The organism is Sorangium sp. So ce834, from assembly GCF_051521425.1.
In the GTDB taxonomy this organism is placed as follows: Bacteria; Myxococcota_A; Polyangia; order Polyangiales; family Polyangiaceae; genus Sorangium; species Sorangium cellulosum_D.
In genome coordinates this window covers 12,315,416-12,546,101 of the sequence record NZ_CP150351.1, presented here as the reverse complement: position 1 = coordinate 12,546,101, position 230,686 = coordinate 12,315,416, and the positions used below count along the sequence as shown (strand labels likewise).

Annotated in this window: 163 protein-coding genes, 2 tRNA genes and 7 pseudogenes (1 of these 172 only partly in view); 103 read left to right on the top strand and 69 right to left on the bottom strand. The window is 72.4% G+C overall.

Features of this window, described 5'->3' with window-relative positions; genetic code table 11:
• Positions 1 to 21: the beginning of a hypothetical protein gene (locus WMF20_RS46215; protein ID WP_437608121.1), read on the bottom strand. It extends 759 nt beyond the left edge of the window; 21 of the gene's 780 nt are visible here — the first part of the coding sequence; its start codon is at positions 19 to 21; the stop codon falls past the left edge of the window.
• A gap of 366 nt (positions 22 to 387) precedes the next feature.
• On the opposite strand from WMF20_RS46215, the gene WMF20_RS46210 reads away from it, so the two are divergent.
• The 7 genes from WMF20_RS46210 (at position 388) to WMF20_RS46180 (ending at position 11,428) form a co-directional block, all read left to right on the top strand.
• Complete coding sequence (locus WMF20_RS46210; protein WP_129580181.1) at positions 388 to 726, top strand: DUF167 domain-containing protein; 339 nt, start codon at positions 388 to 390, stop codon at positions 724 to 726.
• Positions 723 to 1,529, top strand: a complete 807-nt coding sequence (dapF, locus tag WMF20_RS46205; RefSeq protein WP_437608120.1) for a diaminopimelate epimerase — start codon at positions 723 to 725, stop codon at positions 1,527 to 1,529. Before WMF20_RS46210 ends, dapF begins: the two co-directional genes overlap by 4 nt.
• Entirely contained in the window at positions 1,526 to 3,412 is a 1,887-nt protein-coding gene (locus WMF20_RS46200; protein WP_129580179.1) for a diguanylate cyclase domain-containing protein, read from the top strand. The genes dapF and WMF20_RS46200 overlap by 4 nt, the downstream gene beginning before the upstream one ends.
• Before the next feature lie 36 nt (positions 3,413 to 3,448).
• The gene (locus tag WMF20_RS46195) at positions 3,449 to 5,068 is read left to right on the top strand and encodes a DUF4388 domain-containing protein (protein ID WP_437608119.1); all 1,620 of its coding nucleotides are present in this window, start codon (positions 3,449 to 3,451) and stop codon (positions 5,066 to 5,068) included.
• Between the two features lie 157 nt (positions 5,069 to 5,225).
• Positions 5,226 to 6,338 carry an alanine dehydrogenase gene (gene ald, locus WMF20_RS46190; RefSeq protein WP_437608118.1) on the top strand — a complete coding sequence of 371 codons (1,113 nt, stop codon included), beginning with the start codon at positions 5,226 to 5,228 and terminating at the stop codon, positions 6,336 to 6,338.
• A 17-nt stretch (positions 6,339 to 6,355) separates the two neighbouring features.
• Positions 6,356 to 7,447 carry an isocitrate/isopropylmalate dehydrogenase family protein gene (locus WMF20_RS46185; protein WP_437608117.1) on the top strand — a complete coding sequence of 364 codons (1,092 nt, stop codon included), beginning with the start codon at positions 6,356 to 6,358 and terminating at the stop codon, positions 7,445 to 7,447.
• Positions 7,448 to 7,579: 132 nt separating this feature from the next.
• Entirely contained in the window at positions 7,580 to 11,428 is a 3,849-nt protein-coding gene (locus WMF20_RS46180; RefSeq protein WP_437608116.1) for a response regulator, read from the top strand.
• 179 nt (positions 11,429 to 11,607) lie between these two features.
• Here the strand turns inward: WMF20_RS46180 and WMF20_RS46175 are convergent, their stop codons facing one another.
• Positions 11,608 to 12,294 (bottom strand): hypothetical protein, encoded by a 687-nt coding sequence (locus tag WMF20_RS46175; RefSeq protein WP_437608115.1) that lies wholly within the window; start codon positions 12,292 to 12,294, stop codon positions 11,608 to 11,610.
• A gap of 726 nt (positions 12,295 to 13,020) precedes the next feature.
• Here WMF20_RS46175 and WMF20_RS46170 point away from each other — a divergent pair.
• Positions 13,021 to 18,153 (top strand): SpvB/TcaC N-terminal domain-containing protein, encoded by a 5,133-nt coding sequence (locus WMF20_RS46170; protein ID WP_437617235.1) that lies wholly within the window; start codon positions 13,021 to 13,023, stop codon positions 18,151 to 18,153.
• A gap of 24 nt (positions 18,154 to 18,177) precedes the next feature.
• Here WMF20_RS46170 and WMF20_RS46165 read toward each other — a convergent pair whose 3' ends face one another.
• Complete coding sequence (locus tag WMF20_RS46165) at positions 18,178 to 19,602, bottom strand: IS110 family transposase (RefSeq protein ID WP_437606630.1); 1,425 nt, start codon at positions 19,600 to 19,602, stop codon at positions 18,178 to 18,180.
• 738 nt (positions 19,603 to 20,340) lie between these two features.
• Here WMF20_RS46165 and WMF20_RS46160 point away from each other — a divergent pair.
• The 3 genes and pseudogenes from WMF20_RS46160 to WMF20_RS46150 all read left to right on the top strand — a co-directional run.
• A complete protein-coding gene (locus WMF20_RS46160) occupies positions 20,341 to 21,927 on the top strand; it encodes an RHS repeat domain-containing protein (RefSeq protein WP_437608114.1) in 1,587 nt (528 codons plus the stop codon).
• 16 nt (positions 21,928 to 21,943) lie between these two features.
• Entirely contained in the window at positions 21,944 to 22,378 is a 435-nt protein-coding gene (locus WMF20_RS46155; protein ID WP_437608113.1) for a hypothetical protein, read from the top strand.
• A gap of 377 nt (positions 22,379 to 22,755) precedes the next feature.
• Positions 22,756 to 23,451: pseudogene (locus WMF20_RS46150) on the top strand (transposase); the annotation flags it as partial.
• 201 nt (positions 23,452 to 23,652) lie between these two features.
• On the opposite strand, the gene WMF20_RS46145 reads toward WMF20_RS46150, so the two are convergent.
• The 6 genes from WMF20_RS46145 to WMF20_RS46120 all read right to left on the bottom strand — a co-directional run bounded on the left by WMF20_RS46145 (position 23,653) and on the right by WMF20_RS46120 (position 27,060).
• The gene (locus WMF20_RS46145) at positions 23,653 to 24,114 is read right to left on the bottom strand and encodes a hypothetical protein (RefSeq protein ID WP_437608112.1); all 462 of its coding nucleotides are present in this window, start codon (positions 24,112 to 24,114) and stop codon (positions 23,653 to 23,655) included.
• A gap of 44 nt (positions 24,115 to 24,158) precedes the next feature.
• The gene (locus WMF20_RS46140; RefSeq protein WP_437608111.1) at positions 24,159 to 25,154 is read right to left on the bottom strand and encodes a hypothetical protein; all 996 of its coding nucleotides are present in this window, start codon (positions 25,152 to 25,154) and stop codon (positions 24,159 to 24,161) included.
• Entirely contained in the window at positions 25,078 to 25,452 is a 375-nt protein-coding gene (locus WMF20_RS46135) for a hypothetical protein (RefSeq protein WP_437608110.1), read from the bottom strand. Before WMF20_RS46135 ends, WMF20_RS46140 begins: the two co-directional genes overlap by 77 nt.
• Before the next feature lie 62 nt (positions 25,453 to 25,514).
• On the bottom strand, positions 25,515 to 26,117 hold the full coding sequence (locus tag WMF20_RS46130; protein ID WP_437608109.1) for a hypothetical protein: 603 nt from the start codon (positions 26,115 to 26,117) through the stop codon (positions 25,515 to 25,517).
• Between the two features lie 65 nt (positions 26,118 to 26,182).
• Positions 26,183 to 26,359: a hypothetical protein gene (locus WMF20_RS46125; protein ID WP_437608108.1), complete on the bottom strand. Its 177-nt coding sequence runs from the start codon at positions 26,357 to 26,359 to the stop codon at positions 26,183 to 26,185.
• Positions 26,356 to 27,060, bottom strand: coding sequence for an AAA family ATPase (locus tag WMF20_RS46120; RefSeq protein ID WP_437608107.1), 705 nt, complete (start codon positions 27,058 to 27,060; stop codon positions 26,356 to 26,358). The genes WMF20_RS46125 and WMF20_RS46120 overlap by 4 nt, the downstream gene beginning before the upstream one ends.
• Positions 27,061 to 27,280: 220 nt before the next feature.
• Between WMF20_RS46120 and WMF20_RS46115 the strand changes: the two genes are divergently transcribed.
• Both WMF20_RS46115 and WMF20_RS46110 read left to right on the top strand, forming a co-directional pair.
• Positions 27,281 to 29,572 carry a sulfatase-like hydrolase/transferase gene (locus tag WMF20_RS46115; protein ID WP_437608106.1) on the top strand — a complete coding sequence of 764 codons (2,292 nt, stop codon included), beginning with the start codon at positions 27,281 to 27,283 and terminating at the stop codon, positions 29,570 to 29,572.
• Between the two features lie 399 nt (positions 29,573 to 29,971).
• Positions 29,972 to 30,760 (top strand): hemerythrin domain-containing protein, encoded by a 789-nt coding sequence (locus WMF20_RS46110; protein ID WP_437608105.1) that lies wholly within the window; start codon positions 29,972 to 29,974, stop codon positions 30,758 to 30,760.
• Between the two features lie 93 nt (positions 30,761 to 30,853).
• On the opposite strand, the gene WMF20_RS46105 is transcribed toward WMF20_RS46110, so the two are convergent.
• Entirely contained in the window at positions 30,854 to 31,750 is an 897-nt protein-coding gene (locus WMF20_RS46105; protein WP_437608104.1) for an SOS response-associated peptidase, read from the bottom strand.
• A 61-nt stretch (positions 31,751 to 31,811) separates the two neighbouring features.
• On the opposite strand from WMF20_RS46105, the gene acnA reads away from it, so the two are divergent.
• From acnA to WMF20_RS46075, 6 genes are all read left to right on the top strand, one after another.
• Complete coding sequence (gene acnA / locus WMF20_RS46100) at positions 31,812 to 34,565, top strand: aconitate hydratase AcnA (protein WP_437608103.1); 2,754 nt, start codon at positions 31,812 to 31,814, stop codon at positions 34,563 to 34,565.
• A 140-nt stretch (positions 34,566 to 34,705) separates the two neighbouring features.
• The gene (gene serS / locus WMF20_RS46095; RefSeq protein WP_437608102.1) at positions 34,706 to 36,007 is read left to right on the top strand and encodes a serine--tRNA ligase; all 1,302 of its coding nucleotides are present in this window, start codon (positions 34,706 to 34,708) and stop codon (positions 36,005 to 36,007) included.
• A 5-nt stretch (positions 36,008 to 36,012) separates the two neighbouring features.
• A complete protein-coding gene (locus WMF20_RS46090) occupies positions 36,013 to 38,214 on the top strand; it encodes an ATP-binding protein (protein ID WP_437608101.1) in 2,202 nt (733 codons plus the stop codon).
• A 1-nt stretch (position 38,215) separates the two neighbouring features.
• On the top strand, positions 38,216 to 39,238 hold the full coding sequence (locus tag WMF20_RS46085; protein ID WP_437608100.1) for a hypothetical protein: 1,023 nt from the start codon (positions 38,216 to 38,218) through the stop codon (positions 39,236 to 39,238).
• Between the two features lie 121 nt (positions 39,239 to 39,359).
• Complete coding sequence (locus WMF20_RS46080) at positions 39,360 to 39,809, top strand: universal stress protein (RefSeq protein WP_129580164.1); 450 nt, start codon at positions 39,360 to 39,362, stop codon at positions 39,807 to 39,809.
• Positions 39,810 to 39,960: 151 nt separating this feature from the next.
• On the top strand, positions 39,961 to 40,743 hold the full coding sequence (locus WMF20_RS46075) for a hypothetical protein (protein ID WP_437608099.1): 783 nt from the start codon (positions 39,961 to 39,963) through the stop codon (positions 40,741 to 40,743).
• An 88-nt stretch (positions 40,744 to 40,831) separates the two neighbouring features.
• Here WMF20_RS46075 and WMF20_RS46070 read toward each other — a convergent pair whose 3' ends face one another.
• Positions 40,832 to 41,377 carry a chalcone isomerase family protein gene (locus WMF20_RS46070; RefSeq protein ID WP_437608098.1) on the bottom strand — a complete coding sequence of 182 codons (546 nt, stop codon included), beginning with the start codon at positions 41,375 to 41,377 and terminating at the stop codon, positions 40,832 to 40,834.
• A gap of 382 nt (positions 41,378 to 41,759) precedes the next feature.
• On the opposite strand from WMF20_RS46070, the gene WMF20_RS46065 reads away from it, so the two are divergent.
• From WMF20_RS46065 to WMF20_RS46055, 3 genes are all read left to right on the top strand, one after another.
• Positions 41,760 to 43,265, top strand: a complete 1,506-nt coding sequence (locus tag WMF20_RS46065) for a vWA domain-containing protein (RefSeq protein WP_437608097.1) — start codon at positions 41,760 to 41,762, stop codon at positions 43,263 to 43,265.
• 409 nt (positions 43,266 to 43,674) lie between these two features.
• On the top strand, positions 43,675 to 44,871 hold the full coding sequence (locus WMF20_RS46060) for an aminotransferase class V-fold PLP-dependent enzyme (RefSeq protein ID WP_437608096.1): 1,197 nt from the start codon (positions 43,675 to 43,677) through the stop codon (positions 44,869 to 44,871).
• Positions 44,872 to 45,083: 212 nt separating this feature from the next.
• On the top strand, positions 45,084 to 46,457 hold the full coding sequence (locus WMF20_RS46055; protein WP_437608095.1) for a hypothetical protein: 1,374 nt from the start codon (positions 45,084 to 45,086) through the stop codon (positions 46,455 to 46,457).
• 146 nt (positions 46,458 to 46,603) lie between these two features.
• Here the strand turns inward: WMF20_RS46055 and WMF20_RS46050 are convergent, their stop codons facing one another.
• A complete protein-coding gene (locus WMF20_RS46050; RefSeq protein WP_237244706.1) occupies positions 46,604 to 46,924 on the bottom strand; it encodes a hypothetical protein in 321 nt (106 codons plus the stop codon).
• A 1,440-nt stretch (positions 46,925 to 48,364) separates the two neighbouring features.
• On the opposite strand from WMF20_RS46050, the gene WMF20_RS46045 reads away from it, so the two are divergent.
• Together WMF20_RS46045 and WMF20_RS46040 are read left to right on the top strand one after the other, a co-directional pair.
• Positions 48,365 to 49,987, top strand: coding sequence for a thiamine pyrophosphate-binding protein (locus WMF20_RS46045; RefSeq protein ID WP_437608094.1), 1,623 nt, complete (start codon positions 48,365 to 48,367; stop codon positions 49,985 to 49,987).
• Positions 49,988 to 49,992: 5 nt separating this feature from the next.
• Positions 49,993 to 50,514, top strand: coding sequence for a M17 family peptidase N-terminal domain-containing protein (locus WMF20_RS46040; RefSeq protein ID WP_061623693.1), 522 nt, complete (start codon positions 49,993 to 49,995; stop codon positions 50,512 to 50,514).
• Positions 50,515 to 50,535: 21 nt separating this feature from the next.
• On the opposite strand, the gene WMF20_RS46035 is transcribed toward WMF20_RS46040, so the two are convergent.
• The 7 genes from WMF20_RS46035 to WMF20_RS46005 form a co-directional block, all read right to left on the bottom strand.
• Entirely contained in the window at positions 50,536 to 52,602 is a 2,067-nt protein-coding gene (locus WMF20_RS46035) for an ATP-binding protein (RefSeq protein WP_437608093.1), read from the bottom strand.
• Between the two features lie 463 nt (positions 52,603 to 53,065).
• A complete protein-coding gene (locus WMF20_RS46030; RefSeq protein WP_129580157.1) occupies positions 53,066 to 53,797 on the bottom strand; it encodes a hypothetical protein in 732 nt (243 codons plus the stop codon).
• A complete protein-coding gene (locus WMF20_RS46025; RefSeq protein ID WP_437608092.1) occupies positions 53,794 to 54,837 on the bottom strand; it encodes a chromosome partitioning protein ParB in 1,044 nt (347 codons plus the stop codon). The genes WMF20_RS46030 and WMF20_RS46025 overlap by 4 nt, the downstream gene beginning before the upstream one ends.
• A 9-nt stretch (positions 54,838 to 54,846) precedes the next feature.
• Positions 54,847 to 57,210: an AAA family ATPase gene (locus WMF20_RS46020; protein ID WP_437608091.1), complete on the bottom strand. Its 2,364-nt coding sequence runs from the start codon at positions 57,208 to 57,210 to the stop codon at positions 54,847 to 54,849.
• Between the two features lie 92 nt (positions 57,211 to 57,302).
• On the bottom strand, positions 57,303 to 58,292 hold the full coding sequence (locus WMF20_RS46015; protein ID WP_129580154.1) for a universal stress protein: 990 nt from the start codon (positions 58,290 to 58,292) through the stop codon (positions 57,303 to 57,305).
• Complete coding sequence (locus tag WMF20_RS46010; RefSeq protein ID WP_437608090.1) at positions 58,286 to 61,339, bottom strand: glycoside hydrolase family 65 protein; 3,054 nt, start codon at positions 61,337 to 61,339, stop codon at positions 58,286 to 58,288. The genes WMF20_RS46015 and WMF20_RS46010 overlap by 7 nt, the downstream gene beginning before the upstream one ends.
• 91 nt (positions 61,340 to 61,430) lie before the next feature.
• Positions 61,431 to 61,838, bottom strand: coding sequence for a response regulator (locus WMF20_RS46005; protein ID WP_437608089.1), 408 nt, complete (start codon positions 61,836 to 61,838; stop codon positions 61,431 to 61,433).
• A 326-nt stretch (positions 61,839 to 62,164) separates the two neighbouring features.
• Here WMF20_RS46005 and WMF20_RS46000 point away from each other — a divergent pair, with 326 nt between their 5' ends.
• Positions 62,165 to 62,827 carry a response regulator gene (locus tag WMF20_RS46000; RefSeq protein WP_044970202.1) on the top strand — a complete coding sequence of 221 codons (663 nt, stop codon included), beginning with the start codon at positions 62,165 to 62,167 and terminating at the stop codon, positions 62,825 to 62,827.
• A gap of 33 nt (positions 62,828 to 62,860) precedes the next feature.
• Here WMF20_RS46000 and WMF20_RS45995 read toward each other — a convergent pair whose 3' ends face one another.
• Complete coding sequence (locus tag WMF20_RS45995) at positions 62,861 to 63,505, bottom strand: pentapeptide repeat-containing protein (RefSeq protein WP_437608088.1); 645 nt, start codon at positions 63,503 to 63,505, stop codon at positions 62,861 to 62,863.
• Between the two features lie 53 nt (positions 63,506 to 63,558).
• Between WMF20_RS45995 and WMF20_RS45990 the strand changes: the two genes are divergently transcribed.
• Together WMF20_RS45990 and xth are read left to right on the top strand one after the other, a co-directional pair.
• Entirely contained in the window at positions 63,559 to 64,452 is an 894-nt protein-coding gene (locus WMF20_RS45990) for an alpha/beta fold hydrolase (RefSeq protein WP_437608087.1), read from the top strand.
• A gap of 94 nt (positions 64,453 to 64,546) precedes the next feature.
• Positions 64,547 to 65,356 (top strand): exodeoxyribonuclease III, encoded by an 810-nt coding sequence (gene xth, locus WMF20_RS45985; protein ID WP_437608086.1) that lies wholly within the window; start codon positions 64,547 to 64,549, stop codon positions 65,354 to 65,356.
• Positions 65,357 to 65,368: 12 nt separating this feature from the next.
• On the opposite strand, the gene WMF20_RS45980 is transcribed toward xth, so the two are convergent.
• Positions 65,369 to 66,475, bottom strand: a complete 1,107-nt coding sequence (locus WMF20_RS45980; RefSeq protein WP_437608085.1) for a penicillin-insensitive murein endopeptidase — start codon at positions 66,473 to 66,475, stop codon at positions 65,369 to 65,371.
• A gap of 212 nt (positions 66,476 to 66,687) precedes the next feature.
• On the opposite strand from WMF20_RS45980, the gene WMF20_RS45975 reads away from it, so the two are divergent.
• From WMF20_RS45975 to WMF20_RS45965, 3 genes are all read left to right on the top strand, one after another.
• Positions 66,688 to 66,761, top strand: a tRNA-Arg gene (locus WMF20_RS45975).
• Between the two features lie 79 nt (positions 66,762 to 66,840).
• A tRNA-Lys gene (locus WMF20_RS45970) sits at positions 66,841 to 66,913 on the top strand.
• 150 nt (positions 66,914 to 67,063) lie between these two features.
• Positions 67,064 to 67,984, top strand: a complete 921-nt coding sequence (locus WMF20_RS45965) for an SMP-30/gluconolactonase/LRE family protein (protein WP_129580147.1) — start codon at positions 67,064 to 67,066, stop codon at positions 67,982 to 67,984.
• Here the strand turns inward: WMF20_RS45965 and WMF20_RS45960 are convergent.
• From WMF20_RS45960 to WMF20_RS45945, 4 genes are all read right to left on the bottom strand, one after another.
• Entirely contained in the window at positions 67,981 to 69,915 is a 1,935-nt protein-coding gene (locus tag WMF20_RS45960) for a YjhG/YagF family D-xylonate dehydratase (protein WP_437608084.1), read from the bottom strand. The two genes, WMF20_RS45965 and WMF20_RS45960, sit on opposite strands and share 4 nt — an antisense overlap.
• A complete protein-coding gene (locus WMF20_RS45955) occupies positions 69,912 to 71,417 on the bottom strand; it encodes an aldehyde dehydrogenase (NADP(+)) (protein WP_437608083.1) in 1,506 nt (501 codons plus the stop codon). Before WMF20_RS45955 ends, WMF20_RS45960 begins: the two co-directional genes overlap by 4 nt.
• 62 nt (positions 71,418 to 71,479) lie before the next feature.
• On the bottom strand, positions 71,480 to 72,346 hold the full coding sequence (locus WMF20_RS45950; protein WP_437608082.1) for a fumarylacetoacetate hydrolase family protein: 867 nt from the start codon (positions 72,344 to 72,346) through the stop codon (positions 71,480 to 71,482).
• A gap of 278 nt (positions 72,347 to 72,624) precedes the next feature.
• On the bottom strand, positions 72,625 to 73,839 hold the full coding sequence (locus tag WMF20_RS45945; protein WP_437608081.1) for an NrdH-redoxin: 1,215 nt from the start codon (positions 73,837 to 73,839) through the stop codon (positions 72,625 to 72,627).
• A gap of 261 nt (positions 73,840 to 74,100) precedes the next feature.
• Between WMF20_RS45945 and WMF20_RS45940 the strand changes: the two genes are divergently transcribed.
• Positions 74,101 to 75,114, top strand: coding sequence for a universal stress protein (locus tag WMF20_RS45940; protein ID WP_437608080.1), 1,014 nt, complete (start codon positions 74,101 to 74,103; stop codon positions 75,112 to 75,114).
• Between the two features lie 44 nt (positions 75,115 to 75,158).
• Positions 75,159 to 77,657: a heavy metal translocating P-type ATPase gene (locus WMF20_RS45935; RefSeq protein WP_437608079.1), complete on the top strand. Its 2,499-nt coding sequence runs from the start codon at positions 75,159 to 75,161 to the stop codon at positions 77,655 to 77,657.
• Here the strand turns inward: WMF20_RS45935 and WMF20_RS45930 are convergent.
• The 7 genes from WMF20_RS45930 to acsA all read right to left on the bottom strand — a co-directional run bounded on the left by WMF20_RS45930 (position 77,646) and on the right by acsA (position 85,365).
• Positions 77,646 to 78,362, bottom strand: coding sequence for a phosphoribosyltransferase (locus WMF20_RS45930; protein ID WP_437608078.1), 717 nt, complete (start codon positions 78,360 to 78,362; stop codon positions 77,646 to 77,648). The genes WMF20_RS45935 and WMF20_RS45930 overlap by 12 nt on opposite strands.
• A 184-nt stretch (positions 78,363 to 78,546) precedes the next feature.
• Complete coding sequence (gene phoU / locus WMF20_RS45925) at positions 78,547 to 79,248, bottom strand: phosphate signaling complex protein PhoU (RefSeq protein WP_437608077.1); 702 nt, start codon at positions 79,246 to 79,248, stop codon at positions 78,547 to 78,549.
• On the bottom strand, positions 79,241 to 79,996 hold the full coding sequence (locus WMF20_RS45920; protein ID WP_437608076.1) for a phosphate ABC transporter ATP-binding protein: 756 nt from the start codon (positions 79,994 to 79,996) through the stop codon (positions 79,241 to 79,243). The genes phoU and WMF20_RS45920 overlap by 8 nt, the downstream gene beginning before the upstream one ends.
• A gap of 8 nt (positions 79,997 to 80,004) precedes the next feature.
• Complete coding sequence (locus tag WMF20_RS45915; protein WP_437608075.1) at positions 80,005 to 80,805, bottom strand: phosphate ABC transporter ATP-binding protein; 801 nt, start codon at positions 80,803 to 80,805, stop codon at positions 80,005 to 80,007.
• Complete coding sequence (gene pstC / locus WMF20_RS45910) at positions 80,802 to 82,595, bottom strand: phosphate ABC transporter permease subunit PstC (RefSeq protein ID WP_437608074.1); 1,794 nt, start codon at positions 82,593 to 82,595, stop codon at positions 80,802 to 80,804. Before pstC ends, WMF20_RS45915 begins: the two co-directional genes overlap by 4 nt.
• A complete protein-coding gene (locus WMF20_RS45905) occupies positions 82,592 to 83,350 on the bottom strand; it encodes a phosphate ABC transporter substrate-binding protein (protein WP_437617234.1) in 759 nt (252 codons plus the stop codon). Before WMF20_RS45905 ends, pstC begins: the two co-directional genes overlap by 4 nt.
• A gap of 236 nt (positions 83,351 to 83,586) precedes the next feature.
• Positions 83,587 to 85,365: an acetate--CoA ligase gene (gene acsA, locus WMF20_RS45900; RefSeq protein WP_437617233.1), complete on the bottom strand. Its 1,779-nt coding sequence runs from the start codon at positions 85,363 to 85,365 to the stop codon at positions 83,587 to 83,589.
• 242 nt (positions 85,366 to 85,607) lie between these two features.
• On the opposite strand from acsA, the gene WMF20_RS45895 reads away from it, so the two are divergent.
• The 9 genes and pseudogenes from WMF20_RS45895 to WMF20_RS45855 all read left to right on the top strand — a co-directional run bounded on the left by WMF20_RS45895 (position 85,608) and on the right by WMF20_RS45855 (position 92,132).
• Positions 85,608 to 85,889, top strand: a complete 282-nt coding sequence (locus WMF20_RS45895) for an N-ATPase subunit AtpR (protein WP_437608073.1) — start codon at positions 85,608 to 85,610, stop codon at positions 85,887 to 85,889.
• Entirely contained in the window at positions 85,886 to 86,563 is a 678-nt protein-coding gene (atpB, locus tag WMF20_RS45890) for a F0F1 ATP synthase subunit A (RefSeq protein WP_437608072.1), read from the top strand. The genes WMF20_RS45895 and atpB overlap by 4 nt, the downstream gene beginning before the upstream one ends.
• Positions 86,560 to 86,802, top strand: coding sequence for a F0F1 ATP synthase subunit C (locus WMF20_RS45885; protein WP_437608071.1), 243 nt, complete (start codon positions 86,560 to 86,562; stop codon positions 86,800 to 86,802). Before atpB ends, WMF20_RS45885 begins: the two co-directional genes overlap by 4 nt.
• Positions 86,803 to 86,805: 3 nt before the next feature.
• The gene (gene atpF, locus WMF20_RS45880) at positions 86,806 to 87,558 is read left to right on the top strand and encodes a F0F1 ATP synthase subunit B (protein WP_437608070.1); all 753 of its coding nucleotides are present in this window, start codon (positions 86,806 to 86,808) and stop codon (positions 87,556 to 87,558) included.
• Entirely contained in the window at positions 87,545 to 89,080 is a 1,536-nt protein-coding gene (locus WMF20_RS45875) for a F0F1 ATP synthase subunit alpha (RefSeq protein WP_437608069.1), read from the top strand. Before atpF ends, WMF20_RS45875 begins: the two co-directional genes overlap by 14 nt.
• A 1-nt stretch (position 89,081) precedes the next feature.
• Positions 89,082 to 89,954, top strand: a complete 873-nt coding sequence (locus tag WMF20_RS45870; RefSeq protein WP_437608068.1) for a F0F1 ATP synthase subunit gamma — start codon at positions 89,082 to 89,084, stop codon at positions 89,952 to 89,954.
• Positions 89,955 to 89,956: 2 nt separating this feature from the next.
• Positions 89,957 to 91,481: pseudogene (gene atpD, locus WMF20_RS45865) on the top strand (F0F1 ATP synthase subunit beta); the annotation flags it as partial.
• A complete protein-coding gene (locus tag WMF20_RS45860; RefSeq protein WP_437617232.1) occupies positions 91,372 to 91,803 on the top strand; it encodes a F0F1 ATP synthase subunit epsilon in 432 nt (143 codons plus the stop codon). The pseudogene atpD and the gene WMF20_RS45860, both read left to right, overlap by 110 nt.
• Positions 91,804 to 91,853: 50 nt before the next feature.
• Positions 91,854 to 92,132, top strand: a complete 279-nt coding sequence (locus WMF20_RS45855) for an AtpZ/AtpI family protein (RefSeq protein WP_437617231.1) — start codon at positions 91,854 to 91,856, stop codon at positions 92,130 to 92,132.
• 2 nt (positions 92,133 to 92,134) lie between these two features.
• Here the strand turns inward: WMF20_RS45855 and WMF20_RS45850 are convergent, their stop codons facing one another.
• The 6 genes from WMF20_RS45850 to WMF20_RS45825 form a co-directional block, all read right to left on the bottom strand.
• On the bottom strand, positions 92,135 to 92,392 hold the full coding sequence (locus tag WMF20_RS45850; protein ID WP_437608067.1) for an acyl carrier protein: 258 nt from the start codon (positions 92,390 to 92,392) through the stop codon (positions 92,135 to 92,137).
• Positions 92,393 to 92,395: 3 nt separating this feature from the next.
• Positions 92,396 to 93,610 (bottom strand): dihydrolipoamide acetyltransferase family protein, encoded by a 1,215-nt coding sequence (locus WMF20_RS45845; RefSeq protein WP_437608066.1) that lies wholly within the window; start codon positions 93,608 to 93,610, stop codon positions 92,396 to 92,398.
• A complete protein-coding gene (locus tag WMF20_RS45840) occupies positions 93,603 to 94,589 on the bottom strand; it encodes an alpha-ketoacid dehydrogenase subunit beta (protein ID WP_437608065.1) in 987 nt (328 codons plus the stop codon). The genes WMF20_RS45845 and WMF20_RS45840 overlap by 8 nt, the downstream gene beginning before the upstream one ends.
• 250 nt (positions 94,590 to 94,839) lie before the next feature.
• The gene (gene mgtA, locus WMF20_RS45835) at positions 94,840 to 97,407 is read right to left on the bottom strand and encodes a magnesium-translocating P-type ATPase (protein ID WP_437608064.1); all 2,568 of its coding nucleotides are present in this window, start codon (positions 97,405 to 97,407) and stop codon (positions 94,840 to 94,842) included.
• 19 nt (positions 97,408 to 97,426) lie between these two features.
• Positions 97,427 to 98,407 (bottom strand): pyruvate dehydrogenase (acetyl-transferring) E1 component subunit alpha, encoded by a 981-nt coding sequence (gene pdhA, locus WMF20_RS45830; RefSeq protein ID WP_437608063.1) that lies wholly within the window; start codon positions 98,405 to 98,407, stop codon positions 97,427 to 97,429.
• A 153-nt stretch (positions 98,408 to 98,560) separates the two neighbouring features.
• A complete protein-coding gene (locus WMF20_RS45825) occupies positions 98,561 to 99,520 on the bottom strand; it encodes a ribose-phosphate diphosphokinase (RefSeq protein ID WP_437608062.1) in 960 nt (319 codons plus the stop codon).
• 261 nt (positions 99,521 to 99,781) lie between these two features.
• Between WMF20_RS45825 and WMF20_RS45820 the strand changes: the two genes are divergently transcribed.
• From WMF20_RS45820 to WMF20_RS45810, 3 genes and pseudogenes are all read left to right on the top strand, one after another.
• Positions 99,782 to 100,291, top strand: coding sequence for a CBS domain-containing protein (locus tag WMF20_RS45820; RefSeq protein ID WP_437608061.1), 510 nt, complete (start codon positions 99,782 to 99,784; stop codon positions 100,289 to 100,291).
• 50 nt (positions 100,292 to 100,341) lie between these two features.
• Complete coding sequence (locus tag WMF20_RS45815) at positions 100,342 to 100,854, top strand: phosphoribosyltransferase family protein (protein WP_437608060.1); 513 nt, start codon at positions 100,342 to 100,344, stop codon at positions 100,852 to 100,854.
• Positions 100,815 to 101,439 (top strand): annotated as a pseudogene (locus WMF20_RS45810) (dienelactone hydrolase family protein); the annotation flags it as partial. The gene WMF20_RS45815 and the pseudogene WMF20_RS45810, both read left to right, overlap by 40 nt.
• Positions 101,440 to 101,486: 47 nt before the next feature.
• On the opposite strand, the gene WMF20_RS45805 reads toward WMF20_RS45810, so the two are convergent.
• Entirely contained in the window at positions 101,487 to 103,262 is a 1,776-nt protein-coding gene (locus tag WMF20_RS45805) for an adenosylcobalamin-dependent ribonucleoside-diphosphate reductase (RefSeq protein ID WP_437608059.1), read from the bottom strand.
• Between the two features lie 76 nt (positions 103,263 to 103,338).
• Positions 103,339 to 104,490, bottom strand: a complete 1,152-nt coding sequence (locus tag WMF20_RS45800; protein ID WP_437608058.1) for a CapA family protein — start codon at positions 104,488 to 104,490, stop codon at positions 103,339 to 103,341.
• 288 nt (positions 104,491 to 104,778) lie between these two features.
• Here WMF20_RS45800 and WMF20_RS45795 point away from each other — a divergent pair, with 288 nt between their 5' ends.
• Entirely contained in the window at positions 104,779 to 105,204 is a 426-nt protein-coding gene (locus WMF20_RS45795; protein WP_437608057.1) for a CBS domain-containing protein, read from the top strand.
• Positions 105,205 to 105,479: 275 nt separating this feature from the next.
• Here WMF20_RS45795 and WMF20_RS45790 read toward each other — a convergent pair whose 3' ends face one another.
• Positions 105,480 to 106,253: a BON domain-containing protein gene (locus WMF20_RS45790; protein ID WP_437608056.1), complete on the bottom strand. Its 774-nt coding sequence runs from the start codon at positions 106,251 to 106,253 to the stop codon at positions 105,480 to 105,482.
• 381 nt (positions 106,254 to 106,634) lie between these two features.
• On the opposite strand from WMF20_RS45790, the gene WMF20_RS45785 reads away from it, so the two are divergent.
• The 4 genes and pseudogenes from WMF20_RS45785 (at position 106,635) to WMF20_RS45770 (ending at position 111,143) form a co-directional block, all read left to right on the top strand.
• Positions 106,635 to 107,870 carry an RNA polymerase sigma factor RpoD/SigA gene (locus WMF20_RS45785; protein WP_437608055.1) on the top strand — a complete coding sequence of 412 codons (1,236 nt, stop codon included), beginning with the start codon at positions 106,635 to 106,637 and terminating at the stop codon, positions 107,868 to 107,870.
• A gap of 75 nt (positions 107,871 to 107,945) precedes the next feature.
• Complete coding sequence (locus WMF20_RS45780; RefSeq protein WP_437608054.1) at positions 107,946 to 108,719, top strand: DUF72 domain-containing protein; 774 nt, start codon at positions 107,946 to 107,948, stop codon at positions 108,717 to 108,719.
• A 336-nt stretch (positions 108,720 to 109,055) separates the two neighbouring features.
• Positions 109,056 to 110,498: pseudogene (locus tag WMF20_RS45775) on the top strand (glycoside hydrolase family 15 protein).
• Between the two features lie 300 nt (positions 110,499 to 110,798).
• A complete protein-coding gene (locus WMF20_RS45770) occupies positions 110,799 to 111,143 on the top strand; it encodes a hypothetical protein (RefSeq protein ID WP_437608053.1) in 345 nt (114 codons plus the stop codon).
• A gap of 77 nt (positions 111,144 to 111,220) precedes the next feature.
• Here WMF20_RS45770 and polX read toward each other — a convergent pair whose 3' ends face one another.
• Together polX and ligA are read right to left on the bottom strand one after the other, a co-directional pair.
• The gene (gene polX, locus WMF20_RS45765; RefSeq protein ID WP_437608052.1) at positions 111,221 to 112,999 is read right to left on the bottom strand and encodes a DNA polymerase/3'-5' exonuclease PolX; all 1,779 of its coding nucleotides are present in this window, start codon (positions 112,997 to 112,999) and stop codon (positions 111,221 to 111,223) included.
• A gap of 9 nt (positions 113,000 to 113,008) precedes the next feature.
• Positions 113,009 to 115,066: an NAD-dependent DNA ligase LigA gene (gene ligA / locus WMF20_RS45760; RefSeq protein WP_437608051.1), complete on the bottom strand. Its 2,058-nt coding sequence runs from the start codon at positions 115,064 to 115,066 to the stop codon at positions 113,009 to 113,011.
• On the opposite strand from ligA, the gene WMF20_RS45755 reads away from it, so the two are divergent.
• Positions 115,065 to 115,427 carry a CBS domain-containing protein gene (locus WMF20_RS45755; RefSeq protein WP_437608050.1) on the top strand — a complete coding sequence of 121 codons (363 nt, stop codon included), beginning with the start codon at positions 115,065 to 115,067 and terminating at the stop codon, positions 115,425 to 115,427. The two genes, ligA and WMF20_RS45755, sit on opposite strands and share 2 nt — an antisense overlap.
• Positions 115,428 to 115,466: 39 nt before the next feature.
• Positions 115,467 to 115,673, top strand: coding sequence for a hypothetical protein (locus tag WMF20_RS45750; RefSeq protein WP_437608049.1), 207 nt, complete (start codon positions 115,467 to 115,469; stop codon positions 115,671 to 115,673).
• Between the two features lie 147 nt (positions 115,674 to 115,820).
• Here WMF20_RS45750 and groL read toward each other — a convergent pair whose 3' ends face one another.
• A complete protein-coding gene (gene groL, locus WMF20_RS45745; protein ID WP_437608048.1) occupies positions 115,821 to 117,440 on the bottom strand; it encodes a chaperonin GroEL in 1,620 nt (539 codons plus the stop codon).
• Positions 117,441 to 117,914: 474 nt separating this feature from the next.
• Between groL and WMF20_RS45740 the strand changes: the two genes are divergently transcribed.
• Positions 117,915 to 118,406, top strand: a complete 492-nt coding sequence (locus tag WMF20_RS45740) for an Hsp20/alpha crystallin family protein (protein WP_437608047.1) — start codon at positions 117,915 to 117,917, stop codon at positions 118,404 to 118,406.
• 153 nt (positions 118,407 to 118,559) lie between these two features.
• Positions 118,560 to 119,909, top strand: coding sequence for a phosphoribosyltransferase family protein (locus WMF20_RS45735; RefSeq protein WP_437608046.1), 1,350 nt, complete (start codon positions 118,560 to 118,562; stop codon positions 119,907 to 119,909).
• A 114-nt stretch (positions 119,910 to 120,023) separates the two neighbouring features.
• Here WMF20_RS45735 and WMF20_RS45730 read toward each other — a convergent pair whose 3' ends face one another.
• Entirely contained in the window at positions 120,024 to 120,611 is a 588-nt protein-coding gene (locus tag WMF20_RS45730; protein ID WP_437608045.1) for a DUF981 family protein, read from the bottom strand.
• Positions 120,612 to 120,742: 131 nt separating this feature from the next.
• Positions 120,743 to 121,600, bottom strand: a complete 858-nt coding sequence (locus WMF20_RS45725; protein WP_437617230.1) for a 2-oxo acid dehydrogenase subunit E2 — start codon at positions 121,598 to 121,600, stop codon at positions 120,743 to 120,745.
• A gap of 122 nt (positions 121,601 to 121,722) precedes the next feature.
• On the opposite strand from WMF20_RS45725, the pseudogene WMF20_RS45720 reads away from it, so the two are divergent.
• The 3 genes and pseudogenes from WMF20_RS45720 to WMF20_RS45710 all read left to right on the top strand — a co-directional run.
• A pseudogene (locus tag WMF20_RS45720) lies at positions 121,723 to 121,947 on the top strand (cation-transporting P-type ATPase); the annotation flags it as partial.
• Positions 121,948 to 121,996: 49 nt separating this feature from the next.
• Entirely contained in the window at positions 121,997 to 123,394 is a 1,398-nt protein-coding gene (locus WMF20_RS45715; RefSeq protein ID WP_437608044.1) for an HAD-IC family P-type ATPase, read from the top strand.
• 1,029 nt (positions 123,395 to 124,423) lie between these two features.
• Positions 124,424 to 124,915 (top strand): RNA polymerase sigma factor, encoded by a 492-nt coding sequence (locus tag WMF20_RS45710; RefSeq protein ID WP_437608043.1) that lies wholly within the window; start codon positions 124,424 to 124,426, stop codon positions 124,913 to 124,915.
• A gap of 302 nt (positions 124,916 to 125,217) precedes the next feature.
• On the opposite strand, the pseudogene WMF20_RS45705 reads toward WMF20_RS45710, so the two are convergent.
• The 3 genes and pseudogenes from WMF20_RS45705 to WMF20_RS45695 all read right to left on the bottom strand — a co-directional run.
• A pseudogene (locus tag WMF20_RS45705) lies at positions 125,218 to 125,910 on the bottom strand (IS1 family transposase); the annotation flags it as partial.
• A gap of 753 nt (positions 125,911 to 126,663) precedes the next feature.
• The gene (locus WMF20_RS45700) at positions 126,664 to 127,194 is read right to left on the bottom strand and encodes a hypothetical protein (protein WP_437608042.1); all 531 of its coding nucleotides are present in this window, start codon (positions 127,192 to 127,194) and stop codon (positions 126,664 to 126,666) included.
• A 132-nt stretch (positions 127,195 to 127,326) separates the two neighbouring features.
• Positions 127,327 to 129,237 carry a GNAT family N-acetyltransferase gene (locus tag WMF20_RS45695; protein WP_437608041.1) on the bottom strand — a complete coding sequence of 637 codons (1,911 nt, stop codon included), beginning with the start codon at positions 129,235 to 129,237 and terminating at the stop codon, positions 127,327 to 127,329.
• A 361-nt stretch (positions 129,238 to 129,598) separates the two neighbouring features.
• Here WMF20_RS45695 and WMF20_RS45690 point away from each other — a divergent pair, with 361 nt between their 5' ends.
• Both WMF20_RS45690 and WMF20_RS45685 read left to right on the top strand, forming a co-directional pair.
• Positions 129,599 to 130,579 carry an aldo/keto reductase gene (locus WMF20_RS45690; RefSeq protein WP_437608040.1) on the top strand — a complete coding sequence of 327 codons (981 nt, stop codon included), beginning with the start codon at positions 129,599 to 129,601 and terminating at the stop codon, positions 130,577 to 130,579.
• Between the two features lie 324 nt (positions 130,580 to 130,903).
• On the top strand, positions 130,904 to 131,524 hold the full coding sequence (locus WMF20_RS45685) for a pyruvoyl-dependent arginine decarboxylase (protein ID WP_437608039.1): 621 nt from the start codon (positions 130,904 to 130,906) through the stop codon (positions 131,522 to 131,524).
• Between the two features lie 42 nt (positions 131,525 to 131,566).
• Here the strand turns inward: WMF20_RS45685 and ppsA are convergent, their stop codons facing one another.
• From ppsA to WMF20_RS45670, 3 genes are all read right to left on the bottom strand, one after another.
• Positions 131,567 to 133,897 (bottom strand): phosphoenolpyruvate synthase, encoded by a 2,331-nt coding sequence (gene ppsA / locus WMF20_RS45680; RefSeq protein ID WP_437608038.1) that lies wholly within the window; start codon positions 133,895 to 133,897, stop codon positions 131,567 to 131,569.
• 141 nt (positions 133,898 to 134,038) lie between these two features.
• Positions 134,039 to 136,096 carry a ferrous iron transport protein B gene (gene feoB, locus WMF20_RS45675; protein WP_437608037.1) on the bottom strand — a complete coding sequence of 686 codons (2,058 nt, stop codon included), beginning with the start codon at positions 136,094 to 136,096 and terminating at the stop codon, positions 134,039 to 134,041.
• Complete coding sequence (locus WMF20_RS45670) at positions 136,093 to 136,455, bottom strand: FeoA family protein (RefSeq protein WP_437608036.1); 363 nt, start codon at positions 136,453 to 136,455, stop codon at positions 136,093 to 136,095. The genes feoB and WMF20_RS45670 overlap by 4 nt, the downstream gene beginning before the upstream one ends.
• A gap of 218 nt (positions 136,456 to 136,673) precedes the next feature.
• On the opposite strand from WMF20_RS45670, the gene WMF20_RS45665 reads away from it, so the two are divergent.
• The 11 genes from WMF20_RS45665 to hypE are packed head-to-tail and all read left to right on the top strand — an operon-like array spanning position 136,674 to position 146,922.
• Complete coding sequence (locus WMF20_RS45665) at positions 136,674 to 137,843, top strand: 4Fe-4S dicluster domain-containing protein (RefSeq protein ID WP_437608035.1); 1,170 nt, start codon at positions 136,674 to 136,676, stop codon at positions 137,841 to 137,843.
• Positions 137,844 to 137,849: 6 nt separating this feature from the next.
• Complete coding sequence (locus WMF20_RS45660; protein WP_437608034.1) at positions 137,850 to 138,317, top strand: cyclic nucleotide-binding domain-containing protein; 468 nt, start codon at positions 137,850 to 137,852, stop codon at positions 138,315 to 138,317.
• Positions 138,314 to 139,249 carry an FAD/NAD(P)-binding protein gene (locus tag WMF20_RS45655; protein WP_437608033.1) on the top strand — a complete coding sequence of 312 codons (936 nt, stop codon included), beginning with the start codon at positions 138,314 to 138,316 and terminating at the stop codon, positions 139,247 to 139,249. The genes WMF20_RS45660 and WMF20_RS45655 overlap by 4 nt, the downstream gene beginning before the upstream one ends.
• 5 nt (positions 139,250 to 139,254) lie before the next feature.
• The gene (locus WMF20_RS45650; RefSeq protein WP_437608032.1) at positions 139,255 to 140,031 is read left to right on the top strand and encodes an oxidoreductase; all 777 of its coding nucleotides are present in this window, start codon (positions 139,255 to 139,257) and stop codon (positions 140,029 to 140,031) included.
• Positions 140,021 to 141,325, top strand: coding sequence for a Ni/Fe hydrogenase subunit alpha (locus WMF20_RS45645; protein ID WP_437608031.1), 1,305 nt, complete (start codon positions 140,021 to 140,023; stop codon positions 141,323 to 141,325). The genes WMF20_RS45650 and WMF20_RS45645 overlap by 11 nt, the downstream gene beginning before the upstream one ends.
• Entirely contained in the window at positions 141,322 to 141,879 is a 558-nt protein-coding gene (locus tag WMF20_RS45640) for a hydrogenase maturation protease (protein ID WP_437608030.1), read from the top strand. Before WMF20_RS45645 ends, WMF20_RS45640 begins: the two co-directional genes overlap by 4 nt.
• A 4-nt stretch (positions 141,880 to 141,883) precedes the next feature.
• Positions 141,884 to 142,225 (top strand): hydrogenase maturation nickel metallochaperone HypA/HybF, encoded by a 342-nt coding sequence (locus tag WMF20_RS45635; protein WP_129580116.1) that lies wholly within the window; start codon positions 141,884 to 141,886, stop codon positions 142,223 to 142,225.
• Between the two features lie 2 nt (positions 142,226 to 142,227).
• Positions 142,228 to 144,543 carry a carbamoyltransferase HypF gene (hypF, locus tag WMF20_RS45630; RefSeq protein WP_437608029.1) on the top strand — a complete coding sequence of 772 codons (2,316 nt, stop codon included), beginning with the start codon at positions 142,228 to 142,230 and terminating at the stop codon, positions 144,541 to 144,543.
• A gap of 2 nt (positions 144,544 to 144,545) precedes the next feature.
• On the top strand, positions 144,546 to 144,791 hold the full coding sequence (locus WMF20_RS45625; RefSeq protein ID WP_437617229.1) for a HypC/HybG/HupF family hydrogenase formation chaperone: 246 nt from the start codon (positions 144,546 to 144,548) through the stop codon (positions 144,789 to 144,791).
• Positions 144,788 to 145,897, top strand: coding sequence for a hydrogenase formation protein HypD (gene hypD, locus WMF20_RS45620; protein ID WP_437608028.1), 1,110 nt, complete (start codon positions 144,788 to 144,790; stop codon positions 145,895 to 145,897). Before WMF20_RS45625 ends, hypD begins: the two co-directional genes overlap by 4 nt.
• Positions 145,894 to 146,922: a hydrogenase expression/formation protein HypE gene (gene hypE, locus WMF20_RS45615; protein WP_437608027.1), complete on the top strand. Its 1,029-nt coding sequence runs from the start codon at positions 145,894 to 145,896 to the stop codon at positions 146,920 to 146,922. Before hypD ends, hypE begins: the two co-directional genes overlap by 4 nt.
• 181 nt (positions 146,923 to 147,103) lie before the next feature.
• Here the strand turns inward: hypE and WMF20_RS45610 are convergent, their stop codons facing one another.
• The 9 genes from WMF20_RS45610 to WMF20_RS45570 form a co-directional block, all read right to left on the bottom strand.
• The gene (locus WMF20_RS45610; RefSeq protein ID WP_437608026.1) at positions 147,104 to 151,291 is read right to left on the bottom strand and encodes a hypothetical protein; all 4,188 of its coding nucleotides are present in this window, start codon (positions 151,289 to 151,291) and stop codon (positions 147,104 to 147,106) included.
• On the bottom strand, positions 151,288 to 153,561 hold the full coding sequence (locus WMF20_RS45605; RefSeq protein WP_437608025.1) for a hypothetical protein: 2,274 nt from the start codon (positions 153,559 to 153,561) through the stop codon (positions 151,288 to 151,290). The genes WMF20_RS45610 and WMF20_RS45605 overlap by 4 nt, the downstream gene beginning before the upstream one ends.
• Positions 153,558 to 158,114: a DUF6603 domain-containing protein gene (locus tag WMF20_RS45600; RefSeq protein WP_437608024.1), complete on the bottom strand. Its 4,557-nt coding sequence runs from the start codon at positions 158,112 to 158,114 to the stop codon at positions 153,558 to 153,560. Before WMF20_RS45600 ends, WMF20_RS45605 begins: the two co-directional genes overlap by 4 nt.
• 20 nt (positions 158,115 to 158,134) lie before the next feature.
• On the bottom strand, positions 158,135 to 159,529 hold the full coding sequence (locus WMF20_RS45595; RefSeq protein WP_437608023.1) for a M14 family zinc carboxypeptidase: 1,395 nt from the start codon (positions 159,527 to 159,529) through the stop codon (positions 158,135 to 158,137).
• A 9-nt stretch (positions 159,530 to 159,538) separates the two neighbouring features.
• Positions 159,539 to 160,600, bottom strand: a complete 1,062-nt coding sequence (locus WMF20_RS45590; RefSeq protein WP_437608022.1) for a hypothetical protein — start codon at positions 160,598 to 160,600, stop codon at positions 159,539 to 159,541.
• Between the two features lie 15 nt (positions 160,601 to 160,615).
• On the bottom strand, positions 160,616 to 162,073 hold the full coding sequence (locus WMF20_RS45585; protein WP_129580107.1) for a hypothetical protein: 1,458 nt from the start codon (positions 162,071 to 162,073) through the stop codon (positions 160,616 to 160,618).
• Positions 162,074 to 162,075: 2 nt separating this feature from the next.
• Positions 162,076 to 163,155, bottom strand: a complete 1,080-nt coding sequence (locus tag WMF20_RS45580) for a hypothetical protein (protein WP_437608021.1) — start codon at positions 163,153 to 163,155, stop codon at positions 162,076 to 162,078.
• A 41-nt stretch (positions 163,156 to 163,196) separates the two neighbouring features.
• On the bottom strand, positions 163,197 to 166,742 hold the full coding sequence (locus tag WMF20_RS45575; RefSeq protein WP_437608020.1) for a beta-propeller fold lactonase family protein: 3,546 nt from the start codon (positions 166,740 to 166,742) through the stop codon (positions 163,197 to 163,199).
• A 465-nt stretch (positions 166,743 to 167,207) separates the two neighbouring features.
• Positions 167,208 to 168,815: a PAS domain S-box protein gene (locus WMF20_RS45570; RefSeq protein WP_437608019.1), complete on the bottom strand. Its 1,608-nt coding sequence runs from the start codon at positions 168,813 to 168,815 to the stop codon at positions 167,208 to 167,210.
• A gap of 628 nt (positions 168,816 to 169,443) precedes the next feature.
• Between WMF20_RS45570 and WMF20_RS45565 the strand changes: the two genes are divergently transcribed.
• Positions 169,444 to 171,219, top strand: coding sequence for a glycoside hydrolase family 43 protein (locus WMF20_RS45565; protein WP_437608018.1), 1,776 nt, complete (start codon positions 169,444 to 169,446; stop codon positions 171,217 to 171,219).
• A gap of 46 nt (positions 171,220 to 171,265) precedes the next feature.
• Here the strand turns inward: WMF20_RS45565 and WMF20_RS45560 are convergent, their stop codons facing one another.
• Positions 171,266 to 171,895, bottom strand: a complete 630-nt coding sequence (locus WMF20_RS45560) for a LysE family translocator (protein WP_437608017.1) — start codon at positions 171,893 to 171,895, stop codon at positions 171,266 to 171,268.
• A 174-nt stretch (positions 171,896 to 172,069) separates the two neighbouring features.
• On the opposite strand from WMF20_RS45560, the gene WMF20_RS45555 reads away from it, so the two are divergent.
• The 32 genes and pseudogenes from WMF20_RS45555 to WMF20_RS45400 all read left to right on the top strand — a co-directional run bounded on the left by WMF20_RS45555 (position 172,070) and on the right by WMF20_RS45400 (position 219,810).
• Complete coding sequence (locus tag WMF20_RS45555) at positions 172,070 to 173,485, top strand: sugar porter family MFS transporter (protein ID WP_437608016.1); 1,416 nt, start codon at positions 172,070 to 172,072, stop codon at positions 173,483 to 173,485.
• 326 nt (positions 173,486 to 173,811) lie between these two features.
• Positions 173,812 to 173,934 carry a hypothetical protein gene (locus WMF20_RS45550; protein WP_257792752.1) on the top strand — a complete coding sequence of 41 codons (123 nt, stop codon included), beginning with the start codon at positions 173,812 to 173,814 and terminating at the stop codon, positions 173,932 to 173,934.
• Positions 173,931 to 179,141 carry an eCIS core domain-containing protein gene (locus tag WMF20_RS45545; protein WP_437608015.1) on the top strand — a complete coding sequence of 1,737 codons (5,211 nt, stop codon included), beginning with the start codon at positions 173,931 to 173,933 and terminating at the stop codon, positions 179,139 to 179,141. The genes WMF20_RS45550 and WMF20_RS45545 overlap by 4 nt, the downstream gene beginning before the upstream one ends.
• A complete protein-coding gene (locus WMF20_RS45540) occupies positions 179,138 to 179,641 on the top strand; it encodes a hypothetical protein (RefSeq protein ID WP_207217661.1) in 504 nt (167 codons plus the stop codon). Before WMF20_RS45545 ends, WMF20_RS45540 begins: the two co-directional genes overlap by 4 nt.
• Positions 179,642 to 180,138: 497 nt before the next feature.
• Positions 180,139 to 180,726 (top strand): DUF4255 domain-containing protein, encoded by a 588-nt coding sequence (locus WMF20_RS45535; RefSeq protein WP_129580100.1) that lies wholly within the window; start codon positions 180,139 to 180,141, stop codon positions 180,724 to 180,726.
• Between the two features lie 25 nt (positions 180,727 to 180,751).
• Complete coding sequence (locus tag WMF20_RS45530) at positions 180,752 to 181,528, top strand: hypothetical protein (protein WP_129580099.1); 777 nt, start codon at positions 180,752 to 180,754, stop codon at positions 181,526 to 181,528.
• A gap of 44 nt (positions 181,529 to 181,572) precedes the next feature.
• Positions 181,573 to 184,014: a phage tail sheath family protein gene (locus WMF20_RS45525; RefSeq protein WP_437608014.1), complete on the top strand. Its 2,442-nt coding sequence runs from the start codon at positions 181,573 to 181,575 to the stop codon at positions 184,012 to 184,014.
• Positions 184,015 to 184,031: 17 nt separating this feature from the next.
• Positions 184,032 to 184,496 (top strand): phage tail protein, encoded by a 465-nt coding sequence (locus WMF20_RS45520; protein WP_129580097.1) that lies wholly within the window; start codon positions 184,032 to 184,034, stop codon positions 184,494 to 184,496.
• A 21-nt stretch (positions 184,497 to 184,517) separates the two neighbouring features.
• Positions 184,518 to 186,200, top strand: a complete 1,683-nt coding sequence (locus WMF20_RS45515; RefSeq protein WP_437608013.1) for a phage tail sheath protein — start codon at positions 184,518 to 184,520, stop codon at positions 186,198 to 186,200.
• A complete protein-coding gene (locus WMF20_RS45510; RefSeq protein ID WP_437608012.1) occupies positions 186,197 to 186,679 on the top strand; it encodes a phage tail protein in 483 nt (160 codons plus the stop codon). The genes WMF20_RS45515 and WMF20_RS45510 overlap by 4 nt, the downstream gene beginning before the upstream one ends.
• Positions 186,676 to 188,049, top strand: a complete 1,374-nt coding sequence (locus WMF20_RS45505) for a CIS tube protein (protein ID WP_437608011.1) — start codon at positions 186,676 to 186,678, stop codon at positions 188,047 to 188,049. The genes WMF20_RS45510 and WMF20_RS45505 overlap by 4 nt, the downstream gene beginning before the upstream one ends.
• A 3-nt stretch (positions 188,050 to 188,052) precedes the next feature.
• On the top strand, positions 188,053 to 188,229 hold the full coding sequence (locus tag WMF20_RS45500) for a hypothetical protein (protein WP_437608010.1): 177 nt from the start codon (positions 188,053 to 188,055) through the stop codon (positions 188,227 to 188,229).
• A gap of 7 nt (positions 188,230 to 188,236) precedes the next feature.
• Positions 188,237 to 189,340: a phage late control D family protein gene (locus WMF20_RS45495; protein WP_437608009.1), complete on the top strand. Its 1,104-nt coding sequence runs from the start codon at positions 188,237 to 188,239 to the stop codon at positions 189,338 to 189,340.
• Between the two features lie 13 nt (positions 189,341 to 189,353).
• Positions 189,354 to 190,052 (top strand): phage baseplate assembly protein V, encoded by a 699-nt coding sequence (locus tag WMF20_RS45490; RefSeq protein ID WP_437608008.1) that lies wholly within the window; start codon positions 189,354 to 189,356, stop codon positions 190,050 to 190,052.
• The gene (locus WMF20_RS45485) at positions 190,046 to 191,680 is read left to right on the top strand and encodes a hypothetical protein (RefSeq protein ID WP_437608007.1); all 1,635 of its coding nucleotides are present in this window, start codon (positions 190,046 to 190,048) and stop codon (positions 191,678 to 191,680) included. Before WMF20_RS45490 ends, WMF20_RS45485 begins: the two co-directional genes overlap by 7 nt.
• Positions 191,677 to 192,075: a GPW/gp25 family protein gene (locus WMF20_RS45480; RefSeq protein WP_437608006.1), complete on the top strand. Its 399-nt coding sequence runs from the start codon at positions 191,677 to 191,679 to the stop codon at positions 192,073 to 192,075. Before WMF20_RS45485 ends, WMF20_RS45480 begins: the two co-directional genes overlap by 4 nt.
• A gap of 1 nt (position 192,076) precedes the next feature.
• The gene (locus tag WMF20_RS45475; RefSeq protein ID WP_437608005.1) at positions 192,077 to 194,359 is read left to right on the top strand and encodes a putative baseplate assembly protein; all 2,283 of its coding nucleotides are present in this window, start codon (positions 192,077 to 192,079) and stop codon (positions 194,357 to 194,359) included.
• 2 nt (positions 194,360 to 194,361) lie between these two features.
• Positions 194,362 to 196,878, top strand: coding sequence for a phage tail protein (locus WMF20_RS45470; RefSeq protein ID WP_437608004.1), 2,517 nt, complete (start codon positions 194,362 to 194,364; stop codon positions 196,876 to 196,878).
• 30 nt (positions 196,879 to 196,908) lie between these two features.
• Entirely contained in the window at positions 196,909 to 197,520 is a 612-nt protein-coding gene (locus tag WMF20_RS45465; RefSeq protein ID WP_437608003.1) for a hypothetical protein, read from the top strand.
• Positions 197,521 to 197,523: 3 nt separating this feature from the next.
• Positions 197,524 to 197,709, top strand: coding sequence for a hypothetical protein (locus WMF20_RS45460; protein ID WP_129580087.1), 186 nt, complete (start codon positions 197,524 to 197,526; stop codon positions 197,707 to 197,709).
• Positions 197,710 to 197,741: 32 nt separating this feature from the next.
• Positions 197,742 to 198,674 carry a hypothetical protein gene (locus tag WMF20_RS45455; RefSeq protein ID WP_437608002.1) on the top strand — a complete coding sequence of 311 codons (933 nt, stop codon included), beginning with the start codon at positions 197,742 to 197,744 and terminating at the stop codon, positions 198,672 to 198,674.
• Between the two features lie 38 nt (positions 198,675 to 198,712).
• On the top strand, positions 198,713 to 200,311 hold the full coding sequence (locus WMF20_RS45450) for a hypothetical protein (RefSeq protein WP_437608001.1): 1,599 nt from the start codon (positions 198,713 to 198,715) through the stop codon (positions 200,309 to 200,311).
• A gap of 6 nt (positions 200,312 to 200,317) precedes the next feature.
• Positions 200,318 to 201,712 (top strand): hypothetical protein, encoded by a 1,395-nt coding sequence (locus WMF20_RS45445; protein WP_437608000.1) that lies wholly within the window; start codon positions 200,318 to 200,320, stop codon positions 201,710 to 201,712.
• Positions 201,709 to 205,983 carry a hypothetical protein gene (locus tag WMF20_RS45440; protein ID WP_437607999.1) on the top strand — a complete coding sequence of 1,425 codons (4,275 nt, stop codon included), beginning with the start codon at positions 201,709 to 201,711 and terminating at the stop codon, positions 205,981 to 205,983. The genes WMF20_RS45445 and WMF20_RS45440 overlap by 4 nt, the downstream gene beginning before the upstream one ends.
• Before the next feature lie 125 nt (positions 205,984 to 206,108).
• Positions 206,109 to 208,076, top strand: a complete 1,968-nt coding sequence (locus WMF20_RS45435) for an ATP-binding protein (RefSeq protein WP_437607998.1) — start codon at positions 206,109 to 206,111, stop codon at positions 208,074 to 208,076.
• Positions 208,076 to 208,585, top strand: a complete 510-nt coding sequence (locus WMF20_RS45430) for a hypothetical protein (RefSeq protein WP_437607997.1) — start codon at positions 208,076 to 208,078, stop codon at positions 208,583 to 208,585. The genes WMF20_RS45435 and WMF20_RS45430 overlap by 1 nt, the downstream gene beginning before the upstream one ends.
• A gap of 1 nt (position 208,586) precedes the next feature.
• Positions 208,587 to 208,976 (top strand): annotated as a pseudogene (locus WMF20_RS45425) (eCIS core domain-containing protein); the annotation flags it as partial.
• Between the two features lie 1,134 nt (positions 208,977 to 210,110).
• Positions 210,111 to 213,977 carry a hypothetical protein gene (locus WMF20_RS45420; protein ID WP_437617228.1) on the top strand — a complete coding sequence of 1,289 codons (3,867 nt, stop codon included), beginning with the start codon at positions 210,111 to 210,113 and terminating at the stop codon, positions 213,975 to 213,977.
• Positions 213,974 to 214,780, top strand: coding sequence for a hypothetical protein (locus WMF20_RS45415; RefSeq protein ID WP_437607996.1), 807 nt, complete (start codon positions 213,974 to 213,976; stop codon positions 214,778 to 214,780). Before WMF20_RS45420 ends, WMF20_RS45415 begins: the two co-directional genes overlap by 4 nt.
• Before the next feature lie 461 nt (positions 214,781 to 215,241).
• Positions 215,242 to 216,924 carry a hypothetical protein gene (locus WMF20_RS45410; RefSeq protein WP_437607995.1) on the top strand — a complete coding sequence of 561 codons (1,683 nt, stop codon included), beginning with the start codon at positions 215,242 to 215,244 and terminating at the stop codon, positions 216,922 to 216,924.
• Between the two features lie 70 nt (positions 216,925 to 216,994).
• Positions 216,995 to 218,539, top strand: coding sequence for a type I restriction-modification system subunit M (locus WMF20_RS45405; protein ID WP_437607994.1), 1,545 nt, complete (start codon positions 216,995 to 216,997; stop codon positions 218,537 to 218,539).
• Positions 218,539 to 219,810 (top strand): restriction endonuclease subunit S, encoded by a 1,272-nt coding sequence (locus tag WMF20_RS45400; RefSeq protein ID WP_437617227.1) that lies wholly within the window; start codon positions 218,539 to 218,541, stop codon positions 219,808 to 219,810. The genes WMF20_RS45405 and WMF20_RS45400 overlap by 1 nt, the downstream gene beginning before the upstream one ends.
• Positions 219,811 to 219,870: 60 nt before the next feature.
• Here WMF20_RS45400 and WMF20_RS45395 read toward each other — a convergent pair whose 3' ends face one another.
• The 3 genes from WMF20_RS45395 to WMF20_RS45385 form a co-directional block, all read right to left on the bottom strand.
• The gene (locus tag WMF20_RS45395; protein WP_437607993.1) at positions 219,871 to 220,131 is read right to left on the bottom strand and encodes a hypothetical protein; all 261 of its coding nucleotides are present in this window, start codon (positions 220,129 to 220,131) and stop codon (positions 219,871 to 219,873) included.
• A gap of 755 nt (positions 220,132 to 220,886) precedes the next feature.
• Positions 220,887 to 222,284: a hemolysin family protein gene (locus tag WMF20_RS45390; RefSeq protein WP_437607992.1), complete on the bottom strand. Its 1,398-nt coding sequence runs from the start codon at positions 222,282 to 222,284 to the stop codon at positions 220,887 to 220,889.
• A gap of 110 nt (positions 222,285 to 222,394) precedes the next feature.
• Positions 222,395 to 222,811, bottom strand: coding sequence for a hypothetical protein (locus WMF20_RS45385; protein ID WP_437607991.1), 417 nt, complete (start codon positions 222,809 to 222,811; stop codon positions 222,395 to 222,397).
• Between the two features lie 189 nt (positions 222,812 to 223,000).
• On the opposite strand from WMF20_RS45385, the gene WMF20_RS45380 reads away from it, so the two are divergent.
• Positions 223,001 to 225,508: a heavy metal translocating P-type ATPase gene (locus WMF20_RS45380; protein ID WP_437607990.1), complete on the top strand. Its 2,508-nt coding sequence runs from the start codon at positions 223,001 to 223,003 to the stop codon at positions 225,506 to 225,508.
• 481 nt (positions 225,509 to 225,989) lie between these two features.
• Here WMF20_RS45380 and WMF20_RS45375 read toward each other — a convergent pair whose 3' ends face one another.
• The 4 genes from WMF20_RS45375 to rpmG form a co-directional block, all read right to left on the bottom strand.
• Positions 225,990 to 226,883, bottom strand: a complete 894-nt coding sequence (locus WMF20_RS45375) for a phytochelatin synthase family protein (protein ID WP_437617226.1) — start codon at positions 226,881 to 226,883, stop codon at positions 225,990 to 225,992.
• 67 nt (positions 226,884 to 226,950) lie between these two features.
• Positions 226,951 to 227,346: a four-helix bundle copper-binding protein gene (locus WMF20_RS45370; RefSeq protein WP_437607989.1), complete on the bottom strand. Its 396-nt coding sequence runs from the start codon at positions 227,344 to 227,346 to the stop codon at positions 226,951 to 226,953.
• A 362-nt stretch (positions 227,347 to 227,708) separates the two neighbouring features.
• Positions 227,709 to 230,027 (bottom strand): heavy metal translocating P-type ATPase, encoded by a 2,319-nt coding sequence (locus WMF20_RS45365; protein ID WP_437607988.1) that lies wholly within the window; start codon positions 230,025 to 230,027, stop codon positions 227,709 to 227,711.
• A 298-nt stretch (positions 230,028 to 230,325) separates the two neighbouring features.
• A complete protein-coding gene (rpmG, locus tag WMF20_RS45360; RefSeq protein WP_129580073.1) occupies positions 230,326 to 230,496 on the bottom strand; it encodes a 50S ribosomal protein L33 in 171 nt (56 codons plus the stop codon).
• Positions 230,497 to 230,686: the final 190 nt, after the last annotated feature.

Below are 230,686 nucleotides of genomic sequence, written 5' to 3'. Positions count from 1 at the left end.
CCCTTCTCCTTCATCAGCCATGGCAAACGCCTCCACCGCGGAAATGAGCATCAGCGGCGACTATCGAGAACCGCTGGCGCAGGTCGCCCCTGCCGGATCGTGTCGCGCGAGCCGACCCACGACCTGGCCGAAAAGAGTAGCGGGTCGGCGCGCCGAGCGGCAAATTCGCGGTGGCCGTACGTCGCGTAAGCTGACGTAAGCCGAGTAACCGGCGTGACCGGCGTGACCGGCGTGACCGGCGTGACCGGCGTGACCGGCGTGACCGGCGTGACCGGCGTGACCGGCGTGACCGGCGTGACCGGCGTGACCGGCGTGACCGAGCGACGTTGACCGCGCCTCGCGGGAACCACGCGTGAGCTCGAGATACGCTACGATGCCAGCGGCCCGATGAGCAAACCCGAGGAGAGCGATCCCGTCGCCGCGTGGAGCCGCCTCGCGATCACCGAGCGCGCCGAAGGCGTGCGCATCTCGGTCCAGGTGCGCCCCAAGTCGTCGCGCTCCGCCATCGTCGGCGTGCGCGAAGGGGCGCTCGACGTGTCGCTGACCGCGCCGCCCGTTGAAGGCGCCGCCAACGCGGAGCTCGTCAAGCTGCTCTCGCGCGCGCTCGACGTGCGCCAGAGCGATGTCCAGATCGCCCTCGGCGCGAGCGGCAGGAGCAAGGTCGTCGCCGTCCGCGGGCTCAACGAGACCGAGGCGCGAGCGCGGCTCGCCGGGGCGAAGCGATGAAGGAAACCGTCGTCCGGTTCGAGAAGTGGGAAGGTCTTGGCAACGACTTCATCCTCGTCGAGGCGGTCCCGATGACCGCCGAGGCGGCGCGGCGCCTCTGCGACCGCCGGTTCGGGATCGGCGCCGACGGCGTGCTGGTCATCGATCGTGAGCGGCGCGAGCGGCCCACGATGCACGTCTGGAACGCCGACGGGAGCCGCCCGGAGATGTGCGGCAACGGCATCCGCTGCGTCGCGGCCTACCTCGTCTCCCGAGGGACCCCGCAGAAGGCGCTCACCATCGCGACCGACGCCGGCGACAAACGGTGCGAGGTCACCCGGGTAGGAGACCGCTTCGACGTGCTCGTCGACATGGGCCGCGCCCGCCTGGGCGAGCCGCTCGTGGTCACCGCGCTCGGCGCGGAGCACCGGTTCGCGACCGTGGACGTCGGCAACCCGCACGCGGTGACGTTCGACCCCTACGCCGAGGACACGATCGACGAGCTCGGGCCGATCGTCGCGACAACGCCGGCCGAGGGCATCAACGTCGAGTTCTGCCGCGCTCGGCCGACCGAGCAGGCCGAGGGCGCGTGCATCGACGTGACCGTCTGGGAGCGCGGCGTGGGCCGGACGCTGGCGTGCGGCACGGGCGCCTGCGCCGTGGCGGCCGCGGCGTGCGCGCAGGGCCGCGCGCCGTACGGAGCGCCCGTCCGCGTGGTGCTGCCGGGCGGCTCGCTGCGCATCACCGTCGCCCCCGGGTCCCTGGAGCTGCTCATGCAAGGCCCGGCGCGCCGGGCGTTCTCGGGCGAGGTGGTGATCGCGTGACCGCCTCGGTCGAGGGGGTCTGGAGCCCGAGCCGGGCGCCGGTCCACGACATCTCGCTCAAGGTGCTCGCCGTCATCGCCGACGAGGCGACCCACACGCTGTTCTCGCGGGTCATCACGTCGGACGAGCTGATGCTCGCCAGCGATCTCGCGGAGGGCATCGCCCTGGCCGAGACCGCGGCGCCCGACGTCGCCTTCATCGACGTCGGGCTCGGCGACGGGGCCGGCCTCGCGATGGTTCACCACCTGAAGGCGCTCGCGCCCGAGGCGACCGTCTTCGCGCTGGCGACGCGGGCGCAGCTCGAGGCGGGCGCCCACGCGGTCGCGCTCGGCGGCGCCGGGCTCTTCCTCCTGCCGCTCGGGGGGGACGAGGTGCTGAACGCGGTCGGCTCGGTGCGGGTGCGCTTCGTGGAGCGCGCCCTCCGGGTGCAGCTGGAGCAGGAGTCCGCGCGGAGCGCGCGGGCGGCCGGCTGGATCGCCCGCGTGGCCGAGCTCGCCGACGCGCGCGACCGCAACGCGGCGGCCCAGCAGCTCGCCGAGGTGTTCGTCGAGGCGACCGGCGCGGCCGCGGCCGCCGTGTACCTGACCGTCGGAGAGCGCTCCACCGAGCTGACCCGCTCGGCGCTGACCGGGCCGCTCGATCGCGCGCCGGCCTACGGGAGCGAGGCCGACATCCTCGACTTCGCCCGGCGCGAGCAGCTCATCGTCGTGCCGCTCGCCCTCCGCCGGCTGTCCGCGGGGCACCTCCTGCTCCAGAAGGAGCCCGGCCGCAGCTCCGCGTTCCCGTCGGTCAGGCGCCCCGATAGCAGCGTCTCCACGTCCCGGCGCGCCCCGCTCCTCGACGGCCTCGTCAAGCTGCTCGCCACGCAGGCGACCACGGCGCTCGCCCTGCTCGGCGAGCGCGAGCGCTCGACCGGCGGCGCCGCGATGAAGGACCCGGCGTCGAGCGCCTACTCGTTCGCCTACTACGTCGACGTCGCCGGCCGGGAGATCGACAAGGCCAAGCGGCACGGCCGCCGGTTCACGATCGCGACCATCGTCATCGAGCCCGACGCGATCGCCGCGCCGGAGCGCCCGGACGACCTCGCCTACTGGCGCGCCACGCCGCCGCCCCCCGCGAACGGGCTCAACCCCGGTCAGGTCGCCGAGCACCTGCTCCGCGCCGTGCGCGACACGGACATCCTGGCCCGGGTCGACGAGAACGAGTTCCACCTCCTCATGCCCGAGACCGCCGGGCTGGAGGCCCACGCGTGCCATCGGCGGATGCTCTCGCGCGTCGCCGGGAGCGAGAAGCGGGCCGGGTACCTGCCGAAGGGGCTGCTCGTCGGGATCGCCACCTTCCCCCACGACGGCCAGGGGCTCGCGCAGCTGCTCCGCATCGCCCGGCGGCGCGCCGAGGCGACCAAGTCCTCGATCCTGCACCGCATCCCGCAGGATCGACGGAGCATCGGCGAGATCTTCAGCCTGCTCGTGCGCGAGGCCCCGAGCGCCGAGGGCCCGTCCGCGATCTCGGCGCCGCGGGCGCTCGATCTGTCGGTGTCCGATACGGTCCTGCTCGCGACCTCGGTGATCCGGAACGCGCTCCGCGGGGGCGCCGTGCTCATCCTTGTCGCCCACCACGACGGGCTCAGCCTGGGCGCGCAGGTCAAGGCGCTGCTCGCGTCGCCGCGCGACGACGTCGTGGTGCACGCCCTCGACCTCCGCTCGGCGCCGGGGTGCGACGACATCGAGGCGCTCTGCGTCCTCGCGGAGCACGGCGCGTATGCCCTCGTCGGGCGGAACCAGGGGGGCTTCGTGAAGGGTATCCACGCCGCCGATCCGCTGCTCGCGGACTTCCTCGCCGAGCGGCTCGGCCGCGCGGCCGGGCTGCGGGTCTTCGGCTGACTCGGAGGGCGCCGTCCAGTGTCTCGCAGGGTGCTGTTGGTCGATTCGGACGTGGACGCGCTGGGCGCGCTCGCGTCGGCGCTGAGGGCGCGTGGTCTCACCGTGACCAACGCGAACGGCGCGTTCGAGGCGGTGGAGCAGGCGTTCAAGCGCCGCCCCGACGTCGTGCTGGCCGCGAGGGCGCTCGACGAGGACAGCGCGCTCGCGGACGCGTTCGCCGCCGTCCCCGACCTCGCCGAGACGCCCATCCTGTTCGTCGTCGACGACGCCGAGGCCGAGCTCGGCCCCGACGACGTCCTGCGCAGCGACGTCGATCACATCGTCTCGCGCATCACCGAGGCGTCCCCGCGCGGCTCCAAGCCGACGGTGCTGCAGGAGATCCGCGGCGATCTCCAGCAGGTGCCGCTCGTCGACCTGCTCCAGCTGCTCGCGATGAACCGCCGGAGCGGCGTCCTCGGGATCACCACGCCCGCCGGCGCCGGCGAGCTCCGGCTCTCGGCGGGGGAGGTGATCGACGCCGTGTACCGCCGCCTCGAGGGGGAGAAGGCGCTCTACCGGCTGCTCGGCGAGCGCGACGGGCAGTTCGCGTTCTCCCCCGGCGAGCCGACCAGCGCGCGCCGGCTCATCGCGCCGACGTCGCGGCTCCTGATGGAGGCGCTCCGCCAGGTCGACGAGGTCCAGCGCCGCCGCGCCGAGCTCGCCCCGGCCGGCGAGGCCTTCCTGGTGACCGAGCCGTCGAGCGACGATCTCGACCTGTCCCCGCTCCCGAGCCACGAGCTCTTCAGCGCCGTCGCGATCTCCGGCGGCGCCGTCGCGGCGGACGACGCGAGCGCCGCGACCTCCGTGCCCGACATCACGGCGCCGGCGCCCGTGGCGATGCCGGCCAGCGCGGCGCGGGGCGGCCGCGGCTCGATGCCGCCGCCGCCGACGCTCCGCGCGGCCGAGTCGACCGCGCCCAAGGCGGAGGCGACGCGCTCCCCGACGGCGCCGCCGCCGTCGCTCGGGGAGCCGACGGAGCGCGCGATCGTGGCCGAGAAGCTCACGGCGCTGCTCCAGATGCCGCACAACCTCGACGAGCTGCTCGACGAGATCGGCGCGCCGGATCTCCTGATCCTGGAGGTCTTGATGGAGCTCACGGAGGCCGGGAAGATCCGCCGCATCTCGCTCGCCGACCTCACCACGCCGTTCGCGCCGGCGGAGCACTTCCCGGTGCTCCGGTCGCTGGTGACGCGCCTCGCCCGGCCGGGCTTCGCGCCGCCGCCGCACCTCGTCATCGCCGCGAGCGCGCGCCGCATGACGATGCTCTCCCACGCGGTCCGCCGCATCGCGGACGCGATCGTCCCGGCCGAGCCGCCGCCGCACGCGCCGCTCCCGAGGCCGCTCGGCGTGATCCGGCTCGGCGACGGCGTCGAGCTCGCCCTGGTCGGCCTCCCCACCGAGGAGACCTTCGCGCCCACCTGGGCGCTCGCCCTGCACGGCGCGGCCGCGGTCGTCCGGCTCGGCGACGCCAGGGAGGACGCGCTGTCCGCGCACTGCGAGGCGCTCGAGCTCCTGTTGCTCGACGCAGAGGCCATGATGGGTCCGCTCGATTTGGCCTCTCCCGGACAGATCACGCTGCTCGTTCGCGCCGCGCTCGAGGCCGCCGCAGGGGTGTGAACCGCCGACACCAAGGTTGATTCGAACGGATCTTCCGAGGTTTCTCGCCTCGAAAACCAGCCGCCGTATCGGCGCTTGCAGCGTTGCAAGGGCGGGTTTCTGCTATCGTCGTCGATGCCCTCGCTTTCAGCAGCTCGGCGAGGAGAGGAGCGCGATCGTGCTGATCGGAGTCCCCAAGGAGATCAAGACACGTGAGTACCGCGTGGGCATGACGCCCGCGGGAGTCCGGGCCATGGTCGGCCACGGGCACAGGGTCCTCGTGGAGTCCGGCGCAGGCGAGGGCAGCGGGCTGTCCGACGAGGCCTATGCGCGCGCGGGTGCCCTCATCGCGCGATCGGCGGCGGAGGCGTGGAGCGCCGACATGGTGGTGAAGGTGAAGGAGCCGCTCCCCTCGGAGTACGGCCACTTCCGTCCGGGCCTCGTCCTCTATACCTACCTGCACCTGGCGGCCGAGCCCGATCTCACGAAGGAGCTCGCCCGGCGCGGCGTGACCGGCGTCGCGTACGAGACGATCCAGCTCGAGGACGGCTCGCTGCCGCTGCTCCGGCCGATGAGCGAGGTGGCCGGCAGGATGGCGGTCCAGGTCGGCGCCTCGTGCCTCGAGAAGGAGCGGGGCGGCAAGGGCGTGCTCCTCGGCGGCGTGCCGGGCACGCGGCGCGGCCGCGTGGCGATCCTCGGCGGCGGCGTGGTCGGGCGGAACGCGGCGACCATCGCGGTCGGGATGGGGGCGCAGGTCACCGTGCTCGACGTGCGCGCCGAGACGATGAGCTACCTCGAGGACGTCTTCGGGGGCGCGATCGAGACGCTCTACTCGAACGCGGAGAACATCGAGACGATGTGCGAGCGCGCCGATCTCGTCATCGGCGCGGTGCTCGTGCCCGGCGCCAAGGCGCCGCTGCTCGTGACCGAGGACCACATCCGCTGCATGGAGAAGGGGACCGTCGTGGTCGACGTCGCCGTGGATCAGGGCGGCTGCATCGCGACCTGCCGCCCGACGACCCACGACCACCCGACCTACGAGGTGCACGGGGTCGTCCACTACTGCGTCGCCAACATGCCGGGCGCGGTGTCGCACACGAGCACCTGGGCGCTCACGAACACGACGATCGGCTACGCCGTGGCGATCGCCAACCAGGGCATCGCGGCCGCCGCCAAGGCCGATCGGGCCGTGGCGCTCGGCATCAACACCCACGGCGGACACGTGACCTACGGCCCCGTCGCCGCAGCCCACCGGTTGGAGTACGTGCCGGTCGAACGCGCGCTCGGTTGATCCCGGAGCGCGACCCCGTGGCAGCCGGCAAGAAGAAGAAGATCGCGATCATCGGCGGCGACGGCATCGGTCCGTCCGTCACCGCCGAGGCCAGGCTCCTGCTCGAGCTCTACCAGGCGCGCGCAGGGCTGCCGATCGACCTGTGGGACCTCGACCTCGGCGCCGACCGGTACCTGCGCGACGGGACGACCTTCCCGAACCAGATCCAGGTGGCGATCCAGCGCGAGTGCTCGGCGGTGCTCCTCGGCGCGCTCGGCGACCCGCGCGTGCCGAACCTCGAGCACGCGCGCGACATCCTCTTCGGGATGCGCTTCGGTTACGACCTCTACGCCAACGTGAGGCCCGTCCGCGCCCTGTCCGATCGGCTCGTCCCGCTCAAGGGCCGCGCGGCGAAGGACATCGACTTCGTCGTGTTCCGCGAGAACACCGAGGGCATCTACGTCGGGATGGGCGGCCAGTTCAAGCGCGGCACCCCGGACGAGGTCGCCATCAACGAGGACGTGAACACGAGGAAAGGGGTCGAGCGGATCATCCGCGCGGCCTTCGACTACGCGCGCGCGACCGGCCGGACGCGGGTCACGATGGCGGACAAGTCGAACGCGATGCGACACGCGCACGAGCTGTGGTTGCGGGTCTTCCACGAGGTGCGCGCCCAGTACCCGGAGATCCAGTCGAACCACGTCTACGTGGACGCCCTGTGCCTGTACCTCATCCAGGATCCGTCGCAGTTCCAGGTCATCGTGACGAACAACCTGTTCGGCGACATCGTGACCGACCTCGGCGCGGCGCTGCAGGGCGGGCTCGGCATGGCCGCGAGCGCGAACGTGCACGCGTCGGATCCGGCGCGGGTCGCGCTGTTCGAGCCGGTCCACGGGTCGGCGCCGCCGCTCGTCGGCAAGGACGTGGCGAACCCGTTCGCGGCGATGCTCACCGCCGGGCTGATGCTCGCCCACCTCGGGTGGCCCGAGGAGGAGCGCCGCATCGAGCGCTGGGTCTCCCAGGCGCTCGACCAGGGGATGTGCACGGCCGACGTCGGCGGCGCGCTCGGGACCCGGGCCGCAGGGGCGTGGGTCCGGGAGCAGATCGCCGCGGAGCTGGGCTCGCCGTGAGGTGACCCGGGGGGCCTGGCGCGGCCGACGCGCGGGCCTGGCGCGGTGGCCGCGCGGGCGCGATCGCCGAGAAGTTCGGGTGTCCGATCCTCCTGTGATACGGGACCGCCAATGGGCGTAGGATCGAGGGCGGTGGAGCACGCGGGGCCGCGGAGCAATGCAGCGGGCGAGGCTCGGCACGAGCGGCTGGGCGGGGCGCGGGCCGAGTTCGTGGCGAACCTGGGTCGCCGTGTGGCGGAGCTCCGCGCGGAGCTCCGGCGGATCGAGGCGAACGACGATGCGCCGCGGCTCATCGAGGACCTGAAGCGGCGCCTGCACTCGCTCGGCGCCGGGGCGCGGCTCCTGCGCTTCGCGCGCGTCGCCGAGCGGCTCGCCGAGGGGGAGTCGGCGCTCGCCGCCGCGGCCGGCGGCCGGCTCACCGGCGAGGCCGCCGCGACCCTGGGGAAGGTGCTCGAAGAGCTGCCCGCCCTCGCGTGGGGTCAGGCGGCGATGGGCGAGACGGCGGCGACGCCGCGCGAGCAAGCGAGGGAGTCGCGCGAGCGGGTGATGGCGTCGCGCGAGCAGGTGATCGCGCCTCGCGAGCCGGCGGCGGCGCAGGGCGCGCGCGCGGGCGCGGCGAGCGCGCGCAGCGCCGGCGCCGGGCAGGAGGAGGCCGCGGGCGCGGGCGGCGCGAAGGGCCAGGCCCCGACCTGGATCGCGGGCGTGAACAACGGGCGCGCCCTCGCCCCCGAGCCGCTCACGCTCGACGACGAGGAGGAGGCGAGCGCGCGCCCGTCCTCGCCGCGCAGCGCGGAGCAGGCGCGCGCCGTCGAGGCCCAGGAGACCGCGCCGCTCGAGGCGCCGATCACCGTCCTCGTCGTGGGCGGGGCGCCGCTCGCCGAGGCGCTCGATCCGGGGAGCGCCGGCGCCGGGCCGTCGTTCGAGGTGGAGCGCACCGACGAGATCGACACGGCGATCGATCTCGCGCGCGCGTTCGCGCCGGACGTGGTCCTGCTCGACGCGGATCTGCCGGGGGCGCGCGCGCTGGCGGAGGCGCTCGCCGCCGATCCGCTGACCGACCTGGTCCCGGTCGTCGCCGTCGGGCGCTTCGCGCGGCCCGAGGACGCGGCCCCGTACGTGGCGCTCGGCGCCGCGCGCGCGCTCGCGAAGCCGGCGTCGCCCGACGCGCTCCGGCGCGCCGCCGCGGAGGCCGCGGCGAGCTGCGTGCTCCTCCGCCAGCCCGCGCGCGCGCCGCTCGGGGCCGTCAGCCTCGACGATCTCGGGGCGCGCCTCGCCGAGGAGCTGCGCCGCGGGCTCTGCGACGCCGCCGAGCCGAGGAGCCGCGGGGCGCACGTGGACCTCGGCGATGGCGCCGAGGTGCTCGCGGCGCTCTGGGGCGCGGTGGCGCGCATCCGCGATCTCGTGACGATCCGCTCGCACGGCGGCGTGCGGTTCACGCCGAACGGGCCGGAGGGCGCGCTGCCGCTCGCGCCGTGGATGGCCGCGCCGGGCGCGCCCGAGGGCGAGCGCTCGCGGCTGCACAGCGAGATCCGCGCGAAGGGGCCCGCGCGCGGGGCCGCGAGCGCCGCGGCGCCGATCGACGCGGCGCTCGACGCGATGGACATCGTGGTCGCGGACGACGATCCGGCGGTGACGTGGTTCCTGGCCGGCGTGCTCCGGGCCGCGGGCGCGAAGGTGCACGAGGCGCACGACGGCGCGCGGGCGCTCGACCTCGCGTACCAGACGACGCCGGACCTGGTCGTGAGCGACGTGCTCATGCCGCGCCTCGACGGCTTCGCCCTCTGCCGCGCGCTCAAGCGCGACGTGGCGCTGCGCGACGTGCCGGTGATCCTGCTGTCCTGGAAGGAGGACCTGCTCCAGCGGCTCCGCGAGCTCGGCGCCCAGGCCGACGGTTATCTCCGCAAGGAGGCGAGCGCCGCGGCCTTCGTGCAGCGGGTGAACGAGGTCCTGCGGGGCAGGCGGCGCGTGGCCGAGCGCGTCGCGACCGGCGGCGAGGTCCGCGGGCGGCTCGACGGCATGACGACGCGGACGCTGCTGTCGCTCGCGTGCGCGCGCCGGCCCGACGCGCTCGTGTCGGTGCGCGACGCGGCGTTCCTCTACGAGGTGCTGATCAAGGACGGCCGCCCCGCGGCCGCGACCCGGACGGCGCAGGACGGGACGTTCCACCGCGGCCCCTCGGTGCTCGCGGCGCTGCTCGGCGTCGGCTCGGGCCGCTTCGCGGTGGCGCCCGCGCCGGAGGACGAGCTCCGGGCGCCGCCGCGCCCCGGGTTCGAGGGGACGCTCGCGGAGCAGCTCGTGCCCGCGATCGCCGCGGCCCGGGCGGCGCAGCGGCTGCTCCACGGGCCGCCCCTCATGCAGGTCGAGCGCGTCATCCTCGATCTGGAGGGGATGGGCGCCACCGCCGAGGCGACGCCCGAGCCGGCGCGGGCGCTCCTCAGGGCGCTCGCCCGCGGGAGCTCGCCGCGGTCGATCATCACCTCGGGGGAGTTCGCCGCGAGCCTCGTCGAGGACGTGCTGAACGACGTCGCGGCCCGCGGCGGCGTGCGGCGCGTGATCGGCCGCGCGGGCGAGGATCTGCTGGCCCCCGCCGTGGTCCGCGAGGAGGAGACGCTCCGCGGCGTGCGGCGCGCCTCGGAGCGGCCCGCGCCGGCCGTGGCGCTGCCGCCGGAGCTCGGCGAGGGCGGCGCCGCGTCGTCGCGCGCGCCGGTCGAGCTCGGCGACGACCAGCTCACGGTGGTGCCCGGCTCCGTGGCGCCGGTCCCGGCGGCGCCGGTCCCGGCGGCGCCGGCGTCCGGCGCGGCGGCGTCGATCCCGGTGGTGTCGGCGGAGCCGGCGTCCTGGTCGGCGGCGTCGATCCCGGTGGTGTCGGCGGCGCCGGCGTCCTGGTCGGCGGCGTCGATCCCGGTGGTGTCGGCGGCGCCGGTGTCCGGCTCGGCGGCGTCGATCCCGGTGGTGTCGGCGGTGCCGGCGTCCGGCTCGGCGGCGTCGATCCCGGCGGTGTCGGTCGACGGCGAGGACGAGATCGCGGCCGCGAGCGCGCGCAGGGCGCTCGCGAGCGCCAGGATCCCGAGCGATCTCGCCGAGCTCCAGGGCGAAGCGGCCAGCGCGCGCGCGACGTGGACCACGCCGGCCGAGGCCGCGGCGCTGGCGGCCGGCGTCACGCCGGCCGTGCCGGGCGTGGCGCCGGCGCCGGCGCCGCGCAGGCCGGAGGCGACGCTGCCCGCGCTCGAGGTCCCGAAGCCCGAGCGGCTCCTGACGCTGGGCTCGCTCCCGCCGCCCCCGGTCGTCGAGGCGCCGGCTCCGCCGCCCGCGGCGCTCCGGGCGCCCGCGCCCCCCGCGGCGCGGGGCGCGGCGTCCGGCCCGGCGCCCACCGTCGACGAGTCGCCCACGCCGCGCCGGGTGCGCCGGCCGTCGGCGTACGTGCCCACGCCGCCGCCGCCGGCCCGCGACAACCGCATGACCATGTGGGTCCTCTTCGCGGTGGCGGCCTTCGTCTTCGCGGTGGCCGCGCGGCTGTCGCGCGATCACGAGCTGCAGGGCGCCCCGCCGCCCGCCCAGCCGCCGAGCCCGCCCGCGGCGGAGCCGCCGGCCGCCGCGGCGCCGGCCGCCGCCGACACGTCGGGCGCCGTCACGCCGGGCGCCGCCGGCACGGCCGTCGCTGCGGCGGCGCCGGCCGCGGCTGCCGCCGGGCCGGTCGGCGAGACGACCACGAACCCCGTGCTCCCCGAGGATCTGCCGCTCGCCGCCGGGCAAAAGGTCCCCGAGGGGCACGGCATGCTGGAGGTGATCGCCGGCTCGGGCGACACGCTCTTCGTGGACGGGCGCAAGGTGGGCACCGGCAGCGTCAAGCTGCCGCTGGCGCCGAAGGACGGCGCCTACGAGATCCGGGCGAGGCTCCGGGACGAGGAGCGGGTGCGCTTCGCGCTCGTCAAGGCCGGCCGCCTCACCCGGCTCCGCATCGCGCCGCCGTGGCGCCGCTGAGCGGCGTTCACCCGCTTCGGATACGGGCCCATCTCGACGTTTTCGGTGCTCAGCGCACTGGAGTGCGCTTCCGCGCCGAAAACGCCGAGCTGGACCCGTCTCCTGTGCGGGTGAACGCCGCTCTGTAACGCATGTGCCAGAGACGGGCGAAAACCGCTCCAGCACCGATCACGCTACTCCTATGCCGGCGGGTTCTCGACGGCGGAATCGGCCTTCGCCTTCTTCGACCCCTGCGAGCTCTTCTTGAAGAACCGACCCGGCCAGTCCTTCGGGAGCCGCCGCTCTTCGGCGCGCTGGATCAGCAGGCCGTAGCGTGTCCGCCGCGCGGCGTTGATGTCGTCCACGAACCGGACGATCTCGCGCACGCGCTGATCGGCGGTGGCCGCGGCGGCGCGCCGCCGCTCCTCGACCGCGACGTCGCCCCGGGCGATGTCCTCCTCGAGCCGCGCGCCGAGCGCCTGGAGGGCGGCCTCGCGCTCGGACTTCAGCGAGGCCGGCCACGCGCGCACCACGTCGAGCTGGCTCTCCAGCCCGAGCCGCACGATCTCGTGGCGCGCCTTCTTGAAGTAGCGCTTGCGCTGCGGCGCGTCCCGGTCGCGAAAGGCCCGGAGCAGCTCGTTATCGAGCTCGTCGACGGTGTCGTCGAGCAGGTCGTCCTCGGTGTCGACGCCCGCCTGCGCGACGATCTCGGCGCGCCACGCGCTCCGTTGCCCGGCGTTCACCTGGGCCCAGCGCTCCACGAGCGCGCCGGCCTCGGGCGCGAGATCGCTCGCGTTCTTGTCCGTGAGCAGCCGCGCCTCCTCGTAGACCAGCACACTCCAGATATGGTCGAGGGAGTCGTCGTGATGGATGGTGTTGATGGCCATGGATTCCCCTCTCGTTCTGCCTTCGAGCGCGGCCGGCGGAGCGCCGGGCGCGCGTCGAGGAGCGCAGAGGCTAAGAAGAGCGATCGAGCTCGTCAACCGAGCGAGGCGGCGCCAGGGGCGATGTCGGCGGCCAAGCAAGCTTCCGACGCGGCGCCAGGGGCGATGTCGGCGGCCGAGCAAGCTTCCGACGCGGCGTCAGGGGCGATGTCGGCGACCGAGCAAGCTTCTGACGCGGCGTCGGGGGCGACGTCGGTAGCTGCGCCGGCGTCCGGCGCGGCGGCGGGAGCGATGTCGGCAGCTGCGAGGGCTTCCGACGACGCAGGAAGCAATGCTGCTCGCCGAGCGGGCGCCTGACGGGCACTGCGGGTCATGTCGGTGGCTGCGCGAGCCTCCGCAGGCATTCCCAACGGCATCCTCGTCGGTTCCACGAGCTCACCGCCAACGAGGATCGACCCCGGTGAGCTCAGCATGGGCGACACCCAGGGCGATGGGCGGGCGATGTTGTTGATGCACCGTGTCCCATCGATATCGCCTTGCTGCGCCTCCGGCGCGGACGGCCGAAAGCATTTTCGACGCAGCGCAACCCCTGTCGCTGCATGGACGCCAGCCGGGCAGAGACGCCCTGATGAATGCGTTGAGCTCGGTATAGAGAAGCGGTATCGACTCCAGATCGGCGCTTGACGCGCGGTGCAGCGCCATGGCCTCCTCGGTGCGAGGGAGGCTACTATGGCGCTCGCTCCGAGATGTGTGCTTCGGGCGTTGATCCCGCTCGTGATGTTTCTTGCATGCGTGCTCGCGCCGGGGGGGTGCGAGTGCATCTCCGGCGACCCGCCCCTGGAGCCGCGTCCGGGCATCGTCGCCTGCCGGACCCAGAGCGCACACGGCCCTGCCACGTCGCGCGCGGCGCCAGAGGTCGAGACCGTCGCCGCCGGCACCATTCCGGGGGCGTTCTCCATCACGAGCACCGGGGAGGCGGTGTACACGATGGATCTGGCCTCCCCTCCGCCGCGCGCGGGCATAGGGCCTCGGATCGAGCTCGTCTATCGCAGCGACGGCGGCGACGGCGTGCTCGGTGCCGGCTTCTCGATCGCCGGGCTGTCCGCGATCGCGCGATGTCCGAAGAGCCTCGCGCAGGACGGGGAGATCCGCGGCGTGCGGTACGACGGCGACGACGCGCTCTGCCTCGACGGCCAGCGCCTCGTCCCCGTGGGAGAGGGGCCTGGAACCATCGAGTACCGGACGTTCCCGGATACCTTCGTCAAGGTGGTCGGGCACTACCCTCCGGAAGGCGGTGCGCCGGCCGAGGCGCTCTTCTTCGAGGCAACCCTGCCCACGGGCCGCGTCGTCGAGTACGGGCGCACCGAGGGCAGCAAGCCGCTCGCCCGGGGCGGCGTCCCGCGCGCGTGGCTCGCGAACAAGGCCCGCGACGGCCGCGGCAACGCCATGACGTACGCGTATTGCCTCGCCGAGGCGGAGGACGGCCATGCCGCCGAGTACGCTGTGGACGAGATCCGCTACACGGCATTCGACGGAACGCCGTCCCTCGAGCCTTCGCGGGCGGTACGCTTCGTGTACGCGACGAAGGATCCGGCTGCCATTCGCACCGGGTACTCGGGCGGCATGGCGCTCCAGCGCTCGCTTCGCCTTGAAGAGATCCAGATGCTCGGTCCGGGCGACGCGCTGGTCCGGAGTTACGGATTCCGCTATGAGCTCGGCCCGACGACGAGCCGCACACTCCTGACCCAGGTCGAAGAGTGCGCGAGCGACCGGGTCTGCAAGCCTCCCACGCGCTTTCAGTACAGCCACGCGAAGCTCGGATTCAAGAGGGTGACGACGGAGATCGACAAGCCGCTCTCCGAGAGGGCGAGCCCGATGGTGTTCGACATCGACGCCGACGGGCGCGACGACCTCGTGATCCCGGACATGGTCGCGGGGCTCAGCACGCCGAGGAACCCGATCACCGCGTGGCGGGTGGCGCGAAACGTCGGGCCGCGCGCCTCGCCGTCCTTTCTCGCGCCGGCGGAGCTCGCCTTCCTCGAAGAGTGGCCCACGGTCGCCGATCCGATGGGGCCCTCCGATCCCGCCCTTCTTCAGCCCGAGCTCGGGACGGTCCTGGACTACGACGATGATGGGCGGGCGGACGTGCTGCTCCATGACGTTTACGATGCCAAGACCACATGGCATGTGCTCCTGTCCCGACCGGATTGGACCTTCGCGCTCCATGACACGGGCATCCGCCGGCCCTTCCCGCTCGGGGTCACGCCCGCGCCGCCGAGCCTGAGCAGCCCCGGCGGGTCGATGCACCTCGCCGATCTGGACGGCGATGGCATGCCGGATCTGATCCAGTGCGAGGATCACGCCCGCGAGGGACAGGCACCGCTCCCGCTCGCTGCCGTGTGGGCCGTCCACCTCTGGCGACCTGCGCGCGGCGCGGCGCCCGCGGGCTTCGATTCCACGGGCGAATCGATCGAGCTGCTCATGGGCTATCCCTGCGATACGGAGCTCCACACGCTCGACATCGACGCCGATAGCAAGATCGATCTCGCCGTGCCGTCCCTGCGGCGGTTCGGCGACGGGACGGTCCTCCTCGGATCGAGCTACGACGCGATCATGCGCCGGAGCGAGGGACGCTGGGAGGTGATCGACACCGAACTCCCCGTCGTATGGCCCGGGGGCCGCGTCGTCTTTCTCGACGTGAACGGCGACGGCTTGCCCGATGCCGTCGAATCCGGCCCGGGTGACCACCAGCTCTATACCTTCTTCAACACGGGGCCGACCTTCGTGGCCTCGCCGTTTCGGACCGTGGACGCGTTCAGTTTTGGGGATCTGTTCGGTTTTCCCGATCAGGACGCGTTCTTCCGGTTCGCCGTACCGCTCGACGTCAACGGCGATGGGCGGCAGGATCTCCTCACGCCGGTTCCACCAGGCATGCTGCTGGGCGGCTCCGACGTGCTCCCGTCGTGGGCCGTCCTGCTGGCGACCGGCGACCGCGCGGGGCCGCCCTTCAGGCTGGTCGACCCGGGGCTGCCGTTCGAGGCCAGCCTCGGCGATGCGGTCACCCTCGCCGATCCGCGCGGGGCGCGCACCGGCGATGTCGACGGCGACGGCGCGCAGGACGTGATCCTGTCGCTCGGCGGCGTGTTCAACGTCTTCCGGAACCTCTCGGCCGATCAAGATCTCCTGGTCGCGGTCTCCGACGGGATGAACGCGCACGACCCGACCGAGCCGGGTTTCGTGCCCAACGTGAGCATCTCGTACGGGCATCTGACCGACGCGTCGGCGGCGACGGGCGACGGAGCTGAGGATCTGACGCGGGAGAGCCCGCTGTACGTCGCGCGTTCCGGCGCGGCGGATGACTGCGGCTACCCGCGGCGCTGTGTGGTCGGGCCTCGTCGGGTGGTCAGCGCGTACGCCCTCAACAACGGGGCGGACCGACCGCGGCGCTTCGAGGTCGGCTACCGCGACGGGCGCTACCACCGGCTGGGCCGGGGATTTCTCGGCTTCGGCGAGCGGATCGTCACCGACCTGGATACGGGCGCCGCGACGCTCGACGCGTACGATCACGTCACCTTCGACGACGATCTCCAGGTCTTTCCTTTCGCGGGGAGCGTCCAGCGGACATGGCGCTGGGCGCCGGGGCTGGCGAGCCAGCCCAGACCGGAGCAGATCGAGCTCTCGTTCGTCGGCGTGACGCGGACGCTCGTTCCGACGAACGACGGCGCGACGTACTTTACGCTGCCGACCGAGCGACGCGTGAGGCGAGCGCAAGGGATCTATCCACCACCGAGCGGCGCGACGCCCTCCATCGAGGCGTACGTGCGGGAATTCGAGGCTGGAGGCGACGGCGCGGCGCTGCTGCGCGACTCCGTGTCGACGGTGACGGACTTCGACCCGTTCGGCAATGTGCGCGCCGAGGAGGTCTCGACGAGCGGCGTCGACCTGACGTTCAAGGTCACGCGGACGTTCAAGAACGACACCGAGCGCTGGGTCCTCGGCCAGCTCCAGACGCAGAAGGAGTGCAGCGCGGCGGCGGGGATGTCGCAGTGCCGGAACCTCACGAGAACGCATACGATCTACGGCGAGGTGGAGACCGAGGCCACCGAGAGCGACGACGGCCTGCCGGACACGAAGCTGAAGATCGCCTATGCGCGCGACGACTTCGGGAACATCACCGGCGTCACGGCGGAGGACGCCTTCGGGCACCAGCGGGCATCCAGCACGGACTTCGACGAGGAGGGCATGTTCCCCGAGAAGTACGTGAACGCAGCCGGGCACACCACGCTCGTGGAGTTCGACGGCGCGCTCGGCGTGCTCCTCAAGCAGGTCGATCCGAATCAGCTCGTGACGACGTGGGCGCACGACGGCTTCGGGCGCCTCGGCGTCGAGGCGCGCCCGGACGGCACGACGACGACGGTCGCGCTCTCCCGCACCAAGGACGGCGGCCCAGAGCAGGACGCGTGGCGGGTGAGGCAGCGGCGCACCACGACCGGCGGAGCCGACGACACGGTCGAGCTCGATGCCCTCGGCCGCCCGATCCGGTGGTGGTGGTACGGGCCCGAGCCGGAACCGGCGCAGGGGTCGGGCGGTGCGAAGCGCATCCTGCAGGAGATTGGCTATGACGCGCTGGGAGAGCACATCGCGCGGCGCTCGGTGCCGGTCCGCGAAGATGCGCCCGAGAGCGAGAGGCTGTACGATCGCTATGAGTACGACGCGGTAGGCCGCGAGGTGCGGCATACGGCGCCGTGGAATGCGGTCACGACAACGGAGTACGATGGCCGGCGCGTGCGCGTCACCGACCCGCTCGACCACGTGACCGTGACCGAGCTGGATCCGCTGGGGCGAACCGGGTCGATCACCGACGCAGCCGACGGGATCACCCGCTACAGTTACGGCCCGTTCGGCATGCTCCACACGGTCACCGATCCAGGCGATGCGGTGACGCGCACGACGCGCGACGCGTTCGGCCGCGTCCGGCGGCTCGACGACCCCGATCGGGGCACGACGGTCTCGATCCATGACGGCTTCGGCGAGCTGGTTTCGTCGACCGATGCGCTCGGACGAGAAGCCACGTGGGCGTACGACGCGCTCGGCCGACCGCGCACGCGTGTGGACCGGGACGGCGCCCAGCGCGTGACGACCACGTGGACCTGGGACACCGGGGAGCACGGGATCGGAAAGCTCCACGCGCTCGCGAGCCGCGACGGGGAGAAGACGTACGGGTACACCGACCGCGGCCAGCTCGACACGATCTCGCTCCGCATCGACGGCGAGCGCGCTCCTCTGGAGGCGAGGCTCGGCTACGACGAGCTCGGTCGCGTCGAGGCGGTCACGTATCCGGCGCCGGCCGGCGCGGCGCCGTTCGTCGTGGACCACGATCGCGACGCGCACGGCCATGTGCTCGCCGTGCGCGACCGCGGAACGGGCTCCGCCTACTGGCGCCTGACGGAGGTGGACGACGCGGGGCGATTCCGGGAGGAGGTGTTCGGCAACGGCGTCGTCACGGAGCGGAGCTATTTCGTCGACAAGCAGCGCCTGAGGCACGTGGCGACGCAGAGCGGCGCGGGTGAAGTGCAGGACCTGGATTATGGGTTCGACGATCTCCTGAACCTCACGCGCCGCACCGATGCGCTTCAGCCCGAGAACACGACGGAGCGATTCCGGTACGACGCGCTCCACCGGCTGACGTGCGCGTACTTCCGCGACGTCGAGAGCGCGTCGGCGCCCTGCGCGCTCCGGTACGGCCACGATCCGAACGGCAATCTCACCTTCAAGTCGGACATTGGAACGCTCTCGTACGATGACCCGCTGCACCCGCACGCGGTCACCGGCGCCGGCGCTGACAGCTTCGCCTACCTATGAACGTGTCAAGCTCGGGACAACGATTCACGTCGACCTCCGGCCGGGAGAAGGGGCCTGCGCGGACTTGGCCCGCCGCGTCGTCGCTGGCGCTTGCCGGGCGGATGCCGGCCGGGCGGACCGCAGAGACGAGGCTGCCGCCCCAGCAGCTTCGGGCCGCGCGGGGGTCGCTGCGCGACGAGGCAGCCGCTGAGGGCGGCTGGTCTGCGCGACGTGCTTGAGCACCTTCTGCTGGCGCAGCATCCGCAGCTCGCCGTCGGACAGCGGCGCGATCGGCGGCAGCCCCTCGCGCTCGTAGATCGTATCGAGCGCGGGCACGGTGCGGGTGCGCACGCCCGAGCCGTACGCCTTGGGGCGCGGCTGTCCCTTTGGCAGCCCGGTCCGGCGCCGCTCGCCGGTCGCCTTCACGCGCATCCGGGCCAGCTTGGTGTCGGTCGAGCGCGGCACCGCATAGCGATACGGCTCGTTGTTCTTGAGCATGTGGTAGGCGATGGTCACCAGCTTGCGCGCGGTGGCCACCACAGCCACGTTGCGGTTCTTGCGCTTGGCGAGCCGTCGAAAGAAGTTGCCGAGCGGTCCTGGGTGGTTGCCGACGTGCTGCGCGGCTTGCACCAGCATCCAGCGCGCCTGCCCCTTGCCCTGCTTGGTGATGCGCCCGTGGTAGACGTGTTCGGGATCGCCCGACTGATAGGTCGAGGGCACCAGCCCGAGGTAGCTCGCAGCGTGGTCGGGCGAGCGAAAGCGCTGGATGTCTCCGAGCGCCGCCAAGAGCGTTTGCGCCACCGCCACGTCCACGCCCGGCAGCGTCATCAAGAGCCGCACGCGCGGCTCGTCGTACCCGTCGACGGCCAGCTCCTCGTCGAGCCGCGAAAGCTCCGACTCCAGCTGTCCGAGCAGCCGCAGCTCGCTGTCGAGCGCGGCGCGACCTGCGCCATCCAGCTCCAGCGTCTCCAGCCAGGCGCGTCCCTTCGTTCCAAACAGCTCGTTGACCATCGGGTGAATCAGACGCTGGTGCAAGACGGCGTGAATGCGATTCTTCACCCGCGTCCTGTCGGCCACGAGCGACGCTCGACGGTTGGTCAGCCGGCGCCGTCCTTGCGTCGCCTGATCGGGTTGCCACACCCGCGGCAGGTAGTCGGCGCGCAGCAGCTGCGCCAGCACCAGCGCGTCGACCTTGTCGGTCTTGACCTTCGCGTCGGCAATCGCCCGCGTGCGCAGCGGATTGGAGACGACGATCTCGGCCGCGAGCGGGCGGAGCACCTCCACGATGGTCCAGGTGTGGCTCGTCGCCTCCAGCGCCACACGGGCGTTCGGGCCCAGGTAGCGCTTGGCGAACCGTACGAGCTCCTCGCGGGTGCAAGGGAAGCGGACGCGACGGCGCAGCTTGCCTGCCTCGTCGATCACGGCCGCTTCGACCGCATCCTTGTGGACATCCAGGCCGACAGAGTCCATACGCTCTCTCCAGCGGTGCGAGGAGGGTCGTGCTGCCCGGGTGCCCAGGCGAGCGAGTCCTTCGATGAGGACCCGGCGAGGTGGTTGACCTTCGCGGTCGACTGGCCACCACGCCGACGGAACAACGGGTCGTACGGCACCTACCTATCCGAGCTCGAGGCTCAGCCGGGTGGGCCGGTGGGGCGGTCACATATGACAGCGGGCTCATGGCCCATACGCGAAAGCGACCGACCCCGGGGTGAACGACCCCCTCGCACCGCACTTTCTGGGGAGACAGCGTCTCACCCCGTCCCATGCCCGGTGCGAGGAAGGCCAGCATGGGACGAAATCTTTGCAACCTTTTTGACGCATGAGCTGGGCGCTGGCGTGCGTCCCGCAACGCGCTCGCTTCCTGCCGATCCCTGCTCGCCTCTCCTCTTGATCGGGGCGTCCGGCGGCCGAGGCGCGACGCTCCGGGCGCTTGCTTGTCGCTCATCCCGCCGGCGCGCCTGGGCCGCCGGACGCCGGCGCGCGGCAGACGCTGCCTCCAGTCGGCGCAGCCTGCTTGCCGCGCGCTCGCGCTCCTCCGCCTTGGCCACCGCCCGAGCCGCTGTGATTCCAGTCGCGCGACGCTCGTCGCCAGGACAGCCGCTGCTGCACACCAACGTACCGAGAGCGAATGCGGGGCGGCGGTCACACCACGTTCATAACCGGTATGACGCCGTTGGCAATCAGATCGCGCGGCCCGGCGGCACGACCGTGCGGTATACGCCGTTCGACCTGCCGGAGCGCATCACGCAGGGCGCGAGCATCATCACGTTCGCCTACGACGGCGATCAGCAGCGGATCCGCAAGACCACGCCGGACAAGGAGACGCTCTACTTCGGCGATCTGTACGAGCGGGTGACCGAGGCGGCGTCGGGCACCGTGGAGCATCGGTATCACGTCCACTCGCCGGAGCGCGTGGTGGCGATCGTGACCCGCGGAAGCTCCGGCGACGGCACGCGCTACGTGCATGTCGACCACCTCGGCTCGGTCGATGCGCTCACCGACGAGGACGGCGACGTCATCGAGCGGCGGAGCTACGACCCGTTCGGGCAGCGCAGGAACCCCGCGTGGGGAGAGCGCCCGCCGGCGTCGTTCCCGAGCGAGACGACGCAGGGGTTCACCGGGCACGAGAGCGACGACGAGCTCGGGCTCGTGAACATGAAGGGCAGGATCTACGATCCCAAGACCGGGCGGTTCTTAACGACCGACCCGATCGTGTCGATCCCGTCCTTCGGGCAGAGCTGGAATCCGTACAGCTACGTGCTGAACAACCCGCTCGCGTACGTCGATCCGGGCGGCTTTCAACAAGCGCTCCCGGAGGACGGGGCTCGCTCACCGCTGCCGGCCGGCGCGGAGTTCCGTTGGGAAGTGCTCGACCTGGCGCCGATCGGACTCAAGCTGAGTGTCGTCCCGTCCCCGGAGCACGAGGCGCGCGCTGACGCCGATCTGAGCATCGTGGCTGCCGAGACGGGCGGCGCCATGCCGCCGATCGACGTCAGCACGACCGGCAGCGCGTCCGGGTACGTGCCGCAGCCGGTGAGCACGGCGCCGGAGCACACGGGCACCAGCGCCGTGGTTGGCCAGAGCTTGCTGGGCGCCGCGGAGGGGACGGCCGAGCTGGCAGCGGGGCTCGCGCGGTCGCTGGCGCTGAACGCGCTGACGCTCGGAATCTACAGCGGATACGAGCTCGGCAGCGCGACGTGGGCGGGGTACGAAGAGGGCGGGCTCCTCGGCGCGCTGAACGCGGTGAACCCGCTCTACCAGATCGGGCGGGGCGCGGCGGACACGGCGCTCGCGATCGACGGAGGTGACTACCGGTTAGCGGGCGCGGCGGGGACGAAGACGGTGCTCCTCGCGGCAGCGGCCGTTTTCGGGACCGGGAGAGGGCTGGGAGCGATTGCCGAAGAATCGGCGGCGGTGGGAGGCGTTAGGGGAGCAGCGGCCATCGAAAGAGCCAACGCCGCGCAGGCGGCAGGCCGGACAAGTGGTGTGGCGGCCGAACTTCGCGTGGGAAATAAGACCTTCACCGACGTAAGCACAGGAGGAGCATCACGAACTATTGATCCTCGCGTGGCACAAGCACTTGACCGCGTGCCAGCGGCTGAACGGTCGCCGTTTCACGGAGCATGTGCCGAGATCGGCTGTATCACCCAGACGCTGGCGGCGGGAATCGACCCGCGCGGCGGCGTAAGCACAGCCGTGAGAATACGACGACCGGGGCATCCAGCGCACGCAAGCAGGATAGATGCCTGTCGGAGCTGTGCGGCCGTCCTCGGACAGTTTGGTGTAGATTTCTGACATCGAGGGAAGCCGATTGAACCGCACGATAGACCTACTGAACAAAATCGACGAAGAGGTCGGGCTGAACAAGCACGCGGACCGTTGCGTTCGCTTCATGGTAGAGAGTTGTATACTGATCAAAGATCGCCTGTCAGACTCGGGCACGTCGGCGCTGGTGGTGGCGCAACGATACTGGGCCGGACTGGCCACGGAAAACGAGCTCGAAGCGGCCCGAGTCGAATGTTGGCAGGAACTCGACGCAAAATCATGGTCTACAAACACTGAAGAGCCGGAAGCATGCGCAATGAGGGCAGTTATCTGCGTCTTGTATCCACGGTGGGTAGAGCGCGACGCGCTTGAGCACATGGAGTGGTTCATGCAGATGTCGAACCGAGCGGAGGACCATTGGATAGAACAGTACAACCTGTTGCACAGTCTATTTTCTGACACGCTGCACGTCCACAATTGATGAACGTGCCAGGACGTCTGGTGCGTGATGCAGCGGAGCACCCCGACCGGTGGCGCCAACGGTACGGGATCGGCTCGGCCGCCCGATCCCGTGGTGATGGCACGGGCTCTAAACGTGGATTTCGCGCCTACGAAGCCGCTCCGAGGCGTGAGAAAGCTGGCGGCGTAAACGGAACGCCTTGAAAGAAAGGCTCGGCGTGGCGACCGGTCCCGGTTGCTATGACGAAACGAAGACGCACGCCGAGCACCTCCAAGGTGCGCCGGCGCCAGCTTGGGTTCAAGAGGAAAGGCGACGGGCGGCACCAGAAGCGCATCCGGCGGCCAGACCCTTCCACAATCCACGTCAAACCCACGGAGACGAACCTGACGGGGGTCGCCGTCGAGGAGTGCATCGACCGGGCGCGCGCCGCAGCGCCGAGCGCGGTCATCTACGTGCGGATCGATGGCGCGGGGGATTACAGCGCCTTGATGCACGCCGTTGCCGTGAAGGGATGCTTTTTCCTGACCAAGGCGCGGATGAGCCCCGATCTGGTGGGCATGGTCGCACACGCTACCGGGTGGCGTACCACCGACCGGGATGCTGACGGTCGTCCTCGACGGCAGGTGGCCGAGGTCCCCTTCCGGCGCAGCGATTGGCCGGATGGGGTCCGCGTGATCGCCGTACGTACGCGCGACCGGGAGAACGGCAGGCAGATCTACCTCTGGGAGGGCCTCGACTACACGGTGGAGGTCTTCTTGACCAACGAGCCGGTCGAAGCGCCGGAAGACGTCGCGGCGCGGTATGACCTGCGCGCGGGCATCGAGCCGCTCATCGGCGATCTCAAGCACGGGTGGGGATGCGGTCGCGTGCCGAGCCACAGCTTCAACGCCAATCATGCCGCGCTGCTGCTGAAGCTGCTGACCGCCAACCTGATGCGCCGGTATGTGCTGGACCATGTTCCGCACCTGGCGAGCTGGCGAACGCCGTAGCTGCGCCGCGCGCTGATCCTCGTGCCGGGACGGTTGGCCCGCTCGGCTCGGGGCACGAAGCTGCACGTACCCGAGCGCTCGCAGCTCGCCCGCTGGCCGAATTGAGCCCGGAACCAGCCGAAAATCATCGTGGGGGTAAGGGGGACGTGTGTCTTCGTGACGCTCTGGACGCGCCTGATTGTAATCGATACCGCATTTCTTCAACCGAACACCGCTCGCGCATTGCCCTCGGCCCACTCGCGCCCCGTAGGCGCGAAATGTACGCTGAAGAGCCTGGCCGCGCCCGCACGGTGGCGGAGGGCCGGTTCATACAATGTGCTGCGGCGCTGCCCGAGCGTCATGAAATCCTTGAAGAGCTTCTCCACCTCCACCGCGGCGAACGGGATTGTCGAGCCTGGTGTCGAGCGCGGCGCACTCCGATCGCCACGCATCGCGGGTCGATTTCAGGGTCCCGATCGACGGCCGCCGCAGGATGAGCAGCAGGAGCTCATCGCCGAGGTCGCCGGATGCTGGCGGCTGCAGCAGCGCGTAGGTCCCGACCATATCCAGGCTCACCCAGCGCAGCATGAACTCGGACTCCAGCATCCGGGCGCGGCGCAGGAGCTCCCGACTCGGCTTGCGCACGATCTTCGAGGCCCATGGCCCGCGCATCTCCCATACGCCCAGGTGCCGTGGGCTCGCCCCGTGTCCCGGCTCGGCATCGATCTCGCGATCGTTCAGGAATGTCTGCACCTCCGCGAGCTCCGAGCCCAGGGTGACAAGCGTCAAGACGTTGGGGTTGCCGGGGCGACCCGTGCGCCGCGACGCGGCATCTAGCACCAAATGCTCCCACAGCCCTCCGCGCCGCCAGAACCCGCTTCCGCGGCATTCGTCAGCACAGGCCGTGCGTCTGGCGGCGTGCGGCCCCTGGCAGCGAACCCCATCACGACGCGGCGCCCGCGGAGCCACGGCAAGCTGATCTCTGCCGCATTGAAGCGTTGGACGAGCGGGCGGAGCCAGGCTCGACGCGGCAGGAATGCCAGCACGACGAGCAGGTGCGAGGGCGTGAGGATCAGGTCGGCGTCGCGCCTCAGCACCCAGCGCCGCAACGTGCGCGGGTGGGCGAAGTGGAAGCGAGGGGGCAGGGCATCGCCCAAGGCGCGGAGCGCGTCCCAGGCGAGCGCGGCGATCCAGGCGGAGAGCGCGAGCGGCCCTTGGCGAAATCCGGGGCGGTCGGGCCGACCGCGCTTGGGGTAACCGCTCGCCGAGGTGTCGAGCCACAGGTCGTGGACGCCAATTCGGTAGCCCTGCTCATGGTGCTGGCGAGTGCGGTACTCGTGCAGCAGCTCCAGGGCCGGCGTCGTGGTGTCGTGCAAGACGAAGAGCGCGTGCCAGCGGTCCTTGCCCTTCATCGCGTGCTCGCGCACGACCACGGTACGCAGGGGCCGAGCGATGCCGCGGATCGTGGTGGTCGTCTCGGCGAGCTCGATCTGCTTGGGCTTGGCGCCCTTGTACCGGCCGGGCTCCTCGTAGGGGGTGAACCGTGCTCGAGGCAATCGCTTCCAGGCGTCGACATAGCCCGGCCGACGAGGGGCGCGGATCAAGAACACGGTCTTGCCGAAGCGGTCGAGGCACTGGAGGCCTTCGTTGGTGGCGGAGGCGCCCGCATCGATGATCAGGCGAAGTTGACGGACCTGGACGCGGCGACGCACAGCGCGGAGGAAGCCGATGGTCCGCTCGATGAGCTTGCCGTTACCGCGGGTGGCGACAAGCCCGAGGAAGCGGCGCGCCTGGGGCCAGTGCAGGAAGAAGAGCTTCTCGGCGCGCATCTTCTTGTTGCGGAGGGTATGGAAGCCCTTCGCGATCTTGAACTTGCGGGTGAAGCGGGCGACGACGTGCTCGTCGAGGCTCAGTCACCCTGCGGTTTCGCAGCGCGCCCCACGCCTCGGTGGCGCGCGTGAGCTTCTTGACCCCCTCGGTCGTCACCGCGCGCACGAGCCCGCCAAGGCGGGATCGAGATATGACCTTCTTGCCGCCCGACAGGATCGCGAAGCCCGGATCGTCGAGGGTCTCGAAGTGAAAGATGCGCTCGATGCCCAGGCTCGCGCGGAAGAACAGCGACAGCACGAGGCGCCGCGCCTTGTCCGCGCTCCCCAGCGCTCTGGCCAGCGTGCGCTCCGCGACGCGACTCAGGGCGAGCGCGGCCGGCAGCAGGAGGAAGGCGCCCCCGAAAGGGGTGCGCCCGATGAGGTGGGGCGCGCGCCATGCGCCTCCGCGCGATCGTGATCCGGGCGAAAGACGTACAGTCCGTAGGCGTCGAGAAACCGGCGGAGCGTCTGCTGCTCGATGTCGACACCGAGCTCGCGCTGGATGAACGCGACCACCTCGGGCTGAGTGCATCGTGGATGGTCGACCAAGTACTTCGCGATCGGACCGGCATGCTCCGGGCGCAGCCGCGGTTGCCGGTGTCGCCCGAGCTCCGCCCAGATCGATTCGAGCATCTGGTGGGCCGAGAGCGTGCGCACGGTGCGCATGGCCCGGTCGGTACGACCAACCGCCGCGCCCACTTGCGCGGCCGTCAGGCCCATGTCCGCATGCAGGAGGAAATAGGCCGCGACGCGCAGCAGGATCGGCTGGGCCGCGATGGCGGCCCCAAACCGCACCGCCGCCTCCAGCAGGACTTGCTCCGACCGTGTCGCCCCCTCCAGCACGTCCGCATGCTCGCGCTGCCAGCGGACCCACGCCTGCTGCGGCGCCTCGCTCGCCTGTCTCGTCGCCGTGTCCGTCGTCATGATGCCCTCCCACGACGAGCATCCCACAGCGACGAAAGCCTGCAGCAGCCAGGCTCAGGCGACTATCATGCGTTGAGGCGGAAGTCGTCGGTGAGCGCTCTGAAGGGATCGGGGGCGTTTGGTGCTAGCGACTGGCTGACCGCATGGAAGGAGCTGGTGAAACCGCTCCCTTCCATGAGCACGCGCCGCACCTCCTTCCGCTGCTCTGTCTGTGCCGCGTCGAGGCAGTACCAGTAGCTCACCTCTCCAGCGTCGGCGCTTCCGGTACCGGCAGCGTCAGCACGGTAGAGAGGCCCTGGTACCAGCGCTCGAGGTGCCCGTGCAGCTTCTCGATCCACGCTTGGTCGTTCGAGAGCATCACGAAAATCGAGCGCTGGAACTCGTGCCGGCAGGCGTCGTTGAGCCGCTCGGCGAGGTAGGCGAGGATGGCGTCGGGACCAGCCTGGCGAGCCTCGTAGAAGTCCCTGGGCGACATCTCGGTCCACGGGCGCATCATGCTGTCCTTGTGCATGTCGTCGCAGACGATCAGCCGTACCCGGGACCTGTCCGATGTGGCGAAGCCCCGCAGCTCTTCGAGCCAATTCTGCGATTTGTGCTCGTCGACCAGCCTGAGCACGGTATCCCTCGTCACATCCTCGATCGCACGCTCGTCCGGCTGGTCCGTGGCCACGAGCACGTGCCATAGGTTGTTGCGGAGGTCCGGCGCGAAAGCGCCGCCGCGCGTACGCTCGTGGTCCTGCGCCAGACGCGCGCTGAACATCGACTTGCCCGAGCCCTGCGGCCCGTGAACGAGCAGCACGGCGGCGCTGCGACGCGCATAGACCTGGCGGAACGCCTTCTGAAACTGTCCGGCAAGCCGCTGCCAGTGCGCGATGTCGACCTGGTAGTTCTTGTACTGGTCCAGGTACTCGGCGCGCGGAGGGAACTCGAGCTCGCCGTACAAGTCTGCCATGGCCGAGCTCTTCGTAACACGGGGTGCGCGGCAGGACAGCGCTTCCGGGACCAGCTCGAGCTCGGCCGGCCGGACTCCTCCCCCGCCGGGGCGGTGCCGCGACGTGGACCCTCGGCGTGATCCCACGGCGCGCCGGGCGTGGGCCGCCCGACGCCCGTGAAGGCGTCGCGCGATCCCCGCTCGTGGTAGAGCACGCCCCGTGCGCGCCCGCGTGATCCGACCCCGCCACCCCTCCGCCGCGCTCCTCGCCGCCGCGGCCGCGCTCCTCTCCGGCTGCACCGGGTGCGAGACGTCGACCCGCGAGCTCCCGGCCGGCGCCGCCGCGGCCGCGTCCGCGAGCCCCGCAGCGACCCCGCTGCCCCCGGCCCGCGACCTCGTGCACCTCGTGGACGAGCTGCGCAACTGCGACATCGAGCACCGGGGGCTCCTGTTCGACACCGGCGCCAACGCCCTCCTCGGCCGCTTCGCCTGGCAGGGGACCGTGCCCACCGGCATCAAGGCGGTCGAGCACGCCGGATCCACCTGGGCGCGCATCTCGGATCGGCAGATCAAGCTCACGTTCCTCCTGCCGTCCGCGAGCCCCATCTTCGTGTCCGCCCGCGCGGTCGGCCTGGCTTCCCGGTACGCCACGATCTCGCTGGATGACCAGCTCCTCGGGACCCTCCGCTTCCAGCGCGACCAGATCCGCATCGCCTCGACCCCGACGACCACGCTCCCGGCCGACCCCGGCCTGCACACCCTCACGATCCGGTTCTCCGGCCGCCTCCGCGAAGGGGAGTCGTTCGCGGACATCGACTGGGTCCGCGTCGGCATCCCCGACGAGGACCCGGCCACCTACGGCCCTCCGACCCTGCGCGACGTCGTCGCGCCCGCCGCGGCGCTGTCGGGCGTCCCGCACCGGTCCATCGCGCTGCGCGCCCCGGGCGCCGTCCGGTGCACCTTCCGCCCGTCCAAGGTGACCCGCCTCCGCACGGCCGTCGGCGTGCTGGGCGCCGGCGAAGGCGACGCCGAGATCCGCGTCCTGCGCGATGGCCAGGAGCCCCTCGCGCTCCACCGCGTCCACGTCGAGGGCGGCGACAAGGCGACCTGGACCGACGTCGAGCTGCCGCTCGCGCCCTTCGAGGGCTCCCTCATCACCCTCGAGCTCCGCGCCACCGCCGCGGCCCGCGGCGGCCGCATCCTCTTCGGCGACCCCGTCCTCGCCGGATCGCAGGAGCCCCCGCCGCCCGTGCGCGCGGCGCGCGCCGTCGTGATCGTCGCCCTGAACGGGGTCGAGCGGCCCGATGTGCCCCCCTGGAGCGGCCGCCCCGAGCCGCACCTCGCGACGCTGTCCGAGCTCGCCACGTCCGCGACGACGTTCGATCACCACCGGGGCCCGAGCACGGTCGTGTCCGCCGTGATCGCGTCGCTGCTCACCGGGCTGCCGCCGGCGGCCCATACCGTCACCGACACCGGGGCCCGCCTCCCCGCCCGCATGACCACCATCGGCTCCATCGCGAGCGACAGCAGCATCCGGACCGGGTTCTTCACCGGCGTCCCCACCACCTTCCGGGCCTTCGGCTTCGGACCCGGCTGGTCCCGCGTCCTCGAGCACCCCCCGACCAGCGGCGAGCCGGCCACCACCCCGATCGACGCCGCCACCGCCTGGATCAGCGAGACCGTTCGCCAGGACGCCGGCAACCGCCTGCTCGCGTTCGTCCACGCGCGCGGCGGCCACCCGCCCTGGGAGGTCGGCCCGAAGGAGCTGAACGCCCTCAAGCCTGCCGATTACGCCGGCCCGATCGAGCCGCGCCGCGCCGCCCAGATCCTGGCCAGGCTGCGCAACCGGCGCCGCGACGTCCTCAGCCCCGAAGATCGGGACCGGATCCGCGACCTCTTCTCCATCGCGCTCGCCGGCCAGGACCGCGCGCTCGGCAACCTCATCGGGACCCTCAAGTCCGCCGGCCTCTGGGACGAGACCCTCTTCATCGTCACCGGCGACCTGGCCAGCGGTCGCTCCGACGCCACGCTCTACGCCGAGAGCCTCGACCTCCAGGAGCCGGTCCTGACGCTCCCGCTTTATGTCCACTTTCCCGGCGACCTTTACGCCGGCCAGCGCATCTCTGCCCCGACCGAGATCATCGACATCACGCGCACCGCCGTCGCCGCCCTCGGCCTCTCGTTCGCTCGCGAGCCGCTCGGGAAGGATCTGGCGGCCGTCGCCTCGGGCCTCCAGGGCGTCGAGCGCGACCCCCAGATCGCCGCCCTCGGCGATCGCTACGCCACGCGCTGGGGCAACCTCGTGCTTTCGGGGCGGCTCGGCGTCCCCCCCTTCCTCTGCAACCTCGACGTGGACCCGACCTGCGCGTTCAACCGACGCGAGGTGATGCCGCTCGCCACCCTGTCGCTCTTCCGGCGCACCGTGACGTTCGACCTGTCCCTGCGCGCGCCCGCGGCGCAACGGGAGCCGGCCACGATCGACGCGGAGACGGCGGCCGTGCTCAACGTATGGGGCGCGCAGTGACGCCCGCGCGACGCCGCGCCGGCGCGGCGTCGCGCTGACGATGGCCCGCTGACGGCGCCCGGCGGCGCGCGCCGCCGCGGGGCGCGGGCGAGGGCGTCCGCGACATCGCGCAGGCCGCGCACGCTCGCGCTCCGCGACGCCATCTGCCCCGCTGCGAGGCAGCATGCCCCGCTCCGCGCTCCCGCGCGCGGCGTCGATCGAGCGATCGATCGATCCATCGGCCGACGTACGCCCGCGCCCGCGCGTGCGCGTCATGCGCCCGCCGCGCGCGCGTTGGCGTGCGCGTGATGCGCTCGCTCCGCGCGCGCCGGGCGCCTGGCATGCTTCGCGCAAACGCCGCAGACCGCACAGGCAAAGCGCCTCGATGGCGCTTCATCTTTCCGTGAGAGGAGTCCCCGCATGAAGGCGACCGACCTATTGAAGGAGCAGCACCGGGAAGTCGACGAGCTCTTCGAGCGCATCGCGCAGGCCGACACCAGCGAGATCGGCGCGCTCCGGGACGAGCTCGTGGCGTGCCTCGTGGGCCACTCGGCCATCGAGGAGGAGCTCTTCTACCCCGCGACCCGGGAGGCGCTCGGCGCCTCCCCCCTGATCCCGACCTCGTACGAGGAGCACTCCCTGGTCGAGATCATGTTGCAGAAATTGCTCAGCACCGAGCCGGGTGACGAAACCTTTCACGCCAGGCTGGGTGTGCTCAAGGAGCTCGTGCGACACCACGTCGAGGTGGAGGAGCGGGAGCTCCTGCCCCAGGCCGAGCGCGCCATGGGCGCCGACCGGCTCGAGGAGCTCGGGGCCCGCCTCGAGGCGCGCTTCGACCAGGTGCGCGAGGGCGACGTCGAGGCGCTCCTGAGCCAGAACGTCGCGAAGAGCATGCCCGCCACCGGCGGCCGCCGCACGCGGGCCGCGAAGCCTCCGGCGCGCAAGGCGGCGGCCAAGCGTCCGCCCGCGAAGCGCGCGTCGACGCAGCGCGCCGAGACGTCGCGGGGCGCCCCGAAGGGCCGCCGCGGCGCCGCGGCCACGACCGGACGGAAGAAGGCGGCAGACACGGCGCCGGCGAAGACCGGGCGGGCCGCGCCCGCGCGCAAGACGGGCCGGGCGACGACGAGCCGGGCCACGGCGAGCCGGCCGGCGAAGACGAGCCGCACGGGCCGCAAGGGCGGTCGCACGAGCAACGCCTCCGCGCGCTGAGATCGCGGCACACCTCGGGAGCGCCGGGGAATGCCGGTGGACGCCGGGGAATGCCGGCGGACGCCGGGGAATGCCGGCGGACGCCGGGGAACGTCAGCGGCGCGGGGTCCGTCCGGAGGGGACGGCGGGCCCCGCGCCTGCATCGAGGTCGAAGAGCGGGAGCGTGCCGCCGGCCTTCGAGGCGGCGGCCTTCGCCGGGCCGGACTTCGGAGCAGCGGCCTTCGCCGGGTCGGCTTTCGGGGCAGCGGCCTCCGCCGCGACCTCCTCCAGCAGGGCAGGGTCGTCGTGGCCGACCGCGTTGACCCGCGTCGAGACGGCGCGCGCCGCGAGGGAGCCGCGCGGCGCCGGCCGGAGCAGCGCCTCGACGCGATCGGCGTCCGATGCCTCGCCGTCGCCGACGCCCAGCCAGAGATCCACGTCCTCGGGCGCGAGGAGGACCGGCATGCGGTCGTGGACCTGCGCCACGTCGGCGCTCGCCTCGGTGGTCAGGATCGTGAAGCGGACGTCGATGTCCCCCGCGTCGGGCTCCTTCGCCGGCTGGTACAGCCCCGCCATGCGGAGCAGCCCGCCCCCGGCAGGGTGGAACCACGTCGGCCGCCGCGCGCCCTTCGGCCCGGTCCACTCGTAGAAGCCGTCCGCGGGCACCACGCAGCGGCGCGCCGCGAACGCGCCGCGGAACGTCGGCTTCGTCCGCGCGCTCTCGGCCCGCGCGTTGGCGAGGAGCGAAGGCGCCGCGCCGCCCCCGCCGAAGCGGCCGGTGAACCCCCAGGTCGCCGCCACGAGCTCCCGCCGGCCGCCCTGCGCGCGCAGCACGGGGTGGACGGTCGACGGGGCGATGTTGTACCGGGGCCGGTAGAGCGCGGCCGCCTTCGGGTCGGCGGCGATCGCCCGAGCGGGGCCGCCGTTCGCGGCGCCCGCGCCGAGGTACGCCTCCAGCATGGCGACGAGGGATGCGAAGTCCGGAACGGCGAGGGTAAAGCGCGCGCACATACCACTAGATTAGCGCCATCCGCGCGCCTACAAGGGCGCTCCGGACGTTGGAGGAGGCCGCATGGTCGACAGCTTTGGCACGAAGAGCACGCTGACGGTTCAAGCCGATACGTACACCTACTACAAGCTCACCTCGCTGGCGCAAGGCGGCGCTTCGATCGACAAGCTCCCGTTCTCGCTCCGCATTCTCCTGGAGAACCTCCTCCGGCACGAGGACGGGCGCGTGGTGCGCAAGGACCACGTGGAGGCCGTCCTCAACTGGGACCCCAAGGCCCGCCCCTCGCAGGAGATCGCCTTCCACCCGGCGCGCGTGCTGCTCCAGGACTTCACCGGCGTCCCGGCCGTGGTCGACCTCGCCGCCATGCGCGAGGCGCTCGCGAAGCTCGGCGGCGACTCGCTCAAGATCAACCCGCTCCAGCCCGTCGACCTCGTGATCGACCACTCGGTCCAGGTCGACAAGTTTGCGTCCTCGACGGCCCTCAAGGTGAACGCGGCGCTCGAGTTCGAGCGCAACCAGGAGCGCTACGCCTTCCTCCGCTGGGGGGCGCAGGCGTTCACCAACTTCCGCGTGGTGCCGCCCGACCAGGGCATCTGCCACCAGATCAACCTGGAGTACCTCGCCGGCGCGGTCATGCGGCAGGGCGCGCTGGTCTACCCGGACACGCTCGTCGGCACCGACTCGCACACCACGATGATCAACGGGCTCGGGGTCGTCGGCTGGGGCGTCGGCGGCATCGAGGCCGAGGCGGCGATGCTCGGCCAGCCGCTCTCGATGCTCATCCCCGAGGTCGTTGGCTTCAAGCTCCACGGCAGCCTGCCCGAGGGCGCCACGGCGACCGATCTCGTCCTCACGGTGACGCAGATGCTGCGGCAGAAGAAGGTCGTCGGGAAATTCGTGGAGTTCTACGGCCCCGGCCTGAGCGCGCTCTCGCTCCCGGACCGCGCCACGATCGCCAACATGGCGCCCGAGTACGGCGCCACCATCGGCTTCTTCCCCGTCGACGACGAGACGATCGCCTACCTGCGCTTCACCGGCCGGCCCGCCTCGCTCGTCGCGCTCGTCGAGGCCTACTACAAGGAGCAGGGGCTGTTCCGCACGGACAACACCCCGGATCCGGTCTTCAGCGACACGCTCGCGCTCGACCTCGGCGACGTCGAGCCGTCGATCGCCGGCCCGAAGCGGCCGCAGGACCGCGTCCGGCTGCGCGACGCGAAGCGCGCGTTCCGCGCCTCGCTCCAGGGCATGCTCGAGAAGGAGTTCGCCGCCGCCGAGCCGGCCGCGGTGAAGGCGTTCCTCGACGAGGAGACCGGCGCGGCCGCCGCGCGCGCGCCCGCGCTCGAGAAGGTCATGCGCCCGGCGGAGATCACCGAGGGCGACTCGCGCTACACGCTGCGCCACGGCTCGGTCGTGATCGCCGCCATCACGTCGTGCACGAACACCTCGAACCCGGCGGTCATGCTCGGCGCGGGCCTGCTCGCGAAGAAGGCCGTCGAGCGCGGGCTCACGGTGAAGCCGTGGGTGAAGACCTCGCTCGCCCCCGGGTCCAAGGTCGTCTCCGACTACCTGAAGCAGGCGGGGCTCCTGCCGTACCTCGAGGCGCTCGGCTTCCACCTGGTCGGCTACGGCTGCACGACGTGCATCGGCAACTCCGGGCCGCTGCCGGACGTGATCGGGGACACGGTCCGCCACAACGACCTCGTCGTGGCGAGCGTCCTGTCCGGCAACCGCAACTTCGAGGGCCGCATCAACCAGCACGTGCGGATGAACTTCCTCGCCTCGCCGCCGCTCGTCGTCGCCTACGCGCTGCGCGGCGACGTCGACGCCGACCTCTTCAAGGAGCCGGTCGGCACCGATCGCAACGGCGAGCCGGTGTACCTCAAGGACATCTGGCCGAGCTCGGCCGAGGTCAACGAGGCCATCCGCACGGCGGTGCGGCCCGAGCAGTTCCAGGCGCAGTACGAGAACGTGTTCGCCGGCGACGAGGAGTGGCAGAAGCTCTCGGTCCCGGGCGGCCAGACGTTCGTGTGGGACGAGTCCTCGACGTACGTGCGCAGGCCGCCGTTCTTCGAGGGGCTGTCGAAGGACCCCGAGCCGCTCGGCGACATCCGGGGCGGGCGCGTGCTCGCGCTGCTCGGGGACTCGGTGACCACCGATCACATCTCCCCGGCCGGCAACATCGCCAAGAACAGCCCGGCCGCGAAGTACCTGGTCGAGCACGGCGTCGCCCCCGCCGACTTCAACTCGTACGGCGCCCGCCGCGGCAACCACGAGGTGATGATGCGCGGCACGTTCGCGAACATCCGCCTGAAGAACCTGCTCCGCCCCGGCGAGGAGGGCGGCATCACGGTGCACCTGCCCGACGGCGAGAAGACGACGATCTACGACGCGGCCATGCGGTACAAGGCGGAGGGCGTGCCGCTGCTCGTGATCGCCGGCGCCGAGTACGGCACCGGGTCGTCGCGCGACTGGGCGGCGAAGGGGACGAAGCTGCTCGGCGTGCGCGCGGTCATCGCGAAGAGCTTCGAGCGCATCCACCGGTCGAACCTGGTCGGCATGGGCGTGCTCCCGCTCGAGTTCGCGCCGGGCGAGGACGCCGGGACGCTCGGGCTCACCGGGCGCGAGGTGTTCGAGATCGCCGGCATCGCGGACAACCTCACGCCGGGCAAGAAGCTCAACGTCGTCGCGACCGGCGAGGGCGGCAAGACGACGACGTTCACGGTCACCGCGCGCATCGATACGCCGAACGAGGTCGACTACTACCAGCACGGCGGCATCCTCCAGTTCGTGCTGCGCAGCCTGGGCGCCACGGCCTAGCGCCTCCTCGCCGCGCCGCTCCCGCCGCGCCGGGCGGCGGGGAAGCGGCGCGGTGGGGACGGCGAGCGGACCCCGTCCGAATGCGGAGCGGTGCGTCGCGGCTGCTGACGCGCGTGCAGGCTTCGGCTAAACCCTGGGGCATGCTCGATCCCCGCTACGTCGCAGATCACCTCGATGAGGTGCGCGCGTCGCTCGCTCGTCGCTCGCCCGCCGCCGCCGCCACCCTCGGAGACGACTTCGCCTCCACGGTCGGCACGCGCCGGTCGAAGATCCAGGAGCTCGAGCGGTGGCAGGCGGAGCGCAACGCGGCGAACGACGCGATGGCGCGCCTCGACAAGAAGTCGCAGGAGTTCGCGCAGAAGCGCGACGAGCTGAAGGCCCTGTCCGGGCGGATCAAGGAGGCCGAGCAGGTCGTCTCGGAGCTGGAGAAGCGGCTGACCGAGCTGCTCGCCGGCGTCCCCAACCTGCCGGATCCGTCGGTGCCCGACGGCGCCGGGGACGAGGACAACGTGGTGGTCAGGACGTGGGGCGAGAAGCCGAGCTTCTCGTTCACGCCGAAGAACCACTGGGACATCGGCACCGCCCTCGGCATCCTCGATTTCGAGCGCGCGGCGAAGCTCTCGGGCGCGCGGTTCACGGTGCTCGTCGGCGCGGCGGCCCGCCTCGAGCGGGCGCTCATCTCGTTCATGCTCGACCTGCACACGCGCGAGCAGGGGTACCTCGAGGTGCTGCCGCCGTTCCTCGTCAAGGACTCGGCCCTGTTCGGCACGGGCCAGCTGCCAAAGTTCGCCGAGGACCTGTTCAAGACGCAGAAGAGCGACCCGGAGCGGGCGTACGACCTCTACCTCATCCCGACGGCCGAGGTCCCGGTCACGAACCTCCACGCGGACGAGATCCTCGACGGCGCGTCGCTGCCGATCGCGTACGCGGCGTACACGCCGTGCTTCCGCAGCGAGGCGGGCAGCCACGGGCGCGACGTGCGGGGGCTCATCCGGCAGCACCAGTTCGACAAGGTCGAGCTCGTGCGGTTCTCGGCGCCGGAGGACTCGCCCCGCCAGCACGAGCTCCTCACCGCGCACGCGGAGGAGGTGCTGAAGCGCCTCGGCCTCCACTATCGCGTCTCCGCGCTCTGCGCCGGCGATCTCGGCTTCGGCGCGCAGAAGACGTACGATCTCGAGGTGTGGCTGCCCGGGCAGGGGGGCTACCGCGAGATCTCGAGCTGCTCGAATTTCGGCGACTTCCAGGCGCGCCGCGCCCAGATCCGCTACCGGCCGGAGCCGAAGGCGAAGCCGCGGCTGGTCCACACGATGAACGGGTCGGCGCTCGCGGTGGGGCGGACGGTGATCGCGATCCTCGAGCAATACCAGCAGGCGGACGGGACGGTGGTCGTGCCGGAGCCGCTCCGGGCGTTCATGGGCTGCGAGGTCCTCCGCGGCAGGTAGCGGCCATGGGAGCGGACGAGGAGGCCAAACGCGAGCTCCCGGAGCCGCGGGGCGGGCGCGAGCTGGGCGAGGGCGAGCGGCGCTCGCAGCTGCCGCCGTCGCGTCGCGGGCGTGAGGTGGGCGACGGGGAGCGGCGCTCGCAGCTGCCGGAGTCGCGGGGCGGGCGCGAGCTGGGCGAGGGCGAGCGCCGCCCGCAGGTCCACGCGCCGTCGACCCCCGCCGAGACCTCCATGGCGCTCGCGCGCCGGCGGCTGCTCGAGCTCTGCAAGCGGCACAAGGACGAGCTGATCGACGACTGGATCGAGAACGTGCTGGCGCTGCCGCCCGAGCGCGGCCGGTACACCGACCGGCCCGTCGGCGAGGTGACGGAGAACGTCCGCTCCTGGCTCGCCGCCTTCACCAGGATCCTCGAGGACGGCAGCGAGGCGCTGCTCGACGCGTTCATCACGCACCTGGTCGAGCAGCGTTACGCGACCGGGTATTCCATCAGCGGCCCGCTGATCGCCGCCTCCGAGTTCCGCACCGCGGTCGCGGGCGTCCTCGACACGACCCACGACGACGGCGACGCGGACGGCACGTCCTCCATCGACGTGCTCCGCGCCGTCGACGCGCTCTTGCTCCAGTTCGAGCACCGCTTCGCCGAGGCGTACGCCCAGCGCTCGCTGTTCGCCTCCGAGGAGCGCTACCGCGAGATCGTCGAGCTCTCGTCCGACGTCCTCGCGACGATCGACCAGGAGGGCATGCTGACGCGGCTGAACGTGCGCTTCGAGGTGCTCTTCGGGCACTCGCGGCAGGCGTGGATCGGCCGGCCGATCACCGCGCTCGCCGTCGCGGCGGACGTGCCGGCGCTGCGCGCCCTCGTGATGTCCGCGTCCCGGTCCGAGGCGCCCCGGGAGGCCACCATCCGCTGCGCGACCCGCGCCGGGCTGACCAAGGTGATGACGGTCCGGATCACGCGGCTCTACGGCGAGGACGCGTCGCTCGCGCTCATGCGCGACGTCACCGAGGAGGTCGCGCGCCGCGCGCAGATCCTCCACAGCGAGAAGCTCGCCTCGATCGGCCAGGTGGCGGCGAGCGTGGCGCACGAGCTCAACAACCCCATGGCGTGGGTGATGGCGAACCTCGAGCAGATCCGGAGCGGGGCGCACAAGCTCGTCTCGGCGGCGCGCCCGGTCGCGTCGGGCTCCTACGAGGACCTGCTCCGCGCCATCGACCTCATCGATCGGTCGTGCCACGAGGCGCTCGCCGGCGTCGAGCGGATGCGCGACATCGTGACCGACCTCAACCTCTTCTCGAGCAGCAGCGAGCGCAAGCCCGAGCGGGTCGACCTCGTCGACGTGATCGAGCTCGCGCTGCGCATGACGGGGCCGCAGCTCAGCCAGCTCTGCCGCATCGAGCGCCACTACGGCGAGATGCCCCCGCTGGTCGGCTACCCGGGCAAGCTCTCGCAGGTGTTCGTGAACCTGTTCATCAACGCCGCCCAGGCGATGCCGAACCGCCCGCGCGACGAGAACCTGGTGCGCGTGACGGCGCGCTTCGACGACGGGGTGCACCACGTCGAGGTCGAGGACAACGCGCGCGGCATGACCCCCGAGGTCGTCGAGCGCATCTTCGACCCGTTCTTCACGACCAAGGAAGAGAGCGCGCGGCCGGGGATCGGGCTCTGGGTGTCGCGCAACATCGTCGAGGAGCAGCACGGCACCATGACGGTGTCGAGCAAGCCCGGCATCGGCACCGTCTTCACGATCCGCCTGACCGGCCTGAGCCCCGCGGATCTGCCCGCGCTCCGCAAGCCGCCGGAGCCGCCGCGCCTGTCGTCGCGCGGGACGATCCTGTTCGTCGACGACGAGCCGATGCTCCTCAACGCGTTCGCGCGCGCGTTCGAGGAGCGGCACGAGGTGCTCGTGGCGAAGAGCGGCCACGAGGCGCTCGACCTCCTGCGGGACCGCGGCGGCCGGATCGACGCGATCGTCTGCGATCTCCTGATGCCGCAGATGAGCGGGATGGCCCTCTACGACGAGATCGGCGAGCGGTTCCCGCAGCTCCAGCCGAAGATGGCCTTCATGTCGGGCGGCGCGTTCACGCCGACCGCGCGCGAGTTCGTCGAGCGGGTGGACAACCCGAAGATCGCGAAGCCGATCTCGCTCGACGACCTGGAGCGGGTGATCGCCGATCTCCTCAGCGGCGGGCAGAAGCGGGGGCACTAAGATGGCGGACGCGAGGGCGACGCGGGAGCGGGCGAACCACGCGCGCTACCGGCCGGGGCAGCGGGAGGGGTTCTACGAGAGCTTCTTCCAGCGCGCGAACCACCCGACGCGCCCGCTCGCCTTCTGGATCCGCTACACGCTCTTCAGCCCGGTGGGGCGGCCCGACGCCGCGGAGGGCGAGCTCTGGGCCATCTACTTCGACGGCGAGTCGGGGCGCCACGCGGTCGCCAAGCGCGAGGTCCCGTTCGCCGGGCGCTGCTCCTTCGCGCGCGACGCCCTGTCGGTCGACATCGACGGGGCTCAGCTGCGCCCGGGCCGGCTCGTTGGCGCGGCGGGCGAGGGGGAGAGCGCCATCTCCTGGGATCTCGCGGTCGAGGGCGGCGGGGAGCCGCTCCTGCTGCTCCCGGCGGCCCTCTACGACGCCCCGCTGCCCAAGGCGAAGGCGCTGGTCGGCGCGCCGATGGCCGTCTACCGCGGCGTCCTCCGCGCGGCCGGGCGCGACGTGGACGTCTCGGGCTGGGTGGGCAGCCAGAACCACAACTGGGGGACGAAGCACACGGACCTCTACGCCTGGGGGCAGGTCGCGGGGTTCGACAGCCACCCGGACAGCTTCCTCGAGGTCGCCACGGCCCGCCTCAAGGTCGGGCCGTTCTGGACGCCGAGCATGACGCCGCTGGTCCTGCGGCACCGGGGCGAGGAGATCGCGCTGAGCTCGCTGGTCCAGGCGGTCCGCGCCGAGGCCTCGTTCGACTACTTCACCTGGCGCTTCCGGACCGCGACCGATCGGCTGAGCGTCGAGGGGGAGATCTCGGCGCGCGCCGCCGACGTCGTGGGGCTCGCCTACAGGAACCCGCCCGGCGGGGTGAAGCACTGCCTGAACACGAAGATCGGGGCCTGCAGCCTCACGCTGCGGCGGAAGAGCCTGGGCCGCGAGGTCGGGATCGAGACGCTGACCACGGCGCGGCGCGCGGCGTTCGAGATCCTCACGGACGACCGCGGCCACGGCGTGACGATCCGCGCCTGATCCACGCCGGACGCACGGGGTGATGCGCCGCGCGGGCGGCGCCGCGGCGGGACGTGCTGCGCGCCAGGCGCGGAGTCGGCTAAAGAGATCCGGGAACGCCACCGCACGAAAGGCGGACGCCATGAGCCTCAAGCACCCCCGGACCATCCTCGTCGCACTGGACAGCTCTCCCAGGGCGCCGCTCATCCTCGCGGAGGGCGTCGATCTCGCGCAGAAGCTCGGCGGCAAGCTCGTGCTCGTCCGTGGCATCGGGCTGCACCACAGCCTGCCTGCCGAGGCGATGACCGAGTCGCCGACGCGCGTCCCCGAGATCCTGGAGCGGGGCGACCGGGACGAGCTCGAGCAGCTCGCGCGGGGCGTGCCGCCCGAGCTCGTCGCGAAGGTCGTCGTCCACGTCGGCGTCGCCTGGGAGGTCATCTGCCGGACGGCCGACGAGGAGGACGCGGACCTCATCGTGATCGGGTCGCACGGCTACTCGGGCATCGACAAGGTGCTCGGGACGACGGCGGCGAAGGTCGTGAACCACACGAGCCGGTCGGTGCTCGTGGTGCGCGACAAGCCTTCCGATTGACGGCGGCCCGGCGTCAGCGGCTCCTCAGCGGTCGGGACGACGGCTCGCCGAGCCTCACCGCGCTCGTCTCGGCCGGCGACACCCTCAGGCGGAACGACATCGACGAACGAGCTGCGGTGCTCGGGGCGCGTTTCCAGGGAAGAAGGGTCGAATGAACCATCGGATGATCCCGGTCGTGGACGGCTTCTGGAACATTCGCGGATCGTTCAAGATCGGCGGGCTCATCGACGTCGGTACGCACGCGTCCCTCGTCCGGCGCGAGAGCGGCAAATATGTCTTTCTCGATTCCTACACGCTCGGGGACGAGGAAAAGCGGCACATCGACGAGATCACCCAGGGTGGAAGGGACGTGGAGGCCATCATCAACGTTCACCCTTTCCACACGCTGCACGTGAGGGCCATGCATGCCCGCTATCCGCATGCGCGCCTCTACGGCACGTCTCGCCATCTATCCCGCTTCCCCGACCTCCCGTGGGAAGAGACGTTGATCGAAGATCCGGCGGCGCATGCGCTGTTCGCTGGCGACCTCGACTTCTCGGTGCCGCGCGGCGTCGATTTCGTCTCCGCGAACGAGAATGTGCATTTTTCGTCCGTCCTCGTGCTGCACCGCGCATCGAGGACGATTCACGTCGACGATACGCTGATGTACGTCCGCCTGCCGTCCCCGATGCGCCTCCTGGGGCTCAACGACGTCCTGAGCTTCTCTCCCATGCTGTCGCAGGCGCTCGAGAAGCGCCCCGGCGCAGCGCTGGAATTCCGGCGATGGGCCGAGGAGCTGGCGCTTCGCTTTCATGACGCCGAAAACCTCTGCGCCGCCCACACCGCGACGCTCACGGCTCGAGAGAACGGCGGGGCTCCGATCAAGGAGCGCATCCTCAGAGCTCTGGCAAAGGTCGACAGGGCGTTGAAGAGGCATGAGCGCAAGCACGGCTGAGGAGACGGGGAGCCATGGCGTCGCGACGGACCGCGGAGCGACGGTCTCGGCGGCGCGCTGAGCCGGCGGGCTGGCGAGGTGCCCGGCGTCAGGGGAGCTTGGCGATGAGCTCGTCGCTCAGCGTCGGCTGGTCGATCTTGCCGAACCAGATCCGCCAGGTGGCCTTCATGAAATCGAGGCCGCCCACCGTCGCGGTCCCGCCGCCGGCGACCGTGGCGGTGGTCGTCTTCGCGCGCGCGTCGTACTCGATGGTGACCTCCGCGCCCGCCTTGAGGTCGCCCTCGAACGCGGAGACGAACCTCGCGATCTTCGTCTGATCGGCGTATCCGTTCATCGCGTAGGCGTCCTTCAGCGCCTTGACGATGCTCTCGCGGTCGACGTCGCGCAGCATCGTCCAGACGAACTTCTTCCCCGTATCCATCTCGATGACGGCCTGCTTGGACTTCGTGGCAGGGAGCTGATCCATGTAATGGCTGATCCGATAGACCTCGATCTTGGCCGTGCCGATCGTCCTCACGCGGACGCCGGTGCCCGTGAGCGTGTAATCCGGCAAAGCGAAGAGGCCCGCGACAGCCAGGAAGATCGCCGCGAAGGCGGCGAGAAGAGCTGGAGACTTGCTTCGTGCGAGTTTCATCGGATCGACCTCCTCCGGCATCGCCGCTCGGCGGCGCATCGTGTGCGGGCGCGCGCCGGCGATCGCCCGTCCATGGTCGTGAATCAGCAAGACCCGGACCATCGGCGGAGGAACGCGGGGAGCCGCATCGGTCGCGAGATCTCGATAGGGGCGCCGGCTTCATGCGCCGACGACGCATGAGGTGTGCTCGGCGGGGACTCCGGGGCGGGCAGCGGGCCCCTCGGCCCCGCGAGGGCCGGCGGCGTGGGGGGCGAGCTCTCCCGGAGATCTTTTTTCGGCCGGGTCCGTAGAAGCCGCGCGCTGCGGGGGTCGAGGAGATCGCGGCGGAGGACGCGAGTCCCCCGTGGGCCGCGTGTCGGCCTGCGGCGGAAGGAGCTTCTCGATGCGGACGATGCTCGCGGGAGTGCTGATGGGATTTGCGGCGCTGGGCTGCGCGGCCGGCGCGGCGGCGCCTCCGGCGACGAGCGCCGCGGCCGCGGAGGTCGCGCCGCCGGGCGCGCGGCAGGAGGGCGCGCAGCAGGAGGGCGCGCGGCAGGAGGGCGCGCGGCAGGAGGGCGCGCAGCAGGAGGGCGCGCCGGCGGCGGAGGAGGCGCCGGGGTCCCGGGCCGAGGCGAGCCGCGGCGTCTGGATCGGCGCCGCGGGGGCCAGCGACTTCGTGCTGCCGGGGACGCGCGAGACGCAGCTCGGGGTGTGGGTCGACGTCCCCGCGGCCCGCCGCGGGGCGCGCGCGCCGGCCGCGGTCGCGCTGCTCGTGGACGCCTCCGGGTCGATGCAGGGGCCGAAGATGGACCACGCCCGCGCCGCGGCGCAGGCGTTCGTCGACGGGCTGCCCGACGGCGACCTGGTCTCGCTCGTGTCGTTCGCCGACGCCGCCGAGGAGCGCGTGGCGCCCGCCGTGCTCGGCCCCGAGACGCGCCCCGCGGTGGCGCGCGCCATCGCCGCGCTCGGCCCCGAGGGCAGCACGAACCTCTTCGAGGGCCTCCGGCTCGCGGAGCGGCACGCGGCCGCGGCGCCGTCGACGCACGCCGTCCGGCGCGTGGTGCTCATCTCGGACGGCCAGGCGAACATCGGCCCGTCGTCCCCCGAGCTCCTCGGCGCGCTCGCCCAGCGCGGCGCGGCCCACGGGGTGCAGATCACGTCGATCGGCGTGGGCGCCGACTACGACGAGCGCACGCTCAACGCGCTCGCCCTCGGCTCCAGCGGCCGGCTCTACCACCTCACCGAGGCCCGCCAGATGTCCTCCGTCCTCGAGCGCGAGCTCGCCCTGCTCCAGACGACCGCGGCGACGGGCGCCTTCGTCGAGATCGTCCCGGCGCCCGGCGTGGAGGTGATCGCCGTGCCGAACGAGCGCGCCGATCGGTCCGGCGACGCGGTCCGCGTGCTGCTCGGCACCATGTTCGGCGGGCAGCACCGCGAGATGCTCGTCCGGGTGCGGGTCGCCGCGCCGGCCGCCGGCTCGCACCCGCTCGCGAGCGTGCGCCTCCACTTCCGCGACCCCGAGAACGGCAACGTCCCGCGCGTGCAGGAGGTGGTGGCCCGCTACGGGGTGACGAGCGACCCGGCCCAGGTGGCTGCCCACGAGAACGAGCGGACCCAGACGCTCGCGGCGGTGATCGAGACGGGCATGACGCAGCTCGCCGCGGCCCAGGACGTGGGCTCCGGCGACTTCGGCGCGGCCGAGGCGAAGCTCGCCGCGGCGGAGGAGCGGCTCCGGCAGCAGGCGGCGCGCGCGCAGTCGGCCAAGGAGAAGGCGCGCATCGCCGGCGCGGCCTCGGCGGTGGCGACCGCGCGGAAGACCGCGCGCGCGGCCGCGGCGGCCCCGCCCGCGGCGCGGCGCATGGACGCCCTCCAGATGAACGGCGCCTCCCCGCTCTGGTTGGGCCGCTGAGCTGCGGTTGGGCCGCTGAGCTGCGGTTGGGCCGCTGAGCTGCGGTTGGGCCGTTGAGCTGCGGTTGGGCCGCTGAGCTGCGGTTGGGCCGCTGAGCTGCGGTTGGGCCGCTGAGCTGCGGTTGGGCCGTTGAGCTGCGGTTGGGCCGTTGAGCGGCGCCATCGCGGTGCCGCCCGCGCCCGTCATCCATGATGGACCGTGGATGCGTCCATCATGGATGGGTTGACCGAACGCTGCGTCCTTGCCGGAAGACGGTCATGGTGGATCCATCCATCAATGTTGATCGATGCATCCACCATGGATCCATCATGGATGCGCCTCGCGTGCCCCTCGACACCGGGGGTGGCCGCGCGCGACATTGTCACCGGCCCTCCGACACCTCAGCCTCCCAGGGCACTCGACCTCCGCCATGAACCCGAACGCCTTCCCGGAGTCGCGCGCCGGCGCCGCGCGCGAGCTCTGGCCGCTCGACCCGGCCGTCACCTTCCTGAACCACGGCTCGTTCGGCGCCTGCCCGCGCGCGGTGCTCGAGGCGCAGCAGCGCTACCGCGACCAGCTCGAGCGCGAGCCGGTCCGCTTCTTCCTCCGCGAGCTCGAGCCGCTGCTCGACGCGGCCCGCGGCGAGCTCGCCGCCTTCGTCGGGGCCGACCCGGACGACCTCGCGTTCGTGCCCAACGCGACCTTCGGGGTCAACACGGTGCTGCGGTCGCTCTCGCTCGGGCAGGGCGACGAGCTCTGCGTCACCGACCACGGGTACAACGCCTGCCACAACGCGGCCGAGGCCGTCGCGGCCCGCGCCGGGGCGCGCGTCGTGGTCGCGCCGGTACCGTTCCCGATCGAGGCGCCCGAGCAGGTGGTCGAGGCGGTGCTCGCGCGGGTGGGGCCGCGGACGCGGCTCGTGCTGATCGATCACGTGACGAGCCCGACGGGGCTCGTGTTCCCGGTCGCCGCGCTGTCCGCCGAGCTCGCCGGCCGCGGCGTGGATCTCCTCGTCGACGGGGCGCACGCGCCCGGCATGCTGCCGCTCGACCTCCGCGCCCTCGGGGCGGCGTATTACACCGGCAACTGCCACAAATGGATGTGCGCGCCGAAGGGCGCGGCGTTCCTCCACGTGCGGCGCGACCGGCAGGGCTCGGTGCGCCCGCTCTGCATCAGCCACGGCGCCAACTCGCCGCGCACCGACCGGTCGCGCTTCCTGCTCGAGTTCGACTGGACGGGCACCTCCGACCCGAGCGCCGCCCTCTGCGTCGCGGACGCGATCCGCGCGATGGGCGCGCTCCTGCCCGGCGGCTGGCCCGAGCTCCGGGCCCACAACCGGGCGACGGCGCTCGCCGCGCGCGACCTGCTCTGCGCGGCGCTAGGCTGCCCGCCGCCGAGCCCCGACGCGATGATCGGCGCGCTCGCGACGGTGCCGCTCCCGGACGCGCCGTCGTCGCCGCTGCGCCTCGACCCGCTCCAGGACGCGCTCCTCGCGCAATGGGGGATCGAGGTGCCGGTGTTCGCCTGGCCCGCGTCGCCGCGGCGGGCCCTCCGGATCTCGGCGCAGATCTACAACGACCGGCCGCAGTACGAGCGCCTCGCGGCGGCGCTCTCGGCGCTCTTGTAGCGCGCGCGGGGGAGCCGGGCCGGGCCTCCGGGCCGCCGCTCGCCGCTGCTCCACGGCGGGGTGCGCGCGGCTCGCCTCGCGCGCGAGCCATCGCTCCGGGCCGGCGCCGCGGCGGGCTGCCCGGGCGCGGGACCGCGAAGCACGACTGGCGCTCGCTGGAGCAGACGCGCGCGCCTTCCGAGGCGATAGGATGCGCGCCCCAAGGAGACACGATGCCACGTCGAATCCTGGTCTTGTCCTCGCTTTCCTGGCTGGCGACGGCGATCCTCGCGGCCGCGCCGATCGCCGCGCAGCCGGTGACGCCTCCGCCGGCGACGCGCCCCGCGCCCACCGCCTCGGCGCCGGCGGGAACGCCGCCGGCCCCTCCGGCGCGGGCGGGGACGCCTCCAGCGTCCGCGCCGCGGCCAGCGCCCGGCGCGCCGCAGCCAGCGCCCGGCGCGCCGCGGCCAGCGCCCGGCGCGCCGCAGCCGCCGGCGCCAGCGCCCGGCGCGCTGCAGCCGCCGGCGCCCGGCGCGCCGCAGTCGCCGGCGCCAGCGCCCGGCATGCCGCAGTCGCCAGCGCCCGGCGCGCCGCAGTCGCCAGCGAGCCCCGCGCCTGCAGCGCCCGGCGAGCCGGCAGCGGACGCGCCAGCGCCGGAGGGATCGCCGCCCGAGCCGGCCGAGGCGACGCCCGAGCCGGGAGCTGCCGAACCGCCCGCAGGCTCCGCGCCGCCCGCCAAGACGCCGGCCGCGCGCCGGGCAGGCCGGTGGGACAGCATGGAGGACTGGACCACGTCGCTCTCCGAAGCCGAGCAGGGGCCCCTGCCCGCGCCTGCCGACGACGGCGCGCTCGGCGGGGGGACGGTCCCGCGCGGCCAGCGCGGGGCGATCGGCGTGGAGACCTCGGCGTTCACCGGCGGCGACAGCGACGCCTCCGGGCTCGCGGTCGCCCTGTTCGCTCGCATGCCGTTCGCCGATCACACGTTCCTCGACGTCCGCGTCCCCTTCGGGCTCGCGATGGACGAGCGCACCGACGCCGTGCTCGGCAACGTGATGCTCGGCGCCCACCACGTCGCCCGCGCCGGCCGCAAGCTCTGGATCACGGTGGGCGGCGCCGTCGGGCTGGCGACGCTCTCGGCCCAGACCCACGACCACCGCAGCTACGAGCCGGTCGGCGCGAGCCGCGCCTACTGGGACCTCCACGAGTACTTCCCGAGCATCCTCCCGATCCACGCGCGCCTCGGCGCCGAGGCCCACCTCGGCCTGCTGATCGCGCGCCTGCAGATCGAGCCGGTCCTCTACATCCCGCTCGGCCGCAACGAGGAGTACGAGGTCGCGATCCAGCACGCCGCCGAGCTCCAGATCGGCCACGGGATCGGCGGCGGCGTGCGCGTGCAAGGCGTGGCGCTGCCCACGTTCGACAACGTGGGCATCCGGCACGCCGTCGCGCGCAATCTGTACGTGCTCGCCCTCGAGCCGTTCGTCGCGATCGAGCGCAAGGCCGCGTTCCTCCGAGCGGGGCTGCTGCTTCCCTTCGACGAGGAGCTCGGCCCGCCGCTCGATCACACCTGGGGCTTCCACCTCACCGCGGGTGTCCGCACCGACTGAGGCCTTCGGCGGCCGAGACGTGCGGCCGCCGAGGCCCGGCAACGGCCGAGCCTCGCGATGGCCCAGGCCGCGTCGCCGTGCCCCTTCGCGGCGCCTCCGGCGCGTTCGGAGGCGCGTCGGGCGCGGCGCGGGGCGCTCGGACGCGGCTAGGCGCCTCGGGCGCGGGCCGCCTCGCCGATCGCGTGGGTGATGTGCCCCTCCAGCTCGCCCGCGGGCAGCTGCTCGGACTCCACGACGACGAGGCGCGCGCCCGCGTCCTCCGCGAGCAGCTCGAACGTCTGCGGCGCGCGTTCGTGCAAGTGGCTCGGCAGGATGATCGCCAGCGGGCGGAGGCGGACCGCCGTCCCCCACGCCGACGCCGCCTCGCAGGAGCGGACGAGGAAACGAGCCCGCGCCGCAACCCTGCGGCAACGGGCAAGAAAACCGGGGCTGCAGTCGAGCGCCAGCACGATGGGTATCCGGATCAACTGACTGCTGCTACTAGGGGGCTCCGACATAGGAAGATGCTACTCCAGCGAAGCGCTATTGCGCGTCCTCTTATCCCGCATAACCGATACAGAGCTTTCCCGAAATAGAAAACAACAAGCTCGCAAGCTCATGTAAGCAGTCACGCGTCATTTTGGTGCATTGGGCAACGTTCTGTGAGAGCAGGATATTTGAAATGAACGCTGCGAGAAGCGAGGCGCCAGCGCACTACCGCCCACGCGGCGCGCAAATTGGCCGAAATGTTGGCTCAGCAGCAACGGCAGAGGATGCCCTGGCCGATCGCACGTCGATGAAATGATATACCGAGGACGGAGTCCATTCCCCGGCGCGCCGGCATCAGGGACACCCGGACAGATGAAGCGCACGTGGTAGACGTCGCTCGGGACGTAGGCAGTGAAACCAGCGTCCACGAGAGCACCACACACGATTGGCTCGCGTTCCCCCATCCATCCAGCGAGACGGCCGTCGCGGCGCTGGGCGCCGCCCGCCGTCGAGGTCGGCGCACCTCAAGGAAGTTGGCGCGCATACGCAAAGGAGATCGTGTGTCATCGCGGACGACCGCGGGCGCCCCCCTCGGGGCGGCCACCGGCACATGCTCCCTCTCACCAATCACCCTGTGCTCGCCCAATCCATCGCCGAATGAACCGGTTAACTTCCTCACAGATGCTCGCGCGCGCGTGGCCCGGGCCGGATTGTTTCCGCCATGTTGCGGGCAGGTTGCGGCGAGCGCCGGCGGCAGCGCCGGGCGCGGGCGCGCTCGGCGGCCAGAAAAGGCCGGGGCCTTCTCCCAGGCCGGCGGCTGCAGGGCAGGGGCACCGGAAGGAGGCCGAGAGAGATGGCGGTGTGGAGCTGGCAGCTGCAATAAGGAGCCAACTATACCATTTCATCGCCCGGAGAGAACAACATCGGGCAGCGGCCACCACGGCGCCGTTCGCGCCGGGATGGCGACGATATCGCAGCAGGGGCGGAGTCGATCCTGTAGTAACGCTGTACTTTTACAGCATCACTCGCTGCGCGTGAGCTTCCCCCTGGGTGCGGCCTGACAACAGGGACCGGCGATAGCGTGGTTTCCGGGCCAGGGGCCGGCGCGCACCCGCAGGCAGGGTGCGTTGACACCGCGGCGCGATCATAAGGACGTTCGTAGGTTAGGAAAAACACTAAACTATCTCTCCGAACTTCGATCCTGGTGTTCCGCGGTGAGCACCGGGGCCGGTCCTGAGGTCAGCGCGGCCGTGAAGCGCACCCCCGAACACGGCGCCACACGCGCGGCCGCCGGGGTCGTCCCCCCGAGGTCCGCGGAGCCGAGCGCCCGGTCCGGTGAGGCGGCTTGCACGGCGCGCGGCGCCGGCGGCCGCGCGGCGCCGCACGAATGGCCCGCTCGCCGGGAGGACGCTGGGGCGCACATGGTATATGCCGGCCCCATGGCGCAGGTGCACGGAGGCAAGCTCGTCTCGAAGGCGCTCGCAAGGCACGGGGTGACCCACCTCTTCACCCTGTGCGGCGGGCACATCCAGGCGATCTACGACGGGTGCCTGGACGACGGCATCCGGGTCGTCGACGTGCGGCACGAGCAGACGGCAGGCCACGCCGCCGACGGGTACGCGCGGGTCACCGGGAGGCCCGGGGTGTGCGCGGTCACCGCCGGGCCGGGCGTCACCGACGTGGTGACCGCCGTCGCCAACGCGCAGCGCGCGGGGATCCCGATGGTGGTCCTCGGCGGCGCCGGCCCGCGGGCCCTCGCCGACATGGGCTCGCTCCAGGACATGAACCACGTCGAGCTGATGCGCCCCATCTCCAAGTGGAGCGCCTCCGTCCCGTCGACCGACCGCATCCAGGAGTACGTGGACTCGGCCTTCCGCGTCGCCCAGGCGAACGTGCCAGGCCCGGTCTTCCTCGAGATCCCGCTCGATCTGCTGATGGGCTTCGCGGGCGACGACGCGCCCGCCACCGCGCCCATGGCCCCGGCCAGGCCCGGCGGCGACCCGGCCGCCGTCGCGCGCGCCGCGGCCATGCTGCGGGAAGCCGAGCGGCCCATGTTCATCGTCGGGAGCCAGCTCCGCTGGTCGCCGCGGCGAGACGCGCTGCGCCGCTTCGCCGACGCGGTGAAGGCGCCCTTCTACCTGAACGGCATGGCCCGCGGCGCGCTGCCCCACGCGCACCCCGGGCTGATGAGCCGCTCGCGCCGCTTCGCGCTCGCGCAGACCGACCTCTGCGTGGTGCTCGGGACGCCGTTCGACTTCCGGCTCGAGTACGGCCGCGCCGTCGGCTCGGCCGCGAAGGTCGTCCAGATCGATCTCGACGGCAGCGAGCTCGGCAGGAACCGCCGCGTCGACCTCGGGATCGACGGGGACAGCGGCGTCGTGCTGGAGCAGCTGCTCGCCGAGGTGCCCGAGAAGCCCGCCGAGGCGTGGCTGTCGGCCGTGCGCGAGGCCGAGGAGCGCGCGCGCGCGAAGATCCTCGCCGAGATCGCGAGCGACAGCGACCCGCCGAACCCGCTGCGCGTCTGCGCCGAGATCGGCAAGCGGCTCGGCAAGGACGACATCGTGATCGGCGACGGCGGGGACTTCGTGGCGACGGCCGCGAACGTGCTGAAGCTCGAGTGGCCGCAGCTCTGGATGGACCCGGGCCCCCTCGGGACCCTCGGCGTCGGGCCGGGCTACGCGATGGCCGCCAAGCTCGCGCGGCCCGAGGCCAACGTCGTCCTCGTGTACGGCGACGGCTCGTTCGGGTTCCACGCGCTCGAGTTCGAGGCGATGGCGCGCCAGGGCATCCCCGTGGTGAGCGTGATCGGGAACGACGCGGCCTGGACGCAGATCCGGCGCGGGCAGGTCGAGCTCTACGGCGAGGGCCGCGCGCCCGCGACGTCGCTCGACCTGACCCGGTACGACCGCGTGGTGGAGGCGCTCGGGGGCTTCGGGGCCTTCGTCGAGCGCGTGGAGGAGCTCGGGCCCGCGCTGGACGAGGCGTTCCGGTGCGGCAGGCCCGCCTGCGTCAACGTGAAGATCGCGAAGAGCGACTTCCGCAAGGGCGCCATCAGCGTCTGATCCACGTGGAGCTCCGGTTCGTCCCCCCCGACCTGCAGAGCCTCGACGAGCTCGACTCGGAGGTGCTCGCGTGCGCCCCGTTCAGCGACGCGCTGCCCGCCCACGGCGTGGCCGGCCTCTGCGACTGGCGGCTCGGCGGCCGGATCTCGGAGCTCCGGCGGCAGGGCCAGATCACCTGCGAGCTCGGCGAGGTCGTGATGATCCCGTGCAAGCCGCGCATGGCCTTCGACAAGCTGGTCCTGTTCGGCGCCGGCCGGCGCGACGCGTTCGACGAGGCGATCTTCCGCGAGGTCGTGCGCCGGATGCTCGCGACGATGGGCGGGCTCTGCACGCGCGTCGCCGTGGTGGAGCTCCCGGGGCGGCACGACGGGCTCATCCCCGCCGAGCAGGCGGCCGACGCGCTCCTCGACTGCGCGGGCAGGGAGCGCGGCGACAACGTGTGGACGCTGGTGGAGCGCGCCGAGGGCCGGCAGCAGATCACCCAGCACATGATCGAGCAGCGCCGCCGGGTGCGCCGGGCGCTGTGACGCGCGCGGCGCGGGCGCGCGTCAGGCGGGCACCTTCGGCAGATCGACGGTGAACGTCGCCCCCTCGCCCGGGCGGCTGTCGACGTCGATCGACGCGCCGAGGGCGTCGGCGATCTGCCGCACGATCCACAGCCCCATGCCGAAGCCGCTGTAGTTCTCGCTGGAGACGGCGCGCTCGAAGCGCTCGAAGATGCGGGCCTGCTGGTCCGGCGCGATGCCGATGCCGCGATCCCGCACCACGAGGCGGGCGCGGTCCCCGAGGTCCGAGACCGCGACGTCGATGGGCCTGCCGGCGCCGTACTTGATCGCGTTCGAGAGGAGGTTCGTGACGATCTGATCGAGGCGCAGGCGATCCCACCGGCCGACGACCGACGCGGGGGCCGACAGCTCGACCGGACAGCCCGCGGCGGCGAGCTCCTCGCGGAACCGATCCAGCACGTCGTTCACGGTGCCCGCGAGATCGACGTCCTCGAGCTCGAGCTGCAGGCGGCCCGCGGAGATGCGCGAGATGTCGAGCAGGTTCGTGATGAGCCGGGCGAGCCGCTCGACCTGGCGCTTGATCATCTCCAGCCGCGGCGTCGCGCGCTCGGCGGTGAGGTCGCCGCGCTTGCCGGCGCGCAGGAGGCCGTCGACCTGCAGCTGCATGGGCGTGAGCGGGGTGCGGAGCTCGTGGGAGGCGATCGTGAGGAAATCGTCGCGCGCGCGCACGGCGATCCGCGCCTCGCGGTAGAGCCGGGCGTTGTCGACGGCCAGGGCCGCGCGCCGCGCGAGATCCTGCGCGAGGTCGAGGTCGACGGCGTCGTAGCGCCGGTGCGTCGAGGCGAACGAGAGCGTGCCCAGCGTGCGGCCGCGCGCGGTCAGCGGGACGGTGAGGTGCGAGGCGAGCGAGAGCGAGCGCAGCGCCTCGTAGTGCGCCTGGTCGAAGGAGATCGCCCGGACGAACGAGTCGGTCACCCGGGGGATGAGCTCCGGCTGCGCCGTGCGCAGGACCTTGCCGATGCCGCGCGCGCAGGAGTCGGCCGTGAGCCTGCCGAGCAGCTCGGTCGCGGCCGCCATCGAGGGGTCGGCGTGGGCGGTGACCTGCCGCTCGGTCGCGCCGGACTCGTCCTGCAGGAGGAGCACGCAGATCTGCGCGAAGTCGGGGAGGGCGACGCGGACCACGCGCCGCAGCGTCTCCTCGAAGTCGAGCGACTCGCCGAGGATCTGCCCGGCCGAGACGAGGATGCGCTGCGCCTCGTGGACCCGGCGGCGCTCCGTCACGTCGCGGGTGACCTTCGCGAAGCCGCGCAGGCGCCCGGCCTCGTCGAAGAGCACGCTGATCACCTCGTTCGCCCAGTAGCGCGTGCCGTCCTTGCGGACGCGGTAGCCCTCCTGGACCGAGCGCCCGGTCTCCACCGTGCACTCGAGCTCCGCGGCGGGCCTGCCGAGCTCGGCGTCCTCCGGCGGGAAGAGGACCGAGCAGTGGCGGCCGATGATCTCGTCGGCGCGGTAGCCGTTGATCCGCTCGGCGCCCGGGTTCCAGCTGGCGATGCGGCCCGCGGGGTCGAGCATGAAGATGGCGTAGTCCTGGACGCCCTCGACGATGAGGCGGAACCGCTCCTCGCTCTGCTTGAGGCGCCGGTCGGCGCGCGCCTCGGCCGCCTCCATCTCGCGGCGCAGGAGGAGCTCGCGCATCCTGCGGTTCTCGTCCTCGTAGTGCTTGCGGCGCAGCTGGGCGCGCAGGCGGGCCTTGAGCACGGTGAGCTCGCCCGACTTCGTGACGAAGTCGTCGGCGCCGGCCGAGAGGGCGTCGAGGATCGCCTTGTGGTCGTCCCGGCCGGTGAGCATGAGCAGCGGGATCGGCCGCCACGCGGCGTTCGCCTTGATGCGGAGGCAGGTGGCAGGGCCCGAGAGCCCCGGCATCACCATGTCGAGCAGGATGCCGTCGACGCGCGCCGCCGCGAGCCGCGCGAGCGCCTCCTCCCCCGAGTGGGCGAGCACCGCGACGTAGCCCTCGTCGCGCATCGCCGCCGCGACCTGGTGCAGGTACGTGGGGCTGTCGTCCACGATGAGGATGCGATGAGGCGGCGTGTCCGTCGGGCGGTTCATGGGAGCCTCCCAGGCAGGCTCCGGTCAGCGAGGGCAGCCGCCCTGTCCGGGCGCGTGGTCGTGGCTGAACCGGTGCTGCACCCGCCGACGTCCCCCCGCGGCGCCCCCACCCTCATTGGCCACCCGTGCAGGTTGGCATGCCCTCTCCCCCGCCGACGCGAGAAGCCTACCTGGCCCGATGCACTTTGCGTACAGCATCCTTTTTCTACCAGACGCCAAACGCTCGCAACGTTGCGCCCCCCACCGTCGTGCGGAATCCCAGCCACGGGCCCACCCGGTCGCGCGATCGGGTGGGACCTCGAGAAAGAGCGTACGGGAGCTCCTGCGCGGCAAATCAGGCAAATGAGGATTGACAATCGACCGATCTACCGAATTGATGGCGAGTCCACCGACTCGATATCTGCTGGAGAATCGCGCGGTCACGCGCCGCGCGCTCCGACGAGGGTGGGAGATCGCGAGTCCGTCACCCCGCGTCGATGAGCTCGATCATCGCGGCCCGGGCGGGCCCGCCCGCGGGGATCCAGCGGCAGAGCTCGTCGACGCCGACGTCGTCGACCACCCGGCGGAGCTCGGCGCGCGCGGCGGCGAGGTCGCCCCGGGCGGCGAGCGCGTGCGCGCGGGTGATGCGGTAGCGCTGGCGCACCTCGGACGGCTCGTCCCGCTCCCGGTCCGAGCGGCCGACCAGGGAGAGCGCTCCCTCGGCGTCGCCCGTGCGCACGAGCACCGCGGCGCGCGCGCCCCGCACGAGCGGGCGAACCGACGCGGGCGCGCGCTCCTCGTCCAGGTCCGGAAGGAGCCGCCTGGCCGCCTCGACGTCGCCCGCGCAGAGCTGCCACTGGGCGAGGTTGCTCATCACGAGCAGGCGCACCCCGGGCGGCGTCCAGTCGAGCGGGACGTGGCGCAGCGATGCGGCCGCCGCCCGGTAGCTGCCATGAAAGGCGAGCGACTGGCCGACGACCTGCGCGGCGTACGCGTAGATGGCCCGGGGATCGCCGCGGTGGGACGGCGGCGACGCGGCGCGATCCTCCCCGGCGCGCGCGGCCGGACGAGCGGCCCAGCGGGCGCGACGCGCGGGCGCGGGGGCCTCGGCGCGGCGGGCGGGGCGCGCGGCGCGCCTCGCCTGGACGAGGCCGCCGAGGAGGAGCAGCAGCGCGGCGACGGCGGCGATGGCGCACGCGGCGCCGGCCGGGATCATCCGGCGGGCTCCTCGGGCGGACCGGCGGCGCGCGCGACCTGGTCGGGGCGGACGGCGGCCGGATCGAAGCGCTGCGCCGACGCCAGCATCTTGGTGAGCGTGGGCTCGAACGGCGCCTCCGGGGACCTCTGGAAGCGGAGCGGGTTGATGCGGGCCACGACGAACGCCTTGAGGTAAGGGCTCTCGAAGCCGCGCGCCTTGAGCGCGTCGACGGCCTGCGCCACCGCGTCGTCGACCGCGAGGAGGAGCTCGGCGCGCGCCTTGCGGGTCTCGAGCGCCTCCGGGAGCGGCTCGTCGAGGAAGCGGTCGATGTGCCGGAGGACCGACTGGTAGGCGCCGCCCGAGAAGCGGGGGCGCTGCTCGTAGCAGAGGCCGAGGGTGAGCAGGCTCGGCTCCTCGAACTCGAGGCGGAACTCCTGCTCCGGCCGCGGATCGAGATCCGCGAGGGAGCGCGCCATCCGCGTCACCTCGAGCGCCTTCTCGCGGATGTTGTGCGCCTTCTCGGTGTTGAGCGCGAGGATGCGGTACGCGATCCGCTCGTCGGGCAGCACGAGCGCGACGGCGCTCTTCGCGCCGAGGCGCGTGAGCGCGGCGCGGCGGTGGTTGCCGTTCGGGGTCCAGTACCTCCCCTCGCCGGGGGCGGACGGCCCGGCCCGGCCCGGCCCCGACGAGAGCGGGGTCCGCACGGCGATGATGGGATCGAGGAAGCAATCGAGCTTGTCGATGACCTCGCCGAGCCGCGCGACGTGCGCCTCCGAGAGGTCGCGCTGGAACGGCGTCGGCTCCACCCGGTCGAGCGGCAGGCCGGCGAGGATCGCCCACCCGCCGCCGACGGGCTCGCGGTAGACGGCGAGCACGCTGCCGCCGTCGCTCCGGATCGCCTCGGCGAGCGCGGCGACGTCCGGCGGGGGCGCGCCCGCGGCGAGCGCGGCGGCGTCGAGGCCGCGCGTGCCCGCGGCCGGCGCCGCCTTCTTCCGCCGCGCCCGGGGGGCGGGCGCGGCCTTCGGCGCCCGCGGCTTGGCTGTGCGCTTCGCGGCCATCGGTCCTCCTCAGCGACCCCGGAGCATGCCCCGGGGATCCGGGCTCGGCCCCCCTCTCATCGTGTCGGCGATCGCCTGGTGGAAGCGCTCGAGCCGCTGGTCCGCCGCGTGGAACACGGTCCCCTCCGGGTACCTCCCGTCCGCGTCGGCGACGCCGGCCGGGACGCCGGTGATGATCTCGATGCCCTCCTCGACCGAGCTCACCTCGTACACGTGGAAGCGGCCGCCCTCGATCGCGGTGATGACGTCGCCCCGCAGCATGAGCGCGTCGCGGTTGGCGCTCGGGATGAGCACGCCCTGCTCGCCCGTCAGGCCCTTGGCGGCGCACAGATCGAAGAAGGCCTCGATCTTCTCGTTGATGCCGCCGACGGGCTGGATGCTCCCCTGCTGATCGATGCTGCCGGTCGCGGCGAGCTCCTGCCGGATGGGGACGCCCGAGAGCGCCGACAGGAGCGCGTAGAGCTCGCTCGACGAGGCGCTGTCGCCCTCGATGGGCTCGTAGGTCTGCTCGAAGACGAGCGAGGCGCCGAACGAGAGCGGGCGGTGCTGCGCGAACCGCGCGGCGAGGAAGCCCGTGAGGACGAGCACGCCCTTGCTGTGGAGCGGGCCGGACATCTCGACCTCGCGCGCGATGTTCACCGGGCCCTCGAGGCCCGGGTAGACGACCGCCGTCACCCGGCAGGGGCGGCCGAACGTCTGCGGGCCGTCGGACAGGACCGAGATCGCGTTGACCTGCCCGACGCGCCGGCCGGTGACGTCGATGCGGATCGTCCCGTCGGAGAGCATCTCGTGCACGTGGTCGCGGAAGTGGCTGCCTCGGCGGCGGGCCGCCTCGAGCGCCTCGTTGACCTCGGGGCCGTCGACGACCTTGCGGCCGCGGCGCTGGGCCCGGTAGCCGGCCTCGGTCGCGACCTCGGCGATGAGCCCGAGCTGCGCGCTCACCTTTGTCTGGCTCTCCGCGAGGCGGCCGCCGTGGAAGAGGAGCGCGGTCACGCCGTCGGCCGTGATCGGCGGCAGGCCGCGATCGTGCGCGAAGCCGGCGAGGAACGCGGGGTAGGTGAGCAGCGCCTGGTCGAGCGAGATCGTCGTCTCGAAGCGCGCCTGCACCTTGAAGAGCTGCGAGAACTCCGGATCGGCGTCGTGCAGGTCCTGGTAGAGCTGCGGGTTCGTGACGAGGACGACCTTCACGTCGATCGAGATGGGCGGGAAGAGCAGCTCCTCCGCGGTGCCCCGGAAGTACGACGGGTTGTGCTCGGGCACGATGAACTTGCCGGCGAGGAGGCAGGCCTTGAGCTGCTCGTAGAGCGCCTCGTTCTTGAGGAGCGCGCCCGCGGGCAGGATGAGGAAGCCGCCGGCCGCCTCGTGGAGGGCGCCCGCGACGGCGAAGCCGGGCTCGGGCGGGAAGCCGGAGTCGGGCGGCGCGTGGGTGCGGCCGAACAGGGCGCTCAGCGTGGGGTAGGGGACCTCCACGACGGGGGCGCCGGAGTCGGGCGTGTGCTCGGTGAGCAGCGTCGGGACGACCACGCCGCGCGGCAGGGTGGCGCCGCCCTCCTCGCCGCGCGCCTCGTCGACCAGCAGGCGGAACTCCTTCGAGACGACCGTCTCGACGTCCGCGAGGAAGGCGCTGATGTCGTCGCGCCCCTCGAAGCGCGCGCGCACCGGCTGGAAGCAGCCCTTCACGCCGTCGCTGAGCAGCTGCTTCACGACGCTGCGCAGCTCGACGTCGGCCTCGTCCTGCACCGTGGCGAGCCGCATCTCGAACTCCTCGATCGATCCGGCGATGGCGTGCAGGGCCTCGCTGTCCGGCGCGTTCGAGGCGTCCTCGAGCGAGGTGATCTGCACCTCGTCGTCGCCGCGGACGAGGTCGAGGCCGAGCTCGCGCGCCGCGGACTTGAGCTGCTCCTCGAGCCGCCGCTCCTCCGCGTTGACCCGGCGCTGGATCTTCCCGCGCGCCTGCTTGAAGCGCTCGCCCTCGGTCGCGCCGCGCAGGGCGTCGACGAGCTTCTCGTGGAGCTCTTCCATCGCCGCGACGAAGGGGCGGCCCTCGCCCGGGGGGAGCGACAGGACCGTGGGCTCGCTCGGGCGGTGGGGGTTCGGCAAGAGGAGGATGTCGTCGGGCGTGGGGCGGCTCGCGGCGATGCGCTTCGCGACGGCGCGGGCGCAGAACGTGCGGCCCGTGCCGGGCGCGCCGACGACCACGACGTGGAAGCGGGGCTGGCGGATCTCGAGGCCGAAGGAGAGCGCGGCGAGGGCGCGCTCCTGCGAGCCGATGCCCGCGGACAGCGGCGCGACCTCATCCGTCGTGGAGAAGCGGAAGCTCTGGGGGTCGACGATCTTGCGGCACTCGCTGGCGGGCAGCTTCCGGGCGACCATGGCGGCGCACCATAGCGCCTTTCGACGCCCGCTGGCGCGGAGCCCGCCCGGCGGGGCGCGGCCGCGCCGGAGAACACGCTGGAGAGCGCGCGCTAGCGCCGCAGGACCATCACCGGGCAGGGGGCGCCGCAGAGCACGTCGCGGAAGACGCCGCCGTGGTGATGCTCGAGCTGCCCGTGCCAGACCAGGACCACGAGGTCGCTCGTCAGCTGCCCGGCCATCCGCAGGATCTCCGCCGCCGGCTCGCCCTTGCCGAGGAAGAACCGCGTGGCGACGTCGTGGGGGCAGTGGCCGATCGCGCTCAGGAACCGGGCCAGGAACTCCTCGGTGAACGCGGGCCACTCGTGCTGGGGCTGATCGACGTACAGGGGCGCCACCATCGCGCCCGGCTCGGAGCGCGCCGGCGTCGAGACGGGCGGCGCGTCGTCGGCCTCCCGCGGCGAGGCGCCGCCGACCATCACGATGTCGAGCTCGGCGCCGAGCCTGCGGGCGAGCTCTCCGGCGGGGGTGATGGCGGCGGCCGTGCTGGGGGCCCCGTCGAGCGGCAAGAGGATGCGCTCGATCCGCGACGACGTCCGCGTCGCCGGGCCGATGACGACGACCCCGCAGGCGGCGGACTCCAGCGCGCGCGCGGCGAGCCGGCCGACGCCGAGGCGCTCGTCCACGAGCTCCTCCGGCTCGGAGTCCACCACCACGAGGGAGGCCCCGCGGCCCCGCACCGCCGCCGCGAGCGCGCCCGGCGCATCCTCGCTCGCCGCGACGTGCAGCACCACGCCCTGCAGCGCCTCCGGGGCGACCCCGAGGTGGGCGGGCACCTCGCTCGCCTCGATCGGCTCGGCGCAGACGAGGAGCCCGTGCAGCGGCGCGTGGAGCGCGTCGGCGATGAGCCGCCCGAGGCCGAGGGCGCCCTGGTGGGCGCGGCGGCCGTGGAGCGCGACGAGCACGCTCCTGCTCCGCGCGCCGCTCTCCGGCGCGGGCTCGTCGCCCCCCTCGCGCGCGCCGAGGGGCGGATCGGCCGCGGAAGCCGGCCCGGACAGCGCCCCACGTTCGCCGAGAGATCCATCGCGCACAGCGCTCAGCATGTCGTGACCTCCTCCCATGTCTGGAACCGGCCGCCGACCCGCCGCGCCGCGTAGCGGCGGCCCGGCTCGGCCACCACGGCGCAGGCGACCGCGCCCGCGTCGAGCGCGGCGATCGGCAGCGGCGCGCTCCCCTCGAGCGCGATCTCCACCGCGCCGTCCTCCACGTGGATCTCGAGCGCGCGGCCCCGCCACGAGATCGGGATCTTGAGGTGACGCCAGCCCGGCAGGAGGTGCGGCTCGACGCCGATCGCCTCGTCCTCGTCCGGCCACGGCGGCGCGGGCGGGAGCCGCGCCGCGAGCGCGCTCCGCGGGACGCGCGTGAGGCCGGCGGCGCCGAACGCGACCGCCTGCCAGAGGCTGCCCATCGCGGCGACGTGCATGCCGCCCGCGGCGTTGCCCATCGTGTTGCCGAGGTCGATGTCGGCGGTCTGGTCGAAGTAGCGCTCGGCGTGGGCGTGGAGGTCGAGCCGGGCGGCGACGAGCGCGTGGACGCCCGGGCTCAGCGAGCTCCCGTGCGCGGTGCGCGGCTCGTAGTAGAGGAAGTTGGCGCGCCGCGCGCTCGCGGGCACCGCGCCCCAGAGCAGCGCGATGAGCTGCACGACGTCCGCCTGCTTCACCACCTGGCAGGCCTGCGTCCGCGCGCGGCCGAGCAGCACGTCGATCGGCGCGCTGCGCACGGCGTAGTCGGCGATCGCGAACGGCTCGAGGCGGAAGTAGCCCGCGAACTGCTCGATCAGGCCCGTGCGCGGGTCGAGCCGGAGCGCCATGCGATCCGCCACGTCGCGCCAGCGATCGACCTCCTCGGGCCTGAGGTCGAGGCGCGCGAGCACGTCGCCGCGCGCCACGCCGCGCCGGACGACCGCGGCGGCGGCGCGGAGGTTGTACCGCGCCATCCAGTTCGTGAACGCGTTGTCGTCGACGGCCTCGTGGTACTCGTCCGGCCCGATGACCCGGCGGATGTGGGCGAGGCCGTCCGGCCCGATCTCGGCGCGGCTCGCCCAGAAGCGCGCCGTCTCGACGAGGATCTCGGCCCCCTCGCCGCGCTCGAACTCGAGATCGCCGGTCGCGCGGCCGTAGGCGTGCGCCGCGTACGCGACGTCGGCGCTGATGTGGTGCTCCTGCTCGCCGGAGAGCACCCGGACCACCTCGCCGAACGGCGTGACGAGGAGCGGCGGCGTCGTCTCGTCGCCCGTGTCCGCCGACTCCCACGCGTAGAGGGCGCCCTCGTAGCCGAGCGACCTCGCCTTGCGGCGCGCGCCCGCGAGGGTGCGGTGCCGGTACAGGAGCAGCGCGCGCGCGGCCTCGGGGTAGCAGTGCGTGTAGAAGGGGACGAGGAAGGTCTCGGTGTCCCAGAAGACGTGGCCGCGGTACGCCTCGCCGCTGAGCCCGCGCGCGCCGACGGAGCAGCGCGGGTCGTCCGGGTTCGCGGCGCCGATGAGGTGGTAGAGGGCGAACCGGAGCGCCCGCTCGATCTTGGGGGCGCCGTCGATCTCGACGTCGGCGCGGCGCCATCGCTCCGCCCACGCGCGCGCGTGCTCGCCGAGCACGTCGCCCATGGTGCGGCGCGAGAGCTCCGCCTGGAGCGCCTCGCCCGCCTCGCGCGGCGCGGGCGTGTCGCGCGACGTGTGCAGCGTCGCCGTCCGGAAGAGGCGGAGCCGCTCGGCGACGCGGACGCCGATGTCGCAGCGCTCGGCGATGGAGCGCGCGCCCTCGGTGCGCTCGCAGCGCGCGCCGTCGGGGGCCTCGGGCGGGGGAGAGCCCTCGGCGGCCTCGCCCGGGAGCACGCGCAGGTGCGAGGTCATCGCGGTCTCGAGCCCGCCGTGCGTGTGGCCGACGAGGAGCAGGCTCGCCGCGCTCGCGTCCGCCGCGAAGCGCGCCCAGTGCGCCGCGCCGCTCGCGCTCTTCACGTCGCCGCTCAGGATCGCGTCGACGCGGATCGTCCCCGTGAAGTTGAGGGGGGCGACGCTGAGCGCCTCGACGAGGACGTGGCGGTCCGCGAGCGACGCCGCGTGGAGCGTGTGGACCTGCGTGATGTGCCCGGCCTCGCCGCGCCGCAGGCACTCGCGCAGCAGCACGCCGCGCCGCATATCGAGGGCGCGGAGGTGGTGCAGCACGCCGCTCGTCTCCGCCGAGAACGACTCGCCCTCGATGGCGACGCTCAGCCGGCCCCAGTCGGGGGCGATCACGAGCTCCGGGACGCGGCTCACGTCGGCCGAGGGCTCGAACGCGCCCGCGATGAACGTCGCCGGCCGCGACACGCTCGACCCCTCCGGGAGCGACGCGCGCGAGCCGAGGTAACCGTTGGCGATCGCGAGCAGCGACTCGATCTCGTGCTCGCGCGCCACGTCGAACCCCGGCTCCTCGACGATCCACGCGGCGTCGCGCGGCGCCGCGAGCGCGCCGAGCTCCCGGTCGAGGTCCCGCTGGAGCGCGAGGATCTCGCCGAGCCGCCGCGCGCCGGCCGCCACGTGGGTCGCGCCCGCGAGCTCGGGCGCGCCCGAGAGCCCGCGCGCGCCCGCGGCCGGCGCGCCCCCGCCCGGCTCCGGCGAGATCGCCAGCCAGTCGCGCGGCGCGATGTGGAGCGGCGCGATCACCCGCGCGAGCAGCGCGGCCAGCGCGGAGCGCCCGTCCGGCGGCGCCGCGGCGGCGAGCGCGACGGCGGCGCCGCGGCGATCGAAGCCGTAGAGCTCTGCGCCCTCGAGCGCGCCGACGAAGAGCCGCCTCCGGTCCTCCGCGCTCTCCGCGCGCTCTCCGCCTCCGCGCGCGAGCCGCCCCGCGAGGTGGGGCACGCCCTCGCGGGCGAGGAGCGCCACGCGCACCCCCATCGCGAGCAGCGCGTCGAGCAGCGCCGCGGCGCCGCCCTCCGCCTCCGGGCCGCCGGCCGCCTCCGGGAGGAGGCTCGCGTCGATGGCGACGAAGCGGAAGCGGTGGTGCAGCTCGGCCGCCAGCCGGATCGCGGCCGCCGGCGCGCCCGCGAGGCCGGGGTAGCTCGGCCCGCCCCGGGCGAGGCCGGGCGGCCCGGCGGCGCTGTCTTGGAGAGACGACATCCTCGGCTCCTCCCCGGGGCCGGGCACGCGAGGATCGTGCCGCCGCGCCTGTGCAGGCCGGGATCAGGGCGGGGCCGGCGGCGGCGGTGGGCTAGCGCTGCACGCCGCCGATCAGCCGATCGAGCACGCCGAGGAGCCGGTCGACGTCGAACGGCTTCGCGAGCACGCCGGCCACGGTGCCGCGGATGCTGGGCTCGTTCATGCCGGAGAGCAGGAGGACCGGCACCTCGACGCCCACCGCGGCGAGCGCGGCGAGGAACTCCTCGCCCGTCATCTCGGGCATCACGTAGTCGAGCAGCACCGCCCGCGGCCGCGCGCCGCCGGCGAGGCGATCGAGCGCCTCCAGCGGCCGCGTGAACCCCTGGACGCCGTAGCCCTCGTCGGAGAGCAGGTCCATCAGCGAGTCGACCAGCGCCGGGTCGTCGTCGACGACGAAGATCTCCGCGCGCGGGGGCGGCGAGGCGCCGGCCAGGCACGGAGAAGGGCCCGGCGAGCTCATCCAATTTCTCTCGATCGCTGGCCTTTTCGGCGCATGAGGCGCGCAAAGGATACCAGACGGCCGCCGCGACCGCATGGGGCACGCCGCGCGGGCGTGGCGCGCAGCGTAACGCCTCCCACGTCGCAGATCTCCGCTGAGCTCCGAAACTCGCTCAGGACGGAGATTTCCTCATCAATTGGGCTTGCCGCCGCGCCGCTGCTTGCAGATCGTTGAGCACCTGATACCCCTGTAAGGTTCCTCCCAGGACGACCCGAGCAGCTTGACTTGATCTGCTCGCGGGTATCGAATTGTGGTCCGAAGGACACTCCAATCCCCCTGTGGTCATCATGGCGGAAACCCCTGCTAGCAAGCTGCACATCTATCTGATCGACGATCACCCCGTCGTCCGCGAAGGCTTCGCTCGAGCGCTCTCGGACGAGCCCGACATGGTCGTCGTGGGCCAGGCCGGGACAGCAGCCGACGCCTTGCGCGAGACGGCGAGCTGCAAGCCGGACGTGGTGCTCGTCGATCTCAACATCCCCGACCGGGACGGCATCGAGCTCCTCGGGGCGCTGAGGGCGCAGCTGCCGCAGGCGAAGCTGCTCGTGCTGAGCGGCTACGACGACGAGTTCCGCGTCGCCGAGGCGCTCCGCGCGGGGGCGCAGGGGTACCTCGTGAAGACCTCGAAGCTCGAGGAGGTCATCGAGGGCATCCGCCGGATCGCGACCGGCGGCGCGCCGCTGTCCTCGAGCATCGCGGGCGCCGTCGTGCGCGCGATGCGCAAGCCGGCGAGCGAGGGCTCCGGCGGCCTCGACGCGCTGACCCCGCGCGAGCGCCAGGTGCTGCGGCTGCTCGCGGCCGGCGTGTCGACGCGCGAGACGGCCGCGCGGCTCACGATCAGCCCGAAGACGGTGGAGACCCACCGCGTGCGCATCTACGCGAAGCTCGGATGTAAGAGCGCGGTCGAGCTGACCCGCATCGCGGTCCGCACCGGGCTCATCGAGGCGTAAGCCGGCCGCGATCGCGCGAGGCCCCCCGCCCGCTCACCTCGCGGGAGCGGGGCGCTTCGACTTCTTCTTCCCCAGCTTCCCCGGCGCTGTGTCCTTCGTGGCCGCCTCCGGCGCGGGGCTCGCCTTCGCTCGGCGCTTCGCGTCCTCGAGCAGGCGGTCGATCCGCACGCCGTCGATGGTGAGCCCGTCGATCTTGCAGCCGGTGATCTCGACCTCGCGGAGATCCGACGCCTCGAGGCGAGCGCCGCGCAGGCTCACGTCGGACCAGCGGGTCCCCGCCGCGTCGGCGTTGTCGATCCGCGCGCCTGCCAGCGACACGTCGTCGAGCGAGGCGGCGGCGAGGGTCGCGTTGTGGAGGCGCGCGCCGCGCAGGTCGATGTCGTCGAGGTCGGCCTCCGTGAGCGCGACGTCGTGGAAGCGCGCGCCGCGCAGGTCGATGTCGTCGAGGTCGGCCTCCGTGAGCGCGACGTTGTGGAGGCGGGCGCCGCGCAGGTCGACGTCGTCGAGCTCGGCCTCGGCGAGCGCGACGTTGTGGAAGCGCGCGCCGCGCAGGTCGGCGTCGTCGAAGTCGGCCCCGGCGAGCGTCGCGCCGTGAAAGCGCTCGGGCCTCGGCGGCGCCGCGGCCTCGCGCTCCGCGGCGTCCGCGCTCGACGGCGCGATGGGGGGCTTCTTGGCCATGGGTCCATGCTAGCGCTAGGCGCAGGCGGCGCGCTCGCGTCGCCCGGAGAGCCATGAACGCACCCGACGCCTTCGTGCCCCACCACGCCCTGGTCTCCGCGCCCTCCGCGGCGCCTGCCCGCTGGATGCTCGTGCTGCACGGCATCTTCGGCTCCGGCGCCAACTGGCGCACCTTCGCCCGGCGCCTCGCCGAGGCGCAGGCCACCGGCGGCGCGCCCGGCGCGCCAGGCCCCGCCGCGCGGCCGTGGGGCTTCATCCTGGTCGACCTGCGGGCGCACGGCCTGTCGCAGAGCCCGCCGGCGCCCCACACCATCGCGGCGGCCGCCGACGACCTGCTCCGGCTCGGCGACCGCCTCGGCCTCGAGGTCCGCGGGGTCATGGGCCACTCGTTCGGCGGCAAGGTGGCCCTCGCCTATCTCGAGCGCCGGCCCGCGGGGCTCGAGCGCGGCTTCATCCTCGACGTCGATCCGAGCGCCAGGCCCGCCGGCGAGAGCGGCTCGGAGAGCCCCGGCGTGCTCGAGCTGCTCCGCGCGATCCCGCAGCCGATCGCGTCGCGCGAGGCGTTCCTCGAGGCGGTGCAGGCCGCCGGCTTCAGCCGCGGCATCGGGGAGTGGCTGGCGATGAACGTCCGCCGCGAGGGCGACGGCTTTCGCATCCGGCTCGACCTCGACGTCCTGAACGATCTGCTCACCGACTATTTCGCGCGCGATCTGTGGCACGTCCTGGAGGAGCCGCCGGCGCCGGCCGGCGCCGGGGTCGAAGCGCGGCGCCTCCACGTCGTCCTCGGCGGCAGGTCGGCGTCGGTCTCGCCGGAGTCGCGCGCCCGCTTCGAGGCGCTCGCGGCGCGCGCGCCCTGGCTCTCGGTCCACGTCCTCCCGCGCGCCGGCCACTGGCTCCACGTCGACGATCCGGACGGCCTCTTCGACGTGATCCGGGCGGCCCTGTGATCGTCCGCGATCGCGTGCACCCTGCGCGCGGCGCGGCCGCGCCCGGATCCAGGCTTTCCGCCCTGCTCTCCATCCACTATCGGTGAGGCGACCTATGCGCATCGCGTCCTGGAACGTGAACTCCATCCGAACGCGGCTCGAGCAGCTCACGAGCTGGCTGGTCCGCGCCGCGCCCGACGTCGTCTGCATGCAGGAGACGAAGGTCGAGGACGGCAGCTTCCCCGAGGCGGCGCTCTCCGAGGTGGGCTACCGCTCGATCATCTTCGGCCAGAAGTCCTACAACGGCGTCGCGATCGCCGCGCGCTTCGGGCTGTCGGTGGACGACGTGAAGAAGGGCCTCGACGGCGACGAGGAAGACGTCGCCCGGCGGATGCTGTCGGCCACGGTCGAGGGGGTCCGGATCATCAACGTCTACGTGCCCAACGGGCAGGCGGTGGGGACGCCGGCCTTCGCGTACAAGCTCGCGTGGCTGGAGCGGCTCCGGCGCGAGCTCGAGGCGAGCTACCGGCCCGATCAGCAGATCTTGATCTGCGGCGACTTCAACGTGGCGCCCGAGCCCATCGACGTCGCCGAGCCGAAGAAGTGGGAGGGGCAGGTGCTCTTCCACCCCGACGAGCGGGCGGCGCTCGGCCGCCTGATGGAGTGGGGGCTCGTCGATGCGTTCCGCGCCTGTCACCCCGCCAAGGCGGCGTACAGCTGGTGGGATTACCGGATGGGCGCGTTCCGGCGCAACAAGGGCCTCCGCATCGACCTAGCGCTGGTGACGCGCCCGCTGGCCGAGCGCTGCACGGATGTGTCGATCGACACGCGCCCGCGGGAGCTCCAGCGCCCCTCGGATCACGCGCCGGTGGTGGTGGAGCTCGCGGACGGCGCGGCGCCGGCCGGGGCCGCGCCGGCGGCCTGAGGGCGGCCGGGGTCAGCGGGGGGCGGGCGCGGCGGCGGCGTGCGCCGTGACGTCCGCCGGGGCCGCGGGCGCGGCGGCGGCGTGCGCCGTGACGTCCGCCGGGGCCGCGGGCGCGGCGGCGGCGTCGAGCGGCTTCTTCGCCGCGTCGGCGTCGCACGCGGGGCGGGCCAGCGACTCCTCGACGCAGGCGGCGCGCATCGACGGGGGGCACGCCACGCGGATGTGGAAGTGGTCGTTGTGCAGATCGGCGTCCCTGGGGCTCATCATCGCGGCGGCGGCGCGGCTCCGGAGCTCCGCCGGGACGCGCTTCTTCGCGGCGTACGCGAGCAGCCGCGCCCGCAGCGCGTCGGTCACGAACAGGTACTTGACGCCCGCCTGGCGGTCCTGGAGCAGCGCTTCGACGAGCGCCCAGTTGCGCTTGTCGTCGAACCGCGCCCCGGGGAGGCCGATGGCGTCGCCCTTGTCGTCGAACGCCACGAACCGGTCCATGCGCAGCGTCTTGCCCTTCGAGTTCACGACGTAGAACCCGACGTCGGCGTCGCGCCCCGTCTGGTGGGAGTTGTGCCCGTCGAGCCGGCCGCCCGCCCTGGCCGAGAGATCTCCGACGAGCAGCGCGGAGTCGCCGTGCTTCTTGGCCACCTGGAAGGAGGCGCGCCGCAGGGCCTTCACGAGCACGGGCAGCCCCCAGGTCCTGGCGCCCTCGCGCGTCTTGAGGTGCCTCGACGACCGGAGCCGCACGGCGCCGGTCAGCCGCCCGCGGTTGGGCGCCCCCTTCGACAGCGGCTTTCGCTCGTCGGCCTCGGCGGCGGTGCCGCCGCGCGCCGTGCGGGAGGTCTCGTCCCGCCGCGCCGCGCGCTTCTTGCTCGCGCGGTCCGCGGTCTTCCCGTTCGCCCCGGCGCCGCGCGCGGCGCGCGAGCCGCCCTCGTCGCCGGCCGAGCTGCGGCGCGCGGCGGGGCGCTTGCCCTGCGCGCGCTGGCCCGGCGGCTGCTCCGCCGAGGCCGGCTGCGCGCCCGCCGGGGCGCCGAGGGCCGGCGCCGCGACGGAGAGCGCGAGCAGGAGGGCGGCGACAGGGCCCCGGGAAGCGAAGCAGCGGCGAGTGAGCGGGCGAAGCAACGGCATGGCGGGGCGGACCCTACCCTGCGGTGCGGTGGGCAGAGAACTTCTTTCGCGGCCGCCGCCGGCGGGGCGCGGGCGGGCTGAGGGTGCCGTCCGTCCGGGCTCAGCGGGGAGGGCGGCCTGAGAATTGCGCATCGCGATGCTTCATCGCCTTGACATAACGGCTCCGGTGCGGTTAGAAGCGTTCCGCGAGCCCCGCCGAGGGGCGCGCAGGAGCGCCCGTAGCTCAGCTGGATAGAGCGTCGGACTTCGAATCCGAAAGTCGCCTGTTCGAATCAGGCCGGGCGTGCCGGGCTCAACGGACGACGCAAGCGATCCGGCGAGATCCCGGGGACTGTTCCAGAATCCGTCGGTTTGACAAACTACTCGGGCCATTAGCTCAATTGGTAGAGCAGTGGACTCTTAATCCATTGGCTGAAGGTTCAAGTCCTTCATGGCCCACCCGAGATGATTGAGGAATCCAGCCAGCCCGAGGGGCTGGCTGGGACAGCCGGGACGACGGCTGGGACAATCGAAGAAGCAGCACGGGACAGATGCTCGAAGGCTCGACGACCCAGGGGGGTGTCGGGCTTTCGGTGTTTTGAGGATCCGATGGTCATCGAGCTGACCCCGAGCTTCAAGGTGATCGACCCGCGCTTCCGCAAGGTCGCGCTCCCGCACGTGCACGTCGAGAAGCTGTACACGGGCTGCCGCTGGGCCGAGGGGCCGGCGTGGTTCCCGGCGGGGCGCTACCTCGTCTGGTCGGACATCCCGAACGACCGCATGCTGCGCTGGGACGAGACGGACGGCTCGGTCTCGGTGTTCCGCCAGCCCGCGATGAACACCAACGGTCACACGGTCGACCTGCAGGGTCGCCTCGTCTCGTGCGAGCACGGCGGCCGCTGCGTCTCGCGCACCGAGCACGACGGCTCGCGCACGGTGCTCGCGTCGCACTTCGAGGGCAAGCGGCTGAACTCGCCGAACGATGTGGTCGTGAAGTCCGACGGCAGCATCTGGTTCACCGACCCGAGCTACGGCATCGACAGCGACTACGAGGGCGACGCGTCGCCGAGCGAGCAGGGCGCGCAGCGCGTCTACCGCATCGATCCGGTCTCCCTTGCGCTGACGGTCGTCGCGAGCGACTTCGTGCAGCCCAACGGCCTCGCCTTCTCGCCGGACGAGTCGCTGCTGTACATCGCCGACACCGGCGCGACGCACGTGAAGGACGGCCCGCACCACGTGCGCAGGTTCCGCGTCGACGCGAATGGCGCGCTGACCGGCGGCGAGGTGTTCGCGACCTGCCCGGTGGGGGTGTACGACGGCTTCCGCGTCGACGTGCACGGCAACCTGTGGCTGTCGGCCGGCGACGGCGTGCACTGCCACGCGAGCGACGGCGCGCTGCTCGGCAAGGTGCTGATCCCCGAGACGGTGTCCAACGTCTGCTTCGGCGGCGCCAAGCGCAACCGCCTGTTCATCTGCGGCACGACCTCGCTGTACGCGGTCTACCTGAACACCCGCGGCGCCGCGCGCTAGCGCTCCGCCGCGATGGCGCGACCGAGGAGCCCGATGATGCGTTCGGCATCATAAACGCACCCACCCCAGCTGCCCCCGCTGGCATCCTGAAGCGCAGCCCATAGTCGCGTGTCCGCGCTCACTCGGCCGTCGGGTTGGAGGGCTGGATTGGGGGCACGGGCGGCAAAACCGCCGGCATCCACGCCCACGACGTCCACCGTCCCCTCCAGCTTGCGCGTGTCGATCCGGAGCCGGACGCGGTCGCCGTCGCGCACGCGGCCGATGGGCCCACCCGCCCAAGCCTCTGGGCTGACGTGGCCGATGCACGCCCCGGTGGAGACGCCGGAAAAACGACCGTCCGTGACCAGGGCGATGCGGTGCCCGTCCCTCACGTGCTTGAGGGCGGAGGTGATCTGGTAGGTCTCCGGCATTCCGATACCGGGGCCGATGCCGATCAGCACCATCACGTCACCCGGTTGCACGGCGCCCGTCTTGATCGCCTCGATCGCCGCGTCCTCGCTGCCGAACATGCGCGCAGGCCCTTCGTGCAGATAGACGCCGTCCGGTCCGATCACCTGGGGAGCGATCGCGGTGCTCTTCACGAGCGCTCCCTCGGGGGCGAGGTTGCCGCGCAAAAAGGTCACCGTGCTGGTGAGGCCGCGCTCGCGCGCCTTCCCGGCGGACATGATCACGTCGTCCGGGTCGATGCCGTCCAGCTGCTGCAGCTTGTCGCGCAGGCGCCGGCGCCGTTCGCTGCGCTCCCACCATTCGAGGTTTTCGCCCAGGGTCCGACCGCTGACGGTGCGCGCACCGAGCCGCAGCAGGCCAAGCTCGCGCAGATGGAGCATGACCTCCGGGACGCCTCCCGCGAGGAAGACCTGAACCGTGGCATGGTGTCGCGGCCCGTTGGGCAGCACGTCCACGAGGCGCGGAACGAGGGCGTTGACGCGCGCCCAGTCGTCCACCGTGGGGCGCCGGAGCCCGGCCGCATGGGCGATCGCCGGCACATGGAGCACCAGATTTGTCGACCCGCCGACGGCGGCGTGCAGCACCATCGCGTTGTGGATGGAATCGTCGGTGACGATGTCCCGCGTGGTCACGCCGCGTTGCTCGAGGGCCATGAGCGCGTGCGCGGAACGGCGGGCGAGGTCGCGCCAGATCTCGGCGCCCGACGGGCTGAGCGCGCCGTGCGGGAGGGCGAGGCCGAGCGCCTCCGCCACCACCTGGCTCGTCGCGGCCGTCCCCATGAACTGGCAGCCGCCGCCGGGGGAGCCGCAGGCGCGGCAGCCCATCTCGGCGGCGTAGTCGAGGCTCACCTCCCCGCGCGCATAGCGGGCCGCGAGGGTCTGGACCTTGGCGGTATCCTCCGCCTCCTCCGCGAGGAGCGTGACGCCTCCCGGCACGAGCACCGTGGGGAGGTCGAGGGTGCCGGCGAGCGCCATCAACATGGCCGGCAAGCCCTTGTCGCAGGTGGCGACGCCGAGCACGCCTCTTCGGGTGGGCAGCGAGCGTATCAGCCTTCGAAATACGATCGCGGCGTCATTGCGGTAAGGGAGGCTGTCGAGCATGCCGACGGTGCCATTGGTCCGCCCGTCGCACGGATCGCTGACATAGCCGGCGAACGGAATGGCCCCGCTGGCCGTGAACGTGCGGGCCGCCTCCTCCATGAGCAGCCCCACCTCCCAGTGTCCCGTGTGATACCCGAGCGCGATCGGCGTGCCGTCGGGCGCGCGGATGCCCCCCTGCGTGCTGAGCACGAGAAACTGCTTCCCGCGCAGGCGCGCAGGATCCCACCCCATCCCGGCGTTCTGAGTCCAGCCGAACAGCTCGCCGCTGGACATGGCGCGCAACTGCTCGGCCCCGAGCGGGAGGCGCCCCGACGGTCCGGGCGCGGTGGTGCGCAGGGCGTAGATCGCCTCGCTGCCGGACTCGAAAACCGGGTCGCGGCTCATGCGCGGGGAGCGATGGGATCGCGGGTGGACTGGCCGTCGACGAGACGCGATATCCCGAGCGGATTCTCGTCGCGCAGCTCCCGCGGGAGCAGCGCGGGCGGACACGACTGGTAGCAAACGGGACGCGCGAAGCGGAAGATGGCCGCGGTCCCAACCGAGGTGAAGCGCACGTCGCTGCTCGCCGGATACGGCCCGCCGTGGTGAATGGCGTGCGACACCTCCACGCCCGTCGGGTAGCCGTTGAAGACGAGGCGGCCCGCGACCCGGCTGAGGACATCGACAAGGTCCTGGGCGGCGGCGAGATCCTCGGTGGTCCCGTGAAGCGTGGCGGTGAGCTGGCCTTCGAGCGCGCCGAGGAGCTGGAGTAGCTCTCCGCGGCTCGATGCGGTGACGAGCAGCGCGTACGGTCCGAAGATCTCGTGGGCGAGGTGCGGCTGCCGCGCGAAGTCGGCGGCGGAGACGCGAGCGACGCGCGCGCCGGCGTCGGTCAGCCACTCCACCCCTTTCAGCTCCCGCACGGAGCGGTCGAACGACTCCTGGATACCGGCGTGCAGCATCACACCGGGAGCGACGGCGCGGGCTCGGTCGGCGACCGATCGAGCAAACGCATCCCATTCGGGGGAGGCCAAGCCCAGGACCAGGCCCGGCTTCGTGCAGAACTGGCCGACGCCGAGCGTGCACGAGTTCGTCAGCCCTTCGGCGATCGCGTCGCGGCGCTCGCGCAGCGCGCCGGGCAGCACGACCAGCGGGTTGACGCTGCTCATCTCGGCGAAGACGGGGATCGGCCGCGGGCGGGCGGCCGCGGCGTCGCAGAGGGCGCGGCCGGCGCGGGTGGACCCGGTGAAGCCCACCGCCTGGATGGCCTCGTGGCGCACCAGCATGAGCGAGACCTCGGGCGAGGCGCCGTGCACCATGCCGAACACGCCCGCGGGCAGGCTCGCCTTCTGAACGGCGGAGCGTAGGGCCGAGGCCACGAGGTCGGAGGTGCCGGGATGCGCCGGGTGGGCCTTGACCACGACCGGGTTGCCCGCGGCGAGGGCGGAGGCGGTGTCGCCGCCGGCCACGGAGAACGCGAGGGGGAAATTGCTCGCGCCGAAGACGGCGACCGGGCCGATCGGCCGCAGCATGCGGCGCAGGTCGGGGCGCGGGAGCGGCTTGCGGTCCGGCAGCGCGGGATCGATCCGCGCATCGACCCAGGAGCCCTCGCGCACGACCGCGGCGAAGAGGCGCAGCTGGCCGGTGGTGCGGCCGCGTTCGCCTTCGAGGCGGGCGACGGGCAGCCCGGTTTCCCGGTGCGCGGTCTGGATCAGGGCATCGCCGAGCGCCATGATCTCGTCGGCGGCGGTCTCCAGGAATCGGGCGCGCAGCTCCGGCGCGAGGTCGGCGAAGGCCTGCGCCGCCGCGGCGGCGGCGCGTGCGGCGGCGTCGATCTCGGCGGCGGTGGCGTCCCGGTAGGCGCCGAGCTTTTCCCCGGTGGCGGCGTTGTGGGCGAAGAATTCCATGGCTTCAGCGCGGAACCGGAGGTGAACGTCTCGACATCTCGATCTTCATAGGATGCGCCTCGTCAACCTTGGGATATCGGGTTCGCCAGCGTGCCGGCGCCGGGAATCGTGATCTCCACGAGATCGTCAGGCTCCAGGGTGAACGAGTCTGGCGGCACGATGCCGGTCCCGGTCATGAGGACGACGCCCGCGGGGAAGCTCAGCTCGCGCGTGAGGTAGCCGACGAGCTCCTCGGGCGCGCGCCGCATCCTCGCGGTCGAGGTCTCCCCCGCGAACACCACCTCGCCCCTGCGCCGGATCGCGAGCTGGATGGAGAGCGCGCGCAGATCCAGCCCGGGCTCGTCGGCGAGCGCGATGGCGGGGCCGAGCGCGCAGCAGCCGTCGTAGATCTTCGCCTGCGGCAGGTAGAGGGGATTGTCGCCCTCGATGGACCGCGACGAGACGTCGTTGCCGGCCGTGTAGCCGACGATGCGGCCCGCCGCGGACACGACGAGCGAGAGCTCCGGCTCGGGCACGTTCCAGCTCGAGTCGCGCCGGACGCGCACCGGCGCGCCCGGGCCGGCGACCAGGCGGGGCAGCGCCTTGAAGAACAGCTCCGGGCGCTCGGCGTCGTACACGCGGTCGTAGAAGTCGCCGCCGCCCGCGCTCTCTTCCTTGCGCGCGTTGCGCGAGCGCTCGTAGGTGACGCCCGCAGCCCAGACCTCCTGCGAATCGATCGGGGCGAGCAGCGGGACGTCGGGCGGGAGGGGGTGGGCCGCGGCGCGCGCGCGCGCGTCGCGCACCGCGCCGAGGGGATCGGGCAAGGTGAGCCACGAGGCGACGGACGCGAACGCCTCCGGGGACGCCGCCGTGAGGTCGTGGCGCGCTCCCCGCTCGTCCTCGAGCCCGAGCCGCGGCCCTCCATCGCCCGCAAACCGAAACAGCTTCATGTCCGCGCCTCCCTACAGGCCCGCCCTGTCGATCGCGATCGTCGTGAGCTGGGTGGTGAATTCCTTGGCCGCCTGACCTTGCTCGCGAGAAAAGCAGGGCGAGCCCTTCGTGCTTCCGCCTACAATCGCGCCGTGTCGACCGCATGATCCACCATTTGCGCGTTCTGTAAAGCGACTTTTCGCCCGATGTCCACGGCCACCGCGGGCCGTAGCTCCACGTCGGCATCGGCGAGCGGCGCGCGGATCGACGCGGATGGACGCGGATGCCGCCTCGGCGATCAGGTCGCCAGCCAGTCGGGCTTGAGCAGCAGGAGCAGGCCGAGCAGCACCATGATCGCGCCGCTCAGCAGCTTGAGCCACCGTCCCTCCTTCTCCTGGAGCTTGCGGCGGCTCAGCGTCGCCACCGCGACGCCGACCATGACCATGTCGTCCGCCATGTAGGCCACGTTGTAGAGCCCGAGGTAGGCATAGTGCTTCCACGCGGGGAGGCGCTCCTCGGCGAGCAGCTGGGTGTAGAGCGCGGGCAGGCCCGCGGTGCAGAGCAGCTCGACCACGTTGACCATGACCGCGAGGACGACCGCGGCGGCGAGCGCGGACGGCAGGCGCTCCGCCCTCACGACGGTCCGCATCCTCGCGTAGATCCCCGGCTTCACCGACTCAGGGATGCTGAGCGACACGCCCCGCTTCCACGCGAAGAAGTCCTTGATGTGGATCGAACCGGCGAGCACGGCGATGGCTCCCAGCGCGATCTGCACGGCACGTGAGGCGCCGACCAGGAGAAAGAAGTTCAGCCAGGCAGCCATGAAGGCGAAATAGGCGAGACCGCTCACGAGCACGAACACGCCGGCGATCAGCAGCATCTTCGCCCGGCTCCGCAGCGTGGCGAGGAAGGAGAGGAGAAAGAGGAGCACCCACGTGGCGCACGGGTTGAAACCGTCCACGAGCCCCACGAGGACGGTGAACGCCGGCAGGCCGAGATCGCGGGCGTCCAGCCGCCCGAGGACGGGCACGTCGACGACCCCCGGCCGCGGCGCGGCGCCGCCGGTCGGGCACGGCGGCTGCTCCGGCGCGAGAGGGCACGACGCATCAGGCTCGCCGGCCTCGGCGGGCGGCGGCGGGGCGCTGTCGAGCAACGCCTCGATGCGCCGGCCCGTCACGTCGCGTCCTGCGTACCCGACGACGAGCACCCCGCGCACATAGAACGCCGGGACGCTCACGGCAGCGGTCGATTGCTCCTCGGCGATCGCCCTCAGCCGGTCGAGCGCCGCGCGGTCCTCGATGATGTCCGCGACGAGCGTGCGCAGGCCGGGCCGCCGGCCCTCGAGCTCGGCCAGGAAGCGCTTCGCCTCGTCGCAGCGAGGGCATCCCTTGCGCGTGAACAGCTCCACGTCGGCGCGCGGCTCGATCGGCGCAGCTCGCCCGGAGGCGCTCCAGAGCAGCGAGGAGGCGAGCACGCACGTCACGAGGGCTCGGATCACGACGGCAGGTCGCATGCGGCGTGCCTGTCGCACGATGCATGCTCAGCGGAGCACGTCATCAGTCCACGAGGGCCACGAGGGCCACGAGGGCCACGAGGGCCACGAGGGCCACGAGGGTCCACGAGCGCAGCGAGCGGCCTCGTACGTGGCTCGTGATGCATGGCACGGGCGACGACGACGGGGCATGACGATTGCTGGGCTGGTGGGCACGGTGGTTACGCGTCAGGTCGGTCCATCACAACCATGGGATTCGGACCAGACCGGGGGAGGGGCAGCATGCAGCCTGTTCAGCGGATCCTGGTCGCCACGGACCTCTCGGAGCTGTCGGCCGCGGCGGTGAGGGTCGCCCTGGGACAGGCGCGCTCCTGGGACGCCGAGCTCCGGATCCTCTACGTCGCTGCGTCCGCGCAGGCACAGCCGAAGCTGGCGGACGCGTTGCTCGCTCTCGTGGGAGAGCTCGGTGGGGGGGTTCATATCGTCCCGATGCTCCGGGTGGGGTCCGCGGCGGAAGAGATCGTCAGGTGCGCGGAGGAGGACGACGCCCAGCTCATCGTGATGGGTCGCCACGGGCACTCAGGGACGACGGGCGTGCTCCTGGGCAGCGTCGCCGAGCGCGTCGCGCGGACCTCGAGCCGCCCCGTGCTGATCGTGCCCCCGGAGACCGACACCCGCGGGACCGGGGCGATCATGGGGCCACCGCCGCGCGCGTCGCGGCACCGCTGCCTGCGCTGCGGCGTCCCCTCGGAGTACCAGTTCTGCGTCGCTTGCCGCACCCATCTCCGCATGTTCGATGTGCCCGCAGGAGGTTGGCCTTCGGAGGCTCCGGCGGTCGGCGTCCTCAGCGAGGAGCGGGTCGAGGCGCTCCTCGAGCGCAGCGCCTTCGGTCGGCTGGGCTGCCACGCGCAGGGACGGACGTACGTCGTTCCGATGAGCTACGCGTATGACGATGGCATTCTTTACCTGCGCTCGGCGGAGGGGACCAAGGTCCAGATGATGCGCGAGAACCCGGATGTCTGCTTCCAGGTCGACCGCATCCAGAGCCTCGCTGACTGGGAGAGCGTCATCGTGTTCGGACACTTTCGCGAGCTCAAGGGGACAGACGCGGTCAGGGCGATGCAGCGCATCCACGATCGACTGGTGTCGCTCGCCGCCGAGGACGACGTCTGGCTCCGCCCGTCCGAGGCTCCTGCCGACGATAGCCTCGGCCATCGGGCCTACGAAGGCGGCCGCGGCGCGGTCGTCGGGTGCATCAAGCCGGTGGAGAAGACAGGGCGCTATCAGATGCGGTGAACTTCCGGCGTGATGGGGAACCGCATTGACCACGTGAGCAACCCATGGTGTCACGGCTCGACGCACCTCGACCCGAGCGGCCGTCCCTGAGGAGCGGCGCGCTCGTCGTGTCGACGTTCTCCGGCCTGCTGGGCGGCGCCGCGGCGCACCTCGGAGGACACGCGCGTCTGGGCGACATGCTCTGGGCGGCCGGCGCGGTGATCGCGCTCGCCCTCGTGGGCGCGCGCATCCTGGTGGACGTGCTGAAGAGGCGGGCCGGCGTCGACGTCATCGCGCTCCTCGCCATCGGCGGCGCGCTCCTGCTCGGGGAGTACCTGGCGGGCGCGCTGATCGGCGCGATGATGGCGACCGGCGGCGCCCTGGAGGGGTACGCGGCCGCGCGCGCCCGGCGTGAGCTCTCCGCGCTCCTCGCACGCGCTCCCCGTACGGCGCATCGCCGCGAGGGGACCGACGTCACGACCGTCCCGATCGGCGCCGTCGCCCCCGGCGACCGCCTGCTGGTCGCGCCGGGCGAGATCGTGCCGGTCGACGGGGTCGTCGTGGGCGCGCGGGCGCTCCTCGACGAATCGGCGCTGACCGGGGAGCCGCGGCCGGTCGAAAAGGCGCCCGGCGACCGCGTGGGGAGCGGGGCCACGAACGCCGGCGCCGCCTTCGAGCTCCGCGCCGTGGCGAGCGCGGACGAGAGCACCTACGCCGGCATCGTCGGCCTCGTGCAGCAGGCGTCCGCCTCGAAGGCCCCGCTCGCCCGCATCGCCGATCGTCATGCCCTGGCGTTCGCCGTGCTCTCGCTGGCCATGGCGGCCGTGGCGTGGGGCCTCTCCGGCGACGCCGGGCGCGGGCTCGCCGTGATCGTCGTCGCGACGCCCTGCCCGCTCCTCCTCGCCGTGCCGATCGCGATCGTGGGCGGCATCTCGCGCTCGGCCCGGCGCGGCATCGTGGTGAAGGGCGGCGCCGCGCTCGAGGCCCTCGCCCGGGCCGAGATCCTGCTCCTCGACAAGACAGGCACGCTCACGTTCGGCGGCCCGCGCGTGACCGGCGTGACGTGCTTCCGCTCGATAGAGGACGACGCGGAGGTGCTCCGCCTGGCGGCGTCCCTCGAGCAAGCCTCGTCGCACCCGCTCTCCGCGGCCCTGGTGCGCGCCGCGCGCGAGCGCCGCCTCGGGCTCTCCTTCCCTGAGGGCGTCCACGAGGCGCCCGGCGCCGGAATGACCGGTTGGGTGGACGGGCGCGCCGTTCGCGTGGGGAGCGCCGAGTGGGCAGCGCAGGGGACGCCGCTCCCGGAGGAGGCCCGCGCCTTCCGGCGCCGCGCGTCCCGCGCCGGTGCGATGACCGTGTTCGTGGCCGTGGACGGAGGCGTCATCGGCGCGCTGACGCTCGACGACCCGATCCGCCCCGATGCGCCGCGGACCTTGCGGGCGTTGCGGCGGGTCGGCATTCGCCGTGTCGTGATGGTGACAGGCGACCACCCCCTGGTCGCCGAGGCGGTCGGCGCCACGCTCGGCGTCGATCGCGTGCTCGCCCAGCGGTCGCCGGAGGAGAAGGTCGCGGCCGTACGCGAAGCCCGCGCCGACGGGCTCACCGTGATGATCGGCGACGGGATCAACGACGCTCCAGCGCTCGCCGCCGCCGACGTCGGCGTCGCGATGGGCGCGCGCGGGGCCACCTCGTCCGCCGATGCGGCCGACGTGGTGCTCGTGGTGGACAGGCTCGATCGATTCGCCGAGGCCGTGAACATCGCGCGCCGCGCTCGCACCATCGCGGTGCAGAGCGCGCTCCTCGGCATGGGGCTGTCGCTCTTCGCGATGGGCGCGGCGGCGTTCGGCTTCCTGCCGCCGGCCGCCGGCGCGCTCCTGCAGGAGGCGATCGACGTCGCCGCGATCCTGAGCGCGCTGCGGGCGCAGAGCGGCGGGCGCGGCGCGAGGAGGCCAGCGCTCGGGGAGGCCATGAGCCGCAGGCTGGAGATCGAGCACGATCAGCTCATCCCTAGGCTCGATCGGGTGCGGGTCGTGGCCGAGCGCATCGATCGCCTGGCGAGAGAGGAGGCGCGCGAAGAGCTCGAGGCGCTCGGCCGCTTCCTCCGCGAGCGGCTCCTCCCGCACGAGCGCGCCGACGACGCCGAGGTTTACCCGGTCCTCTCCCGACTGCTCGGCGGCGAGGATCCTCTTGCATCCATGAGCGCGACACACCGCGAGATCTTCCACCTGGTCCGGCTCTACGAGCAGCTCCTCGGAGAGCTCGACCCGCGCGGGCCCACGGCCGCGGACGTGCAGGATCTCCGGCGGATCCTCTACGGGCTCCACGCCGTGCTGCGGCTCCATTTCGCGCAGGAGGAGGAGCTCTACGCGTCGCTGAGCGAGCGCTACCACGCGGATGCTCCCGACCAGCCGGCCGTGAGCTCCCGGGAGCCACCCCTCCAGCCGGCTCCGGCGCCGGGGGCTGCGCGCCGCGTGCTGCGCGTGCTGGAGCCGCTCAGGCAAGGGCGCTCGCCCAGCCCCGGCCGGGAGGGGGTGAATCCGCGCCGCCCGGAGCGGCTACCGGGATGATCCGGTCGCGCCCGGAGGAGGCTCCCGGGAGCTCTCCTGACCGGCGGCGCCGTGGCGCGCTGCGGCCTGGTCGAGCGCCTCTCCGAGCAGCCGACAGACCTCCTGCTCGGGCACCGGCGAGTAATCCTCGTACCAGAGGCCGACCGAATAGACGGGATCTCGAATGTAGCAGTACACGAACTCACGCGCTCGCCGGGAGAGCTCCGCGTACGCGGCATACGACGCGACGGGGACCGCGATGACGATGCCCGCCGGGCCGCCCTGCTCGACGGCCGTCACGGCAGCCCGCATGCTCGCTCCGGTCGCCATGCCGTCGTCGACGAGGAGGAGCGTTCGATCCCGGATGTCAGGCGCCCTGTGGCAACCGTAGTAGACGCGCTCCAGGCGCTCCACCTCCCGGGCCGCCGCGTCGGCGAGCCACTGTACCGCGCGGTCCGAGATGCCCAGCGCTCGGCAGAGCTCTTCATCGACGACCTGGACACCGCCGCTCGCGACGGCGCCGATCGTCATGTGATCATTGCCCGGCGCCACGATCCGGCGCGCGATCAGCACGTCGAGCGGCACCCGCAGGAGCTTCGCTATCTCGAAGCCCACCAGCACCCCGCCTCGCGGCAGCGCCAGGAGGGTCACGTCCTCCCGCCCCGCGTAGGCGGTCAGCCGCGACGCGAGCTGGCGGCCGGCGTCGGCCCGATCTCGAAACGGCATGTCTCCCTCTCCATCCGGCGTCGCTGGGGTCACCGACGGCGCTCGAGGGAGCGTGCAATTGTCTCGCCAGGTGCCGCGCCTGACGCCGCCGGGTCTCCTTCCTCACGTGCTCGCCGCGACCGGGTGCTCCTCCGCTCCCCGGCCGCGCGCCAAGGCGAGCAGGCGAGTGGGACCGACGGGCTGTTCATCGCCGCGTCGCGTGCCGGACGTCCTCGCCCCGGACGAGGAACACGACCATCTCGGCGAGGTTGGTCGCGTGGTCGGCGAGCCTCTCCACGTGCTTCGCGAAGAACATCATCGACACGCACTGATCGACGATGCCCGGCTGTCGCCGCGCCTCTCCGCGGAGCTCGTCGAACACGTCCACCAGCATCCGATCCACGTCCGCGTCCGCGGCGAGCACGCGCTCGGCCTTCGCGACGTCCTGGGTGAGGAACGCCTCCAGCGCGTCGCGCAGCATCCGCTGCGCCTTGGCCGACATTCGCGGCAGCGCGAGGGCCGCCCGCGTCGGGGGCTCGCTGGAGAGCGCCACCACGCGCTCCGCCATGTTCACCGCGAGATCCCCGATGCGCTCGAGGTCCGTCACGATCTTGAGCGACGCCGCGATGAAGCGGAGATCCGATCCCGCCGGCTGCCGGAGGGCGATCATCCTGATGCACTCGTCGTCGATGGCGAGCTCGCGGGCGTTGACCAGGCGGTCCGCCTCGATGACCCGCGCCGCCGCGGCGGGGTCGCGCTCCACGAGCGCCCTCGTGGCGTCGGCGATCTGCGCCTCGACCAGCTCGCCCATCTCGCGGAGATGGCGCTTGAGCGCCGCGAGCTCGCGGTCGAACGCCCGGTAGATATGGGCGTGCCCAGGGACCGAGTCGCTCCTCGATTCAGCCATAACGCCCCGAGATGTAGTCGTCGGTGCGCGGGTCCCGGGGCCGCGTGAAGATCTCTCGGGTCGGCGCCACCTCGACGAGCTCTCCCAGCAGCATGAAGCCGGTCTCGTCCGAGGCGCGGGCGGCCTGCTGCATGTTGTGGGTCACGAGGACGATCGTGTAGCGCTGAGCGAGCTCTCGCATGAGACCCTCGACGTGCAGGGTGGCGATCGGATCGAGCGCCGAGCACGGCTCATCCATGAGCAGCACCTCGGGCTCGACCGCGAGGACCCGCGCGAGGCAGAGCCGCTGCTGCTGCTCGCTGGTCAGCGCGAGCGCGGGCTCGCCCAGCCGGTCTCTCAAGGCCTCCCAGAGGCCCACCGCGGCGAGGCTCCTCTCGACGAGCGCCGACAGGCCGGCGCCCGAGGCGAGGGCGTGGATCCGCGGGCCGAACGCGATGTTGTCGTGCACCGAGAGGGGGAACGGGTTCGGCCGCTGGAAGACCATTCCGACGCGCTTTCGCAGGGAGTCGAGGTCGTAAGTCTGGAGCGGCCGGCCGTCGAGCAGGACGGTGCCCAGGGCGCGATGGCCGGGGACGAGATCGTTCATCCGGTTGAAGGCCCTGAGCAGCGTGGACTTCCCGCAACCGGACGGCCCGATGAGGGCGGTGATGCGCCGCTCGGTGACGGACAGACAAATGTCCTTCAGCGCTCGAAATGTGCCGTAATAAACGCTCAGGCCCTCGGCGCGGAGCTTCGCGGGTGCAGCCATGCCCGGTCCTAGCCGAAGCGCCCTTCGATGTAGTCGGCCGTCCGTCGATCGGTCGGAGCCGTGAAGATGCGCGCCGTCGGCCCGTCCTCCACGAGCTCACCGAGCAAGAAGAAGGCCGTCCTCTCGCTCACGCGCGCCGCCTGCTTCGTGTTGTTGGTGACGACGATCCAGGTGATGCGCGATCTCAGCGACTCCATCGCCTGCTCGATCTTCAAGGTGGACACCGGATCGAGGCCGGAGCACGGCTCGTCGAGGAGGACCACCTCGGGCCCCAGGGCGAGCGTCCGCGCGATGCACAGGCGCTGCTGCTGCCCGCCGGACAGGGCGAGCGCCGACCCGCGCAGGCGATCCTTCACCTCGTCCCAGAGCTGCGCCGCCCGGAGGCTCGTCTCGACGATCTCGTCGAGCTCGGCGCGCCGCCGGACGCCGGCGAGCCGCGGACCGAAGGCGAGGTTCTCGTAGATCGACCGGGGGAGCGGCTGCGGCGTGGCGAACACCATCCCGACCCTGCGGCGGATGGCCACCGGGCTCACGCCTCGGCCGAGCACGTCGGTCCCGTCGAGGCGGATCTCGCCCTGGACCCGCGCGCCGTCGACCTCGATCGAGAGCAGGTTGATGGTGCGCAAGAGGGTCGTCTTGCCGCTGCCCGACGGCCCGATGAAGGCGTATATCGTGTTCGCCGGGACCGCCACGTTGACACGGCGCACCACGAGAGGACCGCCGAAGCCGATGCTGAGGTCGCGGAGCTCGATCTTCGAGCCCGCAGGAGCGTCGCGGCGCAGCGCCGCCGGTCTCTCCGGGGCTGTCATCGGTAGCGCCTCATGAAACGGTCCATGAGCGCATACGCGGCCACGTCGATCGCCAGGATCGAGAGGACGAGCAGCGCGGCCGTCGCGTACGCGTTTTGCGCCGAGATGGCCTCGCGCGCAAGCTGGTAGAAGTGGACCGAGAGCGTGCGTGTCCCGTCGAAGAGCGACGTGGGCGCGGCGCGCGGCAGGCTCGATCCTGCCGTGAAGATCACCGCCGCTGTCTCGCTGATCGACCGTCCGACGCCGAGGAGGATGCCCGTCACGATGCCCGGGATGGCCGACGGGAGCACGACGCGCACGATCGTCTGCCACTTGCTCGCGCCCAGCGAGAGCGAGACCTCGCGGTGGACGCGCGGCACCGCCTTGATCGCCTCCTCCGACGTCCGGATCACCGTCGGGAGGATCATGAACGCCAGGGTGAAGCCGGCCGCCAGGATGGACCAGCCGAGGCCGAGCGTGACGACGAAGAAGACGAATCCAAAGAGGCCGAAGAGGATCGACGGCACGCCGGCCAGGCACTCCGCGCCGAAGCGGAGGAGGCGCGTGAGGCGACCTTCCCGCGTATACTCGGTCAGGAAGATGGCGGTGCCGAGGCCGAGGGGCGTCGCGAGCAGCACGGCGAGGCTGGTGACGGCCAGCGTGCCGACGAACATGGGAAAGACGCCGCCGCCGCGGCCGCTGTCGCTCGGCGCGGCCGACAGGAACGTCCACGAGAGGTGGGGAACCCCGCGCTCGAGCACGAACCCGACGATGACGAGCAGGACGAGGAGGGTCGCGGCCATCATCGACCAGAGGAGCACGCGCGCGGCCGCCTGGACGGTTCGAGGGGGCACCTTCCGTGGCCTGGCGCTGGCTCTCGCGCCGTCCGGTCCTCGGGCGGCTGCCCAGCGCGCCGCGCGAAAGGCCGCGAGGCGCTCGATCGTCGCGCTCATCGGGCGCCAGCGCGAGCGCGCCCTCTTGCGCCCTCGCGCGAGGCTGGCGGCGGTGTTGAGGGCCATGATGATGACGAAGAGCACGACCCCGGTCGCGAACAGCGCGGCGCGGTGCTCGCCGGCCGCGTAACCCATCTCGAGGGCGATGTTGGCGGTCAGCGTGCGCACCGAGTCGAGCGGCGAGCGCGGCATCTGCACGGAGTTGCCCGCGACCATGATGACCGCCATGGTCTCCCCGACGGCGCGCCCCATCCCGAGGATCACCGCGGCCACGAGGCCGGAGCGCGCCGCCGGCAGGACGACGCGCACGATCGTCTGCCACTCCGTCGCGCCGAGCGCGAGCGCCCCCTCGCGGTAGGCGCGCGGCACCGCGCAGAGGACGTCCACCGAAATGCCGATGATGGTCGGCAGGATCATGATGCCGAGGATCACCGCACCGGCGAGGGCGGACGCGCCCGCGCCGCCGAGGTGGACCCGGATCCAGGGCAGCAGCGCGACGATGCCCATGAAGCCGTAAACCACCGACGGGATGCCGGCCAGGACCTCGATCGCGGGCTTGAGGAGGGCACGCAGGCGCGGGCGCGCCATCTCCGCGAGCACGATCGCGCAGGCGAGGCCGAGCGGCACGCCGAGGAGCAGCGCGCCGAGCGTGACCACCGCCGAGCCGACGATCATGAGCGCGATGCCGTAGATACCGGCCGTGGGGTGCCAGTCGGCCGACAGGAAGCTGAAGAGGCCGATCCGGGCGATGAACGGCGCCCCCTCGCGGAAGACGAACACGGTCATGAGCGCGAGGAACCCGACGCTGCTCGTCGCGATCAGCATCAAGACCCGCCGGGCGAGCATGTCGGAGCTCATGGCGCCGGCGGCAAGAGGCCTTCCTTGCGCGTCAGCGCCTGTCCCTCCGGGCCCCTGATCCAGTCGATGAAGGCCCTGGCCTCGCCGGTCGGCTCGCCCTTGATCACGAAGAGAAACGGACGCACGAGGCGGTATCTCCCGGCGTCGATCGCCGCTTCGGTGGGCTCGACGCCGTCGATCCGGAGCGGCTTCACGGAGGCGTCGACGAGGTCGAGCGAGATGTAACCGATCGACGCAGGATCGCTCGCCACCATCTGCCGCACCGCTCCTGTCGAGTCCTGCACGAGCGCAGCGCTCGTGATCCTCCTGCCCTCCATGACCAGCCCCTCGAACGCGCCACGCGTCCCCGAGCCCTCTTCGCGCGTGATGACGGTGATCTTCCGGCCCTTGCCGCCATGGCCGGCCCAGCGGGTGATTTCACCTGCGTAGATCCTGCGCACCTCGTCGAGCTCCATGTCGCCGATGCGGTTCTCCGGGTTCACCACGACGGCGATCCCGTCGCGGGCCACGACGATCCCGCGCACCCTGGTGGCCTCGTCCGGCAAGAGAGCGCGCGAGCTCATCCCGATCTGCGCTGTTCCGCTCTCGACCGCCTGGATGCCCGCCGTGGAGCCGCCGCCCTGGACGTGAATCGTCGCGCCAGCGTGTGTCGCGCCGTAAGCCTCGGCCCATCTCTCGGCAAAGGGCTGCAGCGACGTCGAGCCGGCCAGCGTGAGCCCTGATGCCCTCTCGCGGCCGCACGCAGACCCGAGCACCAGCACGGTGAGCCAGAGGCGGAGCGCAGCGCCAACGGACCGAACGCCTCCAGGGATCACATCCGGCTCCGAGGACACCGGGTCGAGCAACGACCGTACCGGCGCCGAGGTGCACGGGGTTGGGCTCGCCGGGCGCGGCGAGCCCAGCGGCCGGGCTCACCGCGAGCGCGGACGCGGCGCGCGGCTGAGCCAACCTGCGCGGCCGGCCAAAGAGACGGGTCGTGTCCGCAGGGCGCTCACGGCTCCGCCTCCCCGGCCTTGTCCGGCCCCGCTTCGAGCGTGGACAGGTCGCCCTCGGGCAGACCGAGCTCGCGCGCCCGGAGCAGCCGCCGCATGATCTTGCCGCTGCGCGTCCGCGGCACCGAGCCGGCGAAGGCGATCTCGCGCGGCGCGACCGCTGGCCCGAGGCGCTTGCGCGCGAAGCCGATGAGCTCCCGCTCGATGTCCGGGGACGGGGCGTGCCCGGGCCTCAGCGCGACGATCGCCTTGACGATCTCGCCGGCGATCGGATCCGGCCGCCCGATCACGGCGGCCTCGGCCACGAAGGGGTGCATGAGCAGCGTGCTCTCCACCTCGAAGGGACCGATGAGGTGCCCGGCGCTCTTGATGACGTCGTCGTCGCGTCCGACGAACCAGTAATATCCGTCCTCGTCCCGCCGGGCGACATCGCCGCTCAGGTACCAGCCGCCCGCGAAGCACTTCGCGTAACGCTCGGGGTTGTTCCAGTAGGCGCGAAACATCGACGGCCAGCCGGGCCGCAGCGCGATCTCCCCCTCCACGTCGGGCTCCTCGATCACCTCGACGCCGCCATCGGGGCTGCGGCGGACGATCGCCGCCTCCACGCCTGGCAGCGGGCGCCCCATGGATCCAGGGCGGACATCCATGGAGGCGAGGTTGGCGATCATGATGCCCCCCGTCTCGGTCTGCCACCAGCCGTCGTGGAAGGGGCGGCCGAGCACCTCGTTGCTCCAGAGCACCGCGTCCGGGTTCAGGGGCTCGCCCACGCTGGCCATGAAGCGCAGCGCGCCGAGATCGCGGGCGCGGAGCGGCTCCACGCCGGCTTTCATGAGCATCCGGATCGCGGTGGGCGCGGTGTACCAGACCGTGACGCGCTCTCGCTCGAGGATCTCGTACCAGCGCTCGGCGTCGAAGTCGGCCTCGTCGACGACCATGGTCACGCCGTTCGTCAGCGGCGCGAGGATGCCGTAGGACGTCCCTGTCACCCATCCGGGGTCCGCCGTGCACCAGAAGATGTCGTCCGGGTGGAGGTCGAGGGCGAGCCTTCCGGTCACGTGGTGCATCACCACCGCCGCGTGGACGTGGAGCGCGCCCTTCGGCGTGCCTGTCGTCCCGCTCGTGAAATGCAGCAGGGCCGGCGCCTCCGGATCCGTCGGCGGGATCTGCGTCGCGGCGGGCGCCTCGTCGAGCAGCCTCCGGTACGAGAGCGTCCCCGGCGCCTCGCCGTCCACGAGGATCACGTGCTCGAGCCACGGCATGTCGCCGCGGATCGGCGCGACCTTGCGCGCGTAGAGCCGCGACGTGGTCACGAGCACGCGCGCCTCGCCGATGCTCATCCGCGCGCGCAGCGGATCGGGGCCGAAGGCCGAGAACAGGGGACAGAAGATCGCCCGGTGCCTGAGCGCGCCGAGCGCGGCGACGTAGAGCTCCGGCGTCCTGCCGAGCAACGTGTAGACGCGATCTCCCGGCCGGACCCCCAGGCCGGCGAGCGCACCGGCGAAGCGGGCCGTGAGCGCGGCCAGCTCGCCGTAGCGGACGTCCACCCGCGCTCCGTCCTTGCCGAGCCAGCGGATCGCGACGCGATCCCTGCGGGCGCCCGCGGCGTGGCGGTCCACGGCCTCGTAGGCCATGTTGAGCCCCTGTCCGCCTGGCAGCCCGGTCAGCTCGGCGCGCGCCGCTGCCCATGAGAAGCGGCGGCGCGCCTCCGCGTAGTCGGCGAGGTTCGGCGGCGGCTCCCCCGCGCCGCGAAGCTTCTTGATCTGCCCGGGCGCCTGCATCATCGCCTCCCCCGACCGGCACGCAACGACCGTACCGGCGCGGGCTCTTGCCCTCGACGCCGACGTGGCGAGAAAGGGCCCACGTGATCCAGGCGGTCACGGCCGCTCCGCGCGCTGCTCGCGCAGCGGACGCACACGCGGGATCATGCCTTTCGATCGGGCGCTGCTCTCTTATTGATCCCGCTTGGTCCGACACGCCGCCGGCGCGCGGAGCGGGCGGCCCGGAGTGCAAGGAGAACGGCATGTCGCCTCTCATCTGGTCCCTGGTCGGCGCGTCGCTCGCGGCAGCCTTCTTCGGCGCCCTCGCCCACTCCGTCCGCCGGCACCTGGCCGAGGGCGCCGCCGCGCGGGCGCTGCTGCTGCACGCCGGGCGGTGGATCCTGCTGCTCTCGGCGCTCACCGCGATCGCGCGCCTCGATGGCCGCGCCCTCCTGCCCGTCGCGGCGGGGTTCGCGCTCGTCCAGGCTGCGGCCTGCGCGGTCGCGCTGGCGTGCCGGCGATCGATGGGGAACAGGGGCACATGAGCTCGCCCCTCGCCGATCCCGCCCTCTTCCACCTCGGTCCGGTGCCCGTCACGGAGACCACGCTCACGAGCTTCGCCATCACGGCGGCGCTCGGGGGCGCGGGCGCCCTGCTCGGGCGGCGGCTGTCCGTGAGGCCAGGCAGGGTTCAGTCCGCCATCGAGGTCGTCGTTACCGCCATCGGCGATCAGGTCCGCGCCATCCTCCGGCGGGATCCTGCGCCCTACCTGCCGCTCCTCGGCACGCTCTTCCTCTTCCTCGTCGCCGCCAACTGCGCCGGCGTGCTCCCCATGGTCCATGCGCCGACCGAGCACATCGAGACGCCGCTCGCCCTCGCGCTCATCGTCTTCTTCTCCGTCGCGGGCTACGGCGTCCGGGCACACGGCGCGCTCGGCTATCTCAAGCACTTCCTTGAGCCGAGCCCGCTGCTCGCGCCGATCCACCTCCTCTCGCAGGCGACCCGGACCTTCTCCCTGATGATGCGCCTGCTCGGGAACATCATGAGCCACGGGCTCGTGCTCGCCGTGGTCGTCTCGGTGGCCGGCTTCCTCGTCCCCGTCCCCATCATGGCGTTCGCGCTGTTCGTGGGGATCGTCCAGTCGTACATCTTCACCGTGCTCGCGGCCGTCTACGTCGGCGCGGCGATCGAGGAGCAGGTCGACGGGAGGGCCGCGTGAGCGCGGAGGGCCTGAGCATCCTCGGCGCCGTGCTCGCGGTCAGCGCCGGCGCCGTCGGGCCGGCGTTCGCCGAGGGCCGCGCGATCGTCGCCGCCATGGAGGCGATCGCCCGCCAGCCCGAGGCCAGCACGACGATCGCGCGGACCCTGTTCGTCGGCCTCGCGATGATCGAGGCCACGGCGATCTATTGCCTCGTGGTCGCGCTCGTCCTGCTCTTCGCCAACCCGTTCGTGCGCTGAGCCATGCACGTCTCCGCCTGGAACATCGCGCTGCAGACGGTCAACTTCCTCGTCCTCGCCTGGCTCCTCCAGCGCTTTTTGTGGAAGCCGGTGGCCAGGGTCGTCGAGGCGCGGCAGCGGGAGGTCGCGGCGCTCCTCGGCGACGCGGGCGAGGAGCGCGCGCGGGCGCAGCGGGCCGAGCAGGAGGCGCAGGCCAGGCTCGCGGCGCTCGCCGACGAGGGGCGCCGCGAGCTCGAGGCGTCGCGGCGCCGCGCCGACGCGGAGGCGCAGCGCATCCGGGAGGAGGCGGAGCAGAAGGCGCGCGGCCTGATCGAGCAGGCCCGGGCCGAGCTCGCGGAGGAGCGGGCGCGGGCGCTCCACGACCTCGAGGCGCAGGCGACCGAGCTCGCGATCGCGATCGCGGAGAGGCTGCTCCGCGAGGCGTCGGCGGGGCAGGACGCCCTCCTGGTCGCCCGGGCCATGCAGACCCTGGACGAGCCGGAGCAGCGGCGGCTCGTCGCCCGGCAGCTCGACCAGCTCGACGAGGCGCGCGTGGAGGTGGTCTCGGCGAGCCCGCTCGAGAAGGACGCGGAGCAGCGGGTCCGCGCGTGGCTCTCGGGGCTCGCGGCGTGCCCTGTGGCTCCGGTGTTCCAGGTCGATCCGTCGATGGTCGCGGGCCTCGAGCTGCGCTTCCCCCACGGGGTGTGGCAGCTCAGCTACCGGGCGTGGCTCGAGCGGATCGCCGCCGCCCTCGAGGTGCGCGATGGGGCTTGCTGAGGACCTGGGCGGCTGGGTGGGGCGAGCGAGGGAGCGCGCGCGCGCCCTTCCACTCGGACCGGAGTCCCGGGAGATCGGGCGCGTGCTCCGCGTGGCCGACGGCATCGCGACCGTCAGCGGATTGCCGTACGCGCAGCTCGACGAGGTCCTCGTCTTCGACGGCGGCACGCGCGGCCTCACGGTGGCGCTCGATCCCGGCGCCATCGGCTGCGTGCTGCTCGGTCCGGACAGGGGCATCACCGCGGGCTCCGCCGTCCGGGGGACGGGCACGGTGATCGAGGTGCCGGTCGGGGAGGCGCTGCTCGGGCGCGTCGTCGACCCGCTCGGGGAGCCGATCGACGGGGGCGGCCCGCTCGGCGGGGCGGCGGTCTCCCGCGCGCCGATCGAGCGCCGGGCGCCGTCCATCGTCGATCGCGACCCGGTGGCCGAGCCGCTCTTCACGGGGATCCTCCTCATCGACGCGATGCTCCCGCTCGGGCGCGGCCAGCGCGAGCTCATCATCGGCGACCGCGGCACCGGGAAGACCGCGATCGCGGTCGACGTGATCCTGAGCCAGCGGGAGACCGATGTCGTCTGCGTCTATGCGGCGATCGGCCAGACCTCGTCCTCGGTCGGCGCGGCGATCGACGCCGTTCGCCGCTACGGCCCGAGGGAGCGGACCACCTGCGTCGTCGCCGCGCCGGACGCCGCCGCCGGGCTCCAGTGGCTCACCCCCTATGCGGCCTGCGCCATGGCGGAGCACTTCGTCGAGCGCGGCGGGCACGCGTTGCTCGTCCTCGACGACCTCACGAGCCACGCCCTCGTGCACCGGCAGATCTCGCTCTTGCTGCGCCAGCCCGCGGGGCGCGAGGCGTTCCCGGGCGACGTGTTCTACCTGCACTCGCGGCTGCTCGAGCGGGCCGCGAGGCTGACCGCGGCGCTCGGCGGCGGCTCGCTGACCATGCTGCCCATCGCCGAGACGCAGGCCAGCAACCTGAGCGCCTACATCCCGACCAACCTCATCTCGATCACCGACGGGCAGATCTTCCTCGACCCGCGCCTCTACAACGAGGGGTGGAAGCCCGCGATCGACGTCGGCAGGAGCGTGTCCCGCGTCGGCGGCAAGACGCAGACGCCCGCGATGCGCGCGGTCGCGGAGAGCCTCCGGCTCGAGTACGCCCAGTTCCTGGAGCTCGAGCTGTTCGCCCGCGTCGGCGGGGGCGCGGACGAAGCCACGAGGCGAGCGATCGAGCGCGGTCGAAGGGCGCGCGCGGCGATGGCGCAGCCGCTGCACCGCCCCCTCTCGGCGGGACGGCAGATCGCCTTGCTGACGGCGCTCCAGGAGGGCTTGCTCGACCCGCTCCCGGTTTCGGCGATCGACGCGCTCCGCGACGCGCTCGACCGCGGGCTCGCAGCCCGGTGTCCCGCGACGCTCTCGCGGCTCGAGGCGGGCATCGAGCCCACGCCGGAGGAGCGCCGCGCGCTCCGCGACGCGCTCGCCGCGATGGTGGCCGAGGTCGGCGCCCGAGGGGGCGAGGGGTGAGGTGACGGACGCGGCTGAGCTCGCGGCGCGGATCCGCACGCTCTCGCAGGCGGCGAAGGTGGTCGACGCGATGCGCTCGGTCGCGGCGTCTCGCAGGCGGCAGGCCAGCGACGCCTGCGTGGGGTTCGAGCGTTACGCCGCGGCGACGCGGGCCGCGCTCGGCCAGGCGATCGAGCTGCTCGCCGCGGAGGAGGGGAGCGCGCCCCTCGAGGAGGCCGCCGGCGCGCGGCGCGTCGTGGTCCTCTTCTCGGAGCACGGGTTCGTCGGCGCGCTCAACGAGCGGCTGCTCGACGCGGCGCTCCGCGTCGCCCGCGGCGCTCCGGGGCCGGTCGAGCTCGCTGCGCTGGGCACGCGGGGGCTCCGGCTCTGCCGCGACCGCGGCGTCGTCGCGCTTTTTGGGGGCCCGCTGCCGTCGACGGTCTCGGGCGTCGGTCCGGCCGCGGATCGGCTCACGCGGGACCTGTTCGGCGCGATCGCCGGCGGCGCGATCGCCTGCGTCGATCTGGTGTTCGCGCGGCGCGCCGGCGTGCTCGGGTGGGGGCCTCAGGCGCTCCGGCTCTTCCCGCCGGAGCGCGGGCCCGGGGCGGAGGCGGCGCCGGGCGAGCCCCCGCTGCGCACGCTGCCGGCGGCCGCGCTCGTCGCGCGGATCATCGAGGAGCACTGCCTGGCCCAGGTGGTCTGGGCGCTCGGCGAGGCGTTCGCGTGCGAGCACGCGGCGCGCCTCGCGGCCATGGAGGCGTCGGCGCGCAGCCTGCGGGATGAGCTCGACGAGCTCTCGCGCGCGGAGCGCACCGCGCGGCAGGAGGCGATCACGAGCGAGATCCTCGAGATCGCGGCCGGCGCGGAGCCGCTGCGCGAGGAGGCGGAGGGGTGACGATGGCGGGCGACGGCGGGCCGGGCGCGGGGCGGGCCGAGGGCGCGGTGTGCAGGGTGCGGGGATCGGTGGTGGACGTCGCGTTCCCTGCCGGTGCGCTCCCGCGCACCGGCGAGGCGCTGACGCTCGAGCTCGGCGGCCGCCGCCTCGTGCTCGAGGTGCAGCAGCAGCTCGATCCCGAGCACGTGCGGACGGTGGCCCTCGCGTTCACCGGGGGCCTCGGGCGCGGGGCGCGCGTCACGGCCGTCGGGGCGCCGATCACGGTGCCCGTGGGAGAGGCCGCGCTGGGCCGGCTGGTCGACGTCCTCGGTGATCCGCTCGATCGGCGCGGCCCCTTTCCGCCGGACACCCCGCGCCGCCCGATCTCCCGCCCGGCGCCGCCGCTCGAGGCCGAGGTGCGGGCGCGCGAGGCGTACCCCACGGGCATCAAGGTGATCGATCTGCTCGCGCCGCTCGCGCGCGGGGGCAAGGCAGGGCTCTTCGGCGGGGCCGGGGTCGGCAAGACGGTGCTCTTGATGGAGCTCATCCGGAGCACGATCTCGGGGCAGCGCGGCGTCGCGGTCTTCGCGGGCATCGGCGAGCGATCGCGCGAGGGGAACGAGCTCTGGCTCGAGATGCGCTCCTCGGGGGTGCTCGACCGGACGGTGCTGGTCTTCGGCCAGATGAACGAGCCGCCGGGGGCGCGCTTCCGCGTCGGGATGACGGCGCTCGCGCACGCCGAGTTCTTCCGCGACGAGCGCGGGCAGGACGTGCTGCTGCTCATCGACAACATCTTCCGCTTCGTCCAGGCCGGCAGCGAGGTCTCCGGTCTCCTCGGGCGCCTGCCCTCCCGCGTGGGCTACCAGCCCACGCTCGCGACGGAGATCGCCGGGATCGAGGAGCGGATCGCCTCCACCGCGGGCGCCTCCATGACGTCGATCCAGGCCGTGTACGTCCCCGCCGACGACATGACCGATCCGGCGGTCGCGCAGATCCTCACGCACCTCGACGCGGCGATCGTGCTCTCGCGCAAGCTGTCGAGCGAGGGGATCTATCCGGCGATCGACCCCCTGGCCTCGAGCTCGATCTTGATGGATCCGCTCGTCGTCGGCGCGGGCCATTACCGGACCGGCGCGCTGGTCCGCCGCACGCTCGCCGAGTACCGGGAGCTCGCCGACATCATCGCGATGCTCGGGATCGAGGAGCTCTCGCCGGAGGACCGGCGCACGGTCGCGCGGGCGCGGCGCCTCCAGCGGTTCCTCACGCAGCCGTTCGTCGTGACCCAGCCGTTCACGGGGCGCGCGGGCGCGACGGTCGAGGTCGCCGAGTGCATCCGGGGGTGCGACGCGATCCTCGCCGGAGAGTGCGACGACTGGCCGGAGAGCGCGCTGTACATGGTGGGCACGCTCGACGAGGCGCGCGCGCGGGTGAGCGGATCGTGAGGCTCACGATCGTGACGCCGACCGCGCTGATCGCGGACGTGGAGCCGGTCCGTCACGTCCGCGCCGAGGACCCGACGGGCTCCTTCGGGATCCTCCCGGGGCACGCGGACTTGCTCACCGTGCTCGTCGTCTCGGTGCTCGTGTACCGGGACGAGGCAGCGCGCGAGCGCTTCGTGGCGGTGCGCGGCGGTGTGCTGACCGTCCGCGAGCGGCGGGCGGTCGAGGTCCTCACCCGCGAGGCGATCGCGGGCGACGACCTGGACCAGCTCGAGCGCGACGTGCTCGTCCGCTATCGCCGCGCGGCCGCCGCCGAGGAGGAGGCCGCCCGCGGCCTGCGCCGCCTCGAGGGAGCGCTGCTGTGCAGGGTGGCCGACCACCTGCGGATCGCACGGCCGCGCCACGGGATCCCTCCGCTGGAGCCGCGGTGACCTCCCCTGGAAGCGCGGGACCGGGGCGTGCGCCGACGGAGCGCGACGCCTTGCACGAGGGCGTCGTCCGGTTCGGCGAGCGGCGCAGGCGCTGGGTGTCGGAGCGGGGGCGACCGCTGGGGCTCGCGCTGTCCCTGGTCGGCCTCGGCTGGCTCGTGGTGCTGCCGGCGCTGCTCGGGCTCTTCGTGGGGAGCTGGCTCGACGCGCGCTTCCGGACGGGCCTCGTGCTCCGGGCCGGCCTCGGTCTGCTCGGGCTCTCGCTCGGCTGCTCGAGCGCGTGGCGGTACGTCGCGCGCCAGCTCCGGCGCGGCGACCGCGGGCACGGCTGACGCTACGCCGCCCGCTGCCCGAGCTTCTCCGCCAGGTAGTCGGTGCACCCGCGGACCGTGGCGATCCGCCGGTAGTCCGACTCGGGCACGCTCACGCCGAGCTCCGCGTCGAGGGCCGTCACGAAGCGCAGGAGATCCATCGAGTCGATGTCGAGCTCCTCGCGGACGTCGCCGTCCGGATCCAGCGCCTCGGCGTCCGCCTCCGGCGCGATGCGCTGGAGCTCCCGGCGCACGACGGCCTCGATCTCCCCCTTGTCCATCGATCAGAGCCCCTCCGGTCGTTGCAGGAGCGCGTCGAGCGACGCGAGGTAGGCGGCAGCCCGGTGGCCGTCCGTCACCCGGTGGTCCGCGGCGAGCGTCGCGCTCACGACGGGCCGCGGCACCACACGCCCCTCGACGACCCACGGCCGCTCGGCGATCTTGCCGAACCCGACGATGGCCACCTGCGGCGGAAAGATGACGGGAAAGACCGTCTCCACGCCGCGCTCCCCGAGGCTCGTGACGGTGATCGTGGGGTCGCTCATCTCGGAGCTCCGGAGCGTCCCGGCCCGGGCGCGCTGGACCAGGTCCTTCAAGGCGGCCATCAGCTCGGCGAGCGGCAGCCGGTCCGCGTCGTGCAGCGCTGGTGCCACGAGCCCGCCGCCCCGGAGCGACACCGCCACGCCGAGGTGGATCCTCGGGGCGGGCGGCGCCTCGTCCCCCTGCCAGCGGGCGTTCAGCTCGGGGACGTCGCGCAGGGCGAGCGCCGCCGCCTTGAGGAGGAGCGCGCCCGGCAGGAGCCGCTCGGCCACGCTGCGCGCCGCGTTCTCCCGCTCGATCCACGACATCGCCGCGCCGACATCGATGGTCGTGCCGAGATAGAAGTGCGGCGCTTCGCGCTTCGAGCGGGCCATCGCCGCCGCGATCGCCCGGCGCATGCGCGCCGCCGCGTCCTTCATGACCGCGTCGGCCGACGCCGGCTTCTTCGTGCCGGTCGCCGCCGCCCGCTCGACATCCACGGTCTCGACGGCGCCATCCGGTCCCGTCCCCCGGACCCGCGCGAGGTCGACCCCGAGCTCCTGCGCCCGCCGCCTCGCGCGGGGGGACACGCGCGGCCCCTGCGCGAGGGCCGCGGGCGGCGGCGGCGCGGCCTCGTGTGGCGCCGCGGTGCCCGCCGGGGGAGGGGACGGCGGCGCGGGCGCGACGGGCGCGACGGGCGCGACGGGCGCGACGGGCGCGGCGCGTGGGGGCGCGCCCGCCTCGCCCTCCTCGCGGATCACGGCCAGCGGCGTCCCGACGGGCACCTTCTGCCCGGGCTCCACGAGGAGGCGCTCGATGAGGCCGCTCGTGAACACCTCGACCTCCACGATCCCTTTCTCCGTCTCGACCTCGGCGATCACGTCGTCGCGCGCGACGCGGTCCCCCATCGCGCGGCGCCACTTCACCAGCGTCCCGGCCTCCATGTCCGCGCCGAGCGAGGGCATCAGGAACTCAGCCATCGCGCCTCACCGTCCTCTCCACGGCGGCGACGATGCGCGGGACCTGCGGCAGCGCCGCCTCCTCGAGGTGGCGCGCGTAGGGGATCGGCACCTCGGCGCTGCACACCCGCGCGACCGGCGCGTCGAGCTCGTAGAACGCGCCCTCCATGATGCGCGCGCTCACCTCGGCGGCGAGGCTCCCGCTCCGCCACCCCTCGTCGATGAGCACGGCGCGGTGCGTCCGCCGGACGGTGGCGAGGATCGCCCCCTCGTCGAGCGGCCGCAGGCACCGGAGGTCCAGCACCTCGGCCTCGACCCCGCGCCCCGCGAGCTGCTCGGCCGCGGCGAGCGCCTTCGGGACCGAGCCGCCGTGCGCGACGAGGCTCACGTCGCGGCCCGCGCGCCGCACCTCCGCGCGCCACGGGGCGGCGGGGGGCGCCTCGTCGTCGAGCTCGCCCTCCATCGGGTACAGGTACTGGTGCTCGAAGACGACCACCGGGTCCGGATCGTCGAGCCCGGCGAGCAGCATGTCGCGCGCGTCCTGCACCGTCGCGGGCGCGAGGGCCTTGAGCCCGGGCACGTGCGCGTACCAGTTCTCGAGGCTGTGCGAGTGCTGCGCGGCGAGCTGGCGTCCGCCGCCCGTGGCCATGCGCACGACGAGCGGGATCGAGAACTGGCCGCCGGACATGTGCCGGAGCGCCGCCGCGTTGTTCACGATCTGGTCGAGCGCGAGCAGGCTGAAGTTGACCGTCATCACCTCGACGATCGGGCGCGCCCCGCCGAGGGCGGCGCCGATGCCGGCGCCGACGAAGGTCGACTCGGCGAGCGGCGTGTCGCGGACCCGCTCCGGGCCGAACTCCTCGAGCAGGCCGGCGCTGCACGCGTAGGCGCCGCCGTAGCGGCCCACGTCCTCGCCCATCAGGAAGGCCCGCGGCTCGCGCCGGAGCGCCTCGCGCAGCCCGGAGCGGACCGCCTCGCGGTAGGTCGCCGTCCGCTTCACGTCACGCCACCTCCCGGGCGCGGACGGCGCGGGTCAGGTCCGGGGCCGGCGGGACGGGCCCCGCTGTACTGCGCGTCTGCGTGCTCTGGCCCCGTGCCTCCCATCATCACATCCAGGCTCGAGGGACCAGGTCGAGCAACGAGCGTACCGGCGCCGAGGCGCCAGAAGCTGGCCTGCTCGGCGCCGCGCGCTCAGCGGACCAGCGCGGCCGGACGTCAGCCGATGAGCGGTAGAGACGCCGCCAGGCTGCTCACGCGAACATCCGCCGCATCAGCGCGCGTTTGACCGCCTCGACGATGGCGAGGTAGGTCAGCGTCGCGCCCGCGAGGAACAGGAAGAAGCCGGGCGGCAGCGGCACGAAGCCGAGCAGCGCGGCGAACGGGCTGTACGGCAGCGCGAGGGCCATGGCCACGACGCCGAGCGTCGTCGCCGTGAGCGCGCGGCTCGGAGAGCTCTTGAAGGCGCTGCCCATCGTCCGGATCACGAAGATCACCAGCGTCTGCGTGGCCAGCGACTCGACGAACCAGCCGGTGCGGAAGAGCGGGGCCGGCGCGTGGAACACGTGGATCAGCGCGTAGAAGGTGACGAAATCGTACGCGGAGCTGATCGGCCCGATCACCATCATGAAGCGGCGGATCATGGCGATGTTCCACCGCCGCGGCTTCCGGACGAAGCTCGCGTCGACGTTGTCCGTGGGGATCGTGATCTGCGCGAGATCGTAAAGGAAGTTGTTCAAGAGGATCTGCGCGGGCAGCATCGGCAAGAAGGGGAGGAGCACCGAGGCCCCGGCCATGCTGAACATGTTGCCGAAGTTCGAGCTCGTCCCCATGAGCAGGTACTTCATCACGTTGCCGAAGGCCTTCCGCCCCTCCACGATGCCGGAGCGCAGCACGTCGAGCCTGCGGTCGAGCAGCACGATCTGCGCGGCGTCCCTGGCCACGTCGACGGCGCCGGCGACGGAGATCCCGACGTCGGCGGTGTGCAGCGACGGCGCGTCGTTGATGCCGTCGCCGACGTAGCCGACCACGTGGCCGCGGGCCTTGAGCGCGCGGATGATTCGGTTCTTCTGCGCCGGCGAGACGCGCGCGAACACGCGGGTGCGCTCGGCGAGATGCGAGAGCGACGCGTCGTCGAGGCGGTCGATCGCGCCGCCGAGGACGATCTCGCCAGGATCGAGGCCGACCTGCTGGCAGACGTGCGCGGCGACGAGCTCGCCGTCGCCCGTCAGGATCTTCACGTCGACCCCTTCCTCACGGAGCGCGCCCACGCTCTCGGCGGCGTCGGGCAGCGGCGGATCGACGAACGCGAGCAGCCCCGCGAGCGTGAGATCCGCCTCGTCGTCGCGCCCGTACGCCGGCCTGGCCGGGACGCCGCGGTAGGCGACCGCGAGCACCCGATAGCCCTGCCGGCCGAGCTCATGGAGCGTCGCCTCGCATCGCGCGCGGGCGCCGTCGTCGAGCGGCCGCACCTCGCCGCCCACCTCGTACGCGGTCGCGATCGCGAAGATGCTCTCGGGCGCGCCCTTGGTCACGAGCAGCCGCTCGCCATCGCGCTCCGCCACCACGCTCACGCGGCGCCGCTCGAAGTCGAACGGCAGCTCGTCGAGCTTGTGGAAGCCGTTGATGTCGGGGTGCTCGTGGCGCAGCACCGCCGCGTCGAGCGGGCTCACGGTGGATCGACGGAGCACGGCCGCGTCGACGGGGTTGTCCACGCCGCTCTCGAAGTAGCTGTTCAGGTACGCGAGGAGGAACGGCCTCTCCGCGGACCCGCCGAGCGGGTCCACGTGGACCTCGAGCTCCATCTCGCCTGTGGTGAGCGTCCCGGTCTTGTCGCTGCAGAGGACGTCGATGCTGCCGAAGTTCTGGATGGCCGAGAGGCTCGTGACGATCACCCGCTCGCGCGCGAGCCGCACCGCGCCCTGCGCGAGGGTGACGGTGGTGATCATCGGCAGGAACTCGGGCGTGAGCCCCACGGCCAGGGCCACCGCGAAGAGGAGCGACTCGAGCGGATCGCGCCGGAGCGCCGCGGTGAGCGCGACGACCAGGAGCACGAGGAAGAGCACCAGCCGGAGGATGAAAGCCCCGAACTGCGCCATCCCCCGCTCGAACTCGGTCTGCGGAGGGCGGGTCGCGAGGGCGCGGGCGACGCCGCCGAAGGCGGTGTCGACGCCCGTCGCGAACACGACCGCGGTCGCGGCGCCGCTCACCACGGATGACCCGAGGAACACCGTCTGGGTCATCTCGACCGGGCTCTTCGCCGTCGAGGGTCCAGGGTCGGGGATCTTCTCGGCGGGCAGCGGCTCGCCGGTGAGCGCGGCCTGGTGCACGTGCAGGTCCTTGGCCGTCAGCAGGCGCGCGTCGGCGGGGACCAGGTCGCCCGCGGCGAGCCGGAGGACGTCGCCCGGCACCACCTCGCGCCGCGGGATCTCGCGGAACACCCCGTCCCGTAGCGTGGTCGCGGTGGGCGCGACCTTCGCCCGGAGCCGCTCGGCCGCGCGGTGGGATCGCCGCGTCTGCGCCCACTCGATCGCGACGCTCAGCGCCACGATGACCACGACGACCGCCGCGTTCATCAGATCGCCGAGGGCCGCCGACACCAGGCTGGCGAGCAGGAGGATGCTCACGAGCGGGTTCGCGACGCGGCGCAACCCCTGGACGACGGCCGCCCCGCGCCTCGTGGTGGCCGCGGGCTCGTTGGGCCCGAGCTGCGCGAGCCGCCGCCGCGCCTCCCCGCTCGTCAGCCCGCGCGGTGAGGTCCCGAGCCGCTCGAGCAGATCCGCGAGGGACAGGCCCGAGAGCCCTGGCGCGTTCGCCTCCATGCGCCGACGCCATCCCTCGTCACGTCACCTCCCGGGCGTAGACGAAGCGGGTCAGGTCCTCCACCGGCTCGAGCGGCGCCTCCTCCGCGGCCCTCACGGCCGCCGCGACCTCGGCCGCGACCTCGCCCTCGATCCGGGCGAGCGCGCCGTCGTCGAGGTGCCCCTCGGCGCGCAGCCGCGCGACGAACAGGTCGATGGGGTCGCGCTTCCGCCAGGCGGCCACCTCGCTCCTGTCCCGGTATCGCTCGGCGTCGTACATCGAGTGCGCGCGGAAGCGGTACGTCAGGAGCTCGAGGAAGCGGGGGCCGGCCGCCTCCCTGACGGACGCTGCCGCTCGCCGCGTGGCCTGCTCCACCGCGAGCACATCCATGCCGTCGACCTGCTCGGCCGGCACGTGATGGGCCGCGGGGATGTCGATGAGCCGCGGGTTCGCGGCGTGGCGCGCGAGCGCGGTCCCCATGGCGTACTGGTTGTCCTCGCAGAGGAAGAGCACCGGCAGGCTCCAGAGCGCGGCGAGGTTCAGCGACTCGTGGAACTCCCCCTCGTCGGTCGCGCCGTCGCCGAAGAACACCGCGGTGACCCGCCGCCGGCCGGCGAGCTTGTCCGAGAGCGCGAGCCCCACCGCGATGGGCAGGCCGCCGGCCACGATGGCATAGCCGCCGTAGAAGCGCCGCTCCGCGCAGAACAGGTGCATCGACCCGCCGCGGCCGCGGGCGCAGCCCGTCGCCTTGCCGTACATCTCGGCCATCGCCGCGGCGGGCGAGACCCCGCGCAGCAGCGCATGGCCGTGCTCGCGGTAGGCGGCGACCACGGCGTCGTCGTCCTCGAGCGCCCGCATCGCCCCGACCACGACCGCCTCTTCACCGATGTACAGGTGGAGGAAGCCGCGGATCTTCTGGAGCGTGTACAGCTCGGCGCACCGCTCCTCGAAGCGGCGGATGAGCAGCATCCCCCGGAGGACGGCGAGCGCCTCCGCGGGAGGGATCCCGAGCGGGCTCATGAGGGCTCCCTCGAGCGACGCAGCCTCCTGATCGGCCCGGGCGCCTCGATCCAGCACACCTCCACCATGAGGCGTGGTTCGGGCAACGATCGTACCGGCGCGGGCGTTGCGGCCCGTGACGCCGCTCATGGGTCCTCCCGCTCGGGTGCCGGGTCAGCGTGGAGGGCTCGCGGCCGCGCCGTGCGCGAGCAGCGCCTCCAGCGACCGGCCGTCATGGAGCAGCCGGATCGCCTCGGCCAGGAGCCCCTCCAGCCGGACGAGCTCGATCGGGAGCGCTGGGCACGCGGCGGCGGCGACGCTGTTCGTCACGAAGTAGCGGAGCACCGGGAGGGCGGGGAGCTGGATCACCGCCGGGCCGACGAAGAGGGCGTGGGTCGCGACGACGGCGATGTCCGGCGCGCAGCCCGCCGAGAGCAAGGCGTTCACGGCGGCCTCGATCGTCCCGCCGGTGCTGATCATGTCGTCGACGAGGAGGGGCGACCGCCCCCGGACCTCGCCCGTGATCGCGTGCACGCTGACGTCCTCGCCGCTCAGGCGGGTCTTGTGTACGACGGCGACCGGCAAGCGGAGGAGCCGCGCATGGCGATCCGCGAGCTTCGCGGCGCCCAGGTCCGGCGCCACGATGACGCTGCGTTCGGAGACCCAGGGCCTCGCTGCCTCCAGGAGCAGCGGCGCGGCGCTCAGGTGCTCGAGCGGGACGGAGAAGAACCCTTCGAGCGCGGCGCTGTGGAGGTCGACGGCCACCACGCGCGAGAGGCCCGCTGTCCCGAAGAGATCGGCGACGAGCCGGGCCCCTACCGGCTCCCTCCCCGAGGCGCGGCGGTCGTGGCGGGCATAGCCGAAATACGGCACGACGGCCGTCATGCGCGAAGCCCCTGCGCGGCGACATGCATCCGCGAGGAACAAGAGCTCGAGGATGTGCTCGTCGACCGGTGGGCTCGTCGGCTGGAGGAGATACACGTCCCGCCCTCGCACGGTCTCCCGGATCTGCACGTGAAGCTCGCCGTCCGCGAAGCGGCGCACCAGGGCGTCGCCCAGGCCGACGCCGAGGCGCTCCGCGACGGCCTGCGCGAGAGGAAGGTTGGCGTTGCCCGCGAAGAGGCAGATCTCCATGGCTGCTCCGCTACGCCGCCTGGCGTCCGAGCTCCTCGGCCAGGGTGTCGATGCCTCCGCGGACGGCGGCGATCCGCTGGCGTTCAGCACACCTGTGCGACGAGGCATGATCCCGGCAACGATCGTACCGGCGGAGAGCTGCACGGCGTGCAGGCGACCAGCCGCCCATCGATCCGGCTCGCAGGCGCCACGGCGCACGGGCTCATCCCCAGGCGACCCGCGCGGCGACCCGGCCGAACCGGGTTACATGACCTTGCGGCGATGGACTTCTCGGACCTGACGCCGGCCCCATGGAGCCTGCGCTGGGAGGAAGCCATGACCACCGTGGGGGAGCTCTGCAATCGGCGCGTCGTCACCATCGGCAAGACCGACACCGTGCTGGAGGCCGCGCGCCGCATGCGGGCGCATCACGTCGGCAGCCTGGTCATCGTCGACGAGTCCGCCGGGAGGACCGTGCCCACCGGCATCATCACCGACCGCGACATCGTGGTCGGCGTGGTGGCGATCGCGAGCTCATACCTGGAGTCTCTCCAGGTGGCGGATGTCGCGACCGAGCCGCTGGTCACAGCGCGGGAGCAGGAGAGCCTGCTGGACACCCTCGGGCGGATGCGCGCCGAGGGCATCCGACGCGTGCCGGTGGTGAACGACGAGGGGGTGCTCCAGGGAATCATCGCCTTCGACGATCTCCTCGAGTTCCTCTCGGGCGAGCTCTCCGAGCTGAGCGCGCTGCTCGCGAGGCAGCAGCGGCGGGAAGCGCAGAAGAGGATCTGAGGGCCGGGGCGAGGGGGTCACGGTCGGCACGCGACCGGAGGAGGGGCTTCATGCTGTTTCGAGATCGCGTTGATGCAGGGCGCCGCCTGGCCTTCGCGCTGAGGCGTTACCGCGACGAGGCGCCCGTGGTCCTCGGGCTCCCGCGCGGCGGCGTCCCGGTCGCCTACGAGGTCGCTCGGGCGCTCAAGGCGCCGCTCGACGTCTGGGTGGTGCGCAAGATCGGCGCTCCGGGGTACGAAGAGCTGGGCCTGGGCGCCATCTCGGAGGGGGAGAGGTGTACCTCAACGAGACCTCAACGAGGACGTGCTGGCGGAGCTCGGCGTCCCCCAAGAGGAGGTCGCGGAGATCGTGGACCGCAAGGCCGCCGAGGTCGAGGCCCGCGTGCAGCGCCTATTACCGGGACTTCAGCCAGACCACGGACGACGATGTCGTGGAGCTGCTCGAGCGGGCGCGCGGCGGCGGCGCGGGCGCGGAAGCCGAGGAAGAGCCGGAAGGCCCGCCGGGAGACGAGCTCCCCGTCGCGATCGAGATCGACGACGGCGCGCGCCTGGAAGGCAGCCTGACGATCCCCGCCGGGGCGACGGGCCTGGTCCTGTTCGCCCACGGGAGCGGCAGCAGCCGGCATAGCCCGCGCAACCGGTTCGTCGCCGAGGTGCTCCAGGGCGCCGGGCTCGCCACGCTGCTCTTCGATCTCCTCAACCGGCGAGGAAGAGGCGGCGGATGAGCGGACAGGCCACCTCCGGTTCGACGTCGAGCTCCTCGCAGGGCGGGTCCTGGGCGCGGCCCTGGCCACGCGCGAGCTGCCCGAGACGAGCGCGCTGCGGCTCGGCTACTTCGGCGCGAGCACCGGCGCCGCGGCCGCGCTGATCGCTGCGGCGGAGCGCCCGGATCTCGCGGACGCCGTGGTGTCGCGGGGCGGGCGCCCCGCCCTCGCCGGCGCGTACCTCGAGCAGGTCCGCGCGCCCACGCTGCTCCTCGTCGGGGGCGAGGACATCGAGGTGCTCGCGCTCAACCGGCAGGCGCTCGAGCACCTCCACGGACCGCGACAGCTCGCGATCGTGGAGGGAGCGACGCACCTGTTCGAGGAGCCCGGGACGCTGGAAGAGGTCGCCCGCGCGGCCAGCGCGTGGTTCGTTCGCTACCTTCGCCCCGGGAGCTCAAGGCGACCGCGTAGCTGCGCCCGCCCCCCGCCCGTCTACAGCTTGCATGCGGCCGGATCACAGCGCGCGAAGTGCTCGAGCGCCGCGGCGCTCTCGTGCGCGCCGAGCTCGAGGACCTGCCGATCCTTGCTCCCGTAGCGATACACCGTGATCCCCTTGAGCCCGAGCTCCCACGCCTTCCGGTACGCGGCCGCGACGTCCTCGGCGGTAGCCGCCTCGGGCAGGTTGATCGTCTTCGAGACCGCGTTGTCCACGTACTTCTGGAACGCTGCCTGGATCCGGAGGTGTGCCTCGGGGCTCATCTCCAGCGCCGTCCGGAAGAGCTCCGCGACGGCGAGCGGTATGCCGGCGATCGCGGACAGCGAGCCCCTCGCCGCGAGCTCGGCCGCGAGCGCGTCGGACCAGACGCCGAGCTCGCGCGCGTGCCGCTCGAAAAGAGGGCTCGTCTCCACCAGCGTTTGCCCGCCGAGCACGCCTGTGTGCCGGAACACGAGGCCAAAGAGGGGCTCGATGCCCGCCGAGGTGCCGGCGACGAGGCTGATCGTGCCCGTCGGGGCGATCGAGGTGAGGGTGGCGTTGCGTACTTGTTGGCCGCGCGCCGAAAAGACGCTCTCCTCCCAGGCCGGGAATGGGCCGCGCTCGACGGCGAGCTCCTCCGAGGTCGCGAGCGCGCGCTCGGCGACGAAGCCCATGATCTCCTCGGCCGTGCTCACCGCCGCCGTCGAGTCGTAGGGGATGCTCAGATGGAGCAGCAGCTCGGCGAAGCCCATGACGCCGAGCCCGATCTTGCGGGTCCTCAGGACTGCCGCATCGATCGGCGGCGCAGGCCGGCGTCCCACCTCGATCACGTCGTCGAGGAAGCGCACGGCGAGCCGCGCCGTGCGGGCGAGCTTGCCCCAGTCGATGGCCTTTCCGCCCGCGCCGCGGCGGACCATGTGCCCGAGGTTGAGCGAGCCGAGATTGCACGCCTCGTACGGGAGGAGTGGCACCTCGCCGCACGGGTTCGTCGCCTCGAAGGCGCCGAGCGCGGGCGTCGGGTTGGCGCGGTTCGCCGCATCCAGGAAGAAGAGCCCCGGGTCGCCGCTCCGATGGGCCGCACGTGCGATGCGCTCGAACAGATCGTTCGCCGGGACGATTCGAACGATCTCGCCAGTCCGAGGATGGCGCAGCGGGTGGGGGCGATCCGCGCGGGCGTCCTTCATGAAAGCGTCGGTCATGCCCACCGAGAGGTTGAAATTGGAGAAGCTCTGCCCATCGAGCTTGGCATCGACGAACGCTTCTATGTCCGGGTGGTCGACGCGCAGCACGCCCATGTTCGCCCCGCGGCGCCTCCCTCCCTGCTTGATGCTGTCCGTCGCGCAGTCGAAGATCCTCATGAACGACACGGGGCCGGAGGCCGCTCCCCCGGTGGAGGCGACCAGCGCGTCCTTCGGCCTGAGGCGCGAGAACGAGAAGCCGGTGCCGCCGCCCGACTGCTGGATGAGGGCCATGTGCTTGAGCGCGTCGAAGATCCCGTCGAGGCTGTCCTCGACGGGCAGCACGAAGCAGGCCGAGAGCTGCCCGAGCGAAGTGCCGGCGTTCATCAGCGTCGGAGAGTTCGGCAGGAAGTCGAGCGCAGCCAGCGCGTCGAAGAACGCCTCCTCCCACGGCTCCGGACGGCCGCCGGGGAAGCTGCCCTCCGCTCGCGCGACCGCGCGGGCCACGCGGCGGAACAGGTCCTCGGGCGTCTCGAGGATCTCCCGGTTCGCGCCTCGCTTGAGGTACCGCGCCTCGAGGACCCGCTTCGCGTTGTCGGTGAGCGAAAGCGCCATGTCGTGCTCCGATTCCGGCCGCTGCGCGCTCGCGTCGACGCTTCAGGAGCCCGCGAGCCTGCCGCGCCTTGCGGAGTCAGCTCCAGCGCAGCAGCAGGCCGCCGTCCTCCCCGAGCTCGAGGCTCGTCCCGAACCGCGCGCCCTCTCGGCTCAGCACGTCTCTGAGCCAGAGCGCGTCCTCCGCCGCGGCACGGTGGAGGCGAAATTTCCTCATCCGCAGCGGCACCAGCTCCAGGCGGACGAGCTCCCCGGTCCCCGCGCGCAGCGTCGCAAAGTACATCATGACCAGATCGCTCCGGTAGGCCTCGAACCCGCTGATGCCTTCATAATCATTCACGAAGTCGCCACAGCCGTAGAGGATCAGCCGCCCCGCGTGGACCTCGATCGCCTTCGGATGATGCGAGGAGTGCCCGTGAACCACGTCGACGCCCGCGACGTCGACGAGGGCGTGGGCGAGCGCGATCTGCTCCTCCGGGACCTCGTATCCCCAGTTCGGGCCCCAGTGGATCGAGGCCACGACGATGTCGCCCTCCCGCTTGGCCGCCCGCACGACGTCCAGCACGCGACGGACGTCCGCGGGAGACGACTCCTCCACCCAGTGGATCCCCGGACGGTCCGCCGAGGCGCCCCAGCTCCGCGGGGCGCCGCTGGTCTGCGAGCCCCACGAGAAGATCAGGACCCGCCCCTTGCCTTCGATCTCGATGAGCGCCGGCGCCGCTGCCTCGTCGGCGTCGCGGCCCGCGCCGGCCGTCGCCACATCCGCCGACCGCAGCGCGGCGATCGTGTCGATCAGCCCGGCAGCTCCCCAGTCGAGGATATGGTTGTTGGCCAGCGCGCAGCAGTCGATCTGCGCCGCAGTGAGGCACGGGACGTTCCCTGGGTGCATCCGGTAGTTGATCCCCTTGAGACGCGGCTCGTCGCTGGTCGTGATCGCCGTCTCGAGGTTGACCAGCCGGACGGCAGGCGCCCGCCGGCTCCACGCTTCGAGCGCGGCCCCCCAGACGTACGAGAAGTCGGCGGGACGAGGGATGGGGCCGCCCGCGCGCTCGGCGAGCTCGATGTAGCCCCTCGCGTCCTCCACGGCCAGCTCGTACAGCACCGGATCGCTGGGGCACGGCAGGATCTGATCGATCCCGCGGCCGGTCATCACGTCACCGCAGAGGAAGACGGTGACAGCATCTGCAGTCGATGTGCCCTGCGTCCGCTCCCTCGCCGCATCTTGCAACATGGTGATTGCCCCATCAGCGCCGCCAGAAGGATCAGGACCGCCACCGCCCCGAGGCCCACCCAGTCCGCGCTTGTCATCGCCAGCTTGCTCCGGATCGCGAGCGCCGCGCCGCCGCCGACGTTTCTTGGCGGCGGCGCGGCGTATCCGCAACTCGAGCGAGACGGAGCCGGCGGACGCGCGCTCTGGGAGCGACCAGCGTGGCTCGGCGCAAAGGGAGCGTCCGGGCGCGGGCGGCGCGGCTCATCGCGGGATCCGCTGGTCCGCGAGTTGCACCGAGCGCGGAGCGAGATGCCGTTACCCAGGATCAGCGCCGCCGAGCTCATGACCGAGAACCCCCGGACCGTGCGGGTCGACGACCCCGTGGGCGAGGCGGTGGACGTGCTGCAGACGACGGACTTCCGCCACCTGCCGGTCGTCGACGAGCAGGGTGAGCTGGTCGGGATGCTCAGCGATCGCGACCTGCGCGCGCTCCAGCTGCCCTACTCGGAGGACGCCGCGGTGGTCGACGCAGCGCTACAGAAGGCCCGCGTGCCGGTGTCCACGATGATGAGCAGCAATGTCGTGAGCGTCGGTCCCGACGCGGACGTGACCGAGCTCATGGAGCTCATGCTCGAGAACAAGATCGGCGCGCTCCCGGTCGTCGACGGAGAGGGGGCGCTGCTCGGGATCGTCAGCTATGTGGACATCTTTCGCGGGATCCTCGAGGAGGCGTGACCCGCCGTCGCCTTCGCGCGCGCAGCCCCTCGTACAGCCGCTCCTCTTCCGCTTCCGCCGACAGCCGCTCAGGGAGCAGAGGCTGTGCGTTGCAGGACCGCGAGGTACTCGAGGATCCGTTCCTTGACCTTCTGGAGATCGTAATGGTCCTCGTCCGGGATCTGAAGCGCTGCTGGAGCGCGTCGCGCACCTTTCCACAAGCCGCACCTGGGTGCCGACCGAGAGCCGGTTGAACCCGTGGCCGTGGACGCAATGGCTGTGGAAGTACACCTCGATCAGATTGCCGGCCGACGGGACGAGGCGACACGCCTCCTCCGCGCGGAGGCCACGTCCGGGGAGACCTCGATCGCATTGCTCACGTCGTTCACACCGAAGACGTACCAGGCGTCGTGCTCGGCGATCCTGCGTTGCTCCTCGCTCGCCACGAGGCCTCGCAGCGTGACGTGCGAGCGCCCTGTGCTGACCCCGATCTCCGACGCGTCGAGGAGCGGATCCTTCTCGAGGACGATGCGCACCGCGTCGGAGATCTCGTCGTCGTTGTCCTCCTCCGGGGCGTCGACCTCGAGCGCGTTCACGACGTCGCGGGTCCCCGGCGCCCACCAGCAGAGCACGCCGGCCAGGCGCTTGTGCGAGAGGCTGGGCACGGCCCCTTCGAGCCTCACGATTCCCTCGTCGACGGCGACCTCGAGCGCGCCGCGCGGCCGCGGCGGCTCGCGAAACACGTCGAGCGCGCCCCCGCGGCGCACCTGGACGGTGCACTCGTCGAACGTCGGCTCCGAGAGCAGGACATCCCGGATATGATCGAGGACCTCGGCGTCGCTCATGCCGACGCTCGGCTCGACGCGGAGCCGGTCGGCGACCCAGCGCACCTCGGGGAGCGCCGCGCCGCGCTCGAGCGCCCGCTTCTTCGCCGCAATATCCGGGAGCTCGCCCTCCATCGTGAGCACGCCGTCCAGATACTCCAGTCGGACCGGATATCGATGGAGGTCGAACCCGAGCCGGCCCAGCGCGGCGTGGGCCCTGCTCGTGACCGATTCTGCGCCATCCATGCTTCGCGCCATGGTGCCGAGCCGCGGCGATGTACAGGCCACGCGGCGGCCAAAGCCGCCCGCTGCGCGGCGGTCGCCGCCGCCCACCGCGCTCGCGCCCACCGCGCCGGGGCCTTCCGCGAGGCGCTCGCGTGGTTATCATGCATTGCGGCGTAGAGCGTCGGACGAGAGAGCGCCCGCGCATGCTCCGCCGCAATCTCCCTTCACCACGCTGCGCGCGACGCTGCGCATGCGCGCAAACTACCCACGATGAGACAGACCATTTCCATTGTCGACACCAACAACAGCCCTATCCGACCTGTCCGACTCCGACCTGTCCGACCTGAAGAGTCCAGCGAGTCGCGCATCCCCGCCGCGCCGCGCCCGCGAGGGCCCCTGAGCGTGGCCCGGCCGCGCCGCAACGTGGCGCCCGGGCGCGAGGGCGCGAGCCTCTATCTCGCCGGCTTCGTCAGGCGTCCCGCCCTGACGCGCGAGGAAGAGATCGCGCTCGCCCGCCGCATCGAGGAGGGGGAGGCGGCCATCGTGCGCGCGCTGGTGGGCTCGCCCGTCGCGCTCCGCGAGCTCGCCACGATCGGCGAGGAGCTCGCAGCGCACAAGCGTCGTGCGCGCAGCGTCCTCCGCGCCGCCGACGAGGAGGAGGAGGACGTCGCCGGCGAGCCGATCGAGGCCTGGCTCGTCGCGCTGCTCGAGCGCGCCGGCACGCTCGCCGGGGCGCTCGAGGCCGGCCGAGCGCGGCGGCGTGATCGCGACGCGCTCGCCTCCGGGCTCGAGCGCGCCCGGCTGCACCGCCGCGTCCTCGACCGAGTCGTCGACGCGCTCCGGGCAGCCCCGGCGAGCGACGGGGCCGCGCGCGCCCTCCTCCAGGCGATCGAGGACGGCCGGCGGACGGCCGATCTCGCCAGGGCCGAGCTGGTCGCGTCGTGCCTGCCGCTCGTCGTCAGGTACGCGACCAGGTACCCGCACCCGGGCCTGTCGCTCCACGACCTCATCCAGGAGGGCAACATCGGCCTGCTTCGCGCGGCCGACAAGTTCGACTTCCGCCGCGGCGTCCGGTTCCGCACCTACGCCGCGTGGTGGATCAAGCAGCAGCTGGCGCGCGCGATCTCCGATCAGGCGCAGACCATCCGCGTACCGGTGCACATGGTGGAGAGCCGCCGGAAGCTCCTCCGCGAGCGGCGCGCGCTCGCCCAGGAGCACGGACGCGAGCCCGACGGCGATGAGCTGCTCGAGCGGACCGGCTTCTCCCAGGCGAAGGTCGAGCTCGCCCTCGGGCTCGCGCCCGCGCCGATCAGCCTCGACGCCCCCGTCGGTGAGGACCGCGCGGCGTGCGTCGGCGACTTCGTCCCCGACCCGAGCGCGCCGGCGCCCGACGAGCAGGTCGCCGAGGGCCGGATGCGCGCGCAGACGAAGCGGCTACTCGACGAGCTCACGCCGCGCGAGCAGGACGTGCTCCGGCGCCGCTTCGGGCTCGACGGCGCGCCCGAGCGCACCCTCGCGGAGATCGGCGCGTCGATGTCGCTGTCGCGCGAGCGCATCCGCCAGATCGAGGCGATCGCGCTGCGCAAGCTCAAGGCCCGATCGAGGCAGATGCAGCTCGACAGCTACCTCGTCCAGTGAGGCTCGGGGCGCACGGCCCCTCTCGCGGAGGGCGGGTCGAGGGCGGCCGCCTCCGTGCCATGGCTCTTGCTAGTCATGCCGGTGCTCGTCGGCACGTCGGGGTGGCAGTACCCCCACTGGCGAGGACGCTTCTACCCCGAGCGCCTGAGCGCCTCGCGCTGGCTCGAGCACTACGCCCAGCGCTTCCAGGCCGTCGAGGTGAACTCCGCGTTCTACCGGCTCCCCGAGGCCTCGACGTGCGAAGACTGGGCCGCCCGCACGCCCGAGGACTTCGTGATGGCGGTCAAGATGAGCCGCTTCCTCACGCACATGCGTCGCCTCCGCGAGCCGGCCGAGCCGGTGGCGCGGCTCCTCGATCGCGTGCGGCACCTGGGCAGCAAGCTCGGTCCGGTGCTGCTGCAGCTCCCGCCCCGGATGAAGGCCGACGCGGGTCGGCTCGCGGCCGCCCTCGACTGCTTCCCGCGGTGCGTCCGCGTGGCCGTCGAGCCCCGAGACGCCTCGTGGTTCACCGAGGAGATAGCGGAGCTGCTCTCCGCGCACGACGCTGCGCTGTGCATCGCCGACAGCCCCTGGTTCAAGACGCCCTTCCGCCGCACGGCGACGTGGGCTTACCTGAGGTTCCACGCGGGGCGCGCCGCGCCGAGCCCGTGCTACGGCGGGGCCGCGCTCCGCGCCGCGGCCGAGCGGCTGGCCGCCGCGTGGGGCCCGGGAGCAGACGCCTACGTCTTCTTCAACAACGACGGCGCCGGGTGCGCCGTGCGCGACGCCATCGTGTTCGCGCGTGCGGCGGAGCGAGCTGGGCTATCGACGACCAGGGTGCCCCCGCGGCGCGAGGTGCGGGTGGGGTGAGGCTCCCGTGGCGGGCGTCCTCAGCGCGGAGCGAATCGAAGGGATCCTCGAGCGCAGCGCCTTCGGTCGGCTGGGCTGCCACGCGGAAGGACGAACGTACGTCGTGCCGATGAGCTACGCGTCCGAGACGTCCTCTCGAGGGCTCTCCGTGGACCAGGAGGCCGCCGGCCAAGCCCAGCTCTTGCAACGCTCGAGGACGATGGCTCCTCTCGGATCGCGCCCCGGCATCCGAGGGGGCGGCACCTCCCGGAACGCCCTGCGGATCATGGCGGTTTGACCGGCTCGAGGCCGGGCGCGGCGAGATCGCCTCCGTGCGATGTTGGCTAGGAGATCGGCGTGAAGACAGAGAACCTGCAAAGGTGGCTTCAGCAGGACACGGAGCGCGCCAAGGAGCTCCTGTTGAAGAACGTGTCGCCTCCGGGATCCATCCCCGGGGCCATCGTGGCTTCTCCATCTCGATCGAACCCAGATTACTATTTCCATTGGGTTCGGGACTCTGGCATCGCGGTAAAGGCCATCCTCTCACTGTACCAGTCGGCGACGCAGCCCGCGGCTCGACAACAGTGTTTCAACCAGCTCATGGATTTCGTGGATTTTTCCAGGCACATTCAGCGGACTGCCACGCACAGCCCCGCCGGGCTGGGCGAGCCGAAATTCACGATAGACGGAGAGCCCTACTCGGGGCCATGGGGACGTCCTCAGCACGACGGACCTGCCATTCGAGCCATCGAGCTCACTCGTCTGGCCTTCGTCCTCCTGAACGAGGGCAAACGGGAGCTGGTGCGTGAAAAGCTCTAGGATGCGAAGCTGCCGACCGACTCGGTGATCAAGACGGACCTGGAATACATCTCGCATCACTGGCGCGAGCCCTGCTTCGATCTCTGGGAAGAGGTGTGGGGATACCATTTCTTCACGCGGCTCCTGGTGCGGACGGCGCTCGTCGAGGGAGCCGCGCTCGCGACGAGGCTCGAGGACGCCGGGGCGGCCCGCTGGTATCTCGAGCAGTCGCGGGCGCTGGGCGATGAGTTGCTCTTGCATTGGGATCCCGGGCGCAATCACCTCGTCGCGACCCTCGATCAGGACGGGCGGCCGAGCCCTCGGAGCGGCCTGGACAGCTCGGTCGTCATCGCGACGCTGGGCGGATATGCCACGGAAGAAGATCTCCACCGCGAAGGGATCTGTCCTTATCCAGTGGACCAGGAGCAGGTGCTCGCGACGGCCGCGGCGCTGGAGCGCACCTTCGAGGCCATGTACCCGATCAACGATCCGTCGAAGCGCATCTCGGGGATCGCCATCGGCCGCTACCCGGAAGACGGCTACGACGGATATCGCGCGGATTCGCTCGGCAACCCGTGGCCGAGCCTCACGATCGGCTTCGCGGCGTATTACTACAAGCTGGTCGAACGCTACCTGAGGCTGGAGAGGGCCGTCGTCACCTCCACGAACCTGCCGTTCTTCCAGAGGCTGCCGCTGGAAGACGCGCGCTTCCGCCCAGGCGAGGAGCTCCTCCTCGGCGATCCGCGCTTCGACGAGGTCGTCGACGCGCTCCGGCGCAAAGGGGATGCGTTCCTGGGTCGCGTGCATCGCCACATCAACCCCGGAGGCGCGCTGTCCGAGCAAATGAACCGGTTCACCGGTCATCAACAAGGGGCTCCCGATCTGAGCATGAATTATGCCGCTTATGTGCTCGCGGCTGGGATGAGCGGGCATCTGCCGGTCAGCTCGCGCGAGCGGTACTGTCGAGCCTCGCCGCGCGCTCGCGCTGCGCCGCCTCGGTAGCGTCCGCGCGCGCCGCGCTGCGGAACGCCGCGGCTCCCCCGCCCCGCGGGCGCCCACCACTGCGATCGCCCGACACCCTCTTCGACCACTTCCTCGACCCGGATCGAGAGTACTCGTGCGCATACTTCGCCGACATCTGTTCGAGGCCACGCGCTCGCCGGGCGCCCGGCGAGCGCGCGCGGCGTAGGGAAGCACTCGTCCAGCCGATGACAGCGAGGCGTCGCGTCACCAGGTTCCCTCTCGATTCCGGGCACTGTTCCGGGCACTGGGAACCTGGTGCACGGGTCGAAGAGAGCAGCGATGAGCGCCAAGCGAGCGAGCGGACGAGAGGCGCCGGGCGGCGGGCCGACCAAGCCGCGCGGGCCGGGCAAGGGCGCGCAGCCGCGCGAGCCGCGCGAGCCGCGCGAGCCGCGCGAGCCGACCGAGCCGACCGAGCCGACCGAGCCGACCGAGCGGAAGGGCGGCACCCCCGACGACGCCGCGGGCAGCGGGCAGGAGGAGGCGCGGGCGGGCGAGGCAGGGGACGAGGGCCTCTCCCCGGACGCGCTCGAAGAGCCGCGGGAAGCAGAGGAAGCAGAGGAAGAGGAGCACGGCGAGCCTCTGGACCGGGGCCACGTGTGCGAGGACAAGGGGCTGGATCGGTAAGGGCGCACGCCCAGCAGCGCCGGCACACCTCGCGCGCGTGGTGGGCCTGTCCTCGGGCCTGCCCGCTCCCGAGCCGCCTAAGCGCTGGCCGCGCCGCCGGCCGGGTACGACCCCCGGGCGGCGGTCGCCGCGCGCCTGCGCCGGCCGATGAGCTCCAGGAACTCCGCGCGAGGCGCGGTGTTCGCGATGTCCGCCGCGGCGCACCAGCCCCGCCGCGCCTGATCGATCCCGTGCCGCATGAAGCCGAGCTCCGCCACGGCGTGCGCGTCGGTGGCGACGACGAGCTTCGCGCCGGCCTCTCGCGCGAGGCGGATGTGAACGTCGCAGAGGTCGAGGCGCTCGGGCTGAGCGTTGATCTCGAGCAGCACGCCGAGCTCGCGCGCGGCGCGCGCGATCCGCGGCATGTCGAGCGCGTACGGCTCGCGCTTGCCGAGGAGGCGCCCGGTCGGGTGGCCGAGCGCCGTGACGAACGGGCTCTCGAGCGCGCGGAGGATACGGCGCGTCATGTCGGGCTCCGCCATCGTGAGCTTCGAGTGCACGCTGGCGACGACGTAATCGAGCGCCGCCAGCGTCGCGTCGTCGAGGTCGAGCGCGCCGTCCTCGAGGATGTCGACCTCGGCCCCGTGCAGGATCGAGATCCCGCCGATCGTCCGGCGGAGCCTGTCGATGGCCCTCGCCTGCCTGCGGAACCCCGAGGCGTCGAGCCCGCCCGCCACGCGGACCGCCTGCGTGTGGTCGGTGATGGCCACGTAGTCGTACCCGCGGGCCGCGCACGCCCTGACCATCGCTTCGAGCTCGTCGCGCCCGTCGGTGTACGTCGTGTGCACGTGGAGGTCGCCTCGGACTGCGCCGACCTCGACGAGCTCGGGGAGCCGCCGCTCGCGCGCGGCCTCGATCTCGCCCGCGTCCTCGCGCAGCTCGGGCGGGATCCAGGGCAATCCGACCGCGTGGAAGACATCCGCCTCCGCCCGCCCCGCGATCCGCCGGTCGCCCCGGAAGACCCCGTATTCGTTGATCTTCAGCCCGCGGCTCACGCCCAGCGTGCGGACGGCGATGTTGTGGGCCTTCGAGCCCGTGAAGTAGTGGAGGGCCGCGCCGTAGCACTCCGGCGGCACGACGCGGAGGTCGATCTGGAGCCCGGACCGCAGGACGACCGAGCACTTCGTCGCGCCATGGGCGAGCACCTGCTTGATCTCCGGATACGCCATCAGGCGCGACGCGACGGGCTCGCCCTGCCTCGCGGACACGAGGACGTCGGCGTCGCCCACCGTCTCCTTGCGGCGCCGGAGGCTGCCAGCCACCTCGACCGCGAGGGCCTCGCGCGCCGCCCGGAGGTGCCTGAGCAGCGGCTCGACCTGCGCCTCGGCGTCCGCGAGCCGCACGCGCCCGGCGGTCGCCCGCCGCTTCACGCAGCCGTCGAGGATCGTCGCGGCGAGCTTCTCGCCGAAGCCGCGCACGCCGAGGAGGTGACCCGACCGCGCGGCCTGCTCGAGCGCGTCGACCGTCTCGATGCCGAGCCTGTCGTACAAAAGGCGCGCGCGCTTCGGCCCGAGCGACGGGATCCGCATCATCTCGACGAGGCTCTCGGGGGTCCTCGCCGTCAGCTCCTTCAGCAGCGAAAGCTCGCCGGTCTCGAGGAGCTCGACGATCTTGCCCGCGAGATCCTTGCCGATGCCGGGCAGCTCGGTGAGCGCGCCCGCGCCCTCGCGCTCCACGAGCGCCGCCACGGGCTCGCCGCGCGCCGCGAGCGTGCGCGCCGCGGTGCGGTAGGCCCGCACGCGGAACGGGCTCTCGTCCTGGATCTCGAGCAGATCCGCCACTTCCTCGAAGATGCGAGCGATGTCGACGTTTTCCATGCGCCCCCTTCACGCCTGGACCAGCTTCCGGAGCTCGTCCTCCGTCAGCACGGCGATGCCGAGCGCCTCCGCCCTCTGGAGCTTCTCGCCGGGGCTCTCGCCGACCACGACGTAGTCGGTCGACGCGCCGACGCTGCCTGACGCGCGCCCGCCGGCGCGACGGACGAGCTCCTCGGCCTGGGGGCGCGTCATCGACGAGAGCGCGCCGGTGAACACCACCGTCTTTCCGGCGAGCGGGCCGTCGGCGGCGGGCGCGGCGCGCGCGCGGCGGCGCCGGTGCGCCGGGCGGACCCCGCGCTCGAGGCAGCGCGCGATGATCGCCCGGTTCCGAGGCTGCCCCAGGAAGCCGGCGACGCCGGCCGCGACGTTCGGTCCGACGCCCTCGACCCGCTGGAGCGCGCGCTCGTCGGCCGCCATCACCGCCTCGAGCGACCCGAAATGGTCGGCGAGATCCTGCGCCGTGCGCTCGCCGACGCCGGGCATGCCGAGCGCGTGCAGGAAGCGCCAGAGCTCGGTCTGCTTCGCGCGCTCGACGGCGCGCACCAGGTTCTGCGCGGATCGGGCCCCGAAGCGCTGGAGCCGGAGCAGATCCTGCTCCTTGACCGCGAACAGGTCGGCGACGCTCTCGACGAGCCCGCCCTCGACCAGGGCCGCCACGGTCTCCCGCCCGAGGCCCCGGATGTCGAGCGCGCTGCGCGAGGCGAAGTGGCGGATCGACCGCTCCCGCTGGGCGCGGCAGGCCAGGCCGGCCGGGCACCGGTCGAACGGCCCCTCCTGCACCACGGCCGCGCCGCACGCGGGGCACCGCGCCGGCATCGCGAACGGCGGGCCCCGCCGCTCCCCCGCGCGGGGGATGCGCTCGACGACCTCGGGGATGACGTCTCCGGCGCGGACCACGCGCACGGTATCGCCGACCCGCAGGTCCTTGCGCCGGAGCTCCTCGCGGTTGTGGAGCGTCGCGCGCGCCACGGTCACGCCGCCGATCGAGATCGGCGTGAGCACCGCGACCGGCGTGAGCACGCCGGTGCGGCCGACCTGGACCACGATGTCCTCGATGGTCGTCGCCTCGCGCCGCGGCGCGAACTTGAACGCGAGCGCCCAGCGCGGGTGGCGCGCGGTCGCGCCGAGGCGCTCGCGCGCGAGGAGGTCGTCCAGCTTGACGACGATGCCGTCCATCTCGGCGCCGAGCGCGTCGCGGCGCCGCTCCATCTCGCGGTGGTACCGGAGGATCTCCTCGGCGCTCTCGACCCGGCGGTTGTGAGGGCTGACGCGGAGGCCCCACCCGCGGAGCGCCTCGAGCAGCTCCCAGTGGGTCGTGAGCGCCGGGCCGCCCGCCATGGCCAGCACCTCGTAGAAGACGATCTCGAGCGGGCGCCCCGCGGTGATGCGCGGATCGAGCTGTCGGAGCGACCCCGCGGCGGCGTTGCGCGCGTTCGCGAACAGCGGCTTTCCCTCGCTCGCCAGCTGCCCGTTGAGGCGGCGGAAGGCGGCGGTGGCCATGAGCACCTCGCCCCGCACGGACAGCCGCTCCGGAGGGGGCAGGCCGCCGTCCACGAGCCGCAGGGGCACGGAGCGGATCGTCTTCACGTTGGCGGTGACGTCCTCGCCGCGCTCGCCGTCCCCGCGCGTCCCGGCGCGGGCGAGCGCGCCGCGCTGGTACACCACCTCGATCGACGCGCCATCGAGCTTGGGCTCTGCCACGAGCGCGAGCCGGCCCTGGCCGAGCGTCTGACGAAGTCGATCGACGAACCGCCGCACGTCCTCCTCGTGGATCACCGAGTCGAGGCTGAGCATCGGCGCGAGGTGGCGGACCTCGGGGAACGCCGGCAGCGGGGCCCCGGCCACGCGCTGCGTCGGCGAATCCGGGGTCACGAGGTCCGGATACAGCCCTTCCAGCCGCTTCAGCTCGTCGAGCCGGCGATCGTACTCGGCGTCCGAGAGGACCGGGCGATCGAGCACATAATAGAGGTGGTCGTGAGCCCGGATCTCGCGGCGTAGCGCCTCGATCCGGCGGCGCGCGTCGTCGCGCGCGAAGGGCGCCACCCCTGCCGGCGCTGCCGCGCTCATGCGTGAGATCCCTGCCAGTCGGCGGCGCGCACGATCACCAACCCTCCCCGCCGCGCCGTTGAAGCAGGTGATGTGCCACGAGGCTGGGCTGCCGCGCGGGAACGCGGCCGAGGCGAAGGAGGCGAGGTCAAGGAGGCCGCCTGTGCGCCCGGCGCGCGGTACGGAGCGTGCTCCGCACCGTCCCAGCGAGGGATCGATGCTCGTTGGAGACGTCATGACGAGAGGGGTGGAGACGGCATCTACGGGGGCGACGCTCCAGGCGACGGCGCTCCAGATGCGAGAGGCGGGCGTGGGCATGCTGCCAGTCCTCGAGAACGAGCGCCCGATCGGGGTCATCCGACCGCGGCATTCCGCTGCCTGAGGGGGCGTGCTGCTCGTGAGCCAGGGGGGGAGGAAAGGTATGGCCGAGTTCCAGATCGAGCTCAGTGAGCGCGAAGCGAGAGACATGAGGACCGCCCTGTCGATCCGGCTCGTGGGGATGCGAGAAGAGCTGGTCCACACCGACGATCGAGAATACCGGGCGGACCTGAAGGCGGCGATCGAGCGGCTCGAAGCGGTGCTCTGGCGCCTCGAAGCGATGTTGGCCGGGCCGAAGCCGACGACGTAGGCCCCAGGGGCCCGCCGCGCCGGGGCCTTACGCGACGCGATCACGTGCTTGTCATGGAAGGCGCGGACGCCGCCGGTCGCCTGCGAGACCACGGCGGCGGTCGCGTCGGTCGCCGCCGTGACGAGCGCTGGGGGCTCATGGCGCGGTTCATTCGAGCGGGGGCGCGGCCGCCCGTTCCTTCGCCGGCTCGGGGATCTCGGTCATCGTCGCCTCCGTCAAGAGCAGCACGCTCGCCACCGACACGGCGTTCTCGAGCGCGACGCGCACCACCTTGGTCGGGTCGATGATGCCCGACTCGACGAGATCGACGTACGCGCCGCGCGCCGCGTCGAACCCGAGATTCCCGCTGCCGGTGCGCATCCGCTCGATCACGACGCCGGCGTCGACGCCGGAGTTCTCCGCGATCTGCCGCGTCGGGGCCTCGAGCGCGCGGCGCAGGATGCGCACGCCGGTGCGCTCGTCGCCGTCGCACCGCTGCTCCTCGTGCTCCACCGCGACGCTCGCGCGCAGGAGCGCGAGCCCCGCGCCCGGCACGATGCCCTCGGCCACGGCCGCCTTGGTCGCGTTGATCGCGTCCTCGAACGCCTCTTTTCGGGACTTCATCTCGGTTTCGGACGGCGCCCCGACCCGGACGACCGCCACGCCGCCGACGAGCTTCGCCAGGCGCTCCTGCAGCTTCTCGCGATCGTAGTCGCTCTTCGCCTCCTTCATCTGTCGCCGGAGCAGCTCGCACCTCGCCTGGATGGCGGGCGGGTCGCCAGCGCCGCCGATGATCGTCGTGTCTTCCTGCTTCACGACGGCCCGCGCCGCCCGACCGAGCTGGCCCGGCGTCACGTGCTCCAGACGCAGCCCTGTCTCCTCGGCGATCACCTGTCCTCCGGTCAGGATCGCGATGTCCTCGAGCATCGCCTTGCGCCGGTCCCCGAAGCCGGGCGCCTTGACCGCGACGCAAGCGAGCGTCCCGCGCAGCTTGTTGACGACGAGCGTGGCCAGCGCGTCGCCCTCGACCTCCTCCGCGATGAGCAGGAAGCTCCGCCCCTCTTTGGCGACGTGCTCGAGCAGGGGGAGCAGGTCTTTCATGACGCCGATCCGCTTCTCGTGGATCAGGATGAGCGGCTCCTCGAGCACGCACTCCATGCGCTCCGGGTCGGTCACGAAGTAGGGCGAGAGATACCCGCGGTCGAACTGCATGCCTTGCACGACCTCGACCGCCGTCTCGGTCCCCTTCGCCTCCTCGACGCTGATGACGCCCTCTCCGCCGACCTTCTCCACCGCGTCGCCGACGAGCTCGCCGATGACCGCGTCGTTGTGCGCCGCGACCGTGGCGACCTGGACCTTCTCCTTTCGGCTCTGCACAGGGCGGGAGAGCGACCGCACCGCACGGGCGGCCGCCTCGAGGCCCCGCTCGATGCCGCGCTTGAGATCGATCGCGCTCGCGCCCGCGGCGATGTTGCGGAGCCCCTCCGCGAAGATCGCGTGCGCCAGCAGGGTGGAGGTCGTCGTCCCGTCGCCGACCGCGTCGCCCGTGCGCTCGGCCGCCTCGCGGATGATCTGCACCCCGACGTCCTCTTCAGGGTCCTTGAGGCTCATCTCCTTGGCGATCGAGACGCCGTCGTTGCACACGGTGGGGCGTCCCCAGGCGCGCCCGATGAGCACGCTCTTCGACTTCGGGCCGAGGGTCACGCGGACGGCGTCGGCGAGCGCCGTGGCGCCGCGCAGGACCTTCTCCCGGGCAGCGGCGTGGAAGAGGAGTTGCTTGTGGGTCATCGCGGAAGACCTCCTGGACGAGCGCGGCCGCGCTCCTGTGGCCGCCCTCGCCGACACCCACTGATGCAACCCCAGGGCCTGCTCTCTCGGGTGTCGTTCGCGCGCTCCGGCCGCGGTCTCCCGGAACCGGAGCCCGGAACCGGAGATCGACGGCTCGCCCGGCCGCGCGGCGCCGCAGCCGTGATTCCGGTTCGGACCCGCGACGAACGCACGGGCCCACCCTCGGACACCGCGCGCCGCGACCCGGCCGAGCGGGTACACCCCCCGCGAGCACGGATCCTGCAACTCCCACCCTCGGCAACCACCGCGCGCGCCGATCGTCCAGCATGAGCCGGGCTCAAGCGCTCGAGCGAGGGTCCTCCGGGCGCGCGAAGCGATGCGCGTTGCAGGAGTTCAGGAAAGGTCGTCTGGAGTTCGAAGGAGGTCACCATGACGCTGCTGTCACGTTGGCGAGAGCCTCGTAGGATCGCATCGATGATGCGCGCGCTCGACCCGGAGCGCATGATGCGCGAGATGTTCCAGTGGGATCCGTTCGCGGAGATGGAGCCAGTCACCCGGCTCCGCCAGCCGGAGGCCTGGTTCTCACCGGACATCGAGCTCCGAGAGACGAAGGATCGCTTCGTGTTCCGGGCCGACCTGCCGGGCGTGAAGGAGAGTGACGTCGATGTCTCCATCAGCGGGCGCCAGCTGTCGATCAGCGGCAAGCGCGACGAGGAGCGCGAGGAGCGAGAAGGCGAGCGCGTCTATGCGTACGAGCGTGAATACGGCAGCTTCTGCCGCTCGTTCACGCTGCCCGAGAGCGCCGATCTCGACAACATCCAGGCCGAGCTGAAGAACGGTGTGCTCGAGATCATCGTCCCCAAGGCAGCCGGGGTCCAGCCGAAGCAGATCCCGCTCCGCGGCAAGGAGCCGAGCGCCGAGGGGTCGACCGAGGCGAAGAAGATCGAGGCGAAGAAGGCCGCCTGAAGCGCCGCCCAGCGACCGCGCGACGGCCGCCGGCGCCCGAGCTCTCCGGGCCGACCGCGCCGGGACAAGGCAGCAGCGTCGGGGAGCCCGGCGGAGGACCCGAGGGCCGGTGTCAGGGCGAGGGACGTCACCCGGCGACCGGAGGAGGGGCTCATGCTGTTTCGAGATCGCGTTGATGCAGGGCGCCGCCTGGCCTTCGCGCTGCGGCGCTACCGCGAGGAGGCGCCCGTCGTCCTCGGGCTCCCGCGCGGCGGGGTCCCGGTCGCCCACGAGGTCGCGCGGGCGCTCAAGGCGCCGCTCGACGTCTGGGTGGTGCGCAAGATCGGCTTCCCGGGGCACGAAGAGCTGGGCCTGGGCGCCGTCTCGGAGGGCGGAGAGGTCTACCTCAACGACGAGGTGCTGGCGGAGCTCGGCGCCCCCCCGGAGGAGGTCGCGGAGCTCGTGGACCGCAAGGCCGCCGAGGTCGAGGCGCGCGTCCAGCGCTTCCGGCGCGGCCGGCCGCCGCCCGACCTGGCGGGGCGCACCGTCATCGTCGTCGACGACGGCATCGCGACCGGCGGGACCGTGCGCGCCGCGCTCCGCGCCGTCCGGCGGCGCGGGCCGAGGCGCCTCGTCCTCGCGGTCCCGGTCGCGTCCGCGAGGACGCTCGACTCCCTGCGCCCCGAGGTCGACGAGGTGGTCTGTCTCGACGCGGATCCGCGCCTGTTCGCGATCGGCGCCTATTACCAGGACTTCAGCCAGACCACGGACGACGACGTCATCGCGCTGCTCGAGCGGGCGCACGGCGGCGGCTCGGGCAAGGACGAGGAGGAAGCGCCGGCGGAGCTTGCCGGGGAGGAGCTCCCCGTCGAGATCGCGCTCGACGACGGCGCGCGCCTGGAAGGCGACCTGGTGATCCCCGCCGGGGCGACGGGCCTGGTCCTGTTCGCCCACGGGAGCGGCAGCAGCCGGCACAGCCCGCGCAACCGGTTCGTCGCCGAGGTGCTCCAGGGCGCAGGGCTCGCCACGCTGCTCCTCGATCTCCTCACCAAGGAGGAAGAGGCGGTGGATGAACGGACAGGCCACCTCCGGTTCGACGTCGAGCTGCTCGCACGGCGGGTCGTGAGCGCGGCCCTGGCCATGCGCGAGCTGCCCCCGACGAGCGCGCTGCGGCTCGGCTACTTCGGCGCGAGCACCGGCGCCGCCGCGGCGCTGATCGCCGCGGCGAGGCGCCCGGACCTCGCGGGCGCCGTGGTGTCGCGGGGCGGGCGCCCCGACCTCGCCGGCTCGTACCTCAAGGAGGTGCACGCGCCCACGTTGCTCCTCGTCGGGAGCGAGGACACCGAGGTGCTCGCGCTCAACTGGGAGGCGCTGGAGCTCCTGCGCGGACCGCGGCAGCTCGCGATCGTGGAAGGGGCCACGCACCTGTTCGAGGAGCCGGGGACGCTGGAAGAGGTCGCCCGCGCGGCGAGCGCGTGGTTCGTACGATACCTTTCGCCCCGGGCGCTCGAGGCGACCGCGTAGCGGAGACAACCGCGTGGATCGAGGCTCATGGTCGCCCGTGGCGCTCGAGCCGACGAGGCCCGGACGGGCGAGGAGCTCGAGGAGATGTGATGTGCGCCGGCGACGTGCAGGCTATCACCACAAGCGCATCTCGCGGGGCACCCACTTCCCGAACGCGTCGAGGCCCGTGTGCTTCACGTAGGCCACATAGCCGAACAGCGCGAACAGCGCCGCCGAAGCCGCGAGCAGCGCGCCTGCTGCGCGCCTCGCCGGCGCGGACCTGTCCATCGCCGGAGCGATCAGCAGTCCGAGGCCGCTCGCGCCGTACATCGCCGCGGCGAGCGCCGGGTTTTGCGTCATCCCGTGGCGCGCGATGGCCAGCGCGAGCACCAGGTTGGTGATGCCCCCGAGGGCCCCGACCAGGAGCAGGGGGCCCAGGCGCTCGCCGAGCGACAGCGCCGGCGCGCCGATCACGAGCAATGTCCCGAAATAAACGAGCGGCTCTCCGAAGAGGATGTTGTACCCGCCCGGGATGGGCCATGTCAGCGCGAGGTGGAGGCCCGTGATGAGCAGGATGAGCCCGCACGCCCCGAACGCCCAGGCGAAGCTGCGGCGGTGAGCCTGCGAGTCATCGGCGGCGGGCGCGCTGAAGAGATACCAGGCCCCGAGCGCCAGCGCCGCCGCCGCCGTGACGAGCGGAAGCGTGAGATAGTTGATGTACATGGATTCCTCATCGTCGTGCGAGCTGGTCGTCGCCGAGCCAGCGCCCGACGCCGCCGAGCCGTGCTCAAGAATGTAGGGCCGGCGTATGCGCGCCGGCAGCGCGGCGACGCCCGCGGGAGACGCGACCTACGTCAGCGAGGCGTGGGCACGTCCGCGTCCAGCCGGTCGAAGCAGCGGAACGGGTCCTCCAGCATCTCGCGCACGGTGCGCGCCAGCACGCTCGCGTGGAAGCCGTCGATGAATCGGTGATCGAACGTGGCGCTCACGCGCATCACCTTGCCGGGCACCACCTTGCCGTCCTCGACCACCGGCTCGTCCCTCACCACGCCCGGGACGACGAGCACCGGCGTCCGCGTGTAGGGCACGAGCGGCACGTAGGCGTTCTCCAGGCCCAGCGAGCCGACGTTGGTCACCGTGAGCGCGCCGAACGGATCGCGCGGGAGCCCGAGCTTCGACAGGTCCAGGTTGAGCGTATACATCATGAACGAGAGCAGGCGCAGGGAGGCGTTCATGAAGAGGAACGGGATGTGCCGGGTCGCGCGCTTCGTCCCTTCCACCGCCCTGTCGCGCCTCCTGCGTGCGCGTTCGATCGTCCGGTCCAGCTCGTCGACGATTTGCACCAGGCTCTTTTCATGGGCCCGCTCGATCGTGGTCACGGTGAGATCCGCCTCGCCGTCGCCGCCGGCCGCCTGCACGACCAGCACCGAGACGGTGACGCCGCGCCGGAGATAGATCCTGTTCCAGCGCAGGATCGCGTTGGCGTCGGGGCAGCGGCGCAGCGCCTCGGCGCAGGCCTTGGCGATGAGGTGCGTCACCGTCAGCCGCCGGCCGGTGCTGCGGCGGAACGCCTGGATATAGTCGAGCGCGCGGTCCATGCGCAGCGTGAGCGTGCCGTACACCGACGGATCGTACGCAGTGCGCCAGCTGCCGATGGCCAGCTTGCGGAAGCTGGAGATCTCCTGCTTGGGCACGAGATCGAGATGGGGCATGATCCACCCGGCCATGGCCCACGGGCTGCACGGCTCGGGCCAGGGCATGCTGCGCGTTTCGGTTCGATGAGCGGCAGCGGGCCGGCTCGCTGCTTGCTACTTGGTGGCCGAGGCCCGCGGAAGTGAGTCGCTCGTCTTCTGTTGTTGCGGCCGGACGAGCAAAGCAGCCCCGCGGCACCGGCGCGCAGCCACGCACCCGTCCCGCGGAGCTCGCCGCGCTCTCGGTCGTGGGGCGAATCCAGGCCTTGCGATCCGCGCCGAGCGGCCTGACCGAGGCCGAAGCGGCGAGGAGGCGGCTCGCTCACGGCGACAACGAGCCCACGCCGCCCAGGCGGTCACGGCCGCTCCGGACGCTGCTCGCACAGCTCACGCACACGCTCGCGCTGCTGCTGTGGCTTGCTGCTGTGGCTCGGCGCCGGGCTGGCCTTCGCCGCGGGCGCCCCGGAGCTCGGGTTCGCCATCGTCGCGGTCGTCGTGCTCAACGGCGTGTTCGCGTTCGTCCAGGAGCACCGCGCCGAGCAGGTCGTGAGCAGCCTCATGCGCCGTGTCGCCGTGCGCGCCCGCGTCGCGCGGGCGGGCGTCGAGCGGCGCGTGCCCGCGCGCGAGCTCGTCCCGGGCGACGTGGTCCGGCTCGCGGCAGGGGAGATCGTCCCGGCCGACTGCATCTTGCTCGGCGCGGACAGCCTCTCGATCGACCTCTCGATGCTCACGGGCGAGACGGCCCCCGTCGCGCGCTCGGTGGCCGCCGCCGTCGGGCTGGATACGGCGGACCGCCTGGCCGAGGGGCCGGCGATCGACGCGATGGATGACCGGGCGCTCCTGGAGCTGCTCCAGGCCGGCGCGACCCTCGCGCGCACGACGCCGGAGCAGAAGCTGCGGGTGGTGCAGGTGCTGCGGCGGGCCGGCGAGGTGGTCGTGGTGACCGGCGACGGCGTGAACGACGCCCCCGCGCTCCGCGCCGCCGACGTCGGCGTGGCCATGGGGCTGCGCGGCACGGAGGTGGCCAAGCAGGCGGCGGACATCATCCTCTCCGACGATAACTTCGCCACGATCGTGGCGGCCATCGAGGAAGGGCGGGCCATCAAGCAGAATATCCGCCGCTTCGTGAGCTATGTGTTCACGAGCAACGTCGCGGAGCTCGTCCCGTTCCTTCTCTACATCTTCTTGCCGATCCCTCTCCCGCTCGCGATCGTGCAGGTGCTCGCGATCGACCTGGGGACGGACGTGCTCCCCGCGCTGGCGCTCGGCGTGGAGCCGCCGTCGCCCGCGACGCTGCACGTCCCACCGGAGCCGCCCCGAAGACCGATCCTCACACGGGAGCTCGGGCTCAGGACCTTTTTCCTCTATGGGACCGTCGAGGCGCTGCTCGGCGTCATCGCGTATTTCAGCTTTCACTGGGCGCACGGCTGGAGGCCGTTCGGTTCGCTCGAGCCGTTTCGCGCGCTGGAGCGAGAGGCGGCGACGATGACCTTCGTCGGGATCGTCTCGGGCCAGATAGGGTGTCTGATCGCGCAGCGCGACGGGCCTCTCCGGAAGCGGCTCGCGTTCTGGTCGAACCCCTGGGTGGCCGCGGGGCTCTCGACCGAGGTCGCGCTGGCGATCGCGCTGCTCTACGTGCCTGGGCTGAACGGGTTGTTCGCGATGGCGCCGGTGGGGCCGGCGTGGCTCCTCTGGCTGCCCGGGGGCGCCGCGGCGATGGTGCTCGCCGATGCGCTGCGGCGCGCCGTGCTGGACCGCGGCGCGGGGCGCGGGGCGCGGCGGCGTGAGATGGACCGCGGTCGCAGCGTGGGATGAACCGCCGCCGGCCAGCGACGCCGCCGCGGGGCTGGGCCGCGTGGACGTGCCCGGGATCGTACCGGGCGCGGGCGCAGAGGATGGCGGCGCGGCCGTCGCCATTGATGTCGCCGAATGCGAGGGTCATGCCGTACCGCTCTCCGCGCTCCAGCCGAGCGCGTCGATGTACTCGGTGCCGAGGCGAGCAGGCGGGAAAGCAGGATGCATGCCCGGGCGACGGACGCGGGATGGGAGAGGAGCCCGCGGCATTCTGCGGGGAACGGCGGCGAGGCCGCCTCGCCGAGCCGGCCAGTGGCCGGCCGGTGGACCGACCGCGTGGAGCGCGGCCGCTCAACGTGGGCCGGAGCGGGCCGCGCCGGTGCGGAGCGTACAGCGTCACCTGAATCGTTCTACCCGACGGCTGCGTGGGGCCTCCGGTTTGAAATTCAATTCTCCCCGGAGGCTCCTGGCAGCCTCCGGTTTGAAATTCGATTCTCCCCGGAGGCTCCTGGCAGCCTCCGGTTTGAAATTCGATTCTCCCCGGAGGCTCCGGGCAGCCTCCGGTTTGAAATTCGATTCTCCCCGGAAGCTCCGGGCACGTAGTGGTCAGTTTTGACCCGCAGTGGTCAACTTTGCCCGATGACCGTGGCGACTAGGGATCTCGCCGCGTAGGGTCGGCCGCCAGGAAGTGCAGCCCGCGGGTGTTACGAGCACCCCGGGCTGCGTGGCCGAACCCCGAACACGCGAGGTTCGACGATGCAGTTGTACCTGATCCCACCCGACGGTGGGCAAGGCGGAGGTGCGCCTGCGCGCCGCCGACGCCCCCGTTCCCCCATGCTCCGCCTGACTCCAGCAGCTCGCCAGCGGCAACGGCGGGTCGCACGCGATGGCCCTGCGCGCCGCGAAGGCCGCGGGGGTGACCCTCGACCAGATCCTCGGGCGGCCCGTCGTCGCCGACAGGTGCCCGACGTGCGGGAGGTCCGGGTGACGAAGCTGCGGAAGGGGGCCCGCCGCCCGCCTGCCGCGCGACATCCCCGGAAGCGACCGACGATGGACGCGATCCTCGCCGAGCGCGGGATCGTCCTGGCGACGCTTGCCGGCATCCCGAGGCGCGACCGCGCCGACGTCGAGCAGCAGGTGCTCCTCGGCGCGTGGAACGCCATCCGGCGCGGCAGGTACCGGCCCGACCCGAGGGAGAAGCCCCGGGACGCGCTGAGGAAGTGGCTGCACGGCATCGCCTGGCGGCAGGCGGCGCACTACTTCGGCAGCGCGTGGGTGCGTCGCGCCGTCCTGCACGCGCAGCCGCTCGGCTTGCTGCCCGAGCCGATGGGCCCGAGCCTCCACGCTCAGGTCGAGGCGCGCGAAGTGCTGGAGGCGCTCCAGGAGCTCACGCCGTGGCAGATCGAGGCGCTGCTCGCCGTCGACCACCCGGAGTCGCTCGTCCAGTACGCGAAGGACCGCAACATGCACCCGGGCACCGCGGCGTCCAGGCTGCGCATCGCCCGGGAGGCGCTGGCGCTGAAGCTCAGGCGGCGCCGCTGAGCACGCCCAAGAAGCGGACGGCGGCGCCGTCCGAGCGGCGAAGTCTTCAGAACTGCCTTCGCCATCAACAAGCGGAGGATCTGTGTGTCCCGACGTCGTCGTGAAAAGGCGGTCCATTCAAAGACCACCTATCGTCATCATCCTCTCGTCAACCTGTTCGACACTTCGAACGAGTCGCGTGGCGAACCGCCGCGCGTGAAGCTGCACCGGCCAATGAAGCAGATCGTTCTGCCCATCGTTGGTCCGGGCTTCCCTCCACCGATCGATCCGAGCCTGCGTCGCGTAGAGCGACCGCGCCGCTATCAGCGTAGCTCGTCGTCCAGGTCGACAAACAACGAGAGCTGCCCCCGCCTCGGCTTCGGCGCGGGCGGCGGCTCTGACGGTGGCTCCGGCTCTGTGGGCGCCACAGGCGCAGCCGGCGCGCTGCCGACGAGCCGGAGGAACCCGCGCCCGTTCGGCAGAGCTCTGGCGGGCGTCGTGGGCGCCCCCGCGGGCGGCTCCGGGAGCTTGAGCGTCTTCGGCTTCGGCGGCTCCGCGGGCGCCTCAGCAAGCGCCGCGGTGACGAGCTCCTCGATGCTCCAGACGTGATCGGTCAGCCCGGCCTCCATGGCGGGCGTGACGCGCAGCGCCTCGTGCGGGCGGCAGAAGTTGTAGAACGCCATGTGCAGCGCGACGGCCGCCTCGTGGTGCGGAAGGCGCTTGCTGAAGCCGTTGCAGAGCCGGGTGAAGCGGCGGATGTGCATCCGGATCGTGAGGTTCTGCCGCTCGACGTGGCTCGTGCTGGCGCGCTTCACGTCGGGCACGCCGAAGACGGGCGTGCGGGTGATGAACGGATCGCGCGGCGGCTCGTACCTGTGGTCATCGTCGCGACGCGCCTTCCGGGTGTAGCTCTTGACGACCTGGGCGTAGTCGACGGCGCCCGCGAACGCGTCGCCCACCGCGGCGATGTAGGGCTGCCAGCCGTCGCTGTAGAGCTGCGGGACGGCCACCAGCCGGAGCACAGAAGCCTGTGTTTCCCGGGTTTTCCGCGTGAATAGGACGTGGACTACCATGGCCCTCTTGCGCGATTCCAGCCTGTTTTGCGGGTCTTTCGCGCGGTCGGTCGCGAGTGCCAACGCGGCGCGCGGCGCCCGTGGTAGGGCCGGGAAGCGGGGACGGGGTGAGGCGTGGAGCTGGATGGGGAGGAGGCCGCGTTGCTGGCGCGGTTCAGGCATCGGGCCGAGCGTCAAGACGGCAGCGGGCCGGTTGGTCAAAATTGACCATTACCCTGGCGGCGGCCCGTCGTCTCGGCGGCGCTCCGCCGGTGGCCCCGGCTGCGGCTCGTCGGCGCGCGCCAGCCGGTGTGTGAGGAGGTCTCGCTCGAGGTGCGGGTGACGGGCCGGCTGCTCGACATGGTGGAGCTCCGGCTTGCCCAGTCGCACAGGTGCCGCCTGCGCGTCTGGGGCGTGCGGGCGCTACCGAGGGCGCACGTCGTCCGTCGGCTCGTGGGCCGGCGAGCTCGCCGGGGGGTGCCCCGGAGGGCTGCCCGGCTGATCGTCGCCCCTGAACCCGCGTGCGCGCCGCTCGCGTGCACGACCCTCGCTCAGCCAGCACTGGGCGAAGACGTACAGGTAGACTGGTAGTCCGGCGCGGAGCCAGCCCATCGGCGAGAGCGGCCCCAGGGGAGCCGGCGCATCGAGCCACGCCGCGGCGACGACGGCCGCACCGGAAGCCAGGATGCCGATTGTCCTCAGGGTCCTACCCATGGCTCAGATGAGGCCGCAAAAGACGCCCAGCGTGCCGAGGGCGGCGCCCGAGTAGTTGGAGCAGCGCTGCGCGTCCCGGGGGTCTCTTGCCCTGGGGCACAGCACGGAGGTTGCGAACATCGTGGCGCCCAGCATGAAGACGCCGCACCCGAGGCCTATGGGGCTCCATCGCTGCTGAGCCGCAACGATCGGCTCTCCGCCCTCCTCGGCGGCAGGCGCGGTGCTCGCCTCTACCTCGCCGCTGAGCACCGAGGCGCAGGGCACGTCCGCGACCAGGCCCGGCTCGAGCGGGTCGAAGATGCGGACTGCCGCGTCTGGGCGGTCGGCGCACGCCGCGACGAGCTCGTGCCGCCCGGCCGCCACGATCTGCGGGATCGCCGGCTCCTCCGGGTCGAGACTCAGCTCGAAGCGACGCGGCGGAAGGCCGCCCTCCTCCGCACCGCCCTCCTTTCCCGCCGCGTTCGGTTCGTCTGCTGTTCCACAGGCCGGTGCTCCGATGAGCGCGGCCATGGCCAGGCCGATCCTGGTGTGCATGGTCCACCTCCACGCGACGCATTCCGTCGCGCGCGGGACTTTGTTGCCAGCGGCATGCCGCCGCAGGCCCCGCCGCGATCCGCTGCGCACCAGGCGGCGGCGCGCGGCTGCCCGCCGCTCGGACCGCGCGAGTCACGCGTGGCGCGGTCCGGCGCTGCTCGGGCCGGCCGCCGGCGCGCCGGCGGCGATCGCCTCGAAGTGGGCGGTGACGTGGTAAACGCCGGCCTGGAGATCGAGGCAGAGGCGCAGGCCGCTCTCCTCGAGCACCCGCATCATCGCCTTGTTGGTGAGCAGGACGTCCGCCTCGAAACCCGAGATCCCCCGGGCTCTCGCGATCTCCGCCATCCGCCGCATGAGCAGGGTGCCGACCCCCTTGCCCTGCCACTCGTCGCGGACGACGAAGGCGACGTCGGCCAGGTTGTTCTTCGGATCGACGTCGTACCGGGCCATCCCGACGATGGTCTCGTGCTCCGGGCCGGCGCAGGCCACGATGGCCATGTTCTGATCGTAATCGAGGTTCACGAGCTGCTGCATCTCCTCGTGAGGGTGCTCCCGCTTGTGGCTCATGAAGCGGCGGTAGGTGCTCTCGTCCGAGAGGCGATAGAAGAGGTCCTGGAGCGCGGCCTCATCGGAGAGCCGGACCGGCCGGCAGAGCAGCTCGTCGCCCGACGGCAGGCGCGCGGCGCGCGTCTCCTGCCAGGGGTAATCCGCGCGCGAGATGACCTGATCGACGAACACGTAGCGGCGCTGCTTGGCCGCGGCGAGGAGGTCGGCGCGGTGGTCGGGGTGGGCGATCTCGATGAGCGCGAGCGCGCGCTGCCGGATGTTCCGGCCCCAGAGATCGGCGACGCCGTGCTCCGTCACCACGTAGTGCACGTCCCCGCGGCTCGTCACGATGCCGGCGCCCTGCTCGAACGCCGGCTGGATCCGGCTGATCTTGCCGTCCTTCGCGGTGGACCGGAGCGCGATGATCGGCTTGCCGCCGCGGCTCCGCGCGGCGCCCCGGATGAAGTCGACCTGGCCCCCGATGCCGGAGAAGAAGCGGCCCAGCAGCGTGTCGGCGGCGACCTGGCCGGTCAGGTCGACCGCGAGCGCCGCGTTGATGGCGATCATCCTGTCGTTCCTGGCGATCGTCAGCGGATCGTTGGTGAAGGCGGACCCGCGCATCTCGATCATGGGGTTGTCGTGGGCCCACGCGTAGAGGGCGCGGCTCCCGAGGAGGAACGAGGTCACGAGCTTGCCTGGCAGGAGGGTCTTTCTGCGGTTCGTGATCACGCCGCGCCGGACGAGATCCATCACGCCGTCGGAGAGCATCTCGGTGTGGACGCCGAGGTCGCTCCGGCCCTCGAGCGCGGCGAGGGCGGCGTTCGGGATCTTGCCGATGCCCGTCTGGAGCGTGGCGCCGTCGGGCACGAGCGACGCCACGTGGCGGCCGATCGCGCGGTCGATCTCGTCGAGCGGCTCGGCCTCGCGCTCGGGGAGCTCGCGGTCGACCGGGACGAGGTGGGTGATCCGGTCCACGTGCAAGAACGAGTCTCCGTGGGTGCGGGGCATCCGCGGATTGACCTCGGCGAGGATGAGATCGGCCGCGTCGACGGCGGCGCGGACGATATCGACGGAGACGCCGAGGCTGACGAAGCCGTGGGCGTCCGGGGGGCTCACCTGGATGAGGGCCACGTCGATGCGCACCCGGCGCGACAGGATCAGATCCGGGATATCGGAGAGGAAGACCGGCATGAAGTCGGCGCGCCCCTCGTGGATCGCCTCGCGGACGTTCTGGCCGATGAAGAACGCCGTGTGACGGAAGCGCCGCTCGAGGCCGGGGCGGACGTACGGCGCGGGGCCCTCGGTCATCAGGTGGACGATCTCGTTGTCGGCGAGGTGGCCGCCGGACTCGACCATCGCGTTCACGAGATCGCTCGGCTCCGCGGCGCCCGAGCCGACGAGGATGCGGCGCCCCCGCGGGATCGCGCGGATGGCCTGCTCGGCGGTCGTGATCTTGTCGGCGAAGCGCGTTTGCCAGTCCGTGACCGTCTGCTGCATGATGTGCCTTCTCCCGTGCTCCGCGGGCTTCGGCAAGAAGCGGACCACCGGCCGGAGCTCGGCGCGCGCGGCGCCCTCTTCATCGCGGCTGGGCGATAAGCCCTGAGCCAGTGCGCAGCCTGCGCCACGCCGGCGGGATCCGACCCTCGCCGCCCCGAGCGCGCGCCTGCAGCGGCTGCGGGCGCGCGCAAGCCGTTCGCCCGGCGGGACTGCGCGCCGCGGCTCAGGCCGCCGCCGAACCAGGGAGGCTCGGCGAGAAGAGCACCGCGGTCGCCAGGTGTGGTCACCTTCACCGCCGCCCCTTGGCAGGGCTGGAAGCGCTCGTTCCGAACGGTGGTAGACTGCCCTGAGGAGAATTCCTATGGAGTACGCAAAGCTGGGTCGGACCGGACTGGACGTATCGAGGATCTGCTTGGGCTGCATGGGTTTCGGCGTTCCCCAGCCGGGATTCCACCAATGGGTCCTCAGCGAAGAAGAATCCCGGAAGGTGATCCGCCAGGCCCTCGACCTAGGGATCAACTTCTTCGACACTGCCAACGTCTACAGCGCCGGCACCAGCGAGGAATTTGTCGGTCGGGCCCTGAAGGACCTGGCCCAACGTGACCAGATCGTACTGGCCACCAAGGTCCACGGCCGGATGCACGAAGGCCCTAACGGCGCCGGCCTGTCCCGCAAGGCCATCCTCAGCGAGGTGGACAAGAGCCTCAAGCGGCTCCGGACCGATTACATCGATCTCTACCAGATCCACCGCTGGGACTACGGTACACCCATCGAAGAGACCATGGAAGCCCTCCACGACGTCGTGAGGGCCGGCAAGGTCCGCTATCTCGGCGCCTCGGCCATGCGGGCCTACCAGTTTCTCAAGGCGCTGAACATCGCCGACCGCCACGGCTGGACCCGGTTCGTCTCGATGCAGAACCACCTCAACCTGATCTACCGGGAGGAGGAACGGGAGATGCTGCCCCTGTGCCAGGAGGAGGGGATCGGCGTCATCCCCTACAGCCCCCTCGCGGGCGGACGGCTGACCCGCGACTGGAGCGAGACGACCGCCCGAGAACAGAGCGACCAGGTGCTCCACCAGAAGTACGACGCGTCCGCCGATGCCGACCGACCCATCGTCGAGCGGCTGGCCGACCTTGCCGCCCGCCGCGGTGTCCCCCGGGCGCAGATCGGCCTGGCCTGGCTTCTCCAGAAGGCCCCCGTCACGGCGCCGATCGTCGGCGCGACCAGAAGCTCTCACCTGGACGACGCCGTGGCCGCGCTGTCGGTCAAGCTGAGCGCCGAGGAGGTCGCCTCCCTCGAGGAGCCCTACGTGCCCCACCGGATCGTCGGGTACCAGTGAGGACCCGTTCCACCCTCGTCGCCATCGCTTCCTCGTTCGTCGCGAGGGGGACAGGTAACTCCGCTGCGGTCATGAGGCGCTCCTGCGATGAGGGGGCTCGCGCCATCTTGACCGCTCCCGCGCGCCCAGCCAGCGCTCCAGCATCGCGTCGGACCGCCCGGACGGCGCGAGTCCGTCGCCGTGGTCCTCGCGAGCGGCGGAGACGCTGGGGCAGCGCCGGCATCTCATGCTGCCGGGGGCGCGGGCCCGGGGGCACCACGGCGCTGGCGCACGAACGCCGAGACGTGCGGCGCGGAACCCTGGATGTCTCGGAGGCGAGCTCCGATGCAACAAGAACCGAATTACCTCACCCGCGTGCCGCTGGCCTACTTCGTCACCTCGGGATACGGCGACACGGACTACGGTGGTGGGCTCGATCCATGGCACACAGGGTCGTTTGATCTGGCCCTGGCCATGGCCGGGATCGAGAACTTCAACATCGTCGTCTGCAGCTCGGTGATCCCGCCGGAGGCGTACGAGATCTCCCTCGACGTCGCAAAGCCCCATTTCCGGCACGGCGCGGTGATGGAGGTGATCCTGGCCTCCATGAACGGGAGGACCGGCGAGACCGTCACGGCGGGGCTGGGCCGCGTCCGCGTCCGCGATCGGCGGACCGGCGCCTGTCTCGGCGGGTTCGCCGCCGAGTACGAGGGGCACGGCGACGCCGCCACGGCCGCGCGCACCCTGCGTCACGAGCTGGAGGGCATCGCCCTGCGGCGCTACGACGCCGCGCAGGTCGACCTCGAGGTCGACCTGCCGGCGATCGCCTCGCGCGAGGTGCAGAACAAGCACGGGACTGCGATCGCTGCGCTGTGCTGGCTCACCTATTCGTTCCCGCAGCTGACCGAGCCGCAGCGCGCGGCGCTGCGCGCCGCGGAGAAGGCGCGGTGTCGAGGGGGTGGGTAGCGAACAGGGCTCATCGCCAGCGAGCTGGCCTCGCAGCCGCCGTCACGGCCGCCGCGCCGCCTCGAGCAAGAGCCGCCGCTCGGCCGCCGCGATGACCTGGCGCGCCGCGGGCTCGGCGTCCGGGTTCACCGAGATGGACGTGATGCCGAGCCGCACCAGGTGCTCGGCGAACTCGGGGCGGTTCGACGGCGCCTGCCCGCAGAACGAGGAGGTGATCCCGGCCGCCCCGCACGCCTCGATGATCCGCCCGATGGCGTCGAGCACCGCAGCGTCGGACTCGTCGAACAGCTCGGCGCACAGCGCGGAGTCGCGGTCCACCCCCAGCATGAGCTGGGTCAGATCGTTCGAGCCGATCGAGACGCCGTCGATGCCCATGCGCGCGTACTCCGGGATCCAGAACGCGGCGGAGGGCACCTCGGCCATGACCCACCGGTGCAGCCCGCGCTGGCGGCCGAGCGGGCTCCGGTCGATGCGCTCCAGGCAGGCCGCGAGCTCCCAGCGCGTGCGGACGAACGGGATCATGACATGCAGGTTCGGCGTCTCCTCGCGGACGTGGGCGAGCACCTCGAGCTCGAGCGCGAACAGCTCCGGATCGCGGACATACCGGTAGCAGCCGCGATACCCGATCATCGGGTTGTCCTCGGCGGGCTCGTATTGCTCACCCCCCTTGAGCCCGCGGAACTCGTTGGTGCGAAAATCGTACGTCCGGTAGATGACCGGACGGGGCTGGAAGGCGCGGGTGATGCGGAGCAGCGCGGCCGACATCCGCGCCACGAACTCGTCGCGGCCGCCGGACGCGATCAACGCCTTCGGGTGCACGCCGCCGAGCGCGTCGAGCAGCATGAACTCGGCCCGGAGCAGCCCCACGCCGTCCACGGGCAGCGCGGCCACCTCCTCGGCGCGCTCGGCGATCGCCATGTTCACGTAGAGCCGCGTGCCGAGGACGGCCGCCGGAGCCGCGCGCGCGAAGGCGGCGGCCGGCGCGCGCTCGGCCGGCGCCGCGGCCTTCGCAGCGGGCTCGACCCCCGCGGCCGCGGGCGCCCCGCCCGGAGCGGCCCCGGGCGCCTCCGCGGCGGCCCGTTGCCCTTCGAGGACCTTGCCGTGCGCGCCGTCGACCGTGACGAGCTCGCCGTCCCGCAGCGTCCGCGTGGCGGAGCGCGTGCCCACGACACAGGGGATGCGGAGCTCGCGGCTGACGATCGCGGCGTGGCAGGTCATCCCGCCGCTGTCCGTCACGAGGGCCGCGGCGCGGCGGATGGTGGGCACCCAGTCGGGTGACGTCATGGGCGCCACGAGGACCTCGCCGGCCTCGAGCCGCTGCCCCTCCTGCGGCGCGCGGAGCACGCGCACCACGCCGGACGCCGTGCCCGGGGACGCGCCGAGGCCCGCGACGAGGACCTCGCCGGGGGCGGGGTGAGGCGCGCCCAGCGTGGTGATCGGACGGGTCTGCACCAGGTACGTCGCCCCGTCCTCGACGGCCCACTCGATGTCCTGCGGAGCGCCGTAATGCTCCTCGACCCGCAGCGCGAGGCGCGCGAGCTCGAGCACCTCGTCGTCCTCGAGCACGCGCCGCGCGCCCTCGTCCTCCGGCAGGTCCACGCGCTGCTCTCCGCCGCCGTCCGGCGCGCGCACCAGCTTGAACGCCTTGTGTCCGACGCGGGCCTCCAGGAGCCGCGGCCCGCGCTTCGCGACCGTGTACGTGTCCGGCTCGACCTGCCCGCCGACCACGACCTCGCCGAGGCCGAACGCCGCCTCGACGACGAGGCGCGAGGTGTCCTTCGTCGAGGGATCCGCGGTGAAGATGACGCCGGAGCGCTCGGAGCTCACCATGCGCTGCACGACGACCGCCAGGGCGGGCTCCTCGGCGAGGCGCTGGGACTTCCGGTAGCTGACCACGCGCTCGCCGAAGGCGGAGGCCCAGCAGTCGCGCACGCGATCGAGCAGCGCCTGCTCGCCGGTCACGTCGGTGTACGTCTCGTGCATGCCGGCGAACGAGGTCGAGGCCGAGTCCTCCGAGGTGGCGGACGACCGGACGGCCACGACGGCGCCGGGCCCCAGCTTCCGGTAGGCGCCGACGATCTCCGCCTGGAGCTCGGCCGGGAGCGGCGCCGCCCGGACGAGCCGCCGCAGCTCGGCGCAGGCCGCGCGCAGCCCCGCCGGGTCGTTCGGATCGGCGGCGTTGAAGAGCCCGAAGAGCTGCTTTCGCACCCCCACGGCCTCCATCGCCGCGAGGTACGCGTCGGCGGTGATGACGAACCCCGGCGGCACGGGCAGGCCGGCGCGCGTGAGCTCTCCGAGGTTGCCGCCTTTTCCTCCGGCGGACGCGACATCGTTGCGGGACAGCGAATCGAACCAGAGGACGTGCGCGGTCACCGTGTCTCCTCGTCGAGATCAGGATGAATCCGCTCGGCGCTGCGGCGCCGGCGGCTCGCTCGAGCCTCCGCGCGTGCGTCGGAGCTCGGGCCTCCGGTGCTGGAGCAACATCCAGACCCGGCGCCGCCATCTCGCGATGGCTCACGGGATCCCGAGCAGCCCGCTCCCTTGATAGACGACGAGCGCCGCGACGTACGCCGCCGCGTAGCTGTAGGCGAGGACGAACGCCGGCCAGCGCCAGGTCTTCGTCTCGCGGCGGATCGCCGCCACGGTGCTCATGCACTGGCAGGCCAGGACGAAGAACGCGAGCAGCGCGAGCCCGGTGCGCGTCGAGTACGCGAGCGTCCCGTCCGGGCGCCTCGCCTCGCGGATCCGCTCGGCGAGCGGCGCGGGCTCGTCCGCGGCGTCCTCGATGCCGAAGATGACGCCCATCGTCCCGACCATGACCTCGCGCGCGCCGAACGAGCCGATGAGGCCGACGTTGATGCGCCAGTCGAAGCCGAGCGGCGCGGTCACGGGCTCGAGCGCGCGCCCCACGCCGCCGGCGATGCTCGACTCGAGCGGCGTCGCCGCGGTCTCGGCCGCGGCCGCCGCGGTCGCGGGCGGCTCCGGCGGCGCGGCGCCCGGCATGGGGACCTTCAGCAGCACCCACAGCACGGCCGAGACGGCCAGGATCACGGTCCCGACCTCGCGCGTGAACCGCCACGCCGCCTGGGACGCCTTGCGGGCCACGACGCGCACCTCGGGGCTGCGGTACGCCGGCATCTCGAGCACCATCGGGAGCGAGCGCCCGCGGGTCGCCGTGCGCCGGAGCACGAGCGAGGCGACGAGCCCCGAGAAGATGCCGGCGACGTAGAGCGCGACGAAGAGCAGCGCCTGCACCCACGGGCCGTGGGCGGCGAAGAACGTCGTCAGGAGGAGCGCATAGGTGGGGATCCGCGCCGAGCACGCCATGAGCGGGAGGACCAGGATGGCCGTGAGCCGCTCGCGCGGATCGCGGAGGATGCGCGTCGCGTGCACGGCGGGCACCGCGCACGCGTGCCCCATCAGGAGCGGGAGGAACGCGCGGCCGCTCAGCCCCATCAGCTGGAGCAGGCGGTCGACGAGGAAGGCGCCGCGCGCGAGGTAGCCGCTCGCCTCGAGCAGCTCCATCGCGACCGTGAGGATCACGATCTGCGGCATGAAGGCGAGCACCGTGCCCGCGCCGCCGAGCAGGCCGTCGACGACGAACGAGGCGGCGAGCCCCCCGCCGAGGGCGCGGGACACGAGCCCGCCGAGCTGGCCGATGGCGGCGTCGAGCGCCTCGGTGGCCGGCGTGGCCACGAGGAACACCGCGGCGAAGAGCAGCGCCATCAGCCCGAGGAACAGGACCGGACCGGCCGCCGGATGGAGCAGCACGGCGTCCGCGCGCGCCGTGAACGTCCTCCTCCGCTCCGCGGCGGCGTCGCGGCGCGCCGCCTCGACGTACGCGGCGCGCGCGACCACGTCCGGGTCCCACGCCGCGGCGCCGGGCGCCTCTGCGGCGCCCGCGTCGCGCCGCGCGGCGCCCGCGTCGAGCTGCGCGGCGATCGCGTCGAGCCGCGCGGCGCCCGCGTCGCGCCGCGCGGCGCCCGCGTCGAGCTGCGCGGCGATCGCGTCGAGCCGCGCGGCGATCGCGTCGAGCACCGCGCCGCGCGCGGCCGGATCCCTCGCGCTCACGAGCAGCACGGGCAGGCCGATGGCGCGCTCGAGGGCGCCGAGATCGATCCCGCGCCCCTCGGCCTCGAGCACGTCGCGCTGGGTGGCGACGAGGAGCGGCGCGAGCCCGCGGCGCACGAGCTCGCGCGTGAGCCGCAGGCCGAGCGCGAGCTGCGTGGCGTCCAGCACCTGGACGACGAGGCGCGGGCGCCCGCCCTCGCCGGTGCGGTCGAGGAAGCGGCGCGCGACGCCCTCGTCCGTCGCGGGGTCGACGACGGACTCGATCGAGTAGAGCCCGGGGAGATCCGCGATCGTCGCGACCTTTCCGCCGGCGAGGCGGACGTCGGCGGTGAGGATGTCGACCGTGATGCCGGGGAAGTTGCCGACGTGGGCGCTGCCGCCGGTCAGCCGGTTGAACAGCGACGATTTGCCCGAGTTCGGTCGCCCGAGCAGCGCGACGAGCGGCCGCTCGGCCGCCGCCGGATGGCGCGCCGCGCGCACCTCGGAGGCCGCGGCCGTCATGGGATCCGATTCGGCAGGGGCGCGACCAGGATGGAGCGCGCGAGCCCCGCGTTGATCGCGAGCTCGCCGCCGGAGCCGGTGCGCACATGGAGGGGGCCGCCGAACGCCGCGCGCCGGATCAACGTGAGCGTCTGGCCGGGGCCGAGCCCCATGGCTCCGAGCCATCCGGCGAGATCGGCGTCGAGGCCGACCTCGACCACGACCGCCCGCTCACCGGCGCGCACCTCCGCGAGCGGGCCCGTGGCTGGAGCGCCGTGCGCGTCGAGGTGCGGGGCGCCCACGCCCATCGGGCGCAGCGTCGCGGAGCTCGGGTCGAGGGGAATCGGGTCGAGGAGAACAGGAGAGGAAATGCCGGGCATCTTGTTCCGATCTCAGTGCTGAAAGTGTAAATCATTTTCATAAATCATCAACCGTGCCAGCTCCTGGCCGGCAGCTCTGTGCGGCGCTGGCGCACGCTGCGGCGCGCGGGGCGCCTCGCGACGCCGGACGAGCGTCGGAGGGGGAGCGGCCTGGAGCGCGCGCCGCTGGTCGTCTGCGGCTCGAATCCGGCGGCACGGACCGTGCTCGCCGCCCCCGCATGAGCGGCGCAGAGACCGGCTTTCAACCTGGCGATCGCGCGGTGCTCGGTCGGCCGGGGATCGCGGCGCTCCTGCAGTGCCTGCGCGAGGAGGGCTACCGGCTCATCGGCCCCACGCGCCGCGGCGGGGCCATCGTGTACGACGAGATCCAGGGCGCGGAGGAGCTCCCGGCCGGCTGGACCGAGCAGCAGGAGGCCGGCCGTTACCGGCTCTCCAGGCGCGCGGACGAGGCCCTGTTCGGCTACGCGGTCGGGCCGCGGTCGCTCAAGCACCTCCTGTTCGTGCCCCGGCTCCGCCTGGTGCAGCTCCGGCGGCGCGGCGGATCCATCTCCCGGACCGACGAGCCCGAGGCCCCTCCGCGCCTCGCCGTCCTCGGCGCGCGGGCGTGTGATCTCGCCGCGGTCGACGTGCAGGACCGCGTCTTCGTCGACGGCCCGCATCCGGATCCCGACTACGTGGCGCGCCGCAGGAGCCTCTTCGTCGTCGCGGTGCAGTGCGGGCAGGCGGGCGGGACGTGCTTCTGCGTGTCGATGCGGACGGGGCCGCGCGCCGAGCGTGGCTTCGACCTCGCGCTGACCGAGCTCCTCGACGGTGGCCACCGCTTCTTCGTCGAGGTTGGCAGCGACGCCGGCGCCTCCTTGCTCGCTCGCGTGGGCGCGCCCCGCGCCGGCGAGGACGACGCCCGGGCGGCCTTCGAGGTCTCGCGCCGCACGGCGACCCAGATGGGCAGAAAGCTGGAGACGGACGGCATCAAGGAGCTCTTCTATCGAAACCTCGAGCACCCTCGCTGGGACGACGTGGCCGAGCGCTGCCTCGGATGCACCAACTGCACGCTCGCGTGCCCGACGTGCTTCTGCAGCACGGTCGAGGACGTGGCGGACCTCGCGGTCGATGAGGACAGGGACGTGGCCGAGCGCTTCCGGCGCTGGGACTCGTGCTTCTCCCTCGACCACTCGTACCTGCACGGCGGCAGCGTCCGCGCCTCGCTCCGGGCTCGCTACCGGCAGTGGCTCACGCACAAGCTGGCCACGTGGATCGATCAGTTCGGCACGTCCGGCTGCGTCGGCTGCGGCCGGTGCATCACGTGGTGCCCTGTCGGGATCGACATCACCGAGGAGGCGGCGGCCATCCGCGCCGGAGACGGCGCTGTCGCCGCAGGGAAGGGGTAGGCGAGGATGCAGGCGCAGGAGCTCCTCCCCGTCCTCGGGGCTCACCCGTTCCTCGAGGGCCTCCCGGCCGCGCACCTCGCGTGCCTGGCCGAGTGCGCGTCTGCGCGGAGCTTCCCGGAGGGGGCGTTCCTCCTCCGCGAGGGAGGCGAGGCGGACACGCTGTACCTGCTCACAGAGGGGCGCGTGGCGCTCGAGATCCACCGCCCCGGGCGCGGCCCGGTGCAGGTCGAGAGCCTGTTGGGTGGGGACATCCTGGGCCTGCACTGGCTCTTCCCGCCGCGGCGATGGGTGCTCGACGCGCGGGCGGTCACGCAGGTCCGCGCGGTCGGGCTCGACGCGGCGCACGTGCGCGCGTGCTCGGACGCCGATCCGGCGCTCGGGTACGCCGTGTCCCTGCGCCTGCTGCGGCAGCTCTACGCGCGCCTGGAGCGCGTGCGGCTGCAGCGGCTCGACGTCTACCGGGCCGAGCCATGACCTTCGTGCCGCGGGAGGCCCCGCTGCCCTTCGCGCCGGACGCCGGGCTCCGGAGGAGCTCCGGCTCGCCGCTTGGGGCTGCGGGTCGCCTGGCGGCGCCCTCCGCCCCAAACCCCTTCACCCCGGAGCCCGCGCGCCTGCGGCGCGTCCACCGCGAGACGGAGACGACCTTCACGGCGACCATCGAGGTGCCGGGCCGGCCGGGCGGCCTCGCGTTCGCGCCCGGCCAGTTCAACATGCTCTACGCCTTCGGGGTCGGCGAGGTCGCGATCTCGATCAGCGGGGATCCCGCGCGGCCCGATCGGCTCCTGCACACGATCCGCGAGGTGGGCTCGGTCACGCGCGCGCTCGGGCGCCTCCGCTCGGGCATGGCGCTCGGGCTGCGCGGCCCGTTCGGCAGCCCGTGGCCGGTCGACGAGGCGCGCGGCGCGGACGTGCTGCTCCTCGCCGGCGGGCTCGGGGTGGCGCCGCTGCGCCCCGCGCTCTGCCACATCCTCCGGCACCGCGACGCCTACGGTCGCGTCGCGCTGCTCTACGGCGCCCGCGAGCCCGAGGACCTGCTCTACCGCAGCGAGCTCGAGCGCTGGAGCCGCCGCGCCGACCTGCAGGTGCTCGTGACCGTGGACCGCGCGGCGGCCGGGTGGAGCGGGCACGTCGGGGTCGTGCCGGCCCTCCTGCGGCTCGCCGACTTCGATCCGGGCCGCGCGGTCGCGTTCGTCTGCGGACCGGAGGTGATGATGCGCTTCACGGCGCGCGAGCTCGAGCGCCGCGGCGTCCCCGGCGAGCGCGTCTACGCCTCGCTGGAGCGGAACATGAAGTGCGCGGTGGGGATCTGCGGCCGCTGCCAGCTCGGGCCGAGCTTCGTCTGCAAGGACGGCCCCGTGCTCCGCTACGACCGCGTGGGACCGCTGCTCGCGGTCCGGGAGCTGTGAGCGCCATGGCGCGCCCCGCGAAGCCGAAGCTCGCCGTGTGGAAGTTCGCCTCGTGCGACGGCTGTCAGCTCAGCGTCCTCGACCTGGAGGACGAGCTCCTGTCGCTCGCCGCCGCGATCGACATCGCCTACTTCAAGGAGGCCACGAGCCTCGAGCGCGCGGGGCCGTTCGACCTGTCGCTGGTCGAGGGGTCGATCACCACGCCCGCCGACGCCGAGCGCATCCGCGAGGTCCGGCGGCTGTCGAAGGCGCTCGTCACGATCGGCGCCTGCGCCACGGCCGGGGGCATCCAGGCGCTGCGCAACTTCGCGAATGTACGGGAGTTTCTGTCGGTCGTGTACGCCTCGCCCGCGTACATCGAGACGCTCGCCACCTCCACGGCGATCGCCGACCACGTCCCCGTCGACTTCGAGCTGCGCGGCTGCCCGGTGAACAAGCGCCAGCTCTTGGAGGTGATCAGCGCCTTCGTCCACGGGCGCCGGCCCAGCGTCGCGAGCCACAGCGTCTGCGTCGAGTGCAAGATGCGCGGCAACGTGTGCGTGATGGTGACCGGGACACCTTGCCTCGGCCCGGTGACACACGCGGGCTGCGGCGCGCTGTGCCCGACCTACCAGCGCGGCTGTTACGGCTGCTTCGGGCCGATGGAGGCGCCCAACATGGAGTCGCTCTCGCGCGCGTTCCAGGCGGCGGGCGTGCCGGAGCGCGACCTCGTGCGGCTCCACCGCACCTTCAACGCGAACGCCCCGGCGTTCCGCGCGGAGAGCGAGCGGCATGAGCGCTGAGACGCGCACGATCAAGGTCGACTACCTCGCCCGCGTCGAGGGCGAGGGCTCGCTGACGCTCGTGATGGAGGACGGGCGGGCGAAGGAGGCGCGCCTGTCGATCTTCGAGCCCCCGCGGTTCTTCGAGGCGTTCCTCCGCGGCCGGGGCTACGCGGAGGCGCCCGACATCACGTCGCGCATCTGCGGCATCTGCCCGGTCGCGTACATCACGAGCGCCTGCCGCGCGATGGAGGACGCGCTCGGCATCGAGCTCGGCCCGGAGCTCCGCGCGCTCAGGCGCCTCCTCTACTGCGGCGAGTGGATCGAGAGCCACGCCCTGCACGTCTTCCTGCTGCACGCGCCCGATTTCCTCGGCTACCCGGACGCGGTCGCGATGACGCGCGACCACCGCGACTGGGTCGCGAAGGGCCTCGCCATCAAGAAGGCGGGCAACGCCATCGTCGCGCTCCTCGGGGGCCGGGAGATCCACCCCGTGAGCGCCCGCGTCGGCGGCTTCTACAGCGCGCCGCCCCGCGCGGCGCTCGAGCGCCTGCTCCCCGAGCTGCGCGCCGGGCGGGAGCACGCGCGCGCGTGCCTCGCCTGGATGGCGACGCTGCCGTGCCCGGAGGTCGAGCGGCCCTACGAGTTCGTCGCGCTCCGCAGCGACGACACGTACGCGATCGCCGAGGGGCGCCTCGTCTCCTCGGGCGGGCTCGACATCGAGGTGCGCGCGTACGACGCGCATTTCATCGAGGAGCAGGTCTCCTGGTCGACGGCGCTGAGATCCCGGATTCGCGGCGGCGGCAGCTACCTGTGCGGCCCGCTCGCGCGCTTCAACCTGAGCTTCGATCGCCTCCTCCCCGAGGTCCAGGACGCGGCGCGGGCGGCCGGGCTCGCCGTCCCGTGCCGCAACCCGTTCCGGAGCCTGCTCGTGCGCCTCGTGGAGATCCTGCAGGCGTTCGAGGAGTCGATCCGGATCATCGAGGCGTACGCGCCCCCGCCGGCGCCGTTCGTCGCGCCCGCGGCGGTCCGGGCGGGCACGGGCTACGGCGGCTCCGAGGCGCCGCGCGGCTTCCTGTACCACCGCTACACGCTCGACGCCGAGGGGACGATCCTGGACGCGAAGATCGTCCCGCCCACGTCGCAGAACCAGCGCTCGATCGAGGAGGACCTCTGCGCGCTGTCGCCGTCGCTCGCGTCGCTGCCGCACCGCGAGGCGACCGCGCGCGCCGAGCAGGCCGTGCGCAACCACGACCCCTGCATCTCCTGCGCGACGCACTTTCTCACGCTGCGCGTCGAGGAGGCGCCGCGATGACCGCGCGGATCATCGGTCTCGGGCAACGGGCCGCCGGGGACGACGCCGCCGGGCTCGCCGTGCTCGAGGCGCTGCGCCGCCGGGGCCTGCCGGGCGGCGCGGAGCTCGTCGAGGCGAGGGACGCGAGCGCGCTCGTCTCGCTCCTCCAGACGCCCGCGACGGTGGTGATCGTCGACGCCGTGCTCGCGTCGCCGCCCGGGGAGGTGCTCGATCTCTCGCCCTCGGACCTCGCCGCCGGCGCGCCTGTCCCGGTCTCGACGCACGGCCTCGGCGTGGGGCAGGCCATCGAGCTCGCGCGCCTCGCTGCGCCGGACCGTCTGTCGCCCGACATCCGCATCGTCGGCGTGAGCATCGGCAGACCCTGTCAGCGGGGTTCGGGGCGCAGGGCGCCGTCAGGCGACCCGGAGCCCCGAGCGTTGGCCAAAGGTTCGGGGCGCAGGGCGCCGTCAGGCGACCCGGAGCCCCGAGCGTCGGACGAGCTTGGCCTGTCGCCCGAGGTGGCCGCGGCGGTCCCCCGGGCCGTCGCCCGCGTCCTCTCGTCCCTCGGAGGGTGAGCCCGTGCACGAGTCCTCCATCGCAAGGCAGCTGCTCTCCGCCGCGCTGGACCGCGCCGCGGCCGAGGGGGCGACGCGGGTCCTCTCGGTGCGCGGCTGGGTGGCCGAGGCCGAGGCGCTCTCGCCGGAGAGCCTCTCGCTCCACTTCGCGGCGCACGCGCGCGGCACGCCGGCCGAGGGGGCGCGCCTCGATCTGCGGCTCCTGCGCGTCGAGGCGCGCTGCCTCTCCTGCGGCGGCACGTACGCGCCCGACCATCACGTGCTGCTCTGCCCGCGCTGCGGCGGCGACCAGGCGACGCTCCTCGGGCGCCTGGGGCTCGGGCTTGACGCGCTGGAGGTCGAGTAGCCATGCCGCGCCTCGCGCTCCGCGTGCAGGGCATCGTCCAGGGCGTGGGCTTCCGCCCCCTCGTGTACCAGCGTGCGTCCGCGCTCGGCCTGGGCGGCTGGGTGCGGAACCGCCCCGACGGGGTCGAGATCGAGGTGCAGGGGCCGGAGCGCAGCCTCCGCGCCTTCGTCGCAGGGCTGAGCCGCGAGCCCAGCGCGCCCGCGCGCGTCGAGCGCATCGAGATCGAGCCGCGGGCCGAGGAGGAGACCGGTCCGTTCCAGATCCTCGGCAGCGAGGCGGCGAGCGGGGCGCGCCCGTCGGTGCCCGCGGATCTCGCCGTCTGCGAGGCGTGCGCCCGCGAGGTGGACAGCGAGACCGGCCGCCGCCGCCGCTACCCCTTCACGAGCTGCGCGCGGTGCGGACCCCGCTACACCATCCTCTCGGGGCTCCCGTACGACCGGGCCAGCACCACGATGGAGCGCTTCGCGATGTGCGCCGCGTGCGCCGCGGAGTACGAGGACCCCTCGGACCGGCGCTTCCACGCGGAGCCCATCGCCTGCCCGGCGTGCGGCCCGCGCGTCGAGCTCGTGACCTCCGCCGGAGACCCGATGGAGCTTGGGGGCTCCGGGTCGCCTGACGGCGCGCTCCGCGAGGCCGCGGCCGCGGTGCGCGCGGGGAGGGTGGTCGCCGTGAAGGGGCTCGGCGGGTTCCACCTGCTCGTCGACGCGACGTCGCCGGATGCGGTCGCGCTCCTGCGCCGGCGGAAGCGCCGCGACGCAAAGCCGTTCGCCGTGATGTTCGGCTCGCTCGGCGCCGTGCGGGACGCCTGCCACGTATCTCCCGCGGAGGCCGACGCGCTGCTCGGCCCCGAGGCGCCGATCGTGCTGCTGCGGCGGCTCGCGCCCGCCGCTGCGCGGGTCGCCATCGCCGACGCGGTCGCGCCGGGCATGCCGCGCCTCGGGGCGCTGCTTCCCTACACGCCGCTCCACCGGCTGGTGCTCCAGCTCGTCGGGCGCCCGGTGGTCTGCACGAGCGGCAACCTCTCGGACGAGCCGATCTGCATCGACACCTCGGACGCGCTGGAGCGCCTGGGCGGCGTCGCCGACCTGTTCCTCGTGCACGACCGGCCCATCGCGCGCCCCCTCGACGACTCCGTGGCCCGCGTCGGGCCGGCCGGGTTCGAGCTCCTCCGCCGCGCGCGCGGGTTCACCCCGCTGCCCCTCCCGCTGCGGGTCGCCGCCCCGCCGATCCTCGCCCTCGGCGGCCACCTGAAGAGCACGACGGCGCTCTTCTTCGACGGCCAGGTGGTGGTCAGCCAGCACCTCGGCGACGCGCACACCGCGGAGGGCGCCGCGCTCATCGAGCGCACGGCGCTCGACCTCGCGCGCCTCTTCCGGGTGCGGCCGGAGCGCGTCGCCTGCGATCTCCACCCCGACTACGCGGCGAGCCGCATCGCCGAGCAGCTCGCGGCGGCCTTCCGCGCGCCGCTCGTCCGCGTGCAGCACCACCACGCGCACGTCGCCGCCTGCATGGCCGAGCACGGCCTCGATGGCCCGGTCCTCGGCCTCGCGTGGGACGGCGCCGGCTACGGGCTCGACGGCGCGCTCTGGGGCGGCGAGGCGCTGATCGTGGACGGGGTGTCCTCCCGCCGCGCGGCGCACCTCCGCTCCTTCCCGCTGCCGGGCGGCGAGCGCGCCATGAGGGAGCCGCGCCGCTCCGCGCTCGGGCTGCTCTGGGAGCTCCGCGGCGAGGGCGCCCGGGACCTCGCGCGCGCCTGGTTCCGCGAGGCCGAGCTCGGCCCGCTGCTCACCATGCTCGCGCGCGGGACGGGCTCGCCGCGCACGACCAGCGTGGGGCGCCTGTTCGACGGGGTGGCGGCGCTCGCGGGCCTGCGCGGGGCGGCGAGCTTCGAGGGGCAGGCCGCCATGGAGCTGGAGTGCCTGGCCGAGGCGGCCGGCGGGCAGGCGGGCTATCCGCTGCCGGTGCGCGCCGGCGCGCCGGGGGCGCCGGCGGTGATCGACTTCGGCCCGCTGATCGACGCGGCGCTGGGCGACCGGCGCGACGGTGTGCCGCCCGGCGTCATCGCGGCCCGCTTTCACGCGGCGCTCGTGGACGTCGCCGAGGCGCTCGCCGCAGCGACCGGCCTCGGGCGCGTCGTGCTCGCGGGCGGGTGCTTCCAGAATGCGCTCCTCGCCGCGTCGATCCGCGAGCGCCTCGCCGCGCGCGGCGTCGAGGTCTACACGCCGAGGCTCTACCCGCCGGGCGACGGCGGCCTGTCCCTCGGCCAGATCTTCGTGGCCGCGCGGCGCGGCGCGGGCGCCGACGCGGTGGAGGCGTGACGATGTGCCTCGGCGTCCCCGGCAAGGTCCTCGGCGTCACGGGTGGCGACCTCCGGCTCGGCCGCGTCGCCTTCGGCGGGATCGTCAAGGAGATCTGCCTCGCCTACGTACCGGAGGCCGAGGCCGGCGATTACGTGATCGTGCACGCGGGCTTCGCCATCAGCCGCGTCGACGAGGCGTCGGCGCGGAGGACGCTCTCCTACCTCGATGAGCTCGGCGCCGCGCGCGAGGGGGAGGAGCCGCGATGAGGTTCATCGACGAGTACCGCGACGCGCAGCGCGTCGCGCCGTACGTGGAGGCGATCCGGCGCGAGGTCTCCCGCCCCTGGTCGATCATGGAGGTCTGCGGCGGCCAGACGCACGCCATCGTGCGCTTCGGCCTGGATGAGCTCCTGCCCCCGGAGATCTCGCTCCTGCACGGCCCCGGCTGCCCGGTGTGCGTCACGCCGGTCGAGCTCATCGATCGCGCGCTCGGGATCGCCTCGCGCCGCGAGGTCACGTTCTGCTCGTTCGGCGACATGCTGCGCGTCCCCGGCTCGAGCGAGGACCTGTTCGCGGTGAAGTCGCGTGGCGGCGACGTGCGCGTCGTCTACTCGCCGCTCGACGCGCTGGCGCTCGCCGAGCGCCTGCCGGGCCGTGAGGTCGTCTTCTTCGCGGTCGGCTTCGAGACCACGGCGCCCGCGAACGCGATGGCGGTGTTCGAGGCGCGGCGCCGCGGCGTCCGGAACTTCTCGCTCCTCGTCTCGCACGTGCTCGTGCCGCCCGCGATGGAGGTGATCCTCCGGGCGCCGGACCGTCGCGTCGACGGGTTCCTCGCCGCGGGCCACGTCTGCACGGTGATGGGCATCGACGCGTACCGCCCGCTGGCCGCCGAGCACCGCGTCCCGATCGTGGTCACCGGCTTCGAGCCGATGGACATCCTCCAGGGCATTTTCATGTGCGTCCGGCAGCTCGAGGAGGGCCGCGCCGAGGTGGAGAACCAGTACGCCCGCTCGGTGCGCGAGGCCGGCAACGAGGCTGCGCAGCGCATGCTCCGGGAGGTCTTCGAGGTCGTGCCCCGGACCTGGCGAGGCATCGGTCCCATCGCCCGGAGCGGGCTCGGGCTCCGGCCGCCGTACGCGGACCACGACGCGGAGCGGCGTTGGGCGCCGTCGGGCGACCCAGAGCCCCGAGCGTCGACCACCTGCAAGAGCGGCCTCGTGCTCCAGGGGGTGATCAAGCCGCCAGACTGCCCCGCGTTCGGCACACGCTGCACGCCGGAGACCCCGCTGGGCGCCACGATGGTCTCCTCGGAAGGCGCGTGCGCGGCCTACTACCGTTACCGGAGGGCGGACCCGCCGCGCGGTTCGAGATGAGCTGCCCCGTGCCGCTGCGCGAAAGGACGGTCCAGCTCGCTCACGGGGGCGGCGGGCGGCTCATGCGCGAGCTCATCGAGCGCGTTTTCCTGCCCGCCTTCGACAGCGCCCCTCTCGCGGCCCGTCACGACGGCGCCGTCGTGCGGCTCGGCGGCGCGTCGCTCGCGTTCACCACGGACACCTACGTTGTGCATCCGCGCTTCTTTCCCGGAGGCGACATCGGCACGCTGTCCGTCTATGGCACGGTGAACGACCTGGCCGTGACGGGCGCCCGGCCCGCTTACCTGAGCGCCGGCTTCATCGTGGAGGAGGGGCTGCCCATCGGAGAGCTCCATCGCATCGCGCTGTCGATGCGCGCCGCCGCGGACGCGTGCGGGGTCGAGCTCGTGACGGGCGACACGAAGGTGGTCGACCGGGGCAAGGGCGATGGTCTGTTCATCAACACGGCCGGCATCGGCGTGGTGCCCGAGGGCGTGGCCATCGCGCCGCGCCGGGTCCGGCCGGGGGACGCCGTCCTCGTGTCCGGCGACGTGGGGCGGCACGGGATCGCGGTGCTGTCCGTGCGGGAGGCGCTGGCCTTCGAGGAGCCCGTGGAGAGCGACTGCGCGCCGGTGGCGGACCTCGCGGCGGCGCTGCTCGCGTCGGGGATCGACGTCCACTGCCTGCGGGATCCGACCCGCGGCGGGCTCGCGGCCGTGCTCAACGAGATCGCGCTCGACGCGGGCGTCCACGTCGAGGTGGAGGAGGCGAAGATCCCCGTGGAGCCCGCGGTGCTCGGCGCGTGCGAGCTGCTCGGGCTCGACCCGCTCTACGTGGCGTGCGAGGGCCGGCTCGTCGCGTTCCTGCCGGAAGCCCACGCCGAGCGCGCCCTGGCGAGCCTGCGCGACCACCCGCTCGGCCGGGGGGCCGCGCGCATCGGTCGGATCGTCGGGGAGGGGAGGGGCGGCGTCGCCCTGAGGACCCGGCTCGGGACCCGGCGCACGCTCGATCTGCTCTCGGGCGAGCAGCTGCCGCGCATCTGCTGAGATCGCGCAGCAGCATCCTGCGCCGGATGTGCTCGTGCGCCCGCGTACGGTCGGGCGAGCTTCTGGCGCAATGCGTCATGTTGCCAGCGTCAGGGCGGCGCCTGCGTCTCCCGTGGACGATCCGTCGAGCGGGCGGACCAGCGTCACGAGATCCCGCAACCTCCTGGCACGGGTCTCCTCGCTACCCCCGCCCCGAGGCCACGGCCCGCGCAACGCTGCTCCCCGGCGACTGCACCGCCAGCTGCGACACGTCCACGCCGTCGGCGTCGGGGGTGACCCCGTAGTAGTCGAAGTACACCTTCGCTCGCGAGATGCCCGAGGCGATGGTCATGTTGGTCAACGCCACCGTGAAGCTCGCCCCGGGCGCGAGCGTGACGGCTTCCGAGGCGGGGGTGGCCGCCCAGTAGTGGCCTCGCACGTCGTCCGAGAGGGCAGAGAACGTCCACCCCGCCGCGGCCAGGGACATCGAAGACACCGCGTCGTCGGGCACGAGCTGGCCGAAGTGGATGTAGATCGAGGAGCCTTGTTTGGCCGCGTCCTCGTTCACGATCTTGCCGGGTGAGAACGTGGTCGGCACCTTCCGCAGGTTGGTCACCGTCAACACCAAGCTGGCGCCGGCTCCGGACTGGACGACCGGCGCGCCGCTCGCGTTCGTCAGCGCGAAGCGGAGCACCGTCGGGTTGACGCGGAGCCACCCTTCGGTGAGCGCCTGGGGGCTGTACTGCCAGACGGCGCCCGCAATGGGAGCGGCGATGTCGGCGATCACCCGCCAGGTCTTGCCGCTCGACAGCGTCTCCTCCTCGATGAACGCGAACTCCACGCCGCCGATGGTGGGCAGCGGCAGAGAGACGCCCGGCGCCGGCTGGAGCACCGGACTGACCTGGAACGTCACGTTCAGATCCGCCAGCGTGTCCGCATACTGATCCGGCGGTATGGACAGGGTCGCTGTCGGCAAGATGCCCGTGACCGCGTGGACCGCCGCGCGCGGATCGAGCAGCATCAGCACCTTCTGCGCCCCGAGCGAGGGCGAAGGGGCCGCGCCTTCCGGCGGCGCGGAGGGGCTGAGCAGCAGGCTCGTCGTCGATGGCACCACCACGCCGGACGTGGCTCCGGAGGTCGCTGCCTCGGTATAGAAGGTGGACAGGTCGTATGCGCCCTCGGCACCCTGCTTGAAATAGCCCACCAGGCCGTCGTCGAGCCGCTTCAGGTCGCCGAGGACCACCGGCAGCCGAAGGCCGCTGATCCCGCTGTCGGTGTCCTCGAACGTCTGGCCGTCGACGAGCGTCGAGAAGGACTGGTTATACGTGACCGTCTCCGACAGCGCGAGGCGCAGAGACGCCTGACACAGGGCCACCGGGCGACCCACCAGGAGGGCAAGGCCGGACTGGCTCGGGAGCGTGGACGGCGCGGTCGAGGTCGCGGCGGCGTCGAGCGCTGTCCAGAACGCTTCGAAGAAGGCCGGCGTGGACGCGCCGAGGGCGACGGCGAGGTCGCGGAGGTGCGGGTTCTGAGAGGCCATGACCGTGGCCACGTCCTGGTCCACCGTCGCGTCGTCCCCGGGCGTGGCCTGCCACACGACCCTCGTCTTGTCACCGGTCAGAGACAGCGCGCCCAGCGGGGCGCCGAGGGCGTTGTAGAAGAACACGCCGACGACGAGGTGGCTCGGCAGGAGGAAGCCGCAGATGGGCGTGGTCGCGGGGTGATCGTTCATCTCGACGTACTCGGCCGCGTCCGCCGCGAGCCACCGGAAGAGGAGGCGCGACGGCTGGACGAGGCGCGGCGGCAGCGTCACGACGCCCGGCACGGCCTCGCCGCGGTACGTGGTGGCGAGCGTGCGAGAGATGTAGACGTTCTGGATCTCGACAGGGCGCTTCTGCCCGAACGCGTCGAGCACCGTGAGGCTCGGCTTCATGAAGCCGGCGCGCAGCGGGGAGAAGGCGCCGTTGAAGAGGGGCGAGAGAGGCGGGATGTCGTCGCGCTGGGTGATGATCGACGTGGTCTGTCGCGTGGCCACCTGGAACGGCATCGGCGCGGCGGACGACACGCCGATGTCGAGCTGGAGCGCCTGCGCGCGCATCAGGAAAGCGCTGTTGAGGCCGGTCATCGCCTGCATCACGATCGGCGTCGCCTGCAGCTCGGACAGGACGGCGGACAGCGTCGGGTCGGCGTGGCTCGCGAGGTACTTCGTGATCTGATCGGCGAGGTTCTCCGCCGTCTTCGAGGACAGGACGCCGGCGCCCGTGTACGCCACCGTGCCCGAGCCGGGGAGGGTCGGATCGAACGACACCTTGGAAGGATCCACGTCGATGCTGCCGGGCCCGTTCGGCGCATACGCCATGAACCGCGGGTCGTCCGTGTCCAGCGCGAAGTTGCCGGTCACGACCGCAGGATCGTAGGGCGAGAGCGCGCCGGAGGAGGTGACCGTCGGGGACAGCGGATGGTAGTTCGCGGTCCACAGCACCTGGAAAGGAAGCCAAGGATTTTCGCCTTCCCACCACGTCACGGCAACCGGAGACGGCAGGGTGCCGGTGAAAGCCTGGTACGCGCCGCTGGGGGCGCCGCCCTTGAGGGCAGCGTCCAGCGCGGTCGTGAGGGCCGCGTCGGCGTTCCCGCTCGCCGCCGCGGCGATCCGCGTGTTCAGGAGCACGGCCTCGAGCACCAGCGCGGCCATGTCCGACGCGTACGGGAGGTGGTTCGGCGACGGCGGACCGAGGGCTTCAACCTGGCTCGCGCTCAGGGTCACGGTGCCACCGCCTACCTTGCTCAGCGTCACGGCGGTGACCACGGCGTCGTTCGTGCGGCACGCGAGCTTGCCTTCGGGGTGGAACCGGCCGTCGCCTCCGTACCGCGCCGCCAGGCGGACCGCGTCGCCGGCGAGCAGCACGACAGGCTCCGTGGGAGCGAGCGACGCCTGCGCCGGGACCTGCTGCAAGGCGTACCCCGCCGGCAGCATCTGGCCCACCGCCTGGAGCTGGGCAGCCAGCTTGCCCTGCGCGCCCGTCAAGAGGCCCTGCGTCGTGGACCAGCTGGCGGCTCGCGTCGAGAAGGCGTTGAACGCCTCGTTCTCGTTGTCATGCGTCACCTGGAAGAGACGGTACCAGTCGGCGAAGAGCTGCCATTTGAACGCGGTCACGATCCGCGCCATCTCGTCCGCCTCGGCCTGGTATTCATTGAGGAGGTTCAGCGCGTCGGCCAGGGCGACGGGCAGGGGCGGCGGCGTGGCCGACCCCGCCTCGTCCGGGGCGGGGTCGGCCGCGGCCACGAGGGTGTGCAGCGTGCCGGCGGGCATGGCGCCGAACTGACGGGCGAGCAGCTCCTCGTCGAGGGCGGCGAGCTGTCCGGGCACGGGCGTGGCGAGGCCGCTCAGGAGACCGAGCTGGAACAGGGTCAAAAGGTCCTCGAACCCGGCCGGCTGCGGCTGGCTCTTGCCGGCCATGTACGCAGAGAGCGCCTCCGCCGGGTGGTTGCCGACGGCCACGTCGAGCGTGAGCGGCGCGCCCTGTTGCGAGATGTACCGCGTCGAAGGGCTCCAGACGATGTCCTGCGCAAATCCGCTGTAGAGCGAGTATGACGCCGGGCTCGCGGCGGCCAGGAGCTCCCAGCCGCGCTCGTCGGACAGAGAGGCAGGGTCCTTACCTCCGGCCACGGGGTCGTCCGCCGGGTCGCTGTAATAACCGGTGACGACGTACATCAGGTTGACCGCACCGTGGCTGGTGTCCACGTCCGAGAGGTCGTCCCAGAAGCCGAACACGCCGCGCGCGTTCGGGTAGAACGCCGCGAAGGCGATGTCGCCGCTGGCCGCCGCGTGGATCGGCGCGCCGCACAGATCGACGATGGTCGTGCCCGGCGGTGGGGTCGGATCGGTCCAGCTCCCGTCGAACAGCCGCCATGCGCCGAGGTACCGGAACCCGCGACCCGGCGGGCCGCTCGCCGCGGCGGGAGGCTCCTTCACCGGCAACGTGGGCGCGTTCTTGCCATCCGGGCGCACCGTGGAGAGGGCGTCGCTCATCACGATCCAGCTCTTCGAGGCCAGCGGCCCGCCGGACACGACGACGCGCGTCACGAGCCAGCGGTTGGGCAGGGCAGGGAAGGCCAGGTCCGTCGCGTCCGCCCGGGTCAGCGCGTCCGGCATGGCCCAGTGCAGGTGGACGCCCTGTTCCATGGGCCAGAGCGGCGGCTGGTCGTAGTCGCGCCACACGTTGACGCCGAGGAACGCGGGGAGCGGATCGGTCGTCTGTTCGGCGTACGTCGTTGTCGCCCCAGCGAAGCGGACCGTCTGCTCGTGCGCGTCCACCGCGCCCACGCAATAGGCCTCCACGTCGAGCGGGACGATGAGGCCCGTCGTGCCCGCGACACCCACGCTCCTCATGACGATGCCTCCGCGAAGGCCACTTCCACGACACCCTTGCTCATCTCCAGGGCCCACTCCGCCGACGTCACCCCGTTCGGCAGCGTCTGGCCGAAGTCGCCGGTGAGCCGCGACGCGATCGTCGCCGCGGCGCTGGCCACCTGGAGCGTCTGCCCGTCCGCCCGGGTCGTCACGCAGGCGACGGCGCGCGTGCCAGAGGGATCGCACGGCGTCGCCTTGGTGGTCGGGTTCGTGGTGTACTGCCGGCCCGGCGTGGGAGGGTTCACCTCGCGCAAGGTCGTGAAGTACGTGCCGGAGGGGCCGAGCTCCACGCCGGAGTGGAGCTGCTCGGGCGGCTCCTGGATGAGCAGCGAGCCGAGCACGCCACGGAACAGCGCCATCGTCACGCTGTCCGAGAGGCGCCGCACCGCCACCCGCGGGATCTCGGTGGTGCGCGCGCCGTCCGAGAAGCCGCGGAAACGCAGGTTCGGCCAGCCGCTGACCGCGGCGGACCGGAGCAGGAAGCCCGTGATCGGTCCGTTCGCGTCCGGCGCGGGATCGGCCAGCCATGCGGCGCGCGACCGTGGGTCGTTCTTGCGGAGCGTCCGCATGTGGCGGCGCGCGTCGAGCCGGACTCGCGGCGCATGCACCGTCTCCAGCTCGCCCGCCGACGCCGTCCGGCGCCCCACGCTGAACGCGCCGTCGAGCAGCGCGTCCACGTACCCTTCGTCCACGTAGAAGAAGCGGATCGACTCCGGCGGCAGCATCCGCTCGTCGGGGACGAGGTAGTTGAAGGGCACGCTCGTCAGCGTCGCGAGCTGAGCCAGCCAGTCGAGCACCTCGGGAGGGAGCGGCGGCGCAGCGCCCGCGGCCCGGACGGCGCGCTTCTCCAGGAAGCTCGGGAAGACCTTCGCTCCGCCGAGCCTCGCCTGGAGCAGCGCCTCCTCCGCGGCGATGGCGTCCGACTGGATGACGGACAGCTTCCACCGGTAGAGCGCGTTCGCCACGCCCGTGGCTTGCAGCATCAGGAGCTGGCCGAGCTGCCACGCCGCGCCGTACGAGACGTCGAACATGCCCGTGTCCGGGTTGTAGGCGTTCGCCGCGTCTGGGCCCGAGTAGAGGGCGGCGGACCTGGGCGGCGCGGGGTTCGGGGCCGGCAGGAGCGGTCCGCGGTAGAAGGAGACGGTCTGACCGCCGTGGCGCAGGTGGTGAGTCATGGGCACGTAGCCGAGCATCAGCGCTTGCTGGACGAGCACCGCGGCGTCCGCCGTCGAGAGGGTGCCGAGGGCCTGATTGGCCAGCGCACGCTGGATCTCGGCCGCGCTGGGGGGCGGCCCGTTCAGGGGCAAGGCCAGGGTGGACAGCGCATTCGAATCGGGCGCGCGGTTCAGGTTCGTGAGCAGCGCCTCGAGCGTCTGGTCCATCGTGTTCGCCGTGAACGACCAGGCGCGATAGCAAAGGAGGCGCACGGCCGTCGTCCCCGCTGGGATCGACGGGCTCTGGCCGCCGTCGTCCGCCGGAAGGTAGTCCGCCATGTTCTCCAGGGACACGAGGAACGCGTGCGTGACCGCCGTGGTTGACGGGATCCGGTTCGCCATCACCACGGCGCAGAGCTCCGTCGTGGTGGCGCCGTCGACGCCCTCGGTCGTGTCCACCTCGCGGATGTGCGCGAGGTACTGCACATCGGCGGCCGACGGCGCGACCTTGTTCCACGTGGCGAGCGGCAGGTCGATCACCGTGCACCGGTCGTCCGGCGTCTCGCCGTATCCCATCGGGTTCAGGGTCGCCGCGCCGTAGGAGAGGATCGACGCGGGCAGGGTGCCAGTCCCCGTCACGTTGGATTCCGTCACCGTGATGACCGTGCCCGCGGGGACGAGGTCCTTCGCGAGCATGGCCGCGGGAATGGGGTTCTCGCCGTCCGCGAGCACGAGCACCGCGAGCCAGGGATCCTGGTTGTAGGTCGAATCGCCGTTCTTGAGCATCCGCTCCCACGGCAGGGTCCGGCGGCGCAAGACCACGTGGGGCAGCACGCCGTCGAGCTCGCCGTTCGCGAGGTTCGGCGGGAACACGCTGGCGATGTCCTCCGGGGCGAGGGAGAATCGCTCGCCGCTCACCACCAGCGTCGCCTGCGCGGAGAAGGTGCCTGGGCTCTGGTTCGGAATGTTCTCCTCGGCCGTCACCACGTAGGTGCCAGTCCGGAGCGGCGGCGTGTCGTCCTGAATGAACGTAACGTACCTCTGGGCTGTGCTCGTGCTGCTCACCGCGTCTCCTCCTTCGTCACGCTTCGTCATGCCGAGCGCATCTCACCGAGCAAGCGGAGCCGCGGAGCGGCGTCCAGGTCGTCGTTCGCGGGGTCCGACAGGGAGGTGACGTGCACGTTCGGATCCACCGTCACGCCCTGCCCTGCCATGGCGGCGATGAGCGCGCTCCGCACCGTGTTCACGGTCCGCGTCGCGATCGTCTGTGCCACGGTCTCGGTGGTGAACGGGTCCGTCGTCGGGATGACGGCGTTCGTCCACGAGAATGGCTGGATGTCATCTTCCAGCGTGAAGAGCAGCGCCTCGAGCGGGACCGGAAGGGTGGTGTCCGGCGGCGCGACGACGGGCACGAGGTCGTAGCCGCCGAGCGCGTTCACGATGGTGCTCGACGTGAGCGCCGTGGCCGGATCCACGACGGGGACCCCGTGCGCGTCGAAGGTCTTCAGCTCCCAGAACGCCTTGGGCGCGTTCACGAGCGCGCGCACCGCGTGGAACGTGGACAGCTCCGAGGACTGCACCGCGAGCGCGAGCCCGGGCTGGAAGTCCGCATTGCCGATGCCAGCGGGCCCCGCGCCGAAGGCGACGTTCGGGGCGATCACGTTGCCCTGCGCGTCCTGCGGCTGCTCGCTGTCGGGCGCGAGCGACACCTGCCCCGAGAAGGTGCTCGTCTTGATCGGAATGACGGTCTTCACGTGGCCGCGGAACGTCTCCCCATTGACGAGGTACACGGGCGCCGAGGGGGTATCGTCGAGGACCCGGACCAGGCCCTGGGACACGGTGAACCGGACGAGCGGCGACGTCGTGGGGTCCCCGAGAGACGTCCCGGCCTGCACGCCCGAGCCGAGGCGCCGCGAGGCGCCCGGCCGCGCGAACCGGCTCCGCGGGCGCGCGGCCTGCGACGAAGCGGCCGCCTGGCCGGGGAGCACATCCGACACGAACTGGCGCCACGGCACCGTCGTGGATGTGTCCTGCGACGAAGCGGAAGCGGGGAACGAGATCGTGAACGAGATGATCGAGAGGTCCACGGTCGCCTTCCCGGCGAACGGGGGTCCCCAGATCTGGATGCCCACGCCGACGTGGACGGTGATCGACACGCGGACGAACCAGATCTTGACGCTGAAGGATGCGCCGAGATCGATGCCCGCGTCGATGAAGTAGTGGAAGGGCTTGAACTGCAGCAAGAAGTCCGCCCACACCGTGAACCAGGCGCGGACCGGCCCGCTGCTCCAGGTGGCGCTCATCTGCCCGCCGGCCATGATCACGTTGTTCGTGAGCGCAAAATAGTGCCCGCCCACGATGGCCAGCTCGGGGGTCACCTGCCAGCTCAGCCCGAGCCTGGGGACGGTGGGATAGTCGCTCGGGACCGTGAAATTCGGGTTGTAACCGCCGAAGGTGAGCACCGTCTCCCCGGCGTGCTCGCCCGAGAACCAGAGGTTATAGGCGAACCCGCCCGTCAGGCGCGCGTCCTTCGACAGGATGTACGAGCTCGGGGTGAGGTGTCCGGCGATGGCGAGCAGGCCCGTGGACGGAGAGAAGGACACCTCGAGCGCGATCTGGACCTCCGCGACCGGCGCGTCCGGCGGGATCTGGAGGGTCGAGATCCCGAGGAGAGCGATCTCGAAGGTGTTCCCGAAGGTGACCGTGGCGAGCGCGAAGGAGTCGACGACGGTGAAGCTCGTGAAGCTGAGACCCGCGGCGAGCCAGTAATCTCCGACGCTCGGCGCCACCACGCCCGACGACACGAGCCGCGCGAGGACCCCCTGCACCTGATCGCCGATGGGCCGCGTCGGGTCCATCGTCGGCGGGTCGTCCCCGCCCGTCGCCCACGCGACCAGCGGGAAGCTCGCGACACGGCTCACGTCCGGGATGACGAGCTGCCGGTTGAAGCCGAACCCGACCGCCGCCCCGGTGACGAAGAACGCGGGTATCCCGCCGAGCGGCGCGTTCAGGATGCCGTACAGGAAGAACGACGGGTGATCCTGGTACTCCGCGTATCCGGCGAACGCCGCGAGGGCCAGCTCGGGCACGCGCACCGACAGCACGCCCACGAAGTTCACCGGCGACAGCGTGCCGAGCAGCCCACCCTGGATGCTGATGGGTCCTTCCTGGAAGCTGACCGCGATCCCCTGGATCGTGAGCTCCACGCTCGGCGACTCGATCGGCGAGCCGATGCCCAGCCCGAGGAGGTCGATCTCCAGGCCTCCCGCTGCGAGCGCCATGTTCGTGAGCACGAACAGGGACCCGTGCTGGTACGAAAAGCCGATCTTCTGGAAGGTGACCGGACCGAACCTCTTCTGCACGTCGATCCACATCACGTCGCTGCCTGGCGCGGCCGCGCCCGCGAGCGCCGTCGCGGTCGCGGCGAGCGCGGAAGGAGGCGCGGGCGGCGGGCTCGTCACGAGGAGGCTCAGGCTGCCGAGCACGAGCTCGGCCGCCATCGAGAAGCCCTTCGGGATGGCCTGCGCGTCGGCCGCCGCGCTCGTCGGCGGGAGCGGCTTCACCGGCACCTGGAGGTCGGCCATGAGCTGATTGACCGCCGCCACGTCCGCCGCCGTGAACGCGTCGGACGTCACCACGAGCTTCACGTTCTTGATGCCCACCATCGCGTCCGCGGGGAGGGCCTTGCCGACGAGCGGGAGGCTCGACAGCGGGAACTCGACCGCGATGTCCATCGCGAACAGGTACTTCTTCGTGCCGTTCGCGTTGATGTACGCTAGCAGCGCGTCGGCGATGTCGACGACGAGCCCGTCGGGCAGGATCGAGGCCACGCTGGGCGAGATCGTCGCGATGAGCTGCTTGACGTCGATCGTGCCCGTGCCTGCGCCGTGGGTGTACGCCGCCACGAACGCGTCCGAGCTGCCGCCCTTTCCAAAGCCGACCTCGAACGTCAACCCGTTCGCGGTGAAGGCGCCCTGCACGACGGCGGTCAACGACGGGCTCCACGTGAGCTGGAAGCCGACCGAGAACTCGGTCAGCGTGAGCACGCCGGGGATCACCTCCCAGTCCAGGGTCGGCGTGAGCGGATCCGCCGCGCTGGCGAGCGCGATCGTCATCCCGAGGTTCGTCAGCGCCGTGGGCGAGACGGTGAGCCCGAGGTTCAGGTTCTGGATGAGGAAGTGGAGCCGATCGAGGCCGGACGCCCGGATGTAGCTCCCGAGGTCCGCCCCGTTCGCCAGCGTGGCCATCTCTCCGATCGACGGGAGCGCGATCACCGGCGAGATCACGTCGAGGCGCCACGGCGCGGTGGACGCGCTCCGGCCGAACTCCACCAGCACCTGCCCTTGCTTGCCGATCGCGAACATGCCCCCCACGGTCCCGAGCACGCCGTTCTGCGCGTCGATCGTGAGCTGGATCCGGAGGGACGAGAGCGTGAGGCCGTTCGAGGGGAGGAGCGGCCAGGGGCTCGTGGACGAGAGCGCGAAGGTGAACTCCTGGAGCGCGAACCCTTGCGCGGCCACGGCCACGCGGAGATACCGGAACGTGAATCCGCCAACCTTCGACAGGCCCGCTGGGAGGAGGCTGTCCATCGAGCCGCCGGAGAGCAGGTGCGCGATGTCCCCGAGGTCCGGCAAGGCGATGTTCGGTTGCGCGGTGATCGACCAGACTCCCTGGTCCAGCGGAAACGGTATCTCCGCCTCCAGGGTGAGGCTGCCCAGCACGAAGTTGCCCCGGACGTAGCCGGACCCCGAGAGGCCGAGCGCGACCCCCTGTCCCGCTTGGGTGTAGTCGAGCCCCAGGGAGACCACGACGTCGGTGAGCGCGATCTTCCCGCCGGCCGCGGTCCAGAGGGCCTTCGCGGGATCCGAGGTGTCGGCGACGTCGAGCGTCACGTTCGAGAGCAAAGGCGCGTTCGGCCAGAGGGAGAGGCCGAACGACCGGAGGCCGAGCCCCGCCGTGCCGATGATCGCCGGGAAGGCGGCGAGCAGGTTCAGCCCGGAGGGAAGGAGCCACGCGAGGTCGTCGAAGGACCAGCTCTGCCCGTCCACCGGCCTCAGCTCGTACCCGCTCGTGGCGGTCGAGAGCGCGACGCCCAGGCCCTTCGCTCCGCCCGGCGGCGACACGTCGCCCTGGATCTGGGGCACGAGCGCGTACGTCCATAGACCGCTCTGCGGCGCCGCGACGCCGACCAGCCCGTAAACCGCATTGGCGAACGTCAGCGTGGCGGCGAGCCCGGGCACTTGCACCGTGGGCGACGGCCCGCTCGTGACGACACCGCTGTAGAACCCGGACGGCAGCGCTGCGCCGAACATGCCAGTGATCGTGGCCAGCGCGGGCGCCTGAAAGAGCGCCTCGATGGCGACGTCGCCGTTCCCGAGGTCCTCGAAGGTGACGGTGAGCGCCAGGCCCTGCCCCTGGCCGCTCACGACCAGCACGTTCGACGTCACGGAGGCAGGCAAGCTCACGTTCGACGTGAGGGTGAAGCCTGCGAGCTGGAGGAGCCAGAAGACGTCGAGCAGGTGCGCGCCCGCCGTGCCGCGGAGCGTCGGCGGGGTGAGCGGGAGGGCATGGTTCGGGTCGCTCGCCTGGGCCTGCGACAGCGAGGTCAGGAGCGTCTGGAGGAGCTGGGATGCGGTGCCGTCGGACATGGCTATCTCCTCGGAGCTTTCTAGAGGGGTAGCTGGTTGCCTCGGCCGAAGACGTTCCAGTCCATGAACTCCTGCTCTGCGGCGGAGTTGATGGAGTGGTACAGGATCCGCCGCGCGGTGGCCTGGGAGGGCTGCCCCGCCGCGGCGATGAGGGCGAGCGCCGCGCGGATGTTCTTCTCGAACACCCCCATGATCTTGTTCTCCGGCAGCTCGAACCCGGCGGGGTCGTCCTTCGACGGATCCAGCTCGATGACGAACGCCCGCGCGTTCGCCTGGGTCGCGCAGTGATCGGCGAGCGTGCCAACGGCGTCGTATCCGATCTGGCTGACCGGCGTGCCGAGCCCGTACTGGTACGACCAGGACCACCACCGCGACGTCGCGATGAGGGCCTGGAGGATGCGCCCCAGGCTCTTGTAGCTCGCGTTGACGAAGCCGCGGTCGGATGCCTCCGTGGGATAGAGGATCTGCTGAAAGTAGGAGTGGTAGTCGACCATCGTATCGACGTTCACTCTCACGACATTGCGAATGTGGGCGATGGTCCCCTCGATGTTCCGGGTCTCGAGGGCGGACGCCCGGCTTGGTCCGAAGTAGCTCTCGCTCGTGGGGTCGGTGTTGTTGTCCGGGTGCTCCCCCTCGTAGTCCTTGTAGAAGGTGTTGTACCCGCTGTACATCGTGGTCGCGTTGCGGTTCAGGTCCACGCCGAAGACCTCCTCCGCCGGCACGATGGTGAAGGGGCTGTTGCCTGCGTCCGGCGGCAGGGGCCGTTTGTAGAGCGGGGTCTCATACCTCACGTTCGCCCCGTCCGGCGCCACGTTCACGAACGGCGGATTCGGAGCCGGCGGCACGCCGCGCTGGAGCTCGGCGAGCCACCTCCACTGGGTGTACGGCAGCCTGTCGCGGTTCTTGCGCCATTTGCGGCTGTTCGCGTCCGTGCTGTACACCGTGTACCAGTTGCCGTTGGGGTTCAGCATCGGCACGAAGTAGAGCCGGCGGTTGTCCACCAGGTTCCGGATCGCGGTCTGGTAGCGGCCGACCGGAGCAGCGGTGTAGTTGACGATGAGGTACTCCGCGATGAGGTAGGCGATGGCCGGGGCGACCCACTCGCGCGCGTGGATCCCCCCGGTGATGATGGCCGCCGGCCTCCCTAACCCACCGCCGAAGGCCAGGACGGTCATGTCCCGGTCCACGCCGACGTCGTCGGGCACGGTCGCGCCGGCTCGGAAGATGTGGATGCCGGGGACGCCCCGGGTGGCCGCGTAGTCCGCGAGCCCCTGGAGATCCTGCCGCATGCTGTAGAACTGCATGTTGTTCCTCGTGACCACCGCCGGCGACAGCGTCCACGGCGCCGCCGAGGCGGGGTAGTCGTACGCGTAGAAGTGGTAATGATCGGAGGCGGTGCGTTGGGGCGGCGGCATCGTTCGTCCTCAGTGGGCGGTGTTTCGGACCAAGGGGGTGAGAGCGTCGGAGGGGCGTTGCGCCGCCTCGAAGTGGGCGCGGAGCCCGGCGGCGTCCTCCGCGCTGGCGCGAACTGCCCAGGTGGCCGCGTGGGCGGTCATCCGGCGCTCCTGGTCCACGACGGCGGACAGCAGCGCCTCCGGCCCGCCGCGCGCGGCCGGCGCGACCGGGAACGCGGCGAGCGCATCGAGGAGCATCGCCGTGTGCTCCCGCAACACCGGAGACATCGCCTCGTGCGCGGCAGGGTGCTCCGAGGCCGCGCGGCGTCCGAGGTTGCGGAGCACGTGATTCTGGTGCAGCAGCGCGCGCCGCGTCTGGGCGGCGAAGGGCTCACCGACCCCTTGGCCCTCCCGCTCGGAGTACTCGAGGCGAGCGGCGAGGTCTCGCTCCAGCGCGGGCTGCCCCGCCGCGGTCTGCGTCGCCCCGACGGCGGCGTCGTGGAGCGCGTCGCCATCGAGGTAAAGCACGATGACCGCGGCGCCCAGGGCCTCGAGATCGGCGATCCGGCTGTCGCGCACGGTCGCGACCACGCCGCCTCGAAAGCGGATGAACGGCTCTCGATCGTACATGAGCAGGCGGCGCACCTCGGGGGTGTCCGGCGCGATGTACACGCCGCGGTAGGGATCCACGTGCGGGATGCCCCGAGGCACCCGCAGCCGCGGGCCCCGCCGGCAGGCGTCGATCAGCGCGTGGGCGCGCCGCCGGTGCAAGGAGGCCCTGGCGAGGAGCTCCTGCCGCTCCTCCTCGGACGTGACGCGCGGCCGCGAGGCCTCGGCCTCGTGCTCCAGCGCCATCCATGCCTCGTTGTGGACGGCGGACGAGAAGATGGCGCTGGTCACGTTGTTCTCGTACGTGCCAATGCCGTACAGGTCCGCGTGCCGATCGAGGAGGACCTCGAAGTGCGCCTCCAGCGCCGCCTGCTCCGGGGCCCCCGGCAGCGCGCGGATCGCGGCCGCGCACGTGTCGAGGGACGTGTGGAGGAGATCCAGGAGCTGCCGGAAAGCAGCCTTGTGCTCGTCGCGGGTCGACATGATCCCTCGAGGCCCTTACCCGGCGATGATGAGCTTCACCGAGATCCCGAAGGACCCCGAGGGCGCGGTGTCACCTTGCCAGTACGACCACACCGCGCTCGTCTGGAAGGACGCGGGGTACTGGACCGGCCACGCGATGAGCGCGCCGGGCGCCGGGATGCTCATGGACGTCGCGACGACCGTGTTCGCGCCGTCGGGGCCTGGGATCGACACGGACAGCTTGCCGTCCGTGGGGATGTTCGTGAGCTGCACGCCCACGTAATACCTGTGCGCCGCGGCCGGCGTGCTGATGGCCGCCACCTGGCTCGCCGTCGGCCGGGCCGGCGACGACGCCGTGGTGGAGAGCCAGCTCATCTGCGGGTGCGTGGCGAGGAGCTGCGTCGCCCCCGCGGGGTTGATGTACCCGAACGGGGAGAAGTCCGGCGGCTGCGGGCACGCGCTCGCGTCCGCGTACGTGATGAGCACGTACGACTGGCCCGCGGGCGGCGGCGGCGGATTCCACACGATGGGCACGGTCGAGACCATCACCTGTCCGCTGGCCGTCGCGGTGAGGTCCACCCAGTTCTGGGGGACGCCCGCCACGGTGAACCCCGCTCCGGAGAAGCTCGTCGGCGAGAGCTGGCCCGTCGTGGCCCAGAACAGGTAGACGCGCGCTGTGCCGGCGCCGCTCGCCGTGTTGAGCGCCCGGAGGTAAAGGAAGTTGGGCTGGCCGATGACGAGGGTCTGCCGGAGCGTGCCGTCGTCATAGTCGCTCTGGCTGGCCAGGGCGGACACGTCCTGCGCCGCGGCGGCGCCGAAGACGATGATGTCCGGGCTCGTCTGGGCGCCGGTGCCCTCCGCGGCGATGGTCTGTCCGGGGAACTGACGGACGAACCCGCCGCGATAGAGCGTGTCGAGCATGACCATGTTGCCGTTCTGCTGGATGTAAGCGCCGAGCGCGTCCATGCTCGCGAAGGGCGTCGCGGGCCAGGCGGGCGGGCTCGGGCTCGCGGAGTTGTCGACCCACGCGATCAGGTAGTACGACGCGCCCGAGGTGCTCGGCGTGGGCGGAGTCCACAGGAAGGGGGTCGTCGTCGCGACGTACTGCCACTGCGACACGGCGCTGACGTCCTGGTAGCTCTGGGCGCTCCCGTTCACGGTGAAGCCCGTGGACTGCCACTTCGTCGGATCCAGGATCTGGTCGCTCTGCGCGAAGTAGAGGTAGATGCGCGCCTTCTGGATGCCGGCGGGGTTCTTGTTGATGCCGCGGACGTAGAGGTAGTTCGGCTCGCCGATGACGGGCGCCTGGAAGAAGTACCAGTCGTAGCCCGTGGGGTCGGTGAACACCGTCGTATCGAACGCGTCCGCCGCGCCGATGAGCAGCAGATCCGGAGAGGCGCTGTACTGCGCCGGGCCCGCGGGGGGCTGGCCGAGCTTCTGGCGGAGGACGATGCCGGTGGCGGCGGCCTCTCTCTTCGCGGTGGTGGTGATCATGATCAGGCTGCCTTCTTCCCGGGCGCGCCGGCGCCGCCGAACTTGAGGTTGTACGACTGCGATCCGACCACCATCACGGTCACCTGCACGAGGTTGAGGTCGTCGTCCCTCGCGCTGGTCGTGAAGAAGGGGCTCGGGATGCCGTTCGGCGCGTTCACCGTCCGGTAGAATGCCATCAGCGAGGGTCCCACTTGCAGGAGCGGGGCCACCGTGATCTTGGCGTTCGCTGGGAGCGGGGTCGCGCCCGGTTTGTGGGTGACGAGGACAGAGGTCTGGAAGTCGGGCGGGTAGGAGAGCGCGCCGCGCGGCATGTACCCACCCTGGTAGTCCGAGACGCTCGCGCTCTGCAGCGACACGGTGTTGGACGAGTCCGTGCCTTGCACGCTGACCGAGAAGATCCCGTCGCCGGGGACGTTGAAGAACGACACCGAGAGGTAGATCGTGCCGCCGCTCGAGGGCATGGTCAGGTTGGTGCCGTACACGAAGTCGGGAGGCGGCGAGTCGTAGTCGGTGGTGTTGCGCCAGGCCATGTTCGGGTGGGCCATGATGAACTGCCCGAGGTCGTCGACGCTGCTGAAGCTCGGGAGAACGGGCGGCTGCGGGCTCGCGCTGTTGTCGGCCCATCCCACGATGCAGTAGTGATTCCACTGGCTGCCCGTCAGCGTCGGCGGGACCCACACGAGCGGGAGCTGCCCGACCACGAGCTGGTTGGCGCTCGTCGCGACGATGTCGATCCAGTTCTGGGGGACGTTCGCCAAGCTGATGTTGTCGCTCCGCCAGTTCGCCGGCCAGCGCATCAGGTCGCTCTCGGTGTAGTAGAAGTACACGCGCGACTGCTGCGCTCCGTTCGCTGTGTTGAGGCCGCGGATGTAGATGTAATTGGGGTTGTTCTCGATGACGTTCGCGCTGAACGGGTTACCGTACCCCCCGGGGGACGTGAACTGGGTGAGGTCCGGCTGGATCGCCGGCTCCCCGTCGACCTGGTAGGCGATCAGATCCGGAGATTCGGACCACCCGGAGGATGGCTGTCCCGGCGTCTGCCCGAGATCGTGCCGCAAAAAAAGGCCCGAATAGCTTCCCATGGAGATCGTTTCCTCCCTTATGCCGCCGCCCCGAGGCCGCTCTACATCCCCATCTGCACGGCGTCGATCACGGCGAGGCTGCCCTGCGCGCCCGCCCCGCCGCTCCCCTGCCCGCGCGTGTTCGCCGTGAAGATGCGCGACGCGTCCGGCAGGATCGCGAGGCCGTCCGCCCCCGCCGCCGCGGACGGCTCCGTGTTGAGGGGCAGCGTCTGCAGGATCCGGAGCGAGGCGGGGTCCAGGATGCGGAGCGCGGCCGCGTTCGTGTCCGTGGCGTAGAGGCGCCTGCCGTCCGGCGACGCGATGAGGCCGCGCAGGTTCACGAACGCCTGCGGGATGGCCGCCGTGCGCACGGCGAGCGTCGCCACGTCGACCACCGTGACGGTGTTGTACTGGGCGCCGGAGTTGAGCACGTACGCGGTGGATCCGTCGGGCAGGATCGTGGCGTCGAGGGCGCTCGCGTCCGCGGGCACCACGGTGGGATCGAGGCTGTACGTGCCGTCCGAGGCCCTCCGCACGACGCGTACCGCGGGCGCGGCCGGATCGACGACGAACACCGCCGAGCCATCCGGCGTGGACCGAAGCATCACGACGCCCGCGCCGCTGCCCTGGTAGAGCGACACCGTTTGGCCCGGCGTCCACGCGCTGCTGCTCTTGGTGAGCACGAGCAGGCCGTAGTGCCTCGACGAGGTGCCGAGCAGGACGAACAGCGTCTGTCCGTCGCCGGAGATCGCGATCGACAGGGGCAAAGAGCCGTTCGTCGCGGAGGAGAGATCGACGCTCGTGACCGTGAGGTCGGTCGTGCGGATCAACGAGAGGGCGGCCGCGCCCTGCGTGATCGCGATCGCTTGCTGGTGCGAGGCGACGGGCGAGAACACGCACCCGAGGATCGGCTGGCTCGCGAGGACGGCGGAGATCTGCCCGTGAGTGATGTTGTAGACCAGGATCCCGGGCGGAAGGTGACCGGCCGCAGGCACCGCCGCGTCGTGCCATGCGAAGACGACGGACCCATCGGGCGCGGCTGCCACGTCGGTCGGCTGATTGGGAATCGAGAGGGTCTCCGGCGCCGCGACGTACGTACCGAGCGTGATGAGGCCGAAGCCGGTCGCGTACTCGGTCGCGACGGCCACCATCAGGCCGTCCTGGGAAGCGGCGATGCCGTAGGCGAAGCCGTACGGGCTCTGTCCGACCGGGATGGGGTCCCCCGCGGCCGCGGCGGACGCCGGCGGGCCCCACGTGCTCAGGAGCGACACCGTGGAGTCGAACTGGTTGGCCACGAACGCGTACCCGCCGCCCGGAGTGAGGGCGATGGCCCGCGGTCCACTGCCCACGGTCACGGTGTTGCGAGACCCGGTGTTCGGGTAGTTCGGGTCGACCACGACGATGGCGTTCTGCTGCGGACAGGCGATGAGGAGCTGCTTGCCGCTGGACGTCGCGGCCACGTCGACGGGCGAGCCGGGCAGCCCCGCGATGATCTCCACCACGGAGCCGAGCGCCCCGCGCGGATCGAGGGCGATGACCGACACGGTCTTGTCGGACCAGTTGGCCACGAAGAGCCGGTTCCCGGAGGCGTCGAAGCTGATCCCGGCGGGCGCCGCGCCGACGACCACCGTCGCTTCGATCACGTACGCGTCGCCGGACCGGACGAGCGACACCACCAGTCCGGAGGCGCCGGCCTGCGTACCCACGGTCACGAAGATGCGCTGGCGATCCGGCGTGATGACCGCGCGGCTCGGCGTGGCGGGCAGCTTGACCGAGGTCGCGGCCGAGAAGGCCGGCAGCCCCGTCCCCTGAGCGGCCACCGCGATGAGCGAGACATCGTTGCTGTCGCTGTTGGTGGTCACGAGGAGCGCCCCGTCCTGCGAGATGGCGAGCGACGTCGGTCGGGCGCCGACCTGCAGCGTCCGCTGGATCTCGTAGCTCACCGTATCCATGACGAGGATGCTGTTCTGGCTCTGGGACAGGAACGCCACGAAAGGCGCGGTGGGCGAGAACACCACGTCGGTCGTCGCGTCCGGCAGCGGCTGGGTGGACACCTGGGGTTTGAACGCGGACACGACGAGCTTCCGCGTGAGCGCCGGGTTCGGGGTGGCGAGGTTCGGCGCGAGCGTGATGACCTGCGGCCCCGTGAGCGTCGCGTTCGTCGTGCCGGTGGCCTTGAACGTCTGTCCGCCGAACGCGTCGCCGGTGCTCGTGAGCGACACGAGGACGTCGTCCGGAATGTCGACGGCCCACGCGAAGGTCGCGTCGTGGGAGGCCGACCCGCAGTAGATATCGAGGGGCGCTCCCGTGAACGAGTTGATGACCGGGAGCGCCGTGGCCGTCCGATACTTAGAGTCTCTGTTGACCGCGCCCCCGCCCCGGCCGGTGGCGGCGAGGTTGAAGACGGTGGACTCCGCGGTGAGGTTGACCTGCGTGTGCGTCTTTCCGGTCACGTCGCACTGCTTGCCGTTCTGAGTCAACGTGAGGCTCGTCGCGTACCGCGCTTTCCACGACACCGTCACCGTGGCCGTGCCGTTCCGGAAGTACGTGGGGTTCGGCGTCACCTTTAGCGAGTCGATGGCCACGTGGGGTACCTTGTTGAGCACGAGCGTGTAGACGCCGTCGGCGTAACCGGGCACGTTCGCGAACGCGATCACCATCGCCGTTGGCCCCGGCTGGTACGTCGTCACGATGTTGGTGAAGTCGAAGGCCACGATCGCCAGCACGCCGCTGCCGACGATGGGCGCGCCCTCGGGCGGCTGGAGCGTCCAGGATGGGGCCTGTTCATTCGGGTTCTTGGTGATCTTCCAGCATTCCGCGTTCAGGCCGGCCTTCGGCGCGATCTTGCAGGCGTGCGTGACGTCGGTGAGGGCGCCGAACCCGAAGCTGTCCCCGGTCGCGCCGTACACGAAGCTCACCGAGAAGACGGTGCTCGGCCCCGCGTTGACGACCGTGCCCGTCGCGCCCGGCGAGAGCTGGAGGGAGATCGCGTTTTCGGCGCGGCGCAGCGGGAGATCGCTGCTCACGATCGTGCTCTGATCGAGGCCCACGGCCAGGACGTCGGGCAGGAATCCAGAAGGCTCGTCCGGGCGGGCCACGAGCGCGACCTGGAAGCTCGAGAACATGCCCTGGACGGCGGGCACGCCGTAGTACGTCGCGTAGAGCTGCACCGTGGGAGTGCCGAGCGCCTTGGGCACCTCCATGCGGCTGATCGCGATGGAGAGGCCGCCCGAGGTGCCGGACGACAACATCTTCGCGACGGTGGGTGTCATGCCGACGACGCTGGAGGCCGGGAAGGTCTTGAAGGTGAAGCCGTCCGCCGAGAGCTTCAATCCGGCGAGCACGTCGGCGGAGAGCCGGAGCTGGGAGAGGTCCAGGTAGAAGACGGTCCCGGACATGGGCGGTGTGGACGGGTCGGTGATCGTCCCCGGCGTCAACGTGACCGAGCCCGACGTCAGGCCGACCTGCAAGGTGAGCTGGTTGTACGTCGCGTCGGTCGTGATGTAGATGACGTTGGCGGTCAGCCCCGGGCCCGCGGCATTGACGAGCTGGAAGACGATCTGTGGGCTCGCGTCGACGCTCGTGGCCTCCTCGTTCTTCGCGTGCATGTGCACAGTACCTTTCGCGCCTGTGGGTTCCAGAAACTCTGCCCGTCCAGATCCGGAAGCTCTGCCCGCCGAGGGGAGCTCCTCTGCCCCCTCCAGGCCAGCCGGGTTGGTGCGCTGTCACCGTTCACGAACCGGATCGCATGCAAACACTCCATGAAGCGAGCTCCCCGATGGCCGTCTCGACCTCCGGCGAGCATTGCAACGGCTGCGCCAGCGCTCGGCGATCGCGTGAATCCGTACAATCCCGCTTGGCGGGCGGTTGCGACGGGCAACCCCCGTGGCGAGGAGCAGGCAGCGAGGGCGCGTCTCCGCAGGCAATCTCTTGCCGGGTCAGTCCGCGTCGGCAAGGTGTCGCCGGCAAGGTGTCGCCAGGCGGTGACGCCGCGCCGGGGCAGATGCCGCCGCGCCGGCTCTTGTCCGCGGCGCTGAGGTGTCATCAGCGCTCCCGGCCGGAAGGCCGGCGCGCTACGGCAGCGGCAGCGCGAGCCGGAACGTCGTCCGCCCGTGCGCGCTCTCGGCCCAGACCCGCCCGCCATGGGCCTCGACGATCCCTCGCACGATGTAGAGCCCGAGGCCCAGCCCGGCGGCGGCTCCCGTCTTCGCGTCTCGGGTCCGGTAGTAGCGAGAGAAGAGCCTCGGCAGCTCCTCCGGCGCGATGCCCTTCCCCTCGTTCTCGACCGCCACGAGCACCTCGCCGCCCCGCCGCTCCACCGCGATCCTGATCGGCGTCTCGGGCGCGCCGTACTTGGCCGCGTTGGACACCAGGTTGGTGAGCACCTGCTCCAGGCGCCCGGGATCGGCCAGGAGCGGCGGGACGCTGCTGCGCACGTCGACGTCGACCGGGTGTCCGCTCGTCGCGTCCGCCGTCCGCTCCACGGTCGCCCGGACGAGCGCCGGGAGATCGACCTCCACGCGGCTGAGCTCCAGCCGGCGCGACTCGAGGCGGGAGATGTCGAGCAGATCGCTGATCATCCGGCTCAGCTGCATCGCGCTCGCCACGATGTGCCGCGCGCTCTCGCTGCACTGCGGCTGCCTCGCGAGCATGGAAGCCTTGAAGACGATCGCGCTGATCGGCTGTCGCAGCTCATGGGCGATGACGCTGGTCCACTCCTCGCGCATCCGCTCGAGCTCCTTCAAGGGGCTGATGTCCTCCCCGGCGACCACCGCGCCGGTGATCGTCCCCCCGCCGTCGCGGAGCGGCGCCGCGGCGATGAGGAAGGTCCGGCACGAGCCGTCCTCCCGGTGGACGACGATCTCCTCACCGGGGACCGTCTCGCCCCGCATCGCCCGGCTCGAAGGCATCTCGTCGAGCCCGATGGGGGTGCCGTCCGGGCGGCGCAGGCGATCGACGTACTCGTCCCGCGCCGCCGCCCCCCCGGTGAGCTCGACCGCGCGCGGGTTGCCGATCAGGCGCTCCGATCCGTTCCGCTCGATGAGCAGGAGCGGGATGGGCGCGCTGTCGAAGATCGTTTGCAGCGTCCTCCGCTCGGCGTCCAGCTGCGCGAGCAGGCGCTCCCGCTCCTCCTCCGCCTGCTTGCGCGCCGTCACGTCCTCCACCTGCGCGATGTAGTGAATCGGCTCGCCGTCCTCGTCGCGCACCACGGACGCGTGGAGGATGACGGGGATGATCGTGCCGTTCTTGTGGACGTACCGCTTGGTGAGCCGATAACGCGGGATCTCGCCGCGGCGCAGCTGCTCGACCAGGCTCACGTCGGCGCCCACGTCGTCGGGGTGGGTGACGTCCTGGAAGCGGAGCGTCGAGAGCTCTTCGGCCGTGTAGCCCACGATCTCGCAGAAGACATGGTTGACGCGGATGAAGCGCCCGTCCAGCGCCACGATGGCCATGCCGACGGGCGCGTTCTCGAACGTGAGCCGGAAGCGCTCCTCGCTCTCGCGGAGCGCGTGCTCTGCCTGGTTGCGCTGGGTGACGTTGCTCCCCTCCGGCGCCGCGCGCCCCATGAGCTCGCCCGGCGCTGCGCGGGCGTCGTGGCGACCGCATCGGCAGGGAGGGGCCACACGGGCGACCTCGTCTTCGCCGCCGCCGGCCGCCTCGAATTCTTCTGCCCACACCATGGTCCCGCCTCGATCCGCCGATTGTGGCACGAGCGGCGCGCGCATGAAGCGTAAACGCGGTCAGGTCCATGGATCGCCCTCCCAGGATGCCGGCCTGTTCAGGCTCGCCGGTGACAGGAGGCCGGTTCAGCGCTGCGGGCGGCCAGAGCTGGGCCGTGGCGCCGTCCCGGGCGGACGAGGTCCCGGGCGGACGAGACCCACGACTGCCAGTTCCGGCACGCACAGGCCACCGTCCACGAGCTCGAGCGCCAAGGCCGCCGCGGGCGCGCGCTCGCTGGACGCTGCGGCGGCGTTCGCAGTCGCGGCGCGTGCTCGACGGCCACGTGTACATCCACGGCGGCCACGTCGGGGAAGCGCACGACGCGGCGGAGTCATCCTGCTCGAGGGACCGGACAGCCCGTCACGCGCTCGGCGCGGGCGCCGCGGCCGCGGCTCGCCGCCCGCCTCTCCCGCCTCTTCCGCCACCGCTTCGCAAATCCATCCCTATTCGACGCGGCTTCGTGTGAGCGTTAACATTTCTGCTCGATGATGGGCTAATTCCTGTTGACATTATCGTGTTAACGTTAACAATAGACGCCAAAACCTTATGAAGTAGGTGCTCAACATGGATTACGCTCGTTCGAGCCTGGTGACCGGTCTTGTAGTTTCGGCATTGCTCGGGGCTTGCGGCGGTGAGGATAACCCCGAGCCGGAGCCGGCGGCATCGTCCGGCACGGGAGCTTCGTCGTCGACGTCCAGCAGTAGCTCGGCCAGCACCAGCGCAGCGAGCAGCGGCGGTGAGGGCGCCGGCGCCGGCGACGGCGGCAGCGGCAGCGGCAGCGGCAGCGGCGGTGAGGGCCCCGGTGGCGGCGGCGGCGATGGCGGCAGCGGCGGCGGTGTCGCCCCTGCCGTCTGCCCTGACACCTACTCCAACCCTATCATCTGGGAAGACCTCCCCGACGCGGAGGTCATTCGCGTCGACGACACCTACTACTATACGGCGTCCACGTTCCATTATTCGCCGGGGGCGCCCCTGCTCCGCTCCTACGATCTGGTCCATTGGGAGTACGTCTCACACTCCGTTCCCGTGCTCGACTTCGACCCGTCGTACGACATGAGCCGGGGTCGATCGTACGTGAACGGCATCTGGGCGTCCACGCTCCAGTATCGGAAGAGCAACAAGACCTTCTACTGGATGGGGTGCATGCACAACGCGGGCGGCGGCTGGGTCTTCACCGCCAAGTCCCCCGAGGGCCCGTGGGAGAAGCACAAGGGCGGCTGTTACTACGACATGGGGCTGTTGGTCGACGACGACGACACCATGTACGTGGCTTACGGGAACAACACGATCAGCGTGGCCCAGCTGAGCGCGGACGGCTTCAGCCAGGTCAAGAACCAGGCCGTGTTCCAGACGCCGGGGAACATCTCGGGGCCGCTGGAGGGATCCCGCTTCATCAAGAAGGATGGAGTCTACTACATTTTCGTCACGCAATATGCGAACGGCGAGTATGTGCTGCGATCGACGAACGGGCCGTTCGGTCCGTATGAGCTGCGGCCCTTCGCGGTGAAGCTGCCCTACGCTGGCGCTCCGGGCTCCGGCGGATCCCCGCATCAAGGCGGCGTCGTCGAGACGCAAAACGGGGACTGGTACTACATGGGATTCAACGACTCGTACCCCGCGGGCCGCATCCCGGTCATGGCCCCGATGACCTGGACCGACGGCTGGCCCTCGCTCACCCTGGTGGACGGCAAATGGGGAGGTACGTACCCCTTCCCGGACCTGCCTTGCGGATCGAATCGCGTGAAGCCGCGCCCGAGCAAGGACACCTTCGCGAAGGAGACCCTGAACCCCGAGTGGGAGTGGAACCACAACCCCGACAACACCAAGTGGTCCTCCGGGTCTGGGCTGACCCTGCAAACGGCGACGGTGACCGACGACCTCTATGCCGCTCGAAACACGCTGACCCGCCGCGTCGAAGGGCCGGTCTCGATCGCGACGATCGAGCTCGACTACAGCAAGATGCAGAACGGCGACGTCGCCGGCCTCGCTGCCCTGCGCGACCAGTCGGCGTGGATCGGGATCAAGAAAGCCAACGGGGCGACGCGCGTCGTGATGACCAACGGGGTCAACATGAACACCTCCTGGACCACGACGGGCAAGGGGAACGAGGTGGCTCGCGCCGACGTGTCCGGCGGCAAGATCTGGCTGCGCGTGGAAGCCAACGTCCGCTCGGATGGCGGGGGCGGGCAAGCGCGCTTCTCCTACAGCACGGACGGCGCCCGGTTCACCAACCTGGGCGACACGCTCAGCATGAACAAGAACTGGCAGTTCTTCCTCGGTTATCGCTTCGGCATCTTCAACTACGCCACGCAGTCGCTCGGCGGCTCGGTGAACGTCGCTTCCTTCGAGGTGACAAAGCCGTAACAAGCGGGCCGCTCGTCGCGCGGCGCGCGGAGCGGCCGCGCTCCGCTCAGGGGCGCTCCAGGACCATCCGCACGCCGAGCGCCACGAGGACCACGCCGGAGACCGCCTCGAGCGTCCGGCGCACGCGACCGCCGGCCATGGCCGCCTGGAGCCGACCGAGGAGCAGGACGAGCGCCAGGTACCAGGCCGTGTCCACGGCCACCCACACCAGCGAGAGGAGCAGCAGCGCTGGCAGCGTCGGCGTGCCGGCCGGCACGAACTGCGGCAGGAAGGAGGCGGCGAACACGGCCGCCTTGGGGTTCGCCAGGATGGTGAGGAGGCCGATGCGGAAGGCGCTCCACCCGCCGGCAGCGGGCTCGCGGGCTCCCGGGCCCGCGTCGCCGTCGCCGGCGCGGCGCCGGCCCAGGAGGGACTGGACGCCGAGCACGACGAGGACGGCCGCGCCGGCGATGCGGAGCGCGTCGTAGGCGACCGCGGAGGCCTCGACGAGCGCAGAGGCCCCGAGCGCCGCGACGAGGGCCCAGAAGAGGAGGCCCAGCTCGTTCGCGGCGATGGTCGCGAGCGCGGCGCGGCGCCCGCCGCGCAGGGCCTGCCGCACGATGACGGCGGTGCTCGGCCCCGGGATCACGGCCAGCACCAGCGCGGCGCCGCAGAAGGCAAGGAGCGTCGAGGTCATGAGAGCCTGTGTACCCGCGGAAGCCTCCGCCCGCCAGGCGCCTGCGCGGACGCGCGCTCAGGCCGTGTCCAGCGCCCTCTCAGCGCGCCGGGCGCGCGGACGGTGCCAGTTCGTCGCTGCGGCGCTCGAGGACGGTCGAGGCGCCGGCGGCACGCTTCGTGGTTCACCGCGAGCATGGGCGTGCCCGCAGCGCAGCAGGGGGACGGACGCGGAGAGAAGCAGCCGTCCACGGTGCGGGTCGCCCTGTTCGCGTCCGTCGCGGCGCTGGGCGGCTTCCTGTTCGGGTTCGACACCGCCGTGATCAACGGCGCCGTCGGCGCGCTGGAGAGGGTGTTCACGGCGCACACGGTCGCGGTCGGCCTGTCCGTGTCGTCGGCGCTGCTCGGCGCGGCCGCCGGCGCGGTGCTCGCGGGCAGGCTGGCCGACCGCTACGGCCGCACGCGGACCATGCGGGTCACCTCCCTGGCCTTCGTCGTCAGCGCGGCGGGCTCGGGGGCGGCGGTCTCGCCCTGGGATTTCAGCGCGTGGCGGGTGCTCGGCGGCGTTGCCATCGGCGCGGCCAGCGTCGTCGCCCCGGCGTACATCGCCGAGGTCGCGCCGGCGCACCTGCGCGGCCGCCTCGGATCGCTCCAGCAGCTCGCGATCGTGCTCGGCATCTTCGTCGCCCTGCTCGGCGATTACGCCATCGCGGCGTCCGCCGGCTCGGCGTCGAGCCCGTTCTGGCTCGGCGTCAGCGCCTGGCGATGGATGTTCTGGAGCGCCATCCCGCCGGCGCTCCTCTACGGGCTCGGCGCGCTGCTGATCCCCGAGTCGCCGCGCTACCTCGCGGCGAGGGGGCGCGCGACAGAGGCGCTCGCCGTGCTTCGCGACCTGGTCGGCCGAGCCGCCCCCGAAAAGCTCCTCGACATCCAGAAGACGCTCTCGTCCGAGCGCCGGCCGAGGCTCGCGGACCTCCGGGGGCGCTCCGGGCTGCTCCGCATCGTCTGGATCGGTATCGGCCTCTCGGCGTTTCAGCAGCTCGTGGGCATCAACGTCATCTTTTATTACTCGAGCGTCCTCTGGCAGGCGGTCGGGTTCTCCGAGCGAAGCTCCCTCGCCATCACGGTCATCACCGGCGTCACGAACATCGCGACGACCCTCGTCGCCATCGCGACCGTCGACCGCGTCGGGCGCAGGCCGCTGCTCATCGCGGGATCCATCGGCATGGCGCTGACCCTCGGCGCGATGGCGGCCGTGTTCGGCGCCGCGGGCGAGGACGCCGCGGGCAACCCGGTGCTGACGGGCGCCGCCGGCCCCGTCGCGCTGCTCTCGGCCAATCTCTATGTCTTCTGCTTCGGGGCGTCCTGGGGTCCGGTGACGTGGGTGCTGCTCGGGGAGATGTTCGAGAACCGCATTCGCGCCCTCGCCCTCTCGATCGCGGCGGCCGCGCAATGGCTGGCGAACTTCCTCGTGACCGCCACGTTCCCCGCGCTCAAGGTGGCCGGGCTCGGCATCGCCTACGGGCTCTACACCGCCGCCGCGGCGGCCTCTCTGGTGTTCGTCGTCGCGTTCATCCCCGAGACGAAGGGCAAGGAGCTCGAGGAGATGTGATGGGCGCGGGGGGCAGCGACCGCCGGCGTCAATCGGCGAGGAGGCGTGTGACAGGACGGCGACGCGCAAGGTCAGGATCGCGTCGCCGTGCGCGAGCGCGTCCGCCGCATTCGGTGTGTGGGTAAGCTGCTGAATTCGCGTCGCTTTTCCAGAGGGCGTCGAATCGCGGCGAAGAATGCCCTGCCAATGCGGTGCAGGCTGCGCAGCTGGGGCTTGACGTCTCTGACGTCTTCGGATGCTCTTCCCCTGTCGGGTCGTTATTCGTGCGCATACGCAGCACGAACGGCGACACCGGAGAAGGAGTGCCGACGGTCGAAGGAGCGTGAATGCCCGCTGAGCCATCCACTCCAGCGCGCCGGCTGGCCGGCGCGCACGGGTCGACGCCGGCCGCCGACAGGGTCGAGGACGGCGCCGACGACGATCTCGACGAAGGCCACCGCGCGAAATGAGCGTCGCGCCGGCCGCCGAGAAGCGCCCGTCGCCCGCCGCTCCGGCGGAGCAGGCGGAGCCCGAGGCGAGCGAGGAGCGCGAGGCGCCCGCGCTCGGCGCGCCGGCGTACGTGCAAGCCGCGGCAGGTCCTGGCGGCATCGGAGCCGGCGGCGGCGGCCGCGGCGGGGCCGCGGGCGGCGGAGGCGCGCGAGGGCGTACCGCCACGATTCATGGCGTCGCGCGGCAAGGGGTCGCGTCGGTGGCGGCGCCGTTGCCCTTCGCCGCGACGATCCAGCGCGCGTTCGGGCACCACGATCTCAGCCGCGTGCGGACCGGGAGCGACGGCCCCGCGAGCGCAGCGGCCGCGCGGCTCGGAGCGCGGGCGTACGCCGTCGGCGATCGCATCGCGTTCCGCAGCGCCCCCGACCTGCGCCTCGCGGCGCACGAGGCCGCGCATGTGGTGCAGCAGAAGGCGGGTGTCCAGCTCGACGGCGGCGTCGGCAAGGTCGGCGATCGCTACGAGCGGCAGGCGGACGAGGCCGCCGACGCCGTGGTCGACGGCCGCTCGGCGGAGGCGATCCTCGATCGAGAGCGCGACGGCGGCGAGGCCGGCGTGCAGATGGCGTGCAGCTGCGGCGGCACGTGCTCGAGCTGCAGCGGCGCGACCGATCTGCAGACCGCGCCCGTGCAGATGGAGCTCGACGCGCTCGCGGAGCGCGACCTCGAGCCCGAGCTCATCGAGGCTCGCGAGGACGGGGGAGGCGGCCGCGGCGGCGCGACGCAGGGCCTCGACGCAGGCGGTGGTGGCGAGGGCGGCGGCGGCGAGGGCGGCGGCGGCCCGTCCGCCGAGGGCGGTGGCGGCGAAGGCGGTGGAGGCCCGCCCGGAGGCGGCGGCGGCGGGGGCTGCGGCGGCGGGGGCGGCGCCGCGAGCGGGGGCACAGGGGGCGAAGGCGCCGTCGCCGCGGGTGCGGAGCCTGCGCCGAATCCGGCGGTCGCACGCGGCGCGCAGACCGCGTGCCCGGCTCCCGAGGAGCCGCCGCCGCACACGCCCGAGCAGTCGAGCGGCGAGGAGGAGCCCTGCCGGGACGAGAGAGAGCTCTCGGAGACGATCGCGCCGAGCGCCGGCGACGTCACCGGGACCTCGACCACCCGTCAGCCGCGCGAGCCGCCGAACACGAGGGTCCACGGCGACGTCCAGAGCGCGAGCACCACCACATCCCAGGCCCAGCAGACCCAGCGCACCGACGCTCCGCCGCCGCCACCTCCTCCCGGCTGCGAGCCGCAAGGCGGGTGCGGCCAAGGGGGAGGGGGCGCCGGCGGCGGCGGCGGGGCGCAGCAGGCCGAGGGCGGCGGCGGCGCAGCCGGCACCGCGCGAGCCGCAGAGGGCGCTGGCGCGGACCGGCCCGCGGGCGGCGGTGCGGGTGGGGACCGCGAAGAGGCCGCGCCGGCCGCCGAGGATCCGATGGCGGCGGCGCTCGGCGACGCGCTCGCGCGCCGCGAAGACGCCATCGGCTCGTACCGCGACGGCCACGCCGCGATGGGCGAGTCGCGGGCGCACGTCCTCGCGGCGAGCGCCGAGCGCGCGCGGTTCGCCGCGGGAGGCGATCGCGAGGCGCGCGAGTCCGCCTCGAGCGTCGCCGCCGATTCGCTGCGCGAGATGGGCCAGGACGCGGGCGCGACGCTGACCGACATCGAGCGCCGGGTGCCGTCGCGGATCGGCGAGTCGCTCGTCGGCGTCAAGCGCGACATCGAGTCCGCGCGCGATCGCACGCTCGAGGCGATCGACGCCGCGTACGGCGACGCGCGCCGAACTGCGGAGCGGGACGCGAACGCGGCCAAGGCCACGATCGACGCCCAGTACGTGATGAGCCTCGTGCACACGGTGACGACCACCGTCGGCGCGATGGTGCGCGTGCAGACCGGCGCCGACCGCACCACGCGCGCGATCGCCGCGGCCGAGGCGCTCGAGCTGGGCGTGGTGCGCAACCTGATCGCGGGCGGTCAGTCGGAGATCAACGACGTCGGAGAGAGCAAGGGCGGCGAGGCCCTGGGGATCGGCCGCTCCCACTGGCGCATGTACCAGCGCGGGCGCCGCAACGGGAGGGACAGCCTCCTCGACGGCTATCTCACGGATCGGCGCGCGGACGCCCGCTCGAACGCGGCGATGGAGACCGCGAAGGGCTACCGCGACGGGTTCGTCAACGAGGCGGCGGCGCAGGCGCGGCAGCTCGCGCGCGCGCGCGCCGGCCACTGCGCCACCGTGATCAGCGCGTCGCTCGGGGCGCAGGACGGCGTCCGGCAGGGCGCCGAGCAGGCGTTGGCGTCGCTCGGCCAGGTGATGCGCGGCGCGCTCGCCGCGGCCGCTGCCCAGCGTGAGGCTCGGCGGTCCGCCGTCGACGCGCAGCTCGCGGTCCAGCTGCGCACCCTCGCTCGCCAGCGCCGCGCGCAGCGCCAGACCGCGCGCGACACCGCGTACCTGCAGCGCCTGATGGTGGAGAGCGCGGCGCACGGCGTCGCCGGCGAGATGCTCCGCGGAGCGGGCCAGGCCGGACGCGCGATCGCCGACGCGCTCGGGCAGCTCCGCGTCCTCCTCGAGGGGACGACCGCGCCGCCCGCGGCGATGGTGCGCGCCGCGATGCGCGGCGTGCGCGGCCGGGTCGCGACGCTGCTCGGCCAGCTGCGCGAGCGGCTCGGGCTCGGCCTCGATCGCGCGGTCGCGAGCGTGGAGGACAGCCGGGGGACGGCGCAGGCGGCGCTCGATCGCCTCCTCGAGACCGCGCGCGACGGCGCCAGCCAGCTGGCTGGCGCGTTCGGCGGCGCGATGAGCCAGGCGTCTGCGGGCGCCGTCGAGGGCTTCACGCAGGCGCGCGCCGAGCACGGCGCGGCGATCGAGCGGCTGACCACGGCCGTCTCACGCACGTTCGCGTGCGCGCTGCTGACCGTCATCTCCGGCTATCTGCGCCTCAACCAGTCGATCCGGGAAGGGATCGAGAGCCAGAAGACGAGCCTCCGGACCGGGTTCGACGTCCAGATCCAGGGCGGCACCGATCGCGACGGTCAGCGCAAGCCCGGCCTCGCCGAGGACATCCGCAAATACGCCTGCATCGCGGCCCAGAACGAGCGACCCGCCTGGGAGAAGGTCGCCACGATCCTGCTGGTCATCCTGATCGCGATCGTCGTGAGCGTGCTCCTCGGTCCCGTCATCGGCGCCGCTGTCGGCGGGCTGATCGGGGCGGGGCTCCTCGCGACGGTGATCACCGGCATCATCGTCGGCGCGATCGCCGGCGCGCTGTCGAGCATGGCCGGCTACGCCCTCGGCAACGCGCTCGCTGGCCGTAGCATCACCGGCCGCGGCCTCTGGCGCGCCGCTTGGACCGGCGCGCTGACGGGGGCGATCGGCGGCGGGCTCGGCGGTCTGGGCGGCGCGCTGGTGCAGGCGGCGGGCCAGGCGGGCGCCACCCTGCTCACGCGCTTCACCCTCCAGCTCGCGACCGACATGCTCACCGAGTACGCGTCCCAGGTGACCATGAACCTGATCGCCGGATATGGGCTGGCGAGCCTCAGCCATATCGACGCGAGCGGTTTCCTGATGGCCGGCGTCATGTCGAGCGCGATGTTCACGATGCACCACGTCCGGCTGCCGGGGAACCGGCGCCCGGCGATGCCGGAGATGCCGCACGGCCGCGCGATCGAGGCGGGCCGCATGCCGCGGGCGATAGCCGCCGCGGGGCGCGGCATCGTCGCCGCCGAGCGCGGCCTCGGTCGCGCGCTGAGCTGGGCGGGTGCGCGCGCGCCGCGCGTCGCAGCGGTGGGCCGCGCCGTCGGCCTCACCGGTGGTGCGGCGCTGCGCGGTCTGGGCCGCACGCGCCTCGTGCAGGCGCTCGGCCGCGGCCAGGAGCGCTTCCTCAACCTCACAGAACATCTCGCGGCGAGGAGCTCGTACCGGACCTGGCGCGCCGTCAGCCGTCGCACGGGCCGCCCCATCCCGCCCGAGGTGACGGCCGCCTATGAGGCCACCTTCCCGGAGGGGCGGGCGCCCGGTGCGCCGCACGAGGCTGCGGCGCCGCGCGAGGCTGCGGCGCCGCACGAGGCGGCCGCGCCGCACGAGCCCACGCCGCACGAGGCCGCTGCGCCGCGCGAGCCTGCCGCGCCGCACGAGCCTGCGGCCCCACGCGAACCCGCCGCTCCACACGAGCAGGCAGCCGCGCGCGAGCCCACCGCGCCGCACGAGCCCACCGCGCCGCACGAGCCTGCGGCGCCGCACGAGCCCGCGGCGCCGCACGAGCCCGCGGCGCCGCACGAGCCCGCGGCGCCGCACGAGCCCGCGGCGCCGCACGAGCCCACTGGCCCTGGCATCAGTCTCCGAGAACAGTTGTTCTCGCGTCGGTTGCCGGGAGGCCACCGCTTGCGCGTCATGCGCGATGGGCGCGTGTTTCGTTGCTCGCTTTGCGAGCTCCTTGGCCACCTCGATCGACCGGAGGGGTTGCCCGCGAACTATGTCGATGAGATCAGGGCAGGCCTGTACGAGGGCATCGATCCGAACACACTGCCTCCGGGGTTGGAGCTCGAAGGGACCGGCGCGACGAGGGATCCGAGCGGGGTCGTCAGAGCGCGGGACGTCTTCAACGCAGCGACCAATCCCAACGAGGGTTTCTTCGGCAGGCTCATCAACACGTTCGATCCTCGGTCGCGGCATCTCACCCTGATGGACCATGTATTCCATGACAGTTTCCCGAGCTGGATCCGCCATCGAGGCGGGCTGGTCCCGCGCAGGGGAACGCCTTCGGTGGTATACTTGAACCTGAGGCAGATGCGGGCCCTGGGGATCGACCGCGGCTCACTTTCCAGGCTCTCGCTCGACAACATCCAGAACATCGAGAGTATCATGAGGATCCACCAGGCCAGGAGCCGCGGGTTGACCGGAGAAGCCCTTGCGCGAGTCGTCGAGACGACGCCGGTGATGCGCTACGCGCGCTCGATCGCCCGTCAGTCTGGGCACGAGCTTGCCAACCTTCGCGTGAGCGACCCGCAAGGAACTGCATCGCTGCAAGCGCTCTTGAACCACTGGGCCAGTCCGCGCGGTGCGGGGTTTGGCTTCGTCGATCCGAGTTTGGCGGCAGCCCGCCACAACGCCCTGCTCAGGAATCTGGGCATCGACCCCGGCACGCCCATCGACTATGGGTTCAACGTGGACATCGATCTATCTCCAGCGAGGACCGGCCGGTGAGGCTCGCTCTCGTTGTGCCGGTAAGCGGTGACGCTTTTCTCGATCGCTCCGAGCAAAGCCGCCTTGCGTCCCAGTTGGTCGCACATGGATGCGACGTCGACTTGGTGCGCGAGGACGACGTCTCCGAGCCGGCTTGGGACTACTTCCTGCATCTAGGATTCGTAGAATGGCTCGATCAGACGCCGCTCGCCGCCGAAGGTCTCCTGCCTCGAGTGGTTGCATTCGGCATGCAGTCGTATCTCTGCGAGCATTGCGAGCGGATGTCCTTGTGTGGCGGAATCGACCATATAAGCCTGAGCGCGTGGCAGCGCGGTGCGTTTGACGATACGTGCCTCGCCGTCCGGCGCGCGTTCGTGCCCGCGCTCTCGATACCGGTCATGGCCGAGTTCCTCGCCACCGAGCACTATGTACTGCTCGATCGTCAGCCTGTCGGCATCGCGCCGATGCTCGTACGCTATTTAAAAGTTGTTGCGGGCGCGAATTCCGCTCAGCGGAGCTGACCTTCCCCCGCGCCGGCCCTCGATGCGCTGCTCTTCCGCTCGCAGCATGTCGACCGCTGCCGGTAGATCCGAATTTTGTAGGCAGCCGAAAAGAGACTCCCGCATTCCCGGCTGCACGTTCGTTTTGCCACTTACAAAAATATTTTCTTGACCGAATCAATCAGGCGTAATACGAACCATTCCGGGCAGAGCCTTAGGCTCGCCGGGGGCTTTCGGAGCGGGGGTCCCACGAAGGGGGGGTTCATTCGGGCCTGGAGACGATTTCCCTCACGAAGGCGGATTGTTCCGATCCTGCGAGCCGACCAGCCGGCATATGCTGCATAGCGGCGCATTGCGCCTGCGCGGCTCATGCTCAGCGGAGGGATCACAGGGGTTGTACGGCCTCGATTGTGACCGAGGTCACGCGGAAACAGCGCCCGCGCATGTGAAACCTCGGGGAGCCGTCCCGGAAGCGACGGGGATCTCCCATTGCATCGGGAGCGACAACCCGGAACGGCATGGCCAATCTACGGGCGATTCACTCGGTAGGCTTCTCGCTGGTGAAATACCTGCGCAACGCCTATCCCGCCGATCTGCGGCAAGAGCACCCGTGCGATTTCCGCCTCATCTCGTCCGGTGAGCTCAACGCCACGAACGCCGACTTCGGGACCGCCGTCACGCTCTACCTCTATCGCGTGACGGTGAACCCGTATTTGCGCAATTCGCATCACGTCAACGCGGCTCATCAGACGGTGCTGCCGCTGTCGGTCGACCTCCATTATCTCGTGACCATCTGGGCCGACAGCGCCCTGGTCGAGCACACCATCCTCGGGTGGGTCGTGCGCGAGCTCTATATGCACCAGACCCTCACCCAGTCGGATCTCACGTCCGAGGGGGGCTGGGAGGGCGGCGATCTGGTGCAGCTGATCCCGGCGGAGCTCTCCAACGAGGATCTCATGCGATTGTGGGACGCCCTGGATCCGGGGTACCGGCTGAGCATCTCCTATATCGCCCGCGTCGTCCGGATCGAGCCGGAGGTGCTGCCGGAATCGCCGGCCGTGGTGGCGCGCCGGCTCCGAGCGACCGAGAAGGACCGGAATCCATGAGCGGACGGCGGCCCGGGAGGCGGACATGCTCGACGTGATCGACGACCGCGTCCTCGGGGCCCTCCGGTTCGTCGACGCGACCACCGGGGTCGCCATCCGGGCGCCGCTGCGCGTCACCGCGCCCCTCGCGCGGTTCATCCGCAATCGCACGGGCGCCTACGCGATCACCTGGGCGGCCGGCCTCGACGCGCACGTCGCGCAGTTTCAGGCGCCCCCCTCGTCGCCGCCGCTCGACTCCATCCCCCTGTCCGTCGCCGTGAGCGACCCAGCCCGCCGGTACCTGGCCCGATCGAGCTCGTTCCGGCTCCCGCGCGACGCCGACCCGGCGCAGGCCGCCGGCGAAGGCTCGCTCTTCCGGGCCATGGCGATCCCGCTCTATCCTTCCCCCATCGCCCCGATCGACCCGGGGTGGGCCGTCGTCCGCGCGAGCGTGCGGGACCAGAGCGGCGCCGCCCTGCCCGGCGCCTACGTGCGGCTGCGCCGGGCCTCGGAGCCGACCTCCGCGGATCCGCCGCTCGCCCGCGGCATGGCCGACGACCGAGGGGAGGCGCTGATCCCGGTCGCCGGCGTGCCCGTCACCAACTGGGAGGCGGACGACACGCGGCCGGTCCTGTCGACCGAGATCGAGGCGGTGCTCGAGGTCTACCACGACGCGAGCGCCGGCTCGCCGCCGGACCCCGATCTCATCGATTCGCGGCGGCTGCTCGAGCCGCCGGACCCCCATGCGCTGTCCAAGACAAGTGTGAACGTGCGGTTGGCTTCGGGGAGGGAACTCGCCGTGTCCGTGGTGATCACCCGATGAGTGGAAACCCCGCCCCACAGGCTCTCTGGTAAGGAGGCTCGCTCGTGCCCGAATATCTAGCACCAGGCGTATACGTCGAGGAAACCAGCTTCCGGGCCAAGTCGCTCGAAGGCGTGAGCACGAGCACGACGGGCTTCGTCGGTCCGACGCGACGCGGGCCCGTCGCCCCGAGCGACCCCAACGCGATGCCCGAAATACCCGAGCTCCTCACGAGCTTCGGGGACTTCCAGCGGATCTACGGCGGGTTCGACGATCTTCAGTATGGCACGAACTACCTCGCGCACGCGGTCCGCGCCTACTTCGACAACGGCGGATCGCGCCTGTACGTGGCGCGCGTGATCGATGCCACCGCCGGCACCGCGGTCTCCGGGAACCTGGCCGCGAGCATCTCGTTCGCGGCGCGCTCGCCCGGGCAGGCGGGGAACGGGGCGATCACGATCATCCCGCACTTCACCGACGCGACGAAGCGGAGCATGGACCGGGCCCCGCAGGGCACCGTCGTCCGCGTCGGCGCGAAGAGCGCGGCCGTGGCGCGGGGCGCGCAGCTGGTCGGCAACCGCGTCGGCCCGTGGTCCCTCCCGCGCAACGGCCGCCTCATCGTCCGCCTGACCGGCGCCGGCGGCAACAACACGCCGGAGGCCGGCGTCGAGCTGACGCTCGCCGGGAGCCCGGCCGAGGCGCAGGCGCAGGCCACCCTGCCCGCGCCGCTCGACCTGGCCGCCGAGACCGAGGCCAATCGCACGCTCACCGTGCGGATCGACGGCGTGGAGCAGACGGTCGTCCTGCCCGCCGCCGATGGCCAGACGCGCGACGCGGTGGTCGCCCTCATCAATGGATCGATCGTCGGAGGGTATGCCCGGCTCGACGCCGACCGGCTGGTGATCGGCAGCGACGTCCAGGGGACCGCCTCGCGGGCGTCGGTGCTGTTCACCGGCGCGGCCACGGGCCTCGGCTTCACCGCCGCGGTGGACGCCGCCGGCTCGGGCGACCTGCCGAACGTCCGGCGCGTGACCGCGCAGGACCTGCAGGCCCGCCTGGCCGGCTTCCAGGGGGGCGAGGTGACGCCCAGCACCGACGCCAATGGCAATCTGGTGCTCACCGCGGCCACCCCCGGCGCGGGCCTCTCGCTCCTGTCGCCCGACGGCGGCGCGCCGCTCGTCAATGGGCTCCTCGGCTTCGCCGCCGAAGCCGCGGCCGCCGGCAACCCCGGCAGCGCGGTGACGTTCTATTACAAGGACGACACCGGCTGGATCCCCGAGTCCGGCGCCGGCACGCCGCTCGATCTCGGGCTCAACGACAACGCCGCGCCGAGCGCCGATGGGACCGAGTTCGTCACGCTCGGCGTCGTCGCCACCGACGCCGACGGCATCTCGAAGACCTACGATGATCTCGGCCTCGCGCCCGAGCACCCGCGGTACATCGGCAAGGTCCTGGCGGAGAACCCCGCCCGGCGCGCCGACCAGCTGGAGAACGTGTTCGCCTTCCGCGACGGGGGCGCCACCGTCGCCGAGCTCCGGCAGGCGCTCCTCAGCAACGCCGGGCTGCCGCCCGTCGGCCAGCGCGCGACCCCGGTCCGGACGGTGATCCTGAGCGGGGGCACCGACGGCGGGCCGCCGGCCCAGGTGAGCTACGAGGCGGGGCTCCGCCAGCTCGCCGTGGAGGAGGGGATATCGATCGTCGCGGCCCCGGGCGAGTCGCGTTACCCCGATCACCAGGGCATCCAGGGGGCGCTCATCACCCATTGCGAGCGCCGGCGCGCCTACCGGATCGCGGTGCTCGACACCGCGCCGGGGCTCGTGATCAGCGGCGCGCAGGCGGAGAAGGCGCGCATCGACTCGACCCACGCCGCGCTCTATTACCCGTGGGTCGTGGTGAGCAATCCGCTCGCGCGCGTGGGCGACGAGAGCGTCCCGCGGGAGATCGCCCTCCCGCCGTCGGGCTTCGTGTGCGGCATCTACGCGCGCACGGACGTGACCCGCGGCGTGTTCAAGGCGCCCGCCAACGAGGTCGTGCGCGGGGCGCTCCGCTACGAGGTGGACGTGAACTTCGCCCAGCAAGAGGTCCTGAACCCGGCGGGCGTGAACTGCCTGCGCTTCTTCCCCGGGCGGGGGAACCGCGTGTGGGGCGCCCGGACGGCGAGCTCAGACCCCGAGTGGAAGTACGTCAACGTGCGCCGCTACTTCAACTACGTCGAGCGCTCGATCGACGTGGGGACCCAGTGGGCGGTGTTCGAGCCGAACGGCGAGCGCCTGTGGGCGAACATCCGCGAGACCGTGTCGAGCTTCCTCGTGAACGAGTGGCGCTCGGGCGCGCTGCTCGGCGGGAGCCCCAGGGAGGCCTTCTTCGTGCGCTGCGATCGCAGCACCATGGACCAGAACGATCTGGATAACGGCCGCCTGATTTGCCTCATCGGCCTGGCGGTGGTCAAGCCCGCGGAGTTCGTGGTCTTCCGCATCGGCCAGAAGACGGCGGACGCCCGCAGCTAATCACAAGGAGACGCCCAATGCCGCGTGAAGTGCCCTATCCCAATTTCAACTTCACGGTCAGCTTCGACCCGGCGCTCGAGGACGATCCGTTCGGCGGGTTCTCGGACGTCTCGGGGCTGATGACGGAGCTGACCGTGGCCGAGTACCGCAACGGCAACGATCGCGAGAACCACGTGCGCAAGATCCAGGGCGTGCACAAGGTCGGCGACGTGACGCTCAAGCGGGGGCTCATCGACTCGGCGAGCATCTGGAAATGGATGGAGTCGGCGCGCGTCGACGGCCCGGCCGCCAAGCGGACGGTCACCATCAAGATGCGCGACGAGAGCGGGAAGAACGACGTGCAGACCTGGACCCTGCTGCGCGTCCTCCCGCTCAAGTGGACCGGGCCGACCCTGGCCGGCAAGGGCGGGGGCGACGTGGCCACCGAGGAGCTGGTCCTCTCCTGCGAGGGCCTCGTCTACGGCGTGCCGGGAACGGCGTAGCGACGTCCGAGGGCGCCCGGGATGCGAGGACTGGTCATCGAGCTGCAAGCGCCGCTGGCTCCGCCGGCGCCGAACCGCGCGGACGTGGCGTGCTTCGTCGGCTTCGTCGCGCGGCGGGCGGGCGCGTCCGGCCCGCTGCCGTCCATCGTGCCTCCCGCCGGCGCCCAGGCCGCCGACTACCCTCTTTACCGCTGGTTCCACGAGCAAGGATGGGTCCGGTCGAACGAGCGCATTTACGACCGGGCCTCGTCGTCTGCCCACCTCGCCTCTCCCGATCTCGCGCCGCCGTCGCCGCCCGCCTGGACGCTCTCCGACGCCGATCTGGACCTGCTCCTCGATGTCCCGGTCCCGATCGACAGCTGGGAGGCGTTCGAGCGGCTGTTCGCCTGGGATCGGCGGCCGTTCACCGTCTCTGGCGGCGCGCCGCTCGCGGGCCCGTCGTACCTGGGCGCGGCGGTGCGCTCCTTCTTCGCGCAGGGCGGGCGTCGCTGCTACGTGATCCGCGTCGGCGATCCGTGGCGCTACGACGCAGAGCCCGCGGTGCGGCGCGCCGGGATCGACAAGCTCCTCGGGCTCTCGACCGCGGGCGGCGCGAAGCTCCCGCCCGATCGGCGGGATCGGGCCACGTGGAAGGGGATTGGCCACCTGTACGGGCTGCCGGAGGTTTCGTTCGTCTGCCTCCCCGACCTCGCCGACGCCGTGGCGGCGGAGCGGCCCTGGCCGAGCGAGGCGCCCTCGGCCCCCGCGGGCGAGGAGGTGTTCGCCGCCTGCGCGGAGCGGCCCTCGATCCCGGCGGATCGGTTCGTCCGCGGGTTCGAGCCGCCGCGCGCCGACGAGGCGGGTTATGCGGCCTGGGCCGGCGCGATCCGGCGGATCGGGACGATGCTGCAGCGGGAGCTCCGCGAGATCCAGCTCGTGGCCTCGATCCCGCTGCCCCACCCGTCGGTGCCGGCGGCGCGGGCGGACCTCCTCCGCTTCCTCGCGTCGAGCGGCTGGCTGGGGGCGCAGCTCAACGGCGAGGAGGGCTCCGCGCCCGATGGGCTCTCGAGCGCCTTCGTGCAGCTCGCGTGGCCGTGGGTGAAGACGCTCGGCTCGCGCGGCCTGCCAGCCGAGCTGGAGAGCCCCGACGCCGTGCTGACCGGCGTCCTGTCGCGCAACGCGCTCACGCGGGGCGCGTATCGCAGCGCCGCGCGGCTGCCCGTCGCCGAGGTGTTCGACGTCGAGCCCGGGCTGCGCAACGAGGACCTGGCGCTGCCGGAGGTGGGCGCGACGCTGGTGCAGCGGGTGTCGCTGATCGGGCAGACCCCGCGGGGGATAGAGGTGCTCTCGGACGTGACGACCTCGCTCGACGAGGCCTATCGTCAGGCGAACGTCAATCGGCTCGTGACCGCGATCGTGCGCGCCGCCCGCGCGCTCGGCGAGGACGTGCTCTTCGAGGCCCAGAATCCCCGCCTCTGGGCCTCGATCCGCGCGTCGATCGAGTCTCTCTTGGTCGCGCTGTGGCAGGAGGGGGCGCTCGCCGGCGCGACCCCGGCCAAGGCGTTCCAGGTCCGCTGCGACCGGAGCACGATGAGCGAGCGCGATCTCGACGAGGGCCGGCTCGTCGTGGAGATGACGCTCCAGGCGACGGCGGTGATCGAGCGGATCCGCGTCGTCCTGGCGATGTCCACCGGTGTCACGACCGCGCAGGTGACGGCCGCATGAGCGCCCCCGACCCCTTCCTGCTGTTCAACTTCGAGGTGACGTTCAAGGAGTTCGACCTCCAGCAGGGGCGCGAGACCGGCGGCGATCGGATGCTCTGCTCCGCTGCCTTCTCGGAGGTGACGGGGCTCGAGGCGACGATGGAGCCGAAGGTCATCAAGGAAGGGGGAAGGAACTATGGAACGGTGCAGCGGGCTGGGCCCGTGACCTTCGGGACCGTGGTGCTCAAGCGCGGCCTCACCACGCAGCGGGACATGTACGCGTGGTTCGCGCTCGTGGCCGGCGGCAACTATGCGCGGCGGCTCACGGCGTCCATCGCGGTGCGCAACCCGAAGGCGGACCAGGTCCTCTACACGCTCAAGCTGCACCGGGCGCTGCCCATCAAGTTCAAGTCGCCGGATCTGAACGCCTCGACGACGAACGTCGCGATCGAGGAGCTCCACCTGGCTCACGAGGGCCTGGAGCTCGTCGGGGGATCATGAGCTCTCCTGGCGCCCCGCCCAGCAAGAAGGTCGAGCTCTATCGGCTCGACGCCAATGGCAATCCGCCGGCCACCCCCACGGTGACCGCGCAGTACAACCCGACGCAGCTCCAGTACACGATCACGAACACCGCCGCCCGCGGCAGCGGGTCGCAGCGGACGCAGCGGGTGGACGAGAGCAGCGCCAAGCTGACCATCGAGCTGGTCTTCGACACCACCGATACAGGTCAGGACGTGCGCCTCAAGACCCAGGAGGTCGCCGTCCTCATGGAGCCGGACCAGACCACGAAGGTCCCGCCCAAGGTGGATGTGGTGTGGGGGGCGTTCAAGTTCCAGGGCATCTTCGACTCCTACCGGGAGACGATCGATTTCTTCTCCGAGGACGGGATCCCCTTGCGGGCGACGGTCAGCCTGGCGATGAGCAGCCCGGCGGAGGAGAACCGGGTGCCACGGGCGGTGTTCCACTTCGCCCAGGGTGGGAAGGCGGCCGCCTTCGGCGGACAGGCGGTGGAGACGCCGATGGGCTCCGGGCCGTTGACGCGGACAGCGCAGGAGGTGGGCGACCCAAACAGGACGCGGGACATCGCTGCGATGAACGGCGTCGAGGACATCCGGAATCCTGCCGGGGATACCGACACGCTGGTCGTGCCCGAGAACGAGCCGGAGCTGCTCGAGGCTGTGGCGTTCGCGAGCGCCGGGGCGCAGGCGGGGTTTTCTGCCGGAGCGGGTTTCTCAGCGGGTGCAGGGGCCGGCTTCTCAGCGGGCGCAGGAGCTGGCTTTTCCGCGGGCGCAGGCGCAGGCTTCTCAGCGGGTGCGGGTGCGGGTTTCTCCGCAGGCGCAGGAGCTGGCTTCTCCGCAGGCGCAGGAGCTGGCTTCTCCGCAGGCGCAGGAGCGGCTTTGTCCGCGGGTGCAGGAGCTGGCTTTTCAGCGGGTGCAGGAGCTGGCTTCTCAGCGGGTGCGGGTGCGGGTTTCTCCGCGGGCGCAGGCTTCTCAGCGGGTGCGGGTGCGGGTTTCTCAGCGGGCGCAGGCTTCTCAGCGGGTGCGGGTGCGGGCTTCTCAGCCGGCGCCGCCTTCGGTGCCGATGCCGGGGGCAGCTTCTCCAGCGGCCCGATGGCCGGCTCCCTCGCGTCCGCCGGCGTTTCGGCGACCCAGGGGGCGTTCGCCCTCCTCCGCGCGCCCACGGCGCAGCCGCGCAGGCCGATCGACCCGAGCCGTCTCCTGGTCCGGACCGCGAGCACCAGCTACTCGATCACCAGGCAAACCCAGTACGCAGTGGGCGGCCGTGTGATCGGCGAAGGCTCGGCCAGCTACCGCGCAGAGGTCGGCCAGAGCGGAAGCTTCAGCAGCCGAATCACCTTCGAGGAGGACTGACCGATGCCCATCGTGTTCGATCAGGTGGAGGGCGTCGTGCAGCGCAGCCCCGAGGACACCACCGCTGGCGCGGACAACGCGGCCGACGCTGCGGCGCCCCCGGCAGGCGCGGACGCAGAGGACATCGCTGAGCAGATGGACCGCCTCAGGCGGCGCAAGGAACGGTTGATCGCGGATTAGGACGCCCATGGCCGAGACCCAGCTCAGCACGCTGCCGCAGTACCGAGCCCGCCCGACGGTTCGTCTGGACGGCAACACCCGCGACAACGCTCGCGTGAGCGCGCTCATCAACGCGTTCCGCGTGACGGAGCAGGAGATGGGCCTGTCATCGCTGGAGCTGCGTCTTTCCAACCAGACGACGCCCCCGGGGGGTGGCAACGAGGAGCTCGCGCTCGAGGACGAGCGCGATATCAAGCTCGGGACCAAGATCAGCCTCTACTCCGGCGACGAGAACCGGCCACGGGAGATCTTCCGGGGGGTGGTCAGCTGCATCGAGGCCGAGTTCCCGCAGAAGGGCTCGCCCGAGCTCCTGGTGCTGGCAGAGGACCCGCTCCAGAAGGTGCGCCTCTCGCGGCGGACCCAGGTGCACGACCACCTCCGGCTCTCCGATCTGGCGAACCAGCTCGCCTCGCAGATGTCCCTCTCGCCCCGCGTCACCGGGTTCACGGAGGACATCGGCACCCACGTCCAGCTCAATGAGAGCGATCTCGCGTTTCTGCGCAGGCTCCTCGCCCGCTACGATGGCGACGTGCAGGTCGTCGGCGACGCGCTGCACGTCTCGCCCCGCAAGGACGTCCAGCGTGGCACTGGCACCGTGGAGCTCGCGTGGAACAGCCAGCTCTTCCACGCGCGCTTCTGCGCGGACCTCGCCGACCAGGTCACGGAGGTCACCACCTCGGGCTGGGACCCGAAGCAGGGCGTGCGCGTCGCCGGCTCCTCGCAGGGCGCGAACCTGGGGCCCGGCGGCGGGCGGCTGGGCTCGCAGATCCTGTCCGACGTGTTCGGGGCCCGCAGCGAGCACGTGAGCAGCCCGGCGGTGCTCACCGATCTCGAGGCGCGCGCGCTCGCCGACGCCGCCTTCGACCAGCGCGCGCGCCGCTTCGTCCGCGTGAGCGGGACCGCCGAGGGCAACCCGCTCATCCGCGTCGGCACGCTCGTCCGGCTCACGCGGATGAGCCGCCGCTTCAACAACACCTATTACGTGGTTCACGCGTGTCACCGCTTCCAGAAAACGACCGGTCAGTACGAGACCGACTTCCAGGCCGAGAGCGCCTATCTGGGGAATCCATGAGCGAGGTGCGAGCATGATGGGCGAACCGCGGCCCGGCGCACCCGGCCCCGGCGTCCTGTACGGGGTCTACCTGGCGGAGGTCGTGGCCGTGACCGGCGACCCCGACAACCTCGGCCGCGTCCAGATCCGGCTGCTCGGCTTCGACGGGGTCGGGGACCAGGACGCGCCCCTGTGGGCCCGCGTGGCCGTCCCCTTCGCCGGAGCGAACCGCGGCGCCTTCTTCATCCCGAACAAGGGCGACGAGGTGGCCGTGCAGTTCGTGAACGGCGACCCGCGCCAGCCGCTGGTCATCGGCGGGCTGTGGAACGGCAACCAGACCGCGCCCGAGGCGCTCGGCGGCGACGAGGTCGATCGCTGGAGCTTCGTCGGCAAGAACGGCACGCGGGTGGCCATCGTCGAGGCGTCGCAAGGACAGGAGCAGATCCACCTCTCCACGCCGAACCAGCTGAACTCGGCGGTCATCACCGCGGACAGCGGCGGGAAGATCGAGCTCAAGACAAGCATGGGGACCGTCAAGATCGAGAGCTCGGGGATCACCATCCAGTCGAGCGCGAAGGTCACGATCCAGGCGTCCCAGGTGGAGGTGAAGGCGGGATACGTGGATGTCAGCTCGGCCTTCACCAACTTCTCCGGCGTCGTGAAATGCTCGACCCTCATGGCGACGACCGTCGTGGGGAGCGTCTACACGCCGGGCGCGGGCAACGTATGGTAGGGCACGACGTCATCTTCCGCGGGCTCGGGGAGGCGTCGAGGGAGGGCCCGCCGCTCCTCCTGCAGCTCACCGATCAGAACGTGATCGGCGTGCTGCTCGAGACGCTCGAGACCGAGGACCCCTACGCCGCCGTCCGGGCCAGCGCGGTCAAGGCCCCGATGCGCCTCTACCAGCCGGTGCACCGCACGTTCCACGTCGTGCTGCTCGAGGCGGCGTGCGATCGGCCCGGGCTCCCCCGGCTGGATCCCGCGACGATCGACAGCGCCGGGCTCGTGGTCCGCCGCGTCGCGAGGGACGGCCTCTCCGCGGACAGGTTCCCGCAGGGGTGGCTGTCCGTGAGCAAGAAGCTGCGCGGCTGGTCCAAGCTCGACGACCCGAAGCGCGACCCCGACCCGGACCGGCGGCGGGTGGTCACGGGCGGCGCGCCGGAGATCGGCCGCAAGGCCCTCCTGAGGGCGCGGCTCGAGGAGGGCGCAGAGCAGGTGACCGAGCTGTTCGTGGCGCCGCCCGCGGTCTGCGAGAAGGCCGGCAAGACGCTGCTCTACGGCCTGGTCCCGACGGTCAGCACGGAGATGTCCGAGGCCCCCGCGCCGCCGATCGCCGCGAACGCGTTCGACGTGCCCGCCGGGGCGAAGGACGACTTCAGGGACGCCGTGCTGCCGGGGTACCTCAAGGCCAGCCTGGGGCTCTCGTTCGGCGGCCTCGCGGAGCGGTTCTTCACGGGCCGGTCGGCGGCGCAATACGGGTATTTCGACGACGCCCAGCGGGCGCAAGCCTCCCTGCAGTCCGCCGACGTCGCGCCGTTCTCCCTCGCGCTGGAGGCCGACCGGACCCGCCTCGACCAGTTCCTCGACTTCCTCCGCTTCCTGCGCATCAGCCTGGACCTGTGGGGCAATTCGCCCGATTCGATGGCATTGCGGAGGCTCCTCGCCGAGATCGTGGTGCCGGCGAGCGCGCAGGAGGAGAAGGACAAGGCGGGGCGCCCCGCCGATCAGGTGCTGCTCGACGCGTGCACCGCGCTCATCGCGCCGATCCCCGGCGGCGCGACCGTCTTCCGGTTCCCGTACCGCTGGCCGCCGGTCGCCGCCGGCCTGGCCGAGCGGATCTACGCGCAGGTCAAGGCGACCGTCGCCAGCCGGCTGAGCGCGCTGCAGCCGGGCGTCGCGCGCTTCGAGGACAAGACCGCGCGCTACGAGCTGCGGGCGTTCGTGCGCGTGAAGCGGGACGACGGCTGCCCGCCCGACCTCGTGTGGAGCGCGAGCAGCGCGGCCTTCGAGATCGTCCCCTGGTACGAGAACGGCACCCTCCCGCCGATCCAGATCGAGCTGCCGGACGTCTCGAGCGAGAGCGTCAAATCGCTCCTCCCCAACGTCGCGTTCAAGATGCCGCGGCGGCTGTTCAACTTCCTGAACAGCAACAGCCCGAAGGACCTCATGGAGGGAAAGGGGAAAGAGGGGCTGGACATCGGGCTGCAGTGGATATGCAGCTTCAACATATCCATCAACTTCGTCCTCGCGTTCATCGTGATGTTCATGTTCCTCATCATCTTGAACATCGTCTTCTGGTGGCTGCCCTTCATCCGGATCTGCTTCCCCCTCCCCACTGTCTCGAGGCGTGAGGACTCATGACCAGACCCCTCCCGGCTCCGCGGCCGATCGGCTGGCCGTTGCTTCCGCTGCCCGACGCGGAGGGGCGGCTGCGCTACCCCACGCTCGAGGAGAGCGTGCGCGAGATGATCGAGGTCATCCTCCGCACGCGCCCGGGCGAGCAGCTCATGCGCCCCGATTTCGGCGCCGGCCTCGACCGCTTCCTGCACGAGCCGAACACGACGGACACGCGCCGGCGGATCCGCGAGCTCGTCGCCGCGTCCATCGCGCGCTGGGAGTCGCGCGTCCTGCTCGACCGCGTCGAGGTCGACGAGGTGCCGGGGCGCCCGTCGCACGTGCGCGTCGACATCGCCTATCGCCTGCGCCGCACCGGCGTACCGCAAAAAGTAGGTTTCACGATGGAGCTCGGAGGCTGACATGCCGATTCGGCCCCCCGCGCTCGACGATCGCTCGTTCCACGACCTCGTGGAGGAGCTGGTCGCGCGCATCCCCGCCCACGCGCCCGAGTACACGGATCCCCGGGTCGGGGATCCGGGGCGGACGCTCATCGAGCTGTTCGCCTGGCTCGCGGACACGATGCTCTACCGGGCCAACCTCGTCCCCGAGCGGCAGCGCCTCGCGTTCCTGCGCCTGCTCGGCGTCCCCATGCGCCCCGCCGTGGCCGCGCGCGGGCTCGTGAGCGTGCAGCTCGACGAGGACGTCGCGGAGGCGCCGCGGATCCGGGCGCTCGCGCCGATCAAGGGCCCGGTGCCGTTCGAGACGCGGGACGAGCTGACCGTCCTGCCGATCACCGCCGACGCCTTCGTGAAGCGCCCGATCCGCGCCGAGGAGGAGAGGGCCCTCGGGCCCGAGCTGCTCGCCCAGCTGCCGCTCGCCTACGGCCTCTCGACGCGCGAGGGCAGGCCCGTCGCGCCGAAGTTCTACGTGACCACGCCCGTCTTCGCGGGCGGCGCGCCCGCGGCGGCCGGCATCGACGTGATCCAGGAGACGGTCGACAGGTCGCTCTGGCTGGCGCTCCTCGCCCGCAAGCCGGAGCTCGTGGGGCCGGCGCGCGAGGCGCTCGGGAACGACCCGGAGGGGCAGCAGCGGATCCTCAACGTGGGGATCATGCCGGCCATCGAGGTCCCGCGGCCGCTCGAGGACGCGGAGCTGTTCGAGCAGCTCGCCCGCCGCGGCCGCATCCCCCACGTCTGGGAGATCACGACGGGCCGCGCGACCGGCGGCTCGCCCGGCGGCGCGGAGATGGTCGCCCTCGAGGTGATCAAGGACGACACGAGCGGCCTCACCCGCCGCGGGGTGATCCGCCTGGGGCTGCCGCGCGCCTCGCTGATCGGCGCGCCCGAGAACGACGTGCGCAACGACCCGGCCGCCGGCCTCGGGGACCGGCCGCCGCGGATCGACGACGCCAAGATCGCCGGCCGCGTGGTCGCGTGGCTGCGCCTCCGGCCGATCGAGAAGGGGCAGCAGTCGCTGCGCCTCGGCTGGGTGGGCGTCAACGCGATCGAGATCGACCAGCGCGCCACCGTCACCGGCCGGATCATCGGGTCGAGCGACGACAGCGCCGATCAGGAGATGCAGCTGCCGGCCGCCAACGTCGACCCGGAGAGCCTGGTCCTGGAGGTCGAGGAGGACAACCTCGGGTTCGTGCGCTGGACGCGGATCGCCGATCTGGCCCTGGCCGGGCGGGACTCCGCCGTTTACACGCTCGATCCCGAGGCGAGCACCGTGCGCTTCGGCGACGGCGTGCGCGGGCGCATCCCGGGCGCGGGCAGGCGCGTGCGCGTTTCGGCGATGCGCGCCGGCGGCGGGCGCGCGGGCAACCTGCCGCCCGGGACCCTCAAGGACATGACCGCGTTCGACGCGAGGCCGCCGCATCCGCGCGTCCAGCGCAAGCTCAAGGTGGTGCAGAGCCTGCCCACCGACGGCGGGCAGGACGCGGAGCTCCTGGCGGAGGCCGAGCAGCGGATCCCCGGGATCCTCCGGCACCGGGACCGCGCGGTCACGGCCGACGATTTCCGGACGCTGGCCGTCGAGACGCCGGGCGTGGTCGTGGCCCGCGTCGAGGTGCTCCCGCGGTTCAAGCCGCACCAGCGCCGGAGCGAGGTGCCCGGCGTGGTGTCGGTGATGGTGCTGCCGTTCAAAGCGGAGCGGACGCCGCCCAACCCGCGGGCCGATCGGCCGTTCCTCGAGGCGGTGCACACGTGGCTCGACGCGCGGCGGCCGCTCGCGACCGAGCTCTACACCATCGGCTGCGAGTACGTGCCGCTCGCCGTCACCGTGGGGGTCACGCTGCGGGACGGCTTCCCGCGCGACGAGCAGCTGCTCGCGATCAAGGAGGCCGTGCGCCGGTTCCTGTGGCCGCTCGCGCCGGGCGGCGCCGGCTTCACCGGCTGGCCGCTCGGCCGCGCCGTGCGCGACCGCGAGGTGGAGACGGTGGTCGCGCAGGTGCCCGGCGTGTCCGAGGTCATCGGCGTCAACCTGTTCCGCAGGAAGGGGAGCGGCTGGGAGCGGGTCACCGAGCGGAACGCCACCGGCGGCTTCGTGCTCGCGCTGGAGCCGTGGCAGCTGCCCGAGCTGCTCGCGGTCGTGGCCGTCGCCGACGCGCCGCCCCCGGCCGACGATCCGTCGCAGATCCCGAACCCGTTCGCCGACGACGCGGACGCCGGCGTGGCCGTGCCCGTGGTCCCGGAGGTCTGCTAGCGATGGACGCGAACCTCCAGCGGCCGTTCCTCCTGGCCGACGACGAGCACTGGGCCAGGGTCGGCGATCCGCCGGGCGTGCACTACGATCGCGCCCGCAGGGTCCTGCGCCTCTCGTCGGCCCGCCGGGGGCTCTCGTGGCAGGAGGACGCGGACCGCGCCCGCTCCCTGGTCGAGCGCACCCTCGGCTCGATCGACCGCTTCGGCACCCGCGCCCGCTGGGATTCCGTGGGCCGGCGCGTGGTGGCCACGGGCGCCTTCCCCGACGAGGTGACGATCTACACGGCGGAGCCCTCGGTCCTCGTCCACGACGTGGCCGTCGGCCACGACGACGTGCTCTACCTGGCGGCGGGCGGGGTCATCCTCAAGGACCTGCGCAACCGCTGGGAGTCCGTGACCCTGCCGCTCGCGCCGCTGAGCGCCTGGCGCCTCGCGCCCATCCCGACCGGGGGCGTGTACTGCCTGGACCGGGTGCTCTACCGGATCGCCCGCGTCACCGGGCTCCCGCTGCGGTCGCGCGCGGCCTTCGCGTACACGCCCGACACCTTCCGCCCCAAGACGGACGATCCCGATCCGCCGCGCGCCCAGGAGCTCCCCGGGGCCACGTGGCCGAGCGCGGAGTGGCCGGTGGCGATCGCCTGCAGCCCCGAGGGGAGGCTGGCGCTGCTCACCTGGGTGCCGGACGCCGACGCGCACCTGCGGATCCTGGGCGAGGACGACCGGCTCGGCGCGCCCGCGCGCCTGCGCGGCGTCCGCTACCCGTACGGCATGGTCTGGGTGGGGAGCGACAAGGTCGCGGTGCTCGTCGCCCGCAGCGACGCGCAGGGCGCCGAGGAGGCGCCCGTCTACCCCGTGACGGCGGGCGCGGGCGCGGTGGACCCGGTGGGCGACCTCTACCCGCTCCGCGGCCTGTCGCCGTCGCGCGCGGACCGGCCGCTCGCGGCGTGGCCGATGTTCCTGCACACGACGCTGCCGACGCCGCAGGTCGCGACCCCCGAGGGGCCGCGGCCGCTCGTGCCGATCTCGTGGCCGAGCTTCGCGGTCGTGGGGGAGGCGCGCAACGACCTCGGCCACCGCGTGATCGACGGCGGCGACGCGCAGGCGGTCTGGCATCGCATCTACCTCGAGGCGGCCATCCCGCCGGGGTGCGGGGTGAAGGTCCTGCTCGCCGCGAGCAACGAGCGCGCGGTCCCCGGCCCGGAGGCGGCGTGGCACGAGCACCGCTTCGGCGCCGTCGCGGGCGACGCCGCGCCCGGCGTGCCGCAGGGCGTGTGGCTCTCGCAGCCGTCGGAGATCCCGTTCCACCCGGGGCTCCTGCCGTGCGAGCGGCGCCCCCACCGCGCGGGGACGTGGACCGCGCTCGTCCAGCGCCCGCAGTTCCGGGTGCGCTCGCTGGTCGGGCGCTACCTGTGGGTCCGGATGGAGCTCCATGGCGACGGCCGGAGCACCCCGGAGGTCGCCGCGCTCCGCGTCTACGGCGGCCGCCGCTCCTACGTGAAGAGCTACCTGCCCGAGCTGTACCACGAGCAGGTCTTCGGGCCCGACGCCGACGCCCACGGCCCCGACGTCACGGCCACGCCGGCGGACTTCCTGGAGCGGTTCCTCGGCAATTTCGAGGGGATCCTCACGTCGATCGAGGATCGGATCAAGCACGCATGGCTCCTCACCGACGCCTCCGGGGCGCCCGAGGAGGCGCTGGAGTGGCTGGCGAGCTGGATCGGCTTCACGTTCGCCGCCGCGGTCCCGGTGGAGCGGCGCCGCGCCCTGCTGCAGAACGCCATGGAGCTCTACCGGCGGCGCGGCACCCTCGACGGCCTCCGGCTGGCGCTCGACCTGGTCACCGACGGCGGGGTCGAGCGGGGCGACATCGTGGTGTTCGAGGATTTCCGGCTGCGGCGCACGTTCGCGACCATCCTCGGCGCCAACCTCGTCGACGTGGACGACCCGCTCCTGCCGGGGCTCTCCGTGAGCGGCAATTCGTTCGTGGGAGATACGTTGTTCCTCGGCGACGAGAACAACAAGGAGTTTTTGGCGCTGTTCTCGGCCGATCTCCCGGTCACGCCGGCCGAGGCGTCGGCCGTGGCGGAGCTCTTCGATCGGCTGGCGCACCGCGCGACGGTGCTCGTGCACAACGAGGTGAATCCGCAGGACCTTGGGCTCATCCGTCAGATCGTGGATCGCGAGGCGCCGGCGCACGTGGCCGTGCAGGTGCTGACGGCGAGCCAGCGGTTCCTGGTGGGGATGTCCTCGCTCGTGGGCGTCGACACCTACCTTGGCCGCAAGCCCGGCTCGCGGCCGGTGCGCGTGGACGCGAGCCGGATCGGGGGGCGCGACCGGATCGAGCACCTCCCCAGCCTGGATCCGCGGCTGGGCCACTCGCCGTCGTCCATGCAGCCCATCGCGCGCGTCGCGCCGGTCCCGCCGCGGGAGTTCGGCGCGCCGCTCACCCTCGACGGCTCGGCGTCGCGGGCCGCGCCGGGGCGGCGGCTGGTCCGATACCATTGGATGCTCCGGCGGTGAGCGGAGCGCACGGCGAGGAAGGCGGGCTTCATGGCCAATTTCGAGCAGAACAAACCGATAGAGACCGTCGAGAATCACGTGGAGATCACGCCGACGAACGGCCGGCCGCTCCAGCCGGGGCTGCACGTCTTCCAGCTCGTGGTGGAGGACCAGGCCGGCAATCGCTCCGCGCCCGCGAGCATCGAGGTCATCGTCCGCGACACCACCGCGCCGACCGCCGTTCTCCGGCTCGTGGTGCCCCAGAAGGAGAATCCCGACGCGTGGCCGGAGGCGGGGAAGCCGTTCGAGCTGTCGGCCGAGGGGTCGAGCGACTTCGGCGGCGGTCCGATCGTCAAGTATATCTGGACGCTGGTCTCGGCGCCGGTCAAGACCAGGACGCCGCCCCTCGTCATCGATCCGCCCCTCGTCATCGATCCGCCGGTGGTCAGGCCGCCCGTCGAGCCGCTGACTCCTGTCGTGGTCAATCCGCCGGTGGTCAGGCCGCGCGTCGAGCCGCTGAACCCGGTGGTGGTCAATCCGGCCGTCGTCAGGCCGCCTGTCGGTCCGATCAACCCACCCGGCCGCGATGCGCTCATCGGCGTGCCGCGTGACGAACCGATCGTCCAGCCCGGCGTCCCGCCCCGGCGGCGCGAGGATCGCTAGGCCATGGTCGTCCTCGAGATCAAGCCCGACGAGACCAAGGAGACCGACGACCCGCGCGTCCAGCTCACGCTGCGAGACGGCGTTTACCGCTTCCAGCTCGTCGTGGAGGACCAGGCGGGGAACCAGAGCAAGCCGGTGGAGCTGGACGTCGTGGTCCGAAACCCCGTTCGGTCGCCCTTTCCGCAGTGACGTCGCCCTTTCCGCAGTGACGAGGAGACACGATGAGCACGCGTCCCGACAGCCTGGACCAGCCGACCGATCCAGACCGCGTCTTCTATGAGCAGGGGGTCATGCTCGACAAGGAGGACTTCCGCGCCGAGCAGGACTACCACCGCGGCCGCCTGGCCCGCGCCCTGGCGTTCCTCGACGGCAGCGGCACCGTGGCGGGGCTCGAGGTCACCATCGTCCCGCCGCCGGAGGAAGGCCTCGACCCCGACGCGGAGGAGGTGCACGTGGCGCCCGGGCTGGCGCTCGATCGGATCGGCCGGCTCGTCGAGGTGCCGAGCATGCCGAACGCCCTGCCGGGGCGCTGCATCCGCCTGAGCAGGTGGCTGGAGTTCCAGGAGGCGGGCCGCGCCAAGGATCAGGCGGGCTTCGAGCGATCGGAGCGGCTGCGGAAGGCCTTCCACCCCGACGGCGACCCCGGCGCCGCGCCGCCCGCGCCGGGGCACCTGATCGTGGACGTGCTCCTCCGCTTCGCCGCCTGCGGCCGCGGCAAGACGCCGGCGTTCGCGGCGGGGCCGTTCGACGCGCTGGACGCGGTGCAGCCGTCCCGCATCCGCGATGGATTCGAGCTCACGCTCGTGCCGCGCGAGGAGGCGGAGCCGCCGCTGCCGCAGAGCTACTGGGCGGAGGTCGCGTCGCTGCCCCAGGCCGAGCGGGCCGCGCGGCTGCGCCAGCTGATCTTCGGCGCCTGGGACCGCTTCCGCCCGCGCAAGCGCAGCGACCCGTTCGCGAACGACCCTGTCGTGCCGGACTGGCTCGATCCCCAGAACGACAGACACTGGCTCTTCCTGGCGCGGCTCCGCATCCCGTGCACCGACGGGGGGATCGACCGTCCGGCGGTGCGAGACGCGACCCGCCCCGTGGAGGTCCGGAACGACGATCGCGCCTTCGTCTACACCGCGGCGGCGCTGGCCCAGCTGCTCATCTGAGGCGGGAGAGGGCCCGGGAGGCCCCACAGGAGGCGTGGATGATCGACGTAAAAGCTCTCTTCACCCCGTTCCGCAGCCTCGCCCGGTTGAACCTCGATCACCTCGACGCCCGGGAGATCGAGCGATACCGCCGGGCGGGGACCCTGGTGGTGAACCCAGCGCGGCGGCGCCCGCGCTACTTCGACGGCCGGTTCCTGGCCGCCCACGACCTCACGCGAGAGCAGGACTATTTCCTCGACCGCCAGGCCGATCTGGCCCGCGCCACGGGGCCGGGCGTGCTCCACGGGCTGATGGTCGCGCGGGTGGACGACACGACCGTCTCCATCTCGCCCGGGACCGGGGTCACCCCCGCGGGCCAGCTGGTGGTGCTCCGCCGCGACGACGACACCGCGGGCGGGCTCGTCGTCAACCTCGCCGACGTCACGCGGATGATGCAGCTCGACCGGGCCTTCCACCTCGACGGGGTGCCGAACGAGCCGCCGCGGCGGCGGTCCGGCCTGTTCGTGCTGGCGCTGCGCCCCGTGGAGTTCACCGCCAACCCGATCTCCGCCTACCCGACCTCGGTGAACGAGCGGCGGGCCGTCGACGACGGCGAGATCATCGAGGCGGTGGCCGTGACGCTGGTGCCCTACCGCGACGATCACGCCGAGCTGGACCCGCTGCAGCAGCGCGCCCACGCGGCCCGCCGCATCTTCGTCGAGCGCGCGGCGGGGGGCGTGCCCGCGGAGGCGCTGCCCCTCGCGATGGTCCACCTCGATCGGGGCTTCGTGATGTGGATCGACGTCGACATGGTGCGGCGCGAGGTCGGCGGAGAGCACGCCGGCGCGGCGGGGTTCGGCCTCGCCCCGCGCGGCCTGCGCGAGGCCTACGTGCTTCAGCAGGAGGCTCACCTCGTCGAGGCGATGAACGAGCGCAGGAGCCGCCCCGGCGGCCTCCACTTCTCCGCCGCCGAGGTGTTCCGCGCCCTGCCGCCGGCCGGGCAGCTGCCCTTGAAAGCCGTGGAGCGGGCGGGAGACCTGCGCTACACGCAGAGCTTCTTTCCGCCGCAGATGCCCTGCGCGATGGCGCTCGTGCCGGACGACGAGGTCTCGGCGCTGGTCGACGAGGCGCTGTGGCTCCCGCCCATCGATCTCATGGCGCCGCCCGGGGATCTGGATTTCACCAGCATCCTGGTGCTCGTCCCGGCGCCGCGCGAGCTGCTCGGGAGCGACCGCCGCCGCCTCACGGTCGAGCTCTCTCCGGCGGCGCCCGGCGTGCTGATCCGGCGGCAGCCCGTGGACGTGTTTCGCAAGCTCCTGCCGCGCCTGCCGATGACGGCGGCGCGCGGGCTCGGCACGCCGGCGGTGCGCCCGCCGATCGCCTCCGGCCCCGACCGCGCGCTCGAGGGGGAGGACGCGGAGCGCGATCGCGAGCTCGACCTCCGCTGGCAGCAGGCGCTCGACCGCGCGGCCGCCCTGGGCGAGCGCCTCTGGTACGTGCGCCGCCGGACGCTCCAGGGGCGGCACCTCGGCCTCGTGCCCGGGTCCGACCCGCCTCGGTTCGCGGATCCCGCCCGCGAGGACACGGTGCCGGCCGACTTCCGCGCCGACGAGTCGCACCCCGTCTCCGCCACGACATCCCCTCCGCCGGAGGAGTAGGCCGCCATGACCTCGCTTGTTGACCCCACCCTCGGTCCCGATCGCGCGTCGCTGGAGGATCTCTCCCCCGGCGAGATCCACGACATGGAGCAGGAAGGGACGCTCGTCGTCGACGCGCGGCGCGCCCGCTCTCACTACTTCGACGGCCGCTTCCTGGCCGCGCGGGATCTGCTCCGCGAGCAGACCTACTCCCTGTCGCGCCAGGCCGATCTCTCGAGCGCCGGCGCCTCCGGGGTGATCCGCGGGCTCGAGGTGCGCGCCGCCTCCGGCCGCCGGCTCGCGATCTCCGGAGGCCACGGCGTCACGCCCGCCGGCGAGCTCGTGGCGCTCGACGCGCCCGTCGTCGTGGAGGTGGACGACGTGAGCGAGCTCGCGCAGCTCGACGCCTCGTTCGGCCTCTCGACCGCGCCCGCGACGCCGCCCTCGGCGCGCACGGGCCTCTACGTGCTCGCGCTCCGGCCCGTCGAGTACGTGACGCGATCGATCGTCAAGTACCCGACGACGGTGGACGGCAGGCGCTCGAGCGAGCTCGCGGACATCGTGGAGGGCGTGGCGCTCACGCTCATCGCCTACCGCGACGACGCGACGGAGCGCGACCCCTGGAAGCAGCGCTCCCACGTCGCGCGGACGATGTTCCTGGAGCAGGCCGCCCGCGGGATCCCCCCGGAGACGCTGCCGCTGGCGATGATCTCTCTCGAGCGCGGCTACGTCCGCTGGGTCGATCCCTACCTCGTCCGCCGCGAGATCGGCGCCGAGCACGGCGGCGTGGTCGGCTTCGGCGTCGCGTCCCGGGCGCTGCGCGAAGCCCACCTCGCCCAGTACGACGGCCAGCTCCGGGAGCTCGTGGCCGAGCGGCAGGCGCGCGGCGGGCTGCGCTTCGCCGCCGCGGACCACTTCGAGGTGCTGCCCCCCGCCGGCCGGATGCCGGCGGCCGCGATCGATCCAAAGGACTTCACGCAGCACTTCTTCCCGGCGCAGATGGCCGTGGACCTGACCATCGTCACCGAGGACGAGGTCACCGTGCTCGTCGAGGAGAGCCTCTTGCTGCCGCCCATCGACGTCCGCGGCGACGCCGAGGATCTCGACTTCACGACCCTCCAGGTGCTGATCCCGATGTCGCGCGCCTCGCTCCGGCGCCTGCGCCTCGAGACGACGCCTCGGCCGCTGCGCCTCGTGCCGCCGCTCCTGGTCCGCCGCAAGCCCATCGACGTGCTCAACGCCCTCACCCGCAGGGCGCCCGCGCCGAGCGCCATCGTCACGGCGGATCCCAGGGCGCCGATCGAGGCTGCCTGGCGCGAGGCCCTGGCCGCCGTGAGCGACCAGCTGCTCTGGTTCGTCCGGCGCCGCACCCTCGAGCTGCGGGCCACCGAGCTGTTCGCTGAAGGGAGGAGAGAGAGATGAAGGTCACCCCCATCGAGAATCCCCTGGCCGGCGAGCGGGTGGTGGCCGTGCATCCTGCCCTCGCGCCGCAGGTGGACGGCGGGTGGCGCCGGCGGCTCCACCTGTACACGGGCCGCACGCTCAGCGACACCGCGCTCCAGGCCGAGCAGCAGGGGCGCGCGGGCCGCCTCGCCACGCTCGGGCAGGTGCTCTCGCCCGGCGTGGTGACCGGGCTCGAGATCGATCTCGAGCTCCGCGCTCCGTCCGAATCGGCGCCAGAGGGGCGCGCGTTCCTGCATGTGGCGCCCGGGATGGGCCTCGCGCCCTCGGGCGAGGACGTGGTCCTGCCGCGCGCCCTGCGCGTCGACGTCGCCCACCTGCGCGCGCCGCCGGGGTCGTTCGGGACCTCGCCCGACGACGCGTCGCCGCGGATCCCGCCGGGCACGAGGCTCGGTGTGCTCGTGCTGCAGCCCTCCGTGGTGCGCGGCGCGGGCAACCTGGATCCGACGAACCCCTGCGATTACGACGAGACCGAGGGCGCGTTCGCCGACGAGCAGACGATCGACGCCGCGCGGCTGCTGCTGCTCCCCTGGAACCCGGGCTGGGCCGAGCTGCCGGAGAGCGGATCTGCCTGGCGCAACCAGATCGCCTTTGCGATCTTCGAGCTCGAGCGGCTCCAGGGATCCGAGGAACAACACCCCTGGGAGGTCTTTGGCGTCCCCATCGGCCTCCTGGCGTTCGAGGACGCTGTGCCCGTGTGGGTGGACCGTTACTCGGTCGTACGGCAGGGCGGTAAGGCCAAGCGCCGGCGGCCCTTCGTGACCCACGACGCGCTCCGCACGGGGACGCCTTTCCTGTGGCAGGCGCGCATCCAGCAGTTCGCCGAGCAGCTCGCCGGCATGCCGCCCCTCGATCCCGTCTTCACGGGCCAGCACATCGCCCAGTTCGCCGCCCTGCCGCCGGCCGGGATGCTCCCCCGGGAGGCCATTTCCTTCGACCCGCTCGGGAGCGCGGCCAACCGGTTCTTCCCGGCTGGCTTTCGGATCAAGGCGGCGCCGCTGCCGCTCGAGCAGCTCGACCAGGTGATCCAGCGCTGCGCCTCGCTCGCGCCCCTCGACACCGCGAGCGCGGAGGACGTCCTGGTGATCGCGCCGGTGCCCCAGGCCGTGTACGAGCCCAGGTTGCTGATCGAGGAGCAGGTCGATCCCATCTTCCAGCGCAGCATCGACTGGTTCCAGTTCGAGCGGCACGGCTGGCGCTTCCGTCGCGCGCTGCTCCGGCGCGATCACGCCGCGCTGGTCCGCGCCGCGGACGGCGACGAGACGGTGCCCGTCTATCCCGACCCGGATCCCGAGGCCATCGAGCAGCCGGAGCTGCCGGCGCTCCCCGGCCGGCTGCCCGAGACGCTGCCGGCCCCCGCGACGCTCCAGGACTACCTGCGCGGCCTGCCGCCGCCGCCGGAGCCGAACGACCCGCCGACCCAGGCCTGGGAGGGCGAGGAGCGTTATGGAGTGGAGGGCGCCGATCAGGGCGTCGTCAGGGCGATGGAGGACCTGCGCGTCGCGCTCGGCATCACCGAATACGAGGACGAAGACCCCGAGTCCGACCCCGGCGATTCAAAGCCGGTACCGACGAAGAAGGTCCGGCGCGGCCGGGTGTTCTCCAAGGAGGAGATCGACGATCTCGAGAGCGGCATGGGGCTCGACGCCTTCATCAAGAAGATCGAGGCCAAGCTCGCGAAGGCGGACGACACCATCGATTTCTCGTTCCTCAAGGGGCACGCGAACATCTACCGGCTGCGGCAGTTCATGCTCGGCAACATCGCCGCCACGCGCCTCGCGTCGTCGCCGATCCTCACGTCGATCGCCAAGGGCGCGAGCGCCGCCGCCGTGACCGACGAGGTGAACAAGTTCTACCTCTCGGTGAAGGGGAAGCCGCCGCCCGGCACCGTCGTGCCGCCTGGAACGGCCGCGCCGCCCAAGACCGGCGGCACGCCCAAGCCTCAGCCCAGGGACCTGGAGCGGCGCGAAGCGGTGCCCGGCGGCGCGACGCCGAGCTCCCGGGTCTCCGGCGCGGTGACGAGCGCCTCGCTGGTGGGGTCGACGCTGGGCGCGAGCTCGGCGCGGCTCCAGCCGTCCGGCGCGGCGACGGCCGCTTCGCTGCTGGCGTCGGGCCGGGCCTCGAGCGCGACGACGAGCTGGACGTCGATCGCGGGCGCCCTGTCGGCCTCGCCGGGCGTGGCGTCGAGCTCGACGGGGATCCGTCCCCCAAGCGGCGTGGCGGGCGCCTCGCTGGTCTCGCCGGAGCTGTTCTTGCCCCCGTCGGCGTTCCAGCCCACGCCGTCCGCGACGCTCGACCCCGGCGTGATCGCCGACCTGATCACCGCTGGGGCCCTCCTCGGCGGTGGAGGGCTTCAGTTCCAGCCGTCCTCCGTGCTGCCATCCACGATCTACATGCCGCCGCCGCCGGCGCGGGACATCGTGCAGAAGGACCAGCCCATCGTCGGGGAGGGTGCCTATGACTTCCGGACGGTCAGCATCGCGGAGCGCATCGAGGCCTCGCCGGGGCGCGACTCAAAGAACTATGCGGTCGCGGCGCGGACCGAGGCGCTCGAGGCGATTCGACTGCTCAGCGACGAGAAGATGAACATCGAGGATATCCCGGTCTTCGGCGTGCCCGAGTGGGACAAGAATCGCCAGCCGCTGTTCCATCTGCCGTTCCTCAGCGTGAAGGGCGAGGAGATCGAGAAGGAGGAGGAGGGCGCGGTGGCGAACCCCCGCGCCGGGCTGGTCAAGCGGCTGCCCGCGCCGGTCAGCCTGGGTCGCGTCTTCAAGAGCAAGACGTTCGGCGGCATCGAGCGGATCCTGCGCGACCCGGCGGGCAAGGACGCCGACGAGGGCAACCTCTACTCGGACGCCGCGCTGATCGTCGAGCACGCGATCGCCACCTTGCGCGCGGTGGAGGCGCGCATCGTCGCGTATCGGGCCGATCTGGAGCGGTGCAGGCAGGCGCTCCGCGCGATCGACCAGAACAAGGACGCCGCCGCGAGGCGCCTCGCCGTGATCGGCGGGGAGCTCGGCGAGGTCCGGCACAAGCTGGCCACCACCCGCGCGCTGCTGCGCGACGAGCAGGATCGGGTCGGCCAGATCAACCAGCGCCGCGCCAAGGTCCTGAGCGAGCACCTGGGCTTCCTCGCCTACGTTCGCCCCCGCTTCGCCGAGGCGATGGTGGACGCGCCGATGTTGAGCCTGAACCCGGGGGTGTTCGCGGCCCCGGTCCCGGCCTGCCTGAACGCCCACTCGGACGCGCCCGAGGAGATCGATGAGATGGTGCAGCTCCTGCGCGAGGCGCCGGTGTCGTGGTTCACCGATGTCCCCCGGATCCTCGACAAGCTCGATCGGGTGGAGCTGCTCCACGGGACGCTGGCCATCGCCAAGATGCGCGCCCAGGTCGTGCGCGTGACCGAGGTGCAGCCAGCGACGTTCCGGCAGCGCGCGCTGCCTGGGCGCTTCGGGCAGGCGATCGTCAACGTGACCCAGGCGCAGCAGCGGGCCGTGGGGAACGTCCGCCTCCAGGTGGCGCAGCTCGACCTCGCCCGGTTCGTCGGCCTCGGCTGGAAGGAGACGCGCGAGCACGCCAAGCACGTGCTGTCGCTCGGCGACCTGATCGAGGCCAACCATGGGCGCTCGCTCGTCGCCGACGCGGCGGCGCGCGAGCTGTCGCAGATCGGCCGGATAGCCGGCTGCCTGCACGCCCAGGCGTCGGACGTGCTGCCCGCGATCCGCCTCGAGTGGGCCGAGCGGCTCAGCCAGTACGAGGGCGAGAACGTGCGCCTGCGCAACCTCGCGGCGCTCCCCCGGTGGGGCGAGATCCCCTATGTGGATCGCAAGGAGATCGAGGGGCTGGTCGACTGGCTGTACAGCCGGATCGACACCGCCCACGCGGAGGCGCTCGCCTGGATGAACGATCTCGTGCGGGTGTGCCTGCTGCTCGCCAGCCACGCGCCGGTCGACGAGATCATCGCCGGCGCGGTCGTCGACGACACGCCCGTGCATCCGGGCAAGACGGTTCCGGTCGCGATCGATCCGATCCGGGTGCGGCTCGGGATGAAGGTGATGTTCTTCAAAGGGCAGGAGATGGTCGCCCACGGGGTGGTCGAAGACCTCGTCGGCAACCAGGCCCGCGCGCGCGTCGCCGAGGCGAGCGCGCAGCTCGTGCTCCCCAAGGGGGCGACGGCGCGGTTCGTGGACCCGATGGCGCGGACGGCGCCGTCGTTTTTCCGAAAGGCGTAAGTGGGAGCCGCCCGCGCCAAGGAGCCGGACGCCGACATCCGTCTCGCCGGCCTCGACATCGATCCGGGCTGGGTTCCCTGGCTCGGCCGCGCCGTCCGCTCCCACCCCCTCGAGGGAGCCCGCGCGTGAGCGCCGAGCCGACGCCCTCGTCGCGCGCGCCCCGCCCGCCGCTGGTCGCGCTCGCCACCGCCGCGCTCCTCGACGTCGCGGGCCGCGCCGGCATCCGCGGCCCCGAGGTCGACGCGATCGCCGCGCGCGAGCCGAGGGTGAATGGCGCGTGGTGGCAGCGGCTCGGGGACGGCGGCGCCGCTCCCGAATCGGATCTGCCCGTGGTCGCGCTCGCCGCGATGCTGGGCCTGAGCGCGAGCGAGCAGCTCGCGATCGCGCTGCTGATCGCGCTCGAGGAGGATCCCGTCCTCACGCGGCTCGTCGCCGCGCTGCAGGCGCCGGCCCTGGGATCTCGCCCCATGGTCGGGCTGCTGGCGACGGCGTTCGCCGCGGCCGGCGAGGGCGCGGAGAAGGCCTATGGCGACCTGGTCGACGGCCCGGCGCGCCTGGCCAGCGTGTTCCTGCTGCGCGGCGACGAGCTGCCGCTCGTCGAGCGGCGCATGGCGCTGTCGGCGCCCGTCCACGCCGCGCTGCGCGGGCTGCAGATCCCGATCGCGGGCGTCACGGTGGGCGCACGTCCCGCGGTGCCGCTCGCGCGCCCGACGGTGGCGGAGGCCGCGCGATACGCGGCGGCGTTCGGGGACGACCAGCAGGCCCTGACGGTGCGGACGCCCTCGATCGCCGAGGGGCGCGCCGTGTGCGCCGCGGTCGCGGCGGCGTTCGGCGCCGAAGCTGCGTTCGTCGAGGGGGAGCCGGTCGCGGGGCTCGGGCTCTGGATGGCGCTGCGCAACCTGGTGCCCGTGTTCGTCTGCGAGCTCGGCCCGAGCGAGCGGCGCCGGCTGCCGGCGCTGCCCGGCTACCACGGGCCGGTGCTGGCGCTGGCGGGCCTCGAAGGGACGATCGACCGTGACGGCGTCGCGATCCCGAGCTGGCGATTGACCGTGCCGACACGCGACGAGAGGTCGCGCCTGTGGCAGGAGAGCCTCGGCGACGAGGCGCTCGCCGCGGCGCTGGCCCGCGATCACCGCCACGGCGCCGGCCGCATCGCGCAGCTGGGGCGCGCCGCGCGTCGCGCCGCTCGCCTCGCCGGCGCCGCCGCGATCGACCGATCGCACGTGCGCACGGCGGCGTGGACCAGCGAGGGCCCGGGCCTGCGCGGGCTCGCCGAGCCGATCGACGACGACGTCGCCGATGAAGCGCTCGTGAGGACGCCGTCGCTGCGGCGCGATCTCGAGCTGCTGCTGATGCGGTGCCGAGCGCGCGACGAGCTCGCCGACGGGCTGGGCGCGGCCATGCGCGCGCGCCACCGTCCCGGCGTGCGCGCGCTCTTCGTCGGTCCGTCGGGCACCGGCAAGACCTTCGCGGCGAGCTGGCTGGCCAGCCGCCTGTCGGCGCCGCTCTACCGGATCGATCTCGCCGCCGTGACCAGCAAGTACATCGGTGAGACCGAGAAGAACCTGGCCCAGCTCCTCGGCCAGGCCGAGCACGAAGAGATCATTCTGCTCTTCGACGAGGCCGACTCGATGTTCGGCAAGCGCACCGACGTCAAGGACGCCAACGACCGCTTCGCCAACGCGCAGACCAACTTCCTGCTCCAGCGCATCGAGTCGTTCGATGGCATCGTCATCCTGACCAGCAACAGCCGCACGCGCATCGACGCGGCGTTCACGCGCCGGCTCGACGCCGTGATCGACTTCCCTCCGCCGGGTCCGGAGGAGCGGCGCGCGCTCTGGCGCACGCACCTCGGCGCTCATCACGAGCTCGATTCGGCGTCCTTCAACCAGCTGGCGGCGACGTGCGACCTCGCGGGCGGTCACGTGCGCAACGCCGTCCTGTGCGCCAGCCTGCTCGCGCGCCGAGATGGGCGGCCGATCCGCCTGCCGGATCTCGTGGCGGGCCTCGCCGTCGAGTACCGCAAGCTGGGGCGCACGCTGCCGTCGGAGCTCGGCGCCGCCACGTCGATCACCCCTGAGGAGAAGCCCTGATGCACGCTGGACCCACCGCCGCCGCCCGCCGCCTGGCCGACGCCATCGCGGCAGCCGCCGCCGACCTCGCGGCGGGCCGCCCGATCGCGCCGCACGCCGACTCGTTGCGCCGCTTGGTCGCCGAGATGGCCAGCGCGCCCGGCGACGTCGGCGTCCTCGCGCTGATGCAGGCGCTCGGACCGGCGCTGGACGCGCGCGGTGTGGCGATGCCGCCGCTCGACAGGTTTCCCCCCTCGGTCGCCGCGTTCCTGGAGGCGGCTGACGAGGTGTTCGCCGAGGATTCCCCGCTCGATTTCGAGACGGCCGCGGATCGCCTCGAACGCGCGGCGGCGGCGGCGTTCGGCACCATCGCGCCGCGCGAGGCGCGCGCCCAGGCGCTGCGCGAGCAGATCCGGCGCGAAGTGTCGGCGTCGATCGCGGACACGCTGCGCGCGCAGGGGCTGACGCCGGCGGCGGACATGCAAGGAGACGAGGCCACGGATACGGAGCTCGAGGAAGCGCGCAAGTGACATGAGCGTCGCGCCCGCCGCCGAGAGACGTCCGTCTTCCGCCGCGCCCGCGGAGCGAGCGGCGTCCGAGGCGCGCGCGGAGCTCGAGGAATCACCGTCGTCGCCGCCGGCGTACGTGCAGGCAGCGGCAGGTCCCGGGGGCATGGCCGCTGGCGGCGGCGCGGGTGCGGAGGGCGGCGGGCGGAATCGGGCGGCGGCGATCCACGGCATCGCCCGTCAGGGGGTGGCCACCGCGTCCGCACCGTTGCCGTTCGCGGCGACGATCCAGCAGGCGTTCGGCCGCCACGACATCGGTCATGTTCGCACGGGCAGCGACGGCGCTTCGAGCCGCGCCGCGTCGCGGCTGGGGGCGCGCGCGTTCACGCTGGGCGATCGCATCGCGTTCCGTGCGCCGCCCGACTTGCGGCTTGCGGCGCACGAGGCGGCGCACGTCGTGCAGCAGAAGGCGGGAGTTCAGCTCGACGGCGGGGTCGGCAAGGCCGGAGATCGGTACGAGCGGCAGGCCGACGAGGTGGCCGATGCGGTCGTCCGCGGGCAGTCGGCCGAGGCCCTGCTGGATCAAGAGCGGGGCGGTGGTGAGGCCGGCGTGCAGATGGCCTGCAGCTGCGGCGGCGCGTGCTCGAGCTGCAGCGGCTCGATGGATCTCTCGAGCGCGGCGGTCCAGATGCAGCTCGACGTGCTGGCCGAGCGCGACTTCGAGCCTCCGATGCTGGACATCGGTGGGGGTGAGGGAGCTGGGCGACAAGGGGGAGGCGGCGGTCCGGGAGGTGGCGGCGGACCGGCGGCCGATGCGGGCGGTGGCGGCGGCAGCGGAGAAGGCGGCGGCGGACCCGCGGCAGATGGCGGCGGCGGCGGCGGCGGCGGTGGCGCGGCCGACGGGGCCGATGCAGGCGCGGTCGCGGCGGGAGCGGCGCCCGCTCCAAATCCGGCGGTGGCGCGCCGGGCCGGAGCGGCGTGCCCGGCGCCCGCCGAGCCTCCCAGGCACACGCCAGAACAGTCGAGCGGCGAGGAAGACTCCTGCCGTGACACCGACGAGCTCTCGGCGCAGCGCGCGCCGACCGGGGCCGATCGCACCGGCACGTCCACCTCGGACCGACCGCGCGAGCCGGCGAACACAGAGATCCACGGCGACACGCAGAGCAGCAGCACGAGCACCGAGGAGGCGCAGCAGAGCCAGCAGGCCGAAGCGCCGCCACCCCCGCCAGCACCTCCGGGGTGCGAATCGCAGGGCGGCGGTGGCGCTGGCGGCGGCGGACCGCAGGCCGCGGAAGGCGGCGGCGGCGGACCGCAGGCGGCCGAGGGGGGCGGCGGCGGTGGACCGCAGGCGGCCGAGGGTGGGGGCCCTCAGCCCGCCGAAGACGGCGGCGGTGCCGGCGGGCCATCTCCAGGCGCTGACGGCGAGGGCGGCGCTGCCGCGCAGGACGACGCGATGGGCGCTGCGCTCGGTGAGGCGTCGGCTCGCCGCGCGGAGGCGCTCGACGCGTTCCACGCCGGGCGCGGCGCGATGGCGGAGAGTCGCGGTGAGGTGGTCGCCGCCACCGCCGAGGACGCCCGATTCGGCCCCGAAGGAGACCGCGATACGCGCGAGGCAGCCGCGCAGGTGGCGTCGAGCTCGCTGCGCGAGATGAGCGGCGAGGCGCGCCAGGCGCTGTTCGAGCTCGACCAGGAAGTGCCCCGCAGGCTCGGGACATCGCTCATCGGCGTCAAAGGGGACATCGAGTCAGCGCGCGATCGCGCGCTCGACGCCATCGACGCGGCTTACGCGGCCGCGACGAGGGCGGCCCACCGGGACGCGCGCGCGGCGAAGGGGGTCATCAACGCGCAGTACGTGGCGAGCGCCGTGCACGCCGTCACGACCACCGTGGCGGCGATGGGGCGGGTGCAGAGCGGCGCAGCGCGCACGACGCGGGCGATCGGCTCGGCCGAGAACGCCGAGCTCGGCGTGGTGCGCACTCTGATCGCGCGAGGTCAACTGGAGCTCATTGGCGTCGGGACGAGCAAGGGCGGCGAGGCGATGAACCTCGGTCGCTCGTACTGGCGCATGTACCACCGCGGGCGCATCAACCAGATGGACAACGCCCTGGACGGCTATCTCACGGATCGGCGCGCTGACGCGCGCGCGAACGCGGCGATGGAGACGGCCAAGGGCTACCGCGACGGGTTCGTGAACGAGGCTGCCGCTCAGGCGCGCCAGCTTGCGCGCGCGCGCGCCGGTCACTGCGCCACGGTCATCAGCTCGTCGCTGGGCGCGCAGGACGGGGTGCAGCAGGGCGCGGCGCAGGCGGTGGGGACGCTCGGACAGATGATGACGGGCGCGCTCGCCGCGGCGGCGGCGCAGCGGCAAGCGCGCACCGCGTCGGTCGACGCGCAGCTGGCGAACCAGCTTCGCCAGCTCGCTGGCCAGCGCCACGCGCAGCGGCAGGCGGCGCGCGATACGGCCTATCTGCAGCGGCTGATGGTGGAGTCGGCGGCGCACGGGGTGGCCGGTGAGCTCCTGAGGGGGGCCGCGCAGGCCGGTCGTGGGATCGCCGACGCGCTGGCGCAGCTGCGCGCGGTGCTCGAGGTCACGACAGCCCCTCGCCGAGAGCTGGCGCGCGCGACGATGCGCGGGGTCCACGGCCGCGTCACGCTCCTTTTGGGCCAGCTTCGCGAGCGGCTGGGTTCCGGGCTCGACACGGCCGTGAGCACGGTGGAGGCGAGCCGCGGGACGGCGCGAGGAGCGCTCGACCGGCTGGTGGAGACGGCGCGCGACGGCGCCAGGCAGCTCACCCAGGCCTTCGCCGAGGCGATGGGCCAGGCGTCGAGCAGCGCGGTGGAGGGCTTCACCCAGGCTCGGACCGAGCACGCGACCGCCATCGAGCGGCTCACCACGACGGTGCAGCGGACCTTCGCGTGCGCGCTGTTGACGGTCGTCTCCGGCTACATCCGACTCAACCAAGGGATCCGGGAGGGGATCGACCAGCAGAAGACGAGCCTGCAGCGCGGCTTCGACCTGCAGATCCAGGGCGGGGTCGACCCCGAGGGAGGAGGACGCAAGCCCGGCCTCGCCGCCGACATACGAAAGTACGCCTGCATCGCGGCGCAGAACGAGCGGCCGGCGTGGGAGACGGTCGTCACGATCCTGCTGGTCATCCTGATCGCGATCGTGGTCAGCGTGCTGCTCGGCCCGGTCATCGGCGCTGCGGTGGGCGGGCTGATCGGCGCCGGCCTGCTCGCGACCGTGATCACCGGGATCATCGTCGGGGCGATCGCCGGCGCGCTGTCGAGCATGGCCGGCTACCTGGTCGGCAACGCGCTGGCCGGCCGCCGCAGCACCGGCCGCGGGCTGTGGCACGCGGCGTGGACCGGCGCGCTGACCGGCGCCATCGGCGGCGGCATCGGCGCCTTCGGCGGCGCGCTCGTGAACGCCGCCGGGCAAGCTGGCGCGACGGCGCTCTCGCGCTTCGCGATCACCCTCGCGTTCGACATGGTCAGCGAATACGCCTCGCAGGTCGTGATGAACGCCGCCGCCGGCAAGGGGCTCGCGAGCTTCACCGAGCTCGATCTGCAGGGCTTCCTGCTCTCGGGGGCGATCTCCAGCGCGTCGTTCCTCCACGCCGCGCGGGGCGCCCGGCGCGGTGGCGGCGCCGACGCGGCGCGCGCGCCGCATGAAGCCGGGCCCGCGGCGCCGCGCGAGGCTGGGCCCGCGGCGCCGCGCGAGGCTGGGCCCGCGGCGCCGCGCGAGGCCGCACCCACCGCAGAGCGCTCCACAGCACCGCGCGAAGCGGCTCCGGCCGCGCCGCGCGAGGCAGCTCCGCAGGGACGGGAGATGGCACCGCCGCCGCGCGATGCGGCGCCTTCATCGCCACGCGAGACGAGCCCCGCCGCATCGCATGATGGAACGCCTGCCGCGCCGCCTGATGGAGTGCCTGCGGCTCCTCGAGAGGCGACTCCCGCGACGGCGCGTGACGCCGCGCCCCAGGGACCGCACGATCCGGGGCCAGGCGCACCGCGCGACGGGGCCCCGGCGCAGAGACCCTCGACACATCGCGACGCACCACCGGTCGATCCGGCCGAGCCTGGCGTCGTCGGCCGCGAGCCGGCCGGCGGCAGTCACGACGTCAAGGTGACGCGCGACGGCCAGATCTGGGTGTGTTCGGACTGCGGGCAGCTGCGACACAGTTATGCGGAGGAGCTCGCGGGCGCACCGAAACTGCACGCGGAGCTCGTTCGAATCGAGGCGATCCCCAATCCACAGGCGAAGGCACAGGCAGCGGCGCGACTCCACGCCCGCCTCCTCGGGCTGCGCAATCTCGCGAGCGCTCACGCGCCAGGTCGTATCGCTGGTGGCGCGGACGCCACGGTGCCGCGTCAGATGCGGACCATCGGCGACCGGTTTGGCCGGAGCGAAGCCAACGTTGCTGCTGACATGCAGCACCTGCTGCGCACGGGCGAACATCCGCCGGGCGTTCATCCGGAGAGCCCCTACGGACAGGCGTTGTTGCGCCTTGGTGAATCCGTCGTGGCTCCGGCGCCGGGTCGAAGCCGCGCACCACGCCCGCCTCTGTCCACCGAGGAGGCGATCACGGCCAAGGTCGAGGCCGATCGCACGGTGCGGCAAGGGCTTGAGCAGCGAGGCACGGAAATCGGCGCTGAACGTGCCGCGGCGCCGCAGGGAACGGGTCCGAGGCTCCGTGGGGCCCGCGATCAGGTCGCCGACGTGACCCGCAACCCCATCGAGCAGGGGACCGCTCCGATGAGGTTGGGCGGACAGGAGCATCCAGGCCGCGTCTCGCAGGCCAACGAAGGCCATCGCGTCGCCGAGACGGCCCGCGGCGCCGGCAACCTGGTCGTCGAGAGCCTCGGGACATATCGCACGATCGAAAACTTCGCGACTCGAATGGCGGGGCGCCTCGGCATGTCACCCAGCGAGTTCATCAGGGCGTTTATCCAGACAATTCAGACAGGACAGACGCCTCGCGTGAGCTCGCGTGCAGCGGTACAGGCGCGCGCCGCCCGGTTCATGAGCCGCCTGCAGCGCCTCTTGTTCGCCAGCGAGGTCGTGCGCTCGCCGACCCAGCTCTCCGACATGGCGCAGGTGCTTCGTGCAATCGCGAACGAAGGAGACCTGTCGCTGTTGCGTCGGCTGTCGCCCGCCGGCGGCGAACGGATTCCCGGAGCTCCCGGTCAGCCACCCGTGGCCGGCGGCGCTCGCGGTGCGCCGCGGGCAGCCGAGCGCGCCGCGGGCTCGCCGCGTCGAGACAACGCCGTCGATCGGGCGGCCGACGAGTCGATACGCCGTCACGCTGAGCTGATGCAGCGCGAGCCGCGGCACCGAGAAATGACACCGGAACAGTTGCGGGCTACGCTCGCCGATGACATCGTTTCGTTCCTGTTCGGAGGACGGCGATGAGCGCACTCTTGCTGACGCGCCTTGGCAGCGGCCAGTATGCCGACGGGCCACGCGTCATGTACGCATTGATCGACAACAAGCGAGTCGTCGAGGTCATCCCGGCTTCGAACGACGATGAGGCGTTGGTGAATGCGCGGGCGCTGGCCGGTGAGCGAATCGTCGAGTGCGAGTCTGCGCTCGAGGGCGTCGCCCGACGTCGCGACGCCCCCGTGCGTCCGCTCGCCGCGTTCGAGAAGATCATCAAGGCCCACGTCGCCGCGCCGCTCTTCGAGCAAGAGACGTATCGGGGCGGCATCGACGGCGAAGCGATGATGGATTTCTTCGAGGCGGCGTACGTGTTCACGCACGCTGTGGCCGCGGATGCGCGGCCACAGTGGCATGTCGGCGCGATCCTGCGTGGCACGATCGGTGAGAAGCGTTTCGACGACGAGCTCTTCTTCCTGGTGGTTCCCGGCCGCGAGCCAAAGCTCTACGTGCTCACGCGAGCGGATGCCACTTGGGTGTTCGCCAACGACGCCGAGATCACCGAGGCCGATCGGACCGTGGTCGACTTCCGGGATGACCGAAGCGAGCTCTCGGCGACGCTGGAAGACGCCTACGGCCTCACGGCGGTCCCCCATATCGTCATGGTCGCGCAGAGCGTTCGCCGCAAACCGGACAGCATCGCCTTCGAGTATCTCGCCGCCTGCATGGGCACCATCGGCCGCTACGTGGCTGCGGGTGCGCCGGGCATCGTCTACGCGCCGCTCCTCGGCGGCGAGCTCGATATCAAGCTCGCCACGTTCGAGCCCACCACGCCCTGATCAACGCAACGACGGGAGCGCCTCGCGCAGGTCGTGATGAGCGCCATTGTCGGCGAGGGGCTCGCGAGCTTCACCAATCTCGATCGGGAGGGCTTCCTGCGCTCGGGTGTTCGCGTTCCGAGGCGATCGCCCGGCGTCCGGGGGACGAACTCGAGGGAAATCGTCCCGCCGCGCAGCGCGGCGCCGAGCCCGGGCGAGGCGCGAGACCTGCAGCGACCATGAGCGCAGATCCTCGTGGCCGTCCCGGCGCGATCGTGAGACCGTCTCCCGCGATGAGCTCGGGGGGCACGCTGTGAGCTTTGCGGCGCAAGAGAAGCGCGCGCCGGCGCGCGCTCACGCCGGCGGCCGGCATGGACGCCGACGACGCCGACGGGGACGGAGCGTGGCATGAGCGCCGGCGAGCGCGCCGGGGCGCTTCCCCGCTCCCGGGGGGCGTAGTGGCCGCCGAGCGGCGCGTGCGCATGCTCCGGCTCCGCGCTCACGACGACGCCGCCGTGCGGCGCGGAGCGCTCCTCGTCGAGGACGCGCTCCGCACCGCCTCGCTCCCCAGCGCGGATCAGGGCCGCCTCTACGTCGTGCGCCGCCTCTCTCTGGGAGCGATCGATCTCACGCGCCCTCCGGCCTCGATCGCGATGGCGATCGAGCGCCGCTTCGAGGCCTTGCGCGCGACCGCGGTCCACGCCGACGCCAGCGGCGCGGCGTCGGCCGAGGCCGTCTACTTTCACGACGACGTGGAGCCCTCGGTCTTGCTGGCCCGGCGGGTGGCGGCGCAACAGGCCGTCTCGGCGTGGTTCTGGCCCCTGGCCGTGCGCGGTTACGCGCCGGCGCTCCCCGCGTCGAAGGCCCTCGAGATCGCGCTCGCCCGCGCGCTCGAGACGCCCGCCGGGGCGGCCGCTGTCGTGCGGATGACGGCCGAGCTGGACGAGGCCGCCCTCGACGCCCTCTGCGGCGCGCTCCGCCCCGGCGTCGGCGAGGCCCTGCTCCTCCGCTGCGGCTGGGGCGTGCCGCCGGCCGTGGCGCGCGGGCTCGACCGGAGCGCGCCCGTCGCGCCGGGCGAGCGCCCGCGGCTCGCGCCGCCGTGGCCGGGGGTGCTGCGGAGGTGGGTCGCCCGCTGGGGCGCGGCCGACGCTCGCGCCGTCTGGCTCGCCGCGGTCGCCGCGTGCGCGGGGAGCCCGGCGCTGGCCGTGGACCGGCGGCTCGCCGCTCGCGGGGCGCAGCTCGCGCTGGCGGCGAGCCTCCCCGAGGTCGATGCGGCAGCCGAAGCGGCGGACGACACGGCCACGTCGCGGTCGCCGGTCGAGGCGCCGCAGGCCGCGGCGCCGGAGGGCGTGGCGGAGGTCGCGGCCCCGCGCGCGGCGGCGGTCCGGCCGGACGCTGCGCCCCCGGCGGCCTCGGCCCTCGGCGCGGCTGCCGAGCGCGCCGCGCCGCGCGCGGAGCCCGGTCCCGCCGCGCTGCCCGAGCCGCCCGCGCCTCCGGTCGCGCCCGCGTCGCCCGCGCGGCCTCCCGGGCCGCCGTCGGGGGCTGCGGCAGCCGGAGCCGCCGCGCCCTCGGCCGCCGCCGGGGATCTGGCGGCGCCGGGCCGCGAGCGCCGCGGCCGCTCCTCGCTCTGGAACGGCGTGCCCATGCCCACCGCTGCCGGCGGGCTGCTCCTCGTGATCCGGCCGCTGATGCGGCTCGGCATGGCCGACTGGCTCCACGACCACCCTGCCGCGGTCCGGGGCGGGTTGCCCGTGCGCCTGATGGAGCACCTCGGGGCGTGGTGCGGGGTCTCGCCCGAGGATCCGGCGCTCGCCGTCTTCGACCCTCCGGCCGAGCTGCTCCCCGACGTCGTGGCTGCGCCGCCGGAGGCGTGGCGAGACGTTCTCGGCGAGGCCGCGTGGCGGGCGCTGAGCCGCCGCCCAGCGGGCGCGCCCGCGACCTGGCGCCTGGCCGTCTCGCTCTGGCTCCGCCGCTTCGCCGGGCTCCCCCTCGGCCGTGTCGTCCGGCGCCCTGGCCGGGTCGTGGCCACGCGCACCCACGTGGACGTCCTGTTTCCGCTGACCGCCGCGGACGTGCGCGTGCGTGCCGCTGCGCTCGACGTGAACCCCGGCTGGGTCCCCTGGCTCGGGCGGATCGTGCAGTTCCACTACCTCGAGGAGCCGTGACGTGCGGGCGGCGAGGTGCCCCGGCGAGGGCGAGCACCCCGTCCCCGTCCTCGGGTAGAACCATGCCCTGATGCCCCTCCCCGCGGGTTTCGAGAAGCGCCTCTGGGCCGCCGCCGACCAGCTCTGGGCCAACTCCGCCCTCCAGCCGTCCGAGTATGCGACGCCGGTCCTCGCGCTGATCTTCCTGAAGTACGCCGAGCACCGCTTCGCCGAGGCCGAGGGGCAGCGAGCGTCGTCCCGCCGCCGGGGCGGCGCCGGCGAGGGCGACGGCCGCGCCGGAGGGGTCCTCGTCGTCCCGGAGAGCGCCCGCTTCGGCCGCCTCCTCCGGCTGCCCGAGGGGGCCGACATCGGCGAGGCGCTCGACGACGCGATGAGGGCGATCGAGGCGGAGAACGAGGATCTCAAGGACGTCCTGCCGAAGACATACGGCCGCTTCGACGCGAGGACGCTCCAGGAGCTGCTCAAGCTCTTCGGCGCCATCCCGGAGGACGTCGAGGGCGACGTCTTCGGTCGGATCTACGAGTACTTCCTCGGCAATTTCGCGCCGCGCGCGCTGCAGAAGGGCGGCGAATACTTCACGCCCTACTCGGTCGTGCGCCTCATCGTCGAGGTCATTGAGCCGTACCACGGCAGGATCTACGACCCTTGCTGCGGCTCCGGGGGCATGTTCGTGCAGAGCGCGAGCTTCATCGCCGAGCACCGGAAGCGGCCGTCGGACGAGATCGCGGTCTACGGGGTCGAGAAGGTCGCGCAGACCCTCCGCCTCGCGAGGATGAACCTCGCCGTGCACGGCCTCTCGGGCGACATCCGCGAGGCGAACGCCTATTACGAGGACATCCACGATCAGGTCGGCAAGTTCGACTACGTGATGGCCAATCCGCCGTTCAACCAGAACGCGGTCGACCGGGAGCGGCTCAAGGGCGATAACCGTCGGTTCCCGTTCGGGATCCCCTCGGTCGACCGCGCGAACTACCTCTGGATCCAGCTCTGTTACAGCGCCCTGAGCGCCTCGGGGCGCGCCGGGTTCGTGATGGCGAACGGCGCGAGCGACGCCCGGGGCAGCGAGCTCGAGCTCCGGCGGAAGCTGATCCAGACCGGCGCCGTCGACGTGATGGTCGCGCTCGGCTCGAACCTCTTCTACACCGTCACCCTGCCCGTCACGCTCTGGTTCCTGGACAGGGGGAAGGCGAGGGGGGCGCGCAAGGACAAGGTGCTCTTCATCGACGCGCGGCGCGTCTACCGGCAGGTGGACCGCACCCATCACGACCTGTCGCCGGAGCAGATCGAGCTCCTCGCGAACATCGTGCGGCTCTACCGCGGCGAGGCGCCGGAGGACCTGCACGGGAGCGGCGCGCTCCTGAAGGAGCGCTTCCCCAGCGGGAGGTACGCCGACGTGCCGGGGCTGTGCAAGGCGGCGACGCTCGGCGAGATCGAGGCGCAGGGCTTCAGCCTCCATCCGGGCCGCTACGTGGGCGTCGCCGCCCGGGTCCCCGAGGACGTCGACTTCAAGGAGCGGCTCGAGCGGCTGAACGACGAGCTGACGCGGCTGAACGGCGAGGCGCGGGAGATCGAGGCGAAGATCGCCGAGAACGTCGCGGCGCTCCTCGGGGCGTGATGACGCGCGTGGAGTGGCCGCGCGCCGCCCTCTCGGACGTCTGCGAGGCGATCGTCGACTGCGTCAACAAGACGGCCCCGACGGTCGACGAGATCACGCCCTACAAGATGATCCGCACGACCAACGTGCGCGGCGGGTGGATCGAGCTCGACGACGTCAAGTACGTCACGGAGGACATCTATAAGATCTGGACACGCCGTCAGGTGCCGCGGCGCGGGGATGTCATCCTGACCCGCGAAGCTCCCCTCGGCGAGGTCGGCCTGCTGCGCACGGGCGAGCCCGTGTTTCTGGGACAGCGCCTCCTCTCCTACAGGGCCGACCCGGAGAAGCTCGACAACCGCTTTCTCCTCTACGCGCTCCGAGGAGATGACCTGCAGCGCCAGATCAAGGCGCTCGGCTCAGGCGCGACGGTCGAGCACATGCGCGTGCCGGACGCCGGGAAGCTCACGCTGCGGCTGCCGCCGCTCGCGGTCCAGCGCCGCATCGCCGACATCCTCTCCGCGTATGACGACCTCATCGAGAACAACGCGAAGCGCGTCGGGCTCCTCGAGGAGATGGCCCGCTCGCTGTACCGCGCGTGGTTCGTCGACCTCCGGTTCCCCGGGCGCGAGGAGGTGACGCTGGTCTCGTCCTCCGCCGGCAAGGTGCCGGCGGGCTGGGAGGTGGCTCGGCTCGGCGCGCTCGCGGCCGACGTGCGAGAGCCCGTCGATCCGAGCGCCGTGGATCCCGAGACACCCTACTTCGGGCTCGAGCATCTGCCGCGACGCTCGGTCGCGCTCGGCGAATGGGGGCGTGCCGGGGAGGCGCAGAGCACAAAGCTCCGCGCGCGCGCTGGCGACATTCTCTTCGGGAAGATCCGGCCCTATTTCCACAAGGTCGGGGTGACCCCGGTCGACGCGGTGTGCTCGTCGGATATCCTCGTTTTGCGCGCGCAGGCGCCAGAGCACTTCGGCCTCGTTCTCTGCTGCGTCTCCAGCGACGAGCTCGTCGCCCACGCGGCGCAGACGTCGCAGGGCACCAAGATGCCGCGCGCGAGCTGGGACGTCCTCCGCAAGGTCGCGCTGCCGCTGCCCCCCGCGCGGCTCCTCCGCCGGTTCGATCACATCGTCACGGATTCCTTGGACATGATGCATCGGCTCGTCCTGAAGAACCGCAACCTGAAGTTGACGCGCGATCTGCTGCTCCCCGGCCTCGTCTCCGGAGAGATCGACGTGAGCGGCCTCGATGCTGTTCCCTCCGAGGGGCTGTCGAGTGCCTCCCTGGAGGATTGAAATCCAATCCGGGGGCCGTCGAGCGGTAGTGATGGGCGTGCTCGGCGCACCCCCGTCCGCTCACCTGCAGCGCAGGGGTTCCGGGGCCTCCGCCGCACGAGGGGCGCACCGCTCCCCGCGCGACTGCTCGCAGCGATAGTACTCGCTCGTGGAGCCGCACTCGGCGTCGGCGCCGTAACCTTCAGGCGGCTCGAGGGGGACGCAATCGAGGACGGTACACTCGAGGGTGCCCGTTCCACCGAAGAGCTGCGCGGGGTCGGGTGTGGCGGTTCCATCGCAATCGAAGTCGAACTCCGACCCGCCGCGGGCTGGAGGCGCCATCGGCTCCGCATGGTAGGCCTTCGCTCCAGGGTGAGCGGTCTCGTCGTTGGGACCGCAATCGTCGCTCGACGCGACGTAGGGACCCCTGCACGCGGCGTCGCCGCCTGGCGGCGCATCGCACGCCTCGACGACGACATTCCGGTCCCCATGCGCGTCGGAGTCTGCGTCGCAATACCAGGCGATCTCGTCGCATCCGCCGCCCGCTCCACCGCTGCCCGCCGTCGTTCCGGCCGCGTCCCCGCCAGTCCCGCCAGCCCCGCCAGCCCCGCCAGCCCCGCCAGCCTCGTTGCCCCCGCCCCCTGCGGTTCCCGAGCCGCCGCCGCCTGCGGCACCCGAGCCGCCGCCGCCTGCGGCATCCGAGCCGCCGCCTGCGGCACCCGAGCCGCCGCCCCCTGCGGTTCCCGAGCCCCCGCCGGCGCCGTGTGTGCCGACGCTCGTCGAGGTCGCCCCGGCGGTGTCTCCGAAGAGGTCCGAGGGCACTTCCCTGCAGCCGGCGCTCACGGCGGCAGCGGCGAGCAAGATAGCGACCGGAGCGCGAGTCCCGGCCGCAACCATCCGAAAGCTACGAGTCCTCATGCCTCAGTCTAACTCGAGTTCCCCGTGCACACGCGACGAGTTCAGCGACGCGCGCCGCTGGGCCGCCGAGATGCACGGCACGACCTTCACGCTCGGGAACGTGGGCGGCGATGGCCGCGCCGACGTGTGCGGCCGCCGTGGCGCAGGGGCTCGCGTCGGCCCCTTGGCGCCCGTGCCGCTCACGATTCCCCGTCGCTCCCCGCCGCCGCCGGCTCGCCTCCCGGCTCGGACGCCTCCTCCGCCGCGCGCCTGCGCAGCCGCACCCTCCTCACCTGCCGCGGAATGGCGTCCGCGATCTCCAGCGTCGTGCCGTCGGGCGTGCGGAGGACCTCCCCGGTCGCCGGGATCCGGCCGGCCAGCTCCAGACACAGCCCCGCGACCGTGGACCAGCCTTCGCCTTCCGGCAGGGCCAGGTCGAGCTCTCGATTCACCTCGCGCACCGGCGCTTGCCCATCGATGAGGAACGACCCGTCCGCCTCGGCGCGGATGAGCTCCGGCGGGGCGGCGTCGTGCTCGCTGTAGATCTCGCCGACGAGCTCCTCGACGAGATCCTCCAGGGTGACGATGCCGCTCATCGTGCCGTTCTCGTCCACCACGATGGCGAGCTGCGTGCGCCGGCGCCGGAGCTCGTTCAAGAGGTCCACCGCGCGCATGGTCCCCGTGACGAAGTACGCTGGCCGGACGATGTCCTGGAGGACGACGCGGCCGCGCTTCCACGAGGCGGCGACGATGTCCTTCACGTTCACGTAGCCGATCACGTTGTCGATCGTGCCGTCGTGGACGGGCATCCGGGTGTGACCCTTCTCCAGGACGACGCGCTGGACCTCCTCGTCCGGTGCGCTGCGCGAGAGGGCGACGATCCGGCTGCGGGGGACCATGATCTGCGCCGCGGTCAGGCCGGCGAAATCGAGCGCCCGCGACGCGATCTCGCCCGCGTTCGGGTCGACGGCGCCGGACTCGGCGGCCTCGTCGACGAGCTGCTGGATCTCCTCGGGCGAGAGCCGCGACTCGGTGAAGTTGGTGCGATCGCCGAAGAGGCGGAGGACGGCGTTGGAGCTCGCGGTGAGGAACCAGACCAGCGGGCGCGCGAGCCGCGAGAGACCGAGCAGCGGCCTCGCCACCCAGAGCGCGTAGGGCTCTCCGAAGCGGAGGGCGAGCGACTTGGGGATGAGCTCGCCGAGGACGAGCGACAGGTACGAGACGAGCGCGACGACGAGGCCGAGCGCGACCGTGTCGGCGTGCGGGCCCAGCCAGGGGAGGGGCTCGATCAGGGGGATCAGATCCTCGGCGACGCTCGCGCCGCCGAAGGCGCTGGCTACGGCGCCGACGACCGTGATGCCGATCTGGACGGTCGCGAGGAAGCGCTCCGGGTCTTTGCGGAGCCGCTGGACCGCCCTGGCCCGCGAGCTGCCGGAGCCGATCATGGCCTCGAGGCGGGAGCCGCGCAGGGACACGACGGAGATCTCGGCGGCGGCGAAGACGCCGTTCAGGAGCACGAGCGCCAGGATGATCGAGAGCTCGACGAGCACGGTGGCTTCCTTCGCGGCGCGGGGCGGCGCCGCTTCGTTGGAGGTCATCGCGCTTCTACCCGCGCTCGCGCAGGCGGTGAAGGCCGCGCGGGCCGCCAGGATCGCCGTCGCGTCGCCTTCGACCCCGCGGACCTGGCTCCGGTCCTCGCGGGCCTGCCTCAGTCGTGCTCGTGCCGGTGGTGGAGGTCGGGCACGTGCGGGTGATCGTGCGAGAGCGGCTCGTGCCGGTGAGGGTGGGCGTGCGGCTCGTCGAACGCCCCGTCGTGCGCGTGCCGGTGGTGCTCGTCGTGGGTGTGGACGTGATCGTGCTCGAGCGGCGCGTGCGTGTGGGCGTGCGCGTGCCGCTCGCTCCGCAGGAGCGCGACCCCGGCCGCCATGAGGCCCGCCGCCGCGAGGTCCGCCGCGCCGGGCCGTTCACCGAGGAGGGGGATCGCGAGGACCGCGCCGAGGAACGGCGCCGTCGCGAAATACGCGGCCTCGCGCGCGGCGCCGAGGATCGCTGCGGCCTCTCCGCTGACGACTTCCGCGAGGAGCGCCGGGGCACGGACGGATCGAAGAACTGAGCGGGCAGCCACCGTGAAGCACCGGTGAGCTGGCGTCTCGAATGCTGGAAACCATTGACCAGCTCGCCAGCCTGGCCGGCCTCATGCGGCACTGCTTGCTGCGGTAGCGCCGGGTCGGCGCTCCAGCCACCACGCGGCACCCGGGCGGCGCTTGGGGTGTAAGAGGACGCAACCACGATCGTCGGCGGAGAGGGAGACGACATGAGCCACGAGCATCACCACGACCACGGTCACCCTCACGAGCACGGCCACCCTGCTCCCGACGACCTGGGCCGAGAGCGGAAGAAGGACCCCGTGTGCGGGATGCCGGTCGACCCGAAGGCCGCCGGCGAGAGCTACGAGCATCGCGGTCACCGGTATTTCTTCTGCTGCGACGGCTGCCTGGAGATGTTCAAGGCCGACCCGGACAAGTACCTGGCGAAGCCGGCCGCGCCCGCAGCAACCAAGGCGGCGCACGACGCAGCGCCATCGAAACCTACCGGTAACCAGGGAATCACCACGTGCCCGATGCACCCCGAGGTCCGACAGACCGGACCGGGAACGTGCCCCTCCTGCGGGATGGCCCTGGAGCCGCTCGAGCCGAGCCAGGCGGTGACGCGCGTCGAGTACGTCTGCCCGATGCACCCCGAGGTCGTCCGCACGGAGCCGGGCTCCTGCCCGATCTGCGGGATGGTCCTCGAGCCGCGCACCGTGACGCTCGAGGACGCGCCGAATCCGGAGCTCGTGGACATGTCCCGGCGCTTCTGGGTGAGCGTCCCCCTGAGCCTCGTTGTCCTCGTGCTGGGGATGTCCGAGATGATCCCGGGCCAGCCGGTGCAGCACCTCCTTGGCAGCTGGCTCGTCTGGATCGAGCTCGCCCTCGCGACGCCCGTGGTGCTCTGGTGCGGCGCTCCGTTCTTCGAGCGCGGCTGGGCCTCGATCAAGGGCCGGCACCTCAACATGTTCACCCTGATCGCCATCGGCACGGGGGCCGCCTATGCCTACAGCGTCGTGGCGACGCTGGCGCCGGGAGTCTTCCCCCACGCTCTGCGCCACGGCGGGGCGGTCCCGGTCTACTTCGAAGCCGCCAGCGTCATCATCTCGCTCGTGCTGCTCGGGCAGGTCCTCGAGCTCCGTGCCCGCAGCCAGACGAGCAGCGCGCTCAAGGCGCTCCTGGGACTCGCTCCGAAGATCGCCAGGCGTATCGGCGCGGGCGGTCGCGAAGAGGATGTCTCTCTCGAGCTCGTGCAGCCAGGCGACCGGCTCCGCGTGCGGCCGGGGGAGAAGGTGCCGGTCGACGGCGAGGTCCTCGAGGGGAGCAGCGCGGTCGACGAGTCGATGGTCACGGGGGAGCCCATCCCGGTCGAGAAGACGCCTGGCGCCCGCGTGGTCGGCGGCACCGTGAACGGCACAGGCGGCTTCGTGATGCGGGCCGATCGCGTCGGGCGCGACACCCTGCTCGCCCGGATCGTCCAGATGGTGGGGGACGCCCAGCGCAGCCGCGCCCCCATCCAGCGCCTCGCGGACGCGGTCGCCGCGTACTTCGTGCCCGCCGTGATCGCGATCGCGGTGCTCACCTTCGGGGTCTGGCTGCTCGTCGGGCCGGAGCCGCGGCTGCCGCACGCGCTCGTCAACGCCGTGGCGGTGCTCATCATCGCGTGCCCGTGCGCGCTCGGCCTCGCGACGCCCATCTCGATCATGGTCGGGACGGGGCGCGGCGCCGCGGCCGGCATCCTGATCAAGAACGCGGAGGCGCTCGAGATCTTCGAGAAGGTCGACACCCTCGTCGTCGACAAGACGGGCACGCTCACCGAGGGCAAGCCGAAGCTCGCCTCCGTGGCGACGCTGGGCGACCTCCCGTCGAACGAAATTCTCAGGCTCGCGGCGAGCCTGGAGCGCGGAAGCGAGCACCCGCTCGCAAGCGCCATCGTCGCCGGGGCCCTCGAGCAGAAGCTCGAGCTCCTGCCGGCAGAAGGGTTCCGGTCGATCACGGGCAAGGGGGTGGTGGGCACCGTGGGCGGGCGCTCGGTCGCGCTTGGCAACATCAGGCTCTTCGAGGAGCTCGGCGTCCCGCCGGACGATCTCCCGCGCCGCGCCGAGGAGCGCCGACAGGAGGGCCAGACGGCGATGCTCGTGGCGGTGGATGGCAAGGCGGTGGGCATCGTCGGCGTGGCCGACCCGGTGCGTGCCTCGACCAGCGAGGCCGTCCGTTTGCTCCGCGAGGAGGGCATTCGCCTGATCATGCTCACCGGCGACAGCCGCACGACCGCGGAAGCGGTCGCCAGGAAGCTCGGCATCGAGCACGTCGAGGCCGAGGTGCTGCCCGATCAGAAGGCGGCCGTCGTGAAGCGCCTGCAGGCCGAAGGCCGCATCGTGGCGATGACGGGCGACGGCATCAACGACGCGCCCGCGCTCGCCCAGGCGCACGTCGGCGTCGCCATGGGCACCGGGACCGATGTCGCCATCGAGAGCGCCGGGATCACGCTCGTGCGCGGCGACCTCCGCGGCCTTTTGCGTGCGCGGAAGCTCAGCCGGGCGACGATGCGCAACATCCGGCAGAACCTCTTCTTCGCCTTCGTCTACAACGCGCTCGGCGTGCCGATCGCGGCGGGCGTCCTCTATCCGATCCTCGGGTTGCTGCTCAGCCCGATGCTCGCCAGCGCGGCGATGAGCCTGAGCTCGGTGTCCGTCATCGGCAACGCCCTCCGGCTGCGCCGGGTCGAGCTCTGATCGAGCCGCCGACCTCGCGCCGACTGCGACTCGACCTCCGCCTCCCGCGCTGCGGCATGGACCGCGCCGATCTCGCGCTCGATCTGTAATCTGGCGCCGGGACCCTCGATCCGCCCGCCCGTCCGGATCGCTGCGTTCATCGAGCGCGCCCAGGAACTCGGCTTCACCCTCCGGGGCGCCAAAGAGCTGCTGAGGCTGCGCGGCGCCGGGCCTCTCAGCGCCCTGTAATGCTCGCCGACCGGCAACGTCTCCACGTACGAGATGCCCGCCGCGAGTCGCTCCCGAGAGATGCGGCGACTGCACGGTGGGAGGGTACGCCTGCAATAAAGAACCGCGATAGTGGCTGTCCCCAGGGGATGCTCGCCATGAGCTCGCAATCTCCATGGGATACCTACTCAACGGAATCGACGAAGGAGTGCGGCTGGGTCCGTACCGGGTCACCACACGCTGACGAGCACGATCACGGCCAATTGGATGCCTGCTACAGCGGCGGCGGGCGAACGTCGAGAGCCGCCACCTGGGCGCGCAACCGCGCCAGGTGCTGCTTGAGCGTCTGGGGCAGGTCGGGGCGGCGCAGCAGCTCGATCAGATGCGGCATGCTGGAGACTCCGTCGCGCAGGCAGCCGGTCAGCACCAGAACGTCGGTGCCGTCGAGATCGCGGAGAAAGCGCTCGACCTCGGTCCAGTTGGCCTCGTGCAGCGCCGCCACGGGCGCCACCGCGTGCTCGCGCCGGATCGTCACGAACCCGCGGGACCGCCCGGAGGTGGGGTCGACAGGGAGCATGGCGCCATGGAGCGCTTCGAGCGGGACCCAGTGAGGCGGGTACTTGAAGCGCGCCACGTCGAGCAGGAGCACGAGGTCGCGGTCCGGGTGCATTCCACCGACCGGCGAGAAGTGGCCGCTCCCGGTCTGGCCCAGCGTCCGGCGGTCATAGGCGACGACTACGTGGTTGTCGTCGGCGCGCGAGGTGGCTTCTCGGACCGCGGCGCGGAGCGCCTCCAGCGAGGAGGTCTCCGCGAAGCGCACGTCGGCCCGGGCGCCGTTGCACCGGGCCAGGCACGCAAACTGCGTCAGCGTAATCCCGTCGCGAGCGACGTCGTCGAGGGAGCGGCAACAGTCGAGTTGCTCCTCCGAGAACCAGCGCCAGGGTCCTTTCCAGGCGCGCCCCGGATCGATCTCCAGCGCGTTGAGGACCATGACCAGCGTCCCCAGGCCGCAGAAGGCAGGCTCAGCCTGGGTGTGGAACTGCTCGATGAGAGGGAAGAAACTCTCCATCGTTCCCAGGGCGAGCGCTTCGCGAAAGACCGCGCGCCCCTGCTCGGAGGAGAACGCGATGCAGCCCGGTGGTAAGGGGCGTTTGTGATACGAGGGCATGGCGGAGGGGACGCGGTGCATGGTTCAGCGCAGCGTAGCAGAGCGCCCCCTTGCCGCCCCGGCCGACTCAGGGCACGCTGTGGTGTCCCGCGCCGGCCGCCCCGCCCGACCGCATCTGCGCGACCTGCTGGCACGCGGCGGCGCAGCGGCGGCACTCGTCGGCGCAGGCCTTCATCTGCGCGTCGCCCGTGAACCGGTCACAGCTCTGAGCGCAGAGCTCGCAGATGCTCGCGCACGCGGCCGTGACCTGGCTGTGCTGCGGCGAGCCGCGCAGCAGCATGGTCCCGGTCGTCGCGCAAATCTCGGCGCAATCCTGCAGGAGCCGCATGTGGGAAGGCTCCACGTGGGAGCCTCCCATCTGGAGGCAGTGCTGGATCGACTGGACGCAGATCGACTGGCAGCGCTGGGCCTCGGTGGCCATGTCCACGAAAGTCTTGCTTGGCGTGAATCCCTTGTGGGCCATGTGTCCCTCCTTGATTCAAATGATGCTTCTCGACGATTCGTGATCTCATGTCGTGCACGCCTGACATGAGCCCGGCCGCCGAGCCGACAGGCTTGTCGAATTGGCCAGATTCCTCATGTCGGACTGGTCAGATTTTTCGTGTCGGAGCGCTCCGCAACCGCGGCTCGGAAGGAGGCTGAACGAGCCTCCGATGTCCCGAATTCTCTCGTGTCATCGTGCTGCCCATGCGGTGAGCGGCTCACGGGCCGCCGCTCGGAGCGGGCCTGGGCGGACGGGGTTCGACAGGGACGATGCATTCGATGTGACCTCTACGGTCACATGCGCCCGACCGAGCGACCATGCCGCCCGGTCGGCCGCGGATGTCAACCCTCGCGCCCGAACCGCCGGAGGCGCAGGGAGCTGAGGAGCACCGAGACGCTCGACAGGCTCATGGCCGCGCTCGCGAGGACCGGCGACAGGAGCCAGCCGGTCAGCGGGTACAGCGCGCCGGCCGCGATCGGGATGCCGACCACGTTGTAGACGAACGCCCAGAAGAGGTTCTGGCGGATGGTCCGCAGCGCCGCGCGCGCCAGCCCGAGCGCGGTGGGCAGGGCGGCGACGCCGCCGCGCAGCAGCGCGACGTCGGCCGCGGCGACCGCGATGTCCGCGCCGCTCGCGACCGCGATCCCCACGTGGGCGCCGGCGAGGGCGGGCGCGTCGTTGATGCCGTCGCCGACCATCGCGACGACGCGCCCGCGCTCCCGCTCCTCGCGCACGATGCGCGCCTTGTCCTCGGGGCGGACCTCGGCGAACACCTCGTCGATCCCGAGCTCTCGCGCCGCCGCGCGCGCGGTCGCCCTGCGGTCGCCGGTCACCATCGCGACCCGCACGCCGAGCCGGTGCAGCGCGGCGACCGCCTCCTTCGCCTCGGGGGTCGGCAGGTCGGCGACCGCGACAAGGCCGGCGAGGCGGCCGTCGACGGCGACGAACGACGGGGTGTTCCCGTGCCGGGCGAGGCCCTCGGCGAGCTCCTCGAGCGGCGCGGCGTCGAGCCCGAGCTCGGCGAGGTACCGGGCCGTGCCGATGCGCACCTCCCGCCCCTCGACGCGGGCGACCACGCCGCGTCCCGCGTCGGCGTGGAAGGCCTCGGGCGCCTCGAGCGGGAGGCCCCGGGCGCGCGCGCCCTCGACGAGCGCCTTCGCGACCGGGTGCTCGCTGCCGAGCTCCGCCGAGCCGACGAGGCGCAGGAACTCGTCCTCCGAGGCGTCCGCCAGCGCCTTCACCGCCGCGAGCTGCGGCCGCCCCGCGGTGAGCGTGCCCGTCTTGTCCACGAGGACGGTGTCGACGCGGCTCGCGGCCTCGAGCGCCGCGCCGCCCTTCACGAGCACGCCGAGCTCGGCGCCGCGCCCGGTGCCCACGGCCACGGCGGCGGGCGTCGCGAGGCCCAGGGCGCAGGGGCAGGCGATCACGAGGACCGCGACGAACCGCTCGACCGCGGCGGCGAGCCCCGCCGCGCTCGGATCCACCGCGACCCAGGCGACGAACGCGAGCGCGGCGATGCCGAGGACCACCGGGACGAAGATGCCGCTCACGGTGTCGGCGAGGCGCGCGATCGGCGCCTTCGAGCCTTGCGCCTGCTCGATCGCCTCGACGATGCGGGCGAGCGCGGTGTCGGCGCCGGTCTTCGTGATCCGCACCGTGAGCTGCCCGCTCTGGTTCAGCGTGCCGCCGAACACGGCCGCGCCGGCGCCCTTGTCGACGGGGAGGCTCTCGCCCGTGAGCATCGACTCGTCGACCGCCGAGGCGCCCGAGACGACCTCGCCGTCGCTCGGCATCCGCTCCCCCGGGCGGACGCGGACGAGATCGCCGGGCGAGAGCGCCGCGGCCGGGATCTCCTCTTCCCGATCGCCGCGCAGGCGCCGCGCCGTCTTCGGCTGGAGCGCGACGAGCCCGCGCACCGCGTCGGTGAGCCGCTTGCGGGCGCGCGTCTCGAGGAGCTTGCCGAGCAGGACGAAGGTGACGATGGCCCCGGCCGCCTCGAAGTAGATGCGCGGCCGCGCCCCGTGCTCGGCGTGGGGGAAGAGCTGCGGCGCGACGACCGCGAACGCCGAGTAGATCCACGCGGCGCCGGTCCCGAGGGCCACGAGGGTGTTCATGTCGGCCGCCCGGTGCCGGAGCGCGGCCCAGGCGAGCCGGAAGAACCTGCGGCCGGGGCCGACCATCACGGCGGTCGCGAGGGCGAGCTGGACGAGCCGGCCGCCCGCGCCGTCGGCGCCCGGGATGCGGCCGTGCGACATGCCGAGGACGAGCAGCGGGACCGAGAGGGCGAGCGAGAGCGCGAAGTCCCGGAAGAGGGCGCGCCGCTCGCCGTCGAGGCTCTCCTCGGCGGCGGCTGCCCGGCCGACCGGGGCGGCGGCGGCGCTGTCCGGCGGGGCGGCGCGCTCCTGGACGCCGTAGCCCGCGCCCTCGATGGCGGCGACGAGCGCCCCGGCGGACGCGGCGGCCGGGTCGAAGGTGACCGTGGCCGTGCGGGTCACGAGGTTGACCTTCGCGCCGCTGACGCCGCCCGTGGCGAGCAGGGCGCGCTCGATGCGCCGGACGCAGGCGGCGCAGGTCATGCCCTCGACGGGCAGGTCGATGCGGCGGACGGCGGCCTCATCGGTGTCCTGGGGGGCGGGAACGGAGACGGATGCGGTCGACATGATCACCTCTCTGTCGACCGGTGCAGACGCGGGAGCCCTCCGCGGATTACGGCGAGGGCGCTGGAGCTCACCGCGGAGCTGGCCTCCCGGCCCGCAGTGCGGGGCCGAGGGGGCTTCGCTCGGCTCCCCCGACGCACGCGGCGGCTCCTGCGCGGTGGAAAGAACCCGGCCGGCTGCGTCTTCGGGGGTGTGAGCGGCAGCGGGGGGTCGCCTCGCGTCCGCGCGCGCCGCCGAGGCGCTGCGCGGCCGAGGGCCAACAGGGCCCCTCACGCGCCCGTGACGAGCTCCGGCGTCTCGTTTACTTGCCGCCCCCCTTCGAGATCTTCCCCTCCGTGAAGACCACGTGCTTGCGGGCGACAGGATCGTACTTCTTCAACTGCATCTTCTCCGCCATCGTCCGTTTGTTCTTGGTCGTGTAGTAGCAGTAACCAGTCCCCGCAGACGAGACGAGCTTGATGATATCGCGCACGAGGTGATCTCCTTATCGTCGCTCGGCGGCAAGCCGCGGCCCGGGGCCCGCGGCAGCGGACCACAGGACATGCCGGAGGTGGGGCTACTACCTCATCCGGGGTACTGATGCAACTTGATTGCATCAGTGGCGCATCCCGTGACATCATGATCCCGAAATGCTTCGTCGCGGCATGGCGGCTCATGCCGCG

What these genes read in the sequence shown, in the direction of transcription:
- WMF20_RS46210 (WP_129580181.1), top strand. Translation starts at nt 388, where the DNA reads ATGAGCAAACCCGAGGAGAGCGATCCCGTCGCCGCGTGGAGCCGCCTC.
- dapF (WP_437608120.1), top strand. Translation starts at nt 723, where the DNA reads ATGAAGGAAACCGTCGTCCGGTTCGAGAAGTGGGAAGGTCTTGGCAAC.
- WMF20_RS46175 (WP_437608115.1), bottom strand. Translation starts at nt 12,294, where the DNA reads ATGGCCATCAACACCATCCATCACGACGACTCCCTCGACCATATCTGG.
- WMF20_RS46170 (WP_437617235.1), top strand. Translation starts at nt 13,021, where the DNA reads ATGGCGCTCGCTCCGAGATGTGTGCTTCGGGCGTTGATCCCGCTCGTG.
- WMF20_RS46165 (WP_437606630.1), bottom strand. Translation starts at nt 19,602, where the DNA reads ATGGACTCTGTCGGCCTGGATGTCCACAAGGATGCGGTCGAAGCGGCC.
- WMF20_RS46140 (WP_437608111.1), bottom strand. Translation starts at nt 25,154, where the DNA reads ATGCGCGCCGAGAAGCTCTTCTTCCTGCACTGGCCCCAGGCGCGCCGC.
- WMF20_RS46130 (WP_437608109.1), bottom strand. Translation starts at nt 26,117, where the DNA reads ATGACGACGGACACGGCGACGAGACAGGCGAGCGAGGCGCCGCAGCAG.
- WMF20_RS46110 (WP_437608105.1), top strand. Translation starts at nt 29,972, where the DNA reads ATGAAGGCGACCGACCTATTGAAGGAGCAGCACCGGGAAGTCGACGAG.
- WMF20_RS46105 (WP_437608104.1), bottom strand. Translation starts at nt 31,750, where the DNA reads ATGTGCGCGCGCTTTACCCTCGCCGTTCCGGACTTCGCATCCCTCGTC.
- acnA (WP_437608103.1), top strand. Translation starts at nt 31,812, where the DNA reads ATGGTCGACAGCTTTGGCACGAAGAGCACGCTGACGGTTCAAGCCGAT.
- serS (WP_437608102.1), top strand. Translation starts at nt 34,706, where the DNA reads ATGCTCGATCCCCGCTACGTCGCAGATCACCTCGATGAGGTGCGCGCG.
- WMF20_RS46090 (WP_437608101.1), top strand. Translation starts at nt 36,013, where the DNA reads ATGGGAGCGGACGAGGAGGCCAAACGCGAGCTCCCGGAGCCGCGGGGC.
- WMF20_RS46085 (WP_437608100.1), top strand. Translation starts at nt 38,216, where the DNA reads ATGGCGGACGCGAGGGCGACGCGGGAGCGGGCGAACCACGCGCGCTAC.
- WMF20_RS46080 (WP_129580164.1), top strand. Translation starts at nt 39,360, where the DNA reads ATGAGCCTCAAGCACCCCCGGACCATCCTCGTCGCACTGGACAGCTCT.
- WMF20_RS46075 (WP_437608099.1), top strand. Translation starts at nt 39,961, where the DNA reads ATGAACCATCGGATGATCCCGGTCGTGGACGGCTTCTGGAACATTCGC.
- WMF20_RS46070 (WP_437608098.1), bottom strand. Translation starts at nt 41,377, where the DNA reads ATGAAACTCGCACGAAGCAAGTCTCCAGCTCTTCTCGCCGCCTTCGCG.
- WMF20_RS46065 (WP_437608097.1), top strand. Translation starts at nt 41,760, where the DNA reads ATGCGGACGATGCTCGCGGGAGTGCTGATGGGATTTGCGGCGCTGGGC.
- WMF20_RS46060 (WP_437608096.1), top strand. Translation starts at nt 43,675, where the DNA reads ATGAACCCGAACGCCTTCCCGGAGTCGCGCGCCGGCGCCGCGCGCGAG.
- WMF20_RS46055 (WP_437608095.1), top strand. Translation starts at nt 45,084, where the DNA reads ATGCCACGTCGAATCCTGGTCTTGTCCTCGCTTTCCTGGCTGGCGACG.
- WMF20_RS46045 (WP_437608094.1), top strand. Translation starts at nt 48,365, where the DNA reads ATGGCGCAGGTGCACGGAGGCAAGCTCGTCTCGAAGGCGCTCGCAAGG.
- WMF20_RS46035 (WP_437608093.1), bottom strand. Translation starts at nt 52,602, where the DNA reads ATGAACCGCCCGACGGACACGCCGCCTCATCGCATCCTCATCGTGGAC.
- WMF20_RS46030 (WP_129580157.1), bottom strand. Translation starts at nt 53,797, where the DNA reads ATGATCCCGGCCGGCGCCGCGTGCGCCATCGCCGCCGTCGCCGCGCTG.
- WMF20_RS46025 (WP_437608092.1), bottom strand. Translation starts at nt 54,837, where the DNA reads ATGGCCGCGAAGCGCACAGCCAAGCCGCGGGCGCCGAAGGCCGCGCCC.
- WMF20_RS46020 (WP_437608091.1), bottom strand. Translation starts at nt 57,210, where the DNA reads ATGGTCGCCCGGAAGCTGCCCGCCAGCGAGTGCCGCAAGATCGTCGAC.
- WMF20_RS46015 (WP_129580154.1), bottom strand. Translation starts at nt 58,292, where the DNA reads ATGCTGAGCGCTGTGCGCGATGGATCTCTCGGCGAACGTGGGGCGCTG.
- WMF20_RS46010 (WP_437608090.1), bottom strand. Translation starts at nt 61,339, where the DNA reads ATGTCGTCTCTCCAAGACAGCGCCGCCGGGCCGCCCGGCCTCGCCCGG.
- WMF20_RS46005 (WP_437608089.1), bottom strand. Translation starts at nt 61,838, where the DNA reads ATGAGCTCGCCGGGCCCTTCTCCGTGCCTGGCCGGCGCCTCGCCGCCC.
- WMF20_RS46000 (WP_044970202.1), top strand. Translation starts at nt 62,165, where the DNA reads ATGGCGGAAACCCCTGCTAGCAAGCTGCACATCTATCTGATCGACGAT.
- WMF20_RS45995 (WP_437608088.1), bottom strand. Translation starts at nt 63,505, where the DNA reads ATGGCCAAGAAGCCCCCCATCGCGCCGTCGAGCGCGGACGCCGCGGAG.
- WMF20_RS45990 (WP_437608087.1), top strand. Translation starts at nt 63,559, where the DNA reads ATGAACGCACCCGACGCCTTCGTGCCCCACCACGCCCTGGTCTCCGCG.
- xth (WP_437608086.1), top strand. Translation starts at nt 64,547, where the DNA reads ATGCGCATCGCGTCCTGGAACGTGAACTCCATCCGAACGCGGCTCGAG.
- WMF20_RS45980 (WP_437608085.1), bottom strand. Translation starts at nt 66,475, where the DNA reads ATGCCGTTGCTTCGCCCGCTCACTCGCCGCTGCTTCGCTTCCCGGGGC.
- WMF20_RS45965 (WP_129580147.1), top strand. Translation starts at nt 67,064, where the DNA reads ATGGTCATCGAGCTGACCCCGAGCTTCAAGGTGATCGACCCGCGCTTC.
- WMF20_RS45960 (WP_437608084.1), bottom strand. Translation starts at nt 69,915, where the DNA reads ATGAGCCGCGACCCGGTTTTCGAGTCCGGCAGCGAGGCGATCTACGCC.
- WMF20_RS45955 (WP_437608083.1), bottom strand. Translation starts at nt 71,417, where the DNA reads ATGGAATTCTTCGCCCACAACGCCGCCACCGGGGAAAAGCTCGGCGCC.
- WMF20_RS45950 (WP_437608082.1), bottom strand. Translation starts at nt 72,346, where the DNA reads ATGAAGCTGTTTCGGTTTGCGGGCGATGGAGGGCCGCGGCTCGGGCTC.
- WMF20_RS45945 (WP_437608081.1), bottom strand. Translation starts at nt 73,839, where the DNA reads ATGCGACCTGCCGTCGTGATCCGAGCCCTCGTGACGTGCGTGCTCGCC.
- WMF20_RS45940 (WP_437608080.1), top strand. Translation starts at nt 74,101, where the DNA reads ATGCAGCCTGTTCAGCGGATCCTGGTCGCCACGGACCTCTCGGAGCTG.
- WMF20_RS45935 (WP_437608079.1), top strand. Translation starts at nt 75,159, where the DNA reads ATGGTGTCACGGCTCGACGCACCTCGACCCGAGCGGCCGTCCCTGAGG.
- WMF20_RS45930 (WP_437608078.1), bottom strand. Translation starts at nt 78,362, where the DNA reads ATGCCGTTTCGAGATCGGGCCGACGCCGGCCGCCAGCTCGCGTCGCGG.
- phoU (WP_437608077.1), bottom strand. Translation starts at nt 79,248, where the DNA reads ATGGCTGAATCGAGGAGCGACTCGGTCCCTGGGCACGCCCATATCTAC.
- WMF20_RS45920 (WP_437608076.1), bottom strand. Translation starts at nt 79,996, where the DNA reads ATGGCTGCACCCGCGAAGCTCCGCGCCGAGGGCCTGAGCGTTTATTAC.
- WMF20_RS45915 (WP_437608075.1), bottom strand. Translation starts at nt 80,805, where the DNA reads ATGACAGCCCCGGAGAGACCGGCGGCGCTGCGCCGCGACGCTCCTGCG.
- pstC (WP_437608074.1), bottom strand. Translation starts at nt 82,595, where the DNA reads ATGAGCTCCGACATGCTCGCCCGGCGGGTCTTGATGCTGATCGCGACG.
- acsA (WP_437617233.1), bottom strand. Translation starts at nt 85,365, where the DNA reads ATGCAGGCGCCCGGGCAGATCAAGAAGCTTCGCGGCGCGGGGGAGCCG.
- WMF20_RS45895 (WP_437608073.1), top strand. Translation starts at nt 85,608, where the DNA reads ATGTCGCCTCTCATCTGGTCCCTGGTCGGCGCGTCGCTCGCGGCAGCC.
- atpB (WP_437608072.1), top strand. Translation starts at nt 85,886, where the DNA reads ATGAGCTCGCCCCTCGCCGATCCCGCCCTCTTCCACCTCGGTCCGGTG.
- atpF (WP_437608070.1), top strand. Translation starts at nt 86,806, where the DNA reads ATGCACGTCTCCGCCTGGAACATCGCGCTGCAGACGGTCAACTTCCTC.
- WMF20_RS45875 (WP_437608069.1), top strand. Translation starts at nt 87,545, where the DNA reads ATGGGGCTTGCTGAGGACCTGGGCGGCTGGGTGGGGCGAGCGAGGGAG.
- WMF20_RS45850 (WP_437608067.1), bottom strand. Translation starts at nt 92,392, where the DNA reads ATGGACAAGGGGGAGATCGAGGCCGTCGTGCGCCGGGAGCTCCAGCGC.
- WMF20_RS45845 (WP_437608066.1), bottom strand. Translation starts at nt 93,610, where the DNA reads ATGGCTGAGTTCCTGATGCCCTCGCTCGGCGCGGACATGGAGGCCGGG.
- mgtA (WP_437608064.1), bottom strand. Translation starts at nt 97,407, where the DNA reads ATGGAGGCGAACGCGCCAGGGCTCTCGGGCCTGTCCCTCGCGGATCTG.
- pdhA (WP_437608063.1), bottom strand. Translation starts at nt 98,407, where the DNA reads ATGAGCCCGCTCGGGATCCCTCCCGCGGAGGCGCTCGCCGTCCTCCGG.
- WMF20_RS45825 (WP_437608062.1), bottom strand. Translation starts at nt 99,520, where the DNA reads ATGGAGATCTGCCTCTTCGCGGGCAACGCCAACCTTCCTCTCGCGCAG.
- WMF20_RS45820 (WP_437608061.1), top strand. Translation starts at nt 99,782, where the DNA reads ATGGACTTCTCGGACCTGACGCCGGCCCCATGGAGCCTGCGCTGGGAG.
- WMF20_RS45815 (WP_437608060.1), top strand. Translation starts at nt 100,342, where the DNA reads ATGCTGTTTCGAGATCGCGTTGATGCAGGGCGCCGCCTGGCCTTCGCG.
- WMF20_RS45805 (WP_437608059.1), bottom strand. Translation starts at nt 103,262, where the DNA reads ATGGCGCTTTCGCTCACCGACAACGCGAAGCGGGTCCTCGAGGCGCGG.
- WMF20_RS45800 (WP_437608058.1), bottom strand. Translation starts at nt 104,490, where the DNA reads ATGTTGCAAGATGCGGCGAGGGAGCGGACGCAGGGCACATCGACTGCA.
- WMF20_RS45795 (WP_437608057.1), top strand. Translation starts at nt 104,779, where the DNA reads ATGCCGTTACCCAGGATCAGCGCCGCCGAGCTCATGACCGAGAACCCC.
- WMF20_RS45790 (WP_437608056.1), bottom strand. Translation starts at nt 106,253, where the DNA reads ATGGATGGCGCAGAATCGGTCACGAGCAGGGCCCACGCCGCGCTGGGC.
- WMF20_RS45780 (WP_437608054.1), top strand. Translation starts at nt 107,946, where the DNA reads ATGCCGGTGCTCGTCGGCACGTCGGGGTGGCAGTACCCCCACTGGCGA.
- WMF20_RS45770 (WP_437608053.1), top strand. Translation starts at nt 110,799, where the DNA reads ATGAGCGCCAAGCGAGCGAGCGGACGAGAGGCGCCGGGCGGCGGGCCG.
- polX (WP_437608052.1), bottom strand. Translation starts at nt 112,999, where the DNA reads ATGGAAAACGTCGACATCGCTCGCATCTTCGAGGAAGTGGCGGATCTG.
- WMF20_RS45755 (WP_437608050.1), top strand. Translation starts at nt 115,065, where the DNA reads ATGCGTGAGATCCCTGCCAGTCGGCGGCGCGCACGATCACCAACCCTC.
- ligA (WP_437608051.1), bottom strand. Translation starts at nt 115,066, where the DNA reads ATGAGCGCGGCAGCGCCGGCAGGGGTGGCGCCCTTCGCGCGCGACGAC.
- WMF20_RS45750 (WP_437608049.1), top strand. Translation starts at nt 115,467, where the DNA reads ATGGCCGAGTTCCAGATCGAGCTCAGTGAGCGCGAAGCGAGAGACATG.
- groL (WP_437608048.1), bottom strand. Translation starts at nt 117,440, where the DNA reads ATGACCCACAAGCAACTCCTCTTCCACGCCGCTGCCCGGGAGAAGGTC.
- WMF20_RS45740 (WP_437608047.1), top strand. Translation starts at nt 117,915, where the DNA reads ATGATGCGCGCGCTCGACCCGGAGCGCATGATGCGCGAGATGTTCCAG.
- WMF20_RS45735 (WP_437608046.1), top strand. Translation starts at nt 118,560, where the DNA reads ATGCTGTTTCGAGATCGCGTTGATGCAGGGCGCCGCCTGGCCTTCGCG.
- WMF20_RS45730 (WP_437608045.1), bottom strand. Translation starts at nt 120,611, where the DNA reads ATGTACATCAACTATCTCACGCTTCCGCTCGTCACGGCGGCGGCGGCG.
- WMF20_RS45725 (WP_437617230.1), bottom strand. Translation starts at nt 121,600, where the DNA reads ATGCCCCATCTCGATCTCGTGCCCAAGCAGGAGATCTCCAGCTTCCGC.
- WMF20_RS45710 (WP_437608043.1), top strand. Translation starts at nt 124,424, where the DNA reads ATGGACGCGATCCTCGCCGAGCGCGGGATCGTCCTGGCGACGCTTGCC.
- WMF20_RS45700 (WP_437608042.1), bottom strand. Translation starts at nt 127,194, where the DNA reads ATGCACACCAGGATCGGCCTGGCCATGGCCGCGCTCATCGGAGCACCG.
- WMF20_RS45695 (WP_437608041.1), bottom strand. Translation starts at nt 129,237, where the DNA reads ATGCAGCAGACGGTCACGGACTGGCAAACGCGCTTCGCCGACAAGATC.
- WMF20_RS45690 (WP_437608040.1), top strand. Translation starts at nt 129,599, where the DNA reads ATGGAGTACGCAAAGCTGGGTCGGACCGGACTGGACGTATCGAGGATC.
- WMF20_RS45685 (WP_437608039.1), top strand. Translation starts at nt 130,904, where the DNA reads ATGCAACAAGAACCGAATTACCTCACCCGCGTGCCGCTGGCCTACTTC.
- feoB (WP_437608037.1), bottom strand. Translation starts at nt 136,096, where the DNA reads ATGACGGCCGCGGCCTCCGAGGTGCGCGCGGCGCGCCATCCGGCGGCG.
- WMF20_RS45670 (WP_437608036.1), bottom strand. Translation starts at nt 136,455, where the DNA reads ATGCCCGGCATTTCCTCTCCTGTTCTCCTCGACCCGATTCCCCTCGAC.
- WMF20_RS45665 (WP_437608035.1), top strand. Translation starts at nt 136,674, where the DNA reads ATGAGCGGCGCAGAGACCGGCTTTCAACCTGGCGATCGCGCGGTGCTC.
- WMF20_RS45660 (WP_437608034.1), top strand. Translation starts at nt 137,850, where the DNA reads ATGCAGGCGCAGGAGCTCCTCCCCGTCCTCGGGGCTCACCCGTTCCTC.
- WMF20_RS45655 (WP_437608033.1), top strand. Translation starts at nt 138,314, where the DNA reads ATGACCTTCGTGCCGCGGGAGGCCCCGCTGCCCTTCGCGCCGGACGCC.
- WMF20_RS45650 (WP_437608032.1), top strand. Translation starts at nt 139,255, where the DNA reads ATGGCGCGCCCCGCGAAGCCGAAGCTCGCCGTGTGGAAGTTCGCCTCG.
- WMF20_RS45645 (WP_437608031.1), top strand. Translation starts at nt 140,021, where the DNA reads ATGAGCGCTGAGACGCGCACGATCAAGGTCGACTACCTCGCCCGCGTC.
- WMF20_RS45640 (WP_437608030.1), top strand. Translation starts at nt 141,322, where the DNA reads ATGACCGCGCGGATCATCGGTCTCGGGCAACGGGCCGCCGGGGACGAC.
- hypF (WP_437608029.1), top strand. Translation starts at nt 142,228, where the DNA reads ATGCCGCGCCTCGCGCTCCGCGTGCAGGGCATCGTCCAGGGCGTGGGC.
- WMF20_RS45625 (WP_437617229.1), top strand. Translation starts at nt 144,546, where the DNA reads ATGTGCCTCGGCGTCCCCGGCAAGGTCCTCGGCGTCACGGGTGGCGAC.
- hypD (WP_437608028.1), top strand. Translation starts at nt 144,788, where the DNA reads ATGAGGTTCATCGACGAGTACCGCGACGCGCAGCGCGTCGCGCCGTAC.
- hypE (WP_437608027.1), top strand. Translation starts at nt 145,894, where the DNA reads ATGAGCTGCCCCGTGCCGCTGCGCGAAAGGACGGTCCAGCTCGCTCAC.
- WMF20_RS45610 (WP_437608026.1), bottom strand. Translation starts at nt 151,291, where the DNA reads ATGAGGAGCGTGGGTGTCGCGGGCACGACGGGCCTCATCGTCCCGCTC.
- WMF20_RS45605 (WP_437608025.1), bottom strand. Translation starts at nt 153,561, where the DNA reads ATGACGAAGCGTGACGAAGGAGGAGACGCGGTGAGCAGCACGAGCACA.
- WMF20_RS45600 (WP_437608024.1), bottom strand. Translation starts at nt 158,114, where the DNA reads ATGTCCGACGGCACCGCATCCCAGCTCCTCCAGACGCTCCTGACCTCG.
- WMF20_RS45595 (WP_437608023.1), bottom strand. Translation starts at nt 159,529, where the DNA reads ATGCCGCCGCCCCAACGCACCGCCTCCGATCATTACCACTTCTACGCG.
- WMF20_RS45590 (WP_437608022.1), bottom strand. Translation starts at nt 160,600, where the DNA reads ATGTCGACCCGCGACGAGCACAAGGCTGCTTTCCGGCAGCTCCTGGAT.
- WMF20_RS45585 (WP_129580107.1), bottom strand. Translation starts at nt 162,073, where the DNA reads ATGATCACCACCACCGCGAAGAGAGAGGCCGCCGCCACCGGCATCGTC.
- WMF20_RS45580 (WP_437608021.1), bottom strand. Translation starts at nt 163,155, where the DNA reads ATGGGAAGCTATTCGGGCCTTTTTTTGCGGCACGATCTCGGGCAGACG.
- WMF20_RS45575 (WP_437608020.1), bottom strand. Translation starts at nt 166,742, where the DNA reads ATGCACGCGAAGAACGAGGAGGCCACGAGCGTCGACGCGAGCCCACAG.
- WMF20_RS45570 (WP_437608019.1), bottom strand. Translation starts at nt 168,815, where the DNA reads ATGGTGTGGGCAGAAGAATTCGAGGCGGCCGGCGGCGGCGAAGACGAG.
- WMF20_RS45560 (WP_437608017.1), bottom strand. Translation starts at nt 171,895, where the DNA reads ATGACCTCGACGCTCCTTGCCTTCTGCGGCGCCGCGCTGGTGCTGGCC.
- WMF20_RS45555 (WP_437608016.1), top strand. Translation starts at nt 172,070, where the DNA reads ATGGGCGTGCCCGCAGCGCAGCAGGGGGACGGACGCGGAGAGAAGCAG.
- WMF20_RS45550 (WP_257792752.1), top strand. Translation starts at nt 173,812, where the DNA reads ATGCCCGCTGAGCCATCCACTCCAGCGCGCCGGCTGGCCGGCGCGCAC.
- WMF20_RS45545 (WP_437608015.1), top strand. Translation starts at nt 173,931, where the DNA reads ATGAGCGTCGCGCCGGCCGCCGAGAAGCGCCCGTCGCCCGCCGCTCCG.
- WMF20_RS45535 (WP_129580100.1), top strand. Translation starts at nt 180,139, where the DNA reads ATGGCCAATCTACGGGCGATTCACTCGGTAGGCTTCTCGCTGGTGAAA.
- WMF20_RS45530 (WP_129580099.1), top strand. Translation starts at nt 180,752, where the DNA reads ATGCTCGACGTGATCGACGACCGCGTCCTCGGGGCCCTCCGGTTCGTC.
- WMF20_RS45520 (WP_129580097.1), top strand. Translation starts at nt 184,032, where the DNA reads ATGCCGCGTGAAGTGCCCTATCCCAATTTCAACTTCACGGTCAGCTTC.
- WMF20_RS45515 (WP_437608013.1), top strand. Translation starts at nt 184,518, where the DNA reads ATGCGAGGACTGGTCATCGAGCTGCAAGCGCCGCTGGCTCCGCCGGCG.
- WMF20_RS45510 (WP_437608012.1), top strand. Translation starts at nt 186,197, where the DNA reads ATGAGCGCCCCCGACCCCTTCCTGCTGTTCAACTTCGAGGTGACGTTC.
- WMF20_RS45505 (WP_437608011.1), top strand. Translation starts at nt 186,676, where the DNA reads ATGAGCTCTCCTGGCGCCCCGCCCAGCAAGAAGGTCGAGCTCTATCGG.
- WMF20_RS45500 (WP_437608010.1), top strand. Translation starts at nt 188,053, where the DNA reads ATGCCCATCGTGTTCGATCAGGTGGAGGGCGTCGTGCAGCGCAGCCCC.
- WMF20_RS45495 (WP_437608009.1), top strand. Translation starts at nt 188,237, where the DNA reads ATGGCCGAGACCCAGCTCAGCACGCTGCCGCAGTACCGAGCCCGCCCG.
- WMF20_RS45490 (WP_437608008.1), top strand. Translation starts at nt 189,354, where the DNA reads ATGATGGGCGAACCGCGGCCCGGCGCACCCGGCCCCGGCGTCCTGTAC.
- WMF20_RS45485 (WP_437608007.1), top strand. Translation starts at nt 190,046, where the DNA reads ATGGTAGGGCACGACGTCATCTTCCGCGGGCTCGGGGAGGCGTCGAGG.
- WMF20_RS45480 (WP_437608006.1), top strand. Translation starts at nt 191,677, where the DNA reads ATGACCAGACCCCTCCCGGCTCCGCGGCCGATCGGCTGGCCGTTGCTT.
- WMF20_RS45475 (WP_437608005.1), top strand. Translation starts at nt 192,077, where the DNA reads ATGCCGATTCGGCCCCCCGCGCTCGACGATCGCTCGTTCCACGACCTC.
- WMF20_RS45470 (WP_437608004.1), top strand. Translation starts at nt 194,362, where the DNA reads ATGGACGCGAACCTCCAGCGGCCGTTCCTCCTGGCCGACGACGAGCAC.
- WMF20_RS45465 (WP_437608003.1), top strand. Translation starts at nt 196,909, where the DNA reads ATGGCCAATTTCGAGCAGAACAAACCGATAGAGACCGTCGAGAATCAC.
- WMF20_RS45460 (WP_129580087.1), top strand. Translation starts at nt 197,524, where the DNA reads ATGGTCGTCCTCGAGATCAAGCCCGACGAGACCAAGGAGACCGACGAC.
- WMF20_RS45455 (WP_437608002.1), top strand. Translation starts at nt 197,742, where the DNA reads ATGAGCACGCGTCCCGACAGCCTGGACCAGCCGACCGATCCAGACCGC.
- WMF20_RS45450 (WP_437608001.1), top strand. Translation starts at nt 198,713, where the DNA reads ATGATCGACGTAAAAGCTCTCTTCACCCCGTTCCGCAGCCTCGCCCGG.
- WMF20_RS45445 (WP_437608000.1), top strand. Translation starts at nt 200,318, where the DNA reads ATGACCTCGCTTGTTGACCCCACCCTCGGTCCCGATCGCGCGTCGCTG.
- WMF20_RS45440 (WP_437607999.1), top strand. Translation starts at nt 201,709, where the DNA reads ATGAAGGTCACCCCCATCGAGAATCCCCTGGCCGGCGAGCGGGTGGTG.
- WMF20_RS45430 (WP_437607997.1), top strand. Translation starts at nt 208,076, where the DNA reads ATGCACGCTGGACCCACCGCCGCCGCCCGCCGCCTGGCCGACGCCATC.
- WMF20_RS45415 (WP_437607996.1), top strand. Translation starts at nt 213,974, where the DNA reads ATGAGCGCACTCTTGCTGACGCGCCTTGGCAGCGGCCAGTATGCCGAC.
- WMF20_RS45410 (WP_437607995.1), top strand. Translation starts at nt 215,242, where the DNA reads ATGCTCCGGCTCCGCGCTCACGACGACGCCGCCGTGCGGCGCGGAGCG.
- WMF20_RS45405 (WP_437607994.1), top strand. Translation starts at nt 216,995, where the DNA reads ATGCCCCTCCCCGCGGGTTTCGAGAAGCGCCTCTGGGCCGCCGCCGAC.
- WMF20_RS45400 (WP_437617227.1), top strand. Translation starts at nt 218,539, where the DNA reads ATGACGCGCGTGGAGTGGCCGCGCGCCGCCCTCTCGGACGTCTGCGAG.
- WMF20_RS45395 (WP_437607993.1), bottom strand. Translation starts at nt 220,131, where the DNA reads ATGGCGCCTCCAGCCCGCGGCGGGTCGGAGTTCGACTTCGATTGCGAT.
- WMF20_RS45390 (WP_437607992.1), bottom strand. Translation starts at nt 222,284, where the DNA reads ATGACCTCCAACGAAGCGGCGCCGCCCCGCGCCGCGAAGGAAGCCACC.
- WMF20_RS45380 (WP_437607990.1), top strand. Translation starts at nt 223,001, where the DNA reads ATGAGCCACGAGCATCACCACGACCACGGTCACCCTCACGAGCACGGC.
- WMF20_RS45375 (WP_437617226.1), bottom strand. Translation starts at nt 226,883, where the DNA reads ATGCCCTCGTATCACAAACGCCCCTTACCACCGGGCTGCATCGCGTTC.
- WMF20_RS45370 (WP_437607989.1), bottom strand. Translation starts at nt 227,346, where the DNA reads ATGGCCCACAAGGGATTCACGCCAAGCAAGACTTTCGTGGACATGGCC.
- WMF20_RS45365 (WP_437607988.1), bottom strand. Translation starts at nt 230,027, where the DNA reads ATGTCGACCGCATCCGTCTCCGTTCCCGCCCCCCAGGACACCGATGAG.